The 189665-nt window shown below is 45.8% G+C and carries 129 protein-coding genes, 1 other RNA gene and 1 pseudogene; 72 read left to right on the forward strand and 59 right to left on the reverse strand.

Features of this window, described 5'->3' with window-relative positions; translation table 11 throughout:
• Window positions 1-28: 28 nt before the first annotated feature.
• Both C7475_RS01075 and C7475_RS01080 read right to left on the reverse strand, forming a co-directional pair.
• Entirely contained in the window at window positions 29-376 is a 348-nt protein-coding gene (locus tag C7475_RS01075) for a hypothetical protein (protein WP_146217430.1), read from the reverse strand.
• A gap of 73 nt (window positions 377-449) precedes the next feature.
• Window positions 450-716, reverse strand: a complete 267-nt coding sequence (locus C7475_RS01080; RefSeq protein WP_110050124.1) for a zf-TFIIB domain-containing protein — start codon at window positions 714-716, stop codon at window positions 450-452.
• A 363-nt stretch (window positions 717-1079) separates the two neighbouring features.
• Here C7475_RS01080 and C7475_RS01090 point away from each other — a divergent pair, with 363 nt between their 5' ends.
• On the forward strand, window positions 1080-1340 hold the full coding sequence (locus tag C7475_RS01090) for a hypothetical protein (protein ID WP_110050129.1): 261 nt from the start codon (window positions 1080-1082) through the stop codon (window positions 1338-1340).
• Window positions 1341-1342: 2 nt separating this feature from the next.
• Here C7475_RS01090 and C7475_RS01095 read toward each other — a convergent pair whose 3' ends face one another.
• A complete protein-coding gene (locus tag C7475_RS01095) occupies window positions 1343-1933 on the reverse strand; it encodes a Crp/Fnr family transcriptional regulator (RefSeq protein ID WP_110050131.1) in 591 nt (196 codons plus the stop codon).
• A 149-nt stretch (window positions 1934-2082) separates the two neighbouring features.
• Between C7475_RS01095 and C7475_RS01100 the strand changes: the two genes are divergently transcribed.
• From C7475_RS01100 to C7475_RS01145, 10 genes are all read left to right on the forward strand, one after another.
• Window positions 2083-3378, forward strand: coding sequence for a sorbosone dehydrogenase family protein (locus C7475_RS01100; protein ID WP_233259738.1), 1296 nt, complete (start codon window positions 2083-2085; stop codon window positions 3376-3378).
• 2 nt (window positions 3379-3380) lie between these two features.
• Entirely contained in the window at window positions 3381-3833 is a 453-nt protein-coding gene (locus C7475_RS01105) for a cytochrome c (protein WP_199236152.1), read from the forward strand.
• Between the two features lie 110 nt (window positions 3834-3943).
• A complete protein-coding gene (locus tag C7475_RS01110) occupies window positions 3944-4882 on the forward strand; it encodes a bifunctional helix-turn-helix transcriptional regulator/GNAT family N-acetyltransferase (RefSeq protein ID WP_110050136.1) in 939 nt (312 codons plus the stop codon).
• A gap of 451 nt (window positions 4883-5333) precedes the next feature.
• Window positions 5334-7175: a glycoside hydrolase family 76 protein gene (locus C7475_RS01115; protein ID WP_110050139.1), complete on the forward strand. Its 1842-nt coding sequence runs from the start codon at window positions 5334-5336 to the stop codon at window positions 7173-7175.
• A 224-nt stretch (window positions 7176-7399) separates the two neighbouring features.
• Window positions 7400-8575 carry a CapA family protein gene (locus C7475_RS01120; RefSeq protein ID WP_110050141.1) on the forward strand — a complete coding sequence of 392 codons (1176 nt, stop codon included), beginning with the start codon at window positions 7400-7402 and terminating at the stop codon, window positions 8573-8575.
• An 11-nt stretch (window positions 8576-8586) separates the two neighbouring features.
• Window positions 8587-9282: a C40 family peptidase gene (locus C7475_RS01125; protein WP_110050144.1), complete on the forward strand. Its 696-nt coding sequence runs from the start codon at window positions 8587-8589 to the stop codon at window positions 9280-9282.
• A gap of 176 nt (window positions 9283-9458) precedes the next feature.
• Window positions 9459-11096, forward strand: coding sequence for an acyl-CoA carboxylase subunit beta (locus tag C7475_RS01130; protein WP_110050146.1), 1638 nt, complete (start codon window positions 9459-9461; stop codon window positions 11094-11096).
• Between the two features lie 33 nt (window positions 11097-11129).
• Complete coding sequence (gene rnhA, locus C7475_RS01135; protein ID WP_110050148.1) at window positions 11130-11591, forward strand: ribonuclease HI; 462 nt, start codon at window positions 11130-11132, stop codon at window positions 11589-11591.
• A 208-nt stretch (window positions 11592-11799) separates the two neighbouring features.
• The gene (locus tag C7475_RS01140; RefSeq protein WP_110050151.1) at window positions 11800-12351 is read left to right on the forward strand and encodes a YceI family protein; all 552 of its coding nucleotides are present in this window, start codon (window positions 11800-11802) and stop codon (window positions 12349-12351) included.
• A gap of 49 nt (window positions 12352-12400) precedes the next feature.
• Window positions 12401-13426 carry an LLM class flavin-dependent oxidoreductase gene (locus C7475_RS01145; RefSeq protein ID WP_233259739.1) on the forward strand — a complete coding sequence of 342 codons (1026 nt, stop codon included), beginning with the start codon at window positions 12401-12403 and terminating at the stop codon, window positions 13424-13426.
• Between the two features lie 127 nt (window positions 13427-13553).
• On the opposite strand, the gene C7475_RS01150 is transcribed toward C7475_RS01145, so the two are convergent.
• Complete coding sequence (locus C7475_RS01150) at window positions 13554-14624, reverse strand: hypothetical protein (RefSeq protein WP_110050153.1); 1071 nt, start codon at window positions 14622-14624, stop codon at window positions 13554-13556.
• A 179-nt stretch (window positions 14625-14803) separates the two neighbouring features.
• Complete coding sequence (locus C7475_RS01155; protein ID WP_110050155.1) at window positions 14804-17215, reverse strand: FtsX-like permease family protein; 2412 nt, start codon at window positions 17213-17215, stop codon at window positions 14804-14806.
• Between the two features lie 185 nt (window positions 17216-17400).
• Between C7475_RS01155 and C7475_RS01160 the strand changes: the two genes are divergently transcribed.
• Window positions 17401-18042, forward strand: coding sequence for an START domain-containing protein (locus C7475_RS01160; RefSeq protein ID WP_110050157.1), 642 nt, complete (start codon window positions 17401-17403; stop codon window positions 18040-18042).
• A 4-nt stretch (window positions 18043-18046) separates the two neighbouring features.
• Here C7475_RS01160 and C7475_RS01165 read toward each other — a convergent pair whose 3' ends face one another.
• The 7 genes from C7475_RS01165 to C7475_RS01195 form a co-directional block, all read right to left on the reverse strand.
• Window positions 18047-18538, reverse strand: a complete 492-nt coding sequence (locus C7475_RS01165; protein WP_110050160.1) for a hypothetical protein — start codon at window positions 18536-18538, stop codon at window positions 18047-18049.
• 205 nt (window positions 18539-18743) lie between these two features.
• Window positions 18744-19877, reverse strand: coding sequence for a hypothetical protein (locus tag C7475_RS01170; RefSeq protein ID WP_110050162.1), 1134 nt, complete (start codon window positions 19875-19877; stop codon window positions 18744-18746).
• Window positions 19878-19898: 21 nt separating this feature from the next.
• Window positions 19899-20336, reverse strand: coding sequence for an SsrA-binding protein SmpB (smpB, locus tag C7475_RS01175; RefSeq protein WP_110050166.1), 438 nt, complete (start codon window positions 20334-20336; stop codon window positions 19899-19901).
• 112 nt (window positions 20337-20448) lie between these two features.
• Window positions 20449-21297, reverse strand: coding sequence for an acetyl-CoA carboxylase, carboxyltransferase subunit beta (gene accD, locus C7475_RS01180; RefSeq protein ID WP_110050168.1), 849 nt, complete (start codon window positions 21295-21297; stop codon window positions 20449-20451).
• Between the two features lie 209 nt (window positions 21298-21506).
• Window positions 21507-22574: a class II fructose-bisphosphate aldolase gene (gene fbaA / locus C7475_RS01185; RefSeq protein WP_110050170.1), complete on the reverse strand. Its 1068-nt coding sequence runs from the start codon at window positions 22572-22574 to the stop codon at window positions 21507-21509.
• A gap of 207 nt (window positions 22575-22781) precedes the next feature.
• A complete protein-coding gene (locus C7475_RS01190) occupies window positions 22782-23663 on the reverse strand; it encodes an ABC transporter substrate-binding protein (RefSeq protein ID WP_110052779.1) in 882 nt (293 codons plus the stop codon).
• Between the two features lie 17 nt (window positions 23664-23680).
• Complete coding sequence (locus tag C7475_RS01195) at window positions 23681-25039, reverse strand: pyridoxal-phosphate dependent enzyme (RefSeq protein ID WP_110050172.1); 1359 nt, start codon at window positions 25037-25039, stop codon at window positions 23681-23683.
• Between the two features lie 1625 nt (window positions 25040-26664).
• Between C7475_RS01195 and bioD the strand changes: the two genes are divergently transcribed.
• From bioD to C7475_RS01330, 24 genes and pseudogenes are all read left to right on the forward strand, one after another.
• Window positions 26665-27291 (forward strand): dethiobiotin synthase, encoded by a 627-nt coding sequence (gene bioD, locus C7475_RS01205; protein ID WP_110050176.1) that lies wholly within the window; start codon window positions 26665-26667, stop codon window positions 27289-27291.
• A gap of 11 nt (window positions 27292-27302) precedes the next feature.
• Window positions 27303-27887 carry a 5-formyltetrahydrofolate cyclo-ligase gene (locus tag C7475_RS01210; RefSeq protein WP_158286379.1) on the forward strand — a complete coding sequence of 195 codons (585 nt, stop codon included), beginning with the start codon at window positions 27303-27305 and terminating at the stop codon, window positions 27885-27887.
• On the forward strand, window positions 27887-28954 hold the full coding sequence (lpxK, locus tag C7475_RS01215) for a tetraacyldisaccharide 4'-kinase (protein ID WP_110050180.1): 1068 nt from the start codon (window positions 27887-27889) through the stop codon (window positions 28952-28954). The genes C7475_RS01210 and lpxK overlap by 1 nt, the downstream gene beginning before the upstream one ends.
• A gap of 11 nt (window positions 28955-28965) precedes the next feature.
• A complete protein-coding gene (gene rnr / locus C7475_RS01220; protein ID WP_110050183.1) occupies window positions 28966-31086 on the forward strand; it encodes a ribonuclease R in 2121 nt (706 codons plus the stop codon).
• A gap of 40 nt (window positions 31087-31126) precedes the next feature.
• Entirely contained in the window at window positions 31127-32098 is a 972-nt protein-coding gene (locus tag C7475_RS01225) for a polyprenyl synthetase family protein (RefSeq protein ID WP_110050185.1), read from the forward strand.
• 88 nt (window positions 32099-32186) lie between these two features.
• A complete protein-coding gene (locus tag C7475_RS01230) occupies window positions 32187-33839 on the forward strand; it encodes an amino acid permease (protein ID WP_110050187.1) in 1653 nt (550 codons plus the stop codon).
• A gap of 88 nt (window positions 33840-33927) precedes the next feature.
• Window positions 33928-34365 carry a DoxX family protein gene (locus tag C7475_RS01235; RefSeq protein WP_110050189.1) on the forward strand — a complete coding sequence of 146 codons (438 nt, stop codon included), beginning with the start codon at window positions 33928-33930 and terminating at the stop codon, window positions 34363-34365.
• Window positions 34366-34459: 94 nt separating this feature from the next.
• Complete coding sequence (locus C7475_RS01240) at window positions 34460-35488, forward strand: Smr/MutS family protein (RefSeq protein ID WP_110050190.1); 1029 nt, start codon at window positions 34460-34462, stop codon at window positions 35486-35488.
• Between the two features lie 34 nt (window positions 35489-35522).
• Window positions 35523-35915: RNase P RNA component class A (rnpB, locus tag C7475_RS01245), an RNA gene on the forward strand.
• Window positions 35916-35974: 59 nt separating this feature from the next.
• Window positions 35975-36382 (forward strand): DUF4870 domain-containing protein, encoded by a 408-nt coding sequence (locus tag C7475_RS01250; RefSeq protein ID WP_110050192.1) that lies wholly within the window; start codon window positions 35975-35977, stop codon window positions 36380-36382.
• A gap of 577 nt (window positions 36383-36959) precedes the next feature.
• The gene (locus tag C7475_RS01255) at window positions 36960-43520 is read left to right on the forward strand and encodes a DUF5977 domain-containing protein (RefSeq protein ID WP_110050194.1); all 6561 of its coding nucleotides are present in this window, start codon (window positions 36960-36962) and stop codon (window positions 43518-43520) included.
• A gap of 27 nt (window positions 43521-43547) precedes the next feature.
• A complete protein-coding gene (locus tag C7475_RS01260; RefSeq protein ID WP_110050196.1) occupies window positions 43548-45206 on the forward strand; it encodes a hypothetical protein in 1659 nt (552 codons plus the stop codon).
• The gene (locus C7475_RS01265; RefSeq protein WP_146217431.1) at window positions 45203-53899 is read left to right on the forward strand and encodes an RHS repeat-associated core domain-containing protein; all 8697 of its coding nucleotides are present in this window, start codon (window positions 45203-45205) and stop codon (window positions 53897-53899) included. The genes C7475_RS01260 and C7475_RS01265 overlap by 4 nt, the downstream gene beginning before the upstream one ends.
• A 34-nt stretch (window positions 53900-53933) precedes the next feature.
• Window positions 53934-54308: a hypothetical protein gene (locus C7475_RS01270; RefSeq protein WP_110050201.1), complete on the forward strand. Its 375-nt coding sequence runs from the start codon at window positions 53934-53936 to the stop codon at window positions 54306-54308.
• 152 nt (window positions 54309-54460) lie between these two features.
• On the forward strand, window positions 54461-54598 hold the full coding sequence (locus tag C7475_RS32870) for a hypothetical protein (RefSeq protein ID WP_158286380.1): 138 nt from the start codon (window positions 54461-54463) through the stop codon (window positions 54596-54598).
• A gap of 262 nt (window positions 54599-54860) precedes the next feature.
• The gene (locus C7475_RS01280) at window positions 54861-55886 is read left to right on the forward strand and encodes a hypothetical protein (protein WP_110050206.1); all 1026 of its coding nucleotides are present in this window, start codon (window positions 54861-54863) and stop codon (window positions 55884-55886) included.
• 8 nt (window positions 55887-55894) lie between these two features.
• Entirely contained in the window at window positions 55895-56365 is a 471-nt protein-coding gene (locus C7475_RS01285) for a hypothetical protein (protein ID WP_110050208.1), read from the forward strand.
• Between the two features lie 476 nt (window positions 56366-56841).
• Window positions 56842-57153: a hypothetical protein gene (locus C7475_RS01295; protein WP_233259740.1), complete on the forward strand. Its 312-nt coding sequence runs from the start codon at window positions 56842-56844 to the stop codon at window positions 57151-57153.
• 600 nt (window positions 57154-57753) lie between these two features.
• Complete coding sequence (locus C7475_RS01305) at window positions 57754-58014, forward strand: hypothetical protein (protein WP_110050217.1); 261 nt, start codon at window positions 57754-57756, stop codon at window positions 58012-58014.
• A 770-nt stretch (window positions 58015-58784) separates the two neighbouring features.
• The gene (locus C7475_RS01310; protein ID WP_146217433.1) at window positions 58785-59462 is read left to right on the forward strand and encodes a hypothetical protein; all 678 of its coding nucleotides are present in this window, start codon (window positions 58785-58787) and stop codon (window positions 59460-59462) included.
• 5 nt (window positions 59463-59467) lie between these two features.
• Window positions 59468-59875 (forward strand): hypothetical protein, encoded by a 408-nt coding sequence (locus C7475_RS01315; RefSeq protein WP_110050221.1) that lies wholly within the window; start codon window positions 59468-59470, stop codon window positions 59873-59875.
• Window positions 59876-60362: 487 nt separating this feature from the next.
• Window positions 60363-60590, forward strand: a pseudogene (locus C7475_RS33495) (RHS repeat domain-containing protein); the annotation flags it as partial.
• A gap of 149 nt (window positions 60591-60739) precedes the next feature.
• Window positions 60740-61378, forward strand: a complete 639-nt coding sequence (locus tag C7475_RS01325; RefSeq protein WP_110050225.1) for a hypothetical protein — start codon at window positions 60740-60742, stop codon at window positions 61376-61378.
• Entirely contained in the window at window positions 61350-61751 is a 402-nt protein-coding gene (locus tag C7475_RS01330; RefSeq protein WP_110050227.1) for a hypothetical protein, read from the forward strand. Before C7475_RS01325 ends, C7475_RS01330 begins: the two co-directional genes overlap by 29 nt.
• Before the next feature lie 153 nt (window positions 61752-61904).
• Here C7475_RS01330 and C7475_RS01335 read toward each other — a convergent pair whose 3' ends face one another.
• Entirely contained in the window at window positions 61905-62153 is a 249-nt protein-coding gene (locus C7475_RS01335; RefSeq protein ID WP_199236154.1) for a helix-turn-helix domain-containing protein, read from the reverse strand.
• A 554-nt stretch (window positions 62154-62707) separates the two neighbouring features.
• Here C7475_RS01335 and C7475_RS01340 point away from each other — a divergent pair.
• Entirely contained in the window at window positions 62708-63337 is a 630-nt protein-coding gene (locus C7475_RS01340; RefSeq protein WP_110050229.1) for a hypothetical protein, read from the forward strand.
• Between the two features lie 2 nt (window positions 63338-63339).
• Here the strand turns inward: C7475_RS01340 and C7475_RS01345 are convergent, their stop codons facing one another.
• The 10 genes from C7475_RS01345 to panC all read right to left on the reverse strand — a co-directional run bounded on the left by C7475_RS01345 (window position 63340) and on the right by panC (window position 76045).
• Window positions 63340-64200 carry a sigma-70 family RNA polymerase sigma factor gene (locus C7475_RS01345; RefSeq protein ID WP_110050232.1) on the reverse strand — a complete coding sequence of 287 codons (861 nt, stop codon included), beginning with the start codon at window positions 64198-64200 and terminating at the stop codon, window positions 63340-63342.
• A gap of 119 nt (window positions 64201-64319) precedes the next feature.
• Complete coding sequence (locus C7475_RS01350; RefSeq protein ID WP_199236155.1) at window positions 64320-66017, reverse strand: S8 family serine peptidase; 1698 nt, start codon at window positions 66015-66017, stop codon at window positions 64320-64322.
• An 885-nt stretch (window positions 66018-66902) separates the two neighbouring features.
• On the reverse strand, window positions 66903-68432 hold the full coding sequence (locus C7475_RS01355; RefSeq protein WP_110050234.1) for an aldehyde dehydrogenase family protein: 1530 nt from the start codon (window positions 68430-68432) through the stop codon (window positions 66903-66905).
• Between the two features lie 134 nt (window positions 68433-68566).
• The gene (locus C7475_RS01360; RefSeq protein WP_110050237.1) at window positions 68567-69454 is read right to left on the reverse strand and encodes a DUF1338 domain-containing protein; all 888 of its coding nucleotides are present in this window, start codon (window positions 69452-69454) and stop codon (window positions 68567-68569) included.
• Window positions 69455-69463: 9 nt separating this feature from the next.
• The gene (gene panB / locus C7475_RS01365; protein WP_110050239.1) at window positions 69464-70279 is read right to left on the reverse strand and encodes a 3-methyl-2-oxobutanoate hydroxymethyltransferase; all 816 of its coding nucleotides are present in this window, start codon (window positions 70277-70279) and stop codon (window positions 69464-69466) included.
• A gap of 61 nt (window positions 70280-70340) precedes the next feature.
• The gene (locus tag C7475_RS01370; RefSeq protein ID WP_110050242.1) at window positions 70341-71222 is read right to left on the reverse strand and encodes an exopolyphosphatase; all 882 of its coding nucleotides are present in this window, start codon (window positions 71220-71222) and stop codon (window positions 70341-70343) included.
• A 74-nt stretch (window positions 71223-71296) separates the two neighbouring features.
• A complete protein-coding gene (gene ppk1 / locus C7475_RS01375) occupies window positions 71297-73453 on the reverse strand; it encodes a polyphosphate kinase 1 (RefSeq protein ID WP_199236156.1) in 2157 nt (718 codons plus the stop codon).
• Window positions 73454-73666: 213 nt separating this feature from the next.
• Window positions 73667-74689 (reverse strand): lysylphosphatidylglycerol synthase transmembrane domain-containing protein, encoded by a 1023-nt coding sequence (locus tag C7475_RS01380; RefSeq protein ID WP_110050247.1) that lies wholly within the window; start codon window positions 74687-74689, stop codon window positions 73667-73669.
• Window positions 74690-74714: 25 nt separating this feature from the next.
• The gene (panD, locus tag C7475_RS01385; RefSeq protein ID WP_110050249.1) at window positions 74715-75059 is read right to left on the reverse strand and encodes an aspartate 1-decarboxylase; all 345 of its coding nucleotides are present in this window, start codon (window positions 75057-75059) and stop codon (window positions 74715-74717) included.
• Between the two features lie 128 nt (window positions 75060-75187).
• Window positions 75188-76045 carry a pantoate--beta-alanine ligase gene (panC, locus tag C7475_RS01390; RefSeq protein ID WP_110050251.1) on the reverse strand — a complete coding sequence of 286 codons (858 nt, stop codon included), beginning with the start codon at window positions 76043-76045 and terminating at the stop codon, window positions 75188-75190.
• Between the two features lie 109 nt (window positions 76046-76154).
• Here panC and C7475_RS01395 point away from each other — a divergent pair, with 109 nt between their 5' ends.
• From C7475_RS01395 to C7475_RS01405, 3 genes are all read left to right on the forward strand, one after another.
• Window positions 76155-76973 (forward strand): glycogen/starch synthase, encoded by an 819-nt coding sequence (locus tag C7475_RS01395; RefSeq protein WP_110050253.1) that lies wholly within the window; start codon window positions 76155-76157, stop codon window positions 76971-76973.
• Between the two features lie 179 nt (window positions 76974-77152).
• On the forward strand, window positions 77153-78406 hold the full coding sequence (gene metK / locus C7475_RS01400) for a methionine adenosyltransferase (RefSeq protein WP_110050255.1): 1254 nt from the start codon (window positions 77153-77155) through the stop codon (window positions 78404-78406).
• A 334-nt stretch (window positions 78407-78740) separates the two neighbouring features.
• Window positions 78741-79181, forward strand: a complete 441-nt coding sequence (locus C7475_RS01405) for a nucleoside deaminase (protein WP_110050257.1) — start codon at window positions 78741-78743, stop codon at window positions 79179-79181.
• A 62-nt stretch (window positions 79182-79243) separates the two neighbouring features.
• On the opposite strand, the gene C7475_RS01410 is transcribed toward C7475_RS01405, so the two are convergent.
• The 11 genes from C7475_RS01410 to C7475_RS01460 all read right to left on the reverse strand — a co-directional run bounded on the left by C7475_RS01410 (window position 79244) and on the right by C7475_RS01460 (window position 99464).
• Entirely contained in the window at window positions 79244-80944 is a 1701-nt protein-coding gene (locus C7475_RS01410; RefSeq protein ID WP_199236157.1) for a GMC oxidoreductase, read from the reverse strand.
• A 70-nt stretch (window positions 80945-81014) separates the two neighbouring features.
• Window positions 81015-81590, reverse strand: a complete 576-nt coding sequence (locus tag C7475_RS01415; protein WP_158286382.1) for a gluconate 2-dehydrogenase subunit 3 family protein — start codon at window positions 81588-81590, stop codon at window positions 81015-81017.
• Entirely contained in the window at window positions 81587-82369 is a 783-nt protein-coding gene (locus C7475_RS01420) for a hypothetical protein (protein WP_146217434.1), read from the reverse strand. Before C7475_RS01420 ends, C7475_RS01415 begins: the two co-directional genes overlap by 4 nt.
• Window positions 82370-82372: 3 nt before the next feature.
• On the reverse strand, window positions 82373-83536 hold the full coding sequence (locus C7475_RS01425) for an acyltransferase (protein ID WP_110050267.1): 1164 nt from the start codon (window positions 83534-83536) through the stop codon (window positions 82373-82375).
• Window positions 83536-85215 carry a hypothetical protein gene (locus C7475_RS01430; RefSeq protein WP_146217435.1) on the reverse strand — a complete coding sequence of 560 codons (1680 nt, stop codon included), beginning with the start codon at window positions 85213-85215 and terminating at the stop codon, window positions 83536-83538. The genes C7475_RS01425 and C7475_RS01430 overlap by 1 nt, the downstream gene beginning before the upstream one ends.
• A gap of 15 nt (window positions 85216-85230) precedes the next feature.
• Complete coding sequence (locus C7475_RS01435) at window positions 85231-85959, reverse strand: TolC family protein (protein ID WP_110050272.1); 729 nt, start codon at window positions 85957-85959, stop codon at window positions 85231-85233.
• Window positions 85960-85965: 6 nt separating this feature from the next.
• Window positions 85966-87408: an O-antigen ligase gene (locus C7475_RS01440; protein ID WP_110050274.1), complete on the reverse strand. Its 1443-nt coding sequence runs from the start codon at window positions 87406-87408 to the stop codon at window positions 85966-85968.
• A gap of 131 nt (window positions 87409-87539) precedes the next feature.
• On the reverse strand, window positions 87540-88631 hold the full coding sequence (locus C7475_RS01445; RefSeq protein WP_110050276.1) for an acyltransferase: 1092 nt from the start codon (window positions 88629-88631) through the stop codon (window positions 87540-87542).
• A gap of 17 nt (window positions 88632-88648) precedes the next feature.
• Window positions 88649-90838 carry an exopolysaccharide transport family protein gene (locus C7475_RS01450; RefSeq protein WP_110050278.1) on the reverse strand — a complete coding sequence of 730 codons (2190 nt, stop codon included), beginning with the start codon at window positions 90836-90838 and terminating at the stop codon, window positions 88649-88651.
• A gap of 79 nt (window positions 90839-90917) precedes the next feature.
• Window positions 90918-97901 (reverse strand): fibronectin type III domain-containing protein, encoded by a 6984-nt coding sequence (locus tag C7475_RS01455; RefSeq protein ID WP_110050281.1) that lies wholly within the window; start codon window positions 97899-97901, stop codon window positions 90918-90920.
• A 372-nt stretch (window positions 97902-98273) separates the two neighbouring features.
• Window positions 98274-99464, reverse strand: coding sequence for a glycosyltransferase family 2 protein (locus C7475_RS01460; protein WP_110050283.1), 1191 nt, complete (start codon window positions 99462-99464; stop codon window positions 98274-98276).
• Between the two features lie 482 nt (window positions 99465-99946).
• Here C7475_RS01460 and C7475_RS01465 point away from each other — a divergent pair, with 482 nt between their 5' ends.
• From C7475_RS01465 to C7475_RS01495, 7 genes are read left to right on the forward strand one after another with little or no spacing between them, the layout of a single operon-like run.
• On the forward strand, window positions 99947-100339 hold the full coding sequence (locus C7475_RS01465; protein ID WP_158286383.1) for a response regulator: 393 nt from the start codon (window positions 99947-99949) through the stop codon (window positions 100337-100339).
• A gap of 45 nt (window positions 100340-100384) precedes the next feature.
• Window positions 100385-101545: a sugar transferase gene (locus C7475_RS01470; protein WP_233259741.1), complete on the forward strand. Its 1161-nt coding sequence runs from the start codon at window positions 100385-100387 to the stop codon at window positions 101543-101545.
• Window positions 101545-102756, forward strand: coding sequence for a glycosyltransferase family 2 protein (locus C7475_RS01475; RefSeq protein WP_110050288.1), 1212 nt, complete (start codon window positions 101545-101547; stop codon window positions 102754-102756). Before C7475_RS01470 ends, C7475_RS01475 begins: the two co-directional genes overlap by 1 nt.
• Entirely contained in the window at window positions 102740-103663 is a 924-nt protein-coding gene (locus C7475_RS01480; protein WP_110050290.1) for a glycosyltransferase family 2 protein, read from the forward strand. The genes C7475_RS01475 and C7475_RS01480 overlap by 17 nt, the downstream gene beginning before the upstream one ends.
• Window positions 103651-105552 carry an asparagine synthase (glutamine-hydrolyzing) gene (gene asnB, locus C7475_RS01485; RefSeq protein WP_110050293.1) on the forward strand — a complete coding sequence of 634 codons (1902 nt, stop codon included), beginning with the start codon at window positions 103651-103653 and terminating at the stop codon, window positions 105550-105552. The genes C7475_RS01480 and asnB overlap by 13 nt, the downstream gene beginning before the upstream one ends.
• Before the next feature lie 3 nt (window positions 105553-105555).
• On the forward strand, window positions 105556-106686 hold the full coding sequence (locus C7475_RS01490) for a glycosyltransferase (RefSeq protein WP_110050295.1): 1131 nt from the start codon (window positions 105556-105558) through the stop codon (window positions 106684-106686).
• Window positions 106687-106707: 21 nt separating this feature from the next.
• Window positions 106708-107442 carry a class I SAM-dependent methyltransferase gene (locus C7475_RS01495; RefSeq protein WP_110050297.1) on the forward strand — a complete coding sequence of 245 codons (735 nt, stop codon included), beginning with the start codon at window positions 106708-106710 and terminating at the stop codon, window positions 107440-107442.
• 100 nt (window positions 107443-107542) lie between these two features.
• On the opposite strand, the gene C7475_RS01500 is transcribed toward C7475_RS01495, so the two are convergent.
• Window positions 107543-108685, reverse strand: coding sequence for a TlpA disulfide reductase family protein (locus C7475_RS01500; protein ID WP_110050299.1), 1143 nt, complete (start codon window positions 108683-108685; stop codon window positions 107543-107545).
• 204 nt (window positions 108686-108889) lie between these two features.
• Window positions 108890-110227, reverse strand: a complete 1338-nt coding sequence (locus tag C7475_RS01505; RefSeq protein ID WP_110050301.1) for a lipopolysaccharide biosynthesis protein — start codon at window positions 110225-110227, stop codon at window positions 108890-108892.
• Window positions 110228-110745: 518 nt separating this feature from the next.
• Here C7475_RS01505 and C7475_RS01510 point away from each other — a divergent pair.
• Entirely contained in the window at window positions 110746-115248 is a 4503-nt protein-coding gene (locus C7475_RS01510) for a PKD domain-containing protein (protein ID WP_110050303.1), read from the forward strand.
• 4 nt (window positions 115249-115252) lie between these two features.
• On the opposite strand, the gene C7475_RS33470 is transcribed toward C7475_RS01510, so the two are convergent.
• Both C7475_RS33470 and C7475_RS01520 read right to left on the reverse strand, forming a co-directional pair.
• On the reverse strand, window positions 115253-115882 hold the full coding sequence (locus C7475_RS33470) for a DapH/DapD/GlmU-related protein (protein WP_110050305.1): 630 nt from the start codon (window positions 115880-115882) through the stop codon (window positions 115253-115255).
• 4 nt (window positions 115883-115886) lie between these two features.
• Window positions 115887-117086 carry a glycosyltransferase gene (locus C7475_RS01520; RefSeq protein WP_110050307.1) on the reverse strand — a complete coding sequence of 400 codons (1200 nt, stop codon included), beginning with the start codon at window positions 117084-117086 and terminating at the stop codon, window positions 115887-115889.
• Window positions 117087-117214: 128 nt separating this feature from the next.
• Between C7475_RS01520 and C7475_RS01525 the strand changes: the two genes are divergently transcribed.
• Window positions 117215-118750 (forward strand): bifunctional GNAT family N-acetyltransferase/carbon-nitrogen hydrolase family protein, encoded by a 1536-nt coding sequence (locus tag C7475_RS01525; protein WP_110050309.1) that lies wholly within the window; start codon window positions 117215-117217, stop codon window positions 118748-118750.
• A gap of 21 nt (window positions 118751-118771) precedes the next feature.
• Window positions 118772-119065 carry a thiamine-binding protein gene (locus C7475_RS01530; RefSeq protein WP_110050312.1) on the forward strand — a complete coding sequence of 98 codons (294 nt, stop codon included), beginning with the start codon at window positions 118772-118774 and terminating at the stop codon, window positions 119063-119065.
• Between the two features lie 7 nt (window positions 119066-119072).
• Here C7475_RS01530 and C7475_RS01535 read toward each other — a convergent pair whose 3' ends face one another.
• From C7475_RS01535 to C7475_RS01545, 3 genes are all read right to left on the reverse strand, one after another.
• A complete protein-coding gene (locus tag C7475_RS01535) occupies window positions 119073-120410 on the reverse strand; it encodes a glycosyltransferase family 39 protein (RefSeq protein WP_110050314.1) in 1338 nt (445 codons plus the stop codon).
• A 6-nt stretch (window positions 120411-120416) separates the two neighbouring features.
• The gene (locus tag C7475_RS01540; protein ID WP_110052782.1) at window positions 120417-121664 is read right to left on the reverse strand and encodes a YeiH family protein; all 1248 of its coding nucleotides are present in this window, start codon (window positions 121662-121664) and stop codon (window positions 120417-120419) included.
• Between the two features lie 84 nt (window positions 121665-121748).
• Complete coding sequence (locus tag C7475_RS01545) at window positions 121749-122981, reverse strand: nucleoside recognition domain-containing protein (protein ID WP_110052783.1); 1233 nt, start codon at window positions 122979-122981, stop codon at window positions 121749-121751.
• Between the two features lie 142 nt (window positions 122982-123123).
• Between C7475_RS01545 and ychF the strand changes: the two genes are divergently transcribed.
• From ychF to C7475_RS01560, 3 genes are all read left to right on the forward strand, one after another.
• A complete protein-coding gene (gene ychF / locus C7475_RS01550) occupies window positions 123124-124227 on the forward strand; it encodes a redox-regulated ATPase YchF (protein ID WP_110050316.1) in 1104 nt (367 codons plus the stop codon).
• A 221-nt stretch (window positions 124228-124448) separates the two neighbouring features.
• A complete protein-coding gene (locus tag C7475_RS01555) occupies window positions 124449-125708 on the forward strand; it encodes an ATP/GTP-binding protein (protein ID WP_110050319.1) in 1260 nt (419 codons plus the stop codon).
• 2 nt (window positions 125709-125710) lie between these two features.
• The gene (locus C7475_RS01560) at window positions 125711-126460 is read left to right on the forward strand and encodes an RloB family protein (RefSeq protein ID WP_110050321.1); all 750 of its coding nucleotides are present in this window, start codon (window positions 125711-125713) and stop codon (window positions 126458-126460) included.
• Window positions 126461-126583: 123 nt separating this feature from the next.
• Here the strand turns inward: C7475_RS01560 and C7475_RS01565 are convergent, their stop codons facing one another.
• The gene (locus C7475_RS01565; RefSeq protein WP_110050323.1) at window positions 126584-127597 is read right to left on the reverse strand and encodes a phosphotransferase enzyme family protein; all 1014 of its coding nucleotides are present in this window, start codon (window positions 127595-127597) and stop codon (window positions 126584-126586) included.
• A gap of 101 nt (window positions 127598-127698) precedes the next feature.
• Here C7475_RS01565 and C7475_RS01570 point away from each other — a divergent pair, with 101 nt between their 5' ends.
• Window positions 127699-129003 (forward strand): GH36-type glycosyl hydrolase domain-containing protein, encoded by a 1305-nt coding sequence (locus C7475_RS01570; RefSeq protein WP_110050326.1) that lies wholly within the window; start codon window positions 127699-127701, stop codon window positions 129001-129003.
• Between the two features lie 107 nt (window positions 129004-129110).
• Here the strand turns inward: C7475_RS01570 and C7475_RS01575 are convergent, their stop codons facing one another.
• Window positions 129111-131867, reverse strand: a complete 2757-nt coding sequence (locus tag C7475_RS01575) for a TonB-dependent receptor (protein WP_110052784.1) — start codon at window positions 131865-131867, stop codon at window positions 129111-129113.
• A gap of 412 nt (window positions 131868-132279) precedes the next feature.
• Here C7475_RS01575 and C7475_RS01580 point away from each other — a divergent pair, with 412 nt between their 5' ends.
• The 4 genes from C7475_RS01580 (at window position 132280) to C7475_RS01595 (ending at window position 142136) form a co-directional block, all read left to right on the forward strand.
• The gene (locus C7475_RS01580; protein WP_158286384.1) at window positions 132280-136203 is read left to right on the forward strand and encodes a SprB repeat-containing protein; all 3924 of its coding nucleotides are present in this window, start codon (window positions 132280-132282) and stop codon (window positions 136201-136203) included.
• Between the two features lie 295 nt (window positions 136204-136498).
• Window positions 136499-140425: a SprB repeat-containing protein gene (locus C7475_RS01585; RefSeq protein ID WP_158286385.1), complete on the forward strand. Its 3927-nt coding sequence runs from the start codon at window positions 136499-136501 to the stop codon at window positions 140423-140425.
• A 105-nt stretch (window positions 140426-140530) separates the two neighbouring features.
• The gene (locus C7475_RS01590) at window positions 140531-140917 is read left to right on the forward strand and encodes a hypothetical protein (RefSeq protein WP_110050333.1); all 387 of its coding nucleotides are present in this window, start codon (window positions 140531-140533) and stop codon (window positions 140915-140917) included.
• Between the two features lie 142 nt (window positions 140918-141059).
• Window positions 141060-142136, forward strand: a complete 1077-nt coding sequence (locus tag C7475_RS01595) for a TlpA disulfide reductase family protein (protein ID WP_158286386.1) — start codon at window positions 141060-141062, stop codon at window positions 142134-142136.
• A 147-nt stretch (window positions 142137-142283) separates the two neighbouring features.
• On the opposite strand, the gene C7475_RS01600 is transcribed toward C7475_RS01595, so the two are convergent.
• The 5 genes from C7475_RS01600 to metX form a co-directional block, all read right to left on the reverse strand.
• Window positions 142284-145406 carry an efflux RND transporter permease subunit gene (locus C7475_RS01600; RefSeq protein ID WP_110050338.1) on the reverse strand — a complete coding sequence of 1041 codons (3123 nt, stop codon included), beginning with the start codon at window positions 145404-145406 and terminating at the stop codon, window positions 142284-142286.
• Between the two features lie 14 nt (window positions 145407-145420).
• A complete protein-coding gene (locus tag C7475_RS01605) occupies window positions 145421-146497 on the reverse strand; it encodes an efflux RND transporter periplasmic adaptor subunit (RefSeq protein WP_110050340.1) in 1077 nt (358 codons plus the stop codon).
• An 11-nt stretch (window positions 146498-146508) separates the two neighbouring features.
• Complete coding sequence (locus C7475_RS01610) at window positions 146509-147807, reverse strand: TolC family protein (RefSeq protein ID WP_110050342.1); 1299 nt, start codon at window positions 147805-147807, stop codon at window positions 146509-146511.
• A gap of 143 nt (window positions 147808-147950) precedes the next feature.
• On the reverse strand, window positions 147951-148319 hold the full coding sequence (locus C7475_RS01615; protein ID WP_146217436.1) for a hypothetical protein: 369 nt from the start codon (window positions 148317-148319) through the stop codon (window positions 147951-147953).
• Between the two features lie 549 nt (window positions 148320-148868).
• Complete coding sequence (metX, locus tag C7475_RS01620; protein ID WP_110050346.1) at window positions 148869-149885, reverse strand: homoserine O-acetyltransferase; 1017 nt, start codon at window positions 149883-149885, stop codon at window positions 148869-148871.
• Window positions 149886-150005: 120 nt separating this feature from the next.
• Here metX and C7475_RS01625 point away from each other — a divergent pair, with 120 nt between their 5' ends.
• The 7 genes from C7475_RS01625 (at window position 150006) to C7475_RS01655 (ending at window position 157242) form a co-directional block, all read left to right on the forward strand.
• Window positions 150006-150425 carry an OsmC family protein gene (locus tag C7475_RS01625; RefSeq protein WP_110050348.1) on the forward strand — a complete coding sequence of 140 codons (420 nt, stop codon included), beginning with the start codon at window positions 150006-150008 and terminating at the stop codon, window positions 150423-150425.
• Between the two features lie 84 nt (window positions 150426-150509).
• Window positions 150510-151691, forward strand: a complete 1182-nt coding sequence (locus C7475_RS01630; RefSeq protein WP_110050351.1) for a PLP-dependent aspartate aminotransferase family protein — start codon at window positions 150510-150512, stop codon at window positions 151689-151691.
• A gap of 91 nt (window positions 151692-151782) precedes the next feature.
• Window positions 151783-152355: a hypothetical protein gene (locus tag C7475_RS01635; RefSeq protein WP_110050353.1), complete on the forward strand. Its 573-nt coding sequence runs from the start codon at window positions 151783-151785 to the stop codon at window positions 152353-152355.
• A 30-nt stretch (window positions 152356-152385) separates the two neighbouring features.
• On the forward strand, window positions 152386-152742 hold the full coding sequence (locus C7475_RS01640) for a hypothetical protein (protein ID WP_110050355.1): 357 nt from the start codon (window positions 152386-152388) through the stop codon (window positions 152740-152742).
• A gap of 142 nt (window positions 152743-152884) precedes the next feature.
• Window positions 152885-155434 carry a DUF5686 and carboxypeptidase regulatory-like domain-containing protein gene (locus C7475_RS01645; RefSeq protein ID WP_110050357.1) on the forward strand — a complete coding sequence of 850 codons (2550 nt, stop codon included), beginning with the start codon at window positions 152885-152887 and terminating at the stop codon, window positions 155432-155434.
• Between the two features lie 404 nt (window positions 155435-155838).
• Complete coding sequence (locus tag C7475_RS01650; RefSeq protein ID WP_146217437.1) at window positions 155839-156051, forward strand: hypothetical protein; 213 nt, start codon at window positions 155839-155841, stop codon at window positions 156049-156051.
• Between the two features lie 156 nt (window positions 156052-156207).
• Window positions 156208-157242 (forward strand): rhodanese-related sulfurtransferase, encoded by a 1035-nt coding sequence (locus C7475_RS01655; RefSeq protein ID WP_110050369.1) that lies wholly within the window; start codon window positions 156208-156210, stop codon window positions 157240-157242.
• Window positions 157243-157391: 149 nt separating this feature from the next.
• On the opposite strand, the gene C7475_RS01660 is transcribed toward C7475_RS01655, so the two are convergent.
• The 4 genes from C7475_RS01660 to C7475_RS01675 form a co-directional block, all read right to left on the reverse strand.
• Complete coding sequence (locus C7475_RS01660) at window positions 157392-158057, reverse strand: efflux RND transporter periplasmic adaptor subunit (protein WP_110050371.1); 666 nt, start codon at window positions 158055-158057, stop codon at window positions 157392-157394.
• 97 nt (window positions 158058-158154) lie between these two features.
• On the reverse strand, window positions 158155-159561 hold the full coding sequence (locus tag C7475_RS01665; RefSeq protein WP_110050373.1) for a HAMP domain-containing sensor histidine kinase: 1407 nt from the start codon (window positions 159559-159561) through the stop codon (window positions 158155-158157).
• Window positions 159558-160244, reverse strand: coding sequence for a response regulator transcription factor (locus C7475_RS01670; protein ID WP_089836354.1), 687 nt, complete (start codon window positions 160242-160244; stop codon window positions 159558-159560). Before C7475_RS01670 ends, C7475_RS01665 begins: the two co-directional genes overlap by 4 nt.
• A gap of 242 nt (window positions 160245-160486) precedes the next feature.
• Window positions 160487-162475, reverse strand: a complete 1989-nt coding sequence (locus tag C7475_RS01675; RefSeq protein WP_110050375.1) for an ABC-F family ATP-binding cassette domain-containing protein — start codon at window positions 162473-162475, stop codon at window positions 160487-160489.
• Window positions 162476-162589: 114 nt separating this feature from the next.
• Here C7475_RS01675 and C7475_RS01680 point away from each other — a divergent pair, with 114 nt between their 5' ends.
• The 5 genes from C7475_RS01680 to C7475_RS01700 all read left to right on the forward strand — a co-directional run bounded on the left by C7475_RS01680 (window position 162590) and on the right by C7475_RS01700 (window position 169742).
• Window positions 162590-163153 (forward strand): DUF3347 domain-containing protein, encoded by a 564-nt coding sequence (locus tag C7475_RS01680; protein ID WP_110050377.1) that lies wholly within the window; start codon window positions 162590-162592, stop codon window positions 163151-163153.
• 158 nt (window positions 163154-163311) lie between these two features.
• Window positions 163312-165252 carry a threonine--tRNA ligase gene (gene thrS / locus C7475_RS01685; RefSeq protein WP_110050379.1) on the forward strand — a complete coding sequence of 647 codons (1941 nt, stop codon included), beginning with the start codon at window positions 163312-163314 and terminating at the stop codon, window positions 165250-165252.
• A 206-nt stretch (window positions 165253-165458) separates the two neighbouring features.
• The gene (gene infC, locus C7475_RS01690; protein WP_199236158.1) at window positions 165459-166157 is read left to right on the forward strand and encodes a translation initiation factor IF-3; all 699 of its coding nucleotides are present in this window, start codon (window positions 165459-165461) and stop codon (window positions 166155-166157) included.
• Window positions 166158-166288: 131 nt separating this feature from the next.
• A complete protein-coding gene (locus C7475_RS01695) occupies window positions 166289-166681 on the forward strand; it encodes a response regulator (protein ID WP_110050384.1) in 393 nt (130 codons plus the stop codon).
• Between the two features lie 16 nt (window positions 166682-166697).
• Window positions 166698-169742 (forward strand): ATP-binding protein, encoded by a 3045-nt coding sequence (locus C7475_RS01700; protein WP_110050387.1) that lies wholly within the window; start codon window positions 166698-166700, stop codon window positions 169740-169742.
• A 47-nt stretch (window positions 169743-169789) separates the two neighbouring features.
• Here the strand turns inward: C7475_RS01700 and C7475_RS01705 are convergent, their stop codons facing one another.
• The 4 genes from C7475_RS01705 to C7475_RS01720 are packed head-to-tail and all read right to left on the reverse strand — an operon-like array spanning window position 169790 to window position 176861.
• Window positions 169790-171097 carry a DUF4302 domain-containing protein gene (locus C7475_RS01705; RefSeq protein WP_158286387.1) on the reverse strand — a complete coding sequence of 436 codons (1308 nt, stop codon included), beginning with the start codon at window positions 171095-171097 and terminating at the stop codon, window positions 169790-169792.
• 10 nt (window positions 171098-171107) lie between these two features.
• The gene (locus C7475_RS01710; RefSeq protein ID WP_110050391.1) at window positions 171108-171956 is read right to left on the reverse strand and encodes a putative zinc-binding metallopeptidase; all 849 of its coding nucleotides are present in this window, start codon (window positions 171954-171956) and stop codon (window positions 171108-171110) included.
• A 20-nt stretch (window positions 171957-171976) separates the two neighbouring features.
• Window positions 171977-173437 (reverse strand): RagB/SusD family nutrient uptake outer membrane protein, encoded by a 1461-nt coding sequence (locus C7475_RS01715; protein ID WP_110050393.1) that lies wholly within the window; start codon window positions 173435-173437, stop codon window positions 171977-171979.
• A 16-nt stretch (window positions 173438-173453) separates the two neighbouring features.
• A complete protein-coding gene (locus C7475_RS01720; protein WP_110050395.1) occupies window positions 173454-176861 on the reverse strand; it encodes a SusC/RagA family TonB-linked outer membrane protein in 3408 nt (1135 codons plus the stop codon).
• A 176-nt stretch (window positions 176862-177037) separates the two neighbouring features.
• Between C7475_RS01720 and C7475_RS01725 the strand changes: the two genes are divergently transcribed.
• Window positions 177038-178018: a cation diffusion facilitator family transporter gene (locus C7475_RS01725; protein ID WP_110050398.1), complete on the forward strand. Its 981-nt coding sequence runs from the start codon at window positions 177038-177040 to the stop codon at window positions 178016-178018.
• Here C7475_RS01725 and C7475_RS01730 read toward each other — a convergent pair whose 3' ends face one another.
• Window positions 178019-179206 carry a serine hydrolase gene (locus C7475_RS01730; RefSeq protein ID WP_110050400.1) on the reverse strand — a complete coding sequence of 396 codons (1188 nt, stop codon included), beginning with the start codon at window positions 179204-179206 and terminating at the stop codon, window positions 178019-178021. It abuts the gene before it with no gap.
• A 299-nt stretch (window positions 179207-179505) separates the two neighbouring features.
• Between C7475_RS01730 and serA the strand changes: the two genes are divergently transcribed.
• A complete protein-coding gene (serA, locus tag C7475_RS01735; RefSeq protein ID WP_110050402.1) occupies window positions 179506-180744 on the forward strand; it encodes a phosphoglycerate dehydrogenase in 1239 nt (412 codons plus the stop codon).
• 81 nt (window positions 180745-180825) lie between these two features.
• On the opposite strand, the gene C7475_RS01740 is transcribed toward serA, so the two are convergent.
• Window positions 180826-182760 carry a carbohydrate-binding protein gene (locus C7475_RS01740; protein ID WP_110050405.1) on the reverse strand — a complete coding sequence of 645 codons (1935 nt, stop codon included), beginning with the start codon at window positions 182758-182760 and terminating at the stop codon, window positions 180826-180828.
• A 140-nt stretch (window positions 182761-182900) separates the two neighbouring features.
• Window positions 182901-189596 carry a gliding motility-associated C-terminal domain-containing protein gene (locus C7475_RS01745; RefSeq protein WP_233259742.1) on the reverse strand — a complete coding sequence of 2232 codons (6696 nt, stop codon included), beginning with the start codon at window positions 189594-189596 and terminating at the stop codon, window positions 182901-182903.
• Window positions 189597-189665 lie beyond the last annotated feature (69 nt).

Below are 189665 nucleotides of genomic sequence, written 5' to 3' on the forward strand. Positions count from 1 at the left end.
CAAATGTTTAATCTTATGTAAATGCTGATTACCAGAAATAGTGATGGGGGAACAGTAATAACCTTACTAATGGGAATCGTGGTGGTGATGAAAAGGCAGTGGTAGCTTTACTTACCTGGATGGATAAATAACTACTGAGATTGAGGATTGAAGCCAGCCCGTCATGTAACCTCTGGCCGTTTACCTTCGAAATGGTTCCATTAAACTGAAGGAAAGGAGTGATCTCACCATACTGACGGGGTGTAACGGAAGATTCAGAAATGCCTGCAGACTCTTCCTGTAATGCCTTATTGCCAGCAGCATACACCTTTGGCTCAGTGGCTGATTGCCATAGCAGTTGCAGGAGTAATATGTAGCATATAAAGGCGTATCTCACGGTGCAAATATACTTAATGATTCCCGGATAAACTAAGAGGTACAGTTAAAGCAGGGCAGGCGGTCGTTGGTGCTTAGTCGAAATCAAAGAAATCTCCTAAGAAACCTTTCTTTTTTTTCTGCTGATAAGGAGGACGTTGCTTGTAATGATCGTCATCATCATCCCTGCGGTACTCGTTATCCTGCTGGCGGGAGCCCGATTCATACTGGGAGGAACGTTCGATGATCTTGTCCAGTTCTCCTTTATCCAGCCATACACCGCGGCAGCTCGGACAATAGTCGATCTCTACTCCCTGGCGGTCGGCCATTACAAGGGTTTCGTTACAATTGGGACATTTCATATGTGTGGAGTTTGGGTGAAACTTAAGTTAACGAAATGAAGGCTATAACAGTTGGAAAATCTGTTAAAATAGCGTTAATTGAGCCAGGATTGCGATACTGTCGCGCTTTAGGGTAAATAACGGTGACTTTTGTTCGATTAATGTAATGAATAGAAAATACATCTTAAACGATACAGCTTTATCTGATCAGATCATTTTAATGATAATGGCAGGCGCATTCAGTTGTTTGTTTTTCTCGTGCCTCATGCTGGCTTGGACTATGTTCTTCATAATATTGGGTATTATGCCTTTAACAACTTATATACCCCTGCATTTTTATATGAGACAGTTTGCAGAGATCTATACTGATGGCAATACCTTTTTGTGAAAAAGCTGTTTAAGAAACCACAGCAGATAGACGCTGCGCTTTTTGATAGAATAGCAGAGGTAAGAAGTCTGATACCGCGGTTTAGTAATAACACGAGGCTATACTTTACTATCTACTTTAAGAATGGGATGAAATTTCATTTTCATAATTCAACAGATTCAGAGGATGACCTTTTTGGCCCTCCGGTAGACTACGATATCGACAGGGGAAAACAGTTAACTAAAGAAGTAGAAGATTTTCTTAGCGCAAATCCGTAAACTCATTTTCTCCCGCCTTTCCTTATCTGACTCAAAAACACAGGCGTAATTCCCAGGAACGAGGCAATATGCTTTTGTGGCAATCGCTGCTCCAGCGTCGGATATTTTGCTATTAACGCCTCATAACGTTCCGCTCCCGTCATAGAAATCGCATTCAGAATACGTTGGTCCTGAGATATCAGCGCCTGCTGATTTAAAACCCTCCAGAACCGTTCAAAGGCCGGAATATCGTCAAACAATTGCTCAAGGCCGGCCCTGTCTATTTGCAATACTACAGACGCTTCCTGTGCAACGATATTGATGCGTGACGGAACTTGCGGAATAAAGCTTGCGGAGTCTGCGATCCACCAGTCTTCCATGGCAAAGTGAAGCGTGTGGTCATTGCCTGCATCATCTACATAAAACGAACGAAGAAAACCGGAGCAGACATAACTTTCGTACTTACAGACCTCTCCCTGTTGTAACAGGTATTGCCGGGGGAGCAACTTCCGCACGCTAAGTAAACTGCAGAAATGTGCCTGTTCCTCTTCAGAGAGGCTGATCCGTTTAAGGACGTGTTTTAAGATAAGCTGATGTAAGGGCGTATCATTCATAAGACTGCTTGCTTCTCAGACAAATATAATAACCATCTTAAAAGATAGTAAAGCAATTTAACCTTTCATAGAAATCCTCTCTGCTTTCCCTGGTAGTTTTCGTAATTTTCCTCCTGGCTTTATTCATAAACAATCAATTACCAATGCTGATGCAAAAGACAAAGGTGTGTCTGGTCGTTGCCCTGGCAATGACAGCCATCACTACATCCGTATTTGCAGGCGGTCCGGGCAAACCTGGCGCCTCAGATGTTAAACCCGACGCTAATAACGCCGGACTGAAATTACCTGCCGGTTTCGGCGCGGTTAAAGTGGCCGACAGCCTGGGCAGGACGCGCCATATTGCTGTAACGGCTAACGGCGGTATCTATATAAAACTGGACAGGGCAAGGAACAACAATGGCATCCTGTACCTCCAGGATACTAATGGAGACGGAAAAACGGATAAAAAGACGAGTTTCGGCGCCTACGGCGGGACCGGTATCTATGTAAAAGGAGATTACCTGTATGCTACATCTAATGAGGACATCTATCGTTACAAGCTGGATGCGCAACAGCAGGTGATCGATCCTGAACACCCGGAAACAGTGGTGAGCGGTTTGATCAACCGCCGTCAGCACGAGTCAAAGTCAATCGTACTGGACGACAATGGAAATATCTATGTAAATATCGGGGCTTATTCCAATTCCTGCCAGACAAAAGACAGAACAGCAGGCTCCCTGGGCATGCAGCCTTGTCCGGTGCTGGATTCAGCCGCCGGTATCTGGCAGTTCAAAGCCGATAAACAGAACCAGACCTATGGCGATGGCGTACGTTATGCTACCGGTCTGAGGAATGTGGTAGGACTTGACTGGAATAAATCAGCTAATCAGCTGTTCGTTATGCAGCATGGCCGCGATCAGCTGCATGATCTGTTCCCTTCCATGTTCACTGAAAAGCAGTCGGCCGACCTGCCCGCAGAATGTATGTATGCGCTGAAACAAGGTTCTGACTGCGGCTGGCCATATATCTACTACGATCCGTATCAGCATAGGAAGATGCTGGCGCCGGAATATGGTGGCGATGGTAAAAAGACAGGTGGAGAAAATGCAGAAGACCCTGTAGTAGCTTTCCCTGCACATATGGCCCCTAATGGCCTGTTATTTTATACTGGTAACCAGTTCCCTGAAAAATACCGTAACGGTGCATTTGTAGCCTTCCATGGCTCCTGGAACCGTTCTCCGGAGAACCAGGCTGGTTATTACGTGGTATTCGTACCGTTTAAAGACGGTAAACCTTCCGGCAAATGGGAAGTATTTGCAGATGGTTTTGCTGGCCCAGGCCCTGTAAAATCACCCGGAGATGCGGTACACCGTCCATGCGGACTGGCTCAGGGACCGGATGGTTCGCTGTACGTTACTGATGATGTGAAAGGAACTGTTTACAGGATCGTATATAAGACTAAATAGACATGAGAAAATGGATGCTGGCAGTAATGCCATTGGCGATAGGTGCATTAACGGCGACAGCGCAGGTAAAGAAACCAGCTACCGCTAAACCGGCTGCTAAACAAACCGCAGGTGCAGCAACAGCTACAATAGGAAGAGGAAAACTGCTTTATAAGCAATATTGCATGTCCTGTCACCAGGAAAACGGAACAGGAGTGCCCCGGATGAATCCTCCGCTGATAAAAACTGAGTATGTACTGGGCGATAAGACACGGCTGATAGGTATATTACTGAATGGCCTGAACGAAGATGTGGAGATTGACGGGGAATATTATTCCAACCCGATGCCTTCACAGGCGGCGTTGAAGGACCAGGAGATCGCAGATATACTGTCTTACGTTAGAAATAGCTTCGGCAACAAGGCGAGCACCGTTTCTGCCGCAGAAGTGACAGCGGTACGTGCAACCATAAAGTAAAGAATCTGAATAACTTAACAGCGACATTTATCCAGTGTGGGTAAATGTCGCTGTTTTTTAATTGCTTTTGTCAAACAGATTTTTAACATTTGCGGAAAATATTTAGGGACATGTCAGTGGTGAATCTCGAAGTGGTGCGGGAGGTTAGTGAATTCAATAATTATTATAATAGCCTGGCGGAATTGTTAAACAGGCACTTAGCGGACAATAATCTATCGTTATCAGCATTACGTGTACTGGTAAAGTTAAGGGAGGAAGAAGAACAATGCACTGCGGGTAGACTGATTGCCAATCTGGGTATAGATGGTGGTTACTTAAGCCGGATCCTGAAAACCTTTGATACCAATCAGCTCATTTCCAAGCGTAAATCGACGTTAGACGGCCGTACCTGGTACCTTCAGCTCACCGCCAAGGGGCGTAAGCTGCTGGAGATACTGGAAGAAGGGTCTGCACACCAGATCACCCAACTGCTGGAGCCTCTGGCTGCAGAACAGCAGCTGGCACTGGCGGGCGCTATGAAAACGGTAAGGCATATCCTTTCCGACGACAGCAAGATCTCTGCGGAAGATATTACCTACAGGCGCGACCTTCAACCGGGAGATGCAGGCTTTATTATGCATATGCACGGCTCTCTCTATACCAAAGAGGCCGGGTATAACCTGGAATATGAAACGCACATCTGTAAAACGTTCCATGAGTTCCTGGAAGCCTATAACTCTTCTAAAGACCAGGTATTCCTTGCCATGCATGGGAATCAGATCATAGGGTCCATTGCTGTACTGGGGCATTCCCGTTATGCTACGCAGATGCGCTGGTTCCTGGTACATCCTGATTACCGCGGACTGGGCATCGGACAGCGATTGCTGACAGAAGCCATTAATGCGGCGAAGGAAAAGCTGTTCCAGAAGATCTATCTGATCACTACCAGCCAGCAGGTGGCTGCAACTACATTGTTTAAAAAGAACGGCTTCCGTAAGTCGGGCGAGAAACATATGCCTATGTGGGGACTGCAGCTGACGGAAGAACGCTATGAAATAGACTTAATTTAGGCAAGGCATACTTTTCTGTTAACCCCCTTGCTTTATTTAAAACATTTGAATACTTTTAGTTCGCTGTAGTTCATCCAGGGTTCATTGTATTTATTACATAAAACCCTTAGAAATGAAACATCTGCTAACCCCGCAGGCATTGATGCTATGCGAGCCGGTCAGAGTTTACCCCTTCTCCATTTACAAACGAACAGTTAAATATGGTCCGTAAGGCCAGTGAGATTGCTATGTTCAGTCAGCCGCTTTACAGGAAGCATAACCAAGTACATTTTTTCCACGTTGGTACTGTGCTGTAAGAAATACAGGTCAGACTTTCCCGTAAGGTAATACGATGATATTGCCCCCGGAAATTTATGCACTGTTAGCTCAATCCGGTGATCATTAAGAGATCCACATGAAAATCATCAAAATAGCTTCACATTAATTCTTCACCCTTCAAAACCCAATTAACATGAAAACACTTTTACAGGTGGCCCTGCTCTTACTATGTTTTCAATTCAGAAGCACGGGGCAGCTTGCCAATTTTAACGGAACAGCAGAAGCCCTGCAAACCAGTATGTACAATACCTTCGGTGTACCTAACCAGAACTATTGGTGGTGCGCGCATGGTGTTGATGCCTTGCTTGACGGTTACACACGTACACGCTCAGAAACCTACAAAACACGTATGAAGTCATTACTGCTGGGTATCAGGAGCTTTAACGGTAATACCTATATTAACCATTTCTACGATGATATGGAATGGTTAGGCATAGCAGCTTTAAGGGCGTACCATGAAACAGGGGATGCTGATTATTACAATGTGGCCACTACGCTGTGGAATGACATTAAAGGCGGTTATACGAACGGCGCTATAGACTGGAATAAAGGTTGCGCCGGATGTAAGAATGCTTGTGCAAATGCTCCTGCTGTGATCCTGGCGGCAAGGATATATCGCTTCACGAATGCAGCTGCGGACCTGCAATATGCAACAAATATCTTCGCCTTTATGAAGGCGAACCTTGTAGACCCCGTAACAGGCGCTGTATGGGATGCTATTAATCTGAATACCGGCGTTACCAACAAAGACTGGATCTTCTCTTATAATGTCGGCACCTTTATAGCTGCAGGCTGGGAATTGTACAAAGTGACCGGTGATGTGAACTACCTGAACGATGCTGTAAAAACTGCGAACTACGCCATGAACAGCAGGCGTACTAACGGCATGTTCTTCGCTGATGAAACAGGCGGTGGCGACGGCGGACTATTCAAGGGCATCTTCATTCGTTACCTTTCTGAATTAGCACGTGAAGGAAATATTCCTGCTGCTACAAGAGCAGGTTACAAAGAAGCTATTCGTTTCAATGCACAGACATTAAAAACCAATGGCATTAATCCTTCTACTAATCTTGTAGGCGCAAACTGGTCACAACAACCTTCAGGCAGCACCGATTATGCTACGCAATTAAGTGGTGTAATGGTGATTGAAGCCGCTGCTACATTGGATCAATCTTACTTCTATAAAGATGTCAATTATGGTGGCAGCTATTGGGGATTGACCGCTGGTAGTTATAACACGGCGGCATTGACCGCCAAGGGCATCAGCAACAATGATATCACTGCTTTCGCCATCCCTGAAGGATACCAGGTAACGCTGTTTAAGAATGATAATTTCCAGGGTGGAAGCCTGGTTGTAAGCGGTAACAGCGCATGGATCGGTACTGCGTGGAATGATAGTGTTTCCTCGCTTATAGTTAACTATACCGCCGGTGCTACTTTCTATAAAGACTGTAACTATACAGGTGCTGTAATAAGCTTGCCGGCAGGCGATTATACACTTACGCAGCTGCAGGCCAGAGGCATATTGAACGATGATGTTTCCTCTGTGAAAGTAAGCAGCGGATACCAGGTGGTCCTGTATGAGAATGATAATTTCAGCGGTACTACGGTCACAACTAGAACAGACCTCAGTTGCCTGGTTAGTCAGACCTTTAATGACAAGACCACTTCCGTGCGGATAACCGCAACAGGTGCCGCACCTGCAGCATTAACAACAGCACAGACGGCGCCTGCGGGAAAACATACCTTCCAGGGCTTGTCATTATATCCTAACCCTGCTGGTAACACGTTGTATTTAAAGACGCCTGATAATCTTACGGGAGCGACGGTAACAGTGTTCGATATTACAGGCAGGGCGAGGATCACCGGCCGCCTCACAGCTAACAATATCAGCGTATCCGGATTGCCTGCGGGCGTATATTGGATGACGGTAGTGAAAGACGGAAAAAAGATCACACTTTCTTTTGTGAAATAACTGATTGTAAAAGAAGCATCTAATCATTTGCATGCCGGTCCTCGGTTCTGAGGACCGGCATGCTTATTGTAAATTATATCCGGATTAATATATATTTGCCTCCATAAACCTCAAGGGACGGTTCGTGAATGCAAAAAGAGGATGTTCTGAATATCTTATTGTTCCCCCTTTTGAACAACATTATTGTAAGCGACTGGAATTCATTTTAATATATTAAGTACTGTATGCCTAAACGTGCGACAAAGAGCATTTATTTGTTCTCTTTTAATATTGTTATTCTCTTTTCAATGGCGTACATGCTGTCGGGAGACAGGAGGGATACGCAGTTTTTCAAGCATGTTTTACCCAGACATGGAAATGTCGTCAATGAATTACGAATGACAAACGGATATTCCGTGGCAGGTAATCCGTCATTCGCTACTCCGCTGGTTACAGATACTTTACCCGATACGATCAGTTTTTCTATTGTGGGAGATATGATGGTAGGATCGTCTTACCCTGCTGCATCTTTTTTGCCAACAGAAGAGGAGGGCAATATCCTGCAGTATGCAATGCCTTTGCTGCAACAAACCGACCTGCGTATCGGTAACCTGGAAAGCGCTATTTCCGACAGCGCGAAAGTGTTCAAGAACTGTGGCTCCAGCCAGTGTTTCGCTTTCCGTACTCCTTACAAATGTGCGATGTGGTATAAGGAAGCAGGTTTTGAATATCTGAACCTGGCCAATAACCACTCTTATGACTTTGGGATGAAGGGCGTAAACCACACCCTCGCATTTCTGGACAGCGTTAATATAAAAACCAGTGGCGTACCCCAGCACCGTTTTGATACCCTGACCATCAGGGGCACCAGGATCGGTTTTGTCTCATTTGCCCCCCATAGCAATTGTCTGAATATGAATGACGACACCCTCGTAAAAGCAACCATCGCAGAAGTGCGTCCGCTGTGCGAGCTCCTGGTCGTATTCTTTCACGGCGGAGGGGAAGGTTCCGGCCGTACCCATACACCTAAGGGAAGAGAGTTCTTCCTGGGACAGAACAGGGGAGATGTTAGGCATTTCTCACATATGTGTATTAATGAGGGAGCAGACCTCGTAATCGGCTCCGGACCGCATGTGGTAAGAGGAATGGAACGATATAAGGGAAAATTAATTGCTTATAGTTTAGGGAATTTTGCAACTTATCATCAATTCAATTTAAAATATCCCAATAATATTGCACCTTTGCTGCAGGTAAAAATCACCAGCGAGGGAAACCTGGTGGAGCATAAGGTGTTTTCTTTCCTGCAAGAGGGGGAAGGCATCCCTAAACCGGATACAACATTGAAAGCTTTCAAAATGATCCGTTCTTTATCTGTTGAGGATTTTAACTTCTCGGAGGTGGAGGCGGGCGCCTTTGACTAAAACATGTTACTGTGAAGAAGTTATTGCCGATAATCATATCCGTCGCCAGCATCGCCACTGCCGGCGCGCAAGTAAAGAAAAAGCCAGTTAAACACGCACCAGTAAAGAAGCATACTGCCTATCATAAGAAAACAACCGCCCACAGGCCGGTTGCTCATAAAAAGGTAGTAACGCCACCGCCGCCACCGGATAGTTTATATTTTCCGAATTCCAACATCACCCTCAATACATACGATACTTCAGGCCTGAAAGGGAATATCAAACAGCTCCTGGCTGTTCTTGAGTCCGAATTGGGTAAGCCGTACATCCGCGGGGCAATCGGGCCTTTTGCCTTCGACTGCAGCGGATTAATGAAATTCGGCTTCTCCTTCATCGGTATGACCCTGCCGCGTACCGCGGCTGATATGAGCACCCTGGGTAATCTTATCACTCCTTCCGACTGGAGTCCCGGCGATCTGCTGTTCTTTGCCGGAAGAAGGAACTCGAAGACAAACAAAAGAGTTGCTCACGTAGGTCTGGTTTACAAAGTAGATAACGGGAAGGTCCTGATGATCCACTCCAGTAACCAGGGCGTGAATATCGTAGATGTCACCAACAGCGAGTACTATAAGAAACGTCTTATTGCCGCCAAAAGAGTGATCCCTGTTGATTCCGCCAACCAGGTGATCCCGCCGGCAGCGTTAGAGGGAAATTCTACCGATTATTAAGCCAGTAAAAGAATGTTTTACCCGGCCCTTGTAAGAGGCGTCGGGTTATTTGTATTTGGATGATGTCAATGCCGTCCGCCCGGCGTTTTGTTTGTTGTCCAAAAGTGTAGATGACATGTTGTTTTTCCTTATTTTTAGTCATGGCCAATAAAAGGCCGTGAACCAAAAACAATCATATGGATGCACAGCAACTGGATATGAACCGGAACGAAGATGCGATGCGCAGATCTCTCAGCACGCTTAAACAGCGCTTCTCCGTCGTTGAACAGGGAGGCGGCAAAAAGAACCTCGAAAAAGTCCGTCAGAAAGGCAAATTAACCCCGCGTGAACGTATTGCTTACCTGATAGACAAAGACACCCCTTTTACGGAAATAGGCGCCTTTGCGGCCTATGAAATGTATCCTGAACATGGCGGTTGTCCGGCGGCAGGTACGGTCGGCGGTATCGGCTATATCAGCGGCCGCCAATGCATGATCGTAGCCAACGATATGACAGTAAAAGCAGGCGCCTGGTTCCCCATGACAGGAAAGAAGAACCTCCGTCTCCAGGAGATCGCAATGGAAAACAGACTGCCTGTTATTTATCTCGTGGACAGCGCAGGCGTATACCTGCCTATGCAGGATGAAATATTCCCCGATAAAGAACACTTCGGCCGCATTTTCCGTAACAATGCACGTATGAGCGCGATGGGCATCACCCAGATCGCAGCTGTAATGGGCAGCTGTGTGGCCGGAGGCGCCTATCTGCCTATCATGAGCGATGAAGTGCTGATGGTAGAAGGAAACGGCTCTATTTTCCTTGCAGGTCCTTACCTCGTTAAAGCCGCGATCGGAGAAACCGTTGATGCTGAAACGTTAGGCGGTGCAGTAACCCATACGGAGATTTCCGGTATTGCTGACTACAGGTTTGATACAGACGAAGAGTGTCTGGACCATATTAAAAAGATCGTCAGTAAGATCGGTGATCCGGTAAGCGCAGGCTTCAATCGCGCAACACCAGCGCCGCCGGAAAAAGATCCTGCTACACTGTATAACATGATCCCGGAAGATAGCACCCGTCCTTATGATATGCTGGAGATCATTCACCGGTTGGTAGACCGTTCTGAATTTGATCAGTATAAGGAAGACTACGGCAAGACCATCCTTTGCGGTTATGCCCGTATTGACGGCTGGGCTGTGGGCATTGTCGCCAATCAGCGTAAGATGGTCAAAAGCAAAAAAGGTGAAATGCAGATGGGCGGTGTGATCTACAATGACAGCGCCGATAAAGCTGCCCGCTTCATCATGAACTGTAATCAGAAAAAGATCCCGCTGGTGTTCCTGCAGGATGTGACGGGCTTCATGGTAGGCAGCCGCAGTGAACATGCCGGTATCATTAAAGACGGGGCCAAACTGGTAAATGCAGTGGCCAACTCTGTCGTACCTAAGTTCACTGTAATAGTAGGTAACTCTTATGGCGCAGGTAACTATGCCATGTGTGGTAAGGCTTATGATCCACGGTTCATTTATGCATGGCCTAATGCTAAGATCGCAGTGATGGGAGGAGAGCAGGCGGCGAAAACGCTGCTTCAGATCCAGGTGGCATCGTTGAAAGCAAAAGGAGAGGAGATCACTCCGGAAGAAGAGAAACGCCTGCTTGATGAGATCACGGCACGTTATAACAGCCAGACCACTCCGTACTATGCAGCAGCACGCCTGTGGGTAGATGAGATCATCGATCCGCTGGAAACACGTAAAATACTTTCCGAAAGCATCGCAGCGGCGAATAATGCACCTGTGGAAGACACATTCAGTTTAGGCGTTTTCCAGGTGTAAAAGCATAGCGCTTAATCCTTATCTTTGCCCGCTATGTCGGAAGTTATTATTTACACGGATGGTTCTTCACGCGGTAACCCGGGCCCAGGCGGCTATGGCGTTATCCTGATGTGGAACAGTATCCGCAAGGAATTATCACAGGGGTATCGTCTTACCACCAATAACAGGATGGAGCTGATGGCCGTGATCGTGGCCCTCGAAGCACTGAAGAAAGACGGACTGCAGGTGAAGATCTTTACAGATAGTCAGTACGTAGTTAACAGCGTCGAAAAGGGCTGGTTATGGGGCTGGGTGAAAACCGGTTTTAAAGACAAAAAGAACAAAGATCTCTGGCAGCGTTTCATTCCCGCTTACAAAAAACATCAGGTGAAGTTCAACTGGGTAAAGGGGCATTCCACCAATCCGATGAACAACCGTTGTGATATACTTGCTACAGAAGCGGCCGACAGCGGTAACTGGCTGGAAGATACCGGCTTCCAGGGCAATCAGGACTGATCTTTAAATCATTCAATATCCACGGGGCTGTCTGCCATTGGCTGACAGCCCTTTTTGTTGACCCTCATTTCCATCTGGCTGATTCGCTTTAACATTTATTTAATGATTTTTCGAAATTTGTCCACCATTATCGAAATTCTGTGCAACTATTGAAAGGCTATCACTGCTTACTTTTATGTCATTAAACTATGCCTTAAAAGATTAAGCAATGACACATTGGAAGATTGACGAATCACACAGCGAAATTGGATTCAAAGTAAAGCACCTGATGATCACAAACGTGAGCGGCTATTTTACACAGTTCTCCGGAAGTATTGAGACCGATAGCGAGGATTTCCACGATGCGAAAATTACTTTTGAAGCGGCAACGGCCAGTATCAGCACTTTGAACAAACAGCGGGACGAACACCTCAGAGGCGGTGACTTCTTTGACACCGTACATCATCCGAAAATTAAGTTTGTTTCCAAAAAGATCAGGAAGATCACAGACGAGCACTATAAGGTAATAGGAGACCTGAGCATCAAAGGGCATACGCATGCCATTGAGCTGGAAGTGACCCGCAATGGTGTGGTAACCGATCCATACGGACAGGAAAAAGAAGGCTTTTCCATCAAAGGAAGACTGCACCGCGCCGACTATGGTTTACGCTGGAATGCAGCTACAGAAGCAGGAAGTATTGTACTGAGCGATGAAGTGAAACTGCACATGGAGATCCAGTTGGTGAAAGTAACTGAACCTTCATTGGCTGTAGCGGAATAAATCAGTTGAATGACGGGAACAGAATAAATGAAAATCCTCTAAAAAAGATATGATAGAAATAGGAATAGATAGTTTTGCGGCCAGGTTCAGCGACAACGCGGCTGCTGCATTGAGCGACAAAGACGCGATGTTCCAGTTGCTGGAAAGAATGGAACATGCAGACAGATCGGGTCTGGATGTATTTGGTATTGGTGAGCATCACCGGAAAGGTTTCCTGGATGCAGCGCCTACCCATATACTGGCAGCAGCAGCAGCCCGCACAAAACGTATTAAGCTGACAAGTGCAGTAACCGTTTTGAGCGCCATGGACCCTGTGCGTGCATTTCAGAACTTTGCTACGTTAGACCTGATATCCGGTGGCCGTGCTGAAATGGTGGTCGGAAGAGGATCTTTCACTGATGCGTTCCCGTTATTCGGATATAATCTGAACGACTATGATGATCTCTTTGCTGAAAAGCTGGAACTCTTATTGGAAATAAGGGACAATGAATTTGTGACATGGTCAGGAAAGTTCCGGGCACCATTGAAGAACCAGCCCGTGTATCCAAGACCGATCCAGGAGAAATTGCCTATCTGGCTTGGTGTGGGTGGTACCCCACAGTCATTCGTACGTGCAGGCGCATTAGGATTGCCGTTAATGGTAGCGATCATTGGCGGTGAAACGCATCGTTTCCGTCCGTTGGTAGATCTGTACCGCGAAGCAGGAAGAAGGGCAGGGCACGCGCCTGAAAAGCTGACCGTAGGCCTGCATTCACTGGGTTATATTGCCAATACGACCGAAGAAGCAATAGAGAACTTTTATCCGGGATATGCGGCCAGCATGACCAAAGTAGGAAAAGAGCGTGGCTGGCCTCCGATGACGAAAGAGCGGTTCATGAGCCAGATGGGACCGACAGGTGCATTACTTGTAGGTGGCGTAGAAGAAGTAGCAGAGAAGGTACTCCGTCATGCTGATGCATTAGGGGGCATTTCCAGGCTGACCTTCCAGATGGATTCCGCTGAAGTATCGCACGAAAAACTGATGGGTTCTATCGAACTGATAGGAACGAAATTGAAACCACTCATCAACGGATAATATTTTACTAAGGATGCTGCCAATTTGCGATGGTCACATCGTAAATTGGCAGAAATCTCCCTATATGTTCTTTAGAAAGTTCCTATACTGATCCTCGCACCGGCACCGATATACCTGCCCTTCGGGATTATTCCAGTTTTGCTTTAATGCCCCAGCCACCAAACAATTCAGATACCGCGATCAACACCTCATTCCGCCCCTTTTGCAGCGGAAGATATACGGCGTCCCAATATCCTACGGTGCCGAGAAAACGATAATCGCGGGAGTTAAATATATCTTTCCCTTCATACAGTAACCGGCCATTGAGGTATACACGTGCGCCATCCGAAAAGCCGAAGCTCATCTTCCGGATGCGGGGTGCAGTGGCGTCAATTGTCTTCCTGACGAATACAGTATTCATTTCCTGTGTTACGCCCGACAGCTGAGCCAGATCAGTAATACCGTTATGATCGGCCCACAGGGTTTTCCATTTGAGCGAAGTTGTATCCGCTGCCTGAAGCTGTGTGCGTTCCGCTATCTGTTTTTCGCTGAACACGCTACTCACTTCCCAGCTGGTAATAGTGCCGGGAGCTAATACCGGCGCCGCCCGTTTGCTTTTAATAGTGACATCATCGGTAGAGGTATACGCGAAATTGCTATACCAGGCTACGCCAGACCAGGGATTAGTCAGCTCGATAGCGCCGGAAATAATGTCCCGTTTAAGCGGATGAATGTATAATACAGGTTCTGCTCCGTTGTCAAAATAGATCTCCGCTTCTTTTTCTTTCACTACCATTTTAATGTGCAGCCAGCGGCCAAAAGGAAGTTCTACTGCATTATTGTACCCAGGTCCGTAATAAAGCTGGAAACCACCCAGCTGGTTGTATACCGGCGTGTATTGCATGGCGTCGGGATTTCCGGACTGGTGCGGGCGCAGATAATACTCTTCAAAGTTTGACGAGTCCTGCATCCTGAAATGAATGCCCGGAAAGTAGCGGGCTTTGGACAAGGCAATGTCAAATTCAATAATACCGTTCTTGAAGTTAGCATCCGGCAGCAATGCATTGCCAAGTTTTAACCGTAATGCCGGCTGGCCAAGATGGGTTTCGGCAACCGCTTCTTCCCCCCTGATCTGCCAGCGTGGAGAGTCAAAGGGAATAGTGGTCTGGGCAACTATAGTGAAAGGGAAAAGGATCATGATGATCAGCAGGCGATACATGACGGTGTGGAAGTTTAGTGATTGAAAAATGAGATTGAAATGCGCATCCCCGGCAAATTAGCAGAATCAATTTGCCGGGGATGTTCAAAGCAATAACAAGTTCGTGCAACTTCGTTCACGCCATAGTTGGCTGATTATCAGGTGGAAATAAGAGTCCGATTGCTAAGTTAAAACCGTCTTTATTCGGCTTTTAAGTGCTTAACCGGATTCGTTAAGGCAACCTTGATAGCCTGATAGCTCACTGTCAATACTGCTACGACCAGTGAAAAGATCCCCGCAAGCGCGAACATCCAACCGCTGATAGGAATGCGGTAAGCGAAACCGTTCAGCCATTTGTCCATTGCCCACCAGGCGATCGGGCAGGACAAAAGAATCGCAATAAAGACCAGCTTTACAAAATCTCTCGAAAGCAACAGGGCGATATAGGAAGACGATGCTCCCAGTACCTTCCTTATACTTACTTCTTTGGTGCGTAGTTGTGCGGTGTAGGCAGACAGTCCGAACAATCCCATACAGGATATAAATATCGCGAAGGCGGCGAAAGCTTTGAATATGGTACTCATCTGATTTTCAGATGCGTAAAGACGGTTAAGTTTATCGTCAATGAAGGTGTATGTGAACGTCCCGGCAGGCGTCAGTTTCTTTACGCGTTCTTCCATAAAAGCAATGGTGGATTGTATGCTACCGGGTTTTATTTTCAACAAGAGATAATTGGCCCGTTGAGGGTCATATTTGATAACCAGCGGATCTACCGGAGAATGCAGAGATGCGAAATTGAAATTCTTCACCACACCAACGATCGAACCGGTATCTCCGTCAAGAACGAATTGTTGCCCGATAGGCGATTTCAACTGATAAGCCTTTACAGCCGATTCATTAATAATAAACTCACTGGTTTTTATATTGGGCATTTGGTTAAAGAAGTTCCTGCCCTCCAGTAAAGGGATCTGTAATGTTGATAATAACCGTTCGTCCGACCACATGGTGCGGCTATTATCAAGCTCCTCTTTGGAATCTGCAGATAATGGTCTGAAAGATTGAGAACTGAACCGGTCACCGGGAAGGGTAGAAACGACGGAGAAATCAGTAATACCTGGCTGCTGGCGGATGTCATTTATCAATGCATCGAACCGTTGCCACATCGGACCATAGATAGTTATGCCTGCCAGCTGTTCTCTGTCAAATCCCAGGTCTTTGTTATGAAAGAATTTGATCTGGCGGTATATCACGAGCGTACTGACAATCATAAATACAGACACAACGAATTGAAAGATGATCAGCCCTTTTCTGACAATATCCGCAGATGTTCGCGGAACACCCCTGCCTTTGAGTGATGTAACAGGATGAAAACGTGCTACATTCCAGGCGGGATAGCTACCAGCAAGTAACCCGATAAATAAGATCAGTAACAGAATGATACCCAGGTTTGAGAAGGACAGGATACCAGACATATAAAATGGCCTTGAGGCTATGTCATTATAAAAGGGAATGGCTACTCTAAGGAACAATAATGCCAGGGCCGAAGCTATCAGGGTAGTGATCATTGACTCGCCCAGGAACTGCATGATGACCTGTTTTTTTGTAGCGCCTACTACTTTGCGCATACCTATTTCCTTCATCCGGCCGAATGCTTGTGCGGTATACAAATTAATAAAATTAACAGCTGCTACCAGCAGTATAAACAATGCAGCCAGGGAAAAGATCCGGACATAGCTGATATCACTGTTCGGCGCCATTTCTTTTTCCAGACGGGAATGGAGATGGATATCTGTGATCGGCTGTAAGACTACATCTCTTTTTGATAATATCTCCTCGCGCGTCTCACCGATTGGCAGGTAATACTTTAGTAGAAAATCATTCATCCTGGACCGGATCTTTGAAAGAGAGCCTGCTTTGTCCAGCACTACGTAAGTATAAAAGCCGTTCCAGGTCCTGTTAGCCAACGATTGGTCATCCACGTAACGATGGATGGTGGCCATTGACAGCAGATAGTCAAAATGAAGATGAGAGGGAAATGTATGGTCACGGATAACACCAGTTACACGTAATGGAACGCCATTCACGTCGTCCTGCAACACTTTGCCGATGGGATCGGTTTTGCCGAAATATTTCAGTGCCATCTTTTCCGTGATAATGACGTTACCGGGTGCAGTAAGTGCGGTCCCTTTATCTCCGGAAACAAAATCAATATCAAATACGTCCGTTACCGTAGCGTCAGCAAAAAGGCCACCATTCTCCTGAAATTTGGTAAGTGTACCATCGGGTGATGTATAACTTAACACCTGGAAAGGATAAAGCCTGTGAAAGGTGACGGTATTGACCACCTGGGAAAATTCCTGCCGGAAGACACTGGCGGTGGGAAACGGTGTTGCGGCCCACGAGCGGTCTCCATCACCTTTTCCGTGGAAAGTTACCCTGAAGATGCGATCTGCTTTGGAAAAACCTTTATCATATCCCAACTCCTGCTTTACGTGAAAAATGATCAGCAGTGCACAGGCCATTCCCAGCGCCAGACCGGCTATGTTAATGACTGTGAAGAGTTTATTCTTCCAGAGATTGCGAAGGGCTATTTTAAGATAACTCTGCAGCATATAATACTTAATTATAGCACACTTCCCTCCAAGTAAGTGCCGGAATATTAAAATATTAATAATCAGCAATTTAACATATAGGGGTTAGAACCTAAATGTCCGTTTTTAGTACAATATCTGTTCACTTTTAAATAATCTCGCCGTAGTTCGGTAGTTTTGTAACGGATTTCAACCTATAGACGAACATGAAGCACTTATTGATCATTAGCCTGGCCTTGCTTTTCAGCGCGGTAAGTTACGGACAGGACTCCTGGACATTAAAGACCAATAAAGATGGTATTGCCATCTATACCAAGACCATTGAGAATTCCAACTATAAAGGCATCCGGGTTAAATGCGCGTTGCCAGCTACACTAACCCAGTTTGTAGCAGTTATAATGGATGTGAATACGGCCACTGAATGGCTGTATAGTACTAAATCGAGTACTTTACTCAAACAGGTTTCTCCAGCAGAAGTTTATTATTATTCAGAGGTAGGATTGCCCTGGCCACTCAGCAACAGGGATTTTGTGTGTCATCTGACCGTGAAACAGGACCCCCGTACAAGAGTGGTGACGATCGATGGTCCAGTTGTACCGGATTACATACCTGCGAAGAATGGCATTGTAAGGGTGACACATTCATCCGGAAAATGGATCATTAGTCCGGGGGATAACAACATGGTTAACATAGAGTACACGTTGGAAGCAGATCCTGGGGGCAGTATTCCTGCATGGCTGGTTAACCTGTTTGTGACTAAAGGCCCGATGGAATCTTTCAGGAAGTTGAAGGACCAGATCAATAAGCCTCAGTACAAGAAAGTGCAGTATGCATTTATGAAGAACTGATAGATCACCATTTCTTCCCAGCTACTTTCCCCACGTAAGTGCCCCGCATTTTTCTGCCTGCTACGACGATGTCATAATCGATCGTGAAAGTTTCCTCTTCTCTGCTAACTTCCATTGTACCGGCGGTTACACCTGTGATTTCCAGTTCATTACCATTCAGGTCATTGGGCGAATATCTCACTACTGCATTGTAGAAATGCTTTTTTCTATCGTAGGAGGTATCGTTGCGGTCCATATAGGTATAGCTATGAGAGAAAAAGAGGCTGTCTACAAAGATCTGTACAGTGTTCTCAACATAGGAAGGCGCCTGCGGAATGTTGGTGAGTACCAATCCTTCTGTACCGTTCCAGTAGGTGTAGTTTGACAGGTAGGACCTTCCTTCAATTGTGAAGGTACCTCCGGCGGGCTTAATATCCCCATTATCTCCCCGTTCATTTTTTTTGCAAGCTACGCCTGTCAGACTGGTAGCAAGCAACAACAATGCGAGCTTTTTCATAGATTATATGGTTTTGAGCGATAGTCCTGGTGGTGACAGGCTATCAAAACGTCTGTTTACGGCTGCAAATATACATATTAAATTAATGTCTGGTTTAGGAGATATCTGTGTTAAAACAGTGATCTTCAGACCATAAAAATGAAAACGGGGGCCTTCATGGTCCCCGTTTTTATATCCCCGGTCAAGCCACGGGTTAATAATTTTCTTACATGTTATTATAAACAGCCTGCATTTCACGGGTCAGCTGATCATAGATCGGTTTCGTGAACTCGAGGAAAAGATCCTGAGGTGGTGGCGGCGGAATATCTTCGCCACCTATTAAAGCTCTGTCTTCGTCGCTTAAGGCGCGTTCGTCACCCTTATAATAGCCAAACTGGTTCATCCAGGTATAACTACCCGGAAGCCTGTCTGTACGTACGATATTGTTGGTGGCTACATCAACCAGCTGATAATCCAGCAGGCCTTTTGACAGGACGGTGGATTTAACGACATATACTTTCGCTTTCACGGTGCCATAGCGGTCGATCTTCTTGCCGGAAGTGTCTTTTACGGATCCTACAACGACTTGTCTGGATACTTCTTTTTCTGTACGGTCTACGTAGGTTTGTCCTACTACGAAATCGTAGAAGCGCATTTCCAGGAACTGGTCAGGTTGTATTTTATTGTTTTTGGCAATACGTTCGTCCGTGAATTGTACAAAACGGTTGATATTCCGCTGTTGGAGGTTACGGATCAGGATATCCCGGAACTGGTCAGCGCTGAACTGATAGTAGGGAGACCGTACTTCGATCTGTCTTACGACTACATTCACGAGGCCTCTCTGGAAAGATTCATCGCGGAGCTGGGCGGAGTTACGGTAGTTAGGGATGAGGTTCAGGGCAGCCTGAAATTCATCGAACGCTTGCCGGGCAGCGCCTTTACTACCTTCTTCGAGGAGGTCTACACCTCTGTCATACCTTACCTGGGCGGCGTTTTCCTGTGCACCGGTAATGGCATTGCGATAATCTTTCGGTTTTACAATGGCGCGGGCTGCGGGAGAGGCGTTAATGCCATCGTACAGTCTTTGCAGGGCACGATATTCGTTGTTGATGTACTCCCATTTCAAAGGATCGTTGGAGGTCATGTAACCATTTACTTTGTCCTCATGAGAGCGTTTAGCCTGTGCATATGCATCAGGAAGAAGTTGCAGTGAAACAGTGTGTGCAGGTTTTTTCTGTAATTTTTTAACGAACAACAGTACGGCTTCATCGTATCTGCCTTTGTTGTACATTTTCTCACCTGATTTGCAGGAGAGGATCAATAGGATAGGGGCGATCAGCCACCAGAAACGGTTTTGCATATACTCGAATAATAGATTTTCTTATTTCAGGAATCTTCTGATCTCCCTGTCCGTTTCGCGTTGTTTAATGCTTTCACGTTTATCGTGCAGCTTTTTACCTTTACCCAGGCCGATCTCGATCTTTGCCAGGCTTTTGTCGGTAATGAAGATGCGTAAAGGGATAATGCTATAGCCGCGTTCTTTTATCTTATTTTCAAGCTTACGAAGTTCCCGTTTGGTTAGCAGTAACTTACGTTCACGCAGGGGATCATGATTGGCATAGGTGCCGTGTGAATACTCGGCAATATGCAGGCTTCTAACAAACAATTCTCCTTTATGGAAATAGCAGAAAGAATCATTGAAGCTCACCCTGCTACCGCGGATGGACTTGATCTCTGTTCCTGTCAATACCATCCCGGCAATATACTTATCCTCTATTGCGTACTCGAAATATGCCGATCTGTTCTTGAGTTCTGCCATTGTCTTTAGTAATTGGGAATTAAAAATTAGGAATTAAAAATTGAAATTCAGGAAAATGCATCCTAATTCCTAATCTTTAATTCCTAACCCTTAATTTCTTAAGTTTTGGTGCTTAGTGTTTAAATAACTGTAACAGGGCAGCCAGACGTTCTTTCATTTCCTTACGGTCGATGATCAGGTCGAGGAACCCATGTTCCTGCAGGAACTCAGCACTCTGGAATCCTTCCGGCAGGTCTTTTTTAATTGTTTCCTTGATAACGCGCGGACCGGCAAAACCGATCAGGGCTTTAGGCTCCGCTATATTCAGGTCTCCCAGCATAGCGAAGGATGCAGTCACACCACCGGTAGTAGGGTCTGTCATCAGGGAAATATAAGGCAGTTTTGCTTCCGCCAGTTGTGTCAGTTTCGCGGACGTTTTAGCCATCTGCATCAGGGAGAAGGCACTTTCCATCATACGGGCGCCACCTGATTTGGAGATGATCATCAACGGCATTTTGTGCGCGATACAATGATCGATGGAACGGGCGATCTTTTCACCTACCACGGAACCCATGGAACCGCCGATGAAGGCAAAATCCATACAAGCGATCACGAGGTCGTTTTCCAATACTTTACCTACCCCAACGCGCATCGCGTCTTTCAGTCCTGATTTCTTCTGAGCATCGATCAACCTGGCTCCGTAAGGTTTCAGGTCTTTGAATCCGAGGAAATCTTTAGGATAGATGTTGTCAAAAAGCTCTTCGAACTGATTATCGTCAAATAGAATTTCGAAATACTCGGCCGAATTGATGCGATTGTGGTAGTTACACTTGTCGCAGACATAAAAGTGCTCTTTCAGATCTTTTACTGTAGAGGTTTTTTTGCAACTAGGACATTTGTGCCACAATCCATCCGGCGCCTCTTTCTTTTCACTTGTAGACGTTTGAATGCCTTGTTTAATGCGCTTAAACCAGCTTGACATATTGTGCTATTAGGTTACGAAATAGTTGTGCAAGATACAAATTATATTAACTTCCAAAGTATTCTACTGAGGTAATTATAGGTAAAGTACCTGGCAACCAACAATTTGATCGGAAAGATATATATATAAGTGCTATAATAAAAACATGTTGCAAAAAAAATCCCCGGGGAATGACTCCCGGGGATCTGTAAATTATACCTCGACGCGGATTATGCGTTCCTGCCGATGCAGTTCAGGTCAGCAAAAGCTTCTTCAAGACGTTTAACGAAAGTTTCTTCGCCTTTACGCAGCCATACGCGTGGGTCGTAGTATTTTTTATTTGGCTTCTCAGGACCTTCCGGGTTTCCCAGCTGTGCCTGCAGATAGTCTTTTTTCGCTTCGTAGAAATCATGAATACCTTCCCAGAATGCCCACTGCATGTCTGTATCGATGTTCATTTTGATCACACCATAACCCAGTGCTTCATTGATCTGGTGTTTAGGAGAACCGGAACCACCATGGAATACATAATATACTGGTTTAGCAGCAGTGTTATGTTTTTTCTGGATGAACTCCTGGCTGTTCTGCAGGATGATCGGACGCAGTTCCACATTACCCGGAGAGTAAACGCCGTGTACGTTACCGAAAGCAGCTGCTACAGTGAAACGGCTACCTACTTTAGACAGGGTTTCATAAGCGTAAGCTACTTCTTCAGGCTGAGTATACAGTTTGTGGTTTTCAACACCTGAGTTGTCAACACCATCTTCTTCACCACCGGTTACGCCCAGTTCGATCTCGATGGACATACCCAGTTTGTTCATTCTTTCGAAATATTTCAGGGAAGTTTCTATGTTCTCGTGCAGTGGCTCTTCGGAGAGGTCCAGCATGTGGGAGCTGTACAGTGGCTGACCGGTCTGTTTCATGAACAGTTCACCGGCATCCAGCAAACCATCGATCCATGGCAACCATTTTTTAGCAGCGTGGTCAGTGTGCAATACTACAGGAACACCATAGTATTTTGCCACTTCGTGTACGTGTTTTGCACCGGAAATACCACCGGCAATATTAGCCTGCAGCTTATCATTCGGCATTCCTTTACCGGCAAAGAACTGCGCACCGCCATTAGAAAACTGAATAATTACAGGTGAGTTTACTTTGGCAGCGGTTTCCAGTACTGCGTTTACTGAGTTGGTACCCACTACGTTAACAGCAGGCATTGCCCATGCGTTATTCTTGGCATCATTGTACAGCGCATCCAGCTCTTCGCCGAATAACACGCCAGCTCTGTATTTTCCCATAGCTTTCGGATTGTTTTACATTTAAGGACAGCAAATATAAGTACTAAAGATTAACTATTATAGTAGAATTCAGAATAAGAATTGTAAGAATCACAAAAAAAGTGGTCTTTTTTATAGGAATTCGTCATTTTTTCGGGCAAATCCTTGTCGCTGGTCATAGAACTGACCCTTCGGGATAACAATTGTTTAATATGAAATAAAGACCGGTTACAGTCTCGCCAGCAAGTCCCTGAAATATCCAGCCGATTTTAACAGCCGGCTGCCATACCATGAGAACATTTCTCCATCTACCAGTTCAATGCGCGCCATTGGCAACAACGCCTGCAATTCTGCAATATGTTTTTCTTTAAAGGGATAAGGTTCTGATGAAAGCAGTACCAGCTGACAATCCAGTGCTTTCAGTTGTTCAATGTCAATACCCGGATATCGTGGTGTTTCCGCAAAGACGTTTTCCAGTCCGCAGTAACTTAACATTGTATGGATGAATGTATCGCCGCCTGCCACCATCCACGGCTCCCGCCAGATAAAATAAGCGGTGCGCAGTGAATCCTGCTTTCGTTTGCTCCGCACATTGGTTTCGTCCGGAATGTCCGGCCGGTGCTTTGCACCAGGTTCGCTCTGTGCGTGCTGCTCACGCTGTATATCCCGTTTGTTTTCGTTTAATTTACTGAAGCTGAGAGAGATGGTATCTGCCATCCGACTGGCATGTTCACTTTTGCCAGTTATAGTACCGATACTTTTGATCATATCCAGGGCATCCTCCAGTTGATGAATGTCGCTCACCCAAACAGGCACGTGCTGCATGAGGGCTTTCACCTGTTCGGCAGTATTCTCTTCCTTATTGGCAATAACCAGGTCGGGTTGCAGGGCCAGGATCTGGTCGATATGTAGTTGTTTTGTGCCACCTATGCGTGTCTTATTTCGGAACCAGTTGTCTGGATGGATACAGAATTTTGTAATGCCGACCACCTCTTCATCCAGTCCGAGATCATACAGTAACTCTGTTTGAGAAGGGACCAGGGAGATGATCCGGCGGGGCGGGCAGGGAATGGCCACTTCCCGCCCCATCTGATCTATGTAAATATTCATTGCCGGCATCTGATCAATTAACTACCCAGTGCCTGAATGATGTCATATTTGGTTACGATGTGAGGTTTGCCGCCATCGTCTTTCGTGATCACAGCGCCATTCTCTTTGTTGATGTAGACGGACAGCTTTTCAATTGGCGTATCCATACTTACCTCCGGAAAGGCATGCTGCATCACCTGTTTGATCTGTGCATCCTTCAGGTTCGTATCATCGATCAGGCGATTGAAAAGGCCTCCCTCAGAAATAGCCCCAACGATCTGGTTATTATGCAATACGGGCAGATGTTCGATATCATATTTCTTCATCTTGACGATTGCCTCACTTACTTTTTCTTCCTGATCAATGGTCACCAGCGGCTGATTACGACGGCCGTTCACCACATCCTTCACTGTCTTTACGTCCAGGAAGCCGCGTTCCATCATCCACTGATCATTATAAACTTTACCGACATAACGGCTGCCATGATCATGGAATACCACCACAACAACATCGGTAGGCTTCAGCTTACTTTTCAACTGCAATAATCCTGACACGGCCGAGCCAGCGGAATATCCGACGAAAATACCTTCCTCTTTAGAGATACGGCGGGCCATCACAGCACCATCTTTGTCGGTTACTTTCTCAAAATGATCGATCACGCTCATATCGTAGTTCTGGGGAACGAAATCTTCACCGATACCTTCCGTGATATAAGGGTATACCTCGGTCATGTCCAGTTCACCGGTCTCGTGATATTTTTTCAGCAGGGAACCATAACTATCAATCGCCCATACCTGTATATCCGGATTTTTCTCTTTCAAATACTTACCTGCGCCGGTAATGGTACCGCCAGTACCTGTAGCGACAACGAGGTGAGTTATCTTACCTTCAGTCTGTTCCCATAGCTCAGGACCGGTCTGTTCGTAGTGAGCATCCCGGTTAGCGAGATTGTCATACTGGTTGACATAAAATGCGTTCGGTATCTCAGTTGCCAGTCTGCGGGCAACGGAGTAATAGGAGCGTGGATCTTCCGGTTCCACGTTTGTGGGGCAGACGATCACTTCAGCACCTACGGCCTTGAGAATGTCTACTTTCTCTTTAGACTGTTTATCTGTAGTAGTGAAAATACATTTATAACCTTTGATGACTGCAGCCAGTGCGAGGCCCATACCGGTATTTCCGGAAGTACCTTCGATAATTGTGCCGCCCGGTTTGAGCAAGCCTTGCTTTTCGGCTTCTTCGACCATTTTAACGGCCATACGGTCCTTAATGGAGTTGCCTGGGTTAAAGAACTCGACTTTTGCGAATACCGGACAGGGGAGGCCGGCTGTAACGCGGTGTAACTTAACAAGGGGGGTGTTTCCGATCGTTTCGAGGATACTATTGCAAAATTTCATATAAATCTTGTTGGACTGTAGCGAATGTAAGGAATTTCCGCTATCCCGGTTTACTACAGAGTGCTATACCTTAAGTACGCTTTATACATGGCTTATACATGCTGCATACATGACGTATACTTGGACTTGAGTTTGGCGGATGGAGCTGACAGTGATTCCAGCGTTGACCTTCTGGCTCGGTGGATAGGGCTTACGGTGATTCTAGCGTTGACCTTCTAACTCGCAGTTCGGATGGAATCACAGGCTGTGGTTCTTTGAAGTTCCTTTCCATTTAGCATTTTTGGGTGGATAGGCTTTAGTTTATCTTTTAACCCCTGATGGGTCGCTTCAGCATACTTCAAATAACCAAGGCCAGTGATTTCCAACCGAATGCTCGCTGCGGTTCGGTCTCTCCAATTATAGCAGGACCCAGGCTGCCACTATCCCGTTGGTCCGTTTCTTCTGATCCGTTCTATTATTCGTCTTCTTACCCGCCTTCTCGTTCATTCTTTTATTCCTTTCTTTTTATCCGTTTCGTCTCAATCGTGCTGCCACATTGTGTTTTCGTTGTTTTATCCGCATTATATCCTTTTCTACATTGTCTTTTATCGGTTCGTCCATATCGCTTCACCGTCTCTTCCATATCACTTTAGGCTCATCTCTATATCGAAAGGATATACAGATGACGGTAAAGTGACGGCCAGATGACGGTTTCACGATATGGAGATATAGAGATCAAAGGCCGCTCAAGCAGGGTTTGGATCATTCTGTGGGTGTTGTTTTGGGCGTAAATAGTTGTAAATGAATGGTATATGTAGTTTAAGGTGAGCTGTAATTAATTAAACCGATGTAAGGCTAATTGGGCCAGATGGACAATTAGATAGAGAATAATGAGTTGAATAATAACATGCCTCTTGCGCCTCTCGAAAGGAAGAGATTAAGCCTCTGAGAGCAGGGAAAGGCACATGCAGGATCGATGGTTTTTAGCTTCCTGAAGTATGTTGATGTGCTTATACGTTGCATCTGGTTCCAAAGCAGGACCTGGATGAGCAAAATAACGCGCTAACAGGATAAGAGGATAACAGGGTAAGAGGATAACAGGGTAACTGGATAACATAACAGATAACAGGATAACATAACATTGGATGCAACAAAATGCAGGTATAGGGTCTCTGGATATTGTTTTGGGGACCGGCCACAGTGAGCATTCGGATGGAGATCGATGGCCTTTAGTTCTTTGAAGTATGCTGACGCGCCGCACCAGGCGTTAAATAGATAAACTAAAGCAAACCCGCCCCTCAACGCTCAATGTTAAGGAACTTCAAAGAAGTAGAGCGAGAGATCCCATCCGAACTGCGAGCTGGAAGGTCAGCGCTGGAATCACTGTAAGCCTTATCCACGAAAGAACTGGAAGAAACGCTGGAATCACCGTAAGCCCCATTCGCCAAAGAACTGGAAGAAACGCTGGTATCACTGCAAGCCCCATTCGCTTCAAAATTTCCAGATCAGAAAAAATAATTCCTACCTGCGCAAAAAGAGTGCGCACACATATTGCAACTTTGTACCATTGAAAACAAACACACCACCGCACCCTTAACCAGGAATTGATTATCAAAGTAATTCCTATTATACTATCTTTGCATAACATGAGTCAGCGGATATTTATAACCGGGATCGGTACCGGAGTAGGAAAAACAGTAACCTCTGCATGCGTCGTAGAAGCATTGCAAGCTGATTACTGGAAACCCGTACAAACGGGGCTGATGGAGGGGACAGACACAGATACGGTAAAAAGTCTATTATCAAATCCGGTGTCGGTTTGCCACCGGGAAGCCTATTGCCTGGAAGCACCCGCCTCGCCACATCTGGCGGCGAGACTGGAAGATGTTAACATTAACGTAAAACGGATACTTGAACTGGCGCACAGCATTCAGCCACAAAGCCGGTCGCTCGTAATAGAGGGAGCAGGAGGGCTGATGGTGCCGTTAACGGAACAGGTCTTCACGATCGATTTTATACAGCAACTGGAGGCGAAAGTTATTATTGTGGCTCAGAACTACCTGGGCAGCATCAACCACGCACTACTGACCGCACAGGTGTTGAGACAACGCGCTATTCCTGTACTGGGCTGGATCTTCAGCGGCGAACACCATACCAATGAAGCCGAAGTGATAGGATGGAGCGGTTATCCGCTGCTGGGCAGGATACCTCACACTGAGCTGATTGACAAGGCTTTTGTGAAGGAACAGGCAGAAAAGCTATCTTTGAGGTAATTTAGATCCACTTGTTAACAAAAAAGGATATACGAAAGGAATATCTGGAAAAACGCTTGAACCTTCCGGATAATGTGATCGCCACCCTGAACAGGGAGTTATTGGACCAATGCCGGCGACTGGATTACAGCGCCTTCAGAATGGCACACATTTTTCTTCCCATCACTGAAAAGAAAGAAGCGGACACACACGCACTGGTAGACTGGGCCAGGACGGCCTATCCTGCATTGCAATGGGCGCTGTCTAAGTCAGACATGCGCAGTGCGGAGATGGAGCATTTCCTGTGGAAACCGGAAACTGTCCTGGTGAAGAACGCCTATGGTATACCTGAACCCGATGGTGGATTGCCACTAATGCCGGCGGAAATGGACCTGGTTTTTGTGCCTATGCTGGCATTTGATAAAAAAGGGCAGCGGGTCGGATACGGAAAAGGCATGTATGACCGTTTCCTGAAGCAATGCCTGCCAACAGTGACCACCATCGGACTGTCATTGTTTGAACCGGTAGAAGCCATCGCAGATGTGAACGACAATGACGTTCCCCTGCATATGGTCGTAACGCCGCAAACAATTTATGATTTCAAAAAAAGCTACTGATGCTGAAACACCTGAAGATCTTATTATATCCTTTTTCCCTGTTGTATGGCCTGGTAATGTGGGTCCGCAACCGTTTCTATGATACCAATGTACTGACAGCCGTAGAGTTTGACCTGCCTGTTATTGCCGTAGGTAACCTCTCTGTGGGAGGTACGGGTAAAACCCCTCATGTAGAACACCTGATCAGGGCATTAAAAGATAATTACCGTGTAGCCACCCTCAGCCGGGGATACAACAGGCGCACGAGCGGCTATCTGTTGGCGGATGCTGCCAGCACAGCGGCACAACTGGGTGATGAGCCTATGCAGTTCCATCGTAAATTCCCTGAGATTGAAGTGTGCGTGGGGGAAGAGCGTATGCTGGCCATACCTCAGCTGCTGGGAGAACGTCCCGAAACAGAAGTGATACTGCTGGATGATGCCTTCCAGCACCGTTCTGTGAAACCAGGTATGAACATCCTCATCACCGATTACAGCCGCCGTTTTACGAAAGACCATGTAGTACCGTTTGGCCGCCTGCGCGAAGGCCGTAAAGGCTATGAAAGGGCCAATTGTATCATTGTGTCCAAATGTCCGCCGCAACTGTCTGCTACCGAAAAAGCCGCCATCAGGCAGGAAATCAATCCCCTGCCACATCAGCAACTGTTTTTTACTTCTCTGACATATGGCAGCTTATACGACATGTTCAGCGGCGCACCGGTTACCGTACCGGCAGATACCACCGTATTACTCGTTTGTGGTATTGCCCGTCCGGAGCCACTTTTACAACAACTGAAGGAAAGCTATAAAAACGTGTTCCTCCTGCCATTTCCGGATCATTATTATTATTCCGTATCTGATATGGAGAAAATCAACAGGGAACTCGGCAACCTTCCCGGCGCCAGCAAACTGGTGGTAACAACGGAAAAGGACGCGGTAAGACTACAACTGCTCGAAGAACAGCTGCGTCCCATGAACTTACCCATAGCCGTTATGCCGGTCGAAATATCTTTCCTCTTTGGGGAAGGAGAATCATTTAATAATTATATTTTTACTTACGTGGATCAGTTTGGAAGTAACCATGATTAAACGTTACGAGAATGACAAAAAAGAAAAAACCTCAAAAACACAGTAGCCAGAAGAAAACCTTTCGTGGTACTGTACAGATAACCCGTTCCGGGATGTCTTTTGTAATAATTGAAGGACAGGAAAAGGACGTAATGGTCCGCCAGAAAAACCTCAATACCGCCCTTGATGGAGACGACGTACTGGTTGATGTGATCAAACAGGCAAAGAATGAGGGACGTATGGAGGGTGTAATAACGGAAATAGTTAAACGCAAAAAGATAGAGTTCACCGGTACCCTGCAGGTCAATAAAGGCTTTGCATTCCTGGTACCGGAAAAAGGGCTGTTCATGCCTGATATATACATTCCCGCTAATTCCATGAAAAATGCGAAGAACGGGGATAAAGCAGTAGTGAAGGTAGTGGCCTGGGGTGAAAAGACCCGCAAGCCGGTGGGAGAGATCGTGGAGGTGCTGGACGCCAGCAATACCAACGACCTCGCGATGAAAGAGATCCTGATAGAAAGCGGCTTTCCGCTTAGCTTCCCGGACGATGTTATCAAAGAACTGAATCAGATCAGCGAGAACATAGATGCAGAGGAAGTGAAGAAGAGAAAAGACTTCCGTAAGATCCTTACGTTTACCATTGACCCGGTAGATGCAAAGGATTTTGACGATGCCATTTCTATCCGCAAGCTGCGTGGCAGCTGGTACGAAGTAGGCGTGCATATCGCGGACGTAAGCCATTATGTACTGCCGGATACGGCGCTGGATAAGGAGGCTGATAAACGTGCCACTTCTGTATACCTGCCGGACCGTGTGTTGCCTATGCTGCCGGAAAAGATCTCGAACGAGCTGTGTTCCCTGCGTCCGCATGAAGACAAGCTTACTTTTTCTGCAGTGTTTAAGATGAATGAGAATGGTGATATCAAGGAGCACTGGATAGGCAGGACCCTGATACACTCTAACCATCGTTTTACGTACGAGCAGGTGCAGGACGTGATTGAATCGGGTGAAGGTCCTTACCAGGACGAGGTGCTGCTGTTGAATAAGATCGCGCAAACGCTCCGTAAGAAGCGTTTTGATAATGGCGCTATCAACTTCTCTTCCCAGGAGGTGCGCTTCCAGCTGGATGAAAACGCAAAACCAATTGGTATTGTGGTGAAAGAAAGTAAGGAGGCCCATCAGCTGATTGAAGAACTGATGCTGCTGGCTAACAGGACCGTAGCGGAATATGTATACAATATCCGTATAGGTACAAATCAACATGTGCCGTTCCCATACCGTGTGCATGACACGCCGGATGAAGAAAAGCTCAAGTTGTTTTCAGGTTTTGCCCGTAAGTTCGGCCATAAGCTGGAAGTAGATAATCCGGATAAACTGGCCCGCTCTTTCAATGAAATGTTACGACTTGCTCATGGTAAGCCGGAACAGCATGTACTGGAAACCCTGGGTATCCGTACGATGGCGAAAGCGGCATATACGGTGGATGACATTGGTCACTACGGATTAGGATTTGATCACTACTGTCACTTTACATCACCGATACGCCGTTATCCGGATGTACTGGTACACCGTGTATTGCAGCAATGTCTGACACACAATATCCATCCGGATAAACAGATGGAAAAGAAGTGTAAACATTCTTCGGAAATGGAACGCAAGGCAATGGATGCTGAAAGAGCTGCGAATAAATACAAGCAGGTGGAATACATGCAGCAATACATTGGCGAAGAGTTTGACGGTGTAGTGAGCGGTGTTGCACACTTCGGCTTCTGGGTGGAGACTGTAGATACCAAGTGTGAGGGACTTGTGAGCATTCACAATATGACGACCAAAGACGAGTTCAAGTATGACGAGAATGAGTATGCCCTGATCGGTATGTTCACCGGCAGAAAGATCCGTATAGGTGATAAAGTGAGGATACAGGTGGTAGCGGCCAATCTGGTGAAACGTCAGCTGGACTATGACCTGATAGAAGAAGAGGGAAGCGTACCAGCTCCGCCACGTGGAAGGTCTGCACGTAAACCGGCAGCTGGAGAAAGAGCTGGTGAAAGAAGGGATACAAAGCCGAAAGGGAAAAAGAAAGAAACAGCTGGTAAGAAGAAACCTGCGTCTGCAAAGAAGCAGGGATCGACTTCCCGTAAAAAGCCATAATTTATATAACTTACAGCCGCTTATTCGATAACAGACCACCATGCATTCATTTAAAGACCTGACTATCCGGTTCGGAGAACATTTTAGTAAAGAACAATTTCCACAGCAGCCAAAGAAACTGTATGACGCTGCGAGCCATATCCTTAATATCGGCGGTAAACGTATAAGACCGGTCCTGAGCATTATGGGTAATGAACTGTTTGACGAGATCCATCCGGATGCTTTTGAAGTGGGCACCGCAGTGGAACTGTTCCACAATTTCACACTGGTGCATGATGATATCATGGACAAAGCGCCTTTACGCCGTAATCAGCCTACCGTACATACGCTGTATGGCGAAACGGCGGCAATACTGGCGGGAGACGTAATGCTGATCAAGGTATACGAGTATCTGAACAAGGTACAGCCCCATTATAAGCAGAAACTGATCGCTGCTTTCAACAAAGCAGCAGTGGAAGTATGTGAGGGGCAGCAGATAGACATGGACTTTGAGGAGATGGAACCGGAACAGGTGAAGTACGACGACTATGTGAATATGATCGCACTGAAGACCTCCGTGTTACTGGCAGCCAGTCTGAAGATGGGGGCGATCATTGGCGGAGGCAGCGAATACAATCAGCAGCATTTATATGAATTCGGCAAGAATATAGGGATTGCCTTCCAGATCCAGGATGACTACCTGGATGCATTCGGTGATCCGGAAAAGTTCGGTAAACAACAGGGAGGGGACATCCTGGTAAATAAGAAGACCTTCCTGCTGTTAAAAGCGCTGGACATGTGTAATCCGGCACAGAACAAAAAACTGAAGGAACTGCTGGCTACCAGCCCGGATGATAAGGTAGCACAGGTATTGGAACTGTTCCATGACTGTAAGGTGGATGCCTGGGCGGAAAAGGAAAAAGACCGATTCCAGCAACTGGCCTTTGAGCATCTGGAAAACATCGCGGTGCTTTCCAGTCGCAAGAAACCATTAACAGAACTGGCTAACTATCTGCTGAACAGGGAACACTAAAAAACTGATACGCAATCTGCCTGCAGTTTGTGTATCGGTTAATTTATATATATTCGCGCATTAGCTAAACCTGTAACCAAAATACCTGATGTCGTCCAAATCGCTTTTTCGTAAGAAATCTATTATCAGTATACTGCAAGATGCTCAAGATGGTTTAACGGATGCGCATGGAGGAGGGGAATTAAACAAGGTATTAAAGGTGCGGGACCTGACCGCCTTAGGTATTGCTGCGGTGATCGGCGCAGGTATCTTCTCTACGATCGGGGAAGCTTCTTATCATGGAGGCCCCGGAGTTTCTTTACTTTTTATTATTACTGCTGTGACCTGCGGGTTCTCTGCGCTCTGCTATGCGGAGTTTGCGTCGCGGGTACCTGTTTCCGGCAGTGCTTATACTTATTCATATGTGACCTTCGGGGAACTGGCCGCCTGGGTTATCGGTTGGGCGCTGATCCTCGAATATGCCATTGGGAATATTGCGGTGGCTATATCCTGGAGCGGGTATTTCAATAACCTGCTGGCGGGTATAGGCGGTGCTATCGGGGTTAACCTGTCGTTCCCTGAATGGCTGGCCAATAACTATGACAGTGCTTCAGACGCGTTGTATCAGACGGCGCCGCATATCTTCGGTGTTCCTATTATTTTGAACCTGCCTGCATTTATCATTGTGGTGCTGGTTACTTACCTGGCCTATGTGGGGATCCGGGAAAGTAAAAAGAGCGCCAATTTTATGGTGGGGCTGAAGATCCTGGTGATCCTCTTTGTGATCGTGGTAGGGGCTTTTTATGTGAATGTAGACAACTGGTCGCCCTTTATGCCTAATGGATTCTCGGGAGTGTTAAAAGGAGTGTCTGCCGTGTTCTTTGCCTATATCGGGTTTGATGCTATCAGTACTACGGCGGAGGAGTGCGCTAATCCGCAGAGGGATCTTCCGAAAGGAATGATCTATTCCCTGATCATCTGTACAGTATTATATATCCTTATAGCTTTTGTATTGACGGGTATGGTGTCGTACTCACAACTGAAGGTGGAAGATCCGCTGGCGTTCGTGTTCAATGCGGTAAACCTGCCTAAAGTGAGTTTCCTCATCTCTGTGAGCGCTGTGGTGGCTACAACGAGCGTATTGCTGGTATTCCAGATCGGGCAGCCGCGTATCTGGATGAGCATGAGCCGTGACGGTTTGTTACCGAAGAAGTTCAGTACCATTCACCCGAAGTTCAAAACGCCTTCTTTTGCCACTATTATAACCGGGTTCCTGGTAGGTGTTCCGGCATTGTTCCTGAACCTGACCATCGTAACGGACCTGACCAGTATCGGTACGTTGTTCGCATTTATTCTGGTATGTGGTGGTGTTTTGTTACTGCCTCCGCAGGAGAAAGATCCACGTTCCAAACGTTTCAGGCTGCCGTACATCAGTGGACGGTTTATTGTACCAGCAATTGTTATCCTCTTTGCATACCTGTTCCGTAACGAACTGCCTCAAAGATTGTCATTTGCAGGCGGCTGGGAGGTATGGAAGCATAATATCCCTTTCTTCTTTTTTGTAGTGGCAGCATTGCTGTTCTCTGTACTTTCTTTCCTTAAAAAGTTATCACTGATTCCCGTGCTGGGACTGCTGAGTTGTTTCTATCTGATGACAGAAATCGGCTTCAGGAACTGGGTGGTGTTCTTCATCTGGCTGCTGATCGGTCTGACCATTTACTTCTGTTACGGTTATAAGAGAAGTAAGCTGGCACAAGCTTAAGTAAATCATGGTTTTAGGTCAATTGTTGCTGCCGTCAAGTTTATTTCGTATATTCGGATAAGCTCTTTGATCATTAAAATCTTGTGTTATGAATCTGCTACAACGAATCGACCGTTGGGGCGAGCGTCATCATCCGAGGTGGCTTGATGGTGTTCGTGTCCTGTTAGGCGTATTTCTGTTCTACAAAGGAGTGGTTTTCATACAAAACATTGATGCACTTAAAGCTGTGATCGACGAAAGTCCCTGGCTCACAGTAATGTCCTTCTGGCTTGCTCACTACATTGTCTTTGCTCATTTGCTCGGAGGTGTTCTTATCGTTTTCGGTTTACTTACACGCGTGGCCGTTCTGGCTCAAATTCCAATCCTTTTAGGCGCCATCTTCTTTGTACATACCTCTACGGGGTTATTTAATGTACATGAAGGAACCGGCCTTTCTATCCTTGTTCTGCTGCTCCTGGTTTTCTTCCTGGTGGAAGGCAGCGGCCCCATTTCATTTGACGATTATATGCGCCGTCATCCGGCTTGAGGAATAATTGTCTTACCTTTGCCCTCCGCGATGCGGACTGCTTTTTACTGGCAGTTCAGGTAAAACCGTATTTTCTATCGCGGAGATTGTAAGTATGAAGTTTGAGATAGGCGATAAAATATTACTGCTTCACTCCAAGGAGGAAGGGACAGTGGTGGATATTATCAATGATACTATGGTGATGGTCGAAGTGGGTAAAGTAACCTTTCCGGTATACCTTGACCAGATCGATTTCCCGTATTTTCATCGCTTTACGACACCTAAACCGGCACCTCCGCCACAGCGGGTGCAAGGCTATGATATCAAGCCGGAGAAAAAGAAGTATGAGGACAATATCCGGATGAGCAGGGGCATGTTCCTGTCGATCCTGCCTGTTTTCAGAATGGATGCTTACGAGGAGCACGTTCAATCTCTCAAATTTTACCTGCTGAATGAGACCAGCGAAGCCTACCGGTTTAACTTCCAGGTATGGTTGCGCAACAGCATGGAATTGGAGATCCGTAATGAGATCCAGCCATTCAGTAATTTTTACCTGTCCGACCTGATGTTTGAATCGCTGAACGACGGCCCGAGGCTGGAGTTCGTTTTCTTCCCTAAAGAGAAGAACGATAAACTGGCGCCTTCTTTCCCGAAAACATGGAAACCGAAGGTGAAGCAATTGTTCCTGCAGCTCTCCGAACTACAGACGAGAAGGGATGCTACGCTTAGCCAGCTGTTGTTTGATAAATACCCTGAAAAGAGTAAAAACGATAAGCCTTATTTCGATGCCAGCAGTATAGGATCATTGTCGGCCGGCAGCACACCGGCGGCTCCCGCAGCCCCGGAACCGCCCGCACAGCCTAAATATGAGCTCGACCTGCATATTGAGATGCTGACTAAAGAGTGGCGCGGATTGAAGAATATAGAGATACTGGCCATACAGCTGAATGAATTCGTACACTACCTGGAACTGGCGATTGTGCATCACCAGCACAGCATGATCGTGATCCACGGGGTTGGGAAGGGCAAGCTGAAGGATGAGATACACGCTATTCTGCGTGATACGCCTGAAGTGGAGCGGTTTATCAATGAATATCATCCCCGCTATGGCTATGGCGCTACGGAGATATTTTTCCGGCACTAACCCAGTTGCCGTCTTTTCTATTACATTTGCAGAAACTACAAACCGTACTATCGCTTCCGCCGAAAGGAGGATGAGGAAAGTCCGGACAGCATAGAGCAACGCACCACCTAACGGGTGGGGCTGTTCTTTTCTCCGTTAAAAGAGCGAAGAATGGTACAGACAGTGCCACAGAAAATAACCGCCTTATTCCGCGCAAGCGGTATAGGGTAAGGGTGAAAATGTAGGGTAAGAGCCTACGTTCTGGTATGGCAACATATCGGGAGGGTAAACCTTGCGTGCTGAAATGCCATGTATACGGTCGCTTAAGGGCTGCTCGTCCAATGACCGAGGGTAGGCAGATACAGGTGCCGTGTGAACGGTATCGAAGATAAATGATAGTATCTTCTTTCGGGGAGAACAGAATCCGGCTTACAGGTTTGTAGTTTATTTTATTTTGCTGATCAACCAAAGTTCCCTGAAGACATAACCCGAAACTATATATTCTCTATGCAACAACAAGAAGAAAGAAACTGGGCGCTCGCCATGCACCTGGGCGGTCTTGCCGGTATGCTGTTCATTCCGCCGGCAGGCAATATCATCGTTGCGTTGGTCCTCTGGCTGATCAAACGCAGTGAGTCCGACTTCCTGAACCAGACAGGAAAAGAAGCGCTTAATTTCCAGATCACGCTAAGTATCGTGAACGTGGCGCTTAACCTGTTCGGTATGATCAATCATTGGGACTGGGCCTGGGGAAGACCAGGTTTTCATTACTGGGATATTACTGATATTTCTATTTTCCACGGTACACGTGGAGTGGTATACCTGGTGAATATTATATTCTCTGTGATAGCGGCGACGAAGGCGCATAATGGTGTTTTGTACAGGTATCCGCTGAGTTGGAGACTGGTGAAATGATAACTGATGTGAAGTTTTTTTATGTTATAGGGCTGACCGGAATGGTCGGCCTTTTTGTTTGGAGATGGTAATAGTTCGAGTGGTAAGTAGTTGTCTTTGTCCGGCAATTATGAAGCGAAAGAAAAATTTGTAATATTCGTTTGGAAATGTATGTTTGCATATTATAGAGCTTGCTGTATACCTATACCTTTATCGGCAGGACGAAATGGACAAATACATTTGTTGCCCTTTTATAGCATAAGATGCACAAATGTTCGTAGTGCAAAAATCTAATCGTTATAAGTAAAGAAGAGAAAATAATCCTTAGTTATCTATGAACTCATATTCCTAAAACGCACTTGTTGTATTATTTGTTAGCCTTGTACTAATGCTAATAGCGTAATGTTCTGCTATTAGGTGACTACAAGCATTTTATGCTGTATTTCATACTCTGCTGCTGTTATATCGGGCGGTACACTTTGTTGTGCTCATACCCGGGGGACAAATTAGTAAGATCCTTATACCGTTTACTATTTACGCAGTAATAGAGGTGTTGCAGCCAATATACCAGATGAAATAATGTTCAAATTTATTCCTAATGATACTGGAATTAAGTGAAAAAGGGAAGAAGACGGTTGCTTACCTGTTACTTGCCTTGTTATATTTTGAAGCGATTATCCCTTCTTTCGCTCTTGGGGCTACGCGCTCTCCAATGCCTATGCCGCGAGTGAGTGTAATAACCCCGTTGCATACACAGAAAAGCATATCAAAGCCGGTGGATGCACCAACGGGTAAGCCGGAAAAGCTTCGTCCGAAAGAGGAAGCATTTATAGGAGGGCCTACCCAGCCCGAAATGCAGGCATTTGCTTCCGTTAATAATGCCAACATGGTGGACCTGTTTACCGGTAACTTTTCCTATTCCATTCCTCTTCTGGATGTAGGAGGATATCCGATCGCAATCGGTTATAACAGCGGTATTTCCATGGACCAGGAGGCTAGTTGGGTAGGACTTGGATGGAATATCAATCCGGGTACCATCACCCGTAATATGCGCGGCCTGCCAGACGATTTCAGTGGAACTGAGGATACGGTTCAGAAAGTGTCATCGATAAAAGCCAATAGGACTTTCGGAGGAGGAGTAGGTGCAGATGTGGAATTGGTTGGATTCCCGCTTCCAAAGAAGGGCAGTGGCGACGTTTCGCTTAAAGGATCGGTAGGATTGTTTTACAATACGTACAGAGGTCTTGGAATGGAAGTAGCCGTTAATTCCAGCATTAATGCCGGTTCTGCCAGTATGGGAGATTTTTCGGCGGGATTATCCATGGTAAATAGTTCTCAGCAAGGGGCTTCATTAACACCTTCTTTGTCATATGGCATGTCTGGCCGGGCCGCTCAGAAGACAGGCGGTTTTGCAGGTAACGTGACTATTGGCTCCACCTTTAGCTCCCGCACAGGTTTGAAAACTTTGCAGCTTTCAACTGGTCTGAAGCAATACAATATTGATGATAGGAACCTAAGTGTAATGGCTAATAGCGGGTTGGCGAGAATCGCCCCTTCAGCAGCGATCAGCTTTTCTTATCCGTCATATATACCTGAGATCTCTTTACCCTATACCAGTTCCTCTATTAGCGTTACGCTAAAAACAGGGTCGTCGCAAAAGGTATTACATCCGAACTGGTTTTTTAATGCCTACGCGTCGGAGCAGGTAATTAAACCGGAGGACAGGAGAATGTCATTGCCTGCTTATGGCTACCTGAATTATCAACAGGCAAAAAATAACACTTCTGTTTTACTCGATTTTAACAGGGAACGTGATATACCATACAGGGAGAAACCGGAAGTACCTAATATTGGCATCCCATCATATACGTACGACGTCTTTTCAATGTCCGGAGAAGGCACGGGAGGAATGTTCCGGGCATACCGTGGAGATATAGGGTATGTGTTTGATCATACTATGAAAACGAAAGATCAGTCGGGGAATGCAAGTATAGATCTGGGAGTGGGCGACCTGGTGCACGCCGGGGTAGATCTGGCATATAACAGGGCGTCTACAACTACCGGCCCATGGCAGGAACAGAACCCACTTGCAACGAATGTTGCTTTCTCCGGCTCCAATAAATTATTTGAAGCAGCCTATTTCCGGAATCCGGGAGAAATGACGATTACGGATTCTGCTTTCTATAAAAACATCGGGGAGGATGATGTTGTGGCGGTTAATCTCATTCAAAACGGAAGCAGTGATCCTGACATTCGCACATCCAATCAATTGAACCGTTACCAGCGGCAGCGGTATGTTGGAAAGCTGACAGTGAATCCTCAGAATATGAAGAGGGCGGTACGTGACAAGAGAACTCAGGTGATTTCCTATCTGACAGCAGAGGAAGCTGGTAAGGCAGGATTGTCAAGATATATTGAGAACCACAGAGAAGATTCATTTGCAGTAAATCATTGTGCCAAAGACTTTCCCAGTGACGTTGAAGGAAATGGGATCGGCTTGTTTGGCGAATATTTTAAAGGAAAGAATTTCGAGACGCTGTTGTTAAACAGATCTGACAGCCAGATAAACTTCCCGAACATAGGTGCGTTTCTTGCAGGTTGGCCACAAGGAGTTGAGAAGGTGAGTACAAATTTTTCAATACGGTGGACAGGTAGATTGAAAGCTCCGGTTACCGGCAGATATACGTTTTATGTAGGTTCGGACGACGGGGCGCAGGTAATTCTCAATGATTCGGTTCTTGTGGACCGTTTTGGGGATCATTCCCTGGAGGATTCGGGGAAGGTGAACCTGGTGGCGGGCGACGTTTATAATTTACGAATAAAATATCGCCAGGTTAAAGGAGGATCAGGTATAGGTCTGTCATGGAAATACGCTGGTTTGCCTGCCATGCCTATTCCCAAAGAATATCTGTACCATATGCCAGTCAAAGACACCTTCGTTACCGGACCGGATAGCTTGTCGAGCGAGACAAGAGTAAACGGTTTCCGTAAGAAGAACCACATTTCCGAAATCGCTGTATTGAATAGGGATGGCAAGAGATATGTTTATGGTATTCCGGTATATAATCTTCAGCAAAAGGAAGTTACGTTTTCGGTAAAGAAAAGTAGTGGCAATGTTGCAACCGGACAGGTAAAATATGTGCCGGGCCAGGATAATACTGTTGATAACAAAAATGGACTGGATCATTACTTCAGCAGCGAAACGGTACCTGCGTACGCACACTCCTTCCTGTTGACAGGTATTCTGTCTCCGGAATATCAGGACCTGACCGGAGATGGGATCTCTATTGATGATCCGGGTGATGCGATTAAATTTAATTATACGAAGACGGCTGGCACTAAGAATCCATATAAATGGCGTATCCCGGCAGGAGACGCGATGGCGAACTACAGTGAAGGATTGAAAACTGACGACAGGGACGACAAGGGCAGTTATGTTTACGGCGAAAAAGAGTTGTGGTATGTACACTCGATTGAGTCGAAGAACATGATCGCAACCTTTAAGCTAAGTAAGCGGGAAGATATGTTTGCGGTTGACGAAAATGGTGTGAGACTGCCTGACAGTCTCACGAGAAAACTGGACGAGATAAATCTATATACGAAAGCTGATTTTCAGAAAAACGGTAAATATGCAAGGGCTGTAAAAACCGTTCATTTTGAATATAGCTATGAGCTTTGTCCCGGTGTAAATGGTAAGTTGAATAATAAAGGAAAGCTTACTTTAAAAAAGATCTGGTTCACGTACAATGGTAATGATAAAGGGAAACGTAATCCATATATATTCAGTTATAACAATAATAACCCAGCTTATAATGCTGCCGCGAATGACCGGTGGGGGAACTATAAAGATGCTTTGCAGAATCCGGGATCGACAGCTGAAAATGTGATCGCAAATGCTGATTACCCTTATGCGCTGCAGGATAGTGCTATCGCTGCCAATAATGCTGCGGCCTGGACGCTGGACTCAATTGTATTACCCTCCGGTGGCCGTATGAAGGTGACTTACGAGAGTGATGATTATGCCTATGTACAGAACAAACGGGCTGCACAGCTTTATAAAGTAGCTGGATTTTCAGCGGGGAAGCCTTCTTCACTCACTGATTTGAGCACAGACCTATATGGCGCCATAGACTATTTGTATGTATCCATTAATGTTCCATATGCAGTAAATAGTAATGAAGAAGTCTATAACAGATATCTGCAAGGCATGGATAAGCTGTACTTCCGTTTATCGGTACAGATGCTAGGCGATAAATTCGGCAAAGGAAAAGAGTATATACCTTGCTATGCAACAGTTGATCCTGGCACTTTTGGCTTCTTTAATAGCGGAAAGACAATATGGGTGCGCCTGAAGGCGATAGATCCTTCTGCAAAGATGAATACCCCAAAAAGTGTGTATAGCCCGATTGCGGAATCAGCCTTACAATACCTACGTTTGAACCTCCCCTCAAAAGCTTACCCGGGATCGGATATAGGGACCGATGATGTGAGTCCTGTGGATATTGTAAAGATGTTGTTATCACAGGCTGATAATATGACAAATATGATGTTGACATTCGATATCGCCGCGAGGGTGAAGCGATGGGCAAAAGATGTTGATCTTAACAGAAGTTATGTACGGTTAAATAATCCCTATTATAAAAAATATGGAGGAGGACTGCGTGTTAAAAAGGTCGTTATCTATGACCATTGGGATAAGATGACTAAACAGCGGGAATCCATATATGGGCAGGAATACAAGTATACTACAACAAAGGAATTGAATGGAAAAAAGGAGGTGATCAGCAGTGGTGTTGCTTCCTATGAACCCATCATAGGTGGAGAGGAAAATCCATGGAAGGTACCGGTGGAATATAATATGCAGGTATCGTCGCTCGTCCCTGTAGACAGAGGATATACGGAACTGCCTTACGGCGAAGGATTTTTCCCTGCGCCTGCAGTTGGCTACAGCAGGGTGCGTGTAAGAACCATTCATGCAGATAAGACGCGTTCCGCGAATGGTTTCGAAGAAACATGTTTTTATACAGGTTATGATTTTCCAACACTGACAGATGTAACGAACCTGGGGGACAGTAAAAAGCGCTTTAAGCCCCTTTTATCAAACCTCTTGCGGATCAATGCCCGTCAGTTCCTTGCATTAAGCCAGGGCTTTAAAGTGGAGCTGAATGATATGACCGGGAAGATCCGCTCACAGGCATCGTATCCTGAAACCGACCTGGACAAGCCCGTCGCTTATACTGAATACTTTTATAAGGTGGATGATCAGGGAGCTTTAGAGAAACATCTCAATAATACGGTCGACGTCATTACTCCTCATGGTGATGTTAAGCGGGCTGTTACAATAGGAAAGGAAATTGAATTAATGCTGGATATGAGAGAGCAGCATTCTGTAACAAACGGATATAGTGCGAATGTCAATGTAGATATGTTTAAGTTTTTCTGGCCTCCTGTATTCCTCGTTCCTATGCTGCTTAATCTGGTGCAGCGGGAAGAAACACAGTACCGTTCTGTAGCAGCAACAAAGATCATCAACAGGCATGGTATTCTGGATAGCGTACTTGCTATTGATAAAGGAAGCCGTGTGACTACAAGAAATCTGCTGTACGATGGTGAAACAGGAGATCCTTTGCTGACCAGCACACAGAATGAATTTAATGATCCTGTATATAATTTTAGTTATCCCGTTGGATGGGCTTATGATGGAATGAGTGGCGCTTATAAGAATATAGGCGTAACGATGGATAATATCACCATGAAGGATGGGCGTATCGTTAGTGGATTAACTGGAAATGTTACAGATTACTTTTCAGCCGGAGATGAGATATTGGTTTATTCTTATCCGAAGACGGGAGGTACGATATGTGATCCACAGATAGCGACATTCCCAACGTCATCGTTTATTTATGCGGTAAACGCTAATGTTATAACTGGTGGGCAGCCTGATATCTATTTTGTGGACCGGGATGGAGCTCCATTCACTGGCAATGATATCACGCTTAAGATCACCCGGTCTGGCAGAAGGAATATCGCGGGAGCAGTTGGCAGTATTACAAGTTTAAAAAACCCTCTTAGAGGAAATTCACTGGTGCTGGATAGCTCTATTAACATTGTATCAGCGTCCGCCGTCTCCTATAAACAATTCTGGAAGGTAAGTGATAAAAAGAAGTTGTCAGAGGCTACGGTATGTGTACCTGTTCCATATAGCGAATATATAGGCGGCGGTAGTGACTGTGGGGTACGATATTATGGAAACATTGCCGTAAGTAAGGTATTTAAGAAGAATAACTGCGATGGCAATGGACAGGGAAGTTCGGTTACTTACACGATGGCGGCGAACAGATTCACTTCCACTATAAGTATATCTGATGCAACTACCAAAGCAAGGGCAGCACTTGACAGCCTTGGACAGGTTTATGCGAATATGTACGGCACATGTACTTATACATATACCAGCAAGGCGGATAGTGTTACATTATTTTCAGAAGCCTGCCAGGATAATGCTATTCCTGTTCTTTATACTTACAGAATACCTGCGGGAGCGTATACTTCTACTATCAGTCAGGAAGACGCGGACAGTAACGTAAAAAGACAACTGGGGGATAGTGCGCGGATTGTGACGAATAGAAATGGAAGATGTTACTTTAAAAATGATACTACTGGGATACTGGCTTACCCGGTTTGTGCAAGTGGTATTCCGGTTGGGGTATGGGTGAAAGTTCCTGCTGGGGTGGATACATCGTTCATAAGCAAAGAAGCGGCGAACGAAAAGGCAAGGGCAAGATATTGGGCTTTTGCGCAGGCTGAAGCCAATGAAAAGGGAACTTGTATGAATGGCGTCTATGTACAAATGACAGTAGAACCCGCAGGAACAGATGGCGTGAAATCGTATTCATTGATTTCAGTACACTTCTTTGCAGATGCAGCTTTAACAATTCCGACAACGGTTACTGATCTGACTGTTAATTATATGGTGAAAAGATATGATTGTAATCCAAGCGACCCTGAAGTATTTCATATATCAAAAGTATGCAACGGAACATCAACGTTTATTGGTAAGCCGATCACAGAGATGAGGAGCGAAGGGATATGTTGGAATGCGTTTTATTATTTGTCACCTGGCACAGGTTACATTCCTGATCCTGGATCAATGGAAGAATAATTTTTAATGAAAACTAGCAAGAGATTTATGAAATCATATATACGGTTTTTGTTGCTGACTATTGTTTTGCTGACAGGTGGCATCCGGAGGTTAAATGCCCAGGGTGGAAGTGGAGCAACTGCCTGCACCTGCGAGTGTTTAAGACCATTCTTCGATTACCTGATAAAATCAAACAGGTTGTTTATTCAGCCGTCTGACGGGATACTCGTTTCGGACCTACTTGAAGAGGCCCGAAATTCGGGCTATAGCGTGTCTTTTACGCAATGTCAGATACTATCGCGTAATGTTAATGGTTCTTTTTATGCCAAAACACAGGAGCCAAATGCTACGGTATACCGCGCAGTTATTGGAGACTGCACTGTTTCAATTAATTCAACTACAGGGCTTGCGGTAACATTTGCCGGTCTGTTAAGCGATGCCTGTGGCACGGATGGTACTGTCACTTACCATACGTCAGGAACCGGCGCTATCAAGGCTCGTCTGAAAGTTGATTCATGTCTGAATTGCACGGATGACGATGTAGTACGCTCTTGTTACAGCGCTGTTACAGAAAGCTCGGTGAACGCTTATCTATATGGGTTAGCTGGTAACTGGCGTCCGTCGCGCTCCTATGCTTACTATGACGACCGTAAAGAGACAGACCCAAGTCCGTCGGCGAATATATCTATGCGGACTGCAGGTACCATCAGCAATTTCAGGACCTTCTGGAAGTTCTCAGGAGGCAGCTTGCAGGCTATGCAGGACAATTCTCCGGATACCACTAAATGGGTATGGAATAGCGAACTGACATTGGTAAACAGGAAAGGGCTTGAGTTGGAAAACAGGGATCCTCTTGGGCGCTATAATGCGGGGCTGTACGGATACGATGACGCACTGCCCGTTGCAGTAGTACAGAACGCCAGATACAGGGAGATCGCATTTGAAGGATTTGAAGACTACGATTTTGGAGGTAATCCTTGTGACGCAGCATGCAGTGTTCCCAGGAGTTTTGATTTTTCTTTTTATAAAAATCAGCTTGATATAACGCAGCAGCATACGGGGATGTACAGTCTCCGTGTCGATTCCAGTGCGGGTATAACAGCCAGCATAAAGGACATAGAAGGAGAAGGATTTGGAATGACTTTTAACAGAGCGGATGTTAGTTGCGGTATAATTACTCCCGGCCTCGCGTCTATTAAAACAGATAGCGGAGCATTGTTACCCTCATTTTCTCCAATAGCAGGTAAGACGATCGTAGTGAGTGCCTGGGTAAAAGAACAGCAGGATTGCAAGGGCAATACGTATACAGGAAACTATATGGCGCTGGTGATTAAACAACCGGGCGACAGTAATACGGTTGTTGCACATCCTAAAGGAGCCATTATAGAAGGGTGGCAACGTTATGAGGAGGTAATAGCTATACCGGATGATGCCGTCTCGCTCTCACTGTTAATGAAAGCAACTGCCGGGCACGCGGTGTTCTTCGATGATATCAGAATTCACCCCTACAATGCTAATATGAAATCGTTTGTTTACGGACCTTCAGATCTTCGTCTCATGGCGGAACTCGATGAGAATAACTACGCTACCTTCTATGAATATGATGATGACGGTACGCTCATCCGCCTGAAGAAAGAAACGGAACGTGGTATTAAAACTATCACAGAAACGAGAAGTGCTCTCTTAAAAGAAAACATTGATCAATGAGCCCATTTTTATTATCCCTATATAATCTGAGCGCACCTGTTATGAGGAGAATAGTATGCCTTCGCGTAGCGCTGACAATCGTCTTATTGCTCATGCTAACTATTGCCGGACACGGGCAAACCGTTAAAACATTGAAAGAATTTTTGGACGGTAAGAAAGGGCAGATAGCAAAGGACTCCTTTGTAATGGTAAAAGATGATATTTATTTCGATGCAAGTAAGATCAATACATTAGATACACCTTACCTGGTAAAGAATATTATCACCTTAAAAATAAATGAATATGCAGGCGTACCGCTGCCGCAGGCTTTTACTGCACAGGTGTCCGTAAGGATCATTTATACAAGACCGGATTATCAGACGGACTCCATTGACAGAACACTGTCTATTAATTATGCTGATACAAGTAGCTACACAAGCAGAAGCAGCTTCGTATTCAGCAACGCACACATGGTGACAGCGAAGATTCTTGGTGTGACCACCACGGGCAGTAGTGATGTAAAGTCTGTGCTGCAGCTGGACAATGAAATGCAGGTATCTCCTGTGTATAAACTTTCCTGTTCCAATGACGCTGTAAAGGCTTTCAGGTCTATACAACCGGTATCGCCCAACAATGCCGATGAGTTGCGGGTTGAGTGGAACGGAGTGACCGGAGCGGATGTTTATGATCTTGAATGGGCCTATATAGATTCCAGCGCCTTGAAGGCTCAGAGATATGGTAATCCACTGAACCCTAATAAGATATTTAAGAATAATGCCTCACGTGTAACTGTTGCAGACAATAATTATAATATTCCGTTATTGTATGATGGCAAGGGAGCGCTTTATTTTCGTGTGAGGGCTGTACAGGAGAGGGCTGACAATGCACGTACAGAAACGAATTGGAGCTCTGATTTTGGCGGATTGGGCGCATTCGCTTTTAATGGGCATCAGGATTCATTGAACTGGCAGGCAACCACCAGCTTTGCAGAAGAAGGTAAGCGTAAGTCGGTAGTACAATATTATGATGGCAGCTTAAGAGGCAGACAGACAGTGACGAAGGACAATAGCACCAAAACCACTATAGTCGGCGAAACATACTATGATTATCAGGGAAGGCCCGCAGTACAAGTATTGCCATCGCCTACGCTAAATTCGATCATTAAATATTCTCCCGGATTCAATAGAGGTATCAACAGTCCGGAGTATGATAAAGGGCAGTACGATACCTTACCGTCTCCGGCGGCTTTTTTGACGGCAGCGGCGAAGCCCATGTCAGATAAAAGTGGTACGAATCAATATTATTCATCCGGCAATCCTGATACATCAGGCATTAATAAATTCATTCCTGATGCGGAGGGGTATGCCTTTACAGAAACGGTTTACACCCAGGATAATACAGGTCGTATCAGCCGGCAGAGTGGCGTGGGACCGGTATTCAGGATTGGAAGTACCCATGAAACTGAATATTATTACGGTTCTCCAGGAAATGGAGATCTGGACGCCCTTTTTGGTACAGACGTTGGCGATAAGTCGCACTATTTCAAGAACATGGTTAAGGATGCGAACGGTCAGTTTGCAGTGTCGTATGTGGACATGCATGGTCGTACAATAGCAACAGCATTGGCGGGCAAACCAGATAGTGCAAATTTATCCGATCTAACGTCCTATAAGGAGGAGCATGTTATTGATTCGCTGTCCGGAGCAGGCAGTAATATTATAAAGGACCTTACGCTTGAGAATACCCAGAGTCAGCTGGTAACAATAAAAGGAGATTATGATTTTAAATATCAATTAAAGGCGCCGGTTGTAAAGATCAATACCTGTAATGGTCCCGTTTGTTTTAACGGGCTGTATGACCTGGAGATCAGGATCACAGATGATGCTTACAATCAGCGGTTGGCAAGAGGAGCTTTTGATACGGTGTTCCGTAATTATAACCTGGATAGTATAAAAGCAGGCTGTAATATACCACCAAGAGATTTTAATATATCCTTTTCGATAAATCTGCCGAGAGGAAATTATGAGATCACTAAGCGCCTGACGGTGAACAGGCAGGCTTTGGAATATTACAGGGACAGTGTTTTCATGAAGATGGATACCTGTGTGAAGCTGGACGATTTTATCCGGCAACAGAGGGCGTTGCTGGCGAATGAGCAATGTGTACCTGATTGTAAATCCTGTAAGGATAGTGTGGGCACATGGGCTTCTTTCTGGGCCAAATATCCGGCCCGCATAGGACAACCCGTGCAGGATTCTGTATTGTACAAAACGCAGGCGCTGGCAGATTTTAATAAGGCTGTCGAGGCTTGCGGGGCATTGTGCAAGGACACTTCTGATGTTGAGGATATACTTGCAGCAATGTTGATGGATGTTTCAGCTCCGTCCGGGCAGTATGCAGATGTGAATGATACAACAAGCGTCTATTCTATTTTTTATCATAAGGATGAAACGGAGTTAGCTCCGTATGAGCGTGATAACGTTTATTACCTGGATGAATCAGGGCTTCCTGATCAGGTATACAACGACGATATACAGGCATATGTAAAACCTCAACGGCTGTCGCCAGCGATGTTTGCAGCTAAATTCAAGTCTTCCTGGGCAGCGGCATTATTACAGTTCCATCCTGAATACTACAAGTATCAGGCATATCTGCAGCGGCAAACAGCTTATGAGTGGGATAGAAAAGCCGAGGCTATTGATACATATGCCGAAGCAAAGAGCGCCGGATATCTGAATCCGACGGGTAATTCCGATTATTCATTCCCTATTGTACCAGCGAATAACGACCCACTTGCCAGCAGAGATGTTTTAATAAAAGATAAATTAAATCAGGTCCTGAAAAGTTACAACAAGGACGCTGACCCGGCTAAGCAGTTGTCGCTTTGGAGTGTAGCTACTATGACAGTGAAGTGCCAGGATGCACTTACTGCATGCAAAGAGTCGTATCGTACGCCAGACATGGCATTTAGTGAGACAAACTTATGTGAAGGAGATCGTGATATGGCCTGGCGGACTTTCCGTCAGCTTTATCTGATGGCAAGACGTGAGATACTTGACGGTGAGGTGGCAAATATTGGTGCTCCTGCGGGTGTTGCTATGGTAAGCAGTGCTCAATTGATTGCAGCTGGGAAGTCACCTCGCTTCAATACCGCGTCGGGGGGCTTATCCCAGGCTGGTTTAGATTTTATCAGGCCGGACAGGACAGAAAAAGAGCTGTCCGATTATATGAGTGATGCATTGAAGAAAAGTTATGAAGAAAATTGCAATGCATACGTAACGGCGTGGATGCAACAACTGGCTCCATGTAAATACGATTATAATTCTAATGACTGGGAGCAGCTTAAATCTAAATTGCTGGAGGTTTGTAAACAGGGAGCAGATATTGATCATCCTATGGGTGCGAGTACAGTTAGGCCCTCGAGCAGCTATAAATATAAAAGCTTTCAAGCGGTGTTAGAAGAGTATAATGTTGCGCATAATATCAATAATCCACTGGTATGTAACGCTTATCTTATTACGGCGCCAGCGCCATATGATAAGCAGCTTGCGTATGCGGATAAGGCGTCCTATACCCGTCCTTCAGATTGTGAGTGTAATCAGTTAAGTATGTTGCAGAAGGAGTATCAATTACGTAAGAAAACTGGTGATACGAATCTTGCAGTATATCTGAACAGAACAAGGGGGACGTCTTTTACGCAGGCGGAAATACAGGCGCTTATTGATGCATGTAGCATGGTCGGGACGGGGTGTGACTATCTGTCAAAGCCCATTTCGATACCAGTCGTTATGCAATGTAACTCTGCGGCCAGCTGTGCCTCATGTACAGAAGTAAAAGCGGCATATGATAGTTTTCAGACAACGTTCCCTGGTATCAGTCCTCAACGGACAGAAACAGATTCCCTACAGCAATTGAAGAACCAATTGTTTGCAGCTTATATGAACAGCCGCCTGGGATTTTCCAAGCAGGCCTGGGAGTATCTCAATTTTATTATTGACACGTGCGCACAGAATACGATCAGGGATAGTACCGTATGTAACCCGGCCAATCCGTCCTACCATACTTATAGTGAATTGTACGAGCGTAATGTGATAATTTCAGACATGGTGCGTACGCCGGATAACGGCTTTGTGCTGGCAGGTTCTCTTAAGGGCAGAGGAATAACAGGAGGAGGGGGAAATGCGCGAATGTTTTCAGATCCGGTCGTGTTTAGAGATACTGTTGCTTTACTGCTTAAGGTAGACAAGTATGGAGTGGTTCAATGGGCCTATAACTATCTAGTTGGTGAAGGTAATTACTTTTCGAAGCTTAAAACAACACAGGAAGGAGGTTTTGTGGCAATTGGCGCCGTCTGGGGCGTAGGACATGATAGCTCAGATATTTTCATAGTAAAAACAGATGGTGATGGAAACACGGAGTGGAGCCGGAAAATTGGCCTGAATACATCAATGGGAGAAACTGGCTGGGACATAATTCAAACCAGTGACAATGGGTATGCTTTTGCAGGAAGAACAAACAACAACTATGTAGATAGCACCGGCGACTGGTTGATAGGAGCATTGGATTCACGAGGGTACGGGAGGTGGCTTCGGCAGCTGGGAAATTCTAATATAGATGAGGCCTATTCACTCATGGAGGATCATGACACATTGGTGGTGCTTGGAAGTACTTTCCTGGCACACGGTGTTTGGCATGATTACGATGTTATGATTGCCAAAATCAATAAGAACACCGGTGTCGCAAACCAATTATTCAGGTATGATTTCGGGAGTGCACTGGGTACAAGTAATAACTATCCGAATATAGTTCAGGTGACATCGTATGGCTATTTATTTAACGTATCAAATGGTCTGGGTAATAATTTCAAGAATGGGATTGCCAGTGTTACCAAGTATGGAGATATTATTTCATCCAGGCAGCTTTCAAATCCCAAAGACAGCATGGTGGCCATAAATATGCCAATGCTGGGATCTGCAAATGGGGAAATCCTTGCGGTACAGAACGTGCGTACGAGACCTTACGGGATGGTGGCGTTTAATAAAATTGGCGCCGATTCATCTGTAGCCTGGTCAGACGGGATAAGCCTTGATAGTACTATCTATGCGAACGATATACTGGAGAACCGTGATGGGAGTTACACTGTGGGAGGGACCTATGGAAAATTCGGGTTGCTTATTTTTACACCTGTGTCAGGGAGGTTAAGCTGTAATAATGAAGTGCTAAAGGGTACTTCTTCTGGATTAAGGGTTACTCAGAACCAACTTGGAACTTTTTCAACTAACATAGTACGAGGCGCTGATTCTGCAGTATCGCCGCTCTCTGTTGGTATTGGTGAGGTTACCATATATGAGGCTGGACTTTCCTGCAACGGCGCGAACAATTGTTATAAGATACATGGTGGACCTTTGCTGTGTGGCAATGCGAATCCAATATTTTCAGATGTTGTAGACAGTAGTAATAATTGTTCGGACAATGAATACTTTGCGGTCAGCAAGGGTACAGAGCTGTACAATGCTTACAGGGATTCGTTGCGAACTGCTTTTGGAAACCTCTATGCTGATAGCTGCATACATGCTGGACAGCGGGAAGGCTATACTATGGGCTATGATATCAGTGAATATCACTACACATTATACTATTATGACCAGGCTGGAAATCTTCTGAAAACGGTGCCGCCGGCTGGTGTTATAGTGAACCGTTCAGCTTCCTGGCTGCAAAATGTAAGAAGTGCGAGAGCCGCTGGTCTTTCGAATACGCCTGCACATACATTGGCGACCAATTACCGGTATAATACTTTGAGCCAGGTGGTGGCGCAAAATACACCTGATGCGGGAACCAGCAGGTTCTGGTATGACAGGCTGGGTAGGTTGGCCATTTCACAGAATTTGAAACAACGATCACTGGCTGCATACAGTTATACGCAATATGATCAACTGGGCCGTATAACGGAGGTAGGTGAAATTAGTAGCAGTGCGTCTATGAACAACGGTATCAGCCGTAACGCTGTTAATCTTGGCAACTGGTTTACCAATGCATATAACAGCCGGACGCAGATTACAAGAACTGTATATGATGTTGCTAACAGTTTTCTGTCTGGTGATGTCCTTACGGCTGTTAACCTGCGTAACAGGATTTCCTGGACAGCTTTGTATGACTCATCGCCAGAGCAAGCTTCCGGTGATTATACCACGGCGACGTTCTATAGTTATGATATTCATGGCAATGTCAATACGCTTGTACAGGACTACAAGAAGGGGAGTATGCGTGAATCAGGAAGGAATCGCTGGAAAAAGATGGTATATAGCTATGACCTGATCAGCGGTAAGGTGAACCAGGTTGCTTATCAACCGGAAGAGGAAGATGCGTTCTATCATCGTTATAACTATGATGCAGAGAACCGGTTGACAAAGGTCGAAACCAGTGGTGACGGCGTATATTGGGAGAACGATGCTTTTTACCAGTATTACAAGCATGGTCCATTGGCACGAACTGTTCTTGGACAACAGCAGGTACAGGGGCTGGATTATGCTTATACGTTACAGGGCTGGCTCAAAGGTGTGAACAGCACGGCAGTAGGTGGTCAGTTTGACATGGGACATGACGGGACTAGCGTAGCCCGCGACGTTTTCGGATTCGCCTTGCATTATTATGGTGACAGGGATTATAAGACCCTGGGTAACGGACCAGGTCCTTTCGCATCTGTAAACGGGAGTGGGCTTAAGCCGTTGTTCAACGGAAATATTAGTGCTATCAGTCAGTCAATCCCTTCTGTAGGAAGTCCTTTACAGTATGCATATAGTTATGATGCACTCAATCGGCTAAAGGGAATGCAGGCCAGCAGTGGACTTGATTCTCTTTCGAATAAATGGACGCCTGTACAGCTGCCTGATTACAAAGAGGATATCAGCTATGACGCGAATGGTAACATTCTGACATACAGTAGAAATGGTAATAAGGCATCTGCCAATAAGCAAATGGATGATCTTACCTATAAGTATTATCCAGGCACAAATAGGCTAGAATATGTGCATGATGCGATTGATTCTTCCGCATATAGTGTCGATATTGATAACCAGGTTGGAGGGAACTATACCTATGACAGCATTGGTAACCTTGTCGCGGACGTGAAAGAAGGGATATCAGCCATTGAATGGACCTTATATGGTAAAATCAAAACTATCCTTAAGAAAGACGGTACCCTCATAAAATATACCTATGATGTGAGCGGTAACCGTATAAGCAAGAGTGTCAATGGGTTGGAAACCTGGTATGTAAGGGACGCGGCCGGGAATGTGATGGGCGTTTACACTAAAGGCGATCCGGGTGTAAATAACGGAATGCTTACGAAGTCAGAAACACATTTGTATGGTTCCAGTCGTTTAGGCGTTAATTCTTTTAGTATCAATGTGGAAGATAGCGCTTCGTATGAAAGTGTCTATATGCCTGGTTTAGGTTCAGGTTTAAATATTAACTTTACGCGTGGTAAGAAGGTCTTTGAATTAAGTAATCACCTGGGGAATGTGCTGGCGACTGTTAGCGATAAGAGGTGGCTGCAGTCTGGATGGTATGAAGCGGATGTAAGGTCAGCTCAAGAGTATTATCCTTTTGGTATGCAAATGCCAGGGAGGGGGTATAATGCAGGAGGTTATCGCTATGGGTTTAATGGGAAGGAGAATGATAATGAGGTGAAGGGTGAGGGCAATCAGCAGGATTATGGGATGCGGGTGTATGATCCGAGGTTAGGCAAGTTCTTGAGTGTGGATCCGTTAGGTCCCAAGTATCCATGGAACAGTAGTTATGCTTATGCAGAAAATGATCCGGTTAAGTTTATTGATCTTGATGGACTAGAGAAGTTCGATCCAGCTGCTAAACAACCTATAGGAATTACATACATAAGCAAAGCGACACTGCCATTAAGTGGGGTAATTGATGAAAAGCATTTTATAAAAGTTGGAAATTATCGTTTACATGGAGTTGTAAGTCAGGATGGTAAGCAATGGTGGTTGGCTAGGAAACAGGTAAAGGGTGGTTATGTGGATGATTATATAGTTGGAACTGATGCAGTAGGGTTATTTACCAGAACGAGAGATAAATTAGATTGGGCTGCGGGATGGGTTGAAAGGTCCGAAGGCAATGGAGGAGGTTTATGGGGAGCATACAAATCAACTTGGACCCCTCAGAATGTAGCGGCAGGCATAATGATAGGTATGGGAGGGCTCATTGCAGCAGGAGAGGTATCGGCAGCCCCTACTGTAAAGGATGCTGGGATTGCAGGTACTCGCACCGCTAAAACGTCTAATTACACAAATTATGGTGGGGAGGGAGTTGATCTTGCTGTAGCGCAATCGGCTGAAACATCCGAAGCTACCGGGTTAATACAACATGCTCTTCAACTTAAAGGAAGATTAGGTCCAGATGCAAATTTTAATTTTAGAGTAAAGTTTGAGTTAGGAGGCTGGAGGTATGAAGTTAGATCCCATGGCATAGATTTGGACGCAGCTGCTAAGTATCCCGGATCTAACTCAGGTAGCGGACCGACGTGGAGAATCGAGCGAAAATTGGTATTGCCACCAGGAAGTAAGGTGCAAGGCAGTGGAACATTCGAATTAGGTGCAAGTGGTACTTGGTATTCAAAGGATGCTTTGAAGGCTGGAGGTAACGCAGCTGCCAATGATACACATATTCCGCTCTGGAATATTGGACCCAATAAATAGAATTATTTATGATAAAAGGTAATAATCACAGAATATGTCTAAAGAAATAATTGATAAGATAAATTCCATTACTAAAGGGCTTCATTTCTTTGAATTTTCCGTTTTGTCTTATAAAAAGGGAATCCTTGAAATCGCAGGCAGTAAGGACATGATATACTACCGGAATATAAAAATCATATTTAGAGATGTTTATGCGATTATCGGTACTTTGGAATGGAAAATAATTCCTGACGAATTATGCGTGGATGTTATTCCATATGAAGATGCGAAGGATTTAACTTCTGGTTATTGGTTTTATAGTGACCTTAGCGTTTTCAAGTTCAACTGTGATGATACATTACCTACATATATCATTGCGAAGACGATTGAACTCGAAGAACAACTTTTAGCTCAATATGAATTGGAATGAGTTATTCGCTGTCATTATAAGTGAGTTAGTTGGTGTCGATGAAGAGTATAAAGGTTAAATATAAGAGGCGGTTGCCAATCCCGGGTACAAATAATTCGGTTAATATGCCTTTGAATGAAGGGAATAAGAAAATAACAGAAGAAACCAAGATAATGGCATCAGATTTAACAGAGGAAGGTCTGCTTGTAATGAACGCGGTCTATCGTAAGTGGATGGACAAAGTAGTCGATGGAAAGATCACTCCAGATGATTACAAATTATTAGATAAGGCGCTGAAAAAGAAAGCCTAAGTGACTTTTAATAGGGGTTAACCGTAAGGTTAGCCCCTAATTATTTAAGTATCGCTTATAATTTAGATTTGGAGAGGAAGGCATCCACAAGAGAATAAACACACTCTTTGTCTTTATCTGGTAGTTCGTTAATCTCATTTAATCGCTTTATCGTCTTGGGATCCTTAAGAATGTTAGTATTATCAATACAGATGAAAGAAAAAACATATATTAGGCTCAGTTCTTTGAGTAGAAAAAGTGTGCAAGGCCGTTGCAAGGATGAGTGGGATATAATGCTGGGGGTTATCGCTATGGGTTTAATGGGCAAGAGAAATCGAGCGAGATAGGAGATAATAATTATACGGCTCAGTTCTGGGAATATGATAGTAGAATTGGAAGGAGATGGAATATAGATGCAGTTTATAAACATAGTTCCTATGAAGCTTTTGCGGGAAATCCTATTAGTTACGCTGACCCTTCGGGATTAGATACTTTTAATTTTAACAGGCGGGTAACAACATACTATCCCAGCAATGGAGGGCGTCCAACAGGTACATCTACATTCGATATAACGCAGGTTCGAAGTGGAGGAGCAGATGTATTTATGTATAATCAGACAAATACGATAATCGATAGTAGAGGAGGAAGGACTACTACAACACGTACTGTTTTGCATCCAGAAGATCGGGAAAGTGCGGTTGGGATGACAAAAGGGCGCAATTTGTATTTTGATGGGCTAATAACCACAGAGCGAAATAATTATGATTGGGAGTCTATAGGTAAGCTTATGTATGCTAACGCCGGCTTTAAAAGTGAGATGCTTAGCCGTAATCCCAAGTCTGCCGAATGGATGTCCAATGCGTCCAGCATGGAAGTAATGGAGGGATTGCTACCTGTAGCCACTCAGATAGGAACGTTAGAATATAGCATCTTTAGTATATCTGCGTTTAATAAAGGTTTTTCTATTAATAATGGAGCTGGAGGCCTGACAAGGCCCATGAAAATAGAGCGGTATATTTATCAAGGAGAAAAGTTAGAGGATTTAATTGAAACAGCTCAGTTAAGAACGTTCAACACAGGACTCGAACATGCTATAGTTAGGCTTAGTTCCGGTGAAAAAGCGCTAGTAAGTGGCGGACCTCATGGAATATTTTTCCGAGCTGGGGAAATTAAGACACTCTTTGGTCATACTCATCCTGTTATTACTGGAGCAAGCGCAGGCGATCTCAATGCATTAATTTACTTGAATCAAAGTAAGCAATACATTTTTGAGGCGTTTAACAAGACACCTATTATTCTCAGAAAATAAAATCAATTATGGCAATTCTTATAGAAGGTCAAAGTGAATGTGTTATATGTAAGTGTAAATTGCAGGAATTTGAAGATATCATAATGTTTCCTCCATTAATATCAAATATAAATGATCGAATTTATCCCTTCAGTGATTCAGGGGTACATAAAAAATGTTTAACTAGACATCCTCTGGCAGCTGATGTTATCCACTATAGGGAACAATATGATCAGTTTAATAATAAGAGACCCATAATTGATGTGGAAGGAAATATAATTGAGAATCCAAGAGAAATTATCTCTTGGGGCCTGTTAACATCCGATCCATCTGAAGAGCTACATAGGTACAACTTTTTAACGCTTAATAGAAAAAGAATTGCTAATTGGACGGAACGAGAGAATTTTTTGATGACAGCAAAGAGGTATGTTAGTGATGGTAAATGGAAAAGCTATGGAGATTTTAACTTACTTGAATACTTAATAAATTTAGTTGAGTAAATAAGTAAAATAAAGATAGAATAGGGGTTATAATCGCTTCGAGATATTAAAGTATAAATAAGAATGCCAGGTAGTTACTGGGCATTCTTATTTAAGTATCGCTTGTAATTTAGATTTAGCAAGGAACGCATCCAGTAGCGAGTAGACACACTCTTTGTCTTTATCTGGTAGTTCATTAATCTCATTGAGCCGCTTCATCATCTTAGGGTCTTTAAGAATGTTGGTATCATTAGCTTCCCCCAATAAGAATCCCACGGTAGTATCCAGAGCTTCGGCCAACTTCCTGACCACATCTTATTTTGTAGGTACAATACTTACATGACGATGCCTAGTGTTTTGTTAGGCATTGTTCATTTAGGTCTTACTTGATAGGTGGTTATACTGCCGCCTTCTGGGAGTATGATCCGAGGACAGGTAGGAGATGGAATTTGGATCCAGTAACGGACGTAAGTATTAGCCTATATGCAACTTTTCAATTGGATCCTATTAGGAATGTTGATCCCTTGGGAGAGCAATCGTATGATTGGTATGCACGTAGGAATGAAAATGGTTCGATTAGCGTGATTAATTTATCTGGAGAACATGATGTGTCAAAATCTATTGTAGGACAAGATTGGATAAATGTAGAGGAAGATAATATTTCTGCAGAGCAGGCTCAAAATAACGCCAACAGCTATTTTTCACCAACGATGTCCCCTAATCGTTATCAGGGAAATTATCATGCGGATAAAGTGGGGGTGTCAAGTTTAACTGAAAGGTTAGCGTATTTTGATCAGACTCTTATATGAGTTCATATCTGAACGCCAAGAATATCTTGAAAGATCGAAGGTTAGCGTTCTTGAAAGTTGCGATATCTCAAATCGGAGAATCAGAATATTCTGGTGATAAGAATAATCCAACTATATTCACGTATCATGAGATGGGTAGTGGTGTGGATTGGGATGAAGGAACACCTTGGTGTTCATCTTTTGTGAATTATGCTTTATTGGTCGGTAATCTTGAGTTAGGGAGAACAAAGCTTGCTGCTTCCAATTCATGTACTTAAAAGCAAGTAAAGTTGGGTTGGAACAAGTGAACACACCCTTTTATGGATCGTTGATGGTAAGATCTGATAATGGTAACTTCAATGGAGGTACAGGCCATGTTGCTTTTGTGATAGGAAGTCAAGGAGGGTATTTGCGCAACTTATTTATAATCAGTATATTATGTGGTTAAGTAACGGTGCTACAGTAAACGTAGTTTTAAGAAGTAGGGCAGATAATGTTAGGGATTATCATTTTACTTCTTTGCCCAAAATTTCGTTAGGAGCGCCATTAGCGGCTCCTGCTACTAAAACTGCCCAAAAGCAAAAGGGAACAGATAGATAAAGTCTTAACAAATAAACAATTATGGGAATTTTTAATTTTTTATTGGTATTGATATTAATTAGTTCTTGTGGTAAAGCACAGAGTAATGAAAAGATTTTAGTGTTTTTAAAATCAAAAAATATCGATTCAGTTATTAATAACTGTACTTATCCATTTGATTTAAGTGCAGGTACGATGGTCGATGACGATACAATCGTAGACCAAGGAGTATTGAAGAAGAAATTAGTTCAATTATCTAAAAATAATTATTTTGATACTTTACTTAAGGGGAAAAACGGTTAAGGGGAATACAATTTATTTTGAATCCCATTCTTTTAATAGCAAAGGTGAGATGGAATCCGAATCAACAATAATGTTTAATTTTAAAAAGTCAAAAGAGGGAAGAGTTAAACTATATCAAATAGTTTTGGCGGGTTAACGGTTTTAATAAAAAGACAGAAGTTATAATAGAAGCCTCTTATAAGAGATGTGTTGTTTATATTTTACAAGCAATACTTAAATAAAAATCCCCGGTCCGTCAGACCGGGGATTTTTATTATTGAGCCGTTAAGTATAATATCTAGGAAAAGTGCTTTAGTGCATCAATAGACACCTCAATGATGAAAGAAAAACAATATCTTGGGCCAGTTCTTTGAGTAAAAAAGTGTGCAGGGCTGTTACAGCTGGATAGGCAGTGGAGTTTAGGGGGTATCGTTATGGGTTTAATGGGCAAGAACATACGAGTGAGCTAGGAGACAATAAATTATACAGCACAGTTCTGGCAATATGATAGTAGAATTGGAAGGCGGTGGAATATAGATGCAGTTTATAAACATAGCCCGTATGAAACATTTGCATCAAATCCGACTAGTTACGCGGCCCCTTCGGGATTAGATACTTTTAACTTTAACAGGCGGGTAACAACATATTATCCGAGCGATGGTGGGCGTCCAACAGGTAGATCTACATTCGATATAACTCAGGTTCGAAGTGGTGGAGCAGATGTATTTATGTATAATCGGACAAATACGGTAATCGATAGTCGAGGTGGAAAAACTACTACACATACTGTTTTGCATCCAGAAGATCGTGAAAGTGCTAATGGAATGACTACCGGGTTAAATCTGTATTTTGACGGGGCAATAACGACTGAGCGAAATAATTATGATTGGGAGTCTATAGGTAAGTTGATGTATGCTGATGCTGGATTTAGGACGGAGATGCTTAGCCGTAATCCCAAGTCTGCGGACTGGATGTCGAATGCATCTAGTATGGAAGTGATGGAAGGGTTAATGCCTGTTGCTGTTTCATCAGGGGTAGGAAGCTGGGCAGGCACGAGGTTTTTATCCACTAATTCTGCTGCATCTGGCGCCATCGCATATGGTAATGTTAATGATCCATTTCTTATTTATGCACAAAGAGCAAAGCCATACGAGAATTATTTAGATGTCGTGTTGCATGGAAGTCCTCGAGGAGTTTGGTATCGTCCAGACATGATGATTGATCATCGGGTATTAGCGAATTTAATAAGGAATAGTCCACAATTTGCCGGACAGCCAATTCGCCTGCTTTCTTGTAATACAGGAAGATTAGCAGATGGTTTTGCCAAAAATTTGAGTAATGCTTTGGGGGTAGGTGTTAGAGCACCAGAAGATATAATATGGGCATTTCCTGATGGAAAGCTTTCGATTGGCCCCACCTATATTGGCGGTAAGTCATTCGTTAATTTTTCAGTTGGTATAAAAAAATAAGAGATATGGATTATAATATGAATAATTGGCCGTTTCAATGGTTTGGTTTTTGGAAAGAATATGGAATAGGATATGAAAACTGCCCATCAATGCACAATTTTATTGACATAGAAGCTAATAGTAGGTATAATAAGCCGGCTCTTATAAGTTACCTGAAACATTCAAGCATCCTAGTTACAACTAGTGGTGCAAACTTTCCTTCACCAATTAGTGGTAAGGTGGGCAATAAAGAAGTAAGTATTAAAACCGATGGTAAGTGGTTATGGTTCGATGCAATTATATTATCAATAGAGTTCGATGGTTTAGTCATTCCTACAAGATGGTACAATGAAATTGAAGCAAAGGGATTTAATTGTGGTACTGTTACGGAGGATATGATTGCCGGGTTAAATTGGCCTCCTTTAAATAGTTGAACATTTGTAAGGTGGTATATGAAAACTGGATTGGGTGAGATAGTAAATGGAGGCGCGGCCGGCTGTGGCGCTGTGCTACGCACTCCCTCCCCAGCGGCCGGCATGACGGTGGTGGCAGATGACCGCTATTAAGCATCGGTTATAGCTGCCAGGCAGTAGACCGCTGACCGATCAGCAGATGATAAGGCTAGCGCGAACGTGAGCAGTAGTACCCTGGTCAGCACTAGTACTATCTTGCTTCCGTTGACAGGATAGTGGATGCGGTGAGCGTTAATACCAGGGCTGTACAGCAGAATAAAATCTATCATCAGGAAAACTCCTGGACATCAATAACGCATCCATTATCCTACCAAAGTGCGTGTTATTTTTTCTTTCAATTGAAATTACAGATGAAAGAGAAAACATATCTTAGGCTCAGTTCTTTGAGTAAAAAAGTGTGCGAAGGTAGGTTGCGTGTCGGGGTTATAATGCGGGGAGTTATCGCTATGGGTTTAATGGGAAGGAGAATGACAATGAGGTGAAGGGAGAGGGGAATCAGCAGGATTATGGATTTAGAATCTATGATCCGAGGTTGGGGAGGTTTTTTAGCGTAGATCCATTGACTGGAGACTTCGCGGATCAGTCACCTTATGGATTTGCGGCTAATAGCCCTATTCTTTTTGTTGATGCGATGGGATTAAGTCCAGAACTAGGAGGCCCACCAACTAAGACGTGAAGAACATATATACGAAGAGTAACATATCGGGAAATTCCAGAACCACCCCGAAATGACATTAAATCTATACTATACCGAGAATTTCTAGATGGTCGAAATTCGTTAATATAAGCTCAACGTTAGCTAGTGCAGGGTCTATTTGGACTTGGATGTCTAAAGCTGGCAATTATGATTATGCAGGTGCGGGAGCTTCTAGTGGTAAAGAAACAGATTTTTATCAGAATATAGAAATTGTCACTAATGATCCTTCTACATTAAGCAATGATTATTTAGAACAGGTAAGAACTCGAGTTTTAATAGGTACAGCGACGGATCAGGAGCGACTGTATGGGAAAGAACTTGAGAGAAGAGGCATGATGTCGACCGGAGGAAAGGACTTACGGTGTCAACGGGCTTCAGCATTTTTTTTCGAAAGTGGTAAAGCCAGTGAATCTCTTAATAGGTTCTTCAATGCTAGTGATTTTAGTAAGGCGGTTACAATCGAAACATTAAAGAAAGATAGTTATGTATGGCGTTTTGAACGCATTGGAGATGCTGAAGGAGAAAAACATTTTTTTACAGATGCCTACGGTGCTGATATGGGCGATGAATATGGGCCAGCAGCAGTGGGAATGCGTTCAAATAATTATACGCTTGTTAAGTATCAAGTATTGAAAGATACTAAAGTATTAAAATTTACAATCAATAAGACTGAGGTTCGTGGTGTAACAAATATTATAGCACAGAACTGCAAAATAATATTAAAAAAGTCAATGAGTAATGGAGGATGTTTTAAAATTAATAAATGAGGTAGTTGTAAGTATTAGATCAAAAGATAATGCATGTAGCTACTTTTCACAAGAAGAACTTAATAAATTTGAATTTATGTTTGAATTGTGTTTAAATATTATTAGATATGAGCTTCAACTTAGTAATCGATTATCAGATTCTACTGCTGATGCTATGGCTGTAATGTTTGGATTTATGGCCTTAGAGTATTATAAAAAAGACTATCCAGAAGTTGATAAGAAGTGTGAGGCATTATTCAATAAGCTTATTATTTATAATGAAAAATTAAGCAAACATGATTTACGTAGAAAAATTGGGTTAAAAGATATAGAGTGGGCTAGATTTTATAAAAGAACTATATCGAAGCTGTTGCTAAATAATAGAGTAGATTAGCTTTTACCTCTATCTAATAAATGATAAGCCCTAGGTCTAGATGAAGATCTAGGGCTTATCATTTATTGGATAGCCTTGAGTTTAACATTATTAATCATAGCATCAAGAGCGTAGAGGATACATTTTTTATCTTGCTCGGGAAACCTCGCGATATCATTTAATCTTTTGAGCATAGAGGGGTCTTTTAAGAGTTCCCTGTCTTCTGATTCCCCCAAAAAGATAGCCCACCGTAGTATCGAGTACTTCAGCGAGTTTTTTTACAACATCAATAGTTGGCTTTACCTCATCCCGTTCATATTTACCAATGATGGAATGATGTGATTCTACTTGTCTGGCCAGTTCAGCCTGGGAGAAGCCTTTAGCCTCTCTTGCTTCCCTTAGTTTTTTGCCAAAGCTGCTCATAATTCGCATTTATGGTATTGCGGGAATCGAACCCGCATCCAAACAAATCGAGGTTGATATTTACATAGAGACATAAAATAACAAATAAGTGCTTTAGCTGGTTGACGGAATCAGCAAAAGCATTCTCGCTGCCTCCTCGGGGCCGAGTAGAAAGCTGCGCCAGGCTGAGCGCAAGTGTTACGCTATGCAAGAGGCTCAAGCGCAGCCTGTCACAGTTGTTTGCGTCCCTCGATCTTTGTTCGCGCAACTCTCAGTGCGGCGGACTCGTATATTAGTTCTGATACAGTCATTCCTACGCTTTGGCTCGTTTATCCGCCACCAGCCTCGCTCCACGACCTTATCTTTTGTCTTTACCATGCGCTGCGTTCCTGGCTACAAACAAGATTAAGCGCGGTCAGTTATCGCTGCGTGTTACGCACTCACGCCCCGGCAGCATGGTGGATGATATTGTCTAGCACCGAGTGATAGTGGTATCTAAATTTTAGATTTAAAAAAAAAACCAACTCCTGTCACAAAACCCCGCTTTTGCACTCTATCTGCAAAACGCATATTTCATGACACAAGAAAGCAAACGACAGGCAATTAAAACGCTGCACTATTTCTCTGGCATCACCCTATCCTTATTTATTGGTATTCATCTGATTAACCATTTGTATTCATTTGCCGGACCAGAGGCCCATATGGCGCTGATGGAGAAATTCAGGAAAGTATATCGGCATCCGGTGATAGAAAGTATTCTGTTCCTAGTGGTATTGATCCAGGTCATATCAGGTGTTAAACTGTTGTTCAACCGGAATGCAAAAACAGTAGCAGAAAAGATACAGATATATACAGGGCTTTATCTTTCGCTCTTCCTGATAGGTCACGTTGGTGCAGTCATAGAGGCTAGACTGGTGGAAGACCTGGACACTAATTTCTATTATACAGTAGCAGGGCTGAACATGAATCCAGCTACCTGGTTCTTCATCCCTTATTACTTCCTGGACGTTTGTGCGATTAGCATGCACATAGCAGCTATACACTATTTGAAGACAAAGTCAAAGAAGGGAGCTTATCTGATTGGAGGCACCGGTATTCTGGCAGCAGCGCTTATCATTGCAGGATACACCAACTTTTTCCAATGGCGGGAAACACCACCAAAAGAACGTGCATTTATAGAGAAATACTTTGGTAAAGGTTATTGATATCAGAGAAGGAATTTCATTTTATCGGGGTTTCTGATGCCGAACAAATGACTGATCTTATTGTCCTGATCGAAAACCGGTATCAGGATGGTATCAAGATCACTGGTCAGTTTGTTCTCAAACAGGACCCCGGTTTCCATATTCACATCTTTTATGGTATACGACAAGTCCTTACCAAATTTAAGGGCGCCATTTGCGAGGTACATCATTACACTATGCAGGCCAGAGACAGGTTTCATAGCAGTAGAAGCCTTGCCGCCGCCGTCCATGAAAAGTGTAACCTCTTTTGACAGATAGGTCTCCAGCTGTTTAACATCGCCGTTTAAACATGCCGTAATAAATGCCCTGATCATTTCTTCCTTCTCTAGACTAGAGGGACTATATTTTGCTTTGCCGGTTTTCAGCTTTTCTTTAGCCCGATGTAATTGTTGCCTGCAATTAGCTTCAGTGATACCAATCAGGGACGCTATTTCGTCATAGTCGTAATCGAAGCTTTCACGAAGCAGGAAAACAGCCCTTTCCTGGGGATTAAGTTTCTGTAGCAATACTAACAATGCATAGGAAATATCACTCTGCAGCAGGTCCGGGAAACGTTCATGGGCGACAGGCTCGGGAAGATCGATTCCCGGGTATACTACATGCTTTCTTTTTTCGAGTATAGCAAAGCAACCGTGAATGACTGACCGGACAAGGTACCTTTCGGGATCTTTTATGTTGTCAAACGGCTGACGTGAAAAGGAGATATAAATGTCGTTCAGAACATCTTCGGCATCACTCACGCTTTCAGTCATTTTATATGCCAATCCATAAAGTCTGGATTTCTGTTGTAGAAAGAATGATAATTGAGCCTGGCTGTCTGACATCACAATATGGAAAATGGTCTTGGGTGCGAAATTAAGTCTAATTATCGACTATAGGGGTTATAATGAATAAAGGCATCCTGGTAATACCACGATGCCTTTATTTTATAAGGGGAGAGATGTTATCCTTTCTTAACGGACTCCATCTTCACTTTCTTTTTCTTCTTTGATTTATGGTCTTTATTGGCCTCAATACTATCCGCTAGTTTCAATGCATCATAAGCATTTACAAGACCACCGGAGATAGAGAGATCAGCGAAAGGAACTTTCACGTCGCCCGCACCTGGTTTGTTTACATCCTTCGTGCTGTCAGGCAACGGAGTAGCTGATTTCATCAGGATGTATTTCAACTGTTGTGCAGTGAGATCAGGATGGTAGGAGAGTACCAATGCTGCTACACCTGCCACTACAGGAGCAGCCATACTGGTTCCGCTGGCATTGCCGTATTTGTTGCCGCCGGGAACAGTAGAATAGATCTGAACACCTGGCGCGAAGAGATCTACATTTTTCTTACCGTAGTTGGAGAAGCTGGCTACTTTACCAGTCTTGCCATTAGCACTTGCACCAACGGTGATGTAGTTGTTGGCTCTTGGTGAATGATCAGCAAAGTCTGGGTTCGGGAAGTTGTCTACAACGTCGTTGTCATTTCCGTCGTTACCCGCAGCATGAACGAGTAATACACCTTTTTCTTCAGCATATTTTACAGCAGCATCTACCCAATCTTTGTGAGGGGAGAAGCCTTTACCGAAACTCATATTCACTACGCGTGCACCGTTGTCTACCGCGTAACGGATAGCCAGGGCTACGTCTTTATCGCGTTCATCGCCGTCGGGAACGGCTTTCACCATCATGATGCGCACATTGTCATTGATCCCGTCTATACCAACGCCATTGTTCCTTGCCGCAGCAATGATCCCGGAAACGTGCGTGCCGTGAAAGCCGAACTGTCCCATCACATCGTTGTTACCGTAGTATTTGTCGTTAATATCGTTGACATTGTCTCCGACAATATCGGCACGTTTATCAACCGGAGCTTCGCTGTCGGCCATATCGGCCTTCTTCTTTAACTCCGCCAGGTATTCGTCAAACTCTGATTTCAGTTCGGAGTAGTTGAGATTTTCTTCGCCGGTATTCTGGAAGATGCGCAGTAAGAATTTCTTGGCTACCATCACATCTGCGTCAGCTGTTTGAATGCTGTCCAGTTTTGCGGCGTTAAAATCATTCTGGTGCAGGTAACCGGTGATCAGGGCTTCGCATTTACGCAAACTTTCCTGTAGCTTCAGCATGGTCTTGTAGGTTACCTTGCTTTCGCCTGAAGGTTTGGATACTTTGCCCTGTAATCTTTGCCAGTAGCTATATTCCTTGGATTGTTTATCAAGGGCGGAGTCAGGATTGCCATAGAGGCTCTTATAGCGATAATATTCGCGTGTGGCTTCATCACTATCCTCTTTCACGCTGCGGCCATCTTTACCACCCAGGAAGTTCCATCCGTGAATGTCGTCTATGTAACCATTCTTATCGTCGTCAATGCCGTTACCGGGAATCTCCTTCGGGTTCACCCAAAGAATGGATTTCAGGTCTTCATGAAGTGTGTCAATCCCGGAATCTATAACCGCGACAAGTATAGGGCTGCTTTTTTTCCCTTTCAGGAGTTCAGCATATGCTTTCTCAACACCGGTACCATAAACACTGTCCTGCGCATAGTTCAATAGGTGCCAGTTCCTGGGAGTCGCTGTAGATTGGGCATAAGTCGGGTTAGCGGTAAGAGCAGCCATCAACACACCACCAGCCATGACTGCCATAGCTCTGTTAGATTTCATCAGTCTGTTTTTTTCTCAATAAGCGTTACAAATCAAAAACCAATTTAGGTTAAAGTTATGCAAATTGTAAGGGAATAAGGTACGTTAAATGATGAACGAGTGAATACAATATGCCAACAGCCGATTAACTGGATAGCCGTTTACGTGACAATTGCCAGCATGATAGAAGTACCTGTAACTCAATCGTGTTTGCTCATTTACTGTTAATTTAACAATTAAATGAATATGAAAGAAATTTTCTTTTGGAAGAGAGAGGAAGAGATATGAAGATTGAAGAGAGTTAAAACAGTATTAGTCTGCAACGTTACATTAGACGCTGTTTTGAGCCTAAACTCTTTGGCAGTAAGGATCTTACCTTTTTGATAGTACTCGGATAGAACTAAGGTAGAACAAGCAGAGAAGACGCATAGAACAAGCAGAGAAGAACCAATATCACTGAAAGGGGCCTTGTTTGATATTATTTTAACGGCAGCTAAAAAGACAGGAACTACTCGGTGAAGCCCTATTACCTTCCAAATGAAAGTCTTACATATCTGCGCTGGTATCAAGCTTATAATTACGACCGCTCGTAAAAAAATACTTGCAAATACCACAAAAGTAGAATATGAAATTCCGGAAAAAAGTGTAATATTTAGAGCTGGAAGAGTACTTGATAACTTTCCAAGTTATAATTACTTTTCTCATAAGCATGGTTTCCGTTTAACGAAAAAGCGAGGTTCTCTAACCTCGCTATTCTTTTTGATCTACATTGTTCGCTCACATGCAATTGTGAAAGAAAGGTACTGCTCTTACAAGCCAATTATATTGCAATTAATATCAGTTTAAAAGTTATCCGCATATTAAACGGCATGTTATTCCTGTTATTGTGCGGGAACAAAAAACTTTTTACAGATCGAATTTAATACCCTGGGCCAATGGCAAATGGGTAGAATAATTGATCGTGTTCGTTTGTCTGCGCATGTACGCTCTCCAGGCATCAGACCCGCTTTCCCTGCCTCCTCCGGTTTCCTTCTCGCCACCGAAAGCTCCGCCGATCTCGGCACCGGAAGTTCCAATATTGACGTTTGCTATTCCACAGTCAGAACCGGATTGTGACAGGAATAACTCCGCCTCACGTAGGTTCAATGTCATAATTGCGGAAGACAATCCCTGTGGTACGGCGTTCTGCATCGCGATAGCCTCTTCGATGTTGCTGTATTTCATCACGTAAAGGATCGGCGCGAACGTCTCATGCTGTACGATAGGATAACTGTTCTCCACAGCAGCGATACAAGGCTTTACGTAACAGCCGGAGGTGTATTCGCCTCCTGAAAGTATGCCTCCTTCCACCAGGAAGGTACCGCCCTGGGCCTTGATCTTCTCGATAGATTCCTGGTAAAGGCGCACAGCATCTTTATCGATCAATGGTCCTACGTGGTTATGTTCATCCAGCGGATTACCGATACGGAGCTGCTGATATGCCTTCACTAATTTCTGCGTAAAGGCCTCATACACATTCTCATGGATGATCAGCCTGCGGGTACTGGTACAACGTTGTCCGGCGGTGCCTACGGCCCCGAAAACGCAGCCTATGAGGCTCATATCCAGGTCTGCATCAGCCGAGATGATAATGGCGTTATTGCCACCCAGTTCGAGCAATGCACGTCCCAGGCGGGCGCCTACCACACTGCCTACGGCTTTTCCCATACGGGTGGAGCCCGTAGCAGAGATCAACGGCACACGCGTATCTGCCGCCATCCATTCTCCTACTTCACGACCGCCTGTTACCAGGCAGCAAACGCCTTCAGGTACCTTGTTGGTCTTTAGTACGTCATGTACAATATGCTGACAGGCAATAGCCGATAACGGGGTCTTCTCTGATGGTTTCCAGACGCATACGTCGCCGCAAACCCATGCAAGCATCGCATTCCAGCTCCACACCGCTACAGGGAAATTAAAGGCCGATATGATGCCCGTAACGCCCAGCGGATGCCATTGCTCATACATCCTGTGCCCAGGACGTTCTGAATGCATGGTCAGCCCATGTAACTGGCGGGAAAGCCCCACCGCAAAATCGCAGATATCGATCATTTCCTGTACTTCACCATAACCTTCCTGGAGGCTTTTGCCCATTTCGTAAGATACCAGTTTGCCCAGCGGCTCTTTATGCTTACGGAGGGCTTCGCCTATCTGCCGCACCACCTCGCCACGGCGCGGGGCCGGCCACAGGCGCCATTCCTTAAAGGCTTCTTCCGCTTTTGCGATCACCGCATCATAATCGGCACGGCTGGCCGCTTTGACAGTCGCTATTTCTTTTCCATCCACCGGAGATGAAGCGGGAATGGTCTCACCTTTTGCATCCAGCCAGTTAAGTCCTGTGCTGACGCCGCTGTTTACATTGCTGATTTGCAGTTGTTGCAGAATATCCTGGATCATTTTGTACTGTTTATGCCATGCAGGACATGGCGTGTTTTGATGTATGAGTTAACCTATAAAGGGATCATTCCCATAAAAAAAGATTGCCGGACCTGCGGGATTGTTTTATCTCCCGTTTTCCCGGCAACCCCTGGTTATTGTTTATTCGTCTGTGAACTGTAAGTACTTTCAAAAATGCGGTCCGCATTACCTGCTTCAAAACCTTCCCGGCGGTGCTCACGGGTGATCTTATCGGCAGGAAGGTCTGCAAACTGGGGCAATACCTTGCGCTCAGCAAATTCTACATAAGACCCTGCGATCTTCTGTACCTCGTTGCCGGCGAAGGTAGCGGGGATCATTTTAGCCACGGTACTGCTCTGCAGCAATAATCCATCAGGACTTGTTTTGATCTTGCCGCCTGCATTATTTAGTGTAAACCCTTCTTTTTCAAGGAAGTTATTGAAATCGGCTACAGTGTTATAACCGTCCGGCAGGTTTTGAAGACTGATCGTGAAATGGTTCAGGTAATATCTGTTATAGATAACCCAGGCCGCGTATTCACTCTCCGCTGCCAGCGTCTGGTAATCCTCCAGAGTAGGCGTGCGCCACAGTGAACTGTGCAGGAACATGTCTACCGCCGGTCCGTCATCCAGGTTGAGATTGCTGACAGGGTCCACCAATACCTCTTTGGTATAGCTGGTGATGATCTGCTGCGCCTGCTCACTCAGGTCTTTGACCCGCAGTTCGCTGACAAAGATGCGTGGGTAATTTGGCTTTGGCGGTGCATACCAGAAAGCATCCAGCTTCTTTTCTTTGAAGTGATAGGCGTCCCGTTTGGTGTAACCGTAATGGAGGAAGATCTTTTCCAGCGACTGTATCCCGAGTTCGGGTACACCAATTGTACGGAAGGCAATATGGTCATTCTCAATGTCTTCCGGAACCTCAATGAGGTTCTCCGTGATCATGGCGGCAATGATCGCTGCAACGTCAGGAACGCGCTCCTGGTAGCGTTGCATCAGACCGCTAAGAACATAGTCTAACATAAAACAATTTTAATATTGTTCGTTATCGTTCGGAAAGTCTTTGGCTTTCACATCGTGGATATATTGTTGCGATGCCTTGTAAATTTCGTCATATAAATTGAGATAACGGCGCAGGAAACGGGGTTTGAAGTCTTTGTTGATACCAAGCATGTCATGCATTACCAATACCTGTCCGTCCACATACTTACCGGCCCCGATGCCTATTACCGGGATCCGCAGGGCTTCCGCCACCTGTTTGGCCAGGAGTGCCGGGATCTTTTCCAGTACAATGGCAAAACAGCCTGCGTCCTGGAGCAGACGGGCATCGTTGAGCAGTTTCTGTGCTTCCGCTTCTTCAGTGGCCCTTACTGTATATGTACCGAATTTATTGATAGACTGAGGAGTGAGGCCGAGGTGCCCCATTACCGGTACACCGGCAGATATGATACGTTTTACGGACTCAATGATCTCTTCACCACCTTCTATCTTCACGCCATGAGCGCTGGTTTCCTTCATGATACGGATGGTAGATGCCAGTGCTTCCTTGGAATTGCCCTGGTATGTACCAAATGGAAGGTCGACCACCACAAAGCAGCGCTTAATTGCCCTTACCACAGATGCGCCGTGATAGATCATCTGGTCCAGTGTTATTGGAAGTGTTGTTTCAAAGCCAGCCATCACATTGGATGCAGAGTCGCCTACAAGCAGGATGTCCATACCGGCATCGTCAAAAATGCGGGCCATGGAATAGTCATAAGCTGTGATCATGGAGATCTTCTCTCCGTCATCCTTCATCTTCTGCAATATATGTGTCGTGATCCGTTTAACTTCTTTGTGCGTAGACATCCGAGACAGATTAATAGTTAATTACTAAAAAGCGCGCGTAAGGTAAACTATTATTTGGAAATTATCTGCTGATCTCGGCATAGAGCGATTGGATCAGGCCATCGGCCAGACCGATCTTGGGCACAAAGATCTCTTCGCAATCGGCCCACCGCATAATGTTGATATAGATCTGAAGCGCAGGTACGATCACATCGGCGCGGTCTTCACGCAGATTATAGAGGTGGATACGTTCTTCAACGGAGAAACTGTTGAATTCCTTGTAGTAATCTTTGAGTACGTCCAGTGTAAGTGGTTTGCCCTCTTTACGTTTGGAAAGGGAGAATATCTTGTTAATGTTGCCGCCGGAACCAATGGCTGTGATATTGTTCAGTCCACGGAGGCGGGATTTGATGGTATCTTTCATATACTGCCACTGATCGTCTGTTACCAGGTGCTGCATCAGGCGGATAGTGCCAATATTAAAAGATTCCTTATATCTGAGGCTGTTGTTACTGAAAATAGTGACTTCGGTACTACCACCACCCACATCGATGTACATGTAGGACCGGGTCTTGTCCATGTTTTCTGCGATATGGCTTTCGTACAGGAAAGAGGCTTCTTCCTGGCCGGATATTACCTTGATATCTACACCGGTTTGCTGCCTGACATCATGCAGGATCTCCGCTGAATTGGAGGCATCGCGCATGGCCGAAGTGGCACAGGCTTTCAGATACCTTACTTCATAAACTTCCAGTAAAAGTTTATATGCTTTAATGGTACTCAGCAGGTGAGCAGCCCTTTTTTCAGAGATAGCGCCTTCGCTGAATACATCAATACCCAGACGCAATGGCACCCTGACGAGATTCACTTTTGTAAAGTCCATCCGGCCCTGGCTGTTTGGAGATGCTTCAGAAATGAGCAGCCTGGCGGCGTTGGACCCGATATCAATGGCAGCAAGCTTCATGGGCGCAAATGTATACAATTAGATCAGGAATCAGGCATTATCAATACGCAAAATCGTGATCCCTGATCTTCATGCTAACTGTTATATTGTTTCTCGTGGAGATATTTAAAGATCTCTATCTGTGACCTGATCTTCTTACCGTTATCCCGTTTATATTCATTTTTCTGGTCATTGTCCAGTATGCGGGCCTTGACGTTGCCGCTAAGCTGTATTGCCATGATATCCTTCAGTTCCTGCTGGATATCCGGGTCGATGATAGGGATGGCCACTTCCACACGATGGTCCAGGTTACGCAGCATCCAGTCGCAGGAGGCGATGTATACCTTTTCCTGTCCTTCTTTACCGAATATAAATACACGGGCATGTTCCAGGTACTCGTCCACTATGCTCACGGCCGTAATATCCCTTTTCCATTTCTTATTCTCCGTATAGGCGCAGCAGATACCACGGATGACCATTTTAATGTCCACGCCTTCTTTTGCAGCTTCGTACAAATGACCGATCATTTCAGGATCGGAGAGGGAGTTCATTTTAATGATCATAGCCCCGCCTTTCTTATGACGGGCATTCTTGATCTCCCGTTCCACCTGGCGTATAAAGAAGGGACGCATGCTATAAGGACTTACCGGAAGTGTCGTACATGCTTCCAGTGTTTTGATATCGTGTTTGGCGTTTTCGAGGTAAGCGAAAATGCGGTTGATGTCGGCAATAATGTTCCTGTTGGCAGTAAGCAGGCAATGGTCGCCATACACTCGCGCCGTTTTCTCATTCAGGTTACCGGTACTTACGAAACCACACTGAACGGTCTTGGTACCGATACGCTTTTTGATAACGCATAACTTAGCGTGGATCTTCAGTCCGGGAATACCGATCAGCACTTTTACACCTTCATCTTCCAGCCGGGTCTTCCATTCCAGGTTATCGGCTTCATTAAAACGGGCCCTTAACTCAAGTGCTACTGTCACTTGTTTACCATTTCGTACCGCATTGACCAGGGCGTTGACGATCCTGGAGTTACGTGCCAGCCTGTACGCGGTAATCTTAATACTGGTTACGTTCGGATCGATAGCCGCCTCTCTAAGCAGGTCGATGATGGTATCGAAAGAGTGATAGGGGAAATGTAACATGACGTCCTGGCCCTGAATAACGTGCATCACGCTGGTAGCATTGGCAAACAGGGGGTGGATGAAACTTTTCCTTTGCGGATGGGACCTTTCCTTAAATACGTTGGTAGGGAAATCCATAAAGTCCTTGAAATTATGGATACGCGCCCCCGGAATGAGGTTGTCCTTGCTGGATAGACCCAGTCTGCGCATCAGGTACTCGAGCAGCAGCGGGTCGATATCTTTATCATATACAAACCGTACAGGTTTTCCCTTACGACGGTCTTTAATGCCTTTTTCGATCTGGTGTATCAGGCTGGTAGAGATATCGTTATCTATATCCAGTTCAGCATCCCTGGTAACCTTGATAATATGTGCGGTGAACTTGTCAAATCCGAAGTAGGAGAAGATATGTGGCAGGGAAAAACGGATCACGTCTTCCAGCAGTATAATATCTTCTTCACCGTCTTTAGAAGGCAGGATGATGAAGCGGGGCAAGATGGAGGTAGGGATCTCTATCAGCGCAAACTTCTGTCTGACGGAGTTATCCTGGCGGGCCAGTACAACTCCGAGATAGATGGATTTATCACGTAGATAAGGAAAGTGCTGAATACTTTCGATCATCAGTGGGATGATATTGGTACGTACTTCTTCATTGAAGTAGTTGAGTACAAATTTCTGCTGATCTTTGTTCAGGTGCTTTTCAGTGCGGATAAAGACCTTGTGCTCTTTCAGTTCATCTTCAATACCTTCCCAGATACGGTCGAACTCACGTTGCTGGTCTATCACCATGCTGTGTATCTCTTCCAGGATCTCGTCAGGATTTTCTTCAAGGTGCATACGGGTGGACTTACCGACCAGCAGCATCCTTTTAAGCGTGGCAACACGTACGCGGAAAAACTCGTCCAGGTTATTGGAAAAAATGCCCAGGAAGCGAATACGTTCATGAAGGGGCACAGTAATATCTGCCGCTTCCTGTAAAACTCTTGCGTTAAATGCCAGCCAGCTGATGTCCCGGGGAATCATTTTCAGTTTCTTGGCTGGCGCGATCTTTTTGCTATTGCTTTTCTTTTCCATCACCGGATCTTGTATATTAAATTCTATTGGCTCACTATTTGACAATCGCATCTGAAGGGTAATTAACGGTTGTGATTACACTGTTAATCGCAACAATACAGATTTTGGATAACATCTTATGTTAAATTTCTGATGCGTGTTCTTAAAGGTAAGCAAATATAAGGTGATACCGAACGGTTTACAGATAACAATCTATGGTATATTTATTAGATATACTTGTACAAATCATTTATTGCAGATGATCAGAAGGTAATTACAGCTGTATCAGACGGTTTGTCCGGCATCTGTAGCAGGCGCCTTTACGCGCTCTTTATTTAACAGGGGTAATGCAATAAGGCTTGCCACGCCAACAACCAGTACCAGAAGGGTTTGGGCCGACCATACGATCCATCCGAAAGCATAGGCGGTTGTATCCAGCACTCCGTATACCATCAGGGTCCTTTGTACCAGGAACTGGTAAGCACCGGTACCGCCGGGCGTTACGATCATCCCTACACTACCGATGATGAGCACTGCGAGGGCTGCTTTCAGGCCCAGGTAACGGGTTTCTTCCATACAGTAAAAGCCCAGGTACATCATAGCAAAATACATAGCCCATATGAGGATGGAGTAGAAGATAAACCAGCCTTTCTTTTCCATCTGACCGATGGAGCGGATACCATCCCATACGCCGTGAGCCAGCGCACGGATCTTGATACCTATTTTGGAACGGGAAATGAGACGGAAGCCGATATATGAGATCAGTATAAGTATGATAACAGCGCCTGCGATGATCAGTGAACGTGAGCTGCCTGCGCCACCCAGTTTATTCTCGATGGGATGCCAGATCTCGGCAATGAACAGTCCACCGATAACGTCTATCTGAATCACAACGGTGATCACCATCAGTATGAGCAGGAGCAGCATATCAACAGCGCGTTCCGCGATCATAGTACCTACCAGTTTATCTACCGGTATCTTTTCATATCGCGCCACGATACCGCAACGGGTCACTTCACCCAGACGGGGTACGGCCAGATTGGCCAGGTAACCCACCATAACTGCAAAGAAGGTATTTAGTGTACTAGGGTGATAGCCCATAGGTTCCATAATTAGCTTCCAGCGGACAGCCCGGTACCAGTGACTGGCAATACCGACTATGATAACAGGGATCAGCAGCCAGTAATTGGCGTGCTCCAGGGAATTAAAAATGTCATCCTTCTCCTTATCCGTAAGATTATGTGTAACTAACCAAACTAATCCTAGCCCAATGGCTAAAAAGCAGATAAACTTCAAAAATTTGGGCATAGTAATAGTCTTTTGGGATCAGCAGTTACAATTTATTGTTTTCTTTCGGGAATATGGCAATAGGAGTGTGTTTTTTGGCTTCCTCAAATTCCATAGATGCGTAAGAGATAATAATTACAATATCGCCAACCGCACAAAGGCGGGCAGCAGGGCCATTCATACAAATAACGCCTGAACCGCGTTTCCCTTTGATGATATAGGTTTCCAGACGGTGTCCGTTGTTAACGTTTACTACCTGTACTTTTTCGTATTCGATGAGGTTAGCAGCATCCATCAGGTCTTCATCAATAGTAATGCTTCCTACGTATTGTAAGTTTGCTTCAGTGATAACTGCGCGGTGGATTTTACTTTTCAGTACTTCAATGTGCATGATAAAAAATATCCCACTGTCGTGGGTCTGGTGTATGGCAAAATTAGGGAAAAAATATAATACAGTGTTCCGGCGCAATTAGCGTGCTCCGCTGGTAAGTGGCTGTCTGCCGTAATACTTCAGGCAGATCAGTTAACCCGCATGTTGTCTATCAGCCTGACATTACTGCTGATCTCCCTGGCGGCGACCACGGCGAAAAGCGGCTCTTTACCCGGAGTAGCGGGGAAGTCTACATTTCCGTCAGGCAATATAGAAACCATGTCCAGGTAATCTACATCGAACCCCTTGCCTTTCAGCTCATTAATGGCATCGCCTGTTATTTCTTTCAGCGAACCTTTTGTCAGATTGTCTTTTATATAATATAATGCCCGGGAAATATGAAGTGCGTTCTGTCTTTCTGTGGGATTAAGGCGCAGGTTACGGCTGCTCATCGCTAAACCGTCCTGTTCGCGCAGGGTAGGACAGATAACGAGTTCAACGCCCAAATTCAGTATCTTTATCAAGCGATTGATAATCAGGCACTGCTGGAAATCCTTTTGTCCCATGAAGAGTTTATCGGGTCGCACGAGGTTTAATAGCTTATGTACTACCTGGCCTACGCCCTGGAAGTGACCGGGACGGTGTGCGCCCTCAAGTACGGTTTCCAGCGGACCAAAGTCATAGTGCATTTCAGGAGCCAGGCCATTAGGGTACATTTCCTGTACAGATGGCAGGAATAGTACATCCGTTCCGGTGGCAGTCAGCTGAAGGATGTCCTGATCGATGGTAATAGGGTATTTCTCAAAATCTGCCGGATCATTAAACTGAGTTGGATTGACAAATATGCTGCATACGACAAGGTCCGTGTTTTCTTTTGCAGCCGAAATAAGGGACAGATGGCCCTGATGTAATGCGCCCATAGTAGGCACAAAACCAATACGTTTACCCTCTTTCCGTGCTATTGATAAATGCCTTTCGAGATCGTCTTTCCGCTTGAACAGATACATAATTTATTGCTTAAAAGGATGTTAAAAGTGCCAATTTGTCTTTTCTTCCGTTAAAAATCCGTAATTTTGCAAACCAAATTTAAAATTACTGCATTAATATCAGCATTAGATGTCCACAAAGAAACGAATTCTTTTTATTGCTCAGGAAATGTCGCCTTATCTGGAACTAACAGAGTATGCGAACATGGTCAATAAAATGGCAATTAAGTCCAATGAGTCCGGGCTGGAAGTGCGGGTGATCATGCCCCGGTTTGGCATTATCAACGAGAGAAGGCACCGGTTACACGAGGTGGTAAGACTGTCTGGCATTAACATTGTAATAGAAGGTGACGATTATCCGTTGATTATCAAGGTGGCATCATTGCCAAACGCCCGTTTGCAGGTTTACTTCCTGGACAATGAAGATTACTTCAAGCGTAAGACTTTGTTCACGGACGAAAACGAGCAGTTCTATGACGATAATGCAGCCCGTGCGGTATTCTTCTGTAAAGGAGCATTGGAAACAGTAAAGAAGTTTGGCTGGCCGCCTGACATTATTCACTGTAGTGGATGGATGACTTCACTGATTCCTTTATATCTGAAGACTGCTTACAAGAAAGAACCGGTATTTGCCCATTCCAAAGTGGTTTATTCCATGGAGCCAAACTCTTTTAAAGAGAAACTCGGCGCCGGCTTTGTGAAGAAAGCAACCATCAGTACCCAGATCAAAGAAAAAGATCTGGAACTATACAAAGAGGGTACTAATAGTGCCCTGAACAGAGGAGCCGGTAAATATGCCGACGCTGTGATACTGGCCGGTGAAAAGACAGAAAAGAAAGTAGTGGATGAGCTCAAGGCGGAAAAAGGCAAGATCATTCTCCCTTACAAAAAGGAAAATGAAGATCTGGCAGATTATCTGCAGTTGTACAACCAGCTACTTGGAAAATAATTTTTCCTTCAGAAAAAGCCCCGTTCCAAACGGGGCTTTTTTTATTCTCTGAAAAGCTCATTCTCAAACTATTTTCCTATTTTTGCCGCGGTTTACCATGAGGCATACCACCAAAATGCAAAAAGTTGGTAAATTGTACTAAATCAATACTTATCTAAAAGCCGAAATTCAATTATTTTATGCCTTATTTATTTACCTCAGAATCAGTTTCCGAAGGCCATCCGGATAAAGTGGCCGATCAGATTTCCGATGCGCTGATTGATCATTTCCTTGCTTATGATACTACATCAAAGGTGGCATGTGAAACGCTGGTAACAACCGGTCAGGTGGTATTGGCTGGTGAAGTAAAGTCTGAAGCTTACCTGGATGTGCAGGAAATTGCTCGCGAGGTAATCCGTAAGATAGGCTATACAAAGAGCGAATACATGTTCGAGGCTAACTCCTGCGGTATCTTCTCTGCGATCCACGAACAATCTCCTGATATCAACCAGGGTGTTGAGCGTAAGAACCCTGAAGAACAGGGCGCCGGCGACCAGGGTATGATGTTCGGTTACGCTACCCGTGAAACTGAAAACTATATGCCGCTGGCACTGGACCTCGCTCACAAACTGCTGATCGAGCTGGCTGCTATCCGCCGCGAAAATAAAGAGATCTCTTACCTGCGTCCTGACGCTAAGTCACAGGTAACGATTGAATATTCTGACGATAACAGACCTGTTCGTATTGACACTATCGTTATCTCTACACAGCATGATGATTTCGACAGTGAGGAGAAAATGCTGGGTAAGATCAAAGAGGACATGATCAAGATTCTGATCCCGCGTGTGAAGGCACAGCTGAAACCTGAGTTACAGTCACTGTTCAATGACCAGATCACCTACCATATCAACCCGACCGGTAAATTTGTGATCGGTGGTCCTCATGGTGATACCGGCTTAACAGGCCGTAAGATCATCGTTGATACTTATGGTGGTAAAGGCGCTCACGGTGGTGGTGCATTCTCCGGTAAAGATCCTTCTAAAGTAGACCGTTCTGCAGCTTATGCTACCCGTCACATTGCTAAGAACCTGGTAGCTGCCGGTCTTTGCGATGAAGCACTGGTACAGGTATCTTACGCAATCGGTGTAGCCAAACCTTGTGGCCTGTTCATCGACACCCGCGGTACTGCTAAAGTTAAACTGACCGATGGTGAGATTGCAAAGAAAGTGGAACAGATCTTCGACCTGCGTCCTTACGCTATCGAACAACGTCTGAAACTGCGTAACCCTATCTATAGCGATACTGCTGCTTATGGCCACATGGGCCGCGACAGCAAAGTAGTTACCAAAGTGTTCAACAAGGGTAAAAAGAACGAGAAGAAAGTGGAAGTGGAATTGTTTACCTGGGAGAAACTGGACTACGTTGAAAAAGTAAAATCAGCATTCGGATTGTAATCACATCCGCTGTAAATAATTAAAAGGACCGTCTCATGAATAATGAGGCGGTTTTTTTTGTTATATCTGGTATCTGGGCATATGAGTTGCATACAGATACCGCTTATATACCGCTTAGATACCGCTCATCCTACGTTGATCTTACGTTCATGAACGTAGGATTAACGTAGGATGAGCGGTATCTAAGCGGTATATAAGCGGGTATTGATAGTTTACTGACTTGCATACATCTTGCATGTATGGACCTCAAAGGCCGGTGCGTTGTCAGCGAACCGAATTATTAAGTATCTTAGAATCAGTAAAATATCCCCGGTTCTCCTAAACACTATCTCAGATGACGAATAATTTTATGTCAGTTGCCATATACGAAGCATTAATGGGTCTTGAAGAAGGCGGAATCCCTATCGGGTCTGTCCTGGTCCACAATGGCAATATCATCGGGCGTGGACATAACCAAAGAGTGCAGAAAGGCAGTGTAATCCTCCATGGGGAAATGGATGCACTCGAAAATGTCGGCCGGCTTTCAGCTGAAGTCTATAAGGAGTGTACCCTGTATACAACGTTGTCTCCCTGTCATATGTGTACCGGCGCAATATTGCTATATGGCATACAAAAGGTCGTCATCGGAGAGAACAAGACATTCATGGGAGCAGAAGATCTGTTGAAAGCGTACAATCTCGAAGTGATCGTGGAAAACAATGAGCAATGCATTGAGATCATGCAACAGTTCATTCAACAACATCCGGAGCTTTGGAATGAAGATATTGGCAAATAAAAAAGAAAACCGCCCCATTGCGGGACGGCTTCTTTGCTTGTGGGCGGTTTATCAATAAAAGCTCAAAGGTTCCCTTTCTTCAGTTCTCCGACAGCGAAATCGCAAGCCCTCGCTGTTAGCGCCATATATGTCAGCGACGGGTTCTGACAGGCTGACGATGTCATAGAACTACCGTCAGTAATAAATACGTTCTTCACTTCATGCAGCTGATTATTACCATTCAGTACAGAAGTTTTAGGATCACTTCCCATACGGGCAGTTCCCATTTCATGCACACATTCTCCTCCGACATAATTATAGTCAAAGCCCGATACGTTTGAGAAACCGCTTTTCTCCAGCATCTCTGCGGCGCTATGCTGCATATCCTTGCGCATGGTCTTTTCATTATCACGGATCGAGAATGCCACTTTAGCCAATGGCAGTCCCCATTTATCTTTTTGCGTTGGATCCAGCGTTACCCTGTTATCGGCATAGGGAAGGGTCTCTCCCCATGCACCCAGCCAGAATGCCCATTTGCCGGGACGCAACAGTTTTTCTTTGAATGATTTACCAAAGCCGTCTTCTGTTAACCCGGTATACATCCAACCTTCACGTTCGGCGTATCCCTGATAGCCGAAGCCACGGACATAATCTTGCCTGGAAGCAGCATCGCCCAGGTTCCGGAAGCGGGGAATATATATCCCTGTAGGCCTTCTGCCTTCATAGTACCAGTCTTCCATGCCATGATAATCGCCCATAGCGCCTACCTTAAAATGATGGTCCATGAGATGTCTTCCAACGAGGTCGTTCGAGTTACCTAATCCCTGAGGAAAAGCGTCCGAAGTGGAGTGGAGTAATACAAAAGCAGAACCGATGGTAGAAGCGTTCAGGAAAACGATCTTCGCATAGAAGTCGGTCACTTCATGTGTTTCCGCATCAATTACACGAACACCGGTGGCCTTTCCTTTCTCTTTGTCATACAGGATCTCTGATACGATGGAGAAAGGCCGTAGTGTCATATTTCCGGTTGCAGCAGCAGCCGGCAGTGTAGCGGCGTTACTGCTGAAATAACCGCCATACGGGCATCCGCGGCTACAGAGATTACGGTACTGACAGGGTGTACGTCCACGCCAGCCGCGTGTCAGATTAGCAACCCTGCCTATGGTAACACATCGTCCGTCAAAGCGTTGCTTCACCTGTTCACGGAAATGTTTTTCCAATATGTTCATTTCCATAGGAGGGAGAAACTCTCCATCAGGTAATTGTGGGAGTCCTTCCGGTTGTCCGCTGATACCTGCAAACTGTTCAACATAGCTGTACCAGGGCGCCAGGTCTTTATAACGGATAGGCCAGTCCACACCGTGACCATCTTTTCCGTTGGCCTCAAAATCGAGATCACTGAGGCGGTAACTCTGACGTCCCCACGTAAGGGAACGACCGCCTACCTGGTATCCTCTGACCCAGTGGAAGGGTTTTTCCTGAATATATGGATGCTCTTTATCCCGTACAAAGAAATGCTTATTACCTTCATTGTATTCAGCACTCTGGACAGGATCTTCTGCAAAGTCCTTTTCTGTGTTTAATCCGCCATGAGCGAATTCCCAGGGTGTTTTAAGCGTGGTAACATAGTCTTTGACATGCTCCACGTTACGCCCTCTTTCCAATACCAATGTCTTCAGTCCCTTTTCGCACAATTCTTTGGCTGCCCAGCCGCCGCTGATGCCAGAGCCGATAACAATGGCATCATAAGTGCGTTGCTGAGCACTTTTTATGTTCAGATTCATGATTTTCTACAAGGATTACTGGTTAGGCTGCAAACCCTCCGGCGGCAGCGCTGTAATGACCTGTCTTAAGTTATTCTGTTGCCCAGGCCTTCTGCCCGGGTTTCAATCTTACAGCACCCGCGTAATGTCCCGGAACATAGTCAAAGGCAAGACCGCGCGTAGCGCCTTCCATGGATGTACAGTAACCAATTACGGTATACTTTTTCATGATCACAAAGAAGGAATCTCCCAGAACTTTGTGAGAGATCTTTCCGGCGATGCCTTTATAAGGGCGGTCCCGCCTTTCGAAGTGGCCGGCAATAGCCTCACGCTGTTCAATGGTACAGCGTACGAAGGAACGGCCATAATGTTGGCTGGCATAGGCTTCGACTTCGTCAAGTCCCATAATGAAACGGTTCTGTTCCTTTTTAGGGGTACAGTCCTCGATCATCCTGATAATAAACGGGCTGACACCTGCTGCTTTAGCACCAGGTGTATCTGTAGCAGGTATGATGGTTTCCGCAAGCTCGGTGATCAGCGCCTGGTGAGCCTTTAGCTTTTCCAGTTCAGGCGTGCTGTAAAGCCTGCGCAGCCTGATGCCCGACCAGGCTGCCGCACCGGCGCCGGCCAGCAGGAACAAGCTGCCGATAGCTTTTCTCCGGTTCATTTTTTTCTTTTGTATTGAAGCATCCATTCATAAATGCTCAGATTGTCTGTACTGTCCCTGTAGGCAGGGTCGTAGAACTCATGCCAGCCGGTATGTGCTTTCCCGTGTTTTGTGAGCTTTACAAGCCCTTTCTGATAGTGATTGGTACTATCTATGCAGCGGAGGCTGTTCTCAAGGAATTGAGGCTCTGCAGTGCCGGCAAAGTACCATGCATGAACGCCTGCATCGGTCACCAGTTTAAACCGGCCGTAATTTTCCGGGTACATGGGCGCTGGCGACATAGGAACAGTAGCTGCGATACGGGAGGTAAGATGTTTACTGTCGGTCATCGACATCAGCGTACACCATCCGCCTGCACTGTAACCTGTCAGATAGATACGTGAAGAATCCACAGGATATTTCTTCAGGATATCATTCAGGATAAATTCGAGCTGTGGCGGATTAATACCCCAGCTTTCCGCCAGGGGAGCTAACACCATAAACTTGTAGAGTTTACCATCAGCCTTGTTGATGGCCTCGATCTTCCGGCCTTCTTTGATCTGACGGGGAATGCCTTCCCTGTATAATTTTGAGATGTCGTGACCGGCGATGCTTTTGCCGTGAAAACAAACGATCAAGGGAAACTTTTCTTTAGGACTGCCTTGCGGCACGTGTAGTAAAGCTGGAACCTTGTGCCATTCATCGGTCGGGACAATTATTTGCCTGAAGCCTCCAATGAAACCTGGAGCGCCTGCCATTGCCGGGATAGTCAGCAAGGCAAGTAATAATACTTTTTTCATCATTTAGTTTTTTGTGCTGAGTGTAGTGGCTTTTTTGACCGGTGTGTTGCCGGTCGTGAACTTATCTTTAAGTTGAATAAATCGTTGTTCAATAAAATTAAAGCTGAGTAGTGCGAAAACATATACTACCGGAACATCTATCAGGAATAACCAGTATTTGTTGCTTTCGCTGACGGTGATCCATCTTTCTACCAGCTGCGTTTGTATGATCCAATGCAAAATGTACATACCGTAAGAAACCTTGCCGATAGCTACCAGGACATTGTTCTCCAGCATTTTCTTTACGAAATTACCCGGTACGCTGCTGTAAGAAGATACTAGCAAGAGCAGTAGTGAGGCAGTGAACAGGTTGAGCACCGTGTAATACCATACATGCTGATAACTGTTCACATCTCCAAAGTTGTACCCCATGGAAGTAGGCAGCGAATGACCATGACTTTCAAAAAAGTAATTGACAATACCAGCGCCGAAAGCCAGTATACAACCCAGCGCGAACAACCACTCCGGACGTTTGATGCGGTCTTTCAACCCCAGTAAAGGGATGGCTGTTCCCGTAAAGAAAGCGTCCAGATGACTGAGCGGGAACCAATAGATCACATCAAACACCTCGAATGACGTTTTACCGTTTTGCGCCAGGTAATTACCGAAAGACCAGCGGAAAAGAGGGCCGGCTATCAGTACTGCCACCAGTAAGCCGCGAAGCGAACGCCTGGAAAGCAGGAAAATAATGAAGGGGAAGAACAGGTAAAACTGTTCCTCGACACAGAGCGACCAGAAATGCGTGTATACAGGGCTTTCATGCCACGAATTAGCGATCCTGGTGAGGTTAAAGGTATAGGAGTATAAATAGGGCAGATCCCTGAAATAACCCGGTGGAAATGCCGTAAATAAACATATGACTACAAACACGGTGAGGTAAATGTAGTAGAGCGGAAAGATGCGCAGGCTTCTTCTGATCCAGAATTTCTTAAGGCGTTCCTTCAGCGGGGATGGCTTTTCCTTTTCTTTCAGCAATATGCTGCTGATCAGAAAACCGGAGAGTACAAAGAAAAGCTGTACACCCATCCAGCCAAATCGGATGATGCCGAAATGAAATGCCATTACCAGCAATATTGCAATGGCGCGTACGCCATCCAGGCTCTTTATATAGTTGGGCTGTGTTTGCATTACAGATGAATGGGATAATAAGTGACCACTACTCCCGGCGGCAACAATGGTTTGTATGCCGTCAGTTTATTATAGAGGGTTGTCGCCTCCGCGGGGTCCACCGCATAAAAGAACACTTCATCACCACCACAGATCACATTGTTGGAGATCTTCCAGGATGCGACTTTCTTCCATTGCTGCAGCAGCGTGCTGTCAAACCATGTATCATACACCACTGCGATCTTTACATTTTCCTGACCCGTGAACTTTTGCAGGAACTGGGGCGAGTACTGTCCATGCAGCTTTCCCGCCGCCACAGTATTATTGCCTAGTCCCCACAGGTCTAGTATCCTGTTGTCAGATAAGTAACTGATCGCGCCTACATCATTTGCCGCCACTGCTGTATGCTGGTAACCGGTTTGCAGGAAGCGGCCCATCTGGTATTGTTGCTCGTAAATGTTACGCGCGGCGCCTGGCAGGTTGTGAAATGCGCCCAATGCCCTCAATGGTAATGGCGCAAACACAAAGAGCAACAGGAAGGCCGCTGCACATTTTTCCAGCAGGGAATAGTGTCGTCTACTCGCTACCAGCTGATGAAAATAGTAATACAGGAGTATTGCTATAACCGCTGTATCGAGCGCCAGCAGATAGGCTTCATACCTGAACAGCCATCCGACTGCGGCCAGCGCCATATGCAGGAAGGTGTTGATCAGCGGTATACATGCAAGCTGTTTTACTTTACTGATAGTATTGACATTATCATTGCCCGGCCTCAATAATATGATCAGCGTAGGAATGATCAGCAGCAACCTCACCACGGTAGTACCGGAAAGAGAAGAAGACCCCTCCGGATAATATTTGTTGGTGAAGATGTTGACCATTGTATTGTTGCCGTATAACAACTTATAGACGACAATTTCCTGTAGGCTGCTCATGAGTTGTGACGGTCCACCCGCCAGTTTGCTTGCTTTCAGCAATACCGAGTTGGGCAGGAAATAACCGCCATGTTGTACGGATATACATCCGAATATGATCAGAGGTACGAGCGACAATACCAGCAACACACCTGTTTGCGCCCATCGCCTGTTATAGATTCCTGCCACTACAACGCCCGCCAGCAGGAATAATGATTCGAAACGGGCCAGGATAGCCAGTCCGGACACCAGCGATAGTAGTAAGACCTGGTTGCGGGTGGTATTGTCCGGCGTCAGAAAAGAGACAGACAAATATAACATCCACATGGCCAGGAAAGCATGCAGCATATGCTCCATACCACTTGCTACCATCACCGGTACCGGCACCAGTATGACAAGTGAAAGCAACGTAATACACCTGATGGAAGCGGGCAGACTGAAACGCTGTAAGAGTTTATCAGTCATCACTACCAACAGGAATGCAAAGCACACATTGATGTAAAAGGGCATCCATATCGTGTTGATGCCCGCTTTGAGGAATGTGGCCAGTATAAGAGTATACAAAGGGGAGGAGCTGGCTGCGCTGAATTCCTGCGCATTGATACCCCATACACCATGCATTGCGAAGTTCTTCGCAATGGACAGGTGAATGAAGGTATCATCCAGTGGGTAACAGAAATAGCCACCCGTCTGCGACAGTATCTGCCGGCAGGCTATGACCAGCAATACTGTCAGTAGCAGTAAGGTGGCCATAACCGGGTAGTTCCTTTGAAAGTAATATCTCATTATCCGGTGATTACACTATTTGTTAAAGGTGCGCGCCTGTGATTGCAGTACAGCTTCTTCAAAGCTGATACCAATCAATTTCTCCAGTTCGATCTTCGCTTGTCTGATATCCCTTTCCAGCATCACCTTTCTCACCATTTCCTCATTATAGCTTCTGTAGGCGATATTCAGGGTTTCTACAGACACTTCTTTGTCGCCGCTGGAGAATTTCTCTTCTGTCTGTTTGTAATGGTTGTAAACGTCTTCCAGCAACGGCACTTCCAGTTCCATCATCTTTTTATTGGCAGCATACAGCTCGTAGGCATTCAGTACGTCTGCCTTCAGTTTCCGCTGTTCATCCTCCTTCATATTAATGATCACTTTCTTCTCCGTTTTGGCAATCTTCACATCGTTGGGGATAGAAATGAAACTACCAAGAGGTACTGTCAGTGAAAAGTTGTACCTGGGAAAGAAGGTCGCGTTGTTACTGTTGTTTTTTAAAGTGTATTCGTTCAGGTTACCTGACGCCTGGAACATGTTAGCCCATCCGGCCATAGCTTTGTTCGTCTGATACCTGGCAATTTTTGCCTTGTTGTCGTACACCTTTAATGAGGGGTTTTGCATAGCAAGTTCTACCAATACTGCTTTCAGCTGTGTTACTTCGGGTGAATCGGTGAGAGGGATATAAAGGCTCGTCTCTTTCTTCTGTGCTTGCGCAAGCAGACAACCGATCAGGCCAATAATGAGGAAAAGTCCCTTTTTCATACTTTGTTATTTAGATGTTGAAAGATTATACCGTGTTCTGATTGTGATGCCTAAAAGAGCGTTCAGGAAAATAGATGATTCCACAAGCCCTGCCGCCTCCTGCGCATATTGCGCTACCAGTATTGCATACATTACAGCTGCGATGCCTATCAGCAGCAGCTTATGCAGTTCGTCTTCTTCGCTGAAATAGTTCTTTACAGCGTAATGAATACCCATATAAGTGTATATGCATACGATGATCAATCCTATCCACCCCAGTTCCAGCACAGCACGCAGGTAGCCGCTATCGGGCTGCAACCCGGCAAGCCGGTGACCGGGATTGTAGGTCACACCGTCATTTCCCACCGTCATTACGCCACCGCCGATAGGATGGGTGTACATGTAGGGTTGTATGCCATGTCTGTTTACGTCGCGCAGACTGAGAGACTCATCCTGACTACCCATAAAGGCTGTACGGAAGCGGATGATGGTCGGGCTGCTGTAAAAAGGACCGAACAGGATAGCCAGCATACCGAAGGTGAAAAGAGCAGCGGCGATCAGCGTGTTCCTGTTATGCAGGTTTACCAGGAAGAATAATAACAATCCTACAGGTAGCATCACATAAGCGGTACGGGTACCTGAGAAACCGAGCGCCAGCAAATGGACCACTATGATAAAAAGCAGCAATAATTTCTTTGGGAAACTCACCACTTTCTGACTGGCGGTGAGCAATACGGTAGCAATGATCGCACCGCAAGCCATTAATACGCCAAATGCCGCAGGATCGGCCATAAACGAGAAGATCCTCGCACGGCCCTGTATCATTACTGTCTTGAACTTGTCAGGGTTCATAGCAATATATGCCCTTTCAAAGGGCAGTAGCCCAACCGCCTGTTGCAAACAACCATACAGCGCTGCGGCAGTTGAAAGTATCAGCCAGAACCTGAAGAATTTATATATCTCCGTCCAGCTGCTCATCACCTTGATAGTAATAAACAGGAAAATAAAGTTGCGGATGTATACCCTGATAAATATGAACCATCCCTGGATGGAAAACATATTAGGGTTAAAGAACTGTATCAGCAGGTAGGCTGTGTACAGGTACAAGATCAATAATAGTGGGTCCTTGTAATAGTTTACATTTGACCTCTCCTTGCTTTTCTTATCAAAGATGGCGCCCGCAAGCATGAGTACCAGGAAGAGGTCCATCACAACACCGACAGGAATTGTAGTTTTAGCCATCCTTTCGGGTACATGCACGCACATAGACACCGCGATATAGATATAATAGCCGGTACGGAAGTTTATTGCGCTGATCACGGCCAGCGCAAGTCCAATGATGCCGCCAAACACTACCATACTGAACTTGGCGTCTAAAGACGATACGTAGGCAATAGCAGGTACCGCTATCACCCAAAGCAGGATGAACAGGAATATTACGATGTTTCTCTTAGCCTGTTGACTGTACATAATAATCTGAATACTTTAAAAAAACATGATCTTCATAAACAATAAAATCATTGTCAGTGCTACAAAAAGAAGCAGCATAGTCTGATGAAATGATTTACTGATACCAGGTGTATATTTCTTTTTTACAGGCATTACACATGTGTTTTTTGAGTGGCCATCTCCGGTTGCTGTGGATTATAGGGTTTTGCCTTAAAGGGTCCCATAAACAAAAAACCGAGCCTCAGTCGCATACATATCCTGTAAACGATGATGGAAAAGAAGATGGCGATAAAGATCAGCAGCAGTAACAACGCTACTAAATATTGTTTCATCATAGTGGTGAGCAGGAAATACCTAATCGCCGCTACAATAGGTACATGCAATAGATAGATGTACAAAGAATAATGCCCGAACGTTCTCAGAAAAGGAAGTGCATTGTGTTTCGAGAGCTGGAAAGCGAGCATTATAGTAAACAGACTGCCCACCAGGGCGATGCCTGCATACAGGAAAAGGTTCATCTGCTGATGATACAGAAAATAGTACTGGCATAATGCAAACACAGGCAACAGCAGGAGTAATGCATATGCGGAGGAAAGCTTATCCTGTACTTTCTCTGAAAAGAAATAGCCTGCAGTCAGATTGCCGATGCAGAAAAAAATGTAGTGTAGCGCAATATCATACAGTGTACTGATACTGTTCACAAGAGGGGCTATTGCAAGCAAAGCCAGGGACACAAGCACCTGGGCAAATTTGTCGTACCGGAAAAGTTTTGCTATCAGCAGATACAGTAAGGTGACATTAAACAATGCAAATAAATACCATAACTGGTCAAGATGGCGGGGTTGTATCAGGATGTTCAGATAATCGGCGCCAGTGCGGCGGGCGTTAACAACTGAAGAAAAAATGATTTGCAGGGAGATCTGAATGAACGCCCATAACACGTAGGGATACAACAATGTATTAACACGGGTAACAAAAAAGCCCATTTCTCCCTTCCGGGCTATGCTTCTTTCGAAGAACAACCCGGACAGGAGGAAGAACAGGGGCATACGGAAGCTGTAGAACATGTTATTGCCGTCAATGATCCATTGGCTGACAACCATGCCGCTGCTTTTTAATCCGTATACCACATGTCTGTATACGACCAGAATGATAGCTATGCCTTTTGCATAGTCTATCCATCCCAGCCGGTTGGCTTGTGGCGGTTTGAAGTCAAATAATTCTTTAAATGTAAAGTCTGGCATTTTTGGGTAACTTTTGGTTATAATTCGAGGTATTCTTCCTGTACATTATTTAGTACTGCTCCCACGAACTTATCACCAAGAGTTTCAAAAAACTGCGCAGATTCACGGTCTACCTGTGTTAATGCCAGCTTGGATGAAAAAACTGCTATTACGCCATCTACATATTGCGCCAGCTCCTTACTATCAGTATAATCATTCAGAGGGGCGCCTTCCAGCAGGATGAAGTCGTAATAGGTAGTCAGGAAGGGGAGGTAGTTTAAAAGATTATTTTTAGGTAAGATCTCTGATGGAGTATAATCACCTCCCTTACAACCGATCACTTCAATGCCGGATACAGGATAGGTAGTCACAATGTCCTTTACCTTGTCCATCGTCAGTTCGTTCCGGGGAACAGAGAACGTCTCCAATGTCGGCGCCGCTTCCATCTGCACGGTCAGGTCATTGTTACAGAAATTCGTATCTATCACGAGTACATTCTTATTACTGAGGCTCAGACTATATGCCAGCGCCTGGGTCAGTGTGGTTTTACCCTGCCTTGACTCAGTACTCGTAATGAGGAATGACTTTTTGCCGCTGGTTTCTACTTCATACCGCAGTTTACGCAGTAACTCACGGAATGTGTTCTGCCGTTGTTTAGAATGTTTGTCAGAGATGGTAGTCTTCTGCAATACTTCCAGGATACTGTATTTATTCAGATCAGCATGATTAACACTGCTGATAAGACGAAGGTCCAGGTGTTTTTCAAATACGGAAGGAGACTTCAGTGACCCGTCCAGGAATTCCAGCAACAGTACGATAAAAGACGTCAGCAGGAAAGTGGAAATACCGGCCATTCCCATGATGATCATACGTTTGGAAGACTCTGGCTTGAAGGCAGGTTGTCCTTTAAGGATCTGCTTAAAGTTGACATCAGGTGTAGTCTGGTTATCCTGCGCTGCGTTCAGTTTCTCCTTCAATTTGTTATACTCTTCCTGTGCCATATCCACTTCTGCCTGAAGACCGCTTACTGTGGCTTCTTTATTGGCATAGGAGCCTACCGAGCCTTTCAGCTTTGCGATCTGGCCTTGCAGCCCTCTCATGTTCAGATTGGATGCTTCCAGCTGTGCCTCGAGATTGGCTTTTTCCTGGATCAGTGCATCCTTGGTAGTAGCAGTCTGTGTACCGGTGGTAGAGGCGCCGAGTTTTTTCTGCATCTGGGCACGCAGTCCCGCCAGTTTAGTACTTGTTACCTGGTCATTACCTCCCTTGCGGATCAGCTCTTCATTCAGGTCATTGATCTGCTTACGCAGGTCTATTATTTCACTGTTATTGTTGGTGTAAACGGTCTTGCCGGAGTTAGCTACAGCGAGACGTTGGTTTACACTTTGCAGGGACGAGTTGATCGTATTGTAGTTGGCCCTTTCATCAACCAGTCCTTTTTCAAACTGTTTGATCAGGTCCAGTTCATTGCCGCTGGCTACTTCAACGTTCAATAATCCTTCGGATGATTTGTATAAACGAAGCGCTTCCACTTTTTTGTCCAGTTCTGCTTTCTTCTGTTTCACCAGTTCGTCAAAAGACTCCACGCTTTCTACAGATCTCTCTGAACGCATGCTCCGGTAGTAGCGGAGGAACTCCCTGTAGGCGGTATTAACGGTATAAGCTGCCTGTTCGGGGTTCTCTGCCATGCTCACGATCTCAAGGTAATCCGTGCGCTGTACGCGTGAGGCATACAGCCTTTTGCGTATCGATTCGTAGTCGTACTGGTACAGCTTAAGAAAGGTCAGGATATTCCGTTCTGTAGGATTATAAGAGGAGAGTACCTGCAGGGAATCGAGCTTGTTACGCAGGATGGTCACAGCAGCTTGCCTGTCTACGGCCTTATAAGCCTCAGAATTCAGGTCTTTTTCCTCCAGGCGGACAAAGGGCTTATTACTTGTCAGATCATGAATAGCAAGGTCGTAAGACAGCATACCGACAACCACCGGTGAGTTGATGATCTCGATCACGTTGTCAAACTTAACGTCTGCTTCAAATATGTTAACATTCTCGTCTCTCAGTTTCACCTGGTCGTTGATGGTAAATCCGGTTGCTATCTGGGTTACGGAGGCGTACATTCTCGGTTTGCCGAGCGTAAAAAACAGGGCGGCAACAATGGCAATGATGGTACTGATGATGATCCACCATTTCTTTTTCAGCAGGGCTTTTATAAAATATATTATATCCATATTAATTGTAATTATTTAACATCTGTCACGTGCAAAAAAATCCGGTCGCCCGGACTTTTTGGGGAGAAACTGGTAAAGCTTAACGCTTTACCAGTTTTACCATCTTGGTTTCGCCATTCTTACCACTGATGCGGAGCAGGTAGATGCCAGGCGCACTTACCTTGGATCCGGTATTAATGCGCAGGGTGCTGGCACCCGCTGGAACGGAACCTTTGTAATCTGAATATAACAGCCTTCCTGCCACGTCAAAGATCTCTACTCTTACAGCTGTTTCGGCTTTCAATACTATGTCTACGTTGAACTGCTGATCGAACGGATTCGGATATACCTTCGCATCTCCGAAGTCTGCTTTATCAACTATACTCACTACAGGAGCTGCCATTGCTGTTGCTGTGTTAGGAATGATCCTTGCGCCTTGAGCGTCTGCAGGGTCATTTGGTCCGTCTTCGTCCAGCGTAGCAGCATCCAGATGTCCTCTGATGGTCAGTGCTGCGATCAGTCCATAACGGGATCCTGGTGTACCAGGGTCAACATCGATATGGATCTTACCCAGTGCGTCCGGAGATACGTTACGGATGGTTACTACACCGCTCTTGTTCAGAGATGCATTCAGCAGTGCCATCTTAGTACCGTTCACTGTGTACTTACCGGTGATGTCTTCCCACTCTACTGAGCTACCGAAGAATACCAGGTCATATTTCAGTGACTGATTCAGGCCGGTGATATTAAAGTCTGCATGGTTGCCCGGGAACAGACCATAGTTTTCAACCATCACGTTGTCAGGGTAGATACCGCTGTTGTTACCGGTATTGATACCTGCGGAGTACATACCATCGAAGTTTTCGAGGATGGTAAGACCTACACCTGTCAGGTTGTTCTGACCATCGGTCATATTGGTCTTCGCAACACCAGATTCAGGACGTTTGCCTAAGTTGTTCCATGGAGCAGGAGCAACCAGGAGTTCGCTGAAGTTCACCTGAACACTGAATCCGAGGGTGGTAGCAGAAGCCATATTACTGTAATCGGAATTATCAGCATTTCTTACCGCACGCACCTTGTAGTAGTAGTTCTGGTTTACAGCCAGGTTATTATCTGTATAGCTTACGCTGTTGGCCGGAAGAGTAGCTACCTGTGCGTAGCTGCCACCGGATACTGCACGCCATACCTGGTAACCTGTCTCATTGTTTGACCTGTCTGACCATTTCAGTGCTATGTTCTTAGCGCCGATCGCTTCAGCATTCAGGTTGAGCGGATTGAGCACTGGTATGGTTGCGTCGTAAGATTCCAGTACCATAGCGTTCATATGCATATAATAACCAGCTTGCGTCTTATTCACCAGTATATTAATCTCGCCATTGGCATTCGGCTGGATGCCGTTGATCTGTTTGGTGAGCGTTGTATTATAAGCCGGATCTATTACCACACTGTCGGTACCGATAGTATACCTTACTTTGGCGTTCACACCGAAGTTCAGACTGCTAAAGAACACAACATTGTAACGTTTAGTATTGTTCAATCCGGACAGTCTTACGGTATGGGTAATGTTTCTGCTGTCATATACTGCTGACTGCATAACAACATCCGGGAATACACCACTGTTGTCATAAGTGCTCATACCTACTGCAGGCTGGTCATTTTCCCATACTTCATTGAATGTTACGTTGATGCCGGTCGGATTACCTGATTCATCCAGTGCATTGGTCAGCCTTGTACCCTGGTAAGGGAATCCTGCTACGTTGTTCCACGGCGCAGGAGCCGGGCTGCTGGAAGAGAAGTCAAGGAATACGCTGGTGGTATTCTTATCCGAAACGATCACCTTAAAGGTATTGCTGGACGCTGCGCCCTGGTTGTCGGTGGCAGTCAGGGTCACATTGTAGTTACCCAGGTTGTTGGCGGTAGGTGCGAAGCTGAAGGAGCCGGTACCATTGCCATTGTCTGTAAAGTCACCGAAGGATGGCAAGCCGTTCACTGAAAGTGTCACTGTATTACCCTGATCGCCGGTTGCTGATACATTGAACTGTGCAGAAGTACCTGCTTTCAGTTTTACATCAGCGATAGCCGCAATACTAGGTGCTTTTTCCGCTACCTGCACACCAGCGATATTGCTATAGCCGGTAGATACGCCTGCAGAATTAGAAGCACTTACCTTGTAATAGTAGTGAGTGTTACCATGTACGGTGTTGTCCACATAAGAGTTAGCCGTTGCGCTGTTCAGGCTGCCCAGCAGGCTATAAGTGCCCAGACTGTCAGTAGAACGGTGGATCCTGTAACCGGTAGCATTGTAGGCAATATTTGTCCACGCGAGGGATACATTGCCATCTTCTTCCGTAGCTATCAGTTCTTTAGGCGCGGCCGGCACGGTACCGTCGTCCAGTATAGCGTTCACCTCGAAGGCGTTCAGGTAACCTACCTGGGTGCCATTGGCTACGGCCATATTGAAGGTGATCTCACCACTGCCGTTTGGAGTAATATTGTCGAAGTTTGCAGTGTTAGTGGTGTTACCCTGTACGTCGATCGATTTGCTGACACCATTTATTGTAAAGATGGTGGTGCCATTGTTTGCCAGTACAGACCATGAACTACCTGCAAGGAATTTGAAGGAGTATTTCCTGTTGGCAGATAAACCTGTCAGTTTCACATCAATTGAATTGGAAGAAGTGAAGATGCCAGGATAAGATCCGAAGAAGTAGTATTCTCTGAGCACTACATCAGGATAGATACCTGCACTGGTAGGACCTTCGTTCCAGGAGAACCAGTTGCCGGTCTGCATCTGCAGGCCAACGGTTGTTGTTTCACCTTTATCGTTCTTCAGGTTGCTGGTAGATACTGAAGTAACATTATTCCATGGCGCCGGAGCATCTGTCTGATGTTTGAAGCGTACGAATAATTTATAATTAGGATCTACGTCAGCTACTGTTACAGTGAATGTCTTGTTGTCAGTACCACCATTGCCGTCAACGGTAGCCACTTTCACTGTATAGACGCCTGCATCTGCAAAACCTGGATCAACAGTCAGGCTGGCAGTACGGTTATTGCCGGTAAGAGTAATGAATGAGGGCAGTGATACTGCAGACCATGTAAGTACATCTGAAGCATTCTGATCAGCGGCGGAGAGATTAAGCTGCTGGTCAGCGCCCTCATTCAGGGAAATGTTGGCAATAGAGGTTATGACAGGGCTAAAATTGTCGTTTATGGTGAGGTTAAATCTGGCTGTATCTCTACCACCAAATGGATCCGCCGCATACACTGTCAGGTTGTTGTAAGTACCCTGCACACCGATGTTTGGAGTTACCCTTAAGAAGGAACCATTCGCATCGGATGCCAGTGTTACGAAAGGAGGCAGATTTTCGGTGGACAGTGTAACCGCGTCTTCATCCACATCTGTAGCAACAAGAGAGATACGTGTTTCCACATCGTAACGTGCAGACCTGTTGCCAATTTCGTCAATTGACGGCCTGTTGTTGCCGGTAGTTGCAGTTGCATTTGCAGTGTAAGCGGAATTGCCGCCATCACCTCTTGTGCGCACGCGGTATACATACTGCTGGTTAGCATATAAAGCAGTGTCTATATAGCTTTCGGAAGTACCGGCAACTTCGTTGATAGTTTTTACCAGTACGAAATTATTGGTAGTGCCGAATGAACGCTGGATATCATATCCTGTGGCATTTGCCGCGTTATTGGTCCAGGTCAGTCTGATAGTGGAAGCAGAGGTACCGGTAGCCACCAGGTTCGCCGGTGTAGACGGAGCTGCAGGCAGTGCAGGCGTTACCACACTGTAGAACGGCAGGGTCTGTGCAGCCAGTTGGCTTACCTGTGCCTGTGTCATAGCTGCGCCAATGATGGCGAACCTGTCCACATTACCACGGTAGAATGTACCTGTTGAATTGAATGCGTTGGTACCATTGTTGGCGCCGATCCTTGAGTTATTGCTGGTTGAATTAATGGTGCCGTAGTTGACGTTGGTAGATGCAGCCAGGTCGCCATTAATATAGAGACGAAGCGTGTTGCTGCCATATACTACTGCCACATGGGTCCAGGCTGTACTGGTAAACGGTGTAGTTACCAATGTGCGGTTGTTGCCGTCAGCAATACCAGCCTCCAGCTTGTTCGCATTAATACGTAATGCGATACCATTATCACTACCACCCATATCAAATATGATACGGTTGTTGTCTGTTACCACAGGCTTGATCCAGAGAGAGATGGTACGCTCTGAGAACGCGTCATGAAGTACGCCGCTACCATTACCACCCATGCTCATATAGGAGCTGGTGCCATTGAATACGCCGGCGTGAGAACCTTCTACTTTATCAGCATTGGTGTAGCTAAGCGAGTTACCGCTACCATCGCTGTTAGAAAGACTGACGTCATCAGTGTTATTGTCGAATGGATATACCACGATGTATGGTAGGCCACTTCCCTGTGCAGATTCACCAGACAGGCCTACTGAACGGACCTTATACCAATAGCGGGTATTAGGCGCTACAGTGTTGTCTGTTAAAGTAGTGGCATTTGCATTGGCTTTTCCTATTACGGAATACGTTCCATTATAGGTCGTGCTGCGATATAATTCGAAACCTGTTTCGTTGTTACTGTTGTCTGACCATGTCAGGTCTACCTTATTGAAGGCGGTGGCAGCCGCACCCAATATTTGAGGTACGGCAGGTATTGCCCCTGTAATAGTCATGGTATCACCGAGGTATTGATCGGGTATGGCTGTCAGGTTGTTCACACCGATAGCGGATGATCTCCAACGAAGGTTCATTACCTGGCTGCCGGTAGCGTTAAAGAAGGCAACTGTGATCGGATAGACGCCTGCAGTCAGCACCTGAGGTAAACTGGTCACCTGTGTGGTGCCGTGTGCACCGTCATTGTTGACAGTAGCAAGACCGCTGAAACTGTAAGGTGTATTTAACCATAGCTTGCTACCATCGTCCGAGTTAGTGGAGAAGTAGTAAGTACCTGTAGCCGGGATGGTGATGAAACCCGTCCATTGGATAGCGTACTGTGTTTCCCGGTTCCTGACGGTGAGGTCTATGTTGTTAGACCTTCCGGTTTCAACTGGTATAATATTGTTGAAGTTTGGCAGACTAGTGTAGTTGCCGCTGGCTTCATAATATTTATAAGCAAGGCCTTTATTAACTGTACCTGCTGTTACCTGGTTGCTAGGAGGGGAGGCATTGCCTGCAGCATCTTTTGCCACCACGTAGAAGTTATAAACCTTTCTTTCCGCAAGCCCGTAAGCCACCATTGTACGTTGAGTAGCTTCAACGGTGTAAGACTTTTGGCCATTTACGTAAACATCATATGCGCTCACAGCAACATCGTCTGTTGCAGCACCCCAGCTAAGTGAAACAGAGCTGTTGCTGGTGCTGGTAACAACCAGGTTTGGCGGAGCCGTTGGATTAACGGCGTCGGTCTGGGTAGTACCGCTGAATTCAGCAGATACGGGACCAGCGCCATTTGCGTTAACCGGACGGATGACGTAGTAGTATTTTGTATTAGAGGTTAAACCGTTGTCGTTATATACCAGTACGTCAGCAGCTACTTTAGCTACCAGTTTGTAGCCGGTACCTGCAGTAGTGGTACGGTATATTTCAAAACCGGTTTCATTATTCTGCGGATTTGCTTTGTCTGTCCAGTTTAGAGTAACCGCTGTTTGTGAAACGGGAGTTACAGTCATACCGCCAACCGCATCTGGTACATTTGTACCAGCGGCAGGGATAACCCTGTATGGATCAGAGAAGCTGCTTGCGCAACCAAACTGCTCGGTAACGCGGGCAATATAATTGCCAACTCCTACAGTAATTGTATTGGTGTTTCCAATGGAAGTTGTGCCGCCAACAGTGCGCCATTCGTAAGATGCGTAACCGTCAGGCAGCTTCAGCGTAACAGATGTGCTGCCATCAGGGGCAGGCAATACATTTGTAGCAAGTGCATCTATAGTTATAGGTGGTGTAACAGTGCCTACTTTTGTTTTAACGACGAGTGGGGTAGGGGACCATTCTGACCAGGGGCCATTCGCAGTTCTTCTTACCCTCACCGAATAGGTACCGAGTGAGTTGATAAGGATGTTATTGGTAGTACCGGCAATGGGGGCGCCATCCTTTTGCCATTCATAGGCAGCGAATCCCGGCGGAATACCTATCCGGATACTGAATGTTTCACCGGGACAGAATTCGGAACGTCCGCCAAGGGGCCATGGAGTCAGGATATTCACCCTGTTGATATAAGGAATAAAGTCCGCTTCCGCCCATGCTGTTGTCCATGTACCATGACCGAGGTTGGGATAGAATGTGTACCGGAGATTAGCGCCTGCAGCTTGCATTGCGGCTGTTGCAGTGTTCGCGGTATAAGGTGCGGGAGCATTGTCCAAACCTCCCTGGAAATACCAAACAGCAGTGTATTTGGTTCTTTCGATCATCGCAGCACTACCATCATTGGTCGTGATACCACTCATAGGCAGGGCGCCGGCAAAATACTGAGGATACCGTTGCATGAAGAGCCATGAACCGTAACCTCCGGCAGAAAGACCGTTAACAGTAATTCTGTTAAGGTCTCCTTTTACCTGTACGGCAAGGCTGTCCAGTAGTTCTTTGATAATGTCATACTGGCCATTGCCCCAGTTACCATCTGCAGTTTGTCCATAAAACAGGAAGCCATCATAGCTGCCGTTGTCTGTTTTCGTTTCAAAGTTCTGTCCGCCGTGTAAAAGCTGGTATTCGTTGTCGTAAACGCTACCGCCTTCACCACGGCCGTGAAGGAATACAAAAATTGGATATTTCTTTCCATCAGCAACATTGTGCTGGTAGGTCTTAGGGAATTTCAAGCGGAAGTTAAGTCCCTTGTAAATGTAACATTTGAAGTCGGAGGTATTCCAACTTAGTCGATTGGTTTTAACCCATTTCCCGATACGGCCATAGGCAGGTGATGCTGGCGGGGAACTGGAATTGTACACAACAATGGGGTCTGCAGGGTTTAGCGCTTGCTGTGCAGACGCGCTACCCGCAAAAAGCATCAGAATGCTGAGAATGCTGAATAGTAAGTGTACAGTTCTTTTCATAAAAAGAAATATATATTATGGACAATCGGGATTAGCCCCGGTAAAAGCCAGAAATAATTAAATAATAGCCCAAAGCACGTAATGCCGGCAAGTCAGAGGAGATGGTAAAATTAGATAGAGTAGTCCCGAAAAAAGGAGTTACTTCCAGATTGGCTTTTATGTAGGATGAGGTTAGGAAAATGTATCACACTTGGAAGCCTTCTTATTGTATTAGATAAGGAATAAGCTTAGTGTACTCGGTTCAAGTTCCAAAAGTAAGTGTATATTTTTATAGTTGGATACTTTTTTAGTGAAAATCTGTTTTTTACAGGTAAACGATATAAAACGTTTGGTGAAATGATTTAAGTGGGTGGTAAATGTAAAAAATACGCCTTATCCTGCTGTCAACTGACGTTGTGAACGGTCCCATACAGCGGACTGTTTTTTCCTCAGAAAACGGCCGAAACCCTGATATACAGCCACATTCATGAAAACAAAATAAAAAGGTATATAGAACAGTTTACTTTTCACCTGCTTTTTTGCGAGTATGTATCCAACGAATGCCATGCCATAAAACAGTACCTGCATTAATAATATAAACCAGTAAACCAGGGGCGCGCCAGATACACACAATATTATATTGGTAAGCAGGGCAAGTAATAAACATATTGGGGCGACTGTCCACCTGGATACACGATGAGAAACGTATTGCCAGGTGATCTTAGGGTAGCGGAAAATGTTCAGCAAGTCCAGCAGCCGGCTCATTGACTGGAAACCTCCGGCACTGATGCGTACTTTACGTTTGTATTCATCCTCCAGCGAAGCAGAGGGGGTTTCCTGTGCATAGGCATCTGGAGCATAGGCGACTTTGTAACCTTTTTTATTGATACCGAAAGAGATCATGAAATCATCCAGGATAGTATCCGCAGGAATATCTTCATATAAAGAGGTCCTTACAGCAAACAGTTCGCCTGCAGCTCCCATCACACTGTACAGTTCAGCGTCCCATTTCTTTAATAAGGATTCGTACTTCCAGTACATGCCCTCTCCGGCGCCTTCGGCTTCCGCCTGATCGGCCACAATGATCTTTTTCTCTCCCGCTACGGCACCTGTCTGCTCGTCCTGAAAATGGCGCATGAGGCAAATCAGGACATCCTTATTTAATAATGTATTTGCATCGGAAAAGACCACAAAGGGCGTCTTGACATATTTCATAGCCCTGTTCACGGCCATTGTCTTGCCTTTACGTTCCGGTTCGTAGAGTAGCGTGATCTGAGGATAACTTCTTATTATATTATTGGTGTCGTCAGAAGATCCATCCGTAACAAAGATGATCTGTACCTTACCGGCAGGATAATTCAGTGAAAGTGTATTCGCGATCTTTTCCCTGATAAATCCTTCTTCATTATAGGCCGCTACCATTAATGTTACGTCCGGGGTAAACGGGGGATCATCTGTTAAAGGCCGCGCCTTTATAAAAAGACGGCGCAGTTTAATTACTATATAAAGTAGTATACCATATCCTATATAACTATAGCAAACTAAAAAAAGGCTGCACCAGAAGATCATTGAGATCACAGTCATAATAATAGAAGTTGAGGGGATAAGCAGAGCGTCTGTAGCACGTTATAAAACAATCCCACATGGAGATTCACAGCAAAAGTATAATAATTGTGCAGTATTTTTTCAGCAGCGTATGCTACATTTAAAAAAAAGAAGGCAGTGAAGGGATTGAATATCCGTTTACGATAATTTCTTGCGCATTCACCCAAAAAAATCCGCCGTTTACGAAAAACATATGGGGAAATGAATAAAGTATTATATTTTTACATCGTTGTTAAATAGACAATACAAAGAGTTAGATTTTACAGCTTGCACTTTATGAATTACTTTCGTACTTTAGTGGAAGCTTTCATAGAAACCATATTTGAGTCTTTTCTTTCATATCCCCTGAGAAACTGTTTTTTAGTTCCATAAAACCTTATCCAATTTAAAGCCAACGAACATTGATTTTTCCGATACTTAAACCGTATTGGGATCTATTAGTAATATTAAATTGGTTAAAGGTGAAAAAAACAGTTTTAATTATAGATGATAGTTTACCCATCCGATATTTACTTGAAGTGATGCTAAACAGGACCTACAACGTTGTTTCAGCGTGTGATGGTCTCGCAGCTATGGCATGGCTGAAAAATGGCAACATCCCCGACCTGGTCATCACTGACCTGCAAATGCCCAACATTAATGGATGGGAACTTATAGAGTTCATGACAGAAAGTAATCTGTACCAGCATATACCTCTCATGGTACTCTCGGGTGTGCATGACACCAAAGAGTCCTTTGCGAACATACGTCCCGGTAATATCAAGACGATCATCAAAAAGCCGTTTGATCCCGTAATCTTGCTGGATACAATTGATCATGTGCTGAAGGCTCAGCATGTACCTGCTTTTTCATAGCATTTAATGATATATCAGTATGTAACCATTAATTCCTTTGTTAGCATGAATACATTTACACCTGAACTGAGCGTATTGAAGAATGCGGCCCCAAAACAGTTTGAAGAACGCGAACAAGCTATGCCCCGGCAGATTGTAGCGGACAGTAATATAGTGCTGTTCGTAGGGCAACATATGAATGCCCCTGAACTTGCAGACGCCGGGTATAAGTGTTTCTACGCACAGGACTTTGATACAGCTACTGTAACGATAGAGCAACTGCAATCTGTCTTCAGGAGAAAACCTGGCGTTATTATATATAGGTCGCATACTGATAATCAGAAAGGCCTGAATGCCTGGAAAGAATACCTGAAGAACGAAGCCTGTTACTCCTGTATACCTTTTCTGCTATACGTGGACGTAGATGAAATTACTCCCGAAATGAAGGCTGCTGTGAAGAAATATACCTTCATCGACGAGATCATTACGACCAAATGCTTCCCCAAGCTGTTATCTAAGATCGCCTTCATTAATAAGTTCAAACAACTGAACACTTATCCTCCTTTGACTGTGGTCAATGGTGGTAAAAAGGTGAAAACAAAAAGGACATTCAATGCGCTGTTGAAAAGAGCTTTTGACATCCTCATCGCCAGCCTGGCCCTGATCATTATCAGCCCCGCCTTGTTATTAATTGCTGCTATTATTAAAGCAGAATCCCGTGGGCCCATTTTTTACGCTGCCCGCCGCGCCGGTAAGAATTACCAGGTGTTCAAATTCTATAAGTTCAGGACCATGATCGCCGATGCAGATAAAAAGCTGCAGCAACTGCAGCATCTGAATCAATACAAAGATGCCAGCGGTCCTGTTTTCTATAAAGTGTCAAACGACCCTCGCGTAACCCGCTTTGGTGCTTTCTTAAGGAACACCAGCCTCGATGAACTCCCCCAACTTTTTAATGTGTTGATCGGTGATATGTCGCTTGTAGGTAACAGACCATTACCACTATACGAGGCGTCTGCACTGACAACAGACGAATGGGCGCAACGTTTCCTGGCCCCTGCCGGTATCACAGGTCTCTGGCAGATCAGTAAAAGAGGAAGAAAAGATATGTCTGTCGAGGAAAGAATAGCGCTCGATATTAACTATTCCAATTCGCATAGCTTTACTTATGACATGTGGATTATGGCCAATACGCCTAAAGCTTTAATACAAAAAGATAACGTGTAATGATCTTTACGCTTGAATTAATCATATTCGGATACCTCGGAGGGTGCGTATTTTACAACCTTCTGTTCTCTGTGGCCGGTAAGTTTTTTTTCAGAAAAGAAAAGGTGGTACCTGAAATATTGTCTGACTGCAGGATTGCCATTCTGGTACCTGCCTATAAGGAAGATAACGTTATTCTGCATGCAGCGCAGAGTTATGAGTCGCTGGACTATCCGGCAGACCGTTATGAAGTGATTGTCATCGCAGACTCCCTGCAGGCTTCAACAATTAATACACTCCGTTCCGAGGGCATTACAGTGATCCCGGTTTCTTTTAATAAAAGTACAAAGGCTAAGTCACTGAATGCTGCATTCGCACAGCTGGACGAAAGTAAATACGATATGGCGGTGATCGCCGACGCCGATAATATTCCGGCGCCCGATTTCCTGCAAAAGATCAATATCGCCTATCAACAGGGCTATCATATTATACAGGCACAACGCGTGGCGAAGAACATGGATACTCCGTTCGCTATCCTGGATGCTGCCAATGAAATAATCGCTAACCACATCAACCGTAAAGGCGCTAACGCGCTGGGACTATCTGCTTCCGTGATCGGTTCAGGTATCGCATTCGATTTTCCGCTGATGAAACAGTGCCTGAAAGAAACTGAAGCTACCGGTGGTTTTGATAAAGTGCTTCAACAATTGCTGGTTGATAAAGGGTATAAAATACATTACGTGGAGGATGCCCTCATTTTCGATGAGAAAGTGGAAAATGCAGCTGCATTTGAAAATCAGCGGAAACGCTGGATCTCCAGCCAGTTTGTATATCTCCGCCATTATTTCCTGCGTGGGTTTCAGGCCTTGCTCAAAGGCCGGATAGACTATTTCTATATGGCAGTAGCGCAGAATATGCTGCTGCCACGTATGCTACTGCTGGCGGGAGTTTGCTTCATGACTTGCATTTATCTGTTATTCGGTAAATATCTGACATTAGCGCCTTTAGCCTGGGTAATCTGCTTCGGAGCTTATGCCATCAGTATGATGCTGCCATTGCCGGGAAAGTTCTATACGAAATACATGTTTACCGTTATCCTGAACCTCCCGAGGGTAATGGGTATTATGCTGGGGCTCGTATTTAAACTGAAAGGAGCTGACAAGACCTTTATTCATACAACGCATTCCAAAACAAGCATAGACAATCCCCTGATCAATGTTACAGGAAAATAAAATAGCGCCACTGGTTTCCATTGTAACGATCAACTACAATACATGCGACGTTACATGTGAGTTGCTCGCTTCCATCGGAAAGAACAGCTATCCTAATATGGAGGTGATCGTTGTGGATAATGCTTCCGTCGAAGATCCAACTGCTGCATTACTGGCTGCCTATCCCGCAGTGAAAGTGATCAGGAGTGCTACCAATAAGGGATTTGCCGGAGGTAACAATCTTGGCATCGTAGCGGCGACAGGTGAATATATCTTTCTCGTAAATAACGATACGGAATTTACTGACGGGCTTATAGAAGGCCTGCTGGAAGTTTTTAACGCGCATCCCGATGCAGGGATGGTTAGCCCCAAATTTCATTACTTCTTCCATAAAGGTATCATCGAATATGCCGGCTATCAGTCGGTAGACGTATTCACCGGCAGGAACAGTATGATCGGATGTAAAGAACCAGATCAGGGCCAGTACGACAGGCTCTCCGCCACTAACTACGCACATGGCGGCGGCATGATGACCAAAGCAGCCGTACTGAAAGAGGTAGGGCTGATGCCGGAAGTATACTTCCTCTACTATGAGGAGTTTGACTGGTGCGAACAGTTCAAGCGTAAAGGCTATAAAATCTACTATCAGTATAAATCACTTATCTACCATAAAGAATCAATGTCCACGGGCAAAAACAGTCCGTTAAAGACGTATTACCTGACCAGGAACAGGATACTGTTCATGCGCAGGAACGTGGCATTACCGAACCGGATCATCTTTTTACTGTACCTGGCTTTGTTTACCATTCCCAAGAATACGTTACAATTCCTCCTCAAAAGAGAGAGGGAGCACCTAAGAGCTTTCTGGAAAGGCATTATGTGGAACGTAAAACATCGTCAATTAAACTTATTACCATGTGTGGCATAGCAGGGTTTATTGATTTTTCCAAAAAAGGAAGCCTTCCTGTATTGCAGGACATGACAGATGCTTTACTGCATCGCGGTCCTGACGACGGAGGCTACGAAGTGTATGAACACCCCAATGCACTGATCGGACTGGGGCAGCGCCGCCTGTCCATCCTTGACCTTTCCAGCGGAGGCCATCAGCCGATGCATTTTAAACAGTATACCATGATCTTCAATGGAGAGGTATACAACTTTAAAGAAGTACGCCGGGAGCTGGAGCACCTGGGGTACACTTTTACTTCCAGCAGCGATACGGAAGTGCTGATCAAAGGATATGACTGCTGGAAAGAAAAAATAGTAGACCGTTGCATCGGCATGTTCGCCTTTGTAATTTATGATAAAGAAGAAGAACAAGTTATCTTTTGCCGCGACAGGGCAGGGGTGAAACCACTCTATTACTATTGGCATAATAACGTACTGTTGTTCGCTTCCGAGTTGAAAAGCTTCAGCCATTTTCCCGGTTTTGAAAAGAAGATCGATGTGAACAGTGTATCATTGTTCCTGCAGTACAGCTATATTCCGGCGCCATACACTATTTTCGAACATACACATAAGCTGAAACCAGGGCATTTTATGCATTTGTCCCTGAAGAATAAAGCGTTGACCACTTCTGAGTATTGGAGTGTGCTTGAGGCTTACCGCCAGCCGCTCACCAGTATGTACGAAGGAGACATCATCCGTCATACCAAAGAACTGATGGAAAGCGCTTATAAATACAGGATGGTGGCAGACGTACCAGTGGGCGTGTTCTTAAGCGGCGGTTATGACAGTTCCAGCGTGGCCGCAATCCTGCAAGCCTCTTCCGGCAGCCGCCTGAAGACTTTCACGATCGGTTACAAGGAAGCACAGTTCGACGAGTCTAAAGAGGCCAGGAGAATCGCGCAGCATCTGGGCACAGACCATACGGAATGGATCGTCGGTCCTTCGGATGCATTGGAAATACTTGAGCACCTGCCGGAAGTTTATGACGAGCCTTTTGCAGATAACTCAACTGTTCCAACTACCCTGGTCAGCAAACTGGCTGCAAAACAGGTGAAGGTAGTATTATCTGCCGATGGAGGAGATGAGCTTTTCGCCGGATATAACAAATTCAACCAGTCGCTGCAATACACCGAGAGCTTCCCTAAAGCTCTGCAGGGCGTGGTGAGCAAGGTGATGAAGCTGGTAGATCCTGCCAGTATCCCATATTTCAATAAACAATACAACTTTGCCAGCCGTTATGAAAAGATGAAACTGATCTGGGCGTCCGGCAAGTCACAACAGGCATTGAAATATATCAGCCAGTATATCACTGAAACAGAAGCGGCCACCTATCTCGGCGGTACACACTGTAATTACAAGACGAACTTTGATATGAACGGGGAACTGGGTAACATCAACGATTCGTTGAACCGCCTGCTGTCAGTCGACTATAAGACATTCCTGGTCGACAATAACCTGGTAAAGGTTGACAGGGCTACCATGTCTGTGAGCATTGAAGGCCGCGAGCCGATGCTGGACCACCGCCTGGTGGAATTTCTGGCAAAGGTGCCCGCCAATATCAAAGTGAAGAATAAGATCAACAAATACATCCTGAAGGAAATAGTACACCAGTATATACCTAAAACACTGATGGACCGCCCTAAGAGGCCGTTTATCGCTCCCCTGACACATTGGTTCAAAGACGAATTAAAGGAACAGATGGAGTACTATTTATCTCCCGCTAAGCTGGAACAGACAGGGCTTTTTGATCCGGCGCACATCCAGACCCTGAAACAGAATTATTTCGAAGGCGGGAAGGTAAGTCACCAGAAACTCTGGAATATCCTCGTATTCCAGTTGTGGTATAGCCGTTGGATGGAACAATTGTAAACAATGGAAGAGACGAAGAAGATCAGAGTTTTACAAACGATCCGCCAGGGCAAAATAGGAGGAGGTGAAAGCCATGTGCTGGACCTCGTCCGCTACCTGGACAAAGGACTTTTCGAGCCGGTAGTGTTATCCTTCACAGACGGACCGATGATCACCTCCCTGGCCCAGCTGGGAATACCCGCGCACGTCATCCACACCGAACGTGCCTTCGACATTAAAGTATGGATGAAAGTGAAACAGTTCCTGAAAGAACAGCGGATGGATATCGTACATGTACACGGCACAAGGGCTAATACTAATGTATTATGGGCCGCCCGTTCATTGGGGCTGCCAGTGATCTATACCATCCACGGCTGGTCTTTCCATGACAGTTTACCTGCATGGAACAGGAAAGCCAGAATAATGGCGGAAAAGTTCATAACACAACGTACCCGGTTAAATATTACTGTTTCTGACTCCAATCATGAAACAGGAGTGCGCGTATTTGGGCATTTTAAGTCCATGGTGGTCAAAAACGGGGTGAACCTGGACAAGTTTAACAGGTTCGGTGAATATCCCGATATAAAGGCGCAATATGGCATTCCTGCACATCACCTGGTAATTGGTTATATTGTACGTGTAACGGAACAGAAAGACCCCCTGGGGATGTTAAGGGCATATGCCAGGATCTGCGCCAACTTTCCCGACCTTACCTTGTTAATGATAGGAGAGGGCGATCTGAAAACGGCCGCTGTGCAGCTGGCAAAAGAACTGGGTATCAGCGACAGGGTCGTTTTCGACAATTTCCGTCAGGACGTGCCTGCTGTATTGAATGCCGTAGATATCTACTGTCTGCCGTCCCTCTGGGAAGGATTCCCGATCGGCGTGCTGGAGGCAATGGCGATGGCCAAAGCAGTAGTTGCCTCAGATGTGGATGGTACCCGGGAAGCCGTGGAAAACGAAGTGACCGGCTTACTTGTCCCGCCTAAAAATGAAGCAGCATTGGTAGCGGCATTGGAAAGGCTGATAAACGACCGGTCGTTACGCATGCATCTGCAGGAAAACGCCGGCAAATGTGTGAAAGCGAACTTCGACGTACGCGACATGACCCATAAAATAGAAACAGTGTACCAGCAGATGCTGGCGCCATTATAATAAGCTTATTAAACTTTACGCATGAAAATCAGAAATCCCCAATCCCGTTTCGATCTGAACATTAAAAAAACGGACAGGGTACTCGAGGTTGGAGGCGGCCACAATCCGCACCCCAGGTCAAATGTGGTGGTAGATAAATATGTTGATGACAATACGCATCGTAGCGGCGATATAAAAGTGCTGAGAAACCAGCAGTTCCTGAAAGCAGATGGTGAACACCTGCCTTTTAAGGACAAAGAATTTGATTACGTGATCTGTAATCATGTACTGGAACACGTGGAAGACCCCGTAGCCTTTCTTAATGAACAGTTCCGCGTGGCGAAAAGAGGTTATATCGAAACGCCATCGCTGCTGGGAGAGCACCTCTTTCCGAAGAAGTCACATAAATGGGTGTTGCTGGAAGTAGACGGAAAAGTGGTACTGGTCGATAAAGAAAGGATCTCTTTTCCTACCAGTTTTGATTTCGGCGACCTGTACCTGGAATATCTGCCTAAAGCATCCATCGGCTACAAGATCATGGAAAGGACACATCCGAACCTGCACACCATGCGCATTGAGTGGGAAGGCAGTTTTGAGTTCATCATTAATCCGGACGACAAAGACATTCTTAAATACTTCGAAGAACCGTGGACCCGAGAAATGGTGCTGCGCTATTTCCCCGAACGTTCCCTGGGACAGGAACTGGCGGAGGCAACACGTGCCTTTACCGATATCTGCAAAAGCATTATCAGATCAAGAGTATTGAAAAGAGTTTAGTTATCTAAAACAGGATTGTTTTTAAGGAGCGAAGCCCCTCGGATTTCCGGGGGGCTTCTTATGTATGAGATAAAACAGTGATCTGCCTTATTGCGCTTTTTTAAGAGCCTAACCGGGCTTGAAGTATCTTTTGTAAATTCCCAAGCTCGGGGTCCGGATAGGCTGTGAATTTATAGACAATATTTCCTTTATTATCGATCAGGTAAAGTTCCGGATATGCATGTACCTGATAAAGCGTTTCAATTCTGTCGTCATTAACAATATGGACCCAATCCATTTGCTGCTCTTTAATGAACTGTCGTACCTTGTCTATTGGAGAGGTGGTCGCAACTGAGACGATCTCTAACTGTTCCGGCGAATACCGTTGTCTTATTTTCCTCAACGTAGGAATTTCAGCTATACATCCCGGACACCACGTGCCCCAGAACACAAGCAATACATTCTTCTTTGTGTAGAGATCTTTGAAAATTATTTTATTATTGTCGATGTCCTGCGCAGTGAAAGAAATTGCTTTTTTCTCTCCATCTATAACTGCCCTGTTCAATATATACTTCTTAATGCTGGCGCCTTCCTCACTATTTTTGAATTTTGCGGGAAAGATCGAATTAAAATGCCGTAATAATAAGTCTGGAGGCAGGAGGCTAAGAGTGTATCTTTCAAATAATACAAACGATGTGTATGAATCGGGTTTACGATCGATGTATTCCAGTCGTTTACTATCAATGGCCATTTTGGCATCCTGGATTTTATAAAAATCAAGACTATCTTCTGCCTTCCATTTCGGAGCTATTGAATCGAACATTTGCTGGTAACTCTTTTGAGCTTCTTTTACGTATTCATCCGCAGCTAAAATTTCTGTTGTAAAGTCCTCTGCGTTGGTCAGTGTACAGTTTTTAAAGGGAGCGTTAGCATCGATCGGGCCTGAGAATGTTACTGTCGCGGGCTTTTCTGTCGTAAATATTGTCATACCATGCCAGTCATCCCCCTTACCATACTTTACGAGAATTTGAGCATTTATAGTACTATAGCTGTGTGAGATGGTAGCTTTATTATTATTGTAAGATGCCGTAACAGGTACCTTTGCTCTTTCATGACAGTCATAATAGTAAAAGGATAAATTTTCTATTTCTGTGCTGTCCGGAAGCAGAAATGATACCTGAAATTTCTTTTGGGCTAATAATAAGCCGGGGCATATAAAAAGGATGATAAAACAAATAACAGATTTTGTAGCGCTAGTATTCATTTGTGTCTCATAGTTTATCTGATAGTATTCCAGCTTAGATCGAAAGATGGATTAACGATTCTTACAGGAAGAAACGATCCCTTTTACGTGCACTTCTTACACTGCCGTAGGATCGGAACAAATCTAAACAAAGAAATAGTTAGTATAGGAGTTTTTATATATAAATAATGTTAAAAGAATTTGTACATGTTCCCCTTAAAAAACTCATTTCACCAATCGCAGTTTTCCGCCCACTTTCTCCAGCAGTAACTGGCACTCCGCCCAGCCCAGCTTAACAATCTCGCCAGCGGTGAACGGCACATACTTCTTCAGCATATAATACCCGATCACTACACAGATGATCATATTCAAAAAAGAGCCAAATGCCACCCAGCGTACATCGTGGGTAAAATAGATGAAGAGGATATCGCCAATAATATTTAGTATAAGCTTAATGAAATTCTTATAGAAATTAGTCAGCGGCCGGTTGATCATATCCAGCGCAACCCCGATAAAACGGTCTATAGGATATAAGACGGCGCATAACAGGAATATACGTACGACATCGGTAGCTGGCAGGTATGCGCTGCCCGCCAGGATAATAATAAGCGGCTTGGTGAACAGGATCATGCCGATAATGAAAGGAATGATCACAATGCTGACAACACCGGTATAACGACTGAATGCACGGGATACGCCCGCCCAGTCATTTTTATTGGCAGCGCCTGAAAGTGTAGGCTGTGCGGTGGCTACGAAACTGCGCAGAATGATCTCGATCACTTCCATGAACTTTTGCGGAATAGCGTAGATAGCCACGGCCGCAGGACTGATCATTGTCCGGATCAGGAAGTTATCAGAGTAATTGAGAAAGCCGGAAGAGATCATACTGCCTACAATGAGCCAGCCGTATTTTACCAGTATGATCACCTGTTTCTTAGTGCTGTATATGAGGCTGCGGATCTTCGTCCATCCCATTACCAGCGTGAAAATACTTGTTGCTGTAAGGCCGATCGTATAGGCAAATAACACATGGGGTAGTGTTACATCACTTAGAAAATGAAACAGTAATATCATTACCAGGAACCCGCCATTCTGCCAGAAACGTATTTGTAATATCTTATCAAAACGGTGCTCTGCCTGTAGGAACCAACTCGCAATGTTGAATGGAACAGAAACCAATGTCATAAGGCCCAGCCAACGCATAAAGAAGCGCCAGGTCTCATCAAAATAGCTGTATAATACAAGACCGGCGATAAGGTTCAGAAGAAGGTACACGCCCGTTAGAATGAGCACCAGGTACCAGGCGCTTCCCGCTACTTCTTTACCCGTTTTTTCATCCGCACCGGTGTAGAATTTAATAATACCGGATTGTAATAATGCAGTACGGATCTGATCCAGCACAGTATATGTGCCTATAAACAAAACCCATTCTCCGAAGGCTGAAAGCGATAGTAGACGTACGAGGATGGCAAAGGATAATACATTCAGAAAAGCCGAGACCAGATTGCCTAATAAAGAGTGAAAGTGCCTGTTGTTAAGTACCGATAATAATTTAAATCCCATGTATGTTATATGAAAACCAATGAATTGAAATATTGTGCGGTCTTTTTACAGGATCAGGTTATTGGGGAAGGTATATTCCGATGGCTACAATATTACCATAATGTAAAAATTTGACAAAATTTAATTTGTTACAGGCCCGGCAATATTATATTTTTTAGAATGTTACATATTTATTTTTCCTATACTTTATAAATTAGTATAATTACATATAAAAAATATTCAATTTGACAAACAAAATAATTGTACTTTGCCGCCGGATCTTGAGAAATATCTAAGAAATAGAAGAATATCAGGGGATTAGAACACACCAGCATAATAATCAGACAGACGCCCTTATGAAAGAACCAGGCGAGTAAGCATACATTACGACGACCTTGAAGAAGACCTTGTTGGGACAACGTACACGATTACATCCAGCGTGCTTTAACCATTTACAACTGAGTTGCTTTGTCATTTTTTAGAAAGCGGAGATGACCCTCCGTACAAGTGCACCATATATAATTTGAAAAACCTGACTGATGACACAATTGTACTCAACTATGTTCAGGATGTTCACTGCATATCTAGCAGTGACACTGTACGCAACATTAGCAGTAACCGCTCAACAGAAAGCGGTATCACTGGCCGGAACAAGTGTTACAAATTCCGGAGGTTATTATGAATACGTTCCGCCGTCATATGCAAGCAGCAATGAGGCTTTCCCGCTGCTGATCTTCATTCACGGCATAGGAGAACTGGGCAACGGTACGACGCAGCTGCCTGCCGTACTCAGGAACGGCGTTCCGAAACTAATTGAAGACGGAACATTTCCCACCTCTTTTAAAGTCAAAGGCAAAACTTTTTCATTTATAGTGGCTTCACCACAGTTTAAGAGCATTCCCAGTCCGGTGGATGTACGTAGCCTGATCAATTACCTGAAAACTAAGCTCAGGATTGATCCCAAGCGTATTTATGTAACCGGCCTGAGTATGGGTGGTGGTGTTACGGAAGATTTTGCCAGTGCAGATGATTCTTACGCCAGCATTCCTGCGGCAGTTGTGCCAATTGCGGGTAACATGAATCCACTACAGCTTCTTACAAGGCCAAACATACTGGCTAAAAACGATGTACCGGTATGGTTCATTCATAATGACAGGGACCCAACAGTACCTTCCCAATATTCCAAAGACTGGGTGTCTATGATGGAGAAGTATTCTCCTTCTCCGAATCCGGAACCCAAACTCACTATTTTCAATGCAGCAGGACACGATGCATGGTCTACCGCCTATGATCCTTCCTATAAGGAGAACGGCATGAACGTGTATGAGTGGATGCTGCAATACGAGAAAGGCGCGCCGGTTAGCTCGCCACCTCCGCCGCCTGCCAGCGGCAATAAGAAGGTAATGGCAAAACCAAATATCGGCAATGGCATGTATTATACCGATGCCATGAAGACCTTCAAATTGAACCCTGGTGATACACTCTGTATCCCCGCGGGCGATTACGAATTTATTCAACTCGGTAACCTGGTAGGTACGGCTGCTAAACCCATCGTTGTCATGAACTGCGGCGGTGTGGTAAGAACAGGTATCAATACTTTAAAGACAGACGTATCCTTTGGTATCATGGGCGGCAAATTCCTGCACATTACGGGGTCAGGCACCCCTGGTATCGAATACGGCTTTGACATCAAAGGACAGAACCTCCTGGGCATAAAAATGCAGGGGATCTATCTGGGCTCCGGTAGTACCGATATTGATATCCACAACTTCTATGTTCATGATGTAGGGTCCTTCATGGTAGCCAAAACTACCCAGGAGTGTAATAATCCTCAGTTCTGGGAAGGTAAGTACGTGATGAAGAACGTGAAGATCCACCACATTAAAGGACGTTACGCTGACTACGAAGGTTTCTATATCGGTAACACCCATTACATAATGGATTACCTCCTTTGTCAGGGCATTAAATCCCACCATATTCAGGACCTGGAAGTGCACGACAACGACCTCCAGTACATGGGCCAGGATGGTATCCAGGTATCTATGTGTGACCTGGGCACCAATAAGGTCCATCACAATACTGTGCGTAACTATGGTACCACCAGACTGGATGCACAGAGTTACGGTATGCTGATGGGCGGCGGTTCCCGTGTAAGACTTTATGACAACGTGGTGGACAACGGATACCTGCCTGGTATCGCGTTGTTCGGGTCAGGTGTCTCTTACGTGTACAACAATACCATTTCCAATGTAGCGAACGGAGAAGGTATCCAGGTGGCTGATAAACTTGTCCTGGAACCTGTCACCGCTTATATCTACAACAATACGATCTATAATACCGGCGATGCAGGTATCAAGATATACGCATATCTGACCACTGTCGGGCATAGAGTGTACAATAACCTCATTATCGAGAAAGCATTAGGTGGCAGCTATCCGACCGATGGCCTCTACATCAGAGGTGCGCAGAACATCAAATTCGACTACGGCAATAATCTGTTCTCTACTACTGCAAATGCAGGTAAGGTAGTGACCAGTGTAGCAAGTGGTGATCTGCATCTTACTAATACGTCAACAGCTATTGACGGTGGTAAATCAGTGGCCGACCTCGGACTGGTGGATGACCTTGACGGTAATAAACGTCCCGTGAACGGCGGCTTTGATGTTGGCGCCTATGAATACCAGGGTCCTAAAGCCCCGGGTAAAGGTAATGAGTCGCCACTGGCTAATGCAGGCAAGGATATTACTATCACCCTGCCGACAAATACCGTTACGCTCAACGCGGCTGCTTCTACCGACGCAGACGGTAAGATCAGCAAATACGCCTGGAAGAAACTTTCCGGTCCAACAGGAGGAACAATTACCAACGCAGCGATTGCAACTACCAGTGCGACTGGTCTGACTGCCGGTACTTATATATTTACTGTCACAGTTACAGATGATAAAGCTGCTACAGATGTAGACAGTATCACTGTGAAAGTAAATCCGGCTGCAGCGAACAAACCTCCTGTTGCGAATGCAGGCAGCGCAGTGACCATCACCCTGCCAACTAATACCGTTACTCTCGACGGTAAGGCTTCTGCAGATGCAGACGGCTCTATCAGCAAATATGAGTGGAAGAAAGTAAGTGGCCCTGCAGGTGGCGCTATTGCAACAGCTACAGCGGTGAAAACAAACATCACAAGCCTGATTGCCGGTACTTATGTGTTCTCTCTGACAGTGACCGACAATAAAAATGCTACTAATACGGCTTCCGTAACGGTGAAAGTGAACCCTGCCGTTCCTAATAAAGCGCCTGTAGCAAATGCAGGTACCAATACAAGCATCACGTTGCCAACAAATACAGTAGCGCTGAATGGTTCCGCATCTAAAGACGCAGACGGCAAGATCACTAAATACTTATGGAAGAAAGTAAGCGGTCCGAATGGCGGGACCTTCACACAGAATAATGTGGTGGCGCCAAAAGCGACCGGTTTGATTCAGGGTACTTATGTATTCTCACTGACCGTAACAGATGATGATAATGCTACCGCTACCGCGAATGTAACTGTAGTAGTAAATCCTGCTCCTGTTCCTAACAAGGCTCCTGTTGCAAACGTGGGTACAACCATCGTGTCTGTTACTTTACCTGCAAATACAGTAACACTCGACGGTTCTGCATCTAAAGATGCAGACGGTAAGATCACTAAATATGCGTGGAAGAAGATAGACGGTCCGGCTACCGGCGGTGCGATCACTAGTCCTACGCTGGCTAAAACAGCTGTAACAGGACTGATAGGTGGCACTTACACGTTCTCCCTGACAGTGACAGACGATGATAATGCTACAGATGTTGCGAACGTAGTAGTAAGAGTGAACCTTGCTCCGCAAACTAATAAAGCACCTGTAGCCAACGCGGGCTCTGACGTGACCATTACGTTACCGGTAAATACTGCAACACTCGACGGTTCCGCATCCAAAGATGCAGATGGCAAGATCGCGAAATACTTATGGAAGAAAGTAAGCGGTCCTGCTGGCGGTACCTTCACCCAGAACAACGTTGCGGTAACAAAAGCGACTGGCCTCGTACAGGGTACATATGTACTGGCACTGACAGTTACTGACGATGATAATGTGACCGATACAGACACCATGAGGGTAATAGTGAAAGCTGCTACACCGCCGCCTCCTGCGGCTAATAAAGCGCCTGTAGCGGTTGCGGGTAATAATGTAACCATCACACTGCCGGTGAATAGCGTCATCCTGAATGCTGCCGCTTCTTCCGATGCAGACGGCGTGATCACTAACTACCAGTGGTGGAAAACATCCGGTAAAGATGTACGCTTCTCTAACTCACAGGGTATCATCAATGTGGCGTCTGCTTTGACAGAAGGTACGTACGAGTTTGAACTGATCGTAACTGATGACGACAAGGCCACTGCTACCGACAGGATAACAGTGACAGTACTGCCTGCGAAGGATAATGATAACAACAACAATAATAACGTTCCTCCGGTTTCACGTACGCAGGGTGACCTCACTATCAAACTGCCGGTAGAAAGTATGAATGCGAGCGGCAGTGGTTCTTACTCCAGAAACAGCACCATCACATCTTATGCATGGAAGCAGGTGTATGGTCCGCTGCAGGCTGTCTTCTCTGCTCCGAATGCAGTAACGACGAAGATCTCCGGTATGGCGTTCCCTGGTAGTTATGTATTCGAACTGACAGTAACAGACGCTAATAAACTGAGCAGCCGTTCTACATTCGAAGTGACCGTTGTTGATGCGAATAGCGATGGTACGTTCATTCCGGAACTGACCACCTATCCGAATCCGGCCGTTAGTACGCTCTACTTCAAGCAACACATGAAGAATGCTACCCAGGGCACCATTACCATTTTCAACATGTCAGGTGCTGCAATGAAGAGCTATGTACTGCCGGCGGGCGATAATCTGCAGCAGGCGCTGGATATATCCTCTCTGCCAGCAGGTACATATGTCCTGCAGGTAACGTATAAGAACAGTACGTATAAGTGGAGTACGAAGTTTATAAAAGCTAACTAAAACATCAGGGGACCTTTTCCCATAATTTTGTAGCCGGGTTATACTGTTTGATGAGTCTTGCAGGATTCCCGGCTACAATGCTAAATGGGGGAACATTCTTGGTAACAACGCTACCCGCTGCTACCACCGCATGTTCCCCTATTTTTATGCCTGCCGTGATCACAGCGTTCGCACCGATCCAGCTGTCGGCGCCAATATAGATCTCTCCCGTAGTACAGGTTTGCATACCGATAGGGACATCAACGTCCTGGTAACCATGGTTCAGTCCCGACATCACCACGTTCTGTGCAATGATCACATTGTCGGCTATCGTAACAGGACCAATCAGTACGTTACCCATACCGACCTGTACCCGGTCGCCGATGTGTACAGCGCCCATGCCGTTATTGACTGTGGCAAAATCTTCAATGATAGATCCTGCGCCAAGTGTGAAGGGGTTGAAGGGAAATACGTCCAGGCGGGTATAACGGCGTACAATAGCGCCTTTACCCCTTTTATGTACAAAGCGGTTCACGATCCATCTGATCCATAAACGGGGCCTTGCCTGGCCTTTAGGCATTATCAAACGGTGTGTAAATTGTTTAAGGCCCGGATTACTTTTAATCCTGCCTTTCAGACTTTCAAAAGTGCTCATCTGGTCATGCGTTATTTAGTATTGCCTTATAAATGGCTGTTACAGAGTTTTCCCAGCTATGTGAGCGGGCAAATTCAATGCGGCGCTCCCTGAGTTCAGGACTGTCCTCTTCAAGGGCTTTATTGATCAATGTAACATACTCATTTGCATTCCGGGCAAGATAAGTGTGAGAATCGAAGTATTCCATCGTCCGGGTGGCGGTTGCTACCACCGGCTTTCCTAAAGCCAGGTATTCGTCTATTTTTAATGGATAATTACCTACAGTCAGTACATTCACCTGCTGGGGATTGATACAGACATCAAACGCATTTATATAGGCAGGCAGCTCTTTCAGTTCCTTCCTGCCCAGGAAATGTACGTTGGGTAACTGGTGGAGGATAGATTTCCGGAATTCTTCATCCTCCGGACCAACCAATACCACCGACCAATCCTGTCCTTTCGCTATATGCTCAAGAATGCCGATGTCCAGCCGCAGGGAATTCAATGCGCCAACATAACCTATAATAGGTCTGTCAATGCCTTCCATGTCTGCCGGTAGAGGATATTCCCGGCTGGCGTCAAACAGGCTCAGATCGCATCCCTGACCGACATAATAACTTTTTGGATTATATTTTCTCAGCATGTCCGCCAGGTAGTTGGAGTTCGCTACCGCAACGTCTGCTTTTGCGATATGCAGGGGCTCCAGTTTCTCGCCGTGCTTCTTCCAGTAATCCACACCCAGCAAGTAGTCCCGGCTATAGTAGATGTAAGTGGACGGTTTCAATAATTCTTTCATATAGAAACCACGGAAAATATCGTTATCATTGAAGAGGATAACGTCAGAGAACCCCAAAGCGTCCATAGCATCTTTGATGCTGGCAGCAAACTTCCGGTTGTTCCGTTTGTTTAACCAGGAGAAGAGAGGCGATGCCGGAGCCGGCAGCCAGTTAATAGATTCAAGTACAGAAGAAGGATAGAAGCTCCATAGATTTTCCCCGACCGGTACGATCGCAGGTTCTTTATTCTGTAAGGTCTTAAGATGATAAGAGATATTGGGATCATCCTTTTGCCGTAAGATGGTTCGCCTGTCCAGCGGTGAATTGACATACAACACACGGTTGTGGCGCGCAAATTGTAACGCTATATTCTTACAATTACTTCCTATTGGGGTATACCACTGTTGTAATCCAATGATGACAATATCCCGGTTCCTGATGAGTGACACTGCAGTTAAGAATTATGGTGATATAATTACTTATCGAGGTCTCAAGGGAGCATGGCTAAAAACGTCCCAAATATAGCTACTTTTTTTACATTAAAGAAAGCAGCACTAAAAGAAAAGCGAACATTATTATGGCCTCTAAACACATTTTCGAAACAATCGATATCAGGCAGTTAACCCCTGAAGACTACCTCGACCTGAAAGAATCCATGGTTTCCGCCTACGCAGACATGGAGGGCAGCTACTGGCGCGAACCCACCATACGCAGGCTCGTAGAGCTTTTTCCCGAAGGACAGATCGCCGTTACCGTCAATGATAAAGTGGTCGGCTGTGCACTGTCCATTATTGTCGACTACGGAAAATTCGGTGACGAACATACGTATGAACAAATAACAGGCTATTATACATTCAGTACACACGACCGTAAAGGAGACGTACTTTACGGTATCGAGGTCTTCGTACATCCTGACTACCGTGGCCGGAGACTGGCCCGCCGCCTGTACGATGCGCGTAAGACCCTTTGCGAAAGACTGAACCTTCGTGGTATCGTTGCAGGTGGCCGTATCCCGAATTATCTGAAGTATGCAGATGAAATGTCGCCCAGAGACTACATCGAGAAAGTGCGCGATAAAGAGATCTATGATCCGACGCTGACCTTTCAGTTCTCGAACGACTTCCAGGTAAAAAAGATCCTGAAGAATTATCTGCCGCATGATGAATCTTCCAGGGGCTTCGCCACCTTGCTGCAATGGTATAATATCTACTACGAAAAAGACCAGGATACGATCCGCTATAATAAGTCTACCGTGCGCATCGGACTTGTACAATGGCAGATGCGCGACTATGGAAGTATGGAAGGTTTCATGGAGCAGGTGGAATATTTTATAGATGCCGTGAGCGATTACGGATCGGACTTTGTCGTATTCCCTGAGTTGTTCAATGCTCCGCTCATGGCAGAGTTTAGCCAGCGTGACTCTGCCGGGGCCATCAGGGGAGTAGCAAAATATACAGAGCAGCTGAGAGATCAGTTTATAAAACATGCCGTATCCTATAATGTAAACATCATCTGCGGCAGTATGCCTATTGTAATTGATGAAGCTCTTTACAACATCTGTTACCTTTGCCGCCGTGATGGTACCTATGAACAATATATAAAAATGCATCCGACGCCCAGCGAAGTATACGCCTGGGGCGTAAAGGGCGGAGATCAGCTTAAAGTGTTTGATACAGATTGTGGCAAAATTGGTATCCAGATATGTTATGACGTAGAGTTTCCGGAACCTTCGCGTATCTTATCGGAACAGGGAATGCAAATATTGTTTGTACCTTTCCTGACCGATACGCAACACGCCTTCAATCGTGTGAGGTTCTGTGCACAGGCCAGAGCTATAGAGAATGAATGTTACGTAGCGATGGCGGGTTGTGTTGGCAATTTACCGAAGGTCAATAATATGGACCTGCAATACGCCCAGAGCGCTGTACTTACGCCTTCTGACTTTGCATTCCCGGTTACCGGTGTGAAAGCAGATGCCACGGCTAATACCGAAATGGTGGTTATTGCAGACGTAGACCTTGTACTGCTGAAAGAGTTAAATGCCTTTGGCAGTGTACAGACGAAGAAAGATATGCGTAAAGACCTCTATGAGGTTAAATGGAAAAAAAGCTGATAACAACAGTATACAATCAATATGGCACACAAGATCAACTTAGCATTACAGATCCTTCCTTCTGTTCCGAGCGACCAGGTATATGCCGTGGTAGATGAGGCTATCGCTGTAATACAGGCTTCAGGACTGAAGTACAGGGTATGTCCCTTTGAGACGGTAATAGAAGGAACCTACGACGAATGTATGGAAGTAGTCCGCAAGGCGCAGGAAGTCTGCTTTAAAGCCGGAGCTTCTCAACTGCTCGTATATGTGAAAATGCAGATTAGGAAGGACGCAGACGTTAGCATTGAAGATAAGACGGGCAAATACGACTGAGCCATATTTATCTGAAAAGGAAATACGTTTCCAGTGATAACAGACCAATGATCATTCCGGCAGCAAACCTTATCAATTGCGCCCTGCTCACACGGATGTAAGGCGCCAGCATAATGATGAATAAAGGAGCCGTCTGTGCCACATACCTCGAACTGAAAAGATGTGTTACCTTAAAACTGGTAGCGAGCATCAGTAAGAGAGACAGCAGTATGAACAGGGAAAATGGCTCCGTGCGCCGTTCCATCCACTGCAGGAATGCACAGTACAGAAAGTACAGTGCAAGAGTGAGCAGCAGGGGAGAGATAAGATAAGGATATATCTGCATGATAGCTGCCGGGACGATCTTTCCCAACGCCTCACTAAGCGGCGCATATGTATAATGCAGCCAGTAATAGTTAACCGGCAGCAATATAATGTATAACAGGACCAATACCAGCAATATCAGCCGGTTGTAACTGAACCACGCCGGTGCTACGATCAGTATGATCAAAGCCCCATATGCAAAAGCCAGTATCCCATGCCAGGGAACAATTCCACCTTCACTGATAACGGCCTGCTTCGGCGGCGTCAATCCTCCCCATATCACGAATACAGGTATACAACAAAGCAGGGCCACGCCTATGTATATACTGATAATTACCCAGCGTTTCCGTTCCCGCGCAGTTTGCAATAGTAACAACAGGGAGGCTGGAACGATCATTAGAAAAGGTGAACGGCCGAGTATTGCCAGGCCGAGGCAGATACCTGCCAGTAGTGATAAGCATATACCGAACCACCATTGCCTGCGCGTGTAATCAGGAGCCAGCTGCAGTAGCCAGATAGATAAAGTGGCAAACAGCATGGACGGTACTTCTGTTAATGCCATGCCCGATACCTGCCATATCATAGGCACTGCCATGATGTGTAACGCCGGCAGCCATACGTTCCTCTTTATCCTTCGCTGTGCCTGCGTTTTTCGTACGATCGCTGCCAGCAGCACGATGATCATCAGTAACATAAACGCATTCACCAGCCGGATTCCCGGTGGCTGTAAATGTGTGATGGGACGTAGTACATAGTGTACGAACTGGTACAAGGGGCCAGGCGCCTGGTTGTCTATATTCAGCAGAAACTCACGCGAAAGACCATATTGATCAAGAAGAAGGACATTGGAAATAAAAAGAGGCTCATCAAATAGCGGCGGTTGCCGGTGAATGATCGTGATGATCAGCAATAAGAGATAACCGGTTATACCGGCAGCGATCAATAATCTCTCTTGTTCATTGGGGTACCGCATGTTCGTAGTTAGATAGCTGATCATCCAAAGACCACGGTGAATAGCTCCCCGTGGTCTTTGGATAATCATGCATAATTATCTACCGAACACAAGGTAAGCTATTACCAGTGTAAATATGATATTAAAGGCCTGGGCAATGATAAAGGCCATTGCAGGACGGCCATTCTCCATTTTAAAGATATCGGTGAACTTAGTCTCCAGTCCTATACAGGTAAACGCAATAGCGAACCAATATGTTTGCAGTTCCTTTAAAGGACCTTTTGCAGCAGCTACAGTTGCTGTCGGCAGCACAAAGGAAAACAGGAGGGATGCCAGTACGAAACCCAGTACGAACTTGGGGAAACGCTCCCATATAGTACGAAGGGTAGGTTTCTCATATCCGGCTTCTTTACGGGAATAAGACCAGTATAGGGAAATGAAGAATGCGGCCAGTCCGAGTAACACGTTCTGTGAGAACTTCACCAGCGTAGCGTATTTTAGTGCCTCTTCTCCCAGCATGGTACCTGCCGCCACTACCGCACCGGAGGTATCGATTGTGCCACCCAGCCATGCACCTGCAACAGCTGGCGACATATGCGCCCAAACAGCGATATAGGGCATGAACAGCATCATGGGGATCGCCACAATGAGCACCAGGGAAATGACATGTGATAATTTCTTGTTGTCGCCCTCAATAGCACCTGCAGTAGCAATCGCTGCCGACACACCGCAAATGGATACCGCACTGGAGATCATCATGCGGAACTCATCGTCCAGCTTCAGTTTCCGGCATACCCAGAAGCTAAAATACCATACTGTGAATACCACGGCTACCGACTGCAGTATACCAAGTCCGCCGGCCTTTATAATGTCCTGGAAGAATACATTAGCGCCCAGCAGTACGAGACCGATCTTAATATACAACTCTGTTTGTATGGCCGGTTTCAGTATAGCCGGTATGCCGAATATGTTGCTGATCAACAGTCCCAGTATCAGGCTGAATAGAACAACCTCTACACCGAAATCCTTCACTGTTTTATTGGCAGCGATGAACTGCGCCAGTAAAGAGACAAGAACAATAAACAACAGGGAGACAAATAATCTTGCAACCTCCACCTTTCCCGTGAATGCTTTGGCAAGCAATAAACTGCCGAACACCCAAAGGAATAAAAGACCCGTTTGTTGCCAGACGGCAGCTCCTCCGAACTGGGCCGTCACAACGGAGGCTTCATTCCAGACCGCGATCTTCGGGAATACGGGTTTCAGGCCAAAAAGCACCAGGCCAATAGTTAAAAAAGCAATAATTACAGCAATCCAATCTTCATGAAGCGTTTTCTTAGGCATGACAGCAAATGACATTAAATGATTAAGAGTTCCCCTTGGTGGAAGCGGATTTATTGGTGGTGGGCCCCAAGTTAGTAAAAGAAATCAATGAAAGAAAATGTAGCCCAAAACAATTGCAGCCACTAATCCTACTACATCAGCGATCAGGCCGCACGTCAGTGCGTATTTTGTCTTTTTGATATTTACTGAACCGAAATACACCGCCAGTACGTAAAACGTGGTTTCAGTTGAGCCTTGTATGATACTGGCCAGACGACCTGCAAACGAGTCCGGGCCATGGGTTTTCAATACATCTACCATCAGCGCCCGGGCTGCGCCACCGCTTAATGGTTTCATTAATCCAACCGGCAAGGCAGGTACGAAATCTGTATTCATGCCCAGTCCGGCAAACAGGCTGGCAATAGCGTCCAGTACATAGTCCATACATCCCGTGTTCCTGAACGTACTGATAGCTACCAGCATTGTTACCAGGTAAGGAATAATGGTTATAGATACCTGGAAGCCTTCTTTTGCGCCATCAATGAACACATCATAGACATTGATCTTTTTAACAACGCCCAATGTCAGGAAAGCTATAATAATGGCAAAAATGGTGAACCCGCCTACGAAAGCGGTATACTCAGCCAGCTGTTCTGTCGTGAAGTAAGGCATCATCCGGTACAGGCCGTATATGAGCAGGGCAAAAATGCTGAATGTAATAACTATCGGCGCTTTCAGTAAATTGATGCGCTGGTAGAGGGCTACCGCTATCAGCCCGGAAACGAAGGAAATAAAAGTACCTATCAGTGTAGGAATAAAGATATCCGCGGCATTATGAGAACCGGCGGCAAGCCGGAGGGCGATCACTGAGGTGGGGATCAGCGTGATCCCAGCCGTATTAAGCACCAGGAACATGATCTGTGCATTGGTGGCGGTGTCCGGTTCCGGGTTCAGCTCCTGCAACTGTTTCATCGCCTTCAACCCTACAGGGGTGGCTGCATTGTCCAGTCCTAACGCATTGGCGCTGAAGTTCATCAGTACAGATCCCATAGCCGGGTGCTTTTTAGGTATCCCAGGGAATAGCTTGGAAAAGAAAGGGTCTACCGCCTTCGCCAGGATACTGATCATTCCACCTTTCTCCCCGACTTTCATGATCCCCAGCCAGAAGGTCATAATACCCGCCAGCCCCAGGGAGATCTCTGCACCGGTCTTGGCACTTTCGAACATGCCATTCATAACAGTGGTGAACACGGCAGTATCGTGGAGGAAGATCAGCCGGCAAACAGCCACAACAAAAGAGATCAGGAAGAATGCCAGCCAGACATAGTTTAATGCCATATATGTGAAATGATTGAACATCAAATCTAATGGCAAAAATTTAATATTAAAAGTAGAAATCTGTGTTATACCAGATGACCGTAGACGGGCACTTGAATTTGATAGCTAAAAAAGCATTATCTTCGCGCAAATTTTTTAAAAAATGGCGTTACAAGTAGGAATTGTTGGTTTGCCGAATGTAGGAAAGTCGACTTTATTTAATGCGGTAAGCAATAGCGCTAAAGCGCAGGCCAGCAATTACCGTTTCTGTACCATTGAACCTAACGTAGGACTTGTAGACGTTCCGGATGAAAGACTGGCCAAACTGGAGGAACTGGTAAAACCTAACCGCGTAGTCCCAGCCACCATAGAATTTGTAGATATCGCAGGTCTTGTGAAAGGCGCCAGCAAAGGGGAAGGTCTTGGAAACAAGTTCCTCGCCAATATCCGTGAGGTTGATGCGATCGTACACGTGATCCGTTGCTTCGAAGACGATAACATCCTCAGGGAAGAAGGTGCTATCAACCCTGTAGGCGATAAAGAGATCATTGACACCGAATTGCAGCTGAAAGACCTCGAAAGCGTGGAAAAGAAAATCGCCCGTACCGAGAAAATGGCTAAAACCGGCGGTGATCCGAAAGCCAAGAAAGAATTCGAAATCCTGAAACAATGCCAGGAACACCTGGAAAAAGGTAAAAATATCCGTGAGCTGGGACTGAGCAAGGAAGACCGCGTAGCGATCGCCGACCTGTTCCTGCTGACTGAAAAACCGGTGCTGTATGTAGCCAATGTGGACGAAGCATCCATGCTGACCGGCAACAAATTCTCAGAACAGCTGCAGGCTTCCGTAAAGGGAGAAGGTGCTACTGTAGTAGTGATGAACAACAGTATCGAAGCGCAGATCTCCGAAATGGAATCTCCTGAAGATAAAGAACTGTTCCTTTCCGAATACAACCTGACCGAACCGGGCCTCAACCGCCTGATCCGTTCCGCATATGGCCTCCTGAACCTGATGACCTACTTTACCGCAGGTGTACAGGAAGTAAGGGCCTGGACCATCCACACCGGATGGAAAGCCCCACAGGCTGCCAGTGTGATCCACACCGATTTCGAGAAAGGTTTCATCAAGGCAGAGGTGATCGCCTATGATGACTATGTAAAGTACGGCTCCGAAACAGCCTGCCGTGATAACGGCCGCTTACGCATAGAAGGTAAAGAATATATCGTGAACGATGGTGACGTTATGCACTTCCGTTTTAACGTTTAAAGATACTTCAGGGTTCTCAACCACTGAGGGGTACAACAAATCTAAGACGTCCCGGGGCCTTCCCCGGGACGTCGCTATTTATATCCATTATTAAAGCAATTATCAATTTAAATCAGTTGTTTTTTTGTGTAAAAAATTAAAATTTGCATATTTTTTGCAGATAGAAGGAAAATGGGTATTTTCATGTGTACGCATTATTTGTAAAAAATAACTAGGTGCATATGATAGTGGAATTCAGCATAGGAAATTATAGATCTTTTAATCAGATGCAAACCTTGAGCTTTAAAGCGACAGGACTTGTATCAGAAAATAAATCCGTCGATGAAAGAAATATCATTGATGATAATGGCACGAAGTGCCTGAAAATTGCCGGTATATATGGAGCGAATGCTAGCGGAAAATCAAATGCGCTGGAGGGGCTGAAGTTTTTCTCAGATATGCTCATTAGTTCTATTGAGCTTGAGGGCATGGCATCATTGGTCAATCCTTTTAAATTCGTATCTGAACCACAGAATAACGAGGGGTATTTTCAAATAATACTGATTGTGAGCGGTGTTAAGTATCGATATGGTTTTACAATAGGGAAAAAGATGGAAATTCAGGAAGAGTGGTTGTTTGGACCTGCTTCAAAGAATGAAACATACTATTTCAGACGCAAAGGATCGGAGATCGATTCCAACCCCGAATGGTTTTCTGAAGGATTGCAGCTTCCCAAAGACAAGTTAAGAAGTGATTCACTTTTTCTAACCTTCTGCTCTTCTTATGATGGTCCCATATCCCGGGCTATTCGCGATTATTTTAGAATAAATGTAAGCTTCGATGGTTTGACTCGCTATCCGGACTTTTTCCGGGAAAGAAATCAACCTCAGAACGATGTTCGTCCGACCGATAGATTGATTCTTGATGGCAAGAACAGGATAGTATTAGCATGGCTCAGAGCTGTGGGAATGAATTATGCGGATATTGGCATTTCCATGGTAGGAGGAGCTTTTCGTCCCAAGCCTCAGGTACATTTATTAAAAAATGTTTATAACAAAGAAGGCCAGGTGGCCAGACAGGAATTATTATATCTCGACAGAGACGAATCCGGAGGAACCCAAAAATACTATAATTATATCGGGGAGTTAATTCAAAAATTTGAGAATGGTGGGCTTTTTGTTTCGGACGAAATAGATAACAATTTTCATCCGTCACTGCTGAAGAGGCTTATTTCTCTATTTCAGAATGCTGGTGTAAATAAAGGGAATGCGCAGTTGCTTTTTACCAGCCATGATACGAACCTGATGAATCCGGAATATATGCGTCGTGATCAGTTTTATTTTGCAGAAAAGACACGAACAGAGGAAACCAATCTGTATTCACTTTCGGACCTGAAGGGTATTAGAAATAATGCCGACTTCGCAAGGCAATACCTGAGTGGTGCTTACGGAGCACTTCCCGTACTTGGCAACTATTTAGAAGAATCTGAAAATAACCGATAGTAATGGCAGGCAGTGCATGGGATTTTAAAACCGACGATACCAGAGCAGAAGAAACAGTAAATGTATTTGTGATCTATTGTGAGGATGAGGTTAGTGAACCATGTTACTTCGAGTCTTTTGAAAGTGAAGCGCTAAGAATTAACGTAATAGGCAATCAACGTAGTGGCCATAAAAATTTGCAATACACTGTGACGAAGTGTATTGAAGCTGGTTACATGGAATTTGCAGAGGGTAGTTATCGCTTGAAAAATATGATTACTGAAAATCTATGGTGTGTATATGACCGCGATCTGGAAAATGTTGATCTTACACAAATTCAGCGTGAAAATAATACGGGTTGGAGCCTGGCCATTCAGAATGGGCTGAATGCTGGGTTGAAAGTGGCATGGAGTAATGATGCTTTCGAACTTTGGGTGCTTCTGCACTTTGAGGACATTACACCTGCCGAGGCCCAACATCGTAATTTCATTTATGATCGCCTGACTGACATTTTTAAGAATCTGACCCCAACAACGGACAGTTTAAAACGCTTTACTACTCATTCTCATTTCAGTTATAAAGGTGCCTTTAAAAAGAGAAGTTCATTTGAGGAATTTGTACTTCCAGAACTAAAAAAGAGGACTGCAGATGCCTTATTAAGGGCCACGAAATTAGCGGCTCATTATAGTAATGAGACAACATTCCATGAACGCAATCCCTGTACAATGGTGCACACCTTAGTAACAGAATTATTGGCTAATGGAGGGAAGTAAGGCCGTCCACCGTGTCAAAATGTCGTCCACTTCCCCATATTACCCCATACTAAAGACATACCAAAGGCATAGTAAAGGCATGGATAATGCATGTCAAATCCCAGAAATGGTATGCTGACAATATTACCGCTCAACCACACTCACATCCCTCCATTCCTGCTCCATCATCTTCCGTACTGCCGCAAACCGGCCTTGCAACATATGCGGCTGCATCAACGGGTAAAACTGATCGTGTGTTACATGGAAGCCCATGTAAAACACCCAGAATCCCAATCCCAGGTAAGGTATTGCTGCCAGTTCGGCCTCACTTAACACACGCTCGGTCTGGTAGGCGTCCAGGAAGAGCGACCAGGTTTTCTCACCCTGTTCTGCCGTCAGGCGGCCCACATGCATGTCTAGGAGCAACTGCTGGCGAAAGGTCATGAGGTCATTTGCCAGCCAGCCTTTTCCGAAGAAATCAAAGTCGAAGAAGGTAATATTGTCCAAGGTATCAAAGTGGAAATTCTTTGGGAGGAAATCGTAATGACAATAGCCGGTGGAGATACGGGTAATATCGAGCTGCGACAGTACCGTCTTTACTTTATCTGCTGCCTGTAACAGCCAGCCATAGGTAGAAGGATCTTCACTGAAATGATCTTTCACAGCAGCCAGGGGACCGAATAGGGTCGTTTCCAGGTCAAAGGTCCAGCGCTCCTCACTTAGATGGAGCTGTGAGGATACATTGTGAAAACGGGCCATTTCCCGGCCAAAATTGCGTAGCTGTACCTCGGACAGCAGATTATGGGCGCGGCCTTCGGCATAGGTGAACAGTACCGCATGGCGGGTACCTTCAGCAGCTTCCAATGACTGGATATGATGGCCATGTTTGTCCGCCAGCGGATACGATACCGAGATGTCTGCCGTATTCAATGCCGTTAATAATTCCACCTCCGCTTGTATATTTGGTAGGGTACGGTGGGTAGGCCGGTAAATACGCAGAATGAATTGTCCCGCAGCTGCGGTCACTAGATAGGTATCGCCCACACCGCGGACAATAAACTTGCATTGAACGGGGCCTAAAGTATACTGCTGGCTGATATACGTGGCTAATGCAGTTGGGCTGAGCGTAGAATAAAGGGTAGGGAAGATGGGTTGCATGCCGCAAATATAAGATTCCTATATTTTCTTTGTGTGTACATAATGTTTGTACATGTAAATACATGTTCGTACATTCGTCTTAAGAGTTAATACACAGATATATGAGGATATACACCGCTTACCTGATCATCTCCCTGTCCTTATTCGCCTTCCACGCGCCTGTTAAAGCACAGGGTACGGACAACAAGGAACTGTCCAGGATCATTCGTAATGACCATCGCCTGGACACCATTGAGGCCAGGGCATTACGCTTGTTAACTGGTTTCAATGCCGGCACCTCTTACGGGGAAGTCTGGATCAGGGACCTCAATACCTTCATCAAAGGCTCTCTCAAGGTCCATTCTCCGGAGAAAGTGAAAGCTATGTTGCTGCTGTTCTTCAAAATGCAGGGCAACGGAGGAGACATCGTAGATGGCTTCATTGATATCAAAAAAGCAGCCGTAGGATATGAGTTCCGCTACTTCCCGCAGGCGCCGGATTGGGTGGCCCATAAGAACACTGTGGAAACTGACCAGGAATCTTCCCTGATCCAGGCTATCAGGAAGTATATAGACGTAACCGGCGACACCTCCATTTTACAGGAAAAAATAGGAGAGAAGACCGTTATACGAAGAATGGAAGACGCACTTACTTATATCCTCAACGAGCGTTGGGCAGAAAAGTATGGACTGGTGAAAGGCGCTACTACTGTTGACTGGGGTGATGTACAGCCTGAAACCGGATGGGGCGTTGTGATCAACCATAAAACAAAATGGGCGGCCGATATCTATGATAACGCGATGTATGCAATAGCTATTAACGATTTCCTGGCAGTAAAACCTGCATCATACAAATCAACACAGGATTGGGCTGCTACTGGCCGCCACGTTAAAGAGAATGTACGTAAACATCTTTGGCAGACAAGCGCTCAAAAGTACATTCCTCACCTTTACCTCGATGGCAGCCCTTTCCCAGCTTCCTTCAATGAAAACAAAATACTGTATACCGGTGGTTCCGCCTGCGCTATATTAGCCGGGTTCCATACACCCAAAGAAATTGCGGTGATCAATCAACAGATGGTCAATGCCGCTGCAAAAGAGAAATTCGCGACTATCGGCATAACCGTATACCCGCCTTATCCGGCAGCAGAATTTCCTAATATGCATCCCTACGTATATCAGAACGCAGGCGACTGGACCTGGTTCGGCGGTCGTATGATCCAGGCGCTTATTGCCAATGGGTTTATTAAGGAAGCCATTGATGAACTGGATCCGATCATAGCGCGTACAATAGCCCGTAAAGGTTTTTACGAATGGTACGACGTACGTACAGGCGAGCCGAAAGGTTCAGGCGATTTCAGAGGAGAAGCAGGTGTCTTGTTCGATACGATCACCATGCTGAGAGAGTGGGCTGCAAAACATCAGTAGTAAAGGTATGATCCGGAAGAAGAAAGGGCCTTTTCCAGGTGGAGATGATGTGGACTTGATCCGATCTCAATCCCTCTGAAAAAGGCCCTTAATAATTGATTATAAGCTTATTTCAACAGATCGTCGAATAAGATAGCTACGTAGTAGATACCCCCTGCTTTAGGGTTACCAAAAGACGTCTGGAAATAATGGTTTGTAACGTTAGAACCTCCCACCTTGATAGTTCCCCTGATCTTTGGGATCCTGTAATTCACCTGTGCGTCTATTGTACCATAGGCGGATACTGTTCCTTTTACGAAGCTGGAACTCCATACAAAGGCATCCTGCCAGCGGTACATTACGTTAAAGCCTAAATTCTTCGCGATGTTTTTATTGGCAAGACCAAGATTGAAACGGTATTTAGGCGTATTGAAGTTATTGTCAAGATCTCCTTCATCGCCGGTAAGGTCGTTGTAAGAGAAGTTACCGGACAGTGTCCAGCTATTGATCAGGTAATCCAGTCCCAATGCTCCACCCTGCGATTTCACCTTTTCAGGATTGTTCACATAAGTGGCAAAGATCCTTGCACTGTTGAGGGCAGGGTCCTGTGGCAGCGGTACGGTAGGCTGTATCAGTGCTGTGTATGACAGGAAGTTCTTATAAGCGCTGTAATAGTAGTAAGCGTCTATTAACAGGCGGTTCTGTATGAGACCCTTATACCCGATCTCATAAGCACTTACGCTTTCCGGTTTGAACTTACCAAATGTGTATTGCTGCAGCTGGGTAGGATCTCCTGTTGCTGCGTAACGCTGTACGCTGGCTTGCGTATAACCTTTATTGTTGTAGAGATCATACTTGGTCAGCAGTTCCGGTAAGCCGCCTATCAGACGGGTATTGGCGCGGATAGGCAGGTCGATGTACTGGTCCTGGTTCGTAGGGTTGCGGTAAGCCGTCTGGAATGACAAACGGATATTGTGACGGGGAGCCACAGTAAACACACCGGATATACGTGGTGTGAAGCGGCCGTCAAAATTCTCGTTCTTATCGTAACGGATAGATCCCGTCAGTTTGATCCTGTCGTTCACCAGTTTCTTACCCACCTGCAGATATGCGCCTACTTCATCGATCTTGATACGGCCATCCGCGTCATCGAAAATGGTACCGTCAGAGTTCAGGGAATACCTGCGGAAAGATGCGCCTGCCTGTACTTCCAGTACCTTCAGATGATCTGTAAGATCATAGAAGCCTTCATAGTGGTACAGGTTCGTTTTATCATTGAACTTAGCTCCGTTCCTGCCGGGGCCAAAGCCGATATAATTGCCGGTGATGGTTTCTTTAGCCTGTTCGAAGCCCGCGCTACCTGGCGCCAGTCTGTTCCTGTCAGCATAACTTCTTGCAATGGCATGTGCCTGCGCATCAGTTTTTACACCTGGTGCTCCAGGGAAAACGCCCGCCCTGGCCTGGTTGTAAACAGTTGCATATTCAGCGAACCATCCGCCTACAACATTGCCGCTACCATCTCTGACTACGCTGGGGTTATAAGCCTCATTCAGAATAGTACCAAGCGCTGTGGCGTTGTATGCTTCTCCTGAACGTTCCTGTGTAGTATAGCCGCGTACAAAGAAGCGTTTGCCTCTTACTTCTATTTTATACTGACCCAGGTTGAATTTACGGAGTGAATAACGGTCAGAACCTGTATACACAGTAGTACCTGTTCCCCAGTTGCCCTGCACGATGGCCTCCGTATTGTCTGTGATCTTGTAATGAAATGCTGCGCCTGTTTTCAAACTGTGCGTGCTGTAATCCACCAGGTCCCTTTCACTGTATCCTGTACGGGAAACAGCTTGTCCGTTGAGAAGGCCTCCGGTTGCACCAAAAGTATTGGTGATCTCATCACCATAAACGTTGACACCGTCGTAGTTAGGATCTGTAGCATGTGAGAAGCCTGCTTTCGTACGCAGGTTCAGCCTGTCGAAATTTGTAGAGTCAATTGCCTGCCAGTCGTCCGCCCGCATGTACCCGAAATTGAGCTTGAAAGCGAACTTACCAAAGGCTTTGGCATAACGTGCCGTGATATCGGGAATGAAGCCGATTTCATTCTGTTGTTTCTTCCCTACATGGTTAATGCCTCCCTGTAGTTTCAGGCTTAGTCCCTGGTAGTCGAACGGACTTTTACTGGTCATCAGCAATGTACCGTTCATTCCTCCCGCGCCATACAGGGCGGAAGATGCACCTGGAAGCAGTTCCACACTGGCTACGTCCAGTTCGGAAATGCCGACAATGTTGCCCACCGAAAAGTTCAGGCCTGGCGCCTGGTTGTCCATACCATCCATCAGCTGGTTAAAGCGGGTGTTACCATTGGTGTTGAACCCCCTGGTAGTAATGGTACGGAAGGTAAGGCTCTGTACGCTGGATTCAACGCCTTTCAGGGAAGGAAGGGCATCATAGAAACTAGGGGTAGGAGATTCCCGTATGGCCGTCGCATTTAGTTTCTCAATAGATACCGGCGACTCCAGTATACTTTGAGATACACGGCTGGCGGCTACAACGATCTCTTCTCCCAGGATCTCCGTCGAAGCGAGTTGCACAGTAATACTGCCTGCACTGTTCACCACTATAGGCGCACTGGCGTACCCTACAGAAGAGAATACCAGTGTGATAGGGAACTGGCGGTTCGTGTTGAATCTGAAATTTCCGCTACCATCTGTGATGGTACCGGCAAGAGAGCCTTTGACACTGACAGTAACCCCCGGTAAGGGACTGCCCGTCGTCTTGTCTGTTACAGTACCTGTTACTGTCTGTTGTTGCTGCCCATAGACGGCAGAAGATAGGTTCATGAGCAACAATAGGGCACACAAACAGGTGAGTTGTAAGTAGTTCTTCATACTGTGGCGATTTAGGATGATCTTGGGATTACGTATACGTTTTGATGAATGTAAGGAAAATTGTTGAATAGACAACAGCCTGTCATTCATACTTAACAAGCCTCCCGCCATTATGTTTTATTCGTTGAAAACTCGTTGATATTATTCCCTTACATCCCATTTCTGCGTACTAATACTTCATTTCAAAAATGCCGGGATTGATTTCCAGTTGTTTGTATCTGAATGTGATATTATATTTCTTTCTATGTATCCACTTACTTAATTTAACCTCCATTTTATAAAAGACAGTACAAGAATTTCACGCTGTTGCCCTATACCCGTACATCACATGAACCCTGGTACCATTACACGAATGTCCTTACGCTACGTTCTATTTATGAAATATCCTGCGCGGATAGTTTTTCTATTTATCATGATATGGTCCTGTTTATCGCCTGGCAAAACAATGGCGCAGGTATATCCATATCCTGTTGTAGATGTTTATGTATTTGTAGAAACTTCTACCAGTACAGGTAGTTTGCTCTACATTGACGGCGCAAACTCTGACAAACACCCACTTGACTTTATTGGCAGTAACGGCGGCAACTACATCTACAAAGCCACCGATGTACAGTTTCCTATCACACAGATCCAATGGCAGGGACTCGGCGTGGACTATCTCACGATCATTTCTTCATCCAACGAATCCGGCTCGCGTAACTGGATGTATCCTATGACGGAGGCCGCAGCCGATAACGGGAACATTAATATGGACCTTCCCTCATATACCTGTACCAGGTATGATATGAGTATGCCAGTCGGATCATTCCGGGCGCGCTTCATGATAGTAATGCCTGCTCTGTCACCACTTCAAAGCACTTTTTTAAATAAAACGATCTGTGCAGATGAATTCATCTATCTCACCTCATACAATAACGTCTGGGCGTATTCTGATGATTTCCTAAAAAAAACGGTAGAATGGGAGTACCAGGTGAATGGCGGCGCCTGGGTAACAATGCCCTCAACAGCCGAAGATCTTACACAGTTTACACCCGCAGACCTGATCCCGGCTGTCAGGACCGGCAAACGTACGCTCAGGTTCCACTACCGGTTTAAAATGAATTACAGGAGTGGAGACTATTATTCAGCCTGGTCCGCTCCATCTGACCCTATAGAGATCCTTCCGGCAGCTCCCAGACTCACTAATACTAATCTTATAGATACAATTCCTTCCTGTAAGACCACAGGCACAGGCTCGGTTCATATTGCCGGTAGCGCCATCAGCAGCGGGTTTGCTGACATGAAATGGTTGCTGCGACCCAATGTTGTAACCGGCCCCTGCGACCCAACGGACCCTAATTCAAATTGCGGTGATATTGACAGGCAGAGCGATGGCGTCGTGCCCGTATCAGGTGGCATCGACATTCAGGGTCTGACTGCAAACACTTATTCACTGTGGATCTTGAACCCCGGAGAGAACGAAGGGAATTGCTTTACGCCCTATACAATTAAGATCCGTGGCCTTGATACACTGAGTGTAAGTGAAGATATGGGCCAACATAAAAATGTAGGTTGCTATAACGGGAACGACGGTACTATTGAAGTAGTAGCAGCCGGTGCAAATACTAATGGCAATTATACCTTTACGCTATTACGCAACGATACGCTCATCGCTGATAGTGTCCCTGGAACAGGTAACAGGATACGTTGGGATAACCTGCGCGCCGCCACTTATAAAGTACAAGTGAAGAACAGTACCTGTAATACCGAGGCCGCAGCCACCGGTGATATTGTTATCAGTCAGCCTGCATTCGTAACCGCTTATCTGGTTGCTGACTCACCACGATGTGCTTCTCCCGGCGATGGTAGTATTGATATACAAGCCGGCGCGATCGGTGGAAGCGTCGCCAATTATGCTTTCAGGCTCTATCGCAATGATTCGCTGTTCAGTGAATCCGGACCGGTTAATGGCAGTCGCTACAAGTTCACCGACCTGCCGGGAGGGACCTACAAAGCAGAAGTGGTCAACAATGATGTAAACTGTCCTGGCTGGGACAGCACCGTTACATTACGTCCTCTCATACCACTTACACTTAACATTGCACCTGTAGATTCCATTAAATGTTTTGGTGGTACCGACGGTAAACTGGTATGTACCGCCATCGGTGGATCGGAACTATATGAATACATACTTTCTAAAGATGGTATTGCTGTTGAGACCAATATCACCGGTACTTTCGAAGGACTTTCCGCCGGTGACTACATCGTTACTTTAAAAAATCAAAATAATACCTGTAACGACAGGGATATACAACACATCTCTATCTTTCAACGTGCACCGCTGGAGGTTGATCCGGTACAAACACCCATCAGTTGTTATGGTGAAACAGATGCGCGCATCAATGCGCTGGTGAAGGGAGGTTCGGGTAGCTATCATTACAACTGGCAGCAACTGGAAAATAATAACTGGGTGACCGGTCCTTACTGGTATCCTGCTGACACCCTGATTAAAGAATTGTCTGCCGGTACTTACCGTGTAATTATTACTGATAATAAAGCTACAGGTTGTAGCGTGACTTCCGCCGAAAGCATTGTTAACATTGCAACTGAAGTAAAGATCAACAGCATCACAGTACATGATGCCGTGTGCCTCGCCGATGGCGCTCATATCGATATGACCGGCACAGGAGGGACAGGAAACTATTTATGCGAGTGGTCTGCTAACGGAGGAAATTACACCGCTTTCACTGATACAACAGACATCAACACTGCCGGTAACTATCGTCTCCGATTGTCAGACGGGCATGGATGTACAGTGAATGCCCCGGCCACCTACGATATCAGTTTACCATCAGCACCTATCGGTTTTACTTATAAACTGTCTGATTATGCAGGCTTCAATATTTCCTGTAAAGGCAATGATAACGGCTTTGCACAGATCACAGCTACCGGCGGCAACGGTGGTAACTATAACGGATATATGTATTCGTTGGATGATCATCCTTACGGTACAAACCCGCTTATTGAGCACATCACGGCCGGTACACATTATCTCCATGTGAAGGATGGCCGCGGTTGTATCGTAACGCATGAGATCAATATGACTGAACCCGCCGCTGTACTGGCATTAACGATCACCAGCCAGGAACATAATGGTTGCGGCGCTGATCCTATCGGAAATATCACAGTAGCTCCGCAAGGTGGTTCTTCACCTTATACCTATGCTATCGACGATAAACCCTGGCAGATTGATCCTGTATTCAACGGGCTCATTGCTGAAGACTACAACCTTAGCGTAAAAGACGCTACCGGCTGTATCACGGGTATTACTACTACGCTGACCTCTTTATACCCATCATTATCTGCGACAGCAGCTATTACAGATGTGAACTGTTATGGCGAATCAAATGGCGCCTTGCGGATCACAGTAAGCGGTGGTGATGGTATCTATGCCTACCAATGGAATACACCTGCCATCGCCGGAACAGGAGCAGAGAATATTGCAGCAGGCGATTATGATGTTACTGTTACTGATAGCAAAGGCTGCAAACAAGTACTTACTTATACCGTATCTCAACCGGAACCATTAGAACTAGCGATCACCGCTCCGCCCGTATGTGACGGACTGAGTGATGGCAGTATCAGCGCACTTATAACAGGCGGTACTACACCTTACCAGTATAGCCTTGACCACAGCAGCTGGTTGCCCGCAGGCACGTTCTCCGGACTGCCTTCCGGCAATTATCATATTGCTGTACAGGATGCACATCATTGTGCTGTGGAGCAGGATGTAACACTCGCCAAAGCGAATGTTAAACCCGATATCAATTTCTTGGTGGCTTCCCGCAAGAATGCCTTTGATACCCTTGTCATCAAGGAGATCAACGTACCTGCACCCGATAATGTAAGCTGGAGTTATCATCCGGCAGCAATATCCCTCGGCGGTGAAAATGGTAGTCCGCTTATTAAATTCACTGATTCTGGTACTTACTGGGTCGAAATGGCGGCCACATTTGGTAGCTGCACTTATACCCTGCGTAAAGAACTGGAGATAGGTGTTTATGACCCCAATGCAGGACCAGGTTATAGTGTACCTGTACATGTTATAGACACGGTCACACTCTCTCCCAATCCAAACAATGGTAACTTCAACTTTAAAATAAAACTCAACAGGAAACAGCAGATAGTCGCCTATGTATATGATATGAACGGTATCATAGCCGGTAAGAAGCAATATGCGCCGACATTACAGGTGGATGATTCATTTGTTGTCGGAGGTAGTGTAACAGGCACATTCATCCTCAGAATTATTACTGAAAGCGAGAGTAAAGACGTAAGGTTTATTATTTCAAGATAGCCGATAAACAGCTAAAGCACTTTTTATATCACTGTGTACTAGTACTTCAATCAATGAATACAAATATTGATTGCCAGGTACTTGCATTACACAGTGATATTATTTTTCTTTCTATGTGTTCGATAGCTTATATTTAGGTTGATTTGCTTAAAACAGTACACCGAATATACGCTGTTACCCTATGTCTGTACATCATTCGAGCCCTTATACCTTTACACGGTTATTCCCGTCGACTTTATCGTCATGTCGTTTATTCCGCACCGCATATACTGCACGGATTATTTTGTTGATTGCTTTGATATGGTCCTGCTTATCGCCCGGCAAGGCAAAGGCACAGGAATATCATCCTTTAGTTGATGTTTTTCTGATCTTCCAGGACGTTAGCAGTGCCTTGTATCCTGTCGGTATTAACGAGCAAATATATTATCCCGGCTTTTATGCTATGAACGGCCGCCACCGTTTATATAAAGCAACAGGTGTCACGTACCCTTTTAATGGTATAACCTACCTGGGTGCCGGCGTTGAATATTGGCCGGTGATAATGACACCGGAAGACTGGGGGGCAGGGTCAACATATTATCCCGTCGTAGAGAGCGAATTGGGGAACAATAATTTTCTCACCAGCCTGCCGGCATATAAGGTTACACCGCTTGTTAATGGAACGCCCGACCCGTCCTTAGCGGTAGTAACCCGTTTTGCCATCCCCATGGTCACACCCGCTCCGCTTCAGAGTACTTCCTTCAATAAAACGATCTGCGCGAATCAGTCAGTAAACTTTACAGTTGCTGGTAGCACAGTTGGCTCGTCAGATAGATTCATGACAAAAACGGTAGAATGGCAATATTCGCTTAATGGCGGTGGCTGGCAGAACATGTACGAAACTATTGTAGAAGCCAGGATCACTATTCCTGCTGACGAGATCCCGGAAACGCGTACTGGCAAGCAGATGGTAAGATTCCAGTACCGTTACAAAATAAAATATGAATCGCTTAGTCTCCCAATGTATTCTCCCTATAGCCCGCCTTCCGATCCTATAGAGATCCTTCCTGCGGCGCCCAGGCTCACCAGTCTTAATGCGATCGATGAAAAAGCTTCCTGTAAAGGAAAGGAGACCGGTGCTATCTCCATCCCCGGTAGCGCTATTATCAGCGGGTCTTCGCAAATGAAATGGTTGTTACGTCCTAATATAGTTACCGGTCCTTGTGACCCAAGCGACCCGAATTCAAATTGTGGCGATATCGATAGATGGAGTGACGGAGAGGTGCCCGTTGCAGGCGGTATCAATATCCAGGGACTGGCCGCAAATACATATACACTCTGGATATTGAACCCGGGCCAGAATGAAGGAAACTGTTTTACGCCTTATACGATCGTTGTTCCCGGATTGGACGAACTGAAAGTTGCTGAAGATGTAGGTCAGCATAAAAATGTAAGCTGTTATAACGGCAACGACGGCACGATACAGGTTACAGCTACCGGCGCAGACCCCGATGGCTTGTATACCTTTACGCTGTTATATAACAGCCAGATCATTGAAGATAACCTGCCGGGAACAGGGAAAACCAAACGTTGGGATAACCTGCGTCCAGGCACCTACAAGGTCCAGGTAAGGAATAGTACCTGTAATACGGAAGTACCTGTCACGGGAGATATTATCATTACTCAGCCGCCACTTGTAAACGGCTACCTGGTAGGCGCCTCGCCATTGTGCGCTTCTCCCGGTGATGGCAGTATCGATATACAGGCCAGTGCAACCGGAGGAACCGTGGCGCATTATGCATTTAATCTTTACCGTAATGATACCTTATTACTGACATCCGGCCCTGTTACTACAGATCGTTATAAGTTTACTGATCTGCCGGGTGGTATCTATAAAGCAGAAGTGCTCAACGGTGATATCAATTGTCCCGGTTGGGATAGTACCGTTATACTAAGCACGCTCATACCACTTACCGTTAACATCGCGCCTGTGGACTCTATTAATTGTTTCGGTGGAAATGATGGTAGCCTGGTATGCACTGCTATTGGTGGTTCAGGACAATACGATTACACGCTGTCAAAAGATAACGTTCCGCTTACCACAAATACTACCGGTACTTTCTCCGGATTGACTGCAGGTAATTATACCGTCTCTGTTAAGAATCAGGGTAATACCTGTGACGACAGGGCCGATAAGATCATTCCTGTCTTTCAGCGTGCGCCGCTGGAAGTAACCCTGGAACAGACGCCGATCAGTTGTTATGGTGAAACAGATGCATTGATCAAAGCAGTGGTAAATGGCGGTTCTGGTAATTATAGCTATAACTGGCAGGAACTGAAGAATGGTACCTGGACCGATAATACCCGCTGGTTCAGCACTGATACACAAATTAAAGACTTAACTGCTGGCACTTACCGTGTGATTATTACTGATAATAAGGCAACAGGATGTACCATAACATCCACCGAAAGCATCGTTCAGATTGCAACTGAAGTGAAGATCGCCGGTATCACAGTACATGATGCCGTATGTCTTGCAGAGGGCGCACACATCGATATGACGGGCACAGGAGGTACAGGCGTTTATTTATATGAATGGTCGCTCGACGGCGGACGAACATACGCTCCCTTTACCGCTACCACCGACATTCATACAGCAGGTACTTATAAACTTCGTTTGTCAGATGGTCACGGATGTACGGTGAATGCTCCTGCAACCTACGAGATCATTCTGCCATCAGCACCAGTTAACTTCACGTATACATTGTCTGATTATGTAGGCTTTAACATATCCTGCAAAGGCAATGATAACGGTTTTGCACAGATAACAGCTACAGGTGGCAACGGTGGTAACTATAATGGGTATATGTTTTCGTTGGATAATGATCCTTATAGTACAAACCCTCTTGTTGAGCACATTACTGCAGGTACCCATTATCTCCATGTAAAGGATGGACGTGGCTGTATCGTTACAAAGCAGATCAATATGACGGAACCTGCTGCTATACTGGGATTAACAGTCAGCAGTAAAGAACACGGAGGTTGCGGTGCAGATCCTATCGGACAGATCACTGTGTCTCCGGATGGCGGTACTTCGCCATATACATACGCTATTGATGGCAAGCCCTGGCAGAACGATCCTGTGTTCAATGATCTCATTGCAAATGATTATCAACTTCGTATAAAAGACGCAGCAGGTTGTATTACAGATATCACCATAACACTTACTTCCCGGTATCCATCTTTATCTTCTACGGCAGATATCACAGCGGTGAACTGCTACGGAGAATCTAACGGCGCATTACAGATACAGGTGAGTGGGGGAGATGGCATTTATAGCTACCAATGGAATACAGCCGCTATCTCCGGTACAGGTGCAGGAAATCTTACAGCAGGCGATTATACCGTTACTGTTACAGATAGTAAAGGTTGCAAACAGGTACTTACTTATACTGTTTCACAACCGGAACCAGTAGAGCTACAGGTCACAGCGCCTCCTGTGTGTGACGGATTAAGTGATGGAACTATTAGTGCACTTGTAACAGGCGGTACTACCCCTTACCAGTATAGTCTTGATCACGGCAGCTGGCAGGATGCAGGTACCTTCTCCGGACTGACGGCCGGCAATTACCATATTGCTGTACAGGATGCCCATAACTGCGCTGTAAACCAGGACGTAATACTCAGTAAAGCCAACACCAAACCTGATATCAACTTCCTGGTGGCTTCCCGCAGGAATGCCTTCGATACACTTGTCATCAAGGAGATCAATGTACCTGCACCCGATCAGGTGAGCTGGAGTTATGATCCTGCAGCTGTACTACTCGGGATTGAAAACGGTACTCCGCTTATTAAATTCACTGATCCGGGAAATTACTGGGTAGAGATGGCGGCTACATTCGGTTCCTGTACTTACACATTGCGTAAAGAACTTGAGATAGGAAAATATGATCCGAATGCGGGGCCAGGTTACACCATGCCTGTACATGTAATAGACACGGTGACATTGTCACCTAATCCTAACAACGGTAATTTCAACTTTAAAATAAAACTCAACAGGAAACAGCAGATCGTTGCTTACGTATATGATATGAATGGTATTATCGCAGGTAAGAAGCAATATGCACCGACATTACAGGTGGATGATTCATTCTCTGTAGGAGGAACGACCACAGGCACATTCATTTTCAGAATTATTACAGAAAGTGAAAGTAAGGATGTGAGGTTTATTATATCGAGGTAATTGCAGTGAAAAGCTATGGTGTTATCTTTGTTGCCATTTTAAAAGAGCTTGACTCCTGTTGATGGTGTTGTTATTATTTGCAGGGTTATAAGTATTGAACCGAATATGAAAGATAAGATCATAGGGTATACCTATTTGACCGTACTTGCACTTATAGTATTTTTCCTGCTGTATTGGATTGCAGGCGTGATTGCGGTAAAGGTAAGCCATCGTTATACTATCGGTGCTACTAAAGGAATTGTAAGCTCTTCAAGAGGCTCGGTTGATGTATGTTTTGAATTTAGTGTTAAAGGGAAACTGTACCGCCATCAGCATGGCGGTTCTATTGATAAAAAGGAGAGAGTGGGCAGTTATTTCCTGGTGCGTTACGTGTCCTTCTTTCCACGATGGTCAGAAATGGACTTTTCTATAGCTGTTGATACATCTGTAATTAAGCCGCCCTTTGATGGATGGGAGGAGATGCCGGAAGAACTCAAAAAAAAAACTAACTAATGCCGGATCTGTCATAAAAAGGAGGTATATGTTAGAACCCCGGTAATTGTAGTTGCGTAATTACAATAATAGTCTTATAATTGTTGGAGTTATATACGTTATGAATAATTCCATTAAATCTTTAAGGCAGGTTTTGTTATGTATGTTGATGTTGATTTGTGCCAGTATCCACGCGCAGGACAGGTCAGCTCCTGGTTTTGTGCTCACAGGCAATATAAGTGGAGCGCAAGATGGCGCCAGGGTTGTATTGGTGGACATCGAAGGGCAAAAGATCATTGATTCTGCCTTAACCCAAAATGGCGCCTTTACTTTAAAAGGTCATGTTACAGAACCTACAGGCTGTTGGATACAATGCGCGGGCGAATATGCAATCGTTCAGGTCGAAAATGTAGCAATGACCTTCAAGTCGCCGCTTAAAGCCATGAAATTGAATTATACTGCCCAGGGCGGAAGGGAGCAATCATTGCAAAATGAGTTAAATAACCTGCAGCGCAGTTATGAAAGCACTTATACCAGTGCGCTTGATAGTCTGAACAACAAACTATACGGTAGTAAGGAAGAAAGAGCGCGGTTGATTAAGATCTTCAATGAGGCACAAGACACGTACTCAGATATTTATGTAGCGTTTGGTCGCAGACACATCGACTCATACCTCGGGCTGGACATTGTATACCGGAATCGTAAACTAATTTCTAAAGACTCCGTCATGCTGTTGTACAACAATTTGCCGGAAACGCTTAAAAAAACTGCTAAAGCGAATGCTTTAAAAATTTATGCCAGTGAAAGACTGGCACAAATTGGTGAACAGTTCACGGATTTTGAAGTACGTTCCATCCAGGGCGAACCTTTCAAACTTTCAGATCTTAAGGGCAAATATATCTACCTGGCGTTCGGAAGCTTGTACTGCGGTCCCTGCCGCAAAGAGAACAAGGAAATAGCCAAAATATATGGAACACTTCGCAAGCAAATGAATATTGTGAACTTCTCATTGGATCTTAACCGGAATGACTGGGAGGCAGCCGCGCGGGAAGATGGGATCGTATGGTATAATGTATCGGATATGATGGGTACGACAGGAAAAATAAAAACGCTTTATGATGTCCAGGGAATGCCGACATCTTTCTTAATCGATCCTAAAGGAGTGATCATTGAACGCTTTGACGGCTATCAGGAGGAAAATATTAAGAAGATAACAAGCATAGTTTTAAAGAAAGAATAGCATACTGTTATAATTGTAATCAACAATATCATCAAATAGAAGGAGCCGCAATTGCTTTTGATGCGGAGCCTGTGTTTGACAATATTAATAAGAAAAGCCGCCTCAATTAATTATTGAGACGGCTTCTTTTTTTTCGCACAGTACCAATCAATCCATTTTCTGTCCTACCTTTCTGTAACCCAGGTAGAAGAACAATGGGAACACCAGCAGCGTGAGTATGGTGGCAGTGATCAAGCCACCGATTACTACGATCGCCAAAGGTTTGGAAGTCTCAGAACCAATACCCCTGGATAACGCTGCTGGCAATAAGCCGATAGCTGCCATCAACGCCGTCATGACCACCGGGCGTACTCTCGTACGTACGCCATCACGTATTGCTATTTCAAGAGTGTGATGATTAAATTCACGCCGCTTCACCATCTGCATATTATTCTTGAATACCGATATCAGTATTACGCCGTTTTGTATACAGATACCGAACAATGCAATGAACCCGATACCGGCAGAGATACTGAAGTTAGTACCCGTTATCAGCAATGCGGCAATCCCCCCGATAATTGCAAATGGTACGTTTAATAAAACCATCCCTGCGTCCTTTACGTTTCCGAACATGATGAACAGGATCAGGAAAATGATCAGGAGGCTGATAGGCACTACCTGCGTCAGGCGTTTGGTTGCACGCTGCTGGTTTTCGAAGTCGCCAGCCCACTGCATTTCATAGCCCTTATCCAGTTTTACTTGTTTATCGACTTTGCCCTGTGCTTCTGCAATAACGCTTCCCATATCACGTCCGCGGATAGAGAATTTAACGGCCGTATACCGTCTGTTATCGTCCCTGAAAATAATGCTCGGTCCCGTCAATGTCCGGATCGTGGCAATGTTCTTAATAGGCACCCTGGCGCCGCGTAGGGTAGGGACCATTAAATTACTGATTGCTTCTGCGTTGTTGCGGTATTTCTCTTCATAACGTAAACGCAACTGGAATTTGCGCTCTCCCTCGTAAATTTGCGTAATAGCCTTACCGCCGATCGCCATTTCAATGATAGCGTTCGCGTCTGCTGTAGTAACGCCATAAAGGGCCATTTTATTTTCATCAAGGTCAATTCTCATTTCAGGTTGACCGATATTTCTGATAACACCCAGATCTTCAACACCCTCTATCTTTTTCATGATATCATATACCTGGTTCGCTTTAGCTTCCGTATATGTCAGACTGTCCCCGTAGATCTTCACACAAAGCGATCCCTTAACTCCCGATACCGCTTCTTCCACGTTATCCATGATCGGTTGCGAGAAGTTCAGGTTCACTCCAGGATATACTTCCAGCTGCTTCTGCATCTTATCGATCAGCTCTTCTTTCGTCATCCCGCTTTTCCATTGCTTCTTCGGATAGATATCCACATGGAACTCAATGTTATAAAAACCTGTAGCATCGGTACCGTCGTTCGGACGGCCTGTCTGAGACATCACCTGTTTCACTTCCGGAAATGCCAGGATAATGCGGCGCATCTTGTTAGCCAATACTTTGGATTCATCCAGCGAAACGCTCAGCGGACAAGTGGCCCTGATATAGATCGCACCTTCATCCAGTTCAGGCAGGAACTCACTTCCCAGGAACTTGAAACTGAAAAGGCCGACAACTACCAGTGCACCTGCTATAATGAGTGACAGGCGTTTATTACGATAAGTGCGGGAGAAGAGCTTCATCACACCATTTGTGATCCACTCGACAAATACATTGTGTTTCTCCCTTACGTTCTTCCGCAACAGGATACTGCTTAATAATGGTATCAGTGTAAGCGTGAGCAGCAATGCGCCCAGCAATGCAAACCCTAATGTCCAGGCCAGGGGAGAGAACATTTTACCTTCCACTTTCTCGAAAGAGAAGATAGGTAGTAAACCGGCAATGATGATCAGTTTGGAGAAGAAGATCGCCTTACCCAGTTCTCCGCCGGTGTTCTTGATAAGCCCCAGTTTAGACAGCTTGTTGAATCGCTCCATCCCCAGCTGATGCTGCTTATGGTCAAGCAATACAAAGATCCCTTCCACCATCACAACGGCGCCGTCAATGATGATACCGAAGTCAATCGCCCCCATCGATAACAGGTTAGCCGACATGCCTTTCAACGTCAGACAGATGAATGCAAACAACAATGCCAGCGGTATCACAATAGCAACGATCACGGTAGTACGCCAGTCGGCCATGAACAGGAACACGATCACCGTTACAAAGATGATCCCCTCCAGCATGTTATGTAACACGGTATGTGTGGCGAATTCTATCAGGTTATCACGATTGTAGAACGTGTTGATCTTCACATCGGCAGGCAATACCTTTGCATTCAGATAATCGATCCTTTCCTGTACACGTTTGATCACATCGCTGGGGTTCTCGCCCTTGCGCATCACAATGATGCCTTCCACTACATCGTTCTGTTTATCACGGCCCACCTGGCCCAGGCGGGGCAATGCCGACACGTCCACCTGCGCAATATCCTTCACCAGGATAGGCGTATTGTTAATGTTGTCGACAATGATATTCCCGATCTCTTCCGCATTGTTCAGCAGCCCGATACCGCGCACAACATAAGCCTGCGAATTGTCTACGATCACATCACCGCCTACATTGATATTACTTTTGGAGATCGCATTGTAAACATCCAGGGGCGTAATATCATACGAAGCCAGCTTCTGCGGATTGACAGTGATCTCGTACGTTTTCACTTCACCACCAAAGCTTACTACGTCACCAACACCGGGAACATTCAGCAGGCGGCGTTCTATCACCCAGTCCTGGAGTGTTTTCAATTCCTTAACGGTTTTGGTTTTACTGTCCAGCGTATAACGGAAGATCTCTCCCGTAGGCCCTGTAGGTGGCTGTACATCCGGTTCTGCACCATCGGGTACCTCCACGTCGCGCAGCATGTTGTTGACCTGCTGACGGGCAAAGGCATCATCTACATTATCATCAAAGATCACTTTCACTACCGATAGTCCGAATACAGTGGTAGAACGTACTGACGTCTTTTTCTGTACCGGGTTCATGGCTATTTCAATGGGGACCGTCACAAACTTCTCCACTTCTTCGGCACTTCTGCCAGGCCATTGTGTAATGATGGTTATCTGCGTATTTGTTACATCCGGAAATGCTTCAATAGGTATGTTCCTGAAAGCAATTATCCCCCATATGATGAGGACAATTGTGGCAAAACCTATGAAGAGCCTGTTCTTCAGCGAAAAGGCAATGACTGATTTTATTATCTTCTGCATAAGTTGCTGCTTGGCTAGTTAAGGTTAAGGGCATCATAAATAAAAACCTGTGAGCTGGTAACCACCAGTTCTCCTTCCTGCAAACCGGATATAAAAGCACGGTCGTCGATCCTGCGCAACAGGTTGATCTGGCGTATTTCCAGACCTGTTGGTTTCTTTACGATCACATACTGTTTACTGTTGTCCATCACCATTGCTTTGGCTGGAATGCTGAGAACTGCTCCTGTCGGCTTGGCACTCACTTTAACGGTAGCAAACATTTCAGGTTTCAGTTCCCCGTTGGTGTTAGCCATGCTGATACGTACCTGCATGGTACGGTTAGCAGGATCAAGCACATTGTATACCTTGTCTATTTTGCCCTGGTATTCCTTGTCTGGGTTAGACAGCGTTTTAACTTTCACATCATCGCCCAGGCGAATATTTGCAATGTCTGATTCATACACGTTTGCAATGATCCATACGGTCGATAGATCTGCAATGGTGAAGAGACTGTTGCTGTTGTCCTGCCTTACTTCAGAATTGTTGGAAATATTCTTTTCGATCACATAACCGCTGATAGGCGCTTTCAATGTGTAAGCCGCACTGCTGCCACCTGTGATATTAGCTACCTGCCGCGCCCTGTTCAGTTCTGATTGCGCTTTCTTGTATTCTATCTGAGCAGAGAGGTAATCCTGTTGTGTTGCCAGGCCGCCTTCAAAGAGGGATTTCTGTGTTTCCACGCTCTTCTTTGCCATCTCAAGACTCGACTCTGCAATGGATACATCGTTCGTGATACCGGCTACTTCCGAGCTTTGTAATACTGCCAGCACCTGACCTTGTTTTACATAGTCGCCCAGTTCCACCTGCACACTTTTTATCTTACCGCTTACGAGGGCATATACTTTAGATTCCTTGCTTTCATCGGGTTGTATCTTACCATTCAGTTTTATATTTTCTGATGGCTCTTCCATCTTCGCAGCAGCAGTTTCCACATGTTTGAAGAGGCTATCGGAAATAGGAGCGTCGTCTTTTTTAACCTCCGGTTCATGTGAGCCGCAGGCAGAAAGCATACATACAAAAGCAACGGGAAGAAGATATATAAATGGTTTCATGACTGTTTCTGTTATTTATTGAACAAGGTTTTACCGATCGCGAAGTTGAGCGTCTCTATCGCCTGCATCCTCGCATTTTGCAGTTGGTTCAGCTGAAGGATATTTTCTTTATAAGAATCATAGAAATCTGTCAGTTCCAGCAGACTGATATTCTTCTTCATAAAATTATCCGTGATGCTTCGTAACAGTTGCTCGAACTGTCCGCGGAAAGCAGGATCAACGGACTCCAGCATCTTGTCGGTATTGACAGCCTTCACATATGCGGTCTGTACTTCATTCTCTACTGCCTGTGTTTGTTGCTGCACCAGTAGTTTGGTCTGGTCGATACTGAACTTTGCAGCTTTAATATTTCCCTGATTGCGGTTAAAGAAGGGCAGGTCGATACCCATATTCAGGAAGGTCGCATTGTTCACAAAGCTGCCTCGTTTATCGAAGTTGGCGCCCAGTGTAAGATCGGGTACTGCCATCGCTTTCTGCAAGCTGTAATTCTGCTGATTGTATTGAAGGCTGTTCTGCGCAAGCAGGAGGTCTTGTCTGTTGACATACGCGCTATCCACCAGGCTTGCTAAACTGGTTTGCCTTATTTCAGGAATACCTTCAACAGCATTGTCAGGCATATCAGGCACGAACCAGGTATGATTGTTCTGTAGCAACAACTGCAACTCCGCTTCCTGATCGTTCAGCTGATTCTGCATATTGGTGCGCTCGGCCCGGAGACTATACAATAAAGACCGGAGGCGTACCGCATCTTTCAGCGTAACAAGTCCCTTTTGCTGGAGGTCCTTATAAGCAGCGTCCATCTTCTCCAGGGTAGCGATCTGCTCTCCATATGCATTCATAGAACTTTGCAGGTAATAGGCCTGGTAGAAATTACTGCGAAGTGTAAAACGGAGCGTACGCAACAGATCAAAGAACGCATTCTCCGCCATGTCCGCATTAGTACGGGCCAGCTGGACCTGTTTGTTCCTTTTGCCTGCGAGTGAGATCAGTTGTTGTATACCTACCTCATACTGGCCTGTCTGATTGCTGATATCGAAAAACTTTTTCCTGTCAGGATTATAGATATTACCACTGAGGGTAAGATTAGGATTATTGTATAACCTGGCTTGAATGATCTGTGCTTTCGCGATAGATACATTATACTTCTCCGCCAGCAGTTGCAGGTTCCTGTCAAGGAACTGTTTTTCTGCATCCTGGATGGTGAGGTGTAACGTATCCTGTGCATTGGCCGAAATACCGGCGATGAGCAAGAACAAACAGCAGGTAAGGAACCGGTAAAGTGATGCTACATTAAAGTCCTTACTAGGCATATAGAATCGTTTAGAATGATAATGATGTGAAATGAGACATGAAGAGATCAATACTACAGGCACATAAAGGTTTATAGCCAGTCAATGAAGACTGCCATAGGTAGTGGCGTGCAGAGATCTTTTAAATCGGATAGTATGGCAGTTTATGCCTTCGGTGGGGGAATAAGTATATCGTAAGCAACAGTGCTTATTTTCTGTACGAGCGCCCGGGGATAGGCCACTGCCAGATCGGTAACGGATGGTTCTTCCCTGTTGAGGGTAACCTCTTGCGTGTTGGGAACGTAAGTCGTGATGCCTGCACCTGTAAAATAATGTGCAAGGTCGTCGTCTTCGTCTTGGCGTGTCACGTCCGTATTGCCCAGTATTACCTGGTCGATCAGCTCCATGAAGGTGTTGATATCATTGATCTGGCGGCCGGAGGCGTCATATACGTCTCTCTCATCCACTACCGGGATGAACATCGTCGTGTTGATGTGAATAAAGAGTAATATGTATGCAAAAAGCCTGATCATAGTATTTCAGATACAAATATATATTTGGGTAACTGGATAACGTGGTGCCTTAAGGAAGTTTAAGGCCATTTTAATCGGATTTTAACCAGGGGAGGAGGTGCAGATTGATCCGGGCGTTACGCTGTTTAAGTCCGGCGATGCGTCGTATATACGTCGTGTATGAAGCATGTATGCGTCGTGTATAAAGCGTATTCGCAACGATCTTCCTGGGAGATCGTTGCGAATACGTCCTGATCAGGACCATAGGAGGATTATGCAAGGTTCATACAAGGCTTAACTTACGTTCATCTTACGTTCAAAGACGTAGGATGAACGTAAGTTAAGCCTTGTATAAACCTTGTATAATGCTGTTTTATTCCTGGATGGAATGGAGATATGCCGTTATTTGGCGCCTTAGATTAATATATTGTAAATCAGTCAATTGAGGTCTTTAGAATCCGTATTTCCCGCATCTCTTTTCTATTTAACTTTGTGATGTGATCGCAAATGTGAGAATTATCGGCACAAAAAAATCCGCGTTGTAAACGCGTCCAAATAAAGGCATAAGCCTTAACACATCCAGTTCTTCAGGATGTTATTGATCTTCTCAAATTCAATGAGGAACCCGTCATGGCCGTATGTAGAATCTATTTCGTAGTAGGTGGCCTGCGGCATATGTTGTGAGAGGAAAAGCTGTTCTTCCGGCGGACAGAGAATATCGCTGGTAATACCCACGATCAGTGCGGGCTGGGATATGAGTGCAAGCGCACCTGCAAGATCGGTATTCCGGCCACGGGAAATATTGTGGCTGTCCATTGCCTTGCTGAGCAGCCAGTAAGACTGGGCATTGAAGCGCTTCACCAGTTTATCGCCCTGGTATTCGATATAGGAAGACGCACGGAAATGGTCCGTCTTTTCATTGTCAGGATCTGACTGGGTACGTACGAAGGTCTGGTAGTTGCGGTAGGTCAGCATACCGATAGCGCGGGCTGCTTTCAGTCCCTGGGCGCCGGCGGCATAACTATCGTCCTGCCAGGTGCTGTCGGCCTGAATAGCCAGGCGCTGGGCCGTATGGATGGCGATGCTCCAGGCGCTTTCGGAAGCCCCGGTGCAAAGCAGGCTTAAACGCTGAATAACAGCCGGTTCCAGTAATGACCATTCGAGGGCCTGGTATCCGCCCATAGAGCCACCCATGAGCAGCTTAATGGCCTTTATGCCCAGATGCTGACGCAGCAATACATGTGCATTGACCATGTCACGTACAGTAATATGGGGGAAGGAATGGAAATAAGGCTCGCCGGTAACCGGATTGTTGGAAAGAGGGCCGGAGGTGCCATAGCAGGACCCCAGGATGTTGGCGCAGACAATAAAGTCCTTCTCCGGATCTATAGCATGCCCGGGAGCGATGAGCCCCTTCCACCAGTCCATTACATCGGAGTTGGCTGTCAGCGCATGACAGATCCAGACTACGTTGTCGCCGTTACTGTTCAGGGTGCCATACGTATGATATGCAACGTGCAGTTCCGGCAGCACTGCGCCGGATTCTAAGGTAAATGGCTGTTTATGATGGAAGTTATGTGCTGTCAATGCCCCGGAAAAATTTGCGCAAAGCTAAGTTAAAAAATGCTTAATGCATAATGACCGGGAAAGGGGGTATTTGGGATTTGATTTCCGGAGAAGTATCTTTGGAGAATAATTTAGCTCAAAATGAAGATATCACTACACAGACTAGATGATGCGTTCAACATGGAAGCAGTCGATGCGAACGGGCATAAGGTATTAATGGATTCTTCCGTGGAGAATGGAGGAAAGAACAACGGCGTCAGACCCATGCAGATGCTGTTAATGGGACTGGGCGGATGTTCAGCCATTGACGTTGCCATGATCCTGAAAAAGCAACGCCAGGAAATGACCGATTTCCGTATCGAGATAGAAGGAGAGAGAGAGAAAGGCAAAGAACCTTCCATCTGGGAGACAGTGCATGTGATATTCCATATCAGCGGCGATGTAGACCCTGATAAAGCAGCACGCGCTGTAGAACTGTCCATGACCAAATACTGTTCCGTTGCGGAAACCCTGCGCAGAGCAGGCGGAGGCCTCACCTGGGAAACAAGGGTGAACGGGTAATTGCCCGTAACAGCTATCAGGCAGGTGTATGAAAGGACCTGTCTGGCTAATTATTCTAATCATCAATAGAATCAGTATACATCGATGGAGAAAAACCAATACCGGCCGGAGACCAATGCAGTCAGGATCCAGACAGAGAAGACATGGCAAATGGAACACTCCACGCCGCTTTTCCTGACTTCCAGTTTCACATATGACAGTGCGGAAGAAATGCGCGCCACTTTTGCTGACGAAACAGATAATAATATCTATAGCCGTTTCAGCAATCCTAACGTAGATGAATTTGTAGCGAAGGTATGTGCCCTGGAAGGAGCTGAAGCCGGATATGCCACCGCTTCCGGTATGAGCGCGGTATTTGCCAGTTTCATGGCCCTGATGAATGCCGGCGATCACCTGATCTCCGCCAGTTCCATCTTTGGTTCTACCCATACGGTGATCACGAAATTCCTCCCTAAATGGGGTATTCAATACAGCTATTTCGATATCAATAAACCGGAAACCGTTGAAGCGCTGATCAAGCCTAACACAAAGATGATCTTCATCGAAACGCCTTCAAATCCGGGACTGGAAATAATAGATATCAGCCTGCTGGCGAAGATCGCCGACAAGCATAACATCATCCTTAACGTGGACAACTGCTTTGCTACACCGGTATTGCAGCGTCCTATCGCTGATGGCGCACATATCGTGACCCACTCCGCTACCAAATGGATGGATGGACAGGGGCGTGTACTCGGTGGCGTAGTAGTAGGAAGAAAAGATCTGATAAAAGAGATCCACTCTTTCTGCCGCAGCACCGGTCCGGCAATGTCTCCGTTCAATGCATGGGTGTTGAGCAAGAGCTTGGAAACATTACATATCCGCATGGCACGCCACTCAGAAAGTGCATTGGCGCTGGCTAAAGGCCTGGAAGGAAACCCCAGCATCACCTGGGTAAAATACCCGATGCTGGAAAGCCATCCGCAATACGCCATCGCTAAAAAGCAGATGTCCGCAGGCGGAGGTATTGTATGCTTCGAACTGAAAGGCGGCCTTGAAAGAGGTACCCGCTTCCTGGACGCGCTGAAAATGCTGACGCTCACGGCTAACCTGGGAGACAGCAGAAGTATCGCTTCCCATCCTGCCAGCACCACACACGCAAAACTGACTGACGAAGAACGTGCTAAAGTGGGTATCACATCTGGAATGATCCGTATTTCCGTAGGACTGGAAAATGCACAGGACATCCTGGAAGATATCCTTCAGGCACTGGAACAAAGTAAATAATTAGTTTAAATACCGGGAAGCCGTATATGCTTCCCGGTGTTTAAGACGCATGTGAATCATAGTATCTCTATCGTTATCTACCTATATCCTTATGAAACGTATTCTGTCACTACTGACTGTAGTTATCCTTGTTACCAACCAATTCCTGTACGCACAGAAATCCACCGAAAAGCTTGTTGTATTGCCCTTCCGGGTTTTAGCCGCGGAAGTAAAAGACAGTTATGGACAGTTAAAGGCCTATCAACGTGACGAAGGATTAATGTATCAGAAGGCTTTTTATAATGCACTGACGGCCGATGGCCGGCATATCAGCCTGGAAGATGTTGAAGTGACTAATACCCGGTTGAAAGCCGCAGGGATAGATCTGTCGAGGGCATATTTTGTGGATAAAGATGTTCTTTGCAAATTACTGAAAGCAGACGGCGTGATCACGGGAACGATAACAGAGGATTATGCGACTCTGCGACCAACCCGTCCCGGCGATAAGCCACATAAATGGATCACCCTGGAACTTTATGACAGTGTAACCGACGATATACTCTGGAAATTTCAAGATGGGACACTCGCCAACGAAATGCTTGATAAGGATGATGCATCTTCGCTGAACAGGTATCTTGCTAAAAAGATCTATAAGAAGATCAGCCGTTATGTGGAAACATTATGATTCCGCTAATATTTTCTTATCTTCCCATATATGAAATCCGTACCTCGTTTTATCCTCATTGTTGTACTCAGCTTCCTGGGTGGTTATTTCTTCTGGTGGTGGACCGTGGCCGTAGCGGCATTCCTGGTAGCAGTGCTCATCCCACTTCCTCCTTTACGTTCTTTCATGAATGGGTTTATCGCCGTATTCCTGCTATGGCTGGCGCTGGCATTCCTCAAAGACGTACAGAATGATCATATTCTGGCCAACAGGATGAGTGAGCTCATACTTAAAGTGAGGAACCCGATCCTGATAGGGGTGGTGAGTGCATTCATAGGCGGACTGGTAGCTGGTCTCGGCGGATTAACCGGCAGTTATCTCAGGTATAAGAAGAAAACCGTCGCCTGAATAAGCTGATCCATTTGCAACCAACCTGTTAAAATTGAGATAAAAGCGCTGCAGGCTACCGGCGTTCTCCTTGTAAACTGTATATTTATTTGACTAATTCTCCTCTGGAGAGCGGAAACGTTATTACCTATAAATATCGAACATGCTCAGAACGATACTAGCCTTTGTTTTCTCTCTTATCTTCTACCATACCCAGGCCGGTATCATACGTGGCAAAGTGACCAGCGAAAAGAAGGAAGCATTGCCTTTTGCATCTGTGTTTATTAAGGGAACGACCAATGGCACTACTACCAATGCCGCCGGACAATTCCACCTGGATGTTCCCACAGGTGCTTATACGTTAGTGTGCCAGTATATGGGATACAAAAAGGAAGAGAAACAGGTAACGGTGACTACCGCCGACCAGGAGATCAATTTCACACTATCGCCCTTAAGCCTTCAGATAAAAGAAGTCATTGTAAAATCAGGTGGAGAAGACCCTGCCTATGCTATTATCCGTCAGGCTATTAAGAAACGTTCTTTCTATCTTGAACAGGTAAAGGAGTATACCTGCAACGACTATATTAAAGGCATCTTTAAGATGCGGGATATGCCTAACAGTTTCCTCGGACAAAAGATCAAACCCGAAGACGTTGACGAAATGGGGCTCGACTCCAACAGGAGAGGAGTGTTGTTTCTTTCAGAATCTCTCACAAAAGTAGCCGTCAAAAGACCGGATGATGTGAAGGTGGAAGTCTTGTCCGCCCGCCAGAGCGGTGGAGGTTTCGGTTTCAGTTTCCCTGCTTTCATTGACTTTTATGAGAATAATGTAACGGCGATGGTTTCCCAGTTCAATAAACGCGGGTTTATTTCACCTATCGCCGAAAATGCATTGCTTTATTATAAATACAGGCTGGAAGGCGTCTTTCAGGACGACGGTAAAACAGTGAATAAGATCAAGGTCATTCCCCGACGCAAATATGAACCGCTGTTCTCCGGGTACATTTTTATTACTGATGATGATTGGCGTATACACAGCCTCGATATGATGGTTACGCAGGAATATCAGCTGGAGATCATGGATACGCTGCATATCACCCAGATACATGTGCCCGTGAATGCAGCAGTATGGCGTACGAAAGATCAGGTGATCAACCTGACCATCAAACAGTTTGGTTTTAATGTGGAAGGCAGTTTTGTCAATATCTACTCCAACTACGACGTAACGCCTGATCTGCCAAAGAAATACTTCGACCGGACCATCATGCGATATGACACGGCGTTCGACAGGAAACAGCTGGCCTATTGGGATAGTGTACGTCCGGTGCCGCTGGAGCCGGAAGAAGTATCAGATTTTCGCAAGAAAGACAGCATAGCACGCGACAGGAGAGACAGCGCAAAATCTACCTGGAGACTTGATACACTGCGTAGCAGACAGCGGCCCGTCAATCCGCTGAAACTGTTGTACAGCACCGGCGGGGTAGAACATAAATTCTACTTTAAACGGGATACCGGTATTTATTATCATCGCCTGGATATAAAGTCGTTGCTGACGCAGGTTGAATACAATACTGTAGAAGGCGTGTCCCTGAATGTGGAACCTACATTGGCGTTTGATCTGCCGAATAGACAAGCGTTAAGGATCGCACCCCGGATAAGGTACGGCTTTAGCAATACCCATCTGAATGCTTACACGTTCGTGTCATGGGAAAAAGATGCAAAACTGGCAGGCCGGTATGGGTACAATGTGTGGACGATAGGGGGAGGAAAGCGTATTTCCCAGTTTAACAGGGACAATCCCATCACCCCGATAGCCAATATCTTTTACACCTTGTTATTCAAGGATAATTACATGAAGCTGTATGAAAATTGGTTCGGAGAACTGCGTTTCCGGCGCAGGTTCGAAAGCAGCGCCACCATTACAGCGGGCGTCTCCTACGAGGACAGGATACCTGTGGAGAACACCACGGATTACAGCATCCGGAAAGACAGCAGTAAACATTTCCTGCCCAATCACCCGTACGAGCTGGCCGCCATTCCTTTCAACAGGAACCAGGCGCTGGTGCTGAACCTGTCATTTTCCTTCCAGCCCGGACAACGTTTCATAGAGCTGCCCGACAGGAAGGTGGCCATCGGCTCAAAATACCCGGTATTCAGGGTAGGTTATAGCAAGGGCATTCCCGACATAGCCGGCAGCGATGCTGATTTTGACAAATGGAACTTCGAAGTACGGGATAATATCAACCTGAAGCTTTTCGGGGAATTTAAGTACCGTTTTGGGGCAGGCGGTTTCCTCAACAGTTCGCATGTGGACATACCTGATTTCCAGCACTTCAACGGTAACCAGACCTTCTATAATACCCAATACCTCAATAGTTTCCAGCTTGCGCCATACTACCGGTACAGCAATACGGCTTCACTGTATGGGGTAGCTAATGTGGAACATCACTTTAACGGCTTGCTGACCAATAAGATACCTTTGTTCAACCGGTTAAAATGGAACCTGGTAGCGGGCTCAAATGCCTTCTATGTGAACCGTGACAATAATTACATCGAAGTTTTCGCAGGTCTGGAAAATATTCTGAAAGTGATCCGCGTTGATGTAATAGCGGGATATCAGAGTAAAGACGATACCCGCATTGGTGTAAGAGTTGGTTTCGGAGGATTATTCGGCGGCCTCATAAGACCACAACAGGATGAATCCGTCCAATAAAAAAGGGAAAGCCGTACTGACTTTCCCTGTGCTTGCCTAAAATCTTTCTTTTCTTGCTTTGTAGCTTTCTTTGGGATCACGATCGTAGAAGTAAGCTAGTAGACGGTATATCCACAAACCGACAATAAAGTAAAAGATGTAAAGAAAAACTGTACTCATAAATTCACATTTTTGGGTTAATCTGATTTGCTTGTCCTATACCTTTAATTTCAAAAAGAATGCCAGGTCTTAGTATTATTTTATATACGATAATAATCAAATAGTTATAAAGGTTGGGATATGTTTCCGACTGGCTGAACAATTTCCCTATGTTACACGTTGTAGTAATAGTAAACATATTTTGAGCCAGTTTACCTGTGTATCGTATAACACTTTCATGTGAATCTCTAACATAACTATCCCTTATGAAAAGAATTGCAATGATTGCTTTCCTTGTAGGAATCTTAATGGCGACCCTGGCGTATGTGGCCCAGGTGAATGACTGGAACGGTCTGGCGGAGTACCTCACCATCGGATTTGCCGGATATGTATTGATTATCAGCGCCACTGCTTATTATCTCACTACCATTCTTTTCGAATGGTCCAGGGAAACAGAGACCTGGCAGGGAGAACTCTGAGAATTTTAGTACCTTTGCGCCGCCCTGCCAATTTGGAATGATTAGGACATACTTTTAGTCAGGGACTAAAAAGTATCCTTCTCAAACTCAATGCTGGCAAGGCGATAACTGAAATTTTGCTCACAAGGCAAGTGTTCTTAAAATTTCTTTAAGCAAATGGCATTACACAACAGAGTATCCGCCGCTGAACTGAAAGTTCGGCTGGCTGCCGAGACATTCCGGCGCGTCACTACATCATTCTACCAGTACGCTAAGATCGAAGATCCCAACGCTTTCCGTGATGAATTATACCAGCGTTTGTTTGCGCTGGGCGTATTCGGCCGCATCTATGTGGCGCATGAAGGTATCAATGCACAGGTCAGCATTCCCGGGCACAATTTCGAAGCTTTTAAAGAAACGCTGTATTCTTATCCTTTCCTTAATGGTATCCGCCTCAACATTGCGGTGGATGACGATGGTAAGTCCTTCTGGGTACTGAAGATCAAAGTACGCGAAAAGATCGTTGCCGACGGTATTGACGATCCTTCGTTCGACATGGCTAATAAAGGTAAGTACCTGGACGCCAGAGGCTTTAACGAGCTGACCGAAGATCCCGATACCATTGTTGTGGATATGCGTAATCACTACGAATACGAAGTAGGGCATTTTGAGAACGCTATAGAAGTACCTTCTGATACCTTCCGGGAACAGCTTCCTATGGCGGTAGACATGTTGCAGGACAAAAAAGACAAGAACATCGTGATGTATTGCACAGGTGGTATCCGTTGCGAGAAAGCGTCGGCCTACATGCTGCATAAGGGGTTCAAAAATGTCTTCCACCTGGAAGGCGGTATCATTGAATACACTAATAAAGCAAAGTCCCAGGGGCTCCCGCTGAAGTTCAAGGGAAAGAACTTCGTATTTGACGACCGGCTGGGAGAACGTATTACGGACGAAGTGATCGCTAAGTGCCATCAATGTGGCAAACCTTCCGATACACATACCAACTGTAAGAACGATGCCTGTCACCTGCTGTTCATCCAGTGCGATGAATGTGCCGCTCAATATGAGGGTACCTGCAGTCCTGAATGTCAGTCTGTTTTGCATTTGCCTGAAGAGGAGCGCGAGCAGCTGAGAAAGGGAGTGGATAATGGGACTATGTTCTTCAACAAGTCAAAACAACGGTTAAGGCCGCGTTTGGGGGAAAAATAAAAAAACCGCCCCGCGTTGTTTCTTCTGCGGCGGGGCGGAGTAATTGAGCATGTTGAACAGTTCAAACAAATGAAATCACCTGTAAGAGCTGCGCGTTGCATGTCCATTCTATCAACCTATATGCGAACTAAAACCTTATTGATCAGCATTTAATTGTCACTTAACGCTTCGTATATCTGTTGCTGATGTGCAGATATTACGTTCTCACCTACGTTCAGTCCTCTGAGGATATAGATAATATCACCCGTGGTCGTGTACGTTTTCACCTCTCTCACCTGGATGTTGTACTTGTCTTTAAACACCAGTACAAAATTCTTACTATGATCTGCGATCACCGCTGTCTCGGGAATAGCGATCATATCATTCCCGTCATTACAGTGTACGATCACGGCGGTCTTCATTCTGGGTTTCAGCCATGCTTCCGGACTGGTTAGCAGTATGTTAAGATGCCCTGTTGACGAATCTTTTGACGGAGACACGTTCTCGACTTTTCCATAAAACACTTTTTCGGGAAGGCTGTCTGTAATGATCTCTGCTTCATCACCGGTTTGCACATTTAACAGATCAGCCGCAGGCACATCTATCACTACATCTGTGTTGTGGGCCATTTTGTTGTTCCGGACAACTTTCCCCCTCATCTGTAACTCTCTTTGTACAGGTTTCAGGTTCGCCGTGTCTATCCTGATCGTTTTCAACATTGTATCACTCAGCACAAACGTCTTTTTAGTAGCGCCCCCGTCGATCTCAGGATGCTTACATGCCGTCAGGCAAAGACCTGCGACAAATAAGATGAGGAAGAAGAAGCTAAATTTCATGACGTATTTCAGAATTATGGCAAAGCTCCGCAATCCTACTTAAAGGGGGCTTTAAAGGCAATTAAAAACTCATTAAAATATGAAGGGAATGGCCGTTTTATTGATGGCGGTGAGGCAATATCACTGTAAAGGTCGTGCCTTGTCCTTCTACGGACGTTACAGAGATCTGTCCGTTATGCAGTTGGACGATCTTTTTGCAGATGGATAAACCCAGGCCATGGCCGCGTACCTGGTGTGAATTAGAGCCCCGGTAGAAAGGCTCGAAGATCTTCACCTGTTCCTCAACCGGAATTCCTCTGCCGTTATCCTTTACCAGCACCTGTATGCTGTCGGAAGTAAAGTCGATAGTAACGAAAGTCGTATTATCGGTAGAGAATTTCAAAGCATTGTCCAGCAGGTTCAGGAAGAGGATCTTCAGCAGGCTTTCATTGCCTTCGCATATCAGTTCAGTATCATGCTCGGGGACCTTCAGGAAACGGATATCTACCCGTGGGGCTTTCTGTGGTTCTGCTCCCGGTATAGCCGGTGCATGTTTCAGTTTGATGAGGTTACCCATGTCCAGCAGCAGTTCATCTATCCTGACCTCTCCAAAAACAAACTGTTGTTCGTCAAGCCCTGACTGGGCCAGCTGTAGCAGTCCGTTACTAAGGTCTGACAGGTGTTGTGCATCTTCCAGTACAGATGCGAGGATATCCTGGTAAACTTCCTTGCTTCTTTCTTTGGACAACGCCACCTGTAACTGGCTGATAATCGATGCGAGCGGTGTTCTCAGTTCATGAGATGCATTGCTTACAAAACTCTTCTGGAGGTCAAAGGCATTACTCAGACGCTGGAGCATGGTATTGAAGTTGGCCCCTAATTGCGCTATTTCATCCTTGCCTTTGGCGTCGACCGTGCTTCCCTGGAGATTGTTGGCGTTGATGGTCTGCACCTGCCGCACCAGTTTGTCAATAGGCTGAACAAGCCGTTCCGCGAAGAAATACCCTATCACCACCAGCAGAATGACGGCGACAATAATTTCAATGATCAGGATCTGCCGCAGGTTCAGGAGGTTCTGAAAGCCGTATTTATCAAAAGAGGTGACCAGTACGATCACCGATACATTACCTTCAGTATAATATACGCCTACTAATTCTCCGTTGTCATCACGTTCATGACTATACTCGCCATTCTTTTTGATATAGTCAAGCAAATGGCGTGAGGTACGGATGGCCGTATCCTTTATATTGGAGTAAAGCAGGTCGTACGACGGATTATATACGAGAATGGTTTCTTTATATAAGTCCTGGAAAGTGGTCTTATCAAGTTTGCGAAGCAGGTCTACCTTTACGTAATCATCTTCAATGATCACATTGGCGATAGAACGGGCGCGGTATTCCAGGCGTTCCAGGTATTCTGCTTTACGGGACTGCGCAGAGAAATAGTATGCCAGTATAGCAAAAGTATTCAGCAGTACGAATGCTGAAATAGAATAGGAGAGCGCTATTTTATATTTGATCTTCACTCTTCGGCAAGGTAATATCCCATCCCTGTTTTTGTATGGAGCAGCTTATTATCGAAGTCTTTATCTATCTTTTTACGGAGGAAGTTCATATATACTTCTATCACGTTGGTACCGGTATCAAAGTCGATATCCCAAACCTTTTCGGCGATCACCAGTTTGGAGATCACCTTGCCTTTATGCAGGGCCAGGAATTCCAGTAACTGATATTCTTTGGCTGTCAGGGCGATCTTTTTACCGGCGCGGGTCACTTCTTTTTTCTCACGGTCTATTTCAAGATCGCCGATCACGATCTTATATTGTGTATTTTCCTGTACTTCGGAACCGGCACGTTTAAGGAATACCCTGATGCGGGCCATTAGCTCCCTGAAGTCGAACGGTTTAACGAGATAATCATCAGCTCCCAGTTCAAAGGCCTGCATTTTATCGTCCATACCGCCCAGTGCTGTAAGCATAATAATGGGGATAGCGTTATTTTTCCGGCGGATCACTTCACATACTTCGTAGCCGTTGGCGTGGGGCAGGTTCAGGTCGAGGATAACGAGGTCGTAATTATTGCTGGCGCCCAGGCTTTTACCCATTCTACCATCGTAGGCAACATCTACTTCAAAGCCATTCTCTTCCAATCCCTTTTTGACGGTATTAGCTACTTTGATTTCGTCTTCTACTACGAGTATGCGTTGCATATGATATCTCTGTTAGTTCGCGATATTGAAGGTACGAGTTCTATACCTATTTGCAGTTGTTCTATTCCGGGCAGTTGTTGTTCTGCCGTAGTTCCTGCCATACTATTCAGATCAATAGCCGGTTTAAGCCGGTCAGGCGGTCTGGCAGACCATCTGCTTATCTTATCAAGCGGAAAAAGGTGTTGCAAATAAAACGAGGCATAAACCGCTTACCGGTCATATGCCTCGTTAATGATTTACAATCAGCCTTCAAGTTCCATCAGTTTCTCGAACGCTTTCTCATATTCCTCATTCACCTGCTTCAGCTCCTTGCCCAGTTGCGCATATTCAGATTCGAGTTGCTGGAAGCGTTTCTTGTCTGAATAGGTTTCCGGATCATTCATGGAGGTTTCCAACGCAGCCTTCTTTTCATTGAGACGGGCCAGTTGTTCCTCCAGTTGCTGGAACTGACGCTTGTGCTTCTGTAGTTCCTTCTGTTTGTCCTTGTCTATAGGAGCGTTCTTCTGCTGATTGTTCTTGTTGCTGTTATTACTATTATTATTGTTGCTATTAGCTGAGCGCTCTGTCTTTACTTCTTTTTTTTTTGAATCATCAGAGGCTTTGTCGGCAGACGCGAGTAGTTTAGCGTTTTCTGCCTGACGCTTTTTATACTCTTCCCATTCAGCATAGGTGCCTTTGAATTCCTTGATCTCACCGTCTACGATCTCCCAGATCTTGTTGGCAGTCTGGCTCACGAAGTAACGGTCGTGGGATACGAGTACATAGGTGCCATCGTATTGAGCCAGGGCATCGATCAGCATTTGTACGGAGTTCATATCCAGGTGGTTCGTCGGCTCGTCAAGCAGCAGGAAGTTAGCCTGGCTGATGATGGTTTTGGCCAGTGCAACGCGGGCCTTTTCACCTCCGGACAGGATCTTGATCCTTTTATATACATCGTCTCCGGTGAAGAGGAAACAACCGAGCAGGGAGCGGAGCTCCACTTCAGAACGGCCGCTGCCGAAGTTCTTCAGTTCATCCAGGATCTCGCTGTTGAGGTCCAGGCTTTCCAGCTGATGCTGGGCATAGAAGCTGGGAACGACGTTATGTCCGCCGATACGTTCACCTTCCATCGGCTCTGTACCTGCAATAACGCGGAGCAGGGTGGATTTACCCTTACCATTGGCCCCGATCAGGGCTATCTTGTCTCCACGGTTGATCTCGGCACTGGCATTCTCGAGGATGGTCAGGTTGCCGAAACGTTTGGTGACGTTATTTAAAGTGGTAATGATCTTACCGGGTACTTTATCAGGAGTGAAGTTGATACGGATCTTGGAAGGACCACCGTCTACCTGTTCTACTCTTTCCAGTTTTTCCAGGCGTTTGGCAATACTTTGCGCCTGGGCCGCTTTGGAGGCTTTGGCTTTAAAGCGCTCAATAAAACGTTCCTGCTGGCGGATGTAGTCCTGTTGGTTTTCGTAGGCGCTCTGCTGCATTTCACGGCGCAGTTCCTTTTCTACTTCGTAATCTTCATAGTTACCCGCATAGTGGTGTAACTGCTGTTGATATAGCTCTACTATTTTGTTGACCATCCTGTCCAGGAAATAACGGTCGTGCGATACGATGATCACAGCCCCGTTATAGCTCTGAAGGTATTTCTCGAGCCATTCGATGGAAGGGAGGTCAAGGTGGTTCGTCGGTTCATCGAGCATAAGCACATCCGGCTGCTGCAGGATCAGTTTAGCCAGCAGCACACGCATACGCCAGCCTCCGGAGAACTGGCTGTAGGGACGTTCCAGGTCAGCTGTGGAGAAGCCGAGACCTTCCAGCACCTGGGCGGTCTTATGCCGCATATTATAACCGTCGAGGACTTCAAACTCATGGAGTTTGTCGGCATATTCCATCAGGATGGCTTCGCTCTCGTTGGTTTCCAGTTCTTTTGTGATGCGTTCCAGTTCCTTTTCCAGACGAAGGGCTTCTCCGAAAGCGGTCATACCCACGCTCAGGATAGATTCGTTAGATTCGAAACTTAGCAGGTCCTGGTTAAAGAACCCGAGGGAAAGATTTTTGATCTTGTTTACACTTCCTTTAGAAACAGTGTACTCACCGTTGATCACGCGTAAAATGGTGGATTTACCGGTACCATTCATCCCGATCAGACCTACACGGTCGCCCGGTACAATATGCCAGGAGGCGTTTTCTACGATAGCCCTGGCACCAAACTCGAAAGTTACATCCTGTAGTGCGATTAGCATTGCTAAATTTAATTGAGAGGTGCAAAGGTAGTGCTTTTCGGGGAGAGTCCATAGTCTGGTGAGTAGTTCTATCGACTGTTTCAATTATCTTTGACGTTAAAAGCAAAATAAAACATGAGGTTCGCTATATTTCTGGTTATCACCGCGTTCTTTGCCTGTAATGAGGCCGCGAAACATCCCGCAGCATCCGGATCGGAAAGTGGTCCGCTGATAGCGCCCTACGCTGCTGTGTTCTATGATTCCCTGCAGGTGACCATGGACGCTTATTATGACCTGACGGACGGTCTATCCCAGGGTAATATCACGTATGCGGACAAGTGGGCGGCTATCCTGAAGCAGCATATCGACAGTCTTCCGCTGAAGGCGTTGCAGATAGATTCCACAAAGCTGGGCGCTATCGGTATGGCAACCGGGAGTATCAGTGCGGAGCTGACCGGCATTTTGGGAGAAAAGGGCCTGGAAGAAAAGCGGGCAGGTTTTGAGGCAGTTTCCGATATGTTGTACGATATTGTTCAGAGCACGGGACTGAAAGGTAAGACCATCTACCGGCAGTATTGTCCAATGGCTTTCAATGACAGGGGAGCGTACTGGCTGAGCAAAAGCAATAAGCCGCAGAATCCTTATTTCGGTAACGGAATGCTGGGTTGTGTGGAGGTTACAGACAGTTTACGGTATTAAAGATGCCATATGAGGTAAGAATGCAGTGAAGGCCATTACATTTGATATACTAAAATGCCGTCATTTTTCTTAACTTCGCAAGCCGATTTTATTGGCTATTTAAAATCAATACAAAAAGCAAAACAGCAAATAGCTGTAGAAATAACAGCTCAAATCGTATGATCAACATTACACTACCGGATGGCGCAGTTCGTCAGTATGAAGCAGGAGTAACTGCAATGGATGTTGCCAAATCCATCAGCGAAGGATTGGCACGTAAAGTTTTGGCCGCAAAATTCAATGGTCAGGTGACGGATGCGTCCCGGCCAATTACAACGGATGGCACGCTGCAGTTGCTGACATGGACAGATACTGACGGTAAGGCTACCATGTGGCACTCTTCCGCCCACCTCATGGCGGAGGCGCTGGAGGAACTTTATCCGGGGGTGAAGTTTGGTATCGGGCCCGCTATTGAGAACGGGTTCTACTACGATATTGACCTGGGAGGACGCAGCATCTCTGACGAGGACCTGCAGAAGATAGGCGATAAGATGGCTGAACTGGCAAAAAAGAACAGCAGCTACGAACGCCGCGAAGTAAGCAAAGCCGAAGCAGAGAAATATTTCACCGAAAAGAACGATGAGTACAAGCTGGAACTGATCAGGGACCTGCAGGATGGTACCATCTCTTTCTATACACAGGGTAACTTTACAGACCTTTGCCGCGGACCACACATTCCCAGCACCGGTTTTATCAAGGCTATCAAGCTGACCAACATTGCCGGCGCATACTGGCGGGGTAATGAGAAGAACAAAATGCTAACCCGTATCTACGGAATCACTTTCCCTACCCAGAAAGAGCTGGATGAATACCTGCACCTGGTAGAGGAAGCTAAAAAACGTGACCACCGTAAGCTGGGGAAGGAACTGGAACTATTTACCTTCTCAGAAAAAGTAGGACTGGGTTTACCTTTATGGCTGCCGAAAGGCGCTATGCTGCGTGAGCGTTTGCAGAACTTCCTGCAGAAAGCCCAGATAGAAAGCGGTTACATGCCGGTTGTGACACCCCATATCGGTAGTAAGAACCTGTACGTTACCTCCGGTCACTACGAGAAATATGGCAAAGACAGCTTCCAGCCTATCCATACGCCGGAAGAAGGTGAGGAATTCATGCTGAAACCCATGAACTGTCCGCACCACTGTGAGATCTATAAATCCAGCCCGAAAAGCTACAAGGACCTGCCGGTACGTTTTGCTGAATTCGGAACTGTTTACCGCTACGAGCAACATGGAGAACTGCATGGTCTGACCCGTGTACGTGGCTTTACTCAGGACGATGCGCATCTTTTCTGCCGTCCTGACCAGGTGAAGGCGGAGTTTATCAAAGTGATAGACCTGGTATTGTACGTGTTCAACAGCCTGAATTTTACTGACTATACAGCTCAGATCTCCCTGCGCGATCAGGAAGACAGGGCTAAATATATCGGATCGGACGAAAACTGGAACCTGGCGGAACAGGCTATTATCGAATCAGCAGCCGAAAAAGGCCTGAAAACGGTAGTGGAGTATGGTGAAGCTGCGTTCTATGGACCGAAGCTCGACTTCATGGTTAAAGACGCCCTGGGCCGTAAATGGCAGCTGGGAACTATCCAGGTGGACTACAACCTGCCAGAGCGTTTTGAACTGGAATATGTAGGTGCCGATAACCAGAAACACCGCCCGGTAATGATCCACCGTGCGCCGTTCGGTTCACTGGAGCGTTTCATCGCGGTACTGATAGAGCACTGCGGAGGTAAATTCCCGCTGTGGCTGACACCTACCCAGGTGAAGATCCTGCCAATCAGTGACAAGAACCAGGCTTATGCAGAAAAAGTAGCAGAATTGTTAAAAAATGCGGAAATTCGCGCAGAAATAGATGACCGCAACGAGAAAATAGGGAAAAAGATCAGGGAAACCGAACTTGCCAAAATTCCTTATATGCTCGTATTAGGTGAGAAGGAAACTGCTGAAAGCAAGGTCGCGGTACGTAGACAAGCTAAAGGCGACCTCGGAGCAATGGACCTTGAACAGTTCATCGCACTCGTAAAAGAGGAAGTACTCAGCAGGAAACCATTCGAATAAGTCATTTCACAAACAAAAGATCATAAAATATATTTTTAACTAATTGAACTTTTGTATTTTCGGGTACGTTAATTGCTTTTATAGTCCACAGATACAAACGAGCGTCCAGAGATCAAATCATCCCGACGGACGATTGATTGTAAGACATTGTTCATGGACTATGGACGACTACTGACAATTATTAATTAGTAACTTTATTTTTTTTAATGCCACAAGGACCCAGACCAAGTTTTAACAGCAGTAACAACAGGGGTAGAAACCCCAATTTTAGAAGAGAACAGCAACAGGAACACCGTACCAACAGAATGATACGTGTGCCTGAAGTACGATTGGTAGGCGAGAACATTGAGGTTGGCGTTTACCGCACAGAAGAAGCCCTGCGCATGGCGGAAGAGCAGGGACTGGATCTTGTAGAGATTTCCCCAAATGCCGTACCTCCGGTATGCCGCATCATCGACTATAATAAGTTCCTTTACGAGAAGAAGAAAAAGGAAAAAGAGATGAAGGCGAAAGCTCACAAGAGCGAGGTAAAGGAAATCCGATTTACGCCAAATACAGACGATCACGACTTTGACTTCAAGGCAAAACATGCTGAGAAATTCCTCAAAGACGGTAATAAAGTTAAAACATACGTACAGTTCAAGGGCCGTGCTATCATGTTCAAGGAACGTGGAGAACTGATCCTGCTGAAGTTCGCTGAAAGGCTGGCTGAAGTAGGCGCCCTGGAAGGTATGCCGACCATGGAAGGTAAACGTATGATCGCTATTTTCGCACCTAAGAGCGCGAAAAAGAAGATGGATACGAAAGAACAGAAAGAAGAACGTGTGCAACAACAGGCAAGAGAGCCGCGTGAGCCACGTCCGGCTGCTGCGCCTTCAGAAGGTAAGCCTGAACAACAGGCATAAGCCAGATAAGCTTTATTTACTTGGTGCAATTATATCAAATGAACCCGGAGCCATGCGTTCCGGGTTTTTTCGTTACTAACTGAGCTCCTGTGTAATCCGATAATGTGTATATTGGGTAAGTTTTGACACATATGCAGGAAAAAATTATTTGCTTTCTTATTGACGATGATGGCGACGACCAGGAAATCTTTTCCATGGCGCTCAATACGATAGATGAAAATATAGGCTTTGTAACCGCTAATGATGGCATTGAAGCACTTGACAAGCTGCATATAGACAATGCCTTCACTCCACATTTCATTTTCCTCGATCTCAATATGGTACGCATGAGCGGCAGGGAGTGTCTCCGGGAACTCAAAAAGATCCCCCGCCTGAATAATATACCGGTTATTATATATTCCACTTCTTCAGAGCAGAAAGACATCACCGAAACGATAATGCTAGGCGCTGCAGACTATATCGTTAAACCTCCCAGCATTTCTCTCCTTACAAAGAGATTGGAGCAAGTTTTGAGAAGAGATTAATGACGATTCAGCAATTATGGAACTAACAAAGACTGTAGCCCCTGAATTTCTCGCCGGAGGCGGCGAAATGGGGGAACGTATACGCTCCAGGGACTGGTCAAAAACGCCGTTGGGTCCAGTAGAAAACTGGCCACAAAGCCTGAAAACCTGTGTCCGCATCATTCTGACCTCCCGGCAACCTATGTTTGTGTGGTGGGGAAGTGATCTTATTAACCTGTACAATGACGCATATAAAAGCATTGTAGGCGGAAAACATCCTGAAGCACTTGGGATGCCCGCCAGTGAGGTATGGAAGGAAATATGGGACGAGGCAGGGCCACGGGCAGCTACTGCCATGGAGCGGAACGAGGGAACTTACGATGAGTCACTCTTGCTCATCATGGAACGTAACGGATATCCGGAGGAAACCTACTACACTTTTTCCTATAGTCCCGTTCCTGGTGATGAAGGCGGCACCAACGGCATCATCTGCGCCAATACAGACGATACTGAGCGTATTATAGGGGAAAGACAGCTTATGACGCTGAAAGACCTGGGTAAAAACCTGCCTGACAGCCTCAGTGACGATGAAATATTCAGAAAGACCATCTCCATTCTGAAGGAGAATCAGCACGACTTTCCTTTTGCCTGCATTTACAAAGCCGACTTAAAAACCGGTATCCTGGAAATGACGGCCAAAACGGACGACTCTCTTTCAGGCGCCATCCTGCCAGATACGCTGGAAGTCGCGTCATCCCTGGCCAGGGAGTGGAAGTTTGAGGAAGCTATCCAAACAAACAAAGCGGTGCTTCTCAGCGGGTTAAAGAGCCGGTATGGCCAACTGCCTTCAGGTAATTGGAGAATCAGTCCTGACCAGGCATTAGTAATACCGATTGTACAAAGCGGACAGATATGCCCCTTTGCATTGCTCATCGTCGGACTAAGCCCATACCGTCAGCTAGATGAAAAGTACCGTAGTTTCTTCCAGTTGGTTGCCGACCAGATAGCCAGCGGTATTGTAAACGTCCGTACGGTTGAGGAAGCCCGAAAAAAAGCAGCGGCACTAATGGAAATAGACCGGGCCAAAACGGTCTTTTTCAGTAATATCAGCCATGAGTTCAGAACACCTCTTACGCTCATGCTCGGCCCTCTGGAAGAGCTGTTGTCGCAAAATGAGGGTACGTTTACTCCAGACCAGGAGGCGCATATCATGGCAACGCATCGTAATGCCCTCCGCCTTTTACGCCTGGTGAACACACTGCTGGACTTTAGCCGTATAGAGGCCGATAAGGTACGCGCACAATACTTCCCGGTCGATCTTACCGAACTTACCGAAGACATTGCGAGCACCTTCAGGGCGGCAATGGAACACGCGGAGCTGCACTTTACTGTTGATTGCCGTTCACTGACAATGCCGGCTTATGTAGACAGGGAAATGTGGGAAAAGATCATTCTCAATCTGTTATCTAACGCATTTAAATATACGCTGCGAGGTAGCATAACCGTCTCCCTGAAACAGGAGAACGACCATGCCGTACTACGGGTTGAAGATACCGGCGTTGGCATTCCTGCAGAAGAGATGCCGCACATGTTCGAACGGTTCCATCGTATTAAACATACCAGGGGGCGAACGTATGAAGGAACTGGCATAGGGCTCTCACTAGTGAAAGAGCTGGTACAACTGCATCATGGAGAGATCAGTGTAGCAAGTGAAGAAGGTATTGGCAGCGCTTTCACGGTCAGGCTTCCTTTGGGTAGCGCTCATCTGCCTGAAGATCAGATAATGGAGAAGAGCATTGATAATCATGCGTCAGGACTGAGTGATGCATATGTTACTGAAGCACTTCACCTGGGGCGCGATAACGGGACCGTTATGAACGACCATGTGCCGGCCGGAGAAGAAAAGGCGCGTTTGCTTGTTGTAGACGACAACGCTGATATGAGAGATTATCTCCAACGCCTGCTTGAAAAACAATATTCAGTTGATACTGCTGCCAATGGTAAAGAAGCGCTGGATAAGATAAACGCCAATCTGCCGGAACTTGTGATCAGTGATATTATGATGCCTGAAATGGATGGGATCCAACTGTTGCAGCATATTAAGCATGAACCATTAACTAATTCATTGCCAGTCATCCTGGTGTCTGCAAGGGCAGGGGAGGAAGCTAAAATTGAAGGGTATGATATCGGTGCTGACGACTATCTGACCAAGCCTTTTTCCGCAAAGGAATTGCTGGCAAGAGTGCGGGCGCAGGTCAGGATCTCCAGGCTGCATCGCCATGCCATAGACATCCTGCAACACAGTGCGGAGGAATTGGAAAAGAAAGTGGAGGAGCGTACAGCGGAATTGCTACGCAAGAATTCTGAACTGGAACAGTTTGCCTATATTGCCAGTCATGATCTGCAGGAACCGTTGCGGAAGATCAGAACATTTTCGGACCTCTTGCAGAAAAGCCTGAAGGATGGAGCGCCGGTGAATAACTATTTCGACAAGATCCAGTCTTCTGCGGTGCGTATGACGCAACTGATCAACGACGTACTGAATTATTCACGCCTGTCCAACAGGGATGAGCAGTTTACAGACATAGATCTCAACACTATCCTACAGCAGGTAAAAGGTGATTTCGACCTGCTTATAGAGCAGAAGCAGGCAGTAATTAAAGACAATTGCCTGCCTGTTGTAAAGGGTATTCCATTGCAGCTGCAACAACTGTTTATTAATCTGATAGGTAACTCACTAAAGTTCTCTGATAAACAGCCGCTTATCACTATCAGGGGAGTCCTGGTAACGGGAACTGAAAGAGCATTATATCCTGAATTGCGGGATGATATTCCCTATGTCAAACTGGAATTTGCGGACAATGGAATAGGCTTTGAACAGCAATTTTCGGAAAAGATCTTTACCATCTTCCAGCGCTTGAATGAAAGGAGATTGTATGATGGTACGGGTATCGGGCTGGCGCTGTGTAAGAAGATCGTGGAAAATCACCATGGCGTGATCAGGGCTGTAGGGAAACCAAATGAAGGAGCGACCTTCATCGTTATATTACCTGGTAAGATCAAAGAAGAGGAACTATCATGAACATCACGATAGTTCCTCTTCCTGATCTTTATAGCGTCGCTGATTTTCTATTCACGGAACCCTGTAAAGAAGAAATCGGGATGTTCTACGCTTTTAAGCTGTCCTAAGATACCATTTCCTTCCTGCGTATCGGCAAAGAGCTCCATTGTAAACCGGTCATTACGGATATAATCCAATAACGGCGCCATGTGTGCTGCCAGCGGTACGGCATTGCCCTCGAAAGCCTGTCCGGTGAAGTTAAATACGCCGTTTGCCGTCATAGTATAAGTGAACGGGTATTCTGCCAGGAAAAGCGCATTGTTCTGTATCACATATACATTCACATTCATTACCTGCTGATTTACGTCAAAGGCAAATTCCGTAAAATACAGCGTCAGGTTGAATGGCATTGTTGATGCGATCGTTGTATAGATACCGGTGAAGGTATCCGACCATCCCGGCAGTTGCTGGGGCGGTACGATCAGGGAAGAAAAGTCAACTCCCAACAGCTTGTGCATCGGCACTACTGAAGCGGGAGCGACTTTTACTTCTATCCGTTGACCATCAATAGTAACGTAAAAGACTTCTTTGGCGCTATCCCAGAACATCTCCTGGAAGGTATTCCCCTCATAAGTAAGAGGAGTTTGCAGGTATATGCCGTTCGGTGTATAATAGTATGGGCTTGATAACAGCTGCACCTGTCCCGAACCATCAACATAGATAAGTGTAAAGGTTTTGGTAAAGGTATTGATGCTTACCTGTAGCCTGTTCCCGTCCTGAAACTGCAGATATAACCAGGGAGTCTGCTGTATATAATCCTCTATCCCTGCAATCAGATCTCCAACGTTTCCAGCTGTATATGCTTCCGCCTCGGCCTGAGTAGCTTTTACAAGGATCATTTTTGTACCGAAGGCGATGCCTGTCAGCTTGATGGTATCAGCAGAAACACTGTCTATAGCATATTCAAAATCAATTGCATAACCAGATCCTGTTTCTCCGTTATAAACGTTCGGGTCAGGATCGGACAACAGGTGCAGATATGAATAGGTGTCAAACAGTAGCGATGGCCTTTGTACGGCTTTCAGGCGGTATGTGCTTTCCATAGATGTTCCTGCTGCTGCCGGAGTCACATCGCTGAACATCGTGACCCTGTCATTGGTACCAAATCTGAAAAAGAAGCTATAGCCTCCGCCGGCGGAAGGATAAACGGCAGTTTTCCATCCGTAAGTGCTTCCGGTGAGTGTGGCTTTGTATTCTGCAAGGGCTTTCTCCATGCGTTCTTCCGGCTTCTCTCCGAAAAGAGAGGTTGTTTTGTCCTTCGAACAGGCTGCAAAAAGAATCGCCAGCAGTAAGATATATAGTCTGTTATGAAGCATGTTTCCTGTTTTACAAATTATCAATAGCATCCTGAACACGGGTCTGCAAATTGTAGAAGTCAATATTCCAGCTCTCTTTAAAGTAACGGACAATGATCTCCTCTTTTTGACGGAATAGTGGCCTTGCCTCGAGTGGTGCTGAATTAACAATGTCATCATAACCGTCTTTGCCTTCTACCAGCATAGTGGCTACCATTTCTACAAAGTCCTCGTCTGGTGCGCTTCGGGCATATTGCGTGATAAAGCCCCTTTCCAGTGCTTCCCCCAGGGTGTAATCATTCCAGCTGCCGGTATAACCGGTGGAGATGCGTTTAAATTCTACCGGGTAGAGAATGGTCTGATGCATAATATGCGCAAACTCGTGGTGGATGGTATGGAGCATTTCACGTACAAAAGGTTTGTCAGTCAGATCGAAATCATTCAGCCAGAACAGCACTACTTTCCGGCCGCCTTCGGCTGTACCCAGGGTGATGGTATTGTTGGAGTTGAACTGCGGACTACCTACCAGCACGAACTGTTTCTGGCAGTAGGTCTTGAAGAAGGTTTCTCCTGCTTCGGCTATGTAAGGCGCAGCCCATGTCTTCAGGATAGTGGACATCACTGGCTGTACTTTATTTTCCATAACCGGCACCAGGGTTTTGTCCAGCGCCAGTTCATAACGCTCAAAACGGTACTTTACTTCAATATTGTAAGGCTTTGTGAAAACGGAATCAATCCAGAAGTCCAGCGGACCTTTTTCCCATGTCTCTCCGCCAAGGCCAGGGATGTTCACGTTATCTATTTTATCGTCTTTAGAGCAGGCCATAAGGCTACTCAGAACGATAAAGGCCATTAATAATTTTATCTGCATTTGTTTCATAGTCAATTAGTTTAAGCGGATTAACGGGGGTTCTGTTCAAGGCCGGCCAGTTTTACTTCCTGCGGAAGCTGGAACAGGCGGCGGGGATCATTCGGGGCCAGGGTTTCTGTTTCTCCGGCCACGTTCGTATGGACAATAGGGATGTGATACCGTAATATGTCAAACCATCTCATTCCTTCCTGGATGAACTCAGCCTGTTTAAAATCCAGTACAGTGAAGATGAGGGCTGCCTTTATATCTGTTGTGCCATAATAATTCCTCAACTTGGTGTCTGTAAGCCTGAAATCGGCGGTATAATCTTCAATACGCATACTGGCATAATCATTCAGGTCCTGCTTGGCCGCCGTAAGATTTCCCAGGTAGATATTGGCTTCCGCCCGGTTGAACAAGGCTTCCTCCGCCGTAAACAACGGGAAGATCGTATGAGGAACGCCGATGTTTGCATTGGCACTGGAACGTACGAAGTGTTCCCGGAATTTTAATACCAGCTGGTTGTCGGTATTCGTACCGGCATAATAGAGCGGTTGAACCCATACACCACCTGTTACATTCCGGAAGCTGAAAAGGGCTCTGGCGAGGTCCGTTCTCAGTCCATAGCGGTATACACCATAGGAACGGGCCCAGTCGGAAGGCGCTTCTACCAGCAACAGATTGGCATTTTCTGAGGCCTTTGTGTAGATCGCTTCCGCTTCCTGTCCTGTCAACTGACTATATACAGTCACCCACGGACGCAGGTTAGACCTGATATTTCCTCCAGGGAATACATTGTTGCTGTAGGTAAGCACTTTCTGATAATCTTTTTTATACAGATAGAAGCGTGCAGCGAATGCATTGGCTGCTGCCTTGTTAAAATGATATTTAGGTACTTTATAGGCGGTATTGTCAATAAGCGGCATGCCTTCCAGCAGGTCCTTTTCGATCTGTTCGTAAACAAAGGCTACTGTTTTTCTTTCATATTGTCCATTTACGACCTTTTCAGGAGTTGTTACATAAGGGATGCCGGGGTCCTGGCTTGCGGTGGCCTGATCATAGACCTTTGAGAACAAAGTGACCAGCATAAAGTGATTATAAGCCCTGGCCACCAGGGCTTCTCCCTTTTGTGCATTATAATCGGCCGGATCCTCTGCGTTGCTGATCGCTTCCAATGCCTGGTTAGCAGCTGCGATAGCTGAATAGCAGGCATTCCAGTAATAGGTTGGCGAGCCTTGAGCTCTTTCAGTTACATCACGAAAGAAATATGGTGCGGTGTTGATGTTCTCACTCAACATACCGGCGCCGGCGCCTTTGTCCGACGCATTATCAGATGCAGCTTCGGTGAAGGTTGCGTAGTCCGCCTGCGGATAGGCAGTGCCAAGCAATTCTCCTACTTTCTCGACGGTATTGAGCTGGGTACGCTGATCGGGCGCTGTTTCCAGGTATTTTCTACATCCGGAAGCGATGACTAACGCAGCAGCAAGTATATAGTAGGTTATCTTTTTCATCTGTAAATGTTTTACGTTATAGACCTGCTTTCAGTGAGAATGTGAATTGCTTTGGTATAGGCAGGGCTACACCACCGGAATTAAAGAATTCGGGATCTTGCCCATTGAGCCGTTTATCCGAATAGATCAGCCAGACGTTATTGGCGACAAGGCTGACAGAGAGGTTGTTAAAGCCCGCACGGCGTATCGTTTTCTGAGGCAGGTTATAAGAGAGCGATACCTGTTTCAACCTTACAAAATCTCCATCCGCCACCCGGGCAGTTGAATAATTGTAGTTATTGTAAGGGGAGGCGCCGTCCAAAAGCGCTACACCACCGGCATCCAGCACAGATGGGATGTTCGTACGTGTTTCATCACCAGGCAGTATCCAGCGGTTCAGGAAGTCGTTGGAGCTCGCGTCCAGGTCGGAATATCTCTGTTTAAATCCTGGGTTCAGGCGGACCTTGTTCCCTGTGCTGTAGGTAACAAGAGCTGAGAGGGCGAAATTGCTGTAACGCAGGGTATTGTACCAGCCGCCTGTTAATGTTGGATCTACCGGACCGTTGTAGACCAGGTTGTCTATTTTATCGCTCTGCAGGTAAACATTCCCGCTTTTCGCACCGTCCTGGTTCGTGAACAGCGGACTGCCGTCTTTAGGGTTCAGCCCCTCGAAAGGGATGGAATAAAGCCCACGTACGGGATGTCCGACAGTAGCCCCACCGTCAGCCACCACGAGGTCCCAGATAATAGGAAGGTTTTCAAGTTTTGTGATCTCACCCTTGTTATACCCCATGGTCAGTTGTGTGCGCAAGCCCCATTTGCTGCTGTTAATGATATTGTATGCTACAGTTGCTTCGAGGCCGTGAGATTTCATATCTCCATAGTTGGCTACCTTAATTGGCTCTCCGCCGATACCGGAAGTACGGATAAAGCCAATAAGATCGAAGCTTTTACGTCTGTAACCATCTACCGTAATAGTGAGTTTATCATTGAACAGACCGGCGTCGATACCTACGTTGGTTTCATATTGTTTTTCCCAGGTCAGTTCTGAATTCTCAAGACTTTGAATGTAGATGACAGATTCTATTTCGGAAAGGTAAGGTCTGTTAGTGCTGCGGTTCTGCAATACGACACTGGAGTTCCGGGCATTACCCATACTACCGGTAAGACCATAGGTAGCTCTGAGGGTCAGCCTGTTGATGCTTTGCTGGTTACGCATGAAATCTTCCGTATCCACATTCCATGAACCGCTCACGTTCCAGGTAGGCAGCCAGCGTGCCGTGCGGGATTCACCCAGCAGGTTGGAACCGTCATACCGGATGCTCGCATTGAGGTTATACTTGCCCTTGTAGGAATAAGCAGCATTGGCCAGGTATGCGAGATAGCGGTCGTAATTCATACTGATGCTATAGTAGTTGAAGTTGTTCTCAATATTCTGTTTGATGATATTGGGATCAATAAAGGGTACGCCGCCTTTGTCAAACTGGTAACCATACCCATCGAACTGGCGGTTCTGACGGTTGGCGTAACGCAATTCCTGTGCTCCCAGGAAGTTGACCATGTGAATGTCATTCCAGGTCTTGCTGAACTCTAACGTATTCCGGAAGTAGTAGCTGGTCAGATAATCATCTTCTGTCGTGTAGATACCACCATAAGGTAGGACCACCACAGGCTCTGCTTCAGGATCGTCAGGGTTGCGGTACAGGAAACGGTTCCTGTCCTTGATGGTGGCGTCTCCGGCAGCACGATAGGCCTGGGGCATATTGGAATTTTCCTTGATCTTATGGTCCTGGGAAGACTTCACGTAACGGATGTTACCCAGGAAAGTATATTTCAGGTTCTTGAGGATCTTATAGGTAAAATCTCCCTGCAGTTTAATATCGAGCTGACTGAGATCAATGTAATTGTTGGCCATCTCATTGACGATATTAAAGGGAGCGAAGTTGCGCGTGAAATATTCCGGTTTACCGCTTTCATCATAGGCTGTCAGTGTACGGCTGGTATTGAGCGCATAGCTGAATGGATTAATGTCAAAATCGCGGTCGAACTGCCCGAGTACCGCATTGCTGTTCCTGTCCAGCGATCCCGGTACACGTTGGTCCCTGATCACGGCCTGGGTAATGATCCCGAAAGATACTTTGTCACTGATATTGTAGTTGGCCCTGACGTTGCCTGTGAAGCGTTTCAGCTTATCAGCCAGTGTCCAGCCCTTATCTTCCAGGAAGCTGGTAGACACGTAAAGCTGCGATTTGTCCGTACCGGAAGACACGCTAAAGGAGTGTTCCTGCATGAAAGAGTTTTTGAACAGCACGTCGAACCAGTTGGTATTGGCCTTCGCATACCTTTCGAGGAACTGGCGTTTGCTTTCGGGGCTGTTGTACAGTCCGAATGCACCATTGGTGGCGTTATAGGTATCAATGAGATTGTACATTTTTGTATAGACGCCGCCATTTTCAGCACGGGTTGCGTCTGAGTGGTTTAGCCAGCCCTTCAGGGACAACTCATTATAAAAAGCCATCTGATCATCAGATTTCATGATGTCAAACTGGTCATACGTCGGCTTCAGATAACTGGAGAAGTTACCGGTATAGGAGATGACCGGTTTACCGATCTTACCTTTTTTGGTGGTGATCACCACCACACCGTTCATAGCACGGGCGCCATAAAGAGAAGTGGCGGCCGCATCTTTCAGTATCTGGAAACTTTCAATATCATCCGGGTTCAGACCTGCAACGGAGGAACCCAGCAGGGTAGCGGGGTTACCGGTTGAGAGCTGTTCATTGGAGACATTGATCACATCCTCAAGTACCACGCCATCTACAACCCAGAGCGGTTTATTGTCGCCCGTAATGGAAGTTGCACCCCTTACCCGGATCTTAGGGGCAGCACCGAAGGTGCCGGATACGTTCTGTACGCTGACGCCGGCTACCTGGCCTTCCAGCATGCGGCTCACATCAGCGATACCGTCACGTTTTACATCGGAGGCCTTCACACTGGCGGCGGCTCCTGTAAAAAGCTTTCTGTCGATGGTCTGATAGCCCGTTACAACGACCTCTTTCAGTGCACTGATGTCTTCTTCAAGGATGAGGTTAACCGGCGTAGCGGCGGAGACCTTCAGCTCTTGTGATTTATATCCCACTATAGAAAAGGTCAGGGTAGCACCCTTTTTTACGCGTAACGTATAGGCGCCGGCAGCGTCAGTGACAGTACCATTGGTGGTGCCTTTTTCGATAACATTGATGCCCGGGACGGCTTCAGGGCGGCCGTTTTTACCGTATACACGCACAACACCCGTGACTGTTTCCTGGGCGGGCTGCTGCTGAAATAGTCCATAAGTACTTCGCGGGACGGATTCGCTAAGTGGGGCTGCATTTATGGGGACATTACAGAATGCGCTACATACAAGCAGGCATAACCACTTTGTTTTTGGGTCTAGAATATACATACTACAGATTTTGGTTGCCCATGAAGGAGCTGAAAGAAAAACGATTATACTAGATGACTCAGGATAATTACTTACTAAGGATAATTCAACGTAATCTACATACAGTTTCTGTGCACCGAACCCTCTACTAACTTACGCAATATTTTTCTTTTCTTTGTGAATCAATCCACCATGTTTTGCAGAGAAGAGAATTACGCGTTATACTGGTATCACTGATCGTCAGCTTTGTTTTGACGGGAACTAAATTCGCTGCATGGTTCATGACAAATTCCGTCGCTATTTTGTCTGACGCATTGGAATCCATCATCAACGTTGTAGCCGGAGCCTTCGCCTGTTATAGTATTTACCTGACTGGTAAGCCCAAAGATGAAAACCATCCTTACGGTCATGGGAAGATCGAATTCTTTTCTATCGGTTTTGAGGGAGCAATGATCTTCATTGCCGGGTGCCTTATTCTTTTCAAGGCGGGACAGTATTTTTTCGATCCCACGGCATTGGACAAACTGGATAAAGGTATGTGGCTGATTGCAGGTACGGCACTGGCTAATCTTGTATTGGGCCTTTTCCTGGTACGGGAGGGTAAGAAGTTGTCTTCAGTCACGATATCAGGCAATGGCCAGCATATTATGACAGACGTTTATAGCAGTCTGGGATTGATAGCAGCACTGTTACTGATCCACTTGACCGGCTGGCACTGGATAGACCCGCTGGCGTCGCTGCTGATGGGCGTGCTGATACTAAGGAAAGGATATCAGTTATTGAGGGCGTCAATTTCCGGCCTGATGGACGAGACGGATATGCGTATAGTGGATAAGGTGATAGAGATCCTGAATGCGAGGAGACGTGCAAATTGGATCGATATACATAATATGAGAGTGCAGCAGTATGGAAACAACTATCATATAGATTGTCATCTGACCCTACCTTATTACCTGGAGCTCAGTGATGCCCACGATGAGCTGAAAGCATTAGAACGCCAGGTGAACATTGAATTTCCCTCCGGAGAAGTCGAATTTTTTATACATACCGACCCCTGTATCCCGGTTTGCTGTCATTATTGTCAATTGGCGGATTGTCCGGTAAGACAAGATAAATTTACAGGCCTGATCCAGTGGAAACGGGAGAATGTGTTACCCAACAGAAAGCATGGGGAATAGTTATTCTTCCCCTTCTTCAGTTCCATGTCCCAGAATGGCGCTTATTGGTTTTACCGCCCGGTAGATATTGCGATTGTATTTATTTCCCAGGATGATAATGGTGGAAGTATCTTTTACTATACGGTTGAAGACCGTATTATTGCCATGCCACCAGCCGTTGTGGTAGACGATCTCACTACTGTCCGGATAAACCATCAATCTCCAGCCCAGCCCGTAATTACGGATACCTGGTTTTTCATGGCTATATGGGGTATAAGCAGCTTTGATAGTTTCCTGGGTGAATAGCTGACCGCTGTACAGGGCCTGGTCCCATTTGAGCATATCCCTTGCAGTGCTGTAGATACCTTTATCGCCGATCACCCCGTCAAAATAGGTATCCGGTTCCAGCTGACCATTATATTTATGGCTGGCGGTCTGGTGAGGGCGTACAGCGCTTTCAGGAGCATATACAAATGTGTTAGTCATGCCCAGAGGACCAAAAAAGGTCTGTTGCATGAAGTCGGCGTACTTTTGACCACTTACTTTCTCAATAATGGCTCCCAGCAGCATATAGTTTGTGTTGCAATACTGGAAATGGGTATCCGGAGTATGCTGGATACGTGGACGGTGCTTTATCATCAGCTGGATCACATCATCATTGGAAAGGAACCTGTCCTTGTCCGGCCAGATGCTGTCGCAGAAATAGAGGTAATTAGGCAGACCGCTACGGTGAGACAGCAACATCTGAAGCGTGATGCCTTTATATGGGAATTGTGGATAATATTTCTGTACGGTATCTGTCAGGCTTAACTTCTGTTTCTCCATCAGCCAGAGAACGCCCATAGCGGTGAAGGTCTTGGATACAGAAGCCAGCTGGAAAGAAGAACTGTCGTTCATCGCGGAAGTCTTGTTCTTGTAGTTCTCAAGACCATGGTACTTCTCAAAGATCACTACGCCTTTTTTAGCCACCAGCATGGCCCCATTAAAGCCGGCGCGGACCATGTTCTGATAAAAAGCGGTCAGTTCTGTTTGCTGAGACTTGGTGACAGGTGAGTTAAGAATGGCCAGGGCTGATTCGCTCAACACCTCGGTCTGGGAAGTATCTGCTGTTTTGGATTTACGGTTACTATTAGCCGCATTGCTCTGGCATGCGGTGATGGCATATAAAGCAATACCTGAGATAGTCAATACAATATAAGCTGCTTTCATTCTGCTAGTTAGACTCGATTCTTTTTCTGCTTAGTTACAAAGGCGCTAAAATTAGGCCCTAATGAATTGCCAGACAAAAAAAACAGTTCTTAAAAGACGATTTTAAAGGTATTTTAAGATTTAACCCCAAAAAACGGCTAAAAATGCCCCAAATATGATAGTATTTTTGACGAAATCAAATTTGAAGGGCATACTGTTTGATAATTGCGTAACATCTTTTAGGTTTGTGCCTCCGTTTGGCCTTATTACAATTATTAAGCCAATTGTTTATTGCAATTGGTAACACATAAAATATAATCATGGATCAGCAAAAGTTGACAAGTTATCCGAAGGAGAAGATCAATATTTTATTGTTGGAAAATATCAGCGACGCCGCAGTAGCGGAATTTACGTCGGCGGGGTATGCTAACGTAAAAAGATTATCGGGCGCACTGAGCGAAGAAGACCTGATCCGTGAAATAAAAGATGTTCATCTGCTGGGTATCCGTTCTAAAACACAGATCACACGCAAGGCACTGGAAGCCGCACATAAATTGCAGGCGATCGGTTGCTTCTGTATCGGTACCAACCAGGTAGATCTGAAGAGTGCAAGAGAGATGGGAGTAGCTGTATTTAACGCTCCTTATTCAAATACCCGTTCTGTAGCGGAGTTGGTAATAGGACTGTCCATTATGCTGATACGTCGTATTCCCGACAAGAATGCCGCCGCACACGAAGGCGTATGGATGAAGGAAGCGAAAGGCAGTTACGAATTGCGTGGAAAGTCTCTCGGTATCGTCGGATACGGTAATATCGGAAGCCAGGTAAGCGTACTGGCGGAAGCTATGGGGATGAACGTATTCTATTATGACGTGGAAACCAAACTGCCACTGGGCAATGCGGTACAGATCCGCAGCCTGCAGGCTCTGTTCGAAATGTCTGATATTATATCCCTGCACGTGCCGTCTACCAAGACCACGACCAACATGATCAATAAGGAAACATTACACTATGTCAAGAAAGGCGCCATCTTCATTAACTACGCCCGTGGCGAAGTGGTTGAATTGGACGACCTGAAAGAGGCATTGACCAGTGGTCAGTTGTCCGGAGCTGCTATAGATGTATTCCCGGTGGAGCCTGAGAAGAATGGCGCTGCTTTCGCTTCTCCGCTGCAAAAGCTGCCTAACGTGATCCTGACGCCGCATATAGGAGGAAGCACAGAGGAAGCACAGCATAATATCGGTCTTGATGTGAGCAGTAAAATGCTGAACTACCTTGAAAAAGGTGCAAGCTTCGGTTCTCATACCATTCCTGCTATCAGTGTACCGGCGGTTGACCACACACACCGCATCCTGCATATTCACCAGAACGTGCCAGGGGTACTGTCAGAGATCAATACCGTATTATCTCAGAATAAGATCAACATTCTGGGACAGTACCTGAAAACAAATGAAACGATCGGTTATGTGGTACTGGACGTGGATAGCAAATTATCCAAAGAAGCCTTCTCTTTGTTGAGAGAAGTGAACCATACAATTAAGGCTAGACTGCTGTATTAATAGCTTCGGCAATTGCTTTAAAAATATAAGGGTATCCGCATTGAACGGATACCCTTTCTTTTTGATCCTGCTAAGAATCAGTTATTCTGCTTTTTGTACTTTAACACGTTTGTGATAGGTACCGCTGGAGATGTCCAGGATATACATGCCTCTTGGCAGACTGCTTACATTCAGGAAATAAGCTGATTGTTTAGATTTTATCACCGAGCGCAGTAATTGCTTTCCGGTAAGATCATAGATCGCTACCGTATGGGAAGAGATCTTGGCTGGCAGCGTATAGTTGAGTTGTGTGCCGAATGGATTCGGATACACTATTCCTTCTGATGCCTGCGCTTCCTCTACCGGAGCTGATACCGCCAGTCTTGCTGCTGTGGCAACTGGTCCGACGATAGTGAAATTGAATTTCTCCCATCCGTCAATTGTAGGACGGTTACAATTCATTGCCTGTTCTCCGTTCTCAGAAGATACATACATGCCGTTATTACCTCTCAGGGAAATTGTTCCATCTTCATTGGTGATCCAGTCAAACGCTTCATAGGAAGCTGCGGTGGCACGGTTTGCTCTCATTGCCTGAGTACCGTTCTCGGAAGAAACGAATTTGCCCATGCTGCGGAGGTTTACCTTTCCGTTACCTGCGTCCAGTACGGAGAACTGTTCCCAGGTCTGAGGTGCTGTTCTTGTACACGTCATAGCTGTAGTACCGTTCTCTCCGCTAACATACATGCTATTGCTTGTAGCTCTCAGCGTGATCACCTGTCCGACAGGAACGCCTGGATTATTAGGCGGATTGGAAGTTGCAGCTGTAAATTTCAACCAGTTAAGATTGAAGCCAGGTGCTGTTACCTGCACACGGAGTGTTTGTTCACCTGCTGCCAGTACGACAGAATCACTTACGGTAGCCCAGGTCTGCCATGCACCGGTAACTGGTACGGTAACGCCGCCTAATACTGCGCCGTCTTTTCTCAGTTCGATACTGCCGCCTAAAGTCTGGCTGGCAACTCTGAATTCTACATTGTAAGTACCTGCTGTCTGAACGTTTACTTTATAATCCAACCAGTCGCCGGCATCAGTATAACCGATGTTTTGTCCGCCACCTGCATCGGTGGTAGCTTCTGTCTGAAGACCGCTCATGTCAGTGAAATTCTCAGCCTGTACGGTACCAGGGATCGGAATAGCAGGAGCAGGGCCGCCTGGGTTCTGTCCACCTAACCACAATAGTCCGTCGATGAGGAACCTGTTCTGGATCTCACTGGCGAAAGTGGAAGACGTCTGCGTGTTGGTAGAATAGTTCATTGCATTGTGGCCAAAATTGGCATACAACATTTTGTAGTTCTTGTTGGTCCACATGATCGGATAGTAACCGCTATACCAGATGTTGCCGTTCTGATTTCCCAGAGGGAAGCTCACGGGATCAATAGATGCGAGGACCTTGATGTTGCTGTTGTTGCGCAGATCATTCTGCCATCCATACCACTCGCTTACTGCGGAGGTGAATGTCGCCGGCAGACGGGTCGTGCTTGGATGTGTGCGGTCCTCTACACGTAAAGTAGCACTTGAAGGTCCCCAGGTGTTGGTCGTGAAATTACCTGTGCCCAGGAAGGTGTTGTGGTACCAGCTCCAGGCGCTGGCGTTAGCTGTGTAGGCGCAAACGTGGAAACCCATCCAGGCGCCGCCGTTCTGCATGTAAGTCTGAAATGCCGAACGCTGTGATGCGCTGGCCGGCAGGTCATCCAGGAAGAGTACTACCTGGTACTGCGACAGAAAATTGGCGTTCAGATTGTCCCAATTCGTAGTAGCTGTGTAAGAGAAACCATACTGGGCCGCAATAGCAGGGAACCACTGATTAGCTTCCTTAACAAATGCGATGTGAGCTGGATCATAGGTGCCGTGGTAGAACGCGATGACCTTGAATTTTGGCGTCTGAGCCTGGACGTTGAATACTGCAGACAGCAGTAGGAATGCAAATAATGCGACCGTTCGCATTACTCGCTTGTAATGGAAGTTGCAGGTTGTCATGAGGGACAATTTAATAGTTATTACGAGGGTGGTATAGGTACCTATCGCCCTCAAATTAACTAAAATTAGTATACCTAGCAAATAGAAAGGCGCCCCGGAAGAACCGGGACGCCTTTGCCTATTGTACTTTACACTTCTTACTATCTGATAGCGGTTACTTCACCTTTCACGATATTCACTGCACCACCGAGTACCTTCTTATAGCTCAGCATCCAGACATAAGTACCATTTTCAACGAGGGCGCCTTTGTATCGGCCATCCCATCCGTTCTTCTGGTCTTTACTGAGGAAGATCAATTCACCCCAACGGTTGTAGATACGTAAGTCGTAATCGTACATCGGACCTCTAACGACTGGTTTGAAGATATCGTTATGTCCATCACCGTTCGGCGTAAAGCCTGTCGGGAATTGTGGCTTCGGCTCACATGGCTGGTAGCGTACTACTATATTGTCGGTTACGGATCCGCATTCGTTAGACACTGTTACAGTGTAGGTTCCAGGACCGGTTACTTTGTAAGTAGCTCCGGAAGAACCATCCTGCCAACGGATAGTGTTGCCAATACCCGCGTTTACTTTCAGTGTCAGGTCTTCACCGATACACAGTGTAGTGTCGGCAGGGAGGAGCGTTTCAGGAATACCAGCCACAGTTACATTCACACTATCCATTGTTATTCTTGAACAGAACCTGTCCATAACAGATACTACATATTTACCCGGCATTACGATTTCTCTGATCGGGGTGGTCTCACCGTCATTCCAGAGGTAAGAGATCGCATCTGGGTGGGTAGCATCTACTACTACGCGTCCACCTGTACAGAACTCTCTGTCTGGTCCGAGGTCAATATCCAGATCAGGTCTTTCAGTTACAGTAACCATATCAGTTACTTTACAACCGTCACGGGTTACGGTCACTTCATAATTACCTGCTTTAGTGACAACGATAGAGTTGGTAGTTTCACCGGTGCTCCAGGCTACATTACCACCATCAGGATCAACTGTCAGCATCAGGGTTTCATCAGGACAGATCTCAGAATCGTCAGTTACGGTGATCACAGGAGGCGTACCCACTGTTACCGTTGCTTCATCATGAGTTGTACATCCCTTCAGTGTAACGTCTACACTGTAAGTACCCGAGGTAGTCACATCTATTGAAGCGGTAGTTTCACCTGTGCTCCATACATAGGTAGCTCCCTGTACATAAGCATTCAGTGTTGTTGTTTCGCCCATACAGATTGCAGCATCCTGGATGTCTACTACCGGCGGCATGTTTACTGTTACATTGATTGCATCTGTTGTTGTACAGATACCGTTTGAAACAGTCACAGTATAAGTACCGGCAGTTGTTACATCGATGGTCTGGGTGCTTGCACCGGTTGACCAGCGGATAGTGTACGCTGCGTTATCGATACCGGCATCCAGTGTTACGCTGCTACCCTGACAGATAGCTACGTCGGCGCCCAGATCAACAACTGGTTTCATTACATACTGCAGGTCATAAGTGATAGGATCAGATACACAACCGGTTACACCGTCAGTTACGATGAAGGTAGCCTGTGTTGCGCCATTCAGATCGAACACGTTGCTGCTCTGTGTGAGCGGTGTACGTACTGCAGAAGCAGGAACTACGCTCACCAGGGTAAATTTAGGCTTGCTTACCTTGTTCTGCAACATGATAGCGAACCTTGTGTTGTTTGAACAGTTAGCAGGCAGGTTCGGATCCAGTGCCGGTTTAGGACAAGGGTTCACGGTGATTGTCTGCACACGTTCGATCGCCTGGTTACCACATGCATCGGCTATTCTCCATCTTCTTACGATAGTATAACCGGCACACAGGTCAACTACAAACGGATCTTGTGTCATAGTTGCCTTCTTAGGGAAGGTAGCATCACAATTATCACGTGCATAGAGGGTAGCAGCAGCAGGGACAGCTTCACCACAATTCAGTGTTACGTTTGCCGGAGCAGGATCGATCACTGGTTTGGTAGTATCTGTTACTGTTATTACCTGGCGGATAATGTTGGTATTGTTACATTGGTCTTTAGCAGTCCAGATACGGATCAGGCGATAGTTGCTTGCACATGCGCCCGGGATAGTTTCGCGTGTCTGGGTGTAAGAGATCTTCACAGTGCTACAATTATCTCTCGCGCTCAGGTTAGTTGGCGGAGTAGGAATTGCATCACAGCTTACTGTAGTATCAGCAGGAGGCATTACAACGAATACCGGCCTTGTTGTATCCTGTACAGTGATCACCTGTTGCATGGTGGCAGTATTACCACAATTGTCGATGGCTGTCCAGGTACGTGTTAATCTATAGTTGCTGGTACATACTGTAGAAAGGAACTCTTTCTTCTCTGATACCTTCACAGCTACGCTAACAGTACAGTTGTCTGTGGCTGTTATTGTTGCTACCGTAGGCACCTTGTCACAATCAACGGTGATAGCCGGAGGCAGTGACATAGAGAATCTAGGTTTGATAGTATCCTGTACAGTGATGGTCTGAGTCAGTACGGTTTTGTTACCGCAAAGGTCAGTAGCTGTCCAGGTACGGATGATCTGGTAGTTGTCGGCGCATCTGCTGCCGGAGAGGTTCTTACGTACATCTACCGGTATTACAGTGATGACGCCAGGCGTACAGTTGTCATTTGCTGTCAGCGGTTGACCTGCAGGCACCTTATCACAATCAACAGTGATATTGGTAGGAGCAGGGTTGTTGAACACAGGAGGCGTCATATCCCTTACGGTGATCACCTGTCTGAGTGTATCGCTTGCATTACCGCAGGCATCAACAGCAACCCATTTACGGATCAGCTGATAGTTGCTTGCACATGCACCTGGCTGATCAACTCTTACTTCGATCGGAACGATGGTCAGTACACCTGTACAAGCATCGTTAGCAGGCAGGTTCACTGCGGCAGGCACCTTATCACAATCAACAGTAACGTTGGCAGGAGCTGTAGCTGTAAATACAGGAGCAGTTCTGTCTATTACAGTGATGGTTTGCTGTGCCTGAGTGGTCAGACCGCAACGGTCCATTGCTGTCCAGGTACGCTGAATTGTGAACGTACAAGCATCAACAGTGGTAGTTACGTCATTATGAGTAACGGTCAGTGGCTCGTTGTTATAAGGAGCGTGACTGAATACCGGAGTACCGAATTTGGTAGTATAGTCAGTACCCTGTACGCAATCCACTGTAAGCGGACCAGGTACGGATATCACAACAGGCGGGATATTCATCAGTGTGAGCATTACTGCGTTGCTGATGTTGCCTGTACATGCGCCTGACATTACCACACGTCTGTACCAGGTATTCTGTGTGATCATTGGAGGATTGAAGGTTGCATTTGTGCCGTTAACTGCCACATTCGCAAAGCCGGTGGTTGCACTTGTGGTGCTCACCTGCCATTGGTAAGTGAAGGTGCCGTTACCACCGCTGAGGGTAGCACCCTGCAGCATAGCAGGAGTTTCATTAGCACAAAGCAGCTGATCTGCGGTGATGGTGTTACCCAGGATTGCAGCCTGGTTAGTCAGCACCACATCATCAGGAGTAGAAGTACATGTTCCGTTGGTGATAGTCCAGCGGAGAGTAACTGTACCACCTGCTGCTACTGTAACCCTTGTTGAAGGATTATGAATATCAGCGATAGTAGCCGCACCACTGATGATTGTCCAGGTACCTGCAGCTGTAGCTGGTGAAGGTACGTTTGCGGACATTGTGAAGTTAGGATCATCACAATGAGTCTGGTCCAGGCCAGCAACCGCGTTGGACGGCATTTCATGGTTGGTCAGTATCACATTATCAGATGTGGTACAAGTACCGTTGGTGATAGTCCAGGTAGCTGTTACTACTACACCGGCAGGTACAGTGATCACAGCGTTCGGATTGTTCCAGTCAGCAGCATTGATGCTTGCAGTTGTACCTGCAGGCAGGCTCCATGTACCGGTACCTACGGAAGGAGTGTTGGCAGCCATTACAAAACGATCGTTATCGCAATGGGTCATATCTCCACCAGCATTTGCTTGCGCTGGCTGTGCGTAGTTGGTCAGTTCTACATCGTCAGATGTAACACAGTTACCATTTCTGATAGTCCATGTAGCTGTAACGGTTACACCTACCGGCACTGTAATTACAGCATTCGGATTAGTACTGTCGGCTACAGCGAAAGATGCGGTAGTTCCGGCAGACAGGCTCCATTTACCAACACCAACAGAAGGAGTGTTAGCCGCCATTCTGAAGGCAGGCGTGTTACACTGTTCCTGGTTAGGACCAGCAGCAGCCGCCGTTGGTTGTTCATTGTTGGTCAGTACAACATTATCGCTGGTAGTACATACACCGTTAGTGATAGTCCATGTAGCTGTAACGGTCACACCGGCAGGTACAGTTATTATTACACTTGGATTAGTACTGTCAGTTACAGGGAATGAAGCTGTTGAACCAGCAGGCAGGCTCCATTTGCCAACACCTACAGTCGGTGTATTCGCAGCCATAGTGAAGGCAGGCGTGTTACACTGTTCCTGATCAGGTCCGGCAGCAGCAGGAGCTGGTGCTACGTAGTTGGTCAGCCTTACTGTGTCTTCAGTAGTACAAACACCATTTGTGATTGCCCAGATAGCTTCTGCAGATTCACCTACAGGCACATTGAACACAGCTGTTCTGTTGGTGCTGTCAGTTACCGCGAAGGAAGCGGTAGAACCAGGTACCAGGCGCCATTTACCTACTCCGACAGATGGAGCAGCAGCGGCCATGGTGAAGGTTGGCGTATTACATTTTTCCTGGTCAGGACCCGCATTTGAAGGAGCAGGCGCCACATAGTTGGTCAGTACAACATCGTCAGATGTAACACATGTACCATTTGTGATAGTCCAGGTTGCCGTTACCGTTACACCCGCAGGCACATTGATAATTGCATTGATGTTAGTACTATCTGCAACATCGAAAGATGCAGTGGTGCCTGGTGTCAGGCTCCATTTACCTACGCCCACAGATGCTGTGTTAGCGGCCATTGTGAAGGCAGGGTGATTACAATTTTCCTGGTCAGGACCTGCAATCGCCGGAGATGGCATTTCATCATTGGTCAGCAGTACAGTATCTTCTGAAGGACAGGTACCGTTAGTGATGGTCCAGATAGCAGTTGCAGTTGCACCGGTTGGTACATTAATCACCGCATCAGGTTTGTTTTCATCACCCGGAGTAATAGAACCAGGAGATCCCACAGCGAGTGTCCAGGTACCGGTCGCACCAGGAACATCAGGAGCGTTTGCCGACATAGTGAATGTAGGAATGTTACAATCACGTTGGTCAGGGCCCGCATTAGCAGGAGATGGTGTCAGGAAGTTAGTCAGTATAACTTCATCAAAGTTTTCACACAGACCATTTTTGATAGTCCAGCGAAGGGTAGCAGTACCACCGTTAGGAACAGTGATGTGTGCTATTGGCAGATGTTCTTCACCAGCTTTGATGGTAGCAATACCGGATACAACGGTCCAGGTACCTACAGCACCAGGAACAATTGGCGCATTAGCAGCAGTTACGAAGTCAGTACCCGCACATTTTGACTGGGCAGGGCCTGCATCGGCAACATCAGGTTCTGCGTAATTGGTTAGAATAACATCGTCCGCAGTTGTACACAGACCATTAGTAATAGTCCATCTCAGTGTCAGGACTGTACCAACTGGGACTGTGATGCTGGCGGTCGGGTTATTTACCTCAGCCGCAGGGAAAGTGAATCCGGCAGGGGAAACCACTGACCATGTACCGGTTGCACCGGCCACAGACGGTGCATTTGCCGCCAGGGTAAAGGTTGAAGTATTGTTACATTCTTCATGATCAGGACCTGCATCAGCATCGGCTGGCGCTTCAAAGTTGGTCAGCATCACGTCGTCCGTCAGTGAACAGGTTCCGTTGGTAGTTGTCCAGCGCAGTGTAACAATTGTACCGGCAGGTACATTGATCACCGCAGCAGGATTGTTTACACTACCGGAAGGGAATGTGAAACCAGCAGGAGTAGAAGAAACTACGCTCCATGCACCGGTTCCTACAGTTGGTGCGTTAGCAGCCAGCGTGAAGGAAGGCGTGTTACATTTTTCCTGGTCAGGACCAGCAAGAGGAGCTGTTGGCAACGCATTGTTGATCAGAGTTATGTCGTCTGTAGATGTACAGCTTCCGTTTTTAGTTGTCCAGCGCAGTGTAACAGTTGTACCGGCAGGTACAGTGATCACCGCAGCAGGATCATTTACACTACCCGCAGGGAAAATAAATCCGGCAGGAGTAGAAGAAACCACGCTCCATGTACCTGTTCCCACAGTTGGCGCGTTAGCAGCCAGCGTGAAAGAAGGCGTGTTACAGTTAGTCTGATTAGGACCAGCATCAGCTGTAGTAGGAGGCGCGTCATTAGTCAATGTAATATCATCGCTCTGTGAACAAGTACCGTTGGTAGTCGTCCAGCGCAATGTTACAGTTGAACCTACAGGAACAGTGATGCTAGCTGTTGGGTTGTTTACACTACCCGCAGGGAAAGTAAATCCGGCAGGAGTAGAGGAAACCACGCTCCATGCACCGGTTCCTACAGTTGGTGCGTTAGCCGCCAGTGTGAAGGCTGGGTTGTTACATTGTGTCTGGTCACCACCTGCAAGCGGCGCAGTTGGTGGCGCATCGTTTTGCAGCGTAACGTTGCTGGAAACAGTACAGGAACCATTTACAACAGTCCATGTAGCCACCACAGAAGTACCTACAGGTACATTAATTACCGCAGCAGGATTGTTCTGCTGACCGGCAGTGATAGTACCAGGAGCAGTAACAGTCCATGTGCCGGTACCTACAGCAGGGTTGTTGGCTGCCATGGTGAAGGCTGTAGTATTACATAGGGTCTGATTAGGACCGGCAACTGAAGTTGGCAGTACGTCGTTTTT

Source organism: Chitinophaga sp. S165 (genome assembly GCF_003182155.1).
In the GTDB taxonomy this organism is placed as follows: Bacteria; Bacteroidota; Bacteroidia; order Chitinophagales; family Chitinophagaceae; genus Chitinophaga.

Excerpts from the sequence above, each read along its gene's own strand:
- C7475_RS01410 (WP_199236157.1), bottom strand. The coding sequence starts at position 80,944 with ATGAATCTGAACATAAAAAGTGCTCAGCAACGCACTTATGATGCCATT.
- C7475_RS01425 (WP_110050267.1), bottom strand. The coding sequence starts at position 83,536 with ATGCAAACACAGCCCAACTATATAAAGAGCCTGGATGGCGTACGCGCC.
- C7475_RS01155 (WP_110050155.1), bottom strand. The coding sequence starts at position 17,215 with ATGCTGCAGAGTTATCTTAAAATAGCCCTTCGCAATCTCTGGAAGAAT.
- C7475_RS01195 (WP_110050172.1), bottom strand. The coding sequence starts at position 25,039 with ATGAAATTTTGCAATAGTATCCTCGAAACGATCGGAAACACCCCCCTT.
- C7475_RS01430 (WP_146217435.1), bottom strand. The coding sequence starts at position 85,215 with ATGAGATATTACTTTCAAAGGAACTACCCGGTTATGGCCACCTTACTG.
- C7475_RS01150 (WP_110050153.1), bottom strand. The coding sequence starts at position 14,624 with ATGTATCGCCTGCTGATCATCATGATCCTTTTCCCTTTCACTATAGTT.
- C7475_RS01575 (WP_110052784.1), bottom strand. The coding sequence starts at position 131,867 with ATGAAGAACTACTTACAACTCACCTGTTTGTGTGCCCTATTGTTGCTC.
- C7475_RS01680 (WP_110050377.1), top strand. The coding sequence starts at position 162,590 with ATGAGGTTCGCTATATTTCTGGTTATCACCGCGTTCTTTGCCTGTAAT.
- C7475_RS01440 (WP_110050274.1), bottom strand. The coding sequence starts at position 87,408 with ATGTACAGTCAACAGGCTAAGAGAAACATCGTAATATTCCTGTTCATC.
- C7475_RS01450 (WP_110050278.1), bottom strand. The coding sequence starts at position 90,838 with ATGGATATAATATATTTTATAAAAGCCCTGCTGAAAAAGAAATGGTGG.
- C7475_RS01580 (WP_158286384.1), top strand. The coding sequence starts at position 132,280 with ATGATATGGTCCTGTTTATCGCCTGGCAAAACAATGGCGCAGGTATAT.
- C7475_RS01635 (WP_110050353.1), top strand. The coding sequence starts at position 151,783 with ATGAAACGTATTCTGTCACTACTGACTGTAGTTATCCTTGTTACCAAC.
- C7475_RS01260 (WP_110050196.1), top strand. The coding sequence starts at position 43,548 with ATGAAATCATATATACGGTTTTTGTTGCTGACTATTGTTTTGCTGACA.
- C7475_RS01380 (WP_110050247.1), bottom strand. The coding sequence starts at position 74,689 with ATGCCCAAATTTTTGAAGTTTATCTGCTTTTTAGCCATTGGGCTAGGA.
- C7475_RS01640 (WP_110050355.1), top strand. The coding sequence starts at position 152,386 with ATGAAATCCGTACCTCGTTTTATCCTCATTGTTGTACTCAGCTTCCTG.
- C7475_RS01555 (WP_110050319.1), top strand. The coding sequence starts at position 124,449 with ATGATAGTGGAATTCAGCATAGGAAATTATAGATCTTTTAATCAGATG.
- C7475_RS01350 (WP_199236155.1), bottom strand. The coding sequence starts at position 66,017 with ATGAAATCTAACAGAGCTATGGCAGTCATGGCTGGTGGTGTGTTGATG.
- C7475_RS01305 (WP_110050217.1), top strand. The coding sequence starts at position 57,754 with ATGGGAATTTTTAATTTTTTATTGGTATTGATATTAATTAGTTCTTGT.
- C7475_RS01535 (WP_110050314.1), bottom strand. The coding sequence starts at position 120,410 with ATGATTATCCAAAGACCACGGGGAGCTATTCACCGTGGTCTTTGGATG.
- C7475_RS01170 (WP_110050162.1), bottom strand. The coding sequence starts at position 19,877 with ATGCAAAACCGTTTCTGGTGGCTGATCGCCCCTATCCTATTGATCCTC.
- C7475_RS01540 (WP_110052782.1), bottom strand. The coding sequence starts at position 121,664 with ATGCCTAAGAAAACGCTTCATGAAGATTGGATTGCTGTAATTATTGCT.
- C7475_RS01360 (WP_110050237.1), bottom strand. The coding sequence starts at position 69,454 with ATGTTAGACTATGTTCTTAGCGGTCTGATGCAACGCTACCAGGAGCGC.
- C7475_RS01710 (WP_110050391.1), bottom strand. The coding sequence starts at position 171,956 with ATGAAACAAATGCAGATAAAATTATTAATGGCCTTTATCGTTCTGAGT.
- C7475_RS01120 (WP_110050141.1), top strand. The coding sequence starts at position 7,400 with ATGCCTAAACGTGCGACAAAGAGCATTTATTTGTTCTCTTTTAATATT.
- fbaA (WP_110050170.1), bottom strand. The coding sequence starts at position 22,574 with ATGGGAAAATACAGAGCTGGCGTGTTATTCGGCGAAGAGCTGGATGCG.
- C7475_RS01230 (WP_110050187.1), top strand. The coding sequence starts at position 32,187 with ATGTCGTCCAAATCGCTTTTTCGTAAGAAATCTATTATCAGTATACTG.
- C7475_RS01590 (WP_110050333.1), top strand. The coding sequence starts at position 140,531 with ATGAAAGATAAGATCATAGGGTATACCTATTTGACCGTACTTGCACTT.
- C7475_RS01600 (WP_110050338.1), bottom strand. The coding sequence starts at position 145,406 with ATGCAGAAGATAATAAAATCAGTCATTGCCTTTTCGCTGAAGAACAGG.
- C7475_RS01480 (WP_110050290.1), top strand. The coding sequence starts at position 102,740 with ATGTTACAGGAAAATAAAATAGCGCCACTGGTTTCCATTGTAACGATC.
- C7475_RS01355 (WP_110050234.1), bottom strand. The coding sequence starts at position 68,432 with ATGATCCAGGATATTCTGCAACAACTGCAAATCAGCAATGTAAACAGC.
- C7475_RS01415 (WP_158286382.1), bottom strand. The coding sequence starts at position 81,590 with ATGAACCGGAGAAAAGCTATCGGCAGCTTGTTCCTGCTGGCCGGCGCC.
- C7475_RS01105 (WP_199236152.1), top strand. The coding sequence starts at position 3,381 with ATGAGAAAATGGATGCTGGCAGTAATGCCATTGGCGATAGGTGCATTA.
- infC (WP_199236158.1), top strand. The coding sequence starts at position 165,459 with ATGCCACAAGGACCCAGACCAAGTTTTAACAGCAGTAACAACAGGGGT.
- C7475_RS01250 (WP_110050192.1), top strand. The coding sequence starts at position 35,975 with ATGCAACAACAAGAAGAAAGAAACTGGGCGCTCGCCATGCACCTGGGC.
- C7475_RS01265 (WP_146217431.1), top strand. The coding sequence starts at position 45,203 with ATGAGCCCATTTTTATTATCCCTATATAATCTGAGCGCACCTGTTATG.
- C7475_RS01190 (WP_110052779.1), bottom strand. The coding sequence starts at position 23,663 with ATGAATATTTACATAGATCAGATGGGGCGGGAAGTGGCCATTCCCTGC.
- C7475_RS01405 (WP_110050257.1), top strand. The coding sequence starts at position 78,741 with ATGACGAATAATTTTATGTCAGTTGCCATATACGAAGCATTAATGGGT.
- C7475_RS01645 (WP_110050357.1), top strand. The coding sequence starts at position 152,885 with ATGCTCAGAACGATACTAGCCTTTGTTTTCTCTCTTATCTTCTACCAT.
- C7475_RS01095 (WP_110050131.1), bottom strand. The coding sequence starts at position 1,933 with ATGAATGATACGCCCTTACATCAGCTTATCTTAAAACACGTCCTTAAA.
- C7475_RS01605 (WP_110050340.1), bottom strand. The coding sequence starts at position 146,497 with ATGAAACCATTTATATATCTTCTTCCCGTTGCTTTTGTATGTATGCTT.
- C7475_RS01455 (WP_110050281.1), bottom strand. The coding sequence starts at position 97,901 with ATGAAAAGAACTGTACACTTACTATTCAGCATTCTCAGCATTCTGATG.
- bioD (WP_110050176.1), top strand. The coding sequence starts at position 26,665 with ATGAGTCAGCGGATATTTATAACCGGGATCGGTACCGGAGTAGGAAAA.
- panC (WP_110050251.1), bottom strand. The coding sequence starts at position 76,045 with ATGTATCTGTTCAAGCGGAAAGACGATCTCGAAAGGCATTTATCAATA.
- C7475_RS01510 (WP_110050303.1), top strand. The coding sequence starts at position 110,746 with ATGACACAATTGTACTCAACTATGTTCAGGATGTTCACTGCATATCTA.
- C7475_RS01270 (WP_110050201.1), top strand. The coding sequence starts at position 53,934 with ATGTCTAAAGAAATAATTGATAAGATAAATTCCATTACTAAAGGGCTT.
- C7475_RS01130 (WP_110050146.1), top strand. The coding sequence starts at position 9,459 with ATGGATGCACAGCAACTGGATATGAACCGGAACGAAGATGCGATGCGC.
- C7475_RS01330 (WP_110050227.1), top strand. The coding sequence starts at position 61,350 with ATGGAGGATGTTTTAAAATTAATAAATGAGGTAGTTGTAAGTATTAGA.
- thrS (WP_110050379.1), top strand. The coding sequence starts at position 163,312 with ATGATCAACATTACACTACCGGATGGCGCAGTTCGTCAGTATGAAGCA.
- C7475_RS01670 (WP_089836354.1), bottom strand. The coding sequence starts at position 160,244 with ATGCAACGCATACTCGTAGTAGAAGACGAAATCAAAGTAGCTAATACC.
- C7475_RS01630 (WP_110050351.1), top strand. The coding sequence starts at position 150,510 with ATGGAGAAAAACCAATACCGGCCGGAGACCAATGCAGTCAGGATCCAG.
- C7475_RS01395 (WP_110050253.1), top strand. The coding sequence starts at position 76,155 with ATGTCCACAAAGAAACGAATTCTTTTTATTGCTCAGGAAATGTCGCCT.
- C7475_RS01505 (WP_110050301.1), bottom strand. The coding sequence starts at position 110,227 with ATGGGATTTAAATTATTATCGGTACTTAACAACAGGCACTTTCACTCT.
- C7475_RS01495 (WP_110050297.1), top strand. The coding sequence starts at position 106,708 with ATGAAAATCAGAAATCCCCAATCCCGTTTCGATCTGAACATTAAAAAA.
- C7475_RS01720 (WP_110050395.1), bottom strand. The coding sequence starts at position 176,861 with ATGTATATTCTAGACCCAAAAACAAAGTGGTTATGCCTGCTTGTATGT.
- C7475_RS01420 (WP_146217434.1), bottom strand. The coding sequence starts at position 82,369 with ATGAAAAAAGTATTATTACTTGCCTTGCTGACTATCCCGGCAATGGCA.
- C7475_RS01675 (WP_110050375.1), bottom strand. The coding sequence starts at position 162,475 with ATGCTAATCGCACTACAGGATGTAACTTTCGAGTTTGGTGCCAGGGCT.
- C7475_RS01315 (WP_110050221.1), top strand. The coding sequence starts at position 59,468 with ATGGATTATAATATGAATAATTGGCCGTTTCAATGGTTTGGTTTTTGG.
- ychF (WP_110050316.1), top strand. The coding sequence starts at position 123,124 with ATGGCGTTACAAGTAGGAATTGTTGGTTTGCCGAATGTAGGAAAGTCG.
- C7475_RS01285 (WP_110050208.1), top strand. The coding sequence starts at position 55,895 with ATGGCAATTCTTATAGAAGGTCAAAGTGAATGTGTTATATGTAAGTGT.
- C7475_RS32870 (WP_158286380.1), top strand. The coding sequence starts at position 54,461 with ATGGCATCAGATTTAACAGAGGAAGGTCTGCTTGTAATGAACGCGGTC.
- serA (WP_110050402.1), top strand. The coding sequence starts at position 179,506 with ATGGATCAGCAAAAGTTGACAAGTTATCCGAAGGAGAAGATCAATATT.
- panB (WP_110050239.1), bottom strand. The coding sequence starts at position 70,279 with ATGTCTACGCACAAAGAAGTTAAACGGATCACGACACATATATTGCAG.
- C7475_RS01475 (WP_110050288.1), top strand. The coding sequence starts at position 101,545 with ATGATCTTTACGCTTGAATTAATCATATTCGGATACCTCGGAGGGTGC.
- C7475_RS01700 (WP_110050387.1), top strand. The coding sequence starts at position 166,698 with ATGGAACTAACAAAGACTGTAGCCCCTGAATTTCTCGCCGGAGGCGGC.
- C7475_RS01435 (WP_110050272.1), bottom strand. The coding sequence starts at position 85,959 with ATGAAAAAGGGACTTTTCCTCATTATTGGCCTGATCGGTTGTCTGCTT.
- lpxK (WP_110050180.1), top strand. The coding sequence starts at position 27,887 with ATGCTGAAACACCTGAAGATCTTATTATATCCTTTTTCCCTGTTGTAT.
- C7475_RS01625 (WP_110050348.1), top strand. The coding sequence starts at position 150,006 with ATGAAGATATCACTACACAGACTAGATGATGCGTTCAACATGGAAGCA.
- C7475_RS01655 (WP_110050369.1), top strand. The coding sequence starts at position 156,208 with ATGGCATTACACAACAGAGTATCCGCCGCTGAACTGAAAGTTCGGCTG.
- C7475_RS01530 (WP_110050312.1), top strand. The coding sequence starts at position 118,772 with ATGGCACACAAGATCAACTTAGCATTACAGATCCTTCCTTCTGTTCCG.
- C7475_RS01745 (WP_233259742.1), bottom strand. The coding sequence starts at position 189,596 with ATGGCAGCCAACAACCCTGCTGTAGGTACCGGCACATGGACTGTTACT.
- C7475_RS01525 (WP_110050309.1), top strand. The coding sequence starts at position 117,215 with ATGGCCTCTAAACACATTTTCGAAACAATCGATATCAGGCAGTTAACC.
- rnr (WP_110050183.1), top strand. The coding sequence starts at position 28,966 with ATGACAAAAAAGAAAAAACCTCAAAAACACAGTAGCCAGAAGAAAACC.
- C7475_RS01080 (WP_110050124.1), bottom strand. The coding sequence starts at position 716 with ATGAAATGTCCCAATTGTAACGAAACCCTTGTAATGGCCGACCGCCAG.
- C7475_RS01560 (WP_110050321.1), top strand. The coding sequence starts at position 125,711 with ATGGCAGGCAGTGCATGGGATTTTAAAACCGACGATACCAGAGCAGAA.
- C7475_RS01145 (WP_233259739.1), top strand. The coding sequence starts at position 12,401 with ATGATAGAAATAGGAATAGATAGTTTTGCGGCCAGGTTCAGCGACAAC.
- C7475_RS01490 (WP_110050295.1), top strand. The coding sequence starts at position 105,556 with ATGGAAGAGACGAAGAAGATCAGAGTTTTACAAACGATCCGCCAGGGC.
- C7475_RS01610 (WP_110050342.1), bottom strand. The coding sequence starts at position 147,807 with ATGCCTAGTAAGGACTTTAATGTAGCATCACTTTACCGGTTCCTTACC.
- C7475_RS01235 (WP_110050189.1), top strand. The coding sequence starts at position 33,928 with ATGAATCTGCTACAACGAATCGACCGTTGGGGCGAGCGTCATCATCCG.
- ppk1 (WP_199236156.1), bottom strand. The coding sequence starts at position 73,453 with ATGCGATTGTCAAATAGTGAGCCAATAGAATTTAATATACAAGATCCG.
- C7475_RS01740 (WP_110050405.1), bottom strand. The coding sequence starts at position 182,760 with ATGACAACCTGCAACTTCCATTACAAGCGAGTAATGCGAACGGTCGCA.
- C7475_RS01695 (WP_110050384.1), top strand. The coding sequence starts at position 166,289 with ATGCAGGAAAAAATTATTTGCTTTCTTATTGACGATGATGGCGACGAC.
- C7475_RS01160 (WP_110050157.1), top strand. The coding sequence starts at position 17,401 with ATGAAGCACTTATTGATCATTAGCCTGGCCTTGCTTTTCAGCGCGGTA.
- C7475_RS33470 (WP_110050305.1), bottom strand. The coding sequence starts at position 115,882 with ATGAGCACTTTTGAAAGTCTGAAAGGCAGGATTAAAAGTAATCCGGGC.
- C7475_RS01715 (WP_110050393.1), bottom strand. The coding sequence starts at position 173,437 with ATGAAAAAGATAACCTACTATATACTTGCTGCTGCGTTAGTCATCGCT.
- C7475_RS01140 (WP_110050151.1), top strand. The coding sequence starts at position 11,800 with ATGACACATTGGAAGATTGACGAATCACACAGCGAAATTGGATTCAAA.
- panD (WP_110050249.1), bottom strand. The coding sequence starts at position 75,059 with ATGCACATTGAAGTACTGAAAAGTAAAATCCACCGCGCAGTTATCACT.
- C7475_RS01650 (WP_146217437.1), top strand. The coding sequence starts at position 155,839 with ATGAAAAGAATTGCAATGATTGCTTTCCTTGTAGGAATCTTAATGGCG.
- C7475_RS01100 (WP_233259738.1), top strand. The coding sequence starts at position 2,083 with ATGCAAAAGACAAAGGTGTGTCTGGTCGTTGCCCTGGCAATGACAGCC.
- C7475_RS01595 (WP_158286386.1), top strand. The coding sequence starts at position 141,060 with ATGTTGATGTTGATTTGTGCCAGTATCCACGCGCAGGACAGGTCAGCT.
- C7475_RS01335 (WP_199236154.1), bottom strand. The coding sequence starts at position 62,153 with ATGAGCAGCTTTGGCAAAAAACTAAGGGAAGCAAGAGAGGCTAAAGGC.
- C7475_RS01570 (WP_110050326.1), top strand. The coding sequence starts at position 127,699 with ATGAGGATATACACCGCTTACCTGATCATCTCCCTGTCCTTATTCGCC.
- C7475_RS01225 (WP_110050185.1), top strand. The coding sequence starts at position 31,127 with ATGCATTCATTTAAAGACCTGACTATCCGGTTCGGAGAACATTTTAGT.
- C7475_RS01545 (WP_110052783.1), bottom strand. The coding sequence starts at position 122,981 with ATGGCATTAAACTATGTCTGGCTGGCATTCTTCCTGATCTCTTTTGTT.
- C7475_RS01345 (WP_110050232.1), bottom strand. The coding sequence starts at position 64,200 with ATGTCAGACAGCCAGGCTCAATTATCATTCTTTCTACAACAGAAATCC.
- C7475_RS01255 (WP_110050194.1), top strand. The coding sequence starts at position 36,960 with ATGATACTGGAATTAAGTGAAAAAGGGAAGAAGACGGTTGCTTACCTG.
- C7475_RS01460 (WP_110050283.1), bottom strand. The coding sequence starts at position 99,464 with ATGACTGTGATCTCAATGATCTTCTGGTGCAGCCTTTTTTTAGTTTGC.
- C7475_RS01565 (WP_110050323.1), bottom strand. The coding sequence starts at position 127,597 with ATGCAACCCATCTTCCCTACCCTTTATTCTACGCTCAGCCCAACTGCA.
- C7475_RS01115 (WP_110050139.1), top strand. The coding sequence starts at position 5,334 with ATGAAAACACTTTTACAGGTGGCCCTGCTCTTACTATGTTTTCAATTC.
- asnB (WP_110050293.1), top strand. The coding sequence starts at position 103,651 with ATGTGTGGCATAGCAGGGTTTATTGATTTTTCCAAAAAAGGAAGCCTT.
- C7475_RS01340 (WP_110050229.1), top strand. The coding sequence starts at position 62,708 with ATGACACAAGAAAGCAAACGACAGGCAATTAAAACGCTGCACTATTTC.
- C7475_RS01110 (WP_110050136.1), top strand. The coding sequence starts at position 3,944 with ATGTCAGTGGTGAATCTCGAAGTGGTGCGGGAGGTTAGTGAATTCAAT.
- C7475_RS01165 (WP_110050160.1), bottom strand. The coding sequence starts at position 18,538 with ATGAAAAAGCTCGCATTGTTGTTGCTTGCTACCAGTCTGACAGGCGTA.
- C7475_RS01445 (WP_110050276.1), bottom strand. The coding sequence starts at position 88,631 with ATGCCAGACTTTACATTTAAAGAATTATTTGACTTCAAACCGCCACAA.
- C7475_RS01325 (WP_110050225.1), top strand. The coding sequence starts at position 60,740 with ATGTCTAAAGCTGGCAATTATGATTATGCAGGTGCGGGAGCTTCTAGT.
- C7475_RS01240 (WP_110050190.1), top strand. The coding sequence starts at position 34,460 with ATGAAGTTTGAGATAGGCGATAAAATATTACTGCTTCACTCCAAGGAG.
- rnhA (WP_110050148.1), top strand. The coding sequence starts at position 11,130 with ATGTCGGAAGTTATTATTTACACGGATGGTTCTTCACGCGGTAACCCG.
- C7475_RS01705 (WP_158286387.1), bottom strand. The coding sequence starts at position 171,097 with ATGCTTCATAACAGACTATATATCTTACTGCTGGCGATTCTTTTTGCA.
- accD (WP_110050168.1), bottom strand. The coding sequence starts at position 21,297 with ATGTCAAGCTGGTTTAAGCGCATTAAACAAGGCATTCAAACGTCTACA.
- C7475_RS01615 (WP_146217436.1), bottom strand. The coding sequence starts at position 148,319 with ATGATCAGGCTTTTTGCATACATATTACTCTTTATTCACATCAACACG.
- C7475_RS01660 (WP_110050371.1), bottom strand. The coding sequence starts at position 158,057 with ATGAAATTTAGCTTCTTCTTCCTCATCTTATTTGTCGCAGGTCTTTGC.
- C7475_RS01370 (WP_110050242.1), bottom strand. The coding sequence starts at position 71,222 with ATGAAGCTTGCTGCCATTGATATCGGGTCCAACGCCGCCAGGCTGCTC.
- metK (WP_110050255.1), top strand. The coding sequence starts at position 77,153 with ATGCCTTATTTATTTACCTCAGAATCAGTTTCCGAAGGCCATCCGGAT.
- smpB (WP_110050166.1), bottom strand. The coding sequence starts at position 20,336 with ATGGCAGAACTCAAGAACAGATCGGCATATTTCGAGTACGCAATAGAG.
- C7475_RS01470 (WP_233259741.1), top strand. The coding sequence starts at position 100,385 with ATGAATACATTTACACCTGAACTGAGCGTATTGAAGAATGCGGCCCCA.
- C7475_RS01730 (WP_110050400.1), bottom strand. The coding sequence starts at position 179,206 with ATGAAAGCAGCTTATATTGTATTGACTATCTCAGGTATTGCTTTATAT.
- C7475_RS01500 (WP_110050299.1), bottom strand. The coding sequence starts at position 108,685 with ATGAATACTAGCGCTACAAAATCTGTTATTTGTTTTATCATCCTTTTT.